Origin of the sequence: Microbispora sp. H10949, assembly GCF_014161435.1 — a bacterium.
GTDB classification, from domain to species: domain Bacteria; phylum Actinomycetota; class Actinomycetes; order Streptosporangiales; family Streptosporangiaceae; genus Microbispora; species Microbispora triticiradicis.
Genome location: NZ_JABBWZ010000004.1, coordinates 403,701 through 632,997, shown reverse-complemented (window position 1 = coordinate 632,997; position 229,297 = coordinate 403,701). Strand labels below are relative to the sequence as shown.

Sequence of the window (229,297 nt, the reverse complement as noted above, 5' to 3'; positions counted from 1 at the left end):
AGCAGGAGCGGCACGGCCCACAGCGGGCCGCCGTGCGGCGACCAGCCGAGGGCCAGGGCCACCACGGTGATCACCACGATCTGCAGCGCCTCCACCGCGACGACGGCGACGGTCTTGGCCAGCAGGAGCCCGGTCCGCGACAGCGGGGTGGCGCCCAGGCGCCGGAGCACGCCGTACCGCCGCTCGAAGCCGGTGGCGATGGCCTGGCCGGTGAACGCGGTCGACATGACCGCGAGCGCGAGGATGCCGGGGGCGACGAAGTCGACCCGCCGGCCGCCGCCCACGTCCACGAGCGGGGCCGCGGAGAAGCCCGCCAGCAGCAGGATCGGGATGATCAGGGTGAGCAGGAGCTGCTCGCCGTTGCGCAGCGTGGCCCGGATCTCCGCGCCCGCCTGCGCGAGCACCATCCGGTGCAGCGGCGCGGCTCCGGGCCGCGGGGTGAGGTCCAGCGTGGTGATCGCGCTCACCGTAGCTCCCTGCCGGTCAGTTCGAGGAAGACGTCCTCCAGCGTGCGCCGCTCGATGCGCAGGTCCTCGGTGGTCACGCCCTCGGTGGCGCACCACGCGGTGACGGTCGCCAGCAGCTGGGGGCCGACCTGTCCCTCGATGATGTAGTGCCCCGACGGCGACTCCTTGGCGGCGCTGCCCGGCGGCAGCGCCGCGAGCAGTTCCTCCACGTCGAGGCCGGGGCGGGCGCGGAACCTGAGCTGGCGCTCGGCGCCGGTCAGCTCCGACGGGGTGCCCTCGGCGACCACCCGTCCGTGGTCGATGACCACCACGTGGTCGGAGAGCCTCTCGGCCTCGTCCATCTGGTGGGTCGTCAGCACGACCGACACCCCGGCGTCGCGCAGCGCGGTGACCAGGTCCCAGCAGGCGTGCCTGGCCTGCGGGTCGAGCCCGGCCGTCGGCTCGTCCAGGAAGACCAGCTCGGGCCGCCCGACGACGGCCGCCGCGAGCGACAGGCGCTGCTGCTGACCGCCCGACAGCCGCCGGTACGGCGTGCGCGCGTGCGCGGTCAGGCCCAGCAGGGTGAGCAGGGCGTCCGGATCGAGGGGGTGGGCGTAGAACCGGGAGACCACGCGCAGCCATTCGCCCGCGCGGGCGGCCGGCGGCACCCCGCCCGCCTGCGGCATGATGCCCAGGCGCGGCTTCAGCGCGGGATCGGCCGGGTCGAGCCCGAGCACCCGCACGGTCCCGCCGTCCGGCCTGCGGAACCCCTCGCAGATCTCGATCGTGGAGGTCTTGCCCGCGCCGTTCGGGCCGAGGATGGCGGTGACCGCGCCCCGGGCGCAGGTGAAGGCCAGCCCGTCGACGGCCGTGGTGCGGCCGTACCGCTTGACCAGTCCGTCGATCTGCACCGCCGGCGCGCCGTCGCCCACCGCGCTGTCACCCACCACTGTCACCCACGCCGCCGGGCGTGCTGCCTACCCCGGTCACGCGACCGGCCTCCCCTCACAGACGCGACCGCGCGGCGGGACGGAATTCCGGGCCCCGCTCCACGCCGTCGACTGCATCGAGTTTAGGGAGCGGAGGGCGCGCTCTCGTCGGCGGACGCCGCTCGCGAACGTCCGCGGAGTAAAGAGCACGGAAAACCTTCGCGGCGCCGTCGTCGCAGGTTAGGTAAGCCTTGCCTGCGTGAGAAATTGCATGCCCGTCGACCCCGTCTTGGGTTTGTCGACCGGGAAGGAATTACGGCACACTGATGTTGTGAAAAACGTGCAGGGGCGACAGAGCGTGGAGAAGGCCGTGGCGACGCGGCCGTTCTCGGCGTCCGCGTCCCCCGCGCGTGAGGCCGCCGCCATCGGCGCCGGCAGGGGCGACATCAGCGCCGAGCGGGGCACCCGGGCCAGGGTGGCCCGGCTCATCCTGGAACACGGGCCGGTGACCGCCGCGGCGCTCGGCGAGCGGCTCGGGCTCACACCGGCCGCGGTGCGCCGTCACCTCGACGCGCTGCTGGCCGACGGCATGATCGAGCCGCGTACGGCCCGCCCCCGCGGTCAGCGGGGACGCGGCAGGCCGGCCAAGATGTTCGCGATCACCGACGCGGGCCGCAGCGCCTTCGTCCACGCCTACGACGACCTGGCCGGCAGCGCGCTGCGCTTCCTGGCCGAGCGCCTGGGCGGCGAGGCGGTGTCGGAGTTCGCGCGGGCGCAGGTGTCCGGGCTGGTCGGCAGGCTGGAGACGCTGATGCGCGAGGTCCCGGCCGAGCAGCGGGTCCGCGTGCTGGCGGAGGCGCTGTCGACGGAGGGATACGCGGCGTCCGCGACCGAGACCGGCAAGGGCGGCGAGCAGCTCTGCCAGCATCACTGCCCGGTGGCGCACGTCGCGGCGGCGTTCCCGCAGCTGTGCGAGGCGGAGACCGAGGCGTTCGCCCGGCTGCTCGGCACTCCGGTGCAGCGGCTGGCCACGATCGCCAACGGCGACGGTGTCTGCACCACCCACGTCAGTTCACCCGCGCTTGCCGCGCGGCACGGCCGTACCGATCCGCCGGTCGCACCCGCACCGGCCGCACACATATCGAGCACAACGACGAGCAAGGAGTCCGGCAGGTGACTGTCACCGACCGCCCGGAGCTGGAAGGCCTCGGGAATTACAAGTTCGGCTGGGCCGACGCGGACGTGGCGGGGGCCACGGCCCGGCGTGGGTTGTCCGAAGAGGTCGTCCGCAACATCTCCGCGCTCAAGAACGAGCCGGAGTGGATGCTCGACCTGCGCCTCAAGGGCCTCCGGCTGTTCCACAAGAAGCCGCTGCCGACCTGGGGCTCCGACCTCACGGGCATCGACTTCGACAACATCAAGTACTTCGTGCGCTCCACCGAGAAGCAGGCCGCCTCCTGGGACGAGCTGCCGCCCGACATCAAGAACACCTACGACAAGCTCGGCATCCCGGAGGCCGAGAAGCAGCGCCTCATCGCCGGCGTCGCCGCCCAGTACGAGTCCGAGGTCGTCTACCACAAGATCCGTGAGGACCTCGAGGAGAAGGGCGTCATCTTCGTCGACACCGACACCGGCCTGCGCGAGCACGAGGAGCTCTTCAAGGAGTACTTCGGCACGGTGATCCCGGTGGGCGACAACAAGTTCGCCGCGCTCAACACGTCCGTGTGGTCCGGTGGCTCGTTCATCTACGTGCCGCCGAACGTGAACGTCGAGATCCCGCTGCAGGCCTACTTCCGGATCAACACCGAGAACATGGGCCAGTTCGAGCGGACGCTGATCATCGTGGACGAGAACTCCTACGTCCACTACGTCGAGGGCTGCACCGCGCCGATCTACTCGTCCGACTCGCTGCACTCGGCGGTCGTCGAGATCGTCGTGAAGAAGGGCGCCCGCTGCCGCTACACGACGATCCAGAACTGGTCGAACAACGTCTACAACCTGGTCACCAAGCGCGCCGTGGCGTACGAGGGCGCGACCATGGAGTGGATCGACGGGAACATCGGCTCCAAGGTCACGATGAAGTACCCGGCCGTCTACCTCATGGGCGAGCACGCCAAGGGCGAGACGCTGTCGGTCGCCTTCGCCGGCGAGGGCCAGCACCAGGACGCGGGCGCCAAGATGGTGCACCTCGCGCCGAAGACCTCCTCGACGATCATCTCCAAGTCCGTCGCGCGCGGCGGCGGCCGCACGTCCTACCGCGGCCTGGTGCAGATCGACGAGGGCGCGGCAGGCTCGGCCTCGACCGTCAAGTGCGACGCGCTGCTGGTCGACCAGATCAGCCGGTCCGACACCTACCCGTACGTCGACGTCCGCGAGGACGACGTCTCGATGGGCCACGAGGCCACGGTCTCCAAGGTGTCGGAGGACCAGCTGTTCTACCTGATGAGCCGGGGCCTCGGCGAGGACGAGGCGATGGCCATGATCGTCCGTGGGTTCGTGGAGCCGATCGCCCGCGAGCTGCCCATGGAGTACGCCCTGGAGCTCAACCGCCTGATCGAGCTGCAGATGGAAGGAGCGGTCGGCTGATGGGCCTGGAGACCAAACCGCTGTCGACGCTGCACGAGAAGGCGTCGTACGACGTGGCGGACTTCCCGGTGCCGACGGGTCGCGAGGAGGAGTGGCGCTTCACGCCGCTCGCGCGGTTGAAGGGGCTGCACGACGGCACGGCCGCCGTCACCGGCGGCGTCGTGGTGGACGTCGAGGCCGCGCCCGAGGTGCGGGTCGAGACCGTCGCCCGCGACGACGCCCGGCTCGGCCGGGCCTACACCCCGGCCGACCGGGTCAGCGCGCAGGCGTACTCGTCGTTCGAGAAGGCCACCGTCGTCACGGTGCCGAGGATGACGGCCGCCTCCCGGCCCACCGTGATCACGCTGCGCGGGTCCGGGGCCGGCGCCGCCGCCTACGGGCACATCCTCGTGTCGGTGGAGCCGATGGCCGAGGCCGTGCTGGTCCTGGACCACCGCGGCAGCGCGGTCTACGCCGACAACGTCGAGTTCGACGTGGCCGAGGGCGCGACGCTGAAGGTCGTCAGCCTGCAGGACTGGGACGACGACGCCGTGCACGTCTCCCACCACCACGCGAGGCTCGGCAAGGACGCGACGTTCCGGTCGTTCGTGGTCACCCTCGGCGGCGACCTCGTACGGCTGTCGCCCTCGGTGTCGTACACCGCCCCGGGCGGCGACGCCGACCTCACCGGGCTCTACTTCGTGGACGCCGGGCAGCACCTGGAGCACCGCCTGCTGGTGGACCACAGCGTGCCGAACTGCCGCAGCAACGTGACCTACAAGGGCGCGCTGCAGGGCGACGCCGCCCACGCGGTCTGGATCGGCGACGTGATCATCCGGGCCGAGGCCGAGGGCACCGACACCTACGAGCTCAACCGCAACCTCATCCTCACCGACGGCGCCCGCGCCGACTCGGTGCCGAACCTGGAGATCCTCACCGGCGAGGTCGCGGGAGCGGGCCACGCGTCCGCCTCCGGCCGCCTCGACGACGAGCACATCTTCTACCTGCAGGCCCGCGGCATCCCGTTCGACGAGGCCCGCCGCCTGGTCATCCACGGGTTCTTCGCCCAGCTGCTGGAGAAGATCCAGCTTCCGGAGCTGCGCGAGCGCGTGCTGTCCGCGGTCGAGGCGGAGCTGGCCCGATGAGCGGCGAGCCCCGCTGGGAGAAGGTCTGCCAGGTCGCCGACATCCCCGACGGGGGCGTCGTCGGCGTGGAGGTCGAGGACACGCCGGTCGCGCTGGTGCGGACCGGCGGCGAGGTCTTCGCCCTGCGCGACGTGTGCTCGCACGCCGAGGTCCGCCTCAGCGAGGGCGAGGTCTACGACAACACGCTGGAGTGCTGGCTGCACGGCTCCTGCTTCGACCTGCGCAGCGGCAAGCCCACCGGGCCGCCCGCGACCAGGCCCGTCAACGTCTACCGAGTCAAGATCGAAGGCGACGACGTGTACGTCTCGCTCTCGAAGGAGTAAATACCAGTGTCCACCCTTGAGATCCGTGACCTGCACGTCGCCGTGGGCGACAAGGAGATCCTGCGCGGCGTCGACCTGACGGTCCGCAGCGGCGAGACGCACGCCATCATGGGCCCGAACGGCTCGGGCAAGTCCACGCTGGCGTACGCCGTCGCGGGGCACCCCAAGTACACCGTCACCTCCGGCACCGTCCTGCTCGACGGCGAGGACCTGCTGGACATGGCGGTGGACGAGCGCGCCCGCGCCGGCCTGTTCCTGGCCATGCAGTACCCGGTCGAGGTCCCCGGCGTCAGCGTGTCGAACTTCCTGCGCTCGGCGATCACCGCGGTCCGCGGCGAGGCGCCGAAGCTGCGCGAGTTCGCCAAGGAGCTGAAGTCGGGCATGGACGCGCTGTCCATCGACCCGGCGTTCGCCCAGCGCAACACCAACGAGGGCTTCTCCGGCGGTGAGAAGAAGCGGCACGAGATCCTCCAGCTGGAGCTGCTCAAGCCGAAGATCGCGGTGCTGGACGAGACCGACTCGGGCCTCGACGTCGACGCCCTGCGCGTGGTCTCCGAGGGCGTCAACCGGTTCCGCGCCTCCGGCGACACCGGCGTGCTGCTGATCACCCACTACACCCGCATCCTGCGCTACGTGAAGCCGGACTTCGTCCACGTCTTCGCCGGCGGGCGCGTGGTGGAGGAGGGCGGCCCCGAGCTGGCCGACAAGCTGGAGGCCGAGGGCTACGAGGCGTACACCACGAAGGCGGCGTCCGCCTGATGAGTGCCGTGTCCGGCTTCGACGTGGAGAGGATCAGGAAGGACTTCCCGGTCCTCACCCGCGAGCTTCCCGGAGGCAGGCCGCTGGTCTACCTCGACTCCGGCAACTCCTCCCAGAAGCCGGCCCAGGTGGTCGAGACCATGCGCGACCACCTGACCTGGCACTACGGCAACGTCGGCCGGGCCCTGCACGTGCTCGGCAGCGAGTCGACGGTCGCGTACGAAGAGGCCCGCGACAAGATCGCCGCGTTCGTCGGTGCGCCGTCGCGGGACGAGATCGTCTTCACCAAGAACGCCTCCGAGGCCCTCAACCTCGTGGCGTACGCCTTCGGCAACCCCGTCGGCGAGGACGAGCGGTTCCGGATGGGCCCCGGCGACGAGATCGTCATCTCGGAGATGGAGCACCACTCCAACATCGTGCCGTGGCAGCTGCTCGCGCAGCGCACCGGCGCGACGCTGCGCTGGTTCCCGGTGACCGACGAGGGCCGCCTCGACGTCGAGGGCCTGGAGGAGCTGGTCAACGAGCGGACGAAGATCGTCTCGATCACGCACCAGTCGAACGTGCTGGGCACGGTCAACTCGGTCTCGCCGATCCTGGCGCGGGCGCGCGAGGTCGGCGCGCTGATGATGCTCGACGCGTCGCAGTCCGTGCCGCACCAGGCCGTGGACGTGGCCGAGCTGGGCGTCGACTTCGTCGCGTTCACCGGTCACAAGATGGTGGGTCCCTCCGGCATCGGCGTGCTGTGGGGCCGGCGTGAGCTGCTCGAGGCGATGCCGCCGTTCCTCGGCGGCGGCGAGATGATCGAGGCGGTCTGGATGGACCACTCGACGTACGCGCCGGTGCCGCACAAGTTCGAGGCGGGGACGCCGCCCATCGTCGAGGCGATCGGGCTCGGCGCGGCGGTCGACTACCTGAACGCCGTCGGCATGGACCAGATCAAGGCGCACGAGAAGGAACTGGTGGCGTACGCGCTGGAGGCGCTGCCGGAGATCCCCGGCCTCAGGATCATCGGGCCCCGCACGCCCATCGCCCGCGGCGGCACGATCTCGTTCACGCTGGAGGGCATCCACCCCCACGACGTGGGGCAGATCCTCGACGACGTGTACGGGATCGCGGTCCGGGTAGGTCATCACTGCGCCCGGCCGCTGCATCTCAGGTTCGGCATCCCGGCCACCACACGGGCGTCTTTCTACCTGTACAACACGACGGCCGAGATCGACGCACTGGTCCGCGGCCTCCACCACGTGCAGAAGGTGTTCGGCTGAACATGATCGCTGAATCCATGTACCAGGAGCTGATCCTGGAGCACTACAAGCATCCCCAGGGGCGCGGCCTGCGTGAGCCCTTCGACGCCGAGGTCCACCACGTCAACCCCACCTGCGGCGACGAGCTGACGCTGCGGGTGAAGGTGGCCGACGGCGGCAAGGTGCTCGACGTGTCCTACGACGGCCAGGGCTGCTCGATCAGCCAGGCCGCCGCCTCGGTGCTGCACGAGCTCGCCACCGGCTCCACGGTGGACGAGTCGCTGTCGGTGGTGGAGGAGTTCACCCGGCTGATGCAGGGCAGGGGCCAGGTGGAGCCCGACGAGGACGTGCTGGGCGACGCCGTCGCGTTCGCCGGCGTGGCGAAGTTCCCGGCCAGGGTCAAGTGCGCGCTGCTGGCCTGGATGGCCTACAAGGACGCGCTGATGCGGAGCCAGGGATGACCGGACGCCCCACCGGTGTTGACACCCTGGCTGGGCGCACAGACCGGCCCGGGAGAAGAGCTGAGGAGACGACGTGAGCAAGCCCACCGAGACCCCGACGGGAACCGTGACCGAGGCCGCCGAGCCCGGCGCCTTCGACGGGTCTCCCAGTCTGGACGACCTGATGGAGGCGCTGAAGGACGTCGTCGACCCCGAGCTCGGGATCAACGTGGTCGACCTGGGCCTCGTCTACGGCGTCAACCTCGACCCGGCCGGCGAGGGCGAGCGGCCGATCGCGACGATCGACATGACGCTCACCAGCGCCGCCTGCCCCCTCACCGACGTCATCGAGGACCAGGCCAACTCGGCGCTCGCCGACCTGGTCTCCAACGTGGTCATCAACTGGGTCTGGCTGCCGCCGTGGGGTCCGGACAAGATCACTGACGAGGGCCGCGACCAGCTCAGGATGCTCGGCTTCAACGTCTGATCCGTCCCGCTGCCCGTCCATGGCGGCCTTCCGCCGGGAGGCCGCCTGCCGGTGCTCATCCCGCCGCGCGGTTCCGCGTCGCCCCGCGCAGCGCGGGAATGCCGTAGAGTGATTCTTTGCTCCATCTTGTGCGACGCGAGTCGAGTGTCCGCGGGAAGCCGCCGCCAGGCGGCTCACCGCACCGGACGCCGGCTTGTGGTTCTCTGGGTGCACGGTTTCAGGGCGCACGGTTCTCCGGGCCCAGGGCCGCCGGTCAGTCATCGGCGTGCCGCGCCCCGATCGGTACGGCTCGCCGTACGTCATGGGTCGTCCTTTCGCAGAAGTGACGCCCCGCGTGCTCCGGCACGTTCTCAACCCGCCCACGTGGCGGGATCTCCTACGAAAGGCACGATTACGTGACCATGCTTGACCTCGGTGACGGCGCGACCGCCGGTATCACCGAGAACCCCGTTGAGTTCGCGGATCTGGGACTGCCCAGGCCGCTCGTGACGGGGCTCGCCCGGCAGGGCATCACCGCGCCGTTCCCGATCCAGCGGGCGGCCATTCCCGACATCCTCGCCGGACTCGACGTCCTCGGGCGGGGCCGGACCGGTTCCGGCAAGACCCTCGCGTTCGGCCTGCCCACGCTGACCAGGATCGCGGGGGAGCGGGCCCGCCCCCGGCGGCCCCGCGCCCTCGTCCTCGTGCCCACCCGCGAGCTCGCGCTCCAGGTGGCGAACGCCATCGAGCCGCTCGGCCGGGGGCTGTCGCTGCGCACCAGGACCGTCGTCGGCGGCATGCCGATGGGCCGTCAGATCGAGGATCTGCGCCGCGGGGTCGACGTCGTCGTCGCCACGCCCGGCCGCCTCACCGACCTGATCGAGCAGGGCGAGTGCGACCTCGGCGAGGTCGAGATCACCGTCCTGGACGAGGCCGACCACATGTGCGACCTCGGGTTCCTCCCGGTGGTGACCGCGCTGCTGGCGCGTACGCCGGCGGACGGCCAGCGGCTGCTGTTCTCCGCGACGCTCGACGGCGACGTGGACAAGCTGGTCCAGCGGTTCCTGACGGACCCGGTCGTCCACTCGCTGGACCCGGCCACCTCCCCCGTCGACACGATGGAGCACCACCTGCTCCAGGTGCACCGGGAGGAGAAGACGGACGTCACGGCGGAGATCGCCAACCGCGACGGCCGGACCATCCTGTTCGTGCGGACCCAGCACGGCGTGGACCGGGTCGTCAAGCAGCTGGCCCGGGCGGGGGTCCGCGCCGGCGGCCTGCACGGCGGCAAGCGGCAGAACCAGCGCACCCGCATCCTCGACGGGTTCCGCCGGGGCGACATCGGCGTGCTCGTCTGCACGGACGTCGCGGCCCGCGGCATCCACGTGGACGACGTGAGTCTCGTGCTGCACGTGGACCCGCCGGCCGACCACAAGAGCTACCTGCACCGCGGCGGCCGCACGGCCCGCGCCGGAGAGCACGGAGTGGTGCTGACGCTGGTGCTGCCGAGCGAGCGCCGCGCCACCGAGTCGCTGACCCGCAAGGCGGGGGTCACCGCGTCCCGGCACCGGGTGGCTCCGGGCGACCCGATCCTGGCCGACATCGCCGGGGCCAGGCGGCCGAGCGGCGACACGGTGCCCGTGTGGGAACCGGAGGTGCGCACGCCGCTGCGGTCCCGGCCGGACGACCAGTCCCGGGCCGGCCGCCCCCGGCGCTTCGGCGACCGTTCCCGCGGCGGCGGTGGCGGCGGCGGTGGCACCGGGCGTGCCGGCGGCGAGCGTTCCTTCAACGGCGAGCGTTCCTACGGCGGCGACCGGCCGCACAGTTCTGACCGGCCCCACAGTGCTGACCGGCCGCACAGCGGTGACCGGCCGCACAGCGGTGACCGCTCCTACGGCGGCGGCGGACGTCCCCGCGGTGGCAGCGGCGGCGGCGGTGGCTACAGCGGTGGCGGGCGCGGCGGCGGCCGCCGGTACACCGGCCGCTGACGCGCCCTCTGACCCGGGTTCTCTGACCTGAGGCCTTTACCTGAGCCCTCCCGAGGGGAGGGATCGCGATCCGGATGCTGATCGCGATCCCTCCCCTCGGTGCTTTCCCGGTGCGTCCCCGGCGGCGTCGCTCAGCCCTTGAGGCCGCTCAGCACGATCCCCCGGGTGAAGTAGCGCTGGAAGACCAGGAAGAAGACGATCGACGGCAGAGAGGCGAGCAGGCCGCCCGCCATGATCGCTCCCTGGTTCTGCGCGCCGGTGAAGTACGAGTTGAGGCGCGCGAGCGCGACCGGGATGTTCGCCATCTCGTCGCTCTGCACGAGGATCAGCGGCCAGAGGAAGTTGTTCCACTCGGCGAGCACGATGAAGATCGACATCGCGGCGAGGGCGGGGCGCAGCAGCGGCAGCACGATCCGCCACCAGATGCGCCACTCCCCGGCCCCGTCGACCCGGGCCGCCTGGACGAGCTCGTCCGGGATCGAGTGGAGGAACTGGACCAGGAAGAACAGCACGAACGCCTTGGCCAGCGCCGGGACGACGTAGCCCTGGTAGGTGTCCAGCCAGCCCAGGTTCCGCATGATGACGTAGTTGGGCACCAGCGTGGTCTGCCAGGGCACCATCATCGAGGCGACGATCATCAGGAAGATCAGCCGTCTGCCCGGCACCCGGTGCTTCGTGATCACGTACGCCGCCAGCGAGGCGATCAGCAACGAGCCGGCCGTGATCGCGACCGTGATCACCAGGCTGTTGAACATGAACCGGCCGAAGCCGAAGTCGACCTGGAACCGCTGGAAGATGCCCTGGAGGTGGCCGGGGTTGACCTGGGTGGGGGAGTAGCCGGGGTCGTAGAAGTTGTCCAGGGTGGGGTGTTCGGGCACGAACGACGGCGGCTGCCTGTCGATCTCCGTCACCGGTTTGAACACCGTGATCACCATCCAGTAGAACGGCGCGATCATGGTGAGTGACAGCAGGTAGAACGGCAGGCGCAGCAGGGGAGCGGCGGTCATCAGAGCTCCTTCAGGGCGCGGCCGATGCGGAGGTTGACCATGCTGAGGGCGAAGATGATCACGAAGAGCACCCACGCGATCGCCGAGGCGTAGCCGAGCTTGAAGTGCGTGAAGCCCTGGTCGTAGAGGTAGGGCACGATCATCAGGCCCGAGTCGAGCACGCCGCCGATGTTGTTGGTGCCCCGGAACACGATGTAGACGGCTTCAAAGACCTGGAACGCCCCGATCAGACCGGTCACGACCACGTACGTGGTGACCGGGCGCAGCAGCGGCAGCGTCACCCGGCGGAACTGCTGCCAGGGCGTGGCGCCGTCGATGCGGGCGGCCTCGTAGTACTCCTGGGGGATGGTGTTGAGCCCGGCGACGTACAGGACCATGCCGTAGCCCATCCCGCCCCACACCGACATGAGCACGAGGATCGGGATCGTGAGCCCGGGTGTGGCCAGCCACTCGACGGCCCGGCCGCCGAACCATCCGGCGACGGTGTTGGCCAGGCCGAAGTCACCCGGATTGAAGATCCATTTCCAGAGCAGCATCAACGCGATGGACGAGGTCACCGAGGGCAGGAAGAAGACGGTCCGCATGACGCGGTGCGGCCAGCCCGACCCGCTGAAGGCCAGCGCGAGACCGAGCGACAGCAGCGTGCCGACGCCGACGGACGCCACCACGTAGAGGAACGTGTTGCCGAGGGCGTGCCGGAACCGGTCGTCGTCGAACAGCAGGCGCCGGAAGTTCTCCAGCCCGGTGAACTCGGGGGCGGTCACCCCGTCGAACCTCGTGAAGCTGAGATAGAGCGAGTTGGCCAGCGGCCAGACCAGGAAGCCGGCGAACAGGGCGAGGAACGGCAGCAGCATCAGATAGGACGTGCCGTGGCGGCGCCATCGGTGCCGGGAGACGGCGGCAGGGGTTGCCATCAGATTCTCCAGTCGGAAGGGGGCCGCCCCGCGGTCCGTACGGACGCGAGGCGGCCGGTGAGGGGTGCCGCGGCCGGTGAGAGGTCAGGTGTCACCGGCCGGTCCGCGGCCGTGGGCGGGCGGTCAGCCGGCGTTGCGCTCCATGACCTTGGCGGCCTCGCCCAGGGCCGTCTTCATGTCGGCCTTGCCGAGGATCGCCGACTGGAGGTGTTTGGCCACGTCGCCCGCGCTCTCGTCCCAGCCGGGGCATCCGGGGGCCGCGGCGCCGGTGCTGATGATCTTCGCGAACACCTCGGACTGCTGCGGCTGGAACGGCGAGTCGGCCACCTTGTCCGGACGCGGCGGGAGGTAGGAGACGTTGCGGGCCTTCGACTCGGCGTTCACCGCGTCGACCGCCTCGTCGGTGTAGAGGTACTTCACGAAGTCGGCCGCCTGCTGGATGTGCTTGCTGTAGGACGTCACCCCGACCGCCCGGCCGCCGATGAAGGTCGTCGGGCCCGCCGGGCCGGCCGGCAGCGGGGCCACCGCCCACCTGCCCTTCAGCTTGGGCTTGGAGGTGTCGATGACGAGGGCGTTCCAGTTGCCGCCGTAGACCATCGCGGTGCCCGCGTCCAGCGCGTCCGAGGTGGTGACCGTGTCGGTGGGCGCGCCGTACTTGTGGTGCAGGTCGATCCAGAACGACAGCGCCCGCTCGGCCTCGGGGGTGCCGAGCGAGGGTTTGCAGTCCGGCGTGTAGAAGCTGCCGCCGGCCTGGTAGAGGAAGTTGAAGTAGCCGATCCAGTCGAGGTTGCCCCAGTCGATGCCGAACGGCGTCCTGACCCCGGCGTCCTTGAGCTTCCGGATGTCGGCGGTCAGTTCGTCCCAGGTCGCGGGCGGCTTCTTGATCCCGGCCTTCTCGAACAGGTCGGTGCGGTAGTAGAGGGCCTCGGTGGACATGTCGAGCGGGATGCCGTAGACGGTGCCGTCGGGGGAGACGGCCGACTTCCACTGGGCGGGCTGCGCCTGCGCCTTGAGCTGCTCGACGCCGTACTTGCGCAGGTCGACCATCCCGCCGCGCAGGCCGAACTGGATGGTCCAGGTCATGCCGCCGGAGACGACGTCCGGCCCGCTGCGGCTGGTGGAGGCCGCGAGCAGCTTGGCGTACGCGTCGTCCCAGCTCAGCGTCTGCACCTTGATCGTCACATTGGGGTGCGACTTCGTGTACAGGTCGGCCGCCTTCTGGAAGGCCGCGCTCTCGTCGTCGCCTCCGGTGGACCACCACGTGAGCGCGGCGGGGGCATTCGCGTCGGCCTGCCGGGTCTCCGGGGTGCCGCTCGTCGCGCAGCCCGCGCCGAGGGTGATCAGGCCGGTGATGAGGGCGGCGCGGGCGGCCGCTGTCGTTCGTCGCATGGGGTCTCCGATCTCACGGACGGTGATCGATTGACATGTCGTGCCCCCGAGAGGCGGCCGCCGCGACACCGTGCCGTGCGGACGCACCTCACACGCGTGGAATTCGTGCAGAGTCCAGCACTAAACCGGATTAGTTGCAAGAGGGTCTTTCAGTCCGTCAATCCGGGCTTTACAGGTCATCAGGCGTGATTACGCAGGTGATCGCCGTATCCGATCAGGAGATTCGTTCCGGTTGGCGACCCTTAACCGGGTCAGAACCCTGAAACGAGGCACTTGTGTAGCCTTGACCGGCGTATGCCCCACCAGTCCACGGGAGCCCCCATGTTCGTTGACATGCCCCTCGACCACCTGCGTGCGTACCTGCCCGAGCGCCGGGAGCCGGCGGACTTCGACGACTTCTGGGACCGCACGCTCGCCGAGGCGCGCGAGCACGACCTGAACGCCGTCTTCGAGCCGTACGAGGCCGACCTCGCGCTGGTGGACGTGGCCGATGTGACGTTCGCCGGGTTCGGCGGGCATCCGATCAAGGGGTGGTTCATCGCGCCGGCGGGCGCGTCCGGCCCGCTGCCGTGTGTGATGGAGTTCATCGGGTACGGCGGCGGCCGCGGCCGGCCCCACGACTGGCTGCTGTGGCCCGCCGCCGGCTACGCGACCTTCGTGATGGACACCCGCGGGCAGGGCGGCACCTGGCGCTCGGGCGACACGCCCGACCCGGTCGGCGGCAACGGCGCGCAGATCCCCGGCAAGCTCACCCAGGGCGTGTTCGACCCGCACGACTACTACTACCGGCGGCTCTACACCGACGTCGTGCGGGCGGTGGAGGCGGCCAGGTCGCATCCCCTCGTGGACGCCGGGCGCGTCGTCGTGACCGGCGGCAGCCAGGGCGGCGGCATGGCGCTGGCCGCCGCGGCGCTCGTGCCGGACCTCGCGTACGCGTTCGTCAACGTGCCGTTCATGTGCGACATCCGGCACGCGGTGGAGATCACCGACGAGGACCCGTACGGCGAGCTGGGGCGGTTCTGCGGCATCCACCGCACCCGGGTCGAGGAGATCTTCGCCACGCTCGGCTACTTCGACGGGCTGCACTTCGCGGCGCGGGCCCGCACGCCCGCCCGGTTCTCCGTCGCCCTGCGCGACGGCGTCACCCCGCCCTCCACCGTGTTCGGGGCGTACAACCACTACGCCGGCCCCAAGGACATCACCGTGTGGCCGTTCAACGGCCACGAGGGCGGGGAGTCGCAGCAGGCCCTGGAGCAGCTCCGGCTGGCCCGCAAGATCCTCGGCTGAGTCCGGCCGGACGCGGGCGTGATCTCGGCCTGTGATCTCGCAGGGTGGACGCGGGGCGCGGACTCCCCGCGTCCGCAACTACCCTGGGGCCGATACCCTGAACGGGCAGGCCCACGATTCCGAGAGAGACCATGAAGACCTTCGAAGAGCTGTTCGCCGAGCTGACAGACAAGGCCCGGACCCGGCCCGCGGGGTCCGGCACCGTGGCCGCGCTGGACGCCGGCGTCCATGCCATCGGCAAGAAGGTCGTCGAGGAGGCCGCGGAGAGCTGGATGGCGGCCGAGCACGAGTCGGCGGAGCGGGCGGCGGAGGAGATCTCCCAGCTCCTCTACCACGTCCAGGTGCTCATGCTGGCCCGCGGGATCGGGCTGGACGAGGTCTACAAGCATCTGTAGCCGCCGCGGCGGCCCCGGATGTCCTGAATCTCATCGACCTCGTCCTGCCTGGAAGGATCTTTCACTCATGCTGCGCATCGCCGTACCGAACAAGGGCGCGCTCTCCGAGGGCGCCCAGACCATGCTGAAGGAGGCGGGCTACCGCCAGCGCAGGGACAGCAAGGAACTCGTGGTCGTCGACTCCGAGAACTCCTGCGAGCTGTTCTTCCTGCGCCCCCGCGACATCGCCGTCTACGTCGGCGAGGGCACCCTGGACGCCGGCATCACCGGGCGCGACATGCTCTTCGACTCCGGGGCGCCGGCCGAGGAGGTCATGCCGCTCGGGTTCGGGCGGTCCACGTTCCGCTTCGCCGCCCCGGCCGGCGCCCACTCCGGCGTGGCCGGCCTGTCCGGCCTGCGCATCGCCACCTCGTACGCCGGGCTGCTCGGCAAGTACCTGGCCGACCAGGGCGTGGACGCCCGGGTGATCAAGCTCGACGGCGCGGTCGAGACCGCGATAAGGCTCGGCGTCGCCGACGCGGTGGCCGACGTGGTGGAGACCGGCACGACGCTGCGCAACGTCGGGCTCGAGGTCTTCGGGGAGCCGATCGCGCACTCCGAGGCCATCCTGATCAAGCGGGCCGGGGCGCCGGAGGCCAACGGCTTCCAGCAGCTCATCCGCCGCCTGCAGGGCGTGCTGGTGGCCCGCGACTTCGTCATGATCGACTACGACATCCGGGCCGAGCGCATCGACGAGGCCATCTCGATCACCCCGGGCATGGAGGGACCGACCGTCTCCCCGCTGCACCGCGAGGGGTGGGTGGCGGTGCGGGCGATGGTCCCGCGCAAGGGCCACCAGCAGGTCATGGACCAGCTCTGGGAGATCGGCGCCAAGGCGATCCTCGTCACCGCCATCTTCGCCTGCCGCCTGTGACCCGCGGGGCCGGCCGCACGCGATGACATTTGTCATCGCGGAGGCCGGAGGCATCCCACTGCCGCGTTTCCCGGCCCGCTTCTAGTTTTGTCCGCATGAACGCCATCTCCTTCACGGACGTCACCAAGAGGTACGGCGACGTGCTCGCGGTCGACGGCCTCGACCTGGAGGTCCCGGCCGGCAGCACGGTCGCGCTCCTCGGGCCGAACGGGGCCGGGAAGTCCACCTCCATCAACATGCTGCTGGGCCTGCTTAGGCCCTCGGCGGGCGAGATCCGGGTCTTCGGCGAGCCGCCGGAGACCGCCGTCGCCCACGGCGAGATCGGCGCGATGCTCCAGGAGGGCGAGCTGATCCCCGAGCTGACCGTGGCCGAGACCGTGGACTTCGTCCGCCGGCTCTACCCGAACCCCCTGCCGCGCGAGGAGATCCTCCGGCTCGCCGACCTCACCGACCTGGCCGGGCGGCGGGCGAACCGGCTCTCCGGCGGGCAGACCCAGCGGGTCCGCTTCGCCCTGGCGGTCGCGGGCGGGCCGAGGCTGCTGCTGCTCGACGAGCCGACCGCGGCCATGGACGTCGAGTCCCGCCGTACGTTCTGGGAGAACATGCGCCGGTACGCGGCGCAGGGGCGCACGATCCTGTTCGCGACGCACTACCTGGAGGAGGCCGACGAGAACTCCGACCGGGTCGTCGTGATCGCGCGGGGGCGGGTCGTGGCCGACGGCACCGCCGTCGAGATCAAGGCCGGGGTGGCCGGGCAGACGGTGAGCTTCCGGCTGGGCGACCAGCCGGCCGCCGGGCTGGAGACCCTGCCGGGCACGACCGGCGTGGAACTCCAGGCGGGCCGCGTCACGCTGCGCACCACCGACCTCGACTCGACGGTCGAGGCGTTGTACCGGAAGACCACCCTCGACGTGCGCGATCTCCAGGTCCACGGGGCCGATCTGGAGGACGCCTTCCTCGCTCTCACCAAGGAGTCGTGACGATGCCGCACTACCTGAAGGTCGAAGTGCTGCGCATGCTGCGCAACAAGCGGTACGTCATCTTCGTCGTCGCGTTCCCGCTCGGCTTCTACCTGCTGTACTCGAACCTGTGGGGCGCGCAGACGGACGAGACCACCGGGATCAAGGGCAGCGTGCTGCTGATGGTCAACATGGCGGCGTACGGCGCGCTCGCCTCGTCGGTGATGTCCACGGCCGTGCCCTGGGCGCAGGAACGGCACAGCGGCTGGCTGCGGCAGCTCCAGATCACCCCGCTGCCCGCCTGGGCCATCCTCGCGACCAAGCTCGTCGCGTCCCTGCTGCTGGTGCTGCCCGCGCTGGTGCTGGTGGGGCTGGCCGCGGTGCTCACCCAGCACGTGTCGCTGCCGGCGGGGCAGTGGGCCGGGCTGCTCGCGTTCATGTGGATCGGGACCATCCCCTTCGTGGCGCTCGGCCTCGCCATCGGCTCGATGCTGCGGCCCGACACGGCCCAGCCCGTGGCCATGATCTCCATGTTCGGCCTGGCCCTGCTGGGCGGCCTGTGGTTCCCCACGTCGCTCATGCCGGAGGCCATGCGGAACGTCGCCAGGGTGCTGCCGTCGTACGACTACGCGGGCATCGGATGGCGCATCGTCGCCGGGCAGGCGCCGTACGGGCCCGACGTGGCGGGCATCGTCGCCTGGGCCGTCGCGCTGGGAGCCGTCGCGGTGTTCGTCTACCGACGCGCCGTGGTCCGCGCCTGATCCGGCGAAAAAGCGGAGAGGGGCGGCGCGATGAGCCGGCTGGCCAGGATCTTCAGCTTCGGCGGACCGGACGACGGTCCGTACCGCCTGCGGCGGCTGATCGGCATGTCGCTCGGCCTGATCTACCTGTTCTACCCGGTGGCCGAGGTGATCGACGGCAGGCTGGGGACGGCGCAGGCGGTCTGGCGGATGGTCGCGCTCGCGGCCTTCGTGGGCGTCTACCTGACGGTCGTGCTGGGCCCGCGGGGCCTCGGCCACCGTCCCCGGTGGATATTCCCCCTGCTCGGTCTCGCGACCCTGATGGGGGCCGCCTTCCCGCTGGTGTTCCACAGCGAGAGCTGGCTGACCCTGCCGGTCTACCTGGCCGTCGTCTACGCGATGGCCCTGCCGCCCCGGCGCGCCGTGCTCGGCATCGGCGCCATGGCGGCGCTCCTGATCGCCGACGGCCTGGTGATCGGCGCCGAGGACGGGCTGCTGTGGATGCTCGTGCTGCAGACCGCCACCCTCGGCGTGCTGTTCATGAGCGTCCGCAACACCCGCGTCCTCATCGGCAAGCTCAGGGAGGCCCAGAGCGAGGTGGCCAGGCTGGCCGCCGCGGAGGAGCGGCTGCGGATCGCCCGCGACCTGCACGACCTGCTGGGACACGGCCTCTCGCTGATCGTGCTGAAGAGCGAGCTCGCCCGTCGGCTGGCCGAGCAGGGGTCGCCGAAGGCGGCCGGGGAGGTGGCCGACATCGAGGCGGTGGCGAGGCAGGCGCTGCTCCAGGTGCGCGAGGCCGTCACCGGCTACCGCCGCAGCTCGCTGCCGGAGGAGATCGACGGCGCCCGCGCCGCGCTGGCCGCCGCCGGGATCGCCCTCACCGCCCGCACGTCCGGCGCCCCGCTGCCCGAGGACCTCGACGGCCTGTTCGGCTGGGCCGTGCGCGAGGCCACCACCAACGTCGTACGGCACGCCCGGGCCACTCGCTGCGAGATCACCGTGTCGTACGGCGAGCGGGGCGCCGTGCTGGAGGTCGCCGACAACGGCCGCGGCGGGCCGTACCGGCCGGGCAACGGCCTGACCGGGCTCGGCGAGCGGGCGCGCGCCGCGGGCGGCGACCTGGAGGTCGAGAGCGGCGGGCGGGGGTTCCGGGTGCGGATCAGGGTCGCGCCGCCCCCGGACCTCACCCGCACTCCCACTCCGGAGATCGCCGCGGATAGGTTGGCCGAGTGATCAGGGTCGTGCTGGCGGAGGACCAGAGCATGGTCAGGGGCGCGCTGGCCTCGCTGCTCGGTCTGGAGCCCGACATCGAGGTGGTCGGGGAGGCGGCGAACGGCGACGAGGCGGTCGAGGTCGCCGAGGCGACCCGGCCGGACATCGCGCTGCTGGACATCGAGATGCCCGGCAGGGACGGCATCGCCGCAGCCGAGGAGCTGCGCCGGCGGGTCCCCGGGTGCCGGGTGGTGATCCTCACGACCTTCGGCAGGCCCGGCTACCTGCGCCGGGCGATGGAGGCCGGGGCGGTGGCGTTCCTGGTCAAGGACAGCCCCGCGCGCGACCTGGCCGCCGCCATCCGGCGGGTGCTCCGGGGAGAGCGGGTGATCGACCCCGGGCTGGCCGCCGCGGCGCTCAGCGCCGGGCCGAACCCCCTGTCGCCGCGCGAGCGGGACGTGCTGTCGGCCGCCGCGGACGGCTCGACCATCAACGACATCGCGCTGCGGCTGCACCTGTCGGAGGGCACGGTGCGCAACTACCTGTCGGCGGCCATCCAGAAGACCGCGGCGCGCAACCGCATCGAGGCCGTCCAGAAGGCCCAGGCGCAGGGCTGGCTCTGACCCGGCCGGGTCAGCGGGCGGCCTGGATCTCGGCGACGTGGCGCAGCAGGTCGCTGACCCGGACCACGCCCATGCACCGGCCCACCTCGTCGACCACCACCAGGTCGTCGTACGCGCGGGTGTTGTCGCGCCCGGCCACCTGCATGGCCGCGATCGCCGGGGTGGTCTTCGCCACGATCTTCGGAGGGTCGGCCAGGCGGCTGGCCGGCTTCTTCGCGTGCAGCGCGTGGCCGTACGCCCCGGCCATGAACAGCAGGAACCGGCTGCGGTCGACGCTGCCCTGCGGGCGCTGGTACTCGTCCACCAGCACCACGCTGGTGATCGAGGGCTCCGCGCTGAGCACGCCCACGACCTCCTCGGCCGTCGAACCGGCCGGCAGCGTCACCGCCGGGAGCAGGAACTCCTGCACGCGTGGTCCCAATCCATAGCCGCCCGGCCCGGTGAGGCCCGGCGCGGCCGGGACGGCCTCGGCCTCCGGCACCGGCAGCGGCACGTGGACGCGGTTGTGGCCGTGGGAGGGCCGCCAGTCGAGCGGCGCGAGCAGGGGGCCCTGAGCGAGCCTGATGCCCCAGCCGCGCACCGCCGCGAGCTGCGTCTCCTCGCGTACGCCGGGGGCGAGCACGTGCGCCCCGGCGCCGCGGGCCAGGCGGACGAGCGACTCCACGAGCGCGCCGCGCCGGGGGTCGCGCGCTCCCCGCGCCACCAGATCGCTGGAGAGCGCGATCACGTACGGCGCGGCGTCGGCGAGCAGGTCGAGCGGCATCGGGGCCGTGCCGAGCTCACCGAAGGCGACGAGGTAACCCACCGCGCGCAGGCCGTCGATCCCGGACAGCAGGGCGGTCCGCCCCACGGCCGCGAGGTCGCCCTCGATCATCAGGATGACCTCGCGTGGACGGCGGTTGCACATCCGCAGCGCCTCGTGCAGCGGCGCCGTGCCGGCCGAACCGGCCGCGACGACGGTGGCGGAGATCGGCAGCACCAGCGGCAGCGCGGTCTCCTCGCGGGCCGCGGCCAGCACGCCGTTCACCGTGTCCGCCACACCCCCCACGCCCCCCACGCCGCCCGCGACGCCGCCGGGGTCCTCGGGAACCACCTGCACGGCGATCGCGCCACCGGTGTCGAGGTCGACCACCGGCAGGAACAGCGGGACGGCCGGGCGGAGCGGAGCGCCGTGGTGAGTTCCCTGGTGAGTTCCGTGGGGAGTCCCCGGGGCGAAGGGCGAGGGCAGGGGCCCGGTTGCGGAGGCGGCGGGGGTGTACCGCCGCACGAGGCCCGCCGGGTGGTGTCCCTGCGGGTCGTCCGGGTGGTACGCCGACGGGGCGCCCGGGACGGACGCGGCGACCGGCGACGCCGGGGAGGAGGGGAGCGTCACGGGGTGAATTGTGGGACGACTCCCGGGGGTCGTTGACGCTTACAGTGGGAAATTCACCTACATTTCCCCATCAGTTGGAGGGAATCCGGCAAACGACCACACCGGTAGTCTGATCAGCCATGACGGGACGGCCCGCCGCTGGAGGCGGCAGATGGGTCTCGGTGACCCCCGAGCGGCTCGCGGGCTGGATCGCGCGCTTCGCCGCACGGCACGGCCCGATCGAGGCGGTCACCCTGCCGGACGTCGTGCGTCTCGACGCGGCCGACGGCGCGGTCGCCGAGTGCCATGTGCCGTTCCCGCCGCTGCGCCCGCCGTCCGCCACGCTGTCCGCCCAATCGTCCGCCGCGCCGTCCGTCGCGCCGCCGGGCCTGGCGCCTCCCGGGCTCCCGGCCCCGGCGGCGGCGCTGGTGGCCCACGCCTGCCGCGAGCGGACCGTCGGCGTGCTGCTGGCCCGCCTGGGCGGGCACGCCGCCGGCGTCTTCACCGGCACCCGCCTGGTCGCGGCCAAGGCCGGGTCGCGTCAGGTCCACGGGCGCAGCGCGGCGGGGGGATGGTCCCAGCAGCGCTTCGCCCGGCGCAGGGACAAGCAGTCGGCCGAGGCGCTGCGGGCCGCCGCCGACGTGGCCTTCCGGCTGCTGACGCCGCGGCTGGCCGACCTGGAGGCGCTGGTGCTCGGCGGGGACCGGCGGGCGATCGACGAGATCCGGGAGGACCGGCGTCTCGCGCCGCTGTTCGCCCTGGAGGCCGGGCCGTTCCTCACCGTTCCCGATCCCCGGCCGGCGGTCCTGGAGGGCGCCCCGGACCTGTTCCGCGCCGTGCGGATCCGGCTGCTCGACCCCTGACCGGGCGCTCGCCGCAGCCGCCGGCGGCGACGGCGGCACTACACTTGAGCCCATGAGCGCTCCCGACTGATCGCTCCCGGCACCGGTCCTGTCCGCATCATCCACGGGAGTGTCCCCTCTATCATGATCATCGCCACCGACGTCGAACTTCGCGCGGGTTCCCGCCTGCTCATCGAGGGCGCCTCGTTCCGGGTGAACCCGGGCGACAAGATCGGGCTGGTCGGGCGCAACGGCGCCGGCAAGACCACCCTCACCAAGGTCCTCGCGGGCGAGGGCCTGCCAGCCACGGGCTCGGTCACGATCTCCGGCAGCGTCGGCTACCTGCCGCAGGACCCCCGTACGGGAGACCTGAGCGTGCTGGCGCGCGACCGGATCCTGTCGGCCCGCGGGCTCGACGAGGTGCTGCGCGAACTGCGCGAGGCCGAGGCCGGGATGGCCGCCGACGACCCGCGCGTGCGCGACCGGGCGGTGCGCGCGTACGGCCGGCTGGAGGACCGCCTGCACGTCCTCGGCGGTTACGCCGCGGAGTCGGAGGCCGCCTCGATCGCCTCCAGCCTCGGGCTGCCCGACCGGGTTCTCGGCCAGCCGCTGCAGACCCTCTCCGGAGGGCAGCGCAGGCGGGTCGAACTGGCTCGAATCCTGTTCAGCGGAGCGGAGACTCTCCTGCTCGACGAGCCCACAAACCACCTCGACGCGGACTCGATCGGCTGGCTTCGCGATTTTTTGCGTTCCCACCAGGGCGGCTTGGTGATCATCAGCCACGATGTCAACCTTCTTGAAGCGACGGTAAACCGGGTGCTCCACCTGGACGCGAACCGCTGCGTCATCGACACCTACAACGTCGGCTGGAAGGCCTACCTGACCCAGCGGGAGACCGACGAGAAGCGGCGCAAGCGGGAGCGCGCCAACGCCGAGCGGCAGGCGTCCGCCCTGCTGTCCCAGGCCGACCGGATGCGGGCGAAGGCCACCAAGGCCAAGGCGGCCCAGGACATGGAGCGCCGCGCCCGGCGGCTGCTCTCGGGCGTGGAGGGCGAGCGCCGGTCGGACCGCGTCGCCAAGCTGCGCTTCCCCCAGCCGGCGCCCTGCGGCAAGACGCCGCTGACGGCCCGCGGCCTGTCCAAGTCGTACGGCTCGCTGGAGGTGTTCACCGACGTCGACGCCGCCGTCGACCGGGGCTCCCGGATCGTCATCCTGGGCCTGAACGGCGCGGGCAAGACGACCCTGCTGCGCCTGCTCGGCGGCATCGAGAAGCCCGACACCGGCGAGGTCCTGCCCGGCCACGGGCTCAAGCTCGGCTACTACGCGCAGGAGCACGAGACCCTCGACGCCGGGCGCACGGTGCTGGAGAACATGCGCTCCGCGGGCCCCGACCTCGCCGACGTCGACCTGCGCAAGGTGCTCGGCTCGTTCCTGTTCACCGGAGACGACGTGGACAAGCCGGCGGGGGTCCTGTCCGGCGGTGAGAAGACCCGTCTGGCGCTCGCCACGCTGGTGCTGTCGAGCGCCAACGTGCTGCTGCTGGACGAGCCCACCAACAACCTCGATCCGGCCTCCCGCGATCAGGTGCTCACCGCCCTCGGCTCCTACACGGGCGCGATTGTGCTGGTCACCCATGACGAGGGCGCCGTGGAGGCGCTGAAGCCGGATAGGGTGATTCTGTTGCCAGACGGAGTAGAAGACGCATGGAGCGACGAATTTTCCGATCTTGTGGCGCTTGCCTGATCTTAATTTGAGCGGGTAGGGATCTTTTCCCGCGGAGTAGGTAGCCGATCCCGTCGAAATGACTGATCATGGGCTGAAGTAACGCTGCGGAAGTCTGGCACTACAGGAGGTACTCGTGGCCGAGACTCTGAAGAAGGGCACCCGGGTGACCGGGGCCGACCGGGAAAAGCTGGCCAGCGATCTCAAGAAGCGCTATTCCGCGGGTGAGAGCATCCGCGCTCTGGCCGCTTCCACTGGCCGGTCGTACGGGTTCATCCACCGCATCCTGAGCGAGTCCGGAGTGACTCTGCGCGGGCGCGGCGGCGCGACCCGGGGCAAGTCCAAGCGCTAGATCCACCTCAAGACGCGCGACCGCAGCCGCTCGTTCCTGTGAGAGTGAGTGGTCGGGTCCAGCTAACCAGAACGTCGTTCGGTAGGCTCGGGCACGACCGCGGGTCGAACAGGAGCGCGGACGCCCGGCACGGGCGGTGCGCCGCACCGGACCGGCCGTGCGAGGCGACGTGGCTCCTCACCGAAGGCAGGAGCAGGCATGGCGGAAGCGGCAGTGGGGGGGGATCCGGAGCACGCCCGCGAGACGGGCGGCGGCTCCGATGTGTCGACGGTCTCGGCGGCCGCGCCGGCCGAGATCGGACTGCGCTGCGAGGTGGACGGCGAGATCGCGACCGTCACCCTGGACCGGCCGGACAAGCGCAACGCACAGACGTTCGCGACCTGGTCGGCTCTGGCCCGGATTGGGGACACCCTTCCGGAGCGGGTGAGAGTGGTCGTGGTCAGAGGCGAGGGGCCGTCCTTCTCAGCCGGAATCGACCTGCGCATGTTCACGCCCGAGGGGGTACCCGGGCAGGAATCTTTCGCGAGCGTCGCGGCGCTCGGCGAAACCGAGCTGGAACGGCTGATCGCGGAGGCACAGAGGGGTTTCCTGTGGCTGCGCAGGCCGGAGATCGTGTCGATCGCGGCCGTGCAGGGTCACGCCATCGGGGCGGGTTTTCAGCTCGCGCTCGCGTGTGACCTGCGGGTCGTCGCGGACGACGTGAAGTTCTGCATGAAGGAACCCGCGCTGGGGCTGGTTCCCGACCTGACCGGGACCAAGCCCCTGGCCGACATCGTCGGGGTTCCCCGCGCCATCGAGATGTGCCTGACCGCCCGCGTCGTCGGGGCCGAGGAGGCCGTACGGCTCGGCCTGGCCGAGATCGCGGTGCCGGCGGGCGAGCTCGGCCAGACCACCCGTGACCTGGCCGCCGCGCTGCTGGCCACCGACCACGCCGCCGCGACCGCCACCAAGCGCCTGCTGAGGGCCGCGCCGGGGCGCACCCTGGAGGAGCAGGCCGCCGCCGAGCGGGCCGAACAGGTGGCGCGCATCCGCGCACTGTTCGCTTCGAACTGACGGACACTGTTCGCTTCGGACTGACGGGCAGTGTTCGCTTCGAACTGACAGGCGCTGTTCGCTTCGAGCTGACGGGGGAATCGGGGGGAGTCCTCCCATCGCTGCACGGCCTGGGAGGATGTACGGCATATGTCGATGATGAACGGGGGCTACGGCTTCCAGGTGATGCGGTCCCTGCGGCGTGACAGCTCCGTGACGAAGGAGCGCATCGCGCCGGGGACCGTCCGGCGCATCGCCGGGTACGCGCGGCCCTTCCGGGCGCAGATCGCCGGATTCCTCGCGCTGGTGGTGGTCGACGCGGTCATCGTGGTCGCCAACCCGCTCCTGATGAAGGCGATCATCGACGACGGCATCATCCCGAAGCGGGTCGAGGTGGTGCTTTGGCTCGCCGTCACGATCGCCGCGCTGGCCGTCGTGGACGCCGGGCTCGGCCTGGCGCAGCGCTGGTTCTCCGCGCGCATCGGCGAGGGCCTGATCTACAACCTGCGCACGGAGGTCTACGACCACGTCCAGCGCATGCCCGTGGCGTTCTTCATGCGGGCCCAGACCGGCGCGCTGGTCTCCCGGCTGAACACCGACGTCATCGGGGCGCAGCGGGCGCTGACCAGCACGTTGTCGTCGGTGGTCTCCAACGTGATCAGCCTGGTGCTGGTGCTCGGCACCATGATCGTGCTGTCGTGGCAGGTCACGCTGGTCGCGCTGGTCCTGTTACCGATCTTCATCTTCCCCGCCAAGTGGGTCGGCCGCCGGATGTCGGCGCTGACCCGCGAGCAGATGCAGCTCGACGCCGAGATGAGCTCGGTGATGACCGAGCGCTTCAACGTGGCCGGGGCGATGGTCGCCAAGCTGTACGGCAGGCCGGACGACGAGGCGGCGTACTTCGCCGAGCGGGCGGGCCGGGTCCGGGACGTCGGCGTGATCGTCGCGATGTACGGCGCGGTGTTCCGCATCGCGCTGGGGCTGGTCGCCGCGCTGGCCACCGCGCTCGTCTACGGCCTCGGCGGCAGCCTCGCGATCTCCGGGGCGTTCGCGCTCGGCACCCTGGTCGCCCAGTCGTCCCTGCTCATGCGCCTGTACGGCCCGCTGACCAGCCTGTCGAACGTGCACGTCGACGTGATGACCGCGCTGGTGAGCTTCGACCGGGTCTTCGAGGTCCTGGACCTCAAGCCGATGGTCGCCGAGAAGCCCGGCGCGCGGCCGATCCCCGGGGGACCGGTGACGATCGAGTTCGACGACGTGCGCTTCCGCTACCCGGCCGCCTCCGACGTCTCGCTGGCGTCGCTGGAGTCGGTGGCCCGCCCGGACACCGGTCCCTCCCAGGAGGTGCTGAAGGGCGTGTCGTTCACCGCCCGCGAGGGCGAGCTGGTGGCGCTCGTCGGCCACTCGGGCGCGGGCAAGACCACCATCACCTCGCTGGTCTCCCGGCTGTACGACGTGGACGAGGGGGCCGTGCGGATCAACGGGCTCGACGTCCGCGACGCCACCCTCGACGGCATCAGGGACACGGTCGGGGTGGTCATGCAGGACGCCCACCTGTTCCACGACACGATCGGCAGCAACCTCCGCTACGCCCGTCCCGACGCCACCGACGAGGAGGTCTGGGAGGCGCTGCGCGCGGCCCAGATCGCCGACCTGGTCAAGAACCTGCCCGAGGAGCTGGAGACGGTCGTCGGCGACCGCGGATACCGGCTGTCGGGCGGGGAGAAGCAGCGCATCGCCCTGGCCCGCCTGCTGCTCAAGGCGCCCCGGGTCGTCGTGCTCGACGAGGCCACCGCGCACCTCGACTCCGAGTCCGAGGCGGCGGTGCAGCAGGCGCTGAAGACGGCCCTGCGGGGACGGACCTCGCTGGTGATCGCCCACCGGCTGTCGACCATCCGCGAGGCCGACGCGATCCTGGTCATCGAGGACGGCCGGGTGGTGGAGCACGGCCGGCACGAGGAACTGCTGAAGCGGGGCGGCGCGTACGCCGAGCTGTACCGCACCCAGTTCACCGGCTCGGGGTCCAACGGCTCGGGGTTCAACGGCTCGGGGTCCTCAGGCGGCTCGGGACGCTAGCGGTATCCGAGACGGGCCAGTTCCTCCCTGGCCACCTTCTCCACCAGCTCGGCGTCCTCGCCGGACAGGCGGCTGCGCCAGCCGCCCGGCCGGGGGATCGTCGCGCCGTACAGCGCGATCATCGAGACCTTGGTCTCCAGGAAGGACGACACCGCGTCGATCGCCTCGCCGGGCGCGGCCACCAGGTCCTCGTACCTGAGCGTGAGCAGGTGCTCGGCGGGCAGTTCGCGGCGCAGGGCCGCGCTCAGCCGTACGGCGCCGCGCCAGCGCAGGGCGCACTTGCCCGCGGCCGGCATCTCGGCCCAGCGCTGCCGGTGCTCGGCCGAGCGCACGCCGAGGAACGGGTTGGGAAACTCGGCGTCCTCGCTCAGCATGTGCGGCTTGACCCAGGCCATGCAGGCGGGATCGGCCAGCATGTCGGCGACGACGTCGCGGCCGTCGCGGATGACCTGGATGAACCGGGCGTCCGGAAACGCCCGCAGCAGCACCGGCGTGCTGTAGATCAGGTCGGGACTGGCGTCGCCGAACCGCGACAGCGCGTCCGGCCCGACGCAGGGCCCGGCGCCGATGATTCCGCCGGCCTCCCGGCAGGCGGTCGTGCACTCCGCACAGGAGGCCGGGACGACCTGCCAGGCCTCAGCCAGCACGTCGCGCAGCACCCGGGGCGCCCCGCCGCTTCGGGCGATCGAGGGCCTCCGGGCGAAGGCGTAGACGACCCGGGTCACCGGGCCCCTGCCCATGGTCACGTGGAAGCCGGGGGAGCGCTTGAGCGCACGGCCCAGCAGGTCCGCGCCGGAGTGCGGGGCCGCGATCACGAACACCGGGCGACGGACCTTGACGCCGTTGACCACGAGGATGTGCGTCGGAGGTCGCATAGATACCGCTTAGTCTGACACCCTTTGAAGGGTGAGCGAGCGCATCCGCGGCGGGGCGGGGGGTGTCGCCTCGGTAACGGTACCGGAGGCGCCCCGGCGGCTGCGGCCGGGGGACACCGTCGCGCTGGTCGCGCCCGCCGGGCCGGTGGATCCCGTACGGCTGGAGCGCGGCGGGGCGGTCCTGGAGGAGCTCGGCCTGCGGGTCGTGCACGGAGCGTCGGTGCGGGCCCGGGAGGGCTACCTGGCGGGGCCCGACGCCGCGCGCGCGGCCGATCTCCAGGAGGCCTGGTGCGACCCCGGGGTGGCGGCCGTCATCTGCGCGCGGGGCGGCTACGGCACGACCCGGCTGCTCGGGCTGCTCGACTGGGACGCCATGGCGGCGGCCGGGCCGAAGATCCTGCTGGGGTCGAGCGACATCACCGCGCTGCACCGGGCCTTCGCCGACAGGCTCGGCCTGGCGACGCTCTTCGGGCCGATGCCGGCCTGCGCGACGATCAGCGACCCCGGGGGGCCCGAACCGGTCACGTTCGCCCACCTGCGGCAGGCACTGTTCGAGGGCGGCACGCCCGCCCCGATCACGGGCGACCGCGTCGTCGTGCCGGGACGGGCCGAGGGACGGCTCACCGGGGGCAACCTCGCCCTGCTCGCCGCCCTGTGCGGCACGCCGTACGCGATGCGGGGGGAGGGCCGGATCGTCCTGCTGGAGGACGTGACCGAGGAGCCGTACCGGATCGACCGGATGGTGACGCAGTTGCTCCAGGCGGGCTGCCTGGACGGCGCGGCGGGGATCGTGCTCGGATCATGGGTGGACTGCGGCGACCCGCTGCCGGTGCTGGCCGAACGCCTGGCGCCGCTGGGTGTGCCGGTCCTCGCCGGGCTGCCCGTCGGACACGGATCACCACAGCTGAGTATGTGGTTGGAGACGAATGTGGCTATTGTGACCGAATCGTGTTCCGTCGCGGGCGCAATCCGCGACTCCGACGCGGCAACCTGATACGCGCCCGGAGGCGCCCGGGCCGTGGTGAAGGGATGGTGCGTTGGGACTCTTGCGGCGACTGCTCAGCCGGACGCGACCGGACCATCCCGCCCCGAGAGCCGTCGAGGACGTCGATCTCGACTCGCTGCTGGGGCTGGTCGCCGAGACCATGGGCTACACCTGCGGGTTCGCCGCAGACGGCACGTCGCTGACGCTGTCCTCCCCCGAGCGTGAACGGGTGGTGAACCTCGTCGGCCTGCGCCGTGAGGCCGCCCGGCGCACCCGCGAGGACTGGCCCATGTTGGTCTCCGAGCACCTGGCCCACGCCGTGTCGGGGGAGCCCTTCGACGCGTGCAACCTCAAGCCGATCAAGCCGCTGCTGCGCACGCGGGTCCACGCCGCCGACGACCCGGCCTTCCCCGACCCCTCCCGGATCATCGGCCGCCACCTCAGCGCCGACCTGATCGAGGTGCTGACGATCGGCGCCCGCCCGGTCCGCCCGGAGGAGGCGTTCTGCTGGCCCATCCCCCCGGGTGAGGCGCTCGACGTCGCGGTGGGCAACGCACTGGCCGACGAGCGGCCCACGGTGTCCCGGCTGGACCTGGGCGGCACCGAGGTCACGTTGCTGACCGCGCCCAGCGCGGCCGCCCACCTGCGCCGCCTGCCCGCCCACACCCACGTGCCCGAGGACGGCATGCTCGCCGTGCTGCCGCACCGGGGGTTGATCGCCGTGCATCCGGTGGCCGGCATCGGCGTGGTGCGGGCGATCGAGCGGCTGCGCCTGTTCGCCCACCGGGAGCACGCCGGCCACGCCGACGGGCTCAGCCCGCACGTGTACTGGTGGCGCCGCGGCAAGCTGACCCGCATCCAGGCCGACCTGATCAGCCACGACGGGCAGACCCGGCTCGTCGTCGCGCCGCCGCCGGAGTTCGCCCGGCTCCTCGCCCGCATCGCCGGCCGGTCCTGAGCTCGGCTGAGAACGTTGGCGCCGGGAATGTCCCGCGGCCGGGCATGGTTCAACGCGTCAGAAGTTGAACTTTCAACCAGGAGAGGTGGCCATGCCCGCCGTCACCGCAGACACCCTGACCCTGCCCCGCGTCGCCGCGCCCGATCCGGCCGTCGCCGGACCCCGCCCCGTACGGTCCGTGACGACCGCGCCCAGCGGCTTCGAGGGGGAGGGCTTCCCCGTACGGCGCGCGTTCGCCGGGGTGCCGCAGTCGCTGCTGGACCCGTTCATCCACATGGACCAGATGGGCGAGGTCGAGTACGCCCCCGGTGAGCCGAAGGGCACGCCGTGGCACCCGCACCGCGGCTTCGAGACGGTCACCTACATCATCGACGGCGTCTTCGAGCACCAGGACTCCAACGGAGGCGGCGGCACCATCACCAACGGCGACACCCAGTGGATGACCGCCGGGTCCGGCCTGCTGCACATCGAGAAGCCCCCGGAGCACCTGGTGGTCTCGGGCGGGCTCTTCCACGGCATCCAGCTGTGGGTCAACCTCCCCCGCGCGCACAAGTTCCACCTGCCCCGCTACCAGGACATCCGGGGGCGGGAGGCGGCCCTGCTCGCCTCCGCCGACGGCGGCGCGCTGCTCCGGGTCATCGCCGGAGACCTGGACGGGCACGCCGGCCCCGGCGTCACGTTCACCCCGATCACGATGGTGCACGCGACCGTCAGCCCGGGCGCCCGGCTCGACCTGCCGTGGAACCCGGACTTCAACGCCCTCGCCTACGTGCTGGCCGGTCAGGGCTCCGTGGGCGCCGAGCGGCGGCCGGTCCGCAAGGGGCAGCTCGCCCTCTTCGGCCCGGGCGGGTCGCTGACCCTCGCCGCGGACACCGCCCAGCCGCAGGCCGAGCCCGCTCTGGAGGTGCTGCTCCTCGGCGGACGGCCGATCCGCGAGCCGGTCGCGCACTACGGCCCGTTCGTGATGAACACCCGCGCCGAGATCATCCAGGCGATGGAGGACTACCAGGCGGGACGACTGGGCGTCATCCCCGCCGAGCGGGTGCCGCACGCCGACGGTCCGCTGTCCGGGACACCCTGACGGCTAGCCCCGCAGAGCCAGCGCCGTACGGATCAGGTGGATGTGGCTGAAGGCTTGGGGGAAGTTGCCGAGTTGGCGGTGGGTGCGGGGGTCGTATTCCTCGGCGAGGAGGCCGACGTCGTTGGTGAGGTTGACGAGGTGCTGGAAGAGTTGGTCGGCCTCGTGGTGGCGGCCGGTGAGGGCGCGGGCTTCGGCGAGCCAGAAGCTGCAGGCGAGGAAGGCGCCTTCGCCGCCGGGGAGGCCGTCGACGGGGTTGTGTTCGGCGGTGGGATAGCGCAGGACGAAGCCGTCGGTCATGAGTTCGCGTTCGACGGCGTCGATGGTGCCGGTGACGCGGGGGTCGTCGGGGGGCAGGAAGCCGACGATGGGGATCTGCAGGAGGGCGGCGTCGAGTTCCTGTGAGCCGTAGGACTGGGTGAAGGTGTTGCGGACCGGGTCGTAACCCTTCTCACAGACCTCCATGTGGATGCGGTCACGCAGCGCCCGCCACCTCTCCACGTCGCCCTTCCGGCCCAGCTCCTCGATCACCCGGACCATGCGGTCGGCCGCGACCCAGGCCATGACCTTCGAGTGGACGAAGTGGCGGCGCGGCCCGCGCACCTCCCACAGCCCCTCGTCGGGCTGGTCCCAGTTGTGCTCGAAGAACCTCATCACCGCGGTGATCATCGCCCAGGCGTGGTCGTCGGGCGGCATGCCCTGCTTGCGCGCCTCGTACAGGGCGCTCACGACCTCCCCGTAGATGTCGAGCTGGAGTTGCGTGGCCGCGCCGTTGCCGATCCGCACCGGCCGGGACCCCTCGTACCCGGACAGCCAGTCGAGCGTCGTCTCCGGCAGCCGGCGCTCGCCTGCCACGCCGTACAGGACCTGGATGTCCTCCGGGCGGCCGGCGATGGCGCGCAGCAGCCAGGAGCGCCAGGCGTCGGCCTCCTCGACGTACCCCGATCCGGTCAGCGCGTCGAGCGTCATCGCCGCATCGCGCAGCCAGCAGTAGCGGTAGTCCCAGTTGCGCACCCCGCCGAGGTGCTCCGGCAGCGAGGTGGTCGGCGCGGCGACGATGCCGCCGGTCGGGCTGTACGTCAGGGCCTTGAGCGTGATCAGCGAGCGGACCACGGCGTCACGCCACGGGCCGCGATAGCCGCACCGGGACGACCAGGCCTCCCACATGGCCACGGTCTCGCCGAGCTGCTCCAGGGGATCGATCCGTTCGGGCTCCGGGTGGTGGGAGGGGTGCCAGGTGAACACGAACGGCACCCGCTCCCCCGCGGACACGCTGAAGGTCGCCTCGTGCCGGTAGTCACCGCCCTGGAGATGGACGGGAGAGTGGATCCAGACCGAGTCGGGGCCGCCGACGGCGTGCAGGTGGCCACCCGTACGGCGGACCCAGGGCACGATGCGGCCGTAGTCGAAGCGGATGCGGATCTCGGTGCTCATCTCGACCGTGCCCGACAGGCCCTCCACGATCCGTACGAGATCGGGGTTGGCCGAGCGGGGCGGCATGAAGTCGATCACCTTGACCGCGCCGGTGGACGTCTCCCAGACCGTCTCCAGGACGAGCGTGTCCCCGGCGTACGCCCGGCGGGTCGCCTCCTCGTGGCCCGTCGGGGCCAGGCGCCAGAAGCCGTTGGACTCGTCGCCGAGCAGCCGGGCGAAGCACGAGGGGGAGTCGAAACGCGGCAGGCACAGCCAGTCGACCGAGCCGTTCCGGCCGACGAGGGCGGCCGACTGCATGTCGCCCACGAGGGCGTAGTCCTCGATCCGCATGCCCGCCACGCTACCCGGGAGGCGGTACCTACGCCGCCGGAGCGAGGCTCGCGGCCTCCGGCCGGTCGACGAAGAGCGCGCCGGATCCGCCGAGCAGGGCCGATCCGGCGAAGTTGGCGTTGACCGCGCTGCGCTCCGCCGCGCTGGGGTTGGCGTTGGTGCAGCTCACCGGGGCGCTGGAACCGGACATCAGGTCGGAGCACAGGCCGGTGCGCCGGTCGGGCAGGCCGAGGATGTGGCCGATCTCATGGGTGGCGATGCGCAGCGGGTAGTAGCCCTCGCTCGTCGCCTCCCTGCCCATCCAGATCGTGCCCCGGCCGAGGCTGGTGCGGCTCGTGCGCGGCCAGCCGTTGTCGGCGAGCACGGTGAAGTCGGCCGGTGTGCCGGCCACGAGCCGGACGTTGGTGACGCTCGCGTTCCACACCTGGGCCGCCTGGTCGACCACTGTGCGGAACTCGGCGGCCCGGCTCGCGTCGTAGCGGAGCACGCGCACCGCGCTCACTGTGCTCAGCCCGCTCACCCCGCTCACCCCGCTCGCCCCGGCGTGGGCGGACGGCAGGGGCGACAGCAGGACGAGGCCCAGGACCAGGGCCGGGAGGGCGCGGAGGAACCGTGACAGGCGCATCGAGATCTCCTCGATCGGGGGTTGCCACCGCGAGGCACGCCTCGGGTGGGGCTGCCGTCAACGTACGCGCGGCGGAGCCCGGCGGGGACAGGCCACTTTCCCCCTATCACTCCGGTATAGGGCGAATTCGATATGATCTGTGCACCACTGAGAGCCTCCCGGCCGGACATTCCGGCGGGAGGCTCTCGGCGTTTCCGGCGCCTTTTCTGGCACCTGTTTCCCCTCCTATCGTGAAGGACCCGTCATGCCCGATCTGACCGTTCGTCTCGCCGATGCCGCCGACCATCCGGTGCTGGAGCGTCTGTGGCTGATGTTCCGGCACGACCTGTCGGAATTCGGCGGAGTGCTGCCCAAGCCCGATGGGACGTTCCGCGCGGAGCGACTCCAGGCGGCGTTCCATGACCCGGACTGGGCGGCGTACCTGCTGACAACCGGCGAACGCCCCGCCGGTCTCGCTCTCGTCCGCGGCCTCACCGCACGGACACGCGTCCTCAGCGCCTTCTTCGTCGTACGCGCGGCACGCAGGTCCGGGATCGGGCTTCACGCGGTGCGGCAGGTGACGGCCAGGCATCCCGGCTCCTGGGAGGTGGCCTTCCAGGACGCCAACACGGCCGCCGTGCGCTTCTGGCGCCGCGTCGCCGAGGAGATCGCGCCAGACGCGTGGACCGAGGAGCACAGACCTGTGCCCGGGCGGCCCGACCTGCCGCCGGACGCATGGATCTCGTTCTCCGCCTGAGAGTTCTCCGTACGGTCACGGGCGCGCGGCCGCGCCGCTCAGCGCCTGGGCGGTGTGGATCAGGTGGATGTGGCTGAAGGCTTGGGGGAAGTTGCCGAGTTGGCGGTGGGTGCGGGGGTCGTATTCCTCGGCGAGGAGGCCGACGTCGTTGGTGAGGTTGACGAGGTGCTGGAAGAGTTGGTCGGCCTCGTGGTGGCGGCCGGTGAGGGCGCGGGCTTCGGCGAGCCAGAAGCTGCAGGCGAGGAAGGCGCCTTCGCCGCCGGGGAGGCCGTCGACGGGGTTGTGTTCGGCTGGGTTGTGTTCGGCGGTGGGGTAGCGCAGGACGAGGCCGTCGGTCATGAGTTCGCGTTCGACGGCGTCGATGGTGCCGGTGACGCGGGGGTCGTCGGGGGGCAGGAAGCCGACGATGGGGATCTGCAGGAGGGCGGCGTCGAGTTCCTGTGAGCCGTAGGACTGGGTGAAGGTGTTGCGGACCGGGTCGTAACCCTTCTCACAGACCTCCGCGTGGATGCGGTCACGCAGGGCGCCCCACCGCTCGAACGGCCCCGTCCGCCCCAGTTCGGCCGCCCCTCGGGTCATGCGGCTCATGGCGAGCCAGGCCATGACCTTCGAGTGGACGAAGTGGCGGCGCGGCCCGCGCACCTCCCACAGCCCCTCGTCCGGCCGGTCCCAGTTGCCTTCGAGGAACTCGGCCCCCTTCACCAGCAGCGCCCAGGTGTAGTCGTCGGGCGCCATGCCCTGCTTGCGGGCCCGGTAGAGCGCGTTGACCACCTGGCCGTAGACGTCGAGCTGGAACTGGCCGGCGGCGCCGTTGCCGATGCGGACGGGCCGCGACCCCTCGTAGCCGGGCAGCCAGTCGAGCGTCGTCTCGGGCAGGCGGCGTTCACCGGCCACGCCGTACATGATCTGGTGGTCCTCGGGGCGGCCGGCGATGGCCCGCAGCAGCCACACCCGCCAGGCGTCGGCCTCCTCGACGTATCCGGCCCGCAGGAGCGCGTCGAGTGTCATGGCGGCGTCGCGCAGCCAGCAGTAGCGGTAGTCCCAGTTGCGTACCCCGCCGAGGTGCTCGGGCAGGGAGGTGGTCGGCGCGGCGACGATGCCGCCGGTCGGGCTGTAGGTGAGGGCCTTGAGCGTGATCAGCGAGCGGACCACGGCGTCACGCCACGGGCCGCGATAGCCGCAGCGCGCGGCCCAGTCCTGCCACAGCCGGATGGTCAGGCCGAGTTCGGCGAGAGGGTCGATGGCCTTCGGCCGCGGCTGGTGGGAGGGGTGCCAGGTGAACACGAAGGGCACCCGCTCCCCGGCGGAGACGGCGAAGGCGGCCTGGTGCCGGTAGTAGCCGCCCTGGAGGTGGACGGGGGAATGGATCCAGACCGAGTCGGGGCCGCCGACGGCGTGCAGGTGGCCGCCTGTACGGCGGACCCAGGGCACGATGCGGCCGTAGTCGAAGCGGATGCGGATCTCGGTCGTCATGTCGACCGTGCCCGACAGGCCCTCCACGATCCGTACCAGGTCCGGGTTGCCCGACCGGACCGGCATGAAGTCGAGGACCCTGGCCGTCCCGGTGGAGGTCTCCCAGTCGGTCGCGAGCACCAGGGAGTCCCCGACGTACGCGCGCCTGGCGGCCGTGTCCCGTCCCGCGGCGGCCAGGCGCCAGAAGCCGTTGGACTCGTCGCCGAGCAGGCGCGCGAAGCACGAGGGGGAGTCGAAACGCGGCAGGCACAGCCAGTCGACCGAGCCGTTCCGGCCGACGAGGGCGGCCGACTGGGTGTCCCCGACGAGGGCGTAGTCCTCGATCCGCATTCGCTCACCTCCCCGCCCGGCGCGTCATGACGGCTGCGTACCCGGTGACCGGGTGGTGACCCCGGCCGGGGCCCACAGCTTCATGAAGACCTGCGTCAGCGGGCCGATCGTCAGGGCGAACACGATGGTGCCGATCCCGGCGGTGCCGCCGAGCAGCCATCCGGCGGCGAGCACGGTGAGCTCGACGATCGTGCGGGCGAGCCGGATCGACAGGCCCATCCGGTGCAGGCCGGTCATCAGGCCGTCGCGCGGCCCCGGGCCGAAGCCCGCGTGGATGTAGAGCCCGGAGGCGGCGGCGATGGCCACGATCCCACTCAGCAGGAAGATCCACTGGACCGGCCACACGGCGGGCGTGGGCACCAGCCACATCACGGCGTCGGCGCTCGTGCCCACCACCAGGACGTTGCTGATCGTGCCGAGGCCGGGCCGCTGCCGCAGCGGGATCCACAGCAGCAGCACCAGCGCGCCCACCAGGTTGATGCACATGCCGATCGACCAGCCGGTACGCACCGAGAGGCCCTGGTGGAAGACCTCCCAGGGGTCGAGGCCCAGGCCGGACTCGACAAGCAGGGCGATCCCGCCGCCGTAGAGCGCCAGGCCGACGTAGAGACGGACGAGCCGGAACGGGAGCGAGCTGGGGCGCGAAAGGGAGAGTTCGGTCATAGTGGGCTCAATGGTGCAGGCCAGTGGCTTGTCATAAAAGGGCCAATCAGCGAAATTGGTCCGCATGGACCGGTATGTCAGCGCTCCCCAGCTCGCCCGGCTCGTCCGGGTCCCGCCGAGCTCCCGCCCGTACTACCGGGCGCTCGCGGACGCCGTACGCGGTCTGATCCTCGACGGGAGACTCGCCGTGGGGGTGCGCGTGCCGCCGGAACGGCACCTGGCCGAATCGCTCGGCGTCAGCCGCACCACCGTGACCACGGCGTACGACCGGCTGCGCGAGCAGGGCTACCTGGAGAGCAGGCAGGGGTCGGGGAGCCGCACCGCCCTGCCGGACCCCGGCGCACTGGGCGTGGACAACCCGTGGCTCGCCTCCGACGAGGACGGGCTGCTGCCGCTGCACGCCGCCGCCCCGCCCGCGATCTCCCTCCTCGGCGAGGCCGTGGAGGAGGCGGGCCGGGCCTACCACCGGTACGCGCTGGGCTCGGGCTACCACCCGCTCGGGCTCGCGCCGCTGCGGGAGGCGATCGCCCGCCGGTACGGCGAGCGGGGGCTGCCCACCCGGCCCGAGCAGATCCTCGTGACGGGCGGGGCGCAGCAGGCCGTCCATCTGATCATGTCCCTGCTCGCGGGGCCGGGGGACCCGGTGCTGGTCGAGTCGCCGACGTACCCGCACGCGATCGACGCGGCCCGGCTGCGGTCGGCCCGCCTGGTGCCGGTGGGCGTCCAGGAGGACGGCTGGCACCTCGACCTGGTGAGCGGCGCGATGCGCCAGTCGGCGGCCCGCCTCGCCTACGTCATCCCCGACTTCCAGAACCCCACGGGTCATCTCATGGACGACGCCGGCCGCGCCGCGCTGGTCGGGGCCGCACGGCGTCACGGCACGACGCTCATCGCCGACGAGGTCTGGGCCGAGATGGCCCTGGACGCCTCCGTACGCGCGACGCCGCTGGCCGCGTTCGACACCGACGGGCGGGTGATCAGCGTGGGATCGGCGTCGAAACTGTGGTGGGGCGGCCTGCGGGTCGGCTGGATTCGGACGACCGCGGCGATGGTGCGGCGCCTGGCCCTGCTGCGCGCCGCCGTGGACATCGCGAGCGCCGTCTTCGACCAGCTTGTCGTGGCTTGCCTGTTCGAGCGCATCGAGGAGGCGCGGGCCGAGCGCCGCCGCGCGCTCGGCGCCTCGCTCGCCGCGCTCACCGGGGTCCTGCGCGAGCGACTGCCGGGCTGGGCCTTCACCCCGCCGCCCGGCGGCGGGTCGCTGTGGGTGCGGCTCGACACGCCGTCGGCGAGCGCGGTCGCGGAGGCCGCCGCCGCACGGGGCGTACGGCTGTCCCCGGGGCCGTGGTTCGGCGTGGACGGCACGCTGGAGCGATACGTGCGGCTGACGTTCACCCAGCCCCCGGCCGTGCTTGAGGATGCGGTACGCCGCCTCGCCTCCTCATCGGTTACTTCCCCGGGCACCTCGCACGTCGTCTCCGGCATGGCCTTCCTCGGGGGCTCTCCGGCCGGCCGCCCATCCCGGGAGCCGCTCACGCCGACCCTGTGACCACCGTCTGGCTGGCTATTTCGCCGCCAATTGGAAAGAAGCCCGGCATGGGTCACATATTCGGCAATTGGGAATTGGCCTGTGGCTCCAGCAATTCCCGGTGCGGGGGTGTTCATGACTGGCTGATGTGGAAGAATTCATACAGGATTTCGAATCTGCGGGGAGGTGTGATGGATCTGTTCGACGCCGATCCTGAGCGCCTCTCTCGTTCGAACGATACGGGTTATGGCGACTGGTGGGAGCAGCTCACCGCCCGCTCGCCTCTGTGGTCCACCGAGGATTCACTCGCCCGCGAATATGTGCCGATTGTCGACCCTGCGGCGCGGAAGCATGCGAGCCGGTTCGACGACTCGGCGGAATCGCCCGGGCCCGCTCGTCCATTCACGACTCGTGGTGATACCGCGTCTGGTGCCGAATCCACCCACGATGAGAATGCGCGTGGTGTCTCCCCAGACGGTCCTTCTCCTGACGGCACCGGGTCTGCCGGCAGCGGTGATCCCGCTGGTGCGTCTGACTGTACCCCTGGCGCTGGCCAGGGTGATGCAGGTGCTGCTTCTGGTGGTGCTTGTGGTGTGGGGTCGTCGTCGTGGGTGGCGGTGGCGGCGGTTGGTGAGGCGGCCCGGGCGGTGGCGCTGGTGCCGGTGCCTGAATCGGCGGAGGTGTGCCTGGCCGAGGCTGAGGAGTTGCTGGCGGCCCGGGACCGGATCACTTCGGCGTTGGCCGCCCGGGTGGGCCGGGTGCATCGGTCCGGGGAGGCGAGGAACCATGGGCATGCCTCCACCAGGTTGTGGTTGCGCGGCGTCGGGGGGATGACGATTCCGGGTGCGGGTCGGTTGGTGACGATGGGCGTGGAGTTGGGTCGTCTGTCGCGGGTGCGTGAGCGGTTCGCCGAGGGCAGCCTGGCCGAAGGCATTGTGGAGGCGATCTGCACCGCCACCGCGGGGTTGACCGATGAGCAGGCGACCACCGCTGAGGGGATTTTGCTGGAGTTGGCGGGTTCGGCGGGTGCGGCGGAGGTGGCCAAGGCGGGGCGGTATCTGCGGGCGGTGCTGGACCCCGACGGCCACGAAAGCGATGAGCAGGCCGACTTCGACCGCCGGTTCTTCCGGGTCCGGCGGCGCAGGAACGGCGGACTGGAGGGAGAGTTCTACCTCCCGGTCGAGGCCGCCGGGCGGTTGCAGCACCTGCTGGATGTCTACGCAAAGCCGAAGGCCGAGGGCGATGACCGCACCCCGAGTGTGCGGAACGCGGATGCGGTCATCGCGTTCCTGGAGAACAAGATCGCGACCGAGCTTCTGGTGCTGGTCACCGCCGAATCCCTCCCCGACGACCCCCCAGCCGACAACCCCGGAGCCACCGAACCTTCACGCGAGCCCGCAGGCACCACCCCCTCAGCCGACCCCACGGCCGACCCCTCAGCCGACCCCACGGCCGACCCCTCAGACGACCCCTCTGCCAGCCACCCCACCAGCGACCCCTCAGACGCCGACCCGAGCGACGGCCCTGGTCCCGACTCCTCCGGCACCGGCCCAAGCCCTGATCCCGACCCTTCGGGCACCGACCCCGGCCCTGGTCCTGACCCTGATTCCGGCCCATCAGGCACGGACACGTCGGGTGCCCATCCCTCAGAGACCGGCCCCTCAGACGTCGGCTCCTTGAACACGGGCTTCTCGAACATGGGCTTCTTGGACACAGACCCGGGTGACGATCCTGGCCCTGACGTCTATGCCGCTGCGGACTGCGGCTCCGGGGCCTGTGCGACCCGCTCCAATGCGACATGCCCCGACGCGACCAGCGCCACCGGCGAGCCCACCATTCAGGCGCCCGCCGAGCCGGGCGCGGGAGCCGACGCTCCGCCGGAAGCGGGACCCGATGCCTGGCTGGGAGCAGAACACAGCACCCCGCCGCGTGGGGAGTGCGATGGGCCGCCGGAAGCGGAGCCTGCCGCTCCGCCGTGGACGGAGGGCAGCGCCTGGTTGGAAGGCAGCGCCCGGCGGGGAGGTGGTGCCTGGGCGGGGGTGGGAGGCAGTCCGCCGCCGGGGGTGTGGTTGCGGGGGTTGCCGGGGTTGATCCTGGCGACCGGGCATCTGCTGCCCGTCTCCAGCGTGCATCGGTTGGCCCGTACCAGCACTTTGGTGCGGATCGTGATGGACGCCGATGGGCAGGTGCTGGACATGGGCCGCAAGGTCCGCCTGGCCACCCCGGCCCAGCGGCGGGCGGTCTTCGCCCGGTATGCGACCTGCTGGGTGGACGGCTGCCCGCTGCCGGCCACGATGTGCCAGATCGACCACGCCGAGGACTGGTGCAACGGCGGACTGACCGACCTTAAATTGCTGGGACCGGCGTGCCAGTTCCACAACCGCGACCGCTACCGCCACCCCGCCCGCTACACCCGCCGCAAGATCGGAGACGACCGCTGGGCCTTCACCTACCGCAACCCCCGCACCACCCGACTGCGGGTGTAGGCGCGCGCTGGATCCAGGTGGCTCGCGCTCATCGTGATGTGAGGGGCCGGGGCGGCGGCGGTCAGGACGAGGCGGGCACGGGTGGCAGGTGGTGTTCGGCCATGAGGAGGCGGAGCCTGCGGACGAACAGCAGCATGAGGAGGCCCGCGGCGACCGCGGCGAGCGCGAGGACCAGGTAGTACACGGGCATGGGCACGACCGTGGTCAGCCGGTAGGTCTGGCCGCCGACGGAGTCGCCGAGCGCCATCGCCAGGTACCACACGCCCATGAGCTGGTTCTCGAAGGCCCGGGGGGCGAGCTTGTTGGTGGCCGACAGCCCGGCCGGGCTGAGGAACAGCTCGGCGATGGTCTGGATGAGGTAGACCGACAACAGCCACATGATCGAGACCTTCACCCCGTCCGAGGCGACGCCCGCCGCGACGGACATCACGACGAAGCTCAGCCCGACGATCACCAGGCCGATCGCGAACTTGAGCGGCGTGCTGATCCGGGTGCCGGCCTTGAGGAACATCTCGGCGAACAGCGGGGCGAGCACGATGATCGCGAGAGAGTTGATGTTCCCCACCCAGCCCGGAGGGATCGTGAAGCCGAACACGTCGAGGTTCGTGTCCTTCTTGGCGAACAGCAGCAGCGAGCTTCCGGCCTGGTCGTAGACGAGCCAGAAGATCGCGGCGGCGAGGAACAGCCATACGTAGGCGAACAGCCCCCTGCGTTCCTCCGCGGTGACCTCGTGGGACGAGAACAGGAAGGCGAAGTACGCGATCGGCACGGCGGCCGTCACGACCGTGAGCACGAGGGCGAAGCGGTCGACGGTGAGCGTCCCGCTGACCGCCCACAGGGCCAGCCCGCCCGCGGTGACGGCGAGGCAGAGCCCGGCGACGACCTTGAAGCGGTGTTCCTCGGCGGGCGTGAGCCGGTGGTCGGGCTCCTCGCCGGCGCCGCAGAGGGTCGCCCTGCCCCGCACGTACTGCACGAGGCCGAAGAGCATGCCGATCGCCGCCGCGCCGAAGGCGAGGTGCCAGCGGCCGCCGGTCTGCAGCCAGGGCACGATCATGATGCCGAGGAACGCGCCCAGGTTCACGCCCATGTAGAAGATCGTGTAGCCGGAGTCGCGCCGGGCGTCGTCCTCGTGCCGGTACAACTCACCCACCAGCGCCGCCATGTTCGGCTTGAGCAGGCCGCTGCCCAGCGCGATGAGCACGAGGCCGAGCCAGACGAATCCGCCACCCATGGGCATCGCCATGCTCAGGTGGCCACCCATGATCACCGACGCGCCGACCAGGACGGTCCTGCGCGCCCCGAGCAGCCGGTCGGCCAGCCAGCCGCCCACGACGGCCAGCAGGTACACCGAGGCGACGTACACGCCGTAGACGCCCACGGCGGTCGTCTCCGGCAGGCCCATGCCGCCGCGGGTGACGGGCGCCGTCAGGAACAGCACGAGCACGGCACGCATGCCGTAGTAGCTGAAGCGCTCCCACATCTCCGTGCCGAACAGCGTGGCCAGTCCCCGCGGGTGGCCGAAGAACGGTCGCTCCCCGGCAGGCGGCCCAGGTCGTCCGGATGCCATGCGTACCCCCCGATCACGCATCATCTCAGTACTTTATATGCACTTATGTCCTGTTTGTCCGTTTGAGATGACGCATTCTTGTGCTCCCCGCACACGGAGTCTTGTCCTCGGTGATCCCCTGTGGTGCGATGCAGGCCACGCGTGCGACATACCCGTTGGGAGGCACGATGGCCGGCGTTCTCGAGGAGCGGGCCGCGATCGAACACGAGATCGCGGGCAGGACCCTCTGCGAACAGTTCAGATGGGCCGCGGAGGAGAACCCGGACGCGCCCGCCTACTCCGATCCGGACGGCGCCGGAGGCTGGCGCACGCTGACGTACGCCGAGGCGCGGCGGCGCGTGCTGGAGATCGCCGCCGGTTACGCCGCGCTCGGCCTGCGGCCGGGGGAGGCGGTCGCGCTGATGCTGGTCAACCGCAGCGAGCACGTGCTGGCCGACCTCGGCGCCGTCCACGCGGGCACCGTCTCCTGCTCCATCTACGCGACCTTCGCCCCCGAGCAGGTCGCGTACGTCGCCCGTGACGTCGGGGCCCGGGTAGCGGTGCTCGGCGGCCCCGGCGACCTGGCCCGCTGGGAGCCCGTGCTCGGGGAGCTGCCCGAACTGACCAGGATCATCATGCTGGAGGGCGCCTCCGAGGGCGACGAGCGTTTCCTGAGCTGGGAGGACTTCCTGGTGCTCGGCGCGCGGGCGTACGCCGCCGACCCGGAGGCGGCCGAGCGGCGCTGGCGGGAGGTGACCCCGGACGACGTCCTCAGCGTGCTGTACACCTCAGGCACGACCGGCATGCCCAAGGGCGTTCCGCTCACGCACGCGAACGTGCTCTTCGAGATCGCGGCGACGCAGCGGATGATCGACCTGCCCGAGCGGGGGACGCAGATCTCCTACCTCACCTACGCCCACATCGCCGAGCGGGCGCTCAGCCTGTACCTGCCGCTGTTCAAGCTCAACCACGTGTACTTCTGCACGGACCTGGCCGCCCTCGCCCAGGCGCTGGGCCAGGTGCGCCCGGTGCTGTTCTTCGGCGTGCCCCGCGTCTGGGAGAAGATGGCCGCCCGGCTGCAGGCGCTCCTGGCCGCACAGCCCGCCGACCAGCAGGAGAACGTGCGCGCCGCGATGGCCGCCGGGCTCGCCTACATCGAGGGGCAGCAGTACGGCCACACGGTCTCGCCGGAGGTGCGGGAGGCGTACGAGCGGGCGGACGCCGCACTGTTGTCGGTGATCCGCGGCCTGATCGGGCTCGACCGGGCCCTCTGGTGCGCCACCGCCGCCGCGCCGATGCCGCCCGAGGTGCAGCGCTTCTTCGCCGGCCTGGGCCTGAAGGTCATCGACGTCTACGGCATGACCGAGACGACCGGCGCCTTCACGGTCAACAGCCCGGAGGTCTTCCGGCTCGGTACGGTCGGACGGGCCGAGCCCGGCGTCGAGGTGCGGGTGGCGGCGGACGGCGAGATCCTCACCCGCAGCCCGCTCAACACCCGGGGCTACCTGGGACTGCCCGAGGCGACCGCCGAACTGCTGGACGCCGACGGCTGGCTGCACACGGGCGACGTCGGGTCGATCGACGAGGACGGGTTCGTCCGCATCGTCGACCGCAAGAAGGAACTGTTCATCACCTCCGGAGGGGAGAACGTGTCCCCGGCCGTCATCGAGGGCCACCTGAAGGAGCACCCGCTCATCGGGCAGGCCCTCGCGTACGGCGACGGGCGGCCGTACCCCGTGGCGATCCTCACGCTCGACGCGGAGGTCGCGCCCGAGTGGGCGCGGGCCCGCGGCATCGCCTTCGAGTCGCTGGCCGCCCTGGCCGGGCATCCGGACCTGCTCAAGGAGATCGAGGCTGCGGTGGAGGCCGCCAACCGCAAGCTCGCCCGGGTGCAGCAGGTCAAGCGGTGGCGGCTGCTGCCGGTCGAGTGGACGGCCGAGACCGAGGAGCTCACCCCGAGCCTCAAGCTCAAGCGCCGCGTCGTGCACGCCAGGTACGCCGACGTGATCGAGGAACTGTACGCGGCCGGCTGAGCCTGGGGAAGTTTTACCGGCCCGGGAGAGTGTCGGGGGCGGGACGGGTGCCGGGCGTGCGTACGGTCTCGGGGCATGACGACGCCTCTTCTCGTGCCCGCACTCGTCGCGTCCTCCCTCGCCGCGTTCTCCCTCGCCGCGTCATCTCTCGTCGCGTCATCTCCGGCCACGGTGCCCGCTCCCGTGCCCGCCGCCGGTGGGACGGCGATCCGCTCGGTCGTGGTGCGGCCGTCCGACCCCGTCGTCGGGCCGGCCGGATCGGTGCGGCTGGTCGTCGACGTGGTGGCGCGCGGCGCGAACCGCGTCTCGGTCGTCCTCGAACCCGGCCGCGCCCCCTCCGCCGGTGGGGAGGAACCGGGCGGGGACGAACCAGGCGGGGAGGGGCCGGGTAAAGGGGAGCCCGATAAAGGAGAGCCCGGCGGGGAGGACGATCCGGGCGACGGCCCCCCGCCGCCGTTCGGGGACGCCGTGCCGATGCCGGGGCTGAGCGGCCTGGCCACCGCGGTGCCCGGCATCGTCGGCGCGGCCAGACACGGACGGCCCGCCGGGCCGGCCCCGGCCGGAGGAGACAGCGCAACCGGAGGAGACAGCACAGCCGGGGGAGACAGCGCAACCGGCGGATGGGAGACGTGGCGCTTCCTGCCCGACCGGCCCCTGTCGCGGTGGTATCCGAGCGGGCCCTGGACGGTCACCGCGACCGCCGTGGACGCCCGGGGCGGGACGGCCGTCGCGCGGACGGTGTTCCATCTGCGGCGCGCGACCGAGATCGAGGGGCTCAAGGTCGCCCGTGGCCGGGGCGGGGACGACACCCGGGTCACGGGGACGCTGCTGCGCGTCGACCCAGGCGGGCGGGTCGACTACCGGCCCTTCCCCGGGCAGCGGGTGAGGATCTCCTTCAGGCCCGCCGGGTCGTCGGAGTGGCGGCCCGCGGGCGAGGCGGTCACCCGGAGGGACGGCTGGTTCAGCGCCCGGACGCGGGAGGACGGCCAGGGCACCTGGCGCGCCGAGTACGCGGGCTCGCCCCGCTACGCCGCCGATGTCAGCTCCGAGCGCTAGGCACGAATCACCCTTTAATGCCATAGAAAGCACAGAAGTGGCATATAAGGGACAGTTACAGACTCGTTACAGTTTACTCTGAGAAACCTGGCAACTTTCCTTTTCCTTTTAGCGTCTATGACGTTGGCGCGCCCCAACCCGGGGGCGCGTTTGAACACGGGGAGAGGACACACCCTCATGGTGAAACGAGCTGCTACCGCCCTGGCAGTGATCGCCATGGGCGCCACGGCGCTCGCGACCGCGCCCGCTCACGCGGACCCGGTCACATCCACGCCGACGCCCACACCGTCGGCCACACCGACGCCGACCCCCACACCCACCCCGACCGCGGAGAGCCGGCGTCCGTACGTGCCCGAAGCGCGAATCCTGTGGTTCGGCGTCAACCCGGACGTGGTCGTCGTGGGCGGGCGTGGCTCCGCCACGGTCTCCGCCTCGGTCAGGACCAAGGACGTCAGGAAGGTCACCTTCACCCTGTCCGGGTCCCGCGGGCACGGCGGCGGCCACGGTGGCCACGACGGCCCGTGGTGGGGCAAGCGTAAGAGCGGCGGCCCGCACGACGGCCCGTCCTTCGACACCTTCTCCCAGTCGTGGAGCTTCGACAGGCACGACCGGGAGGGCGTCTACAGGGTGCGGATCGAGGCCGAGGGCCTCGACGGCCGGACGCTCACCGCGGAGCGCTCCTTCAGGGTCAAGCGCAAGGAGTGGCACGCGCCGCGTCCGTCGGGCCCCAAGGCGACCCGCATCGTCGGCTTCGACGCCACACCCGAGCCGGTCCGCAAGGGCCGTGCGCTGACCCTCAAGGGTGAGCTGCAGGTCGCGCAGTGCTACTCCGACTGGTACTTCGGCTGGAACGGCTACACCGGCCGTCGCGGCGGGCACGACGACTGCTACGACAGCCGTGACTACTGGCACGACTGGCACTGGCTGGGCTCCCAGGAGGTCGGCGTCTACTTCCTGCCCGCGGGTTCCCGCAAGTGGCGGTACGTGGACACCATCAGGACCGACGGCGACGGCGACTTCGCCACCCGGGTGCGGGCCTACCAGTCGGGCACCTGGGGCGTGCGCTTCGACGGCACCCGCCGTCTCAAGGGTTCCGAGGCCACCGACTACGTCAAGGTGATCCGGCACCACTAAGTAACACCCCAGAAAACGAACATATCAGCAGTTCACGGACGCCTGGCTCCCCTAGGAAGCCAGGCGTCCGGCTTTTTCCTGACTCATCCGCAGATTAAAGATGACAGTTCGGGTAGAGAGGTCCCTGTGCTCACGTTCGGCGGTCATAGTGGTGAGATCGCGGTCACACAGGGCGAGCACCCGCTCGCGTCGCGTGGTAGGGAGTCTGGGTTGATCCGACTGATGCTCGCCGAGGACATGCACCTCATCCGCAAGGCGCTGGTCGCACTGCTGTCGAGCGAGGACGACCTGGAGGTCGTGGCGGAGGCGGACAAGGGCGAGGACATCGTGCGGCTGGGCTGTCTGCGGCGCCCCGACGTCGCCGTGCTCGACATCGGCATGCCCGGCGTCGACGGCCTCACCGCGGCGGCCGAGCTGCACCGCCGATTACCCTCCTGCAAGACCGTCGTGCTCACCGGGCTCGGCACGCCCACGGCCCTGCGCAAGGCGCTCGACGCCAACGTGCGCGGCTACGTCGTGAAGGACGCCTCTCCGGCCCACCTCGTCGACTGCATCCGCCGGGTGGCCGCGGGCGAGCGGGTCATCGACCCCGAGCTGGCCGTCGCGGCGCTCGACGCCGACAGCAACCCGCTGACCGCCCGCGAGCTGGACGTCCTGGAGACCGCCGCCGCGGGGGCCACCGTCTGCGAGATCGCCGACCGCCTGTGCCTGTCACAGGGCACCGTGCGCAACTACCTGTCCCGCATCCTCGGCAAGGTGGGGGCCCGCTCACGCGTCGAGGCGATTCAGATCGCCTCCGAGTGCGGCTGGCTCTGGCCGTCTGCCGGACGCGACATCGGCATCCTCCGCTACCGCCCCCGCCGGTAGGCCGGTCCAGTGCCCCACGAGGTCGGCGTACAGCGGTGACGCGGCCACCATCTCCTCGTGGGAGCCGAGCCTGACCCGGGTGCCGTCCATGACGAGCACCCGCTTGGCGCGCAGGGCCGACGAGATGCGGTGGGCCACCACGACCAGCGTCCCGCCGCGCGCCGCGAACGCGGCCTCCGCCCGCGCCTCCGCCGCCGGGTCGAGGTGACAGGTCGACTCGTCGAGCACGACCAGCCGGGCGGGGGACAGATAAGTCCTGGCCAGCGCGATGAGCTGCCGTTCGCCCGCCGACAGCTCGGCCGGGTCGAGCGGGCCGCCTGCGCAGCGCTGCGCGAGGTCCGCGAGCCCGAACGCCGCGACGACCTCGTCCACCCGCTCCGGCGTCGCGCCGGGCGCGAGATAGGTCAGGTTCTCGGCCAGGGTGCCGGGGAAGACGTACGCCTCCTGGGGGATCAGCGCGCGGGCGGCCGGGAGCACCCGCGCGGCCGGGACGCCGCCGACGAGGACCTCGCCCTCGTCCGGCGTGAGCAGGCCGGCGACCAGCGCGGCCAGCGTGGACTTGCCGATCCCGCTCGGGCCGACGACGGCCAGGTGGTCGCCCTCCGGCACGTCGAGGTCCAAGCCGTCGATGACCGGCTCGGGGGCCTTCTGATCGGCGGTGCCGTACGCGAACCGGACGCCCCGGAGCACCAGGCGGGCACTGTCCGGCAGGGTGTCCGGCTCTGTGTCACCGTGCGCCACCGGCGGGCCGGGCACGTGCAGGATGCGCTCCAGCGTGACGGCGAGGCGTACGCCGCTGACGCCCAGGCCCTGCACCAGGCCGCCCAGTGCGGGGGCGAGCGACTGCATGACGTAGGTCAGCGTGCCGAGGATCACCCCGCCGGTGATCCCCTGGCGGACGAGCCAGGGCGCGCCCGCGAGCAGCAGCACGACCGGCAGCCACGCTCCCACGGCCAGTGACAGCGTCCGCGTCGCGGTCACCCGGGCGAGCGCCCGCGCGGACGCGGCCTGCCGGGTCACCGCCTGCCCGACCTCGGCCGCGACCCGCTCCTCCCCGCCGCAGGCGGTCACGTCCCGCAGTCCGCTCGCCATCGCGGCCACGGCGGCCGCCGTACGCTCGTCGGCGACGATGAACTCCCGCTGCCGCCGCGCGAGCGAGGGCAGGGAGACGAGGAACAGGCCCAGCCCGAGGGCCACCGGGGGCAGCACGAGCGGGACCACGGCGGGCGCCAGGGTCGACAGTCCCACCGCCACGCTGACCAGCGTGAACACGAACGACCTGACCACCGTGATGATGGCGCCGAAAGCGTCCCTGGCCAGCTCGACCTGATGGTTCATCCGGGCGACGGCCGCGCTGTCGCCGCCCCGCCCGGCCCGCAGCGCCCCGGTCACCACCCGCCTCAGCAGGTCGTCGCGGAACGGCTCGACGATCCCGGCGATCAGCAGCAGCACCTGCCGGGCGGACACCGCGGCCACCGCCCACGCGGCGGCCATGACCCCGAGCCAGGCGAACCCGACGCCGGGCCGGCCGGCCGCGAACCCGTCGTCCACCGCGCGCGCGACCGCGTATCCCCCGGTGAGCGAGGGCAGGGCCTCGGCCACCGACCAGCAGGCCAGCCACAGCAGCCGGGACGGCTCGCGCCACAGCGCGTCCAGGAGGACCCGCCGCCTCACGACGCCTCCTGCGCCTGGAAGACGGCCCGGTAGCCGGGATCGGCCCACAGCCGTTCGTGTGTGCCGATCGCGCGGACCCGCCCGTCCTCCAGCCACACGACCTGGTCGGCCTGCGCCGCCGTCGTCACCCGATGGGCCACCACCAGGCGGGTGCGGTCGGCCAGGCTGCCCGTGAGCGCGCGCCCGACCTGCCGCTCGGTGACCGTGTCGAGGCTCGACATGGCGTCGTCGAGGATCAGCACCCGCCCGGCCTGGGCGAACGCGCGGGCGAGGCCGATCCGCTGGATCTCGCCCCCGGACATCGGCGCCTCCTCGACCGGGGTGGCGTACCCGAGGGGCAGCCTGCGGACGAAGGGGTCGGCGCAGGCCGCGACGGCCGCGGCCCGCACCGTGTTCTCGTCATGAGCCGGGAGCCCGAAGCCGACGGCCTCGCCCAGGGTGCGGCCGAACAGGGCCGGGCGCTCGAACGCGTACCCGACCGCACGCCGCAGCGGCTCCCTGCCGATCTCCCGGAGCGGCACGCCGTCCAGCAGCACGACGCCCCGCTCGGGGTCGGCGAGCCGTCCGGCGACGGCGGCCAGCGACGACTTGCCCGAGCCGGAGCGGCCGACCACCGCCGTGCAGGTGCCTCCCGGCACCACGAAGCTGATCCCGCTCAGCAGCCGGACCCCGTCGGCCCGTACGGTCACGTCACGTAGTTCCAGGGTGCCCGGGCCCGGCGGCAGCGGGCGGGAGCCGTACGCCGGGGGCGGCACGGCGAAAAGCTGCTCCAGGCGCTGCGCGGCCGACCGGGCGCGGGCGATGCGCGCGGCGTAGCCCAGCGCCGATCCGAGGCCCGCGCCGAGCACGACGTAGCGCGCGGCGGCGAGCAGTTCGCCCACGGTGAGGCCGCCCGCCGACAGGCGGAGCCCGCCGACGGCGAGCACCGCGATCTCCAGGAGCGGGACGACGACGGCGGCCTGCACACCGGCCCGCGCCTGCAGTCGCCACAGCGCGAGGCCCTGGGCGCGTAGCCGGGGGAGCGGGGCCAGCACCCGTGCGGCCTCGCGGTCCTCGGTGCCGGCCGCGCTGATGGTGCGGGCACCGGCGAGCGCTCCGACGAGCATGCCCGCGATCTGGCCCTGCGCCTCCTGGTAGCCGCCGGAGGCCGCGGTGGTCTTCCGCATGAACGCGCGCAGCACGGCCACGATCAGCAGCAGGCCGGCGACCAGCGTGACCGCGAGCCACGGGTCGATCAGCACGAGGGCGACGACGCTGCCGGCCGACGGAATGACCAGGGTGGCGGCCGTCACGACGGCCTCCGGGGTCCGGCCCGCCTCCTCGACGTTCACGCCGGCGCGGGTGACGATCTCCCCGGGGGCGAGATGCCGGGTCATCCCGGTCCCGGCCGACAGGGTGTGGGTCACGACCCGGGTGCGCAGCCACTGGGCGGCCCGCGCGCCGCTCACCCCCGCGGCGAGGACGCCCAGCGCGTCGCACACGACGACGAGCCCGGCCAGCAGTGCGGCGACGGCGACCGTCTCCGGGAGGTCGGGGGAGGTCCGCACGACGGCGTCGAGCGCTCGGCCGAGCGCCGCCGGGACGAGCAGGTCGGCGGCGGCGCCCGTCAGCGCCGTCGCCGTCAGCACCGCGAGCCAGGGCCCGCCGCGCCGTACGGCCCGCGCGATCAGCAGGTCCGCCGAACGAGAACTCACCAGGGGTCCTCCAGTCCCGAAACGCGGAAGCCTGGGCGGCCGCGACGACCGCCCAGACCTTCGCTTCATGCGCCAGCAGCCGCGGCTATCAGCCGCAGATGATGCTCAGGCTGCTGTTCTCGTGCGGGGTGCAGCCCAGCAGGCTCAGGTTGCTGCCCTGGGTGCCACCGCCGCCGCCACCGGTGGGGGCCTCGAGGGTCTGCAGGTCGAGAAGCGCCATGTGGATCATCTCCCTTGTCTGGATGGTTCACCCGGCACGGTGCCGGAAGTGGGGTCGAGCGAGGAGCTGTCAGCCGCAGATGAGGCTGAGGCTGCTGTTCTCGTGCGGGGTGCAGGCGAGCAGGCTCAGGTTGCTGCCGCCGCCGCCACCGTGACCACCGGGGGTCTCGAGGGTCTGAAGGTCGAGGAGCGCCATTGCGATTCACCTCCTTCCGGTGCTGGTCGGGACATCCGACCCGGCGGCGGTGCGCAGGGGGGCCCGCGCCTGTGACCGTCCGGGGGGCTCGAGGAACGGGAGGCGGACCGGCTCGTCGTGCAGCGCGGTGCCGAGCGCGAACAGCACGCCGGCGCTCCCTGTGGCGAAGTCCATGGACAGGCGGAGCAACTGCGCGCCGGGGAAGGCCAGCCCGCCCTGGTACGGAAGCTCCTGCCAGGCCAGCCGGGCGATCTGCGCCTCGGCGGCCCCGGGGTCGGGGCGCGAGCCGGACGACAGGCAGGTGATCATGCCCGCCCGGCCGGCGAACAGCCCCGACTGGACGTAGTACGGAAGGGCCAGCACCGACCGGATGGCGGCCAGCGACCCGGCGAAGTCGTCGTCAGGGTGGGCGTCGCCGCGGTGCGTGAGGTAGCGGTCGAGCACCAGGCCGATGCCGGCCGACCCCTCGTCCAGGTAGGGGTTGGTCCGCCAGCCCTGCTGCACCTGGAGCTGCCCGTCCTCGCGGCCGACGCACCGGCGCAGGTCCTGGCGCAGTGCGGTGGCCGCGAGGTCGAGCAGACCGGGGTCGCCGGTGCGCTCGTACGCGTGCAGGAACATCAGGGCGGGCCCCGACGAGCCGTACATCAGCCCCGCGTGCGGATACCTGCCTCCGCTGATCTCGGGGACGTCGTCCGGGCCGCCGAGCCGGTCGGCCACCGCGGTGACGACGCGCGTGGCCCGCTCGCGGAACTCGGGCTCGCCGGTCGCGTCGTGCAGGTGCATCAGGGCGAGGGCGACGCCGGACAGGCCGCGGTAGAGGCTGAGGTCGAGCCCCTCCCAGGGCTCCCGCAGGCACCGCTCGGCCACGCCGAGCGCGTCCGCGCGCCGCCCGAGCTCCTCCAGCGCGTACGCCACGCCGTGCAGCCCGTTGTAGAAGCCGATTCCGATGCCCGGCTCCGCCGCCCGCCTGACCAGCCACTCCTCGTGCTCGGGGAAGCGCCCGGCCCCCGTCGCGGCCAGCGTGTAGAGCACGCCGGCCGCGCCGTTCGCGAGGCTCACGCCGCCGCCGGGCTCGAACTGGACGATGTCGCCGGGGAACAGCCGGTCGTCGCGCCCCGGTGTCGCCGAGGCGAGGATCGCCGTCGCCAGGGCGTCCCGGAGTGCGGGCCAGCCCTCGGAGAGCCGGCTCGGCTCCGGCTCGGCCGGTCGTACGCCGGTCTCGAGGCCGAGGAGCGTCGCCACCGCGCCGTCGATCAGCTCGGGCGGCACCGGGAACGTCTCCTTCACCAGCCTGCCGAGCTGGGCGGCCTTGGGCCGGTGGAGCTGCAGCAGCATGGTGGTCATCGGGGCGAATATCCCGAGGTGCAGGCAGGCCAGGGCGTACTCGTCGGCTTCGACGCCGGCCAGGCCGCTCGGCGGAACGAAGCCGGGGTTGGCCAGCGTGGGCCGCCTGCGCTCCTCGACCGGCGAGGAGACCTCGAAGTCGATCAGCACCACCCGGTCGTCCTCGACGAGGATGTTGAAGGGGTGCAGGTCGCCGAACACCACGCCGCGCTCGTGCAGGGCCGAGACCGCCGCGCGCACCTTGGCGAGCATCGTGACGGCCCACTCCGCGTAGTCCGTGTTCATCTCCGGCGTGCGGTCGGCCCGCGTGAGGGGGTGCTTCTGCGCGATGAGCTGGCTGAGCGAGGTGCCGTCGACGTACTCCTGCGCGAGGAAGTGGTGCTCGCCCACGGTGAAGTGGCTGTGCAGGCGGGGGACGCAGTCCAGCCCGGCGAGGCGCTCCATGATCTCGGCCTCGTGCCGCAGGCGGGTGACCGCGTCGCGTCCCTCCACGTCGAGCCCGGCGTGCGGACGCGCCTCCTTCAGCACCACCTTCTCGCCGGTGCGCGTGTCGTGCGCGAGGTAGACGCCGCCGCCGTTGGAGAAGTGCAGCACGCTGTCGACCTGGTACGGCACGCCTTCCATGGTCACGGCGTTGCGGGCGGCGAGGTGGGGTTCGAGGAACGCGGGCAGGGGCACCCAGGAGGGCAGGGAGAACCCCGGGACGCGCACGTCGGGGACGAGCTCGCCGTCGGCGTTCTCGATCGCGAGGACCTGCTCGCCGCTCTCGTCGAGGCAGTGACGCTCGGCGAACCCGCCGTACCGGACGTAGAGCGGTCCGTCGCCGTAGCGCAGGTCGCTGAGGATGTACGGGCCCTCGACGCCGTCGAGGACCTCGGCCAGCTCCTTGAGCGTCAGCTCGAGCTCGGCCTCGTCGACCGGGTAGATGGTGACCAGCTTGCCGCTCGACCCGCGGAAGGCGTACTTGGAGTTCTGCATGGTCATCACGCGCCGGCCGCGCAGGAACTTGAAGGCCAGCCCGCGGGGCACGCAGTAGTCCCACGCCGCCGCGATCACCCGCTCCGCCTCCCGTACGGAGGAGGAGATGTGGATCTTCCATCCCTGGGTGGGCAACGTGGCGCCGGCCGGCGCGTAGTGCAGCCACGTTCCGGTCGCGAGATGCGCCCATCCCTCGGGGGTGGGCCGCGCGGCCACGGAGAAATCCGGGTGCTCCGCGCGCTTGCTGTCGAGCGTGTCGTAGAACAAGGGATCTGCGAGGCAGTAAATCTCGTACTTACTAATCACCAGATGTCCCCTTAGGCCGGTCGCAAGTAAGAATTCCGGAATTGCGGGGATGGGCCAAGTTACGCCCGTCAACTGCGTCATGTGAAATCTGCACATAACAAACCATGACGCGGTCACGGGTCATGGGGTGACGCTCTTCACGGTCGCCCGGAGGCCTTGGTGAGGCCGGCGGTGAGGTTCTCCGTCAACCGGCAGGTCAAGTGCGCGGACATGATTTCGGACCCGCGTGGAGTCCTTTGGAGCGGTCCGTCCGGCCGGCGACCGGTCAGCGGCGGTCTTTGCCCCTGCTGGGGATCTCGGCGACCAGGCGGAACCAGCCGTCCGGGTCGAGGACCGTTCCCACGACGCCGTCGAGCGCGGCCGCGCGGGTGCGGAGGTTGTCCAGGCCGCTGCCGGTGCCGGACGGAGCGGAGGGATCGACGCCGTCGTTGGCCACGGTCAGCGTCACCGTGCCGGCGCGCAGGGCGATCTCGATGACGCACAGGGTCGCCCTGCTGTGCCGCACGACGTTGGTCACGGCCTCCCGCACCATGATGGCGAGGGTGGCGCTGATCTGGTCCGAGAGCTCCGCGTCGGTGGTCTCGATCTTGCAGTCGGTCCCGTACGCGCGGAGCACGGCACGCGCGTTGGCCAGCTCCGACGGCAGTGAGACGTCCTGGAACGAGCGGGTCACGTTGCGGATGTCCGCGGCGGCGTGGCGGATCGCCTGCACCACGTCGGCGAGGGCGGGGCGCAGCGGGTTGTCGTCCTCGGCGAGGCGGTAGGCGAGTTCGCTGCGCAGGGTGGCCAGCCACAGCCGGCTGCTCACGAGGTCGTGCACGTCCCGGCCGAACTGCTCCCGGGCCTCGGCCGCGGCCTGGCGGACGGCCTCGGCCTGCATGGTGCGCAGCCGGCGCAGCCGGAGGGCCAGGACCGCCAGCGCGGTGAGGGGGAGCGCGCCGAGCAGCGTGAGCAGGGCGAGTATCGCGAAGTCAGGCAAGTGACGACCCTCCAGTCATCCTCGCCGTAACATCGGCCTCGCCTTTCGGTACATGCGCTGTATCCTTGCATACCTGTCACAAAAGATGGCCACTTCGTTCATCTCGAAGTAAGTTCTAACGTCGGGGGATATAACGCTGTGCGGCGGCGCCTAAAAACGGGCGTTCGCGAACTGTGAATTCCGGTCATGGATAAATTAGACCATGTCCGGATTCAGCCCCTGGGCCGCTTTCACGGGCCGCTCAGGCGAGCGATCGGACCGCCGCGCGGAACAGCACGGGCAGCCGCCGGGCGGCCGGCACGATCATCCGCGCCGCCGGGGGGTGCCTCCGGGCCTCCAGCAGCGTGGCGGTGAGCAGCCGCGACCGCCGTGACAGGCGTCGCCAGGCGGCCTCGTACTCCTCGGGGCGGCCCGCGCGCAGGCAGCCGACCAGCGCGCGGGCCGACAGCAGCGCGAGCGAGAGGCCCTCGCCGGTGAGCGCGTCCACGTAGCCCGCCGCGTCGCCCACGAGCAGGACCCGCCCGGCCACGCGCCGGCGGACCCGCTGGCGCAGCGGCCCGGCTCCGCGCACCGGGGTGGCGGGCGGCCCGTCCAGCCGGGCGAGCAGGTCCGGGAACGCCGCCAGGTGCTCGTGGTATCCCCGCCGCTCGCCGCTCAGCACGGCCACGCCGACGAGGTCGTCGCCCACCGGCGTGACGTACGCCTCGCCGCCCGGCGCCCAGTGCACCTCCACGAAGTCGGTCCACGGCGCCACCCGGTAGTGGCGGCGCAGGCCGTATCGGCGGGGGCCGCCCGCGGGCAGGTCGAGCCCGAGGGACGCCCTGATCGGCGAGTGCAGGCCGTCCGCCGCGACCAGCCAGCGCGCCCGCAGACCGGGCCCGTCCGGGACGCCGCCGGAGGGCAGCACCCGCGCGTGCACGTCGGCGTCGCCGGCGCGCACGCCGGCGACCCGCCCGGAGACCGTCCGGACTCCGGCCTCCCGCGCGCGCCGGGCCAGGGCCGCGTGCAGCGCGGTGCGCCGCACGCCGAGCCCGGCGCCGTCCCGGAACTCCGCCTGCACCCGGTGCCGTCCGTCGACGTAGCGGATGCCCAGGAACGGCCTGCTCTCCGGCAGCGCGATCCCCAGGTCGATGCCCAGGCCGGCGAGGGCGGCGACGCCGGTGGGCATCAGGCCCTCCCCGCACGCCTTGTCGACCGGGACGGCCCTCGGCTCGACCACGACCGTCTCCAGGCCGGCCAGCGCCGCGTGGATGGCCGTGGCCAGCCCCGCGGGCCCGCCCCCGGCCACCAGCACGTCGATCACCGGGCGGGCCGCAGGGAACCGGGCGCGGCGGGGGCGGCGGTCGCGAGGGCGGCGTTCTCGCACCGCAGGCGGACGACCATGAGCGGCACGTTGAGCAGGGTGAAGGCCAGTGCGGTCAGCCACGCGGAGTGCACGAGCGGCAGGGCCGCGCCCTCCACCGCCACGGCGACGTAGTTGGGGTGACGCAGCCACCCGAACCGGTACGGCCCCCGCGTCACGAGGGGCAGGCCCGGCACGACGATGACCTGGGTGTTCCACTGGGGGCCGAGGCTCGTGACACACCACCAGCGCAGCGCCTGCGCGGCCACGACGAGCGCCAGCATCGGCCAGCCCAGGGCCGGGACGAACGGCCGGTCCGCCAGAGCCGCCTCCAGCAGGCACCCGGCGAGCAGGCCGGTGTGCAGGGCGACCATCCAGGGGTAGTGCCCGGCGCCGTACAGCACCCCGCCGCGGCCCATGCTCCAGCGGGCGTTGCGGCGCGCGACGAACAGCTCCGCGAGGCGTTCCACGCCGACGAGCGCGACGAGCACCGCGTACCAGGGCGACATCGGTCCCCTCCATCCCTCCCGGCCGGCTCCCGCCGGCTCCCCTTCACCAGCGCAGCAGGACGAGCTCGGAGCAGAATCCCGGGCCCATCGCGAGGAGCACCCCCGGGGTGCCCGGCGGCGGTGGCCGCAGGGCCAGGGTGTCCCGCAGCACGTGCAGCACGGACGCGGACGACAGGTTGCCGATGGCGGCCAGCGAGCGCCAGGTGAGGTCGAGCGCGCCCTCCGGCAGCGCGAGCGTCTCCGCGACCGCCTCCAGCACCTTCGGGCCGCCGGGATGACAGACCCACGCGGTGATGTCGCCGATGTCCAGGCCGTGGTCGCCGAGGAACCCGCCCACGTCCCCGGCGAGGTGGGTGCGCACCACGTCGGGCACCCCGGCGTCCAGGACGACCCGGAACCCGCTGTCGCGCACGTCCCACCCCATCACCCGTTCCGAGCCGGGGTAGAGGCGGCTGCGGGTCGCGACGACGGCCGGGCCCGGCCGCCCCCCGGGGATCTCACGGCCGGGGATCTCACGGTCGTCGCCGTACGCGACCACGGCGGCGGCGCCGTCCCCGAACAGCGCGCCCGCCACGAGGTTGGCCGTGGAGGAGTCGTCGCGCTGCAGGGTGAGGGAGCACAGCTCGACCGAGAGCAGCACCGCGACATGGCCCGGCCACCCGCGCAGGTAGTCGTGCAGCCGGGCGATGCCCGCCGCCCCTGCCACGCAGCCGAGTCCGAACACCGGCACCCGCTTCACGTCGGGACGCAGCCCGATCCGGTTGGCCAGCCGGGCGTCCAGGGACGGCGCGGCGACGCCGGTGACCGACGTACACATGATCATGTCCACGTCCGCCGGAGTGAGGCCGGCGGCGTCGAGCGCGCCGGTCACGGCCTCCGCGCCCAGGTCGAGGGCGGCCTCGATGAACAGGTCGTTGGCCATGCCGAAGCCGTCGAGCTTGCCGTACCGGTCGAGCGGCTGCACGAGGTTGCGGTGCTCCACCCGCGCGCTCGCGTGCAGCCTGTCGAGGAGCCGGCGGTCGGCGCCCGGGGGGAGGCAGACCCTCGCCAGCGTGTCCGTGATCTCCTTCTGCGAGTGGCGATGGGGAGGAAGGACACCATGGACGGCCGCGATCCGGGTCATCTCACATCCCACTGGCTGGCGGAGGAAGCTACCTGCACTCTTGCCCGTCCAGGCGGCTCACATACCTACCAACCCGGATCATCCGGTTACGCTCGTGACGATGACCTGCTCCAGAGCACTCCCCGGCGACATGCCGCGGCAGCTGGCCGGGCTGGCCCGCGCGTGCCATCCGGGCCCGGCCGTCGCGGTGACGGTCCTGGTCACGGCGCTCGTGGTGCTCGCCGGGCGCGGGCTCCCCGGGGCGGTGCCGGTGGCGCTCGCCGTGCTGACCGGCCAGCTCTCGGTGGGCTGGTGCAACGACGCCGTGGACGCCGCCAGGGACGCCGCGGCCGGGCGGATCGGCAAGCCCGTCGTCGCGGGCCTGGTGACCGCGGGCACGGTGCGCGCCGCGGCCTTCACGGCGCTGGCGGCGTGCGTGCCGCTCTCGCTGGCCTGCGGGCCGCTGCCGGCCGCGGCGCACCTGCTCGCCGTCGCCGCGGCCTGGGCCTACAACCTGTGGCTGAAGGGCACTGCCGCGTCGTGGGCGCCGTACGCGATCGGGTTCGGCGCCGTGCCGGTGTTCGTCGCGGCGGGCCTGCCGGCCCAGCATGAAGGCCCGCCGCTGCCCGCGTGGTGGGCCGTGGCGGCGGCGGCGCTGCTCGGCTGCGGCGCGCACCTCGGCAACGTGCTGCCCGACATCGAGACGGACCTGGCGACCGGCGTGCGGGGCTGGCCCCAGCGGCTCGGCGCCGCCCGGGTCAGGGCCCTGATGCCGGTGCCGCCGCTGGCGGCGTCCCTGCTGCTCGCCGTGGCGCCGCCGGGCCCGCCCGGCCCGGCGGAGTGGCTCGCCCTCGCGGGAGTGGCCTTGTGCGCGGTGGCCGGTCTGTCGCTCGGCCGCCGCCTGCCCAAGGCGCCCTTCGCCGCCGCGGTCGCCGCCGCCGGGATCGACATCCTGCTCCTCGCGGCCACGGGCGCCGGCGTCGTGGTGAGCACCACGTAGCCGGCCTGCTCGAACACCACGCGGTAGCCGTGCCCGCGCAGCCGCGCCACGCGTTCGACCTGCTGCCGGAGGCCGGCGAAGGGGAACGTCCGGACGCCCACGTCGGCGACGACCCACGGCGCCCATCGGGGCGTCCTGTCCCACAGCAGCGTGCGCGTACGCGGGGACAGCGCGGGGGCCAGGGAGTCGGCCGCCTCGACCAGCGCGCCGTCGGGGACGGCGGCGACGGCGCGCTGCGCCGCGCGGGTCCGCGCGGTCTCCGCGTAGAAGGCGGGCGTGAGCGACGCGCCGAACGAGAAGAAGGGCACGAGGGCGACCGCGGTCGCGAGCACCAGCACCGCCCATCCGCGGACGAGCCGTGCCGCCCGCCGGGGACAGGCCTTCCCGGTCATGAGGGCGGCGGCGCGCAGCGCGCCGTCGACCCCGGCGGCGAAGACCGGCGCGACGACGAATGCGGTGTAGTGGTACCTCGGCGTCCACCAGTTCGGGTAGGTGCTGGCGAGCAGGCGTTCCAGCAGCGGCGGGACCAGGGCGAGCGCCGCCGGGGAGAGCAGCGCGGTGAACAGCACGGGCGCCAGCGTCAGCGCCGCCGTACGCAGCTTCAGCGGCGGGTCGGCGAGCAGCGCGAGGACGTCGCCGGGCCGGGTGACGGCGTGGAGCGCGGCCCGCGGGAGGTCGGGGCCCAGCGTCCAGTAGGCCCAGTAGTAGCCGGTCCTGCCGCCGAAGCGGGGGACGAGGACCGACGTCGCCACCAGGGTCGCCGCGACGCCGCCGGCGACGAGCAGCGCGCCGGGCCACCGGTCACGCCGCCGGGTGAGCAGGAACAGCCCGAATCCGGCCAGCAGCAGGCCCATGTCCTCCTTGACCAGGAGCAGAGCGAGCGCGGTGAGGAGCGCGGCCCGGCCGCGCCCGGCCTGGTACCGCTCCAGCGCCACCGCCGTGAGCAGCGGCGCGAACGCCGCCTCGTGGAAGTCGAAGGCGACGGTCTCGGCGATCGGCCACGACAGCGCGTAGGCGGCCGCGACGGGATGGGCGACGCGGCCGCCTCCGGCCCCGGACCGGGAGGCGGCACGGAAGGCGTACGCCCACACGAACGGAATGGACAGGGCGAGCAGGACGGCCTGCGCGACGAGCAGCGTCGCGGGCCCGTCGTGGATCCAGTAGAGCGGCGCCAGCAGCGCCAGCGCCGGAGACCAGTGGTCGCCGAGCACGCAGAACCCCGGCCCGAACCCGTTGTGGACGCCCTTCACCATCGAGACGGGCGCCTCGAAGCGGGAGTACGCGCGGACCGCCTGGTCGAATATCACCAGGTCGTACGCGCCCGCCCGGAAACGCGTCAGCCGTACGCAGGAGTGGATCGCGTAGGCGACCGCCGCCGCGGCGGTGAGGGCCGCGACGGCGGCGAGGTCCCGGCGCCGCGCCGCGGGCGACGGCCATGCGCTCCCCGACATTCCTCCGGGAGGCTATCGAGGCGCGCCCCAGGGGCGGGCGGAGCCGGTCCGCGTTTCCCGCAACGCGTGGCCAAAGCTGTGGTCAACGCTGTGGCCAAAGCTGTGGTCAACGGTCCGGCCTGCCGCCGGACTCAGCCGAGGACGCCGAACCAGCGTCCCGCCTCGGTCCACACCTCCGCGCGGCGGAAGCCCGTACGCCGGGCGAGCGGGCCGATGCCGTCCGCCCCGACGCGGGCCCACGCGAACCAGCCGGTGACCGTGTCGTCCCGCCGCAGCCTGACCCGCTCCGACCGGGTGGCGGTGCCGGGAGGGCCGAGTTCGGCGACCACCTCGCCGCCGGGCCGCAGCAGTTCGCGGGCCCGCCGCAACAGGGCCTCGGGGTCCCCGCCGATGCCGATGTTGCCGTCGGCCAGCAGCACCGTCGCCCAGCGGCCGCCGCCCGGCACGTGGCCGAACACGTCCCGGCACAGGGCCCGGCCCCCGGCCAGGCGGGTGAGGCGGACGGCCCGCGGCGTGACGTCGATGCCGAGGGCCCGCACCCCGCGCCTGGTCAGCGCCACCGTGAGCCGCCCGGGTCCCGAGCCGACGTCGAGCGTGGGGTCGCCGCAGCGGGCCAGCATCGCCTCGTCCCCTTCGGCGCCGTCGAGCCAGCGCCACGACTCCAGCGGCCACGTCCTGCCGTCGGCCGCCTCGACGTCGACCCGCGCGCCGTCCAGCGACTCGGCGTAGAGGGGGCCGATCACGCCGGGACGTCCGCTCCGAGGGCCGCCAGCGCCGCCGCGAACCGCGAGGAGGGGGCCCGCGCGGCCACCGCGCGGGCGTCGGCGGCGGTGTCCACGTCGGTCAGTTCGGGCAGCAGAGCGGCCCGCAGGCCCGCCTCGCGGATCCGGCACAGCAGCAGCGCCCCGGTGTCGGAGCGCGACATCGGCACCCCGGCGAGCAGCCCGGAGAGCGGGGCGGGATCGGGCCCGCGGTGCCCGAGCAGCCAGAACCCGCCGTCGGCGGCCGGGCCGACCACGACGTCGTGCTCGCCCAGCAGCCGTCCCGCCTCGGCCAGCAGGCCCGGGGTGACCTGCGGCGTGTCCATGCCGATCAGCACCGCCGGCGCCGGGCAGGCCGCCAGGGCGTCGTCGAAGGCGTGTGCCAGCCGCTCCGCGAGGCCGTTCCCCCGCTGCGGGACCACGTCGTAACCGGCGGGCAGCCAGGGGCCGGGCTCGCCGAGCAGGGCCAGCACCCGGCGCGCGGCCGGGGCGGCGGCGACGGCCGCCAGCGTGTCGCGCAGCGCCGCCTCCGCGAGCGCGGCGGCCTGGCAGGGCGTGTACGGCGGGGTGAGCCGCGTCTTGACCCTCCCCGGCCTGGGCTCCTTGGCGATGACGATGAACTGCGGTGGGCTCTGCGGGAGGACGGGCGTCACGCCGCCGCCCGCCACATGTCGCGGACCGTCCGCACGGTGCCGAGAACGGTGCCGGTGACCTTGGACCGGCCCACGCGCGGCAGGTAGTCGACCTCGACCTCCCCGATGCGCCAGCCCGCCTCGCTCGCCCGGAGCACCATCTCCAGCGGGTAGCCGAACCGGCGGTCCCGCAGGCCCAGGCCGAGCAGCGCCGTACGGCGGGCCGCGCGCATCGGGCCGAGGTCGTGCAGCGCGGCGCCGGTGCGGTGGCGCAGCCGCCAGGCCAGCAGCCGGTTGCCCAGCCGGGCGTGCGCGGGCCAGGCCCCCCGGGCGGCGGGCCGGCGGCGGCCCAGCACCAGGTCGGCGGTGCCGTCCAGCACGCCCTCCGCGACGTGCGGCAACTGGCGCGGGTCGAGCGAGGCGTCCGCGTCCATGAAGCAGACGACGGGCGCGGTCGCGGCCGTGAGACCCGCGTGGCAGGCGGCGCCGAACCCCGGAACGGACTCGGTCACGACCAGCGCGCCGTGCCGGGCGGCGACCTCGGCCGACCCGTCGGTGGACCCGTTGTCGACCACGATGGCCCGGCAGCCGTCCGGCATCCGGCCGAGCACCCAGGGCAGGGCCTCCGCCTCGTCGAGGCAGGGAAGCACCACATCGATCTTCATGCCGCCGACGGTAGGGCCGCCCGGGCCGCTCAGTTCTTACGAAGTGACTACGTGACAAGGGCCGACGGCTCCGGTGTGCCTAGCCTGTGCGTCGTGATCACACGACGGGGCCTGCCGGCGGCGTGGGCCGGCCTGGTGGCGGGAGCGTTCGCGGTGGGCGGGGTGCTGCACGCGCGGGGGGCGCTGCCCATCGACCATCTGCCGCCGCTGCACGCGCTCGCCCGGCTGCCCACGGTGGCGGGCACGGCCGCGCTCGTGCCCGCGGCCGTGCTCGCCGCCGCCGCGGTGCCCGTGCTGCCCCGGCTGACCGCGAACCTGCCCCTGCGGGCGGCGCTCGCGGCGGCCTTCGGCGTGTCGCTCGCGTGGGCCGTCCTGCTGGCGGTGTCGGGGGAGGGGCTGGCGTGGCCGTTCACCCATCCCCAGGAGTACCTGGCCGTGCTGGGGGCGGTGGGCGACGACCCGCTCGGCTGGCTGGCCGGGTTCACCCGCGATCTGCCCGCCTACCCCACGCACGTGCGGGGACACCCGCCGCTGCCGGTGCTGGTGCTGTGGGCACTGGCCGCCGCCGGGCTGCCGGGACCGTTCTGGGCCGCCGTCCTCGCCGTCGTCGTCGGATGCTCGGCCACGGTCGCGATCGGACTGGCGGTGCGGCGCGTCTCGGGTGAGGAGGCGGCCCGGCGCGCGCTGCCGTACCTCGCCCTGTCGCCCGCGGCGGTGTGGATCGCGACGACGATGGAGGCGTTCTTCGCGGGAGTGGGGGCGTGGGGGACGGCCCTGCTGCTGCTCGCGCTGCCGGGCGGCGACGGACCCGGGGCACGCGGGCGGGCGGGCCGGGTCGCGGCCGGCCTGTGGCGCGGAGGTGCCGCGGGGGTGGCGCTGGGCGCGTTGCCGTACCTGAGCTACGGCCTGGTGCCGTACCTGCTCATCCCTCTCGTCGGTGCGGTCGTCGCGCTGCGGGACGCGGGGGCCGGTGCGGCGAGGGCGGCGAGGGCGGCCGTGCTCGCCTGCCTGGCCGGGATGGCGGCGGTGAGCGCGCTGTTCGCCGCCGGAGGCTTCTGGTGGCCCGACGGGGTCGCCGCCACGCACGCCGAGTGGGCGGCCGATCCCGGCGCGGCCCGGCCGTACCTGTACTTCCTGTTCGCCAACCTGGCCGTGCTCGCCCTGGTCACGGGACCCGCCGCCACCGCCGGGCTCGCCGCACCCCGGTTGCCGGCGGGACTGCCGGCGGGGCCGGCGGCGGGGCGGATCCTGCCCGTGGCCGCGCTCGTCGCGGTGCTGGCCCTCGACCTCAGCGGCGTCACCCGGGGCGAGGTGGAGCGCATCTGGCTGCCGTACGCCCTGTGGATCATCGCCGCGGCCGGGCGCGCGCCGGACCGCCGCCTGCTCGCCGCGCAGGCGCTGACGGGCCTGCTGCTGCAGGGGCTCGTCCGGTCGCCCTGGTGAGGTAAGACCCGTACCGGCGGCCACCGTCGCCGTGCCGGCGGGGAAGGCGGCTCCGCAGCAGGGCCGCCACCTGGTCGCAGTCGGGTAAGGACGTCACCGCCGTGAACCTGCCCTGGAACCGGAAGCAGACGGGGGCCAACCCCGATCCGGCCGCGTTCACGCTGAACAACGGCACCTGCGTGAAGAGCTGACCAACCACCTGCCCGCCGTACGGCCCCGCCGCAGGGTCGTACGGCGGGACCGTTTCTCCGGGACGGGTACGGGCAGTCAGGACATATGCCGCTGTTTGACACCACGCTTCTTCTGCTGCTAGAGGGCTACGCCTGGCTGCCGTCCCGATGGCGGGAGGCCCAGGGGGAGATGATCCGCACGCGGCTGCTCGGCCAGCGCGCGGTCGTGCTGCGCGGGCCCGACGCCGCCCGCTTCTTCTACGACGACAACAACGTCCAGCGCGCCCCAGCGCTGCCCGAGCCGATCAAGAGCACGCTGTTCGGCCATGGGGCCGTGCACGGTCTCGACCAGGGCGCGCACCGGGCGCGCAAGGCCATGTTCATGGGGCTCATGACCCCCGAGAGCGTCGCCTCCCTCGTACGGGAGACCACCGCGGCCTGGGACGAGACGGTGGCGACCTGGCCCGGCAGGGGAGAGGTCGTGCTCTTCGACGAGGCCGCCCGCGTCCTGACCACGGGGGTGTGCCGCTGGGCGGGCATCCCCCTCGACGAGGAGGAGGCCGGCCCGCTCGCCGCGGACCTGGTCGCGATGGTCGACGGCTTCGGCTCGCCCGGCGCCCGGCACTGGCGGGCCCGCGGCGCCCGGGTCCGGCGGGAGGCGTGGCTCGCGGAGATGGTCGAGGACGTGCGGCGCGGCGGTTCGCGGGTGCCGCCCACGTCGGCGCTGGGCGTGGTCGCCGCGCACCGGGAGCCCGACGGGCAGCCGCTCGCGGCCCGGCTCGCGGCGGTCGAACTGCTCAACCTGGTGCGTCCCACCGTCGCCGTGGCCTGGTTCCTCACGTTCGCCGCGCACGCCATGCACAACTGGCCGGTCACCCGGGTCCGCCTGAACGACGACGTGGACGGCGCCTACGCCGAGGCGTTCGCGCACGAGGTGCGGCGCTTCTATCCCTTCGCCCCGTTCGTCGCGGGCAAGGCGGCCAAGGACCTCACCTGGAAGGGCGAGCCGATCCTGGCCGACTGGCTCGTGCTGCTCGACGTCTGGGGGCAGAACCACGACCCCGCCCTCTGGCCGAACCCGTGCTCGTTCGACCCGCAGCGGTTCATCGGGCGGGAGATCGGGCCGTACGACCTGATCCCGCAGGGCGGGGGCGATCCGGCGACCGGGCACCGATGCCCGGGGGAGCCGGTCGCCGTGGGCCTGCTGGGGGCGCTCGCGCCCCGGCTGGCCCGGCTGGACTACACCCTGCCTCCGCAGGACCTCACCGTCTCGCCGTACCGGATCCCGGCCAGGGTGGCCGACGGCTTCGTGCTGCGGCTCGTGGGCGCGGCCGTCCACCACGAGCCGGTGGTGTCACGGCCACGTCCACAGGTTCACCCCTTGTAGTTGAACACCTGGCGCAGCGTGTGCCGGACCTCCACGAGGTCCTTCTGGTCCGCCATTACCTGGTCGATGGGCTTGTACGCCTCGGGGTGCTCGTCGACCAGGGCGGCGGCCCGGTCGGCGTTCCAGGTCCGGCCGCGCATCGCCTCCCGCAGCGACGCCGCCGACAGTTCGCGCTTGGCCCGGGACCGCGACATCCGGCGCCCCGCGCCGTGGGAGCAGGAGTTGTACGACAGCGGGTTGCCGCGCCCGCGGACGATGTACGAGCGGGTGCCCATCGAGCCCGGGATCACGCCCTCGTCCCCGGTGTCGGCCTTGATCGCCCCCTTGCGGGTGATCCACAGGTCCTTGCCGTCGTGGGTCTCCATCTGGGTGAAGTTGTGGTGGCAGTTGATGGTCCGGACCCGGGAGCCCGAGCCGACGACGCGGAACAGCGCCTCGCCCAGCACCCGGTCCATCCGCGCCCGCGACGCCATCGCGTACCGCTGCGCCCACAGCATGTCCTCGACGTACGCCGTGAACTCCGGGGTGCCCTGCGTGAAGTAGGCGAGGTCGGGGTCCTCCAGGCCGATCGCCATGCTCCGCATGAGCTGCTTCGCGCCCTTGATGTGCGCGGTCGCGAGCTGGTTCCCGATGCCGCGCGAGCCCGAGTGGAGCACCGTCCACACCCGGTCGCGCTCGTCGAGGCAGACCTCCACGAAGTGGTTGCCCGACCCGAGGGTCCCGAACTGGCAGGCCACGGTGGTCTCCTGCTTGGGCGTGAGACCGGTGTGCGGCCGGCCCAGCTCGCCGAGCGCGCGGTCCACCGCGCGGTCGGCGTGCCCCTTGCCCACTCCGGCCGGGATGCGCCGCTCCACCAGTCGCATCAGCGCGTCGAGCGAGTCGGGCAGGTCGGCGGCGGTCAGCGTGGTCTCGGTCGCGACCATGCCGCAGCCGATGTCCACCCCGACGGCGGAAGGGATGATCGCGCCCTCGGTGGGGATGACGGAGCCGACCGTCGCGCCGATGCCCACGTGCGCGTCCGGCATGAGCGCGACGTGCCCGGGCACGAACGGCAGGCGCGCCGCGCGGGCGGCCTGCACGGCCGTCCCGTCGTCGATCTCGCTCGCCCAGGACAGCACCTTGGGGGCGATGTGCTTCGGCATCGTGGTTCCCCTTCTTGATCGAGATCCCCTGTCGAGATCCCCGTCGAGATCAACTGTGCCGGGCGTCACGCGGGTATCCCAACCGATTTATCGGCGCCGAAAGTCGCTTGCCGCCCTACCCCTCCGGGCCGGATCATGCAGCGGGGGGACGACTTCCGGCCCCGCGGCCGGGCGAGGGGAAGGCGCACGATGAACCACACGTCGGCGGCCGTGGCGGCGGCCGCGGCCTTCGTCTGGCTGGGGATGGTGCTGGCGATCTCGTTCCTGGAGGCGCCGCTGAAGTTCCGCGCGCCGGGCGTGACGGTCCCGATCGGCCTCGGCATCGGCCGCCTCGTCTTCCGCGCGCTCAACGCCGCCGAGGCGGTGCTGGCGGTCGTCGTGATCGCGGCGGTCGCGACCGGATCACCCGCCGTCGCCGTGGTGGTGCTCACCGCCGTCGCGGCGGCCGTCCTGGTGGTGCAGCTCGTGCTCGTACGCCCCCCGTTGAACCGCAGGTCCGACCGGGTCCTCGCGGGCGAGGACCCCGCGCGGACGCGGTCGAGGGCCCACCTCTACTACGTGGCGCTGGAGGCCGTGAAGGTCCTGGCGCTGCTCGCCCTGGGCTGCGTCCTCCAGGCCGTTTGACGCCCGATCGCGTGGGGTGCGGTCAGGGGCGTCTGACGACGGTGAGGAGGACCGCGCTGTCCTCGACGGCGTCGAGCGCGTGCCGTGTGCCGGGGATGGCCAGCAGATCACCGGCCCGCCCTTCCCAGGAGGCGTCGCCGCTGCTCAGCCGTACATGACCGCGCAGCACCAGCAGGGTCGCCTCACCCGGGCTCTCGTGCTCGGCGAGGCCGGTCCCGGCGGTGAGGGCGAGCAGCGTCTGGCGCAGCGCCTGCTCGCGGCCGCCGTGTACGGTGTCGGCCGCGCGCCCGCTGGACGTGGCGGCGGCGCGGTCGAGCAGTTCCCCGGCCCGCACGTCGAGAGAGATCGGCTCCATGCCCGCCAGTCTGCCTCGTGCGGCGCCCCGGAAAGGTGATCGCCGCGAGGGGGGACGGCCGTTAAACTGGCCGCGCACACGAAAACGCGGTCCCGGTCGGTAGCCCGGGCACCCGTCGGCCCCAGTGTTGAACCAGTGTCGAACCGGTGTCGAACCGGTGCCGGCGGTCTCGTATCCGCCTCTCGTGTCCCCTCGGGGGAACCTCGGAGGATGTCCGGTGTGCCGGAAAGCGGCTTCGCCAAGCCGCCTGTCGGCATACCTGGAGGCATCGTGGTTTCCCTGTCCGTCTACTTCGAGAGCCCGTTCTGGGTGGGCGTCCTGGAGATCGTCGAGGACGGCGAGCTCCGCGCGACCCGGTTCGTCCTCGGCGCGGAGCCCACTGACCCCGAGTTGTACGAGTTCCTCATGCGGCACGGGGTCGCCCTGCTCGAACGCGCGGAGGCGGCCCCCTCCGTACCCGTGGAGGAGCGCGGGGAGCGCGGGGAGCGGCCGGTCAACCCCAAGCGCGCGGCCAAGCTGGCCGCCCGCGCGGCGGCCCGGGTCACGCGGCGCGGCACGGCCGCTCAGGAGGCGCTGCGGCTCGAACTGGAGAGCACCAAGAGCCAGGCGCGCGTGGACCGGCGCGAGCGCGAGCGCGCGCTGGCGGAGCGGCGCCGCGAGGTCGCCCACCGCAAGCGGATCGAGCGCCGCCGCGACCGGTGACCGCGCAGGCGGACGCGTCACCCACGCGGAGCGGCCGGCGGACGCGTACCTGCGGGAATCCCGGCGGCGGGACGGAGGTTGTGGTCGTCTTGACGGCAGGGCTTAGGCTGGTGGCTCTGATGATGGAGGTCCTTTGTGCTGGTTGACTCCTTCGGCCGGGTCGCGACCGACCTGCGCGTGTCGCTGACCGACCGGTGCAACCTGCGGTGCGCGTACTGCATGCCGCCCGAGGGCCTCGACTGGCTGCCCAAGCCCGATCTGCTCACCGGCGAGGAGGTCGTCCGCCTGGTGCGGATCGGGGTGGAGCGGCTGGGCATCCGGGAGGTCCGCTTCACCGGCGGCGAACCGCTGCTCAGACGCGAACTCGTGGAGATCGTCGCCGCCGCCGCCGCGCTGCGCCCGCGTCCGCAACTGTCGCTGACCTCGAACGGCATCGGCCTGGCCCGGCTCGCCGAGCCACTCGCGAAGGCGGGACTCGACCGCGTCAACATCTCCCTCGACACGCTCGACCGGGAGGTGTTCGTCCGGCTCGCCCACCGCGACCGTCTGCACGACGTGCTGGACGGTCTCGCGGCGGCGGCCGCCGCCGGGCTCACGCCGGTCAAGGTCAACGCGGTGCTGATGCGGGGGATCAACGAGCACGACGCCGTGCCGCTGCTGCGCCACTGCCTCGACCAGGGATACGAACTGCGCTTCATCGAGCAGATGCCGCTCGACGCCCAGCACGGCTGGCGCCGCGACGACATGGTGACGGCCGACGAGATCCTCGGGCTGCTCAAGGGCTCCTTCGACCTCACCGAGGACGACCCCCGCGAGCGCGGCAGCGCCCCCGCCGAGCTGTTCCTGGTGGACGGAGGGCCCGGGAGGGTCGGCGTGATCGGCTCGGTCACCCGCCCGTTCTGCGGCGCCTGCGACCGCGTGCGGATCACCGCGGACGGCCAGGTGCGCAACTGCCTGTTCGCCACCGAGGAGTCCGACCTGCGTACGGCACTGCGCTCGGGCGCCTCGGACGACGACCTGGCGGCGCGCTGGGTGGCGGCGGTGCGGGGCAAGAAGGCCGGGCACGGCATCGACGACTCCGCCTTCCTCCAGCCGGCCCGGCCGATGTCCGCCATCGGCGGCTGACCGGGGTTGACCGGGGCTTCCATGTGCGCTCTTCACGGCACCGGCGAGGCGGGCGGCGACCCGCCGTACGACGCGGTGATCCTGGCGGGCGGCCGGGCCGAGCGGCTCGGCGGCGCGGACAAACCGGGCGCGCTGGTCGGCGGGGTGCCGCTCGTCGAGCGGGTGGCGGCGGCGGTCCGCGCGGCCCGTGCCGTGATCGTGGTGGGCCCGCCCAGGGACCTGCCCGGGGTGGTCTTCACCAGGGAGGACCCGCCGGGCGGCGGCCCGGTCCCCGCGCTGCGGGCCGGGCTCGCCGAGGTGACGTCTCCGTCGGTCGTCCTGCTCGCCGCCGACCTGCCCTTCCTCCGGGCCGCCCACGTCGCCGCGCTGCTGGCCGCGCTGCCCGAGAACGACACTGAAGGCGACACGGCGGGCGGCACTGCGGGGGCGGTGCTCGTCGACGACACGGGCCGGGAGCAGTGGCTCGCCGGGGTGTGGCGCACGGCCGCGTTGCGGGCCGCGCTCGGCGCGTACGAGGGCCGGTCGCTGCGGGGACTGCTCGGCCCGCTCGCGCCGGTGCCGGTGCGCCTGGCGGCGGGGGCGACGCCGCCGTGGTTCGACTGCGACAGCATCGAGGATCTCCACGCGGCCCGCGCCCGGGCCGGTGAACGAAGGGAGCGCGCGTGAACGTGCTGGAGGAGTGGACGGCGCGGGTCTGCCGCGAACTCGGCATCGACCCCGCCCAGGTGGACCGGACCCTGGTGCTCGACCTGACCAGGGATGTCGCGCACGGAGTGGCGCGGCCGGCCGCGCCGCTGACCGCCTACCTGCTCGGGCTCGCGCAGGGAGCCGGCACCGCCGGGCCGGACGCCGCCGGTCGGCTCTCACGCATGGCGAAGGACTGGGCGGCGGAGACCGCCGAGACCGTGAGCACCGAGACCCCGAACACCGAGACCCCGGGCGACACCTGATCCCCCGGACCATCAGGAAACGGGCGTTTTCCGGCGAGCGGCGGAAATGATGCACATACCAAACGTTTGGCCGCGCAAGTTCGAAGGCGAAAGATCCCGTAAAAAGGGCGACGCCGGGTGGTTACGGGGGCAAACCACCCGGCGTCGCTTCATCGGCGTTCCGACGGGGGCCCGGAACGCCGGCACTAGCGCTCCGACGGGGGACCAGAGCGCTTGGCTAAACTGTACACCTCCAACCCATGGGTTGCGTCAAGACTTTGTCACGACCCGATCTCGCGTCGATGCCGTGGTATCTCGGTTTGGTTAGGCGAGGTCAAGTCCATGCGCGGAGGAGGCGTGTGACCTCTCTGATTGGCCCCGAGAACGGCAACGTACGGCAAAAGAACCGCCCCGGCGACGAAGAGGGCCTTGACAGGCCAGGGGGAGGGCACCGCGACGGCCAGGATGAGGCAGACGATCCGGATGCCCATCTTGATGAGATAACTGATCTCACGCTTGCGGATGTCGTTGGACAGGGACGGCTGGGCGTCTGTCACCTGGTGAACGACCGGGCGGTCTTTTCTGAACCTGCGCCATGGATTCACGTTTTCCACGGTAGACCCCGGAGGGAGCGGGGGGACGTCCGCGGGGGGGTTACGATCACGCGGACAGGCACAGGCAGGAGGACGTGATGTCGGATCGCACCTATCGGGTGACCGAGATAGTGGGCACCTCGGAGGAGAGCGTCGACCAGGCCATCCGCAACGGTGTCCGGCGGGCCGCCCGGACCCTGCGGCACCTGGACTGGTTCGAGGTGACCGAGGTGCGCGGCCACATCGTGGACGGCGAGGTGGCCCACTTCCAGGTCGGCATGAAAGTGGGCTTCCGCCTCGAGGACGCCGAATAGGACGGCCGGACAGGAGGGCCGGGCGGGCTCAGCTCGCCTGGCTGACCGTCGACATGTTGAAGTCGGGCACGCGGACCGGCGGCATGACGGCGCGGTTGAACCAGTCGCCCCACTCGCGGGGCAGGGTGGGCACGCTCGCGCCGACCTCGGTCAGGCGGCCCAGCAGGTCCACCGGCGACTCGTTGAACCGGAAGTTGTTGACCTCGCCGACGACCTCGCCGTTCTCGACCAGGTACACCCCGTCTCTGGTGAGCCCGGTCAGCAGCAGTGACTGCGGGTCGACCTCCCGGATGTACCACAGGCAGGTCAGCAGCAGTCCCCGCTCGGTCGAGGCGACCATCTCCTCCAGCGAGCGCCCGCCCGCCGGGCCCTCCATCACCAGGTTGTCGATCTGCGGGGTCGCGGCAAGGCCGGTCAGCTCCGCCGAGTGCCGGGTCTGCACCAGGTTGGCCAGAGTGCCGTCGCTGATCCACTCGGTGCGGCCGAGGGGCAGGCCGTTGTCGAAGACCGACTGCTCGCGGCCGGAGGCGTGCGCGACGACGAACGGCGCGCACGCGATCCCGGGGTGGGCGGGGTCGCTGTACAGCGAGATCGGATGCGGCGAGAGCCGCTCGCCGACCCGCGTGCCGCCGCCCGGCCGGGAGAATACCGTGCGCCCGTCGGCGGCGTCGCGCGCGCCGGACGACCAGTACAGGTAGATCATCAGGTCGGAGACCGCCGTCGGCGGAAGGATCGTCTCGTAACGACCCGGCTCCAGGTCGATCCGCCGCTTGGCCCAGTCGAGCCGCCGGCTGAGTGTGGCGTCGAGCGCGGCCACGTCCACGTCGGCGAAGTCGCGGGTGGCGACGCCCGTCCAGGCCGAACGCGACAGGTCGGCCGACTTGGCGTTCAGCTCCAGCCGGCCGGTCGGCTGGTCGTGGCGCAGCCGCAGGCCGGTGGACGAGCCGACGAAGGTGGAGGTCACGATGTGCTCGGCGAAGCCGTACAGCCTGCGTCCCGAGGCGTCGGCGGCGGCGAACGCCTCGCCGAGCGCGGGGGCGAACCCGCCGAAGACGTCGATGGACGTCGGCTCCACCGGCCGGTCCCAGCCCGCCGCCGCCGTGTTCGCCGCTGCCGTGTCCACCCCGTCCGTGCCCACCAGAGGCCGCGCGTCCTCCGACGGGCGGGCCTCGCGGGCGGCGCGGTCGGCCGCGGCCACCACGTCGGCGAGCTGCCCGTCCCGTACGGCGGAGCGCGACACGACCCCGACCCCCGCGCCCACCACGGAGATCACGGTGAGCCGCGAGGAGCGGGCGACGCCGTTGGTCGTCAGCGTGTTGCCGGCGAAGCGCAGGTTGGCGGTCGAGCCCTCGTCCACGATGACGACACAGCCGTCGGCCTCGCTCAGCGCGAGCGCCCGCTCCACCGTCTCCTGCGGTGCGACCAGCCCGCCGCTCACCCCACTGCTCACCCCGCCGCTCAAATGGTCGCTCACTTGCCACCCTCCTGGACGGTGTTGAGGATCCGTACGCCGCGGAACAGCGCCGCCGGGGCGCCGTGACTGACCGGCGCGACCTGGCCCGGCTGGCCCTTGCCGCAGTTGAACGCCCCGCCGAGCACGTACGTCCCGGGGCCGCCGACGGCCTCCATGGAACGCCAGAAGTCCGTGGTGGTCGCCTGGTAGGCCACGTCGCGGAGCTGCCCGGCAAGCCGGCCGTTCTCGATGCGGTAGAACCGCTGCCCGGTGAACTGGAAGTTGTATCTCTGCATGTCGATCGACCAGCTCTTGTCGCCCAGGATGTAGACGCCGCGCTCCACCCGGGAGATCAGCTCCTCGCTGGACGGGCCGTCCGGCGCCGGCTGGAGCGAGACGTTCGCCATCCGCTGGATCGGCACGTGCCCGGGGGAGTCGGCGAAGGCGCAGCCGTTCGACCTGCCGAGGCCCTTCAGCAGCGTCATCCGGCGGTCGAGCTGGTAGCCCACCAGCGTGCCCTCCCGGACGATGTCGAACGACTGGCCCGCGACGCCCTCGTCGTCCCAGCCGACGGTGGCGAGGCCGTGCTCGACCGTGCGGTCGCCCGTCACGTTCATCACGGGCGAGCCGTAGTGCAGGCTGCCGAGCTGGTCGAACGTGGCGAACGAGGTGCCGGCGTAGGCCGCCTCGTATCCGAGCGCCCGGTCGAGCTCGGTCGCGTGCCCGATCGACTCGTGGATGGTCAGCCACAGGTTGGAGGGGTCGACGACCAGGTCGTACCGCCCGGCCTCCACCGAGGGCGCCTTCAGCTTCTCGTCCAGCAGGTCGGGCAGCTCGGCCAGCTCGGCGGGGAAGTCCCAGCCGGCGCCGGTGAGGTACTCGTACCCCCGGCCGACCGGCGGCGCGAGCGTACGCATGTCGTCGAACCGGTCGCCGTCGGTCCTCATCGCCGTCAGCACGGGATGCAGCCGGACCCGCTGCTGGGTGGTCACCGTGCCCGCCGAGTCGGCGTAGAACTTCTGCTCCTTGACCTGCATGAGCGAGGCGGAGACGTGGTCGGTCCGGCCGAGCAGGCCGGACGACCACTCCGCAAGCAGTGCCGTCTTGTCCGCCAGCGGCACGTCGAACGGGTCGACGTCGTAGGCCGACACCCAGGTCACGTCGTCGTACACCGGCTCGGGGGCGAGCCCGACCGGCTCGCGGTTGATCGGCGCGCTGACGGCCGCCACCCGCACGGCCTCCTCGGCGGCGCGCGCCGCCGCCTCCGCGGTCAGCTCGATGCCGGACGCGAACCCCCACGTGCCGTCCTTGATCACCCGTACGGCGAACCCGAGGTCGTCGGCGTCGGATGACCCTTCCAGGCGGGCGTCGAACAGGCGCAGGGTCTCGGCGCGCACCCGCTCGAGGCGGAAGGAGGCGTGCTCGGCGCCCAGGTCACGGGCGCGCTGCAGGGCCGCGTCCGCCAGCCGCCGCAGTGGCAGGGCGAGGAAGTCCGGGTCGATCTGGCGCATGTCCACGATCCTAGCCCTGTGATCTTGTGTCCTGCGGACAAGCGGTTACCGTCGGGTAGCCGATACGGTCGGTTGCATGGTTCGCTCTGTTCTCGTCACCGGTGGAAACCGCGGTATCGGCCTCGCGATCGCCCGTGAGCTCGCCGCCGCGGGAGACGCCGTCGCCGTCACCTACCGTTCCGGAGAGCCCCCGGAGGGCCTGTTCGGGGTCCGCTGCGACGTGACGAGAGCCGCCGACGTCGACGCCGCCTTCGAGAAGGCCGAGGCCGAGCACGGCCCGGTCGAGGTGGTCGTCGCCAACGCCGGGATCACCAAGGACACCCTGCTGCCGATGATGAAGGAAGAGACCTTCACCGACGTCATCGACACGAACCTGACCGGCGCCTACCGCGTCGCCAAACGGGCCGTGCGGCCCATGCTGCGGATGCGGCGCGGGCGCGTCATCCTGATCTCCTCCGTCGTCGGCCTGTCCGGCTCGGCCGGCCAGACGAACTACGCCGCCTCCAAGGCCGGGCTGGTCGGCTTCGGCCGCTCGCTCGCCCGCGAGCTCGGCTCGCGCGGCATCACGGTCAACGTCGTCGCGCCCGGGTTCGTGGAGACCGACATGACCGCGGTGCTCGACGAGGCGACGCAGGAGCAGATCCGCAAGAGCATCCCGCTCGGACGGCAGGCGCACGCGGAGGAGATCGCGCGGGTCGTCAGGTTCCTGGCGAGCGACGACGCCTCCTACATCACCGGGGCGGTCATCCCCGTCGACGGCGGCCTCGGCATGGGCCACTGAGCCACTGAATCACCGGGCCACTGAGCACTGACTGAGCGGAGCTGGACATGGGTTTGCTGGACGGTAAGCGACTGCTGGTCACGGGAGTCCTCACCGACTCGTCGATCGCCTTCAACGTCGCCAAGCTGGCCCAGGAGGAGGGCGCGCGGGTCGTGCTGACCGGCTACGGCCGTCTCAGCCTGGTCGAGCGCATCGCCAAGCGGCTGCCCGAGCCGCCGCCGGTGATCGAACTGGACGTGCAGGACACCGACCACCTCGACACGCTCGCCGACCGCGTCGGCGAGCACCTCGACGGGCTGGACGGGGTCGTCCACTCCATCGGCTTCGCCCCGCAGTCCTGCCTGGGCGGCAACTTCCTCAACACCTCGTGGGAGGACGTCGCCACGGCGGTGCACGTCTCGACGTTCTCGTTCAAGTCGCTCGCCGTCGCCTGCCTGCCCCTGATGAAGGAGGGCGGCGCGGTCGTCGGCCTCGACTTCGACGCGACCAAGGCGTGGCCGGTCTACGACTGGATGGGCGTCGCCAAGGCCGGGCTGGAGTCGTGCTCCCGCTACCTGGCGCGCGACCTGGGCAGGCACGGCATCCGGGTCAACCTCGTCGCCGCCGGTCCGCTCCGCACGATGGCGGCCAAGAACATCCCCGGTTTCCAGGAGTTCGAGGACTCCTGGCCGGAGCGCGCGCCGCTCGGCTGGGACCTGACCGACACCGCCCCCGCCGCCCGGGCGTGCCTCGCGCTGCTGTCCGACTGGTTCCCCGCCACCACCGGCGAGATCGTCCACGTCGACGGCGGCGTGCACGCGATGGGCGCCTGACGACGGCGGTCCCGCCGCGGGCCCCCCGCGGCCCTGGCGATCTTGCCGCCTGCCGTCGCCGCGCCTACCATCGGGACGTGCGTGGGGTCCGCCCGCCCGAGCGGGCGTGACCCGGTGAGCCCGCGAGGTCCTGGCCGCCCGGTGGCCGTGGATGGGGACGATGGGACGACCAGAGCGCGACCTGAGCCCCGAGGAGGGTCCCGTCCAGGCGTTCGCCGTGGCGTTGCGGCGGCTGCGTGAGGAGGCCGGGACACCCACCTACCGTGCCCTCGCCGAGCGGGCCCACTACTCCGCCACGGTGCTGTCGCGGGCGGCGGGCGGGCGGGTCCTGCCCAGTCTGGAGGTCACCCTCGCCTTCGTCAGGGCCTGCGGCGGCGACGAGGACGAATGGACGCGGCGCTGGCACCGCGTCAGCGCGGAGATCGCCGATGCCCCAGAGACGTCCGGTGGGGAACCGCCGTCTCCGGCGCCGGACGCGGAAGAGGACGTCCCGTCCGCCGCGCGCGGCGGTGCGTCCGGCGGCCTCGCGGGCCGGGCACGCGAACGCGGGCGCCTGCTCGTGCCGCTGGCCGCACTCGTGACCGCCGGCGCGGTGGCGTTCGGCGCCGCCGGAAGCGGCCCGCTGCTCGCGCCCGGCTGGACGTCGCGCAACCAGCACCTCACCGACCGGACGACCGACGCGAGCCTGGCCGAGGACATGGACGGCGACGACCCCCGCGCCCGGGGATGCGGACCCGACCCGGACACGCTCGAAACGCTCGACGCCGTCCCGCTCCTCCTGCCGGGCGGCGCCCGCTTCGGGACGCTGCGGCTGCGGCGCAGCCCGGTCTGCGACACGGCATGGGCGTCCGCGCACTACGACAATCCCCGTCTGTACACGGTGTGGCTCGCCGCGCACCGCCCGGCGGACAACGCCCAGGTCCGCTCGCAGTGGTCCAACAACACGCCGCCGGGCAGCTACGGCGACATGCTCTCCCTGGCACGGGGGTGCGTGTGGGTGGAGGGCTGGGTGGTCACCGAGAGGGGGGAGGGCCCGCACGCCGCGACCCGCTGTGCCCGCTGACGCGCCCGCCCTCCACGTCGTCGCCGGGCGGGGCTCAGCCCCTCGCCCACGCGCCGGCCGAGCCGGGTCCGGCGCCGCAGCACCAGGCGTACGCCGTCGCGGGCACGTCCCTGGCGTAGAGCTGGTCGGAGTAGGCCGAGCCGCCGCGCGTGCGGTACGCCTCGGTGCAGTCGCCGTAGCCGTCGCCCCGGCAGACCATGACCGTCACCGGGCCCGTCCGGCCCCCGTCGAACGTGACCCTGGACCAGTTCGTCCCGCACCGGGGCGAGTACCGCAACTCGGCCGTCGCGCCCGCCGGCCCGCGGCCGTCGCGGTACCAGAGCCTGGAGCTGCGCACGGTGTACGAGCCGGACGCGCACGCCGAGTCCACCGGGTCGGTGCCGTCGCACAACCGGCGGCCCGGGCTCAGGGCGCAGAACGTCCCCGAGCGGTGCGGGGAGTGCGCCGCACCCGACGGCTCCGGCCCCACGGCCCGCCCCTGCCCCGGTCCCGGCCCCGATCCGCCTCCCGATCCGGCCGACGCCGCCGGGGCCGCCGCGAGCACGGCCGCGGCGACCGCCGGCACGGCGAGCGTCCTCAGGACGGTGCTCCATCTCGTCATGGGCTCCTCCTCTCCTGCCGGCACCCGGCCCTTCGCGGGTGCCACGACAGGCATCGAAGCCCACGTGGGGGACGGCGGCGACGGCCGCACGGGGAGTGGAGACAACGCGCATCAACCCGTCCGTCCGGCGGCGCCGCGCATCAATCCGTGACCTCGCACGACCTCACGGAAGACGGCGCGCTCAGGCGAGCCGGTGGCGGCCCGACCGGTCGGGCAGCCGCAGGCCGCCCTCGAACGGGATCGACTCCTGCGGTTCCTGCTGCCCGGCGCGGGCCCGCCGCGCCGAGACCACCCGGGTGGCGAGCACCGCCGACAGCAGCAGCGCCGCCGTGAGGGCCGTCCCCACGGCGTCGTACGGCCGCTGGTCCCGCAGGGGCACGCCGGTGACCCTGCCGCGCAGACCCGGAAACTCGGGCATCTTCTGACCCGGCCACAGGAGCGGGATCAGGCCGTCCGCGTCCGGGTCCACGACGGGGTGAGAGGGTGCGGCGGGTGCCCCGCCGCTCTGCGCGGCCGGCCCCGGCCGGTACGGCTCCACCGGGAGGGCGCCCTCGGGCGCGTGCGAGGGCTTCGGACGCGCCGGACGGCCGGCGGTCGCGGACGGGCGGTGCTTCCGGCCGCTCCCACCGGCGCCGGTGCCCGTCTCGTCGCCGGACGCGCAGCGCTCGCCGGCCACCAGGGGCAGGCAGGTGTCCTGGATCGTCCGGCTCAGCCCGTCGGTGAGATCCTGCACGGGAGTGGGAGCACTCCCGGCGGAGGAGCCTCCCGAGCCGCCTCCGGTGACGCCGCCGCCCGCCGAGCCCACCGCGTCCGACGCCGTCCCGGCCGCGCCGGTGGCCGTCTTCACGGTGTCGTCCACCGTCTTCCCAATGTCGTCGACAGCGGTGCCGGCGGTGCCGGTCACCGTCTGCACGGTGTCGTCCACGGCCTTGGTGACCGGCTCCGTCACCCCTCCGGTCGCCTTGTCCGCGACGTCGGTGACGCCGTCCGCCACGCGGCCCACGCCGTCCACCAGGTTGCAGACGCCACCGGTGATTCCCGAGACGAGCCCGCCGCCGGTGGTGCAGTCGGCCCATGCCGGGGACGCGGTGAGGGGGAGCCCACCGCCCAGGGCGATCGCGAGAGCCCCGGCGGAGATGGCGGAGGCCTTGCGTGCGGTGCCCATGTGTTCCCTTCCGCGGTCGTCTGGTCAATCCCCCGACATACCCGCCACTCTTCGCCAGAGCGCGGGGTTATGCAGTAGAAAGTTGCAATTCGGTATCGATGTGTGATACGTGAAGACGATTCTCGTTCGCCCCTCGGCGGGTCAGGGGTCGGAGACGTCCGACACGTCGTCCAGGGCCTCCCGGATCTCCCACGGCAGGGTCAGCTCCTCGGCCTGTAACACCCCGAGGAGCTGCGCGTGGGTGCGGGCGCCGACGATCGCCGACGACACGCCCGGGCGGTCGCGCACCCAGGCGAGCGCCACGGCGAGCGGCGACACGCCGAGCCCCTCGGCCGCCGTGGTCACCGACTCCACGATCCGGCGGCACCGCTCGTCCAGATAGGGCCGTACGAACTCGGCGAAGTGCGGGGTGGCGGCGCGCGAGTCGGCGGGGATCCCGGTGCGGTACTTCCCGGTCAGCACGCCGCGTCCCAGCGGCGACCAGGCGAGCAGCCCGGCGCCCACGTGCGCGGCGGCCGGGATCAGCTCCTCCTCCGGCTCCCTGGCCAGCAGGGAGTACTCCGCCTGCGCCGCGACGAGGGGGGCGCGCGCGTCGCCGCACCGCTGCCAGGTCGCGGCGGCGGCCAGCTGCCAGCCCGTGTAGTCGCACACCCCGGCGTAGGCCGTACGGCCGGTCGAGACGGCGAAGTCGACGGCCGCGAGCGTCTCGTCGAGCGGCACCCGGTCGTCGAACGCGTGGAGCTGCCAGAGGTCGACCTCCTCCAGCCCGAGACGGGCCAGGGACGCGTCGAGTGCGCGGATGAGATGACGGCGGGAGGCGTCCCGCTCGCCGCCGGGCATGAGGACCGCCTTGGTCGCGATCACCAGCTCCGAGCGCGGCACCACGTCGCGGATGAGCCGGCCGATCAGCCGCTCCGCGTCGCCCCCGCCGTACACGTCGGCCGTGTCGATCAGCGTGCCGCCGGCCTCGGCGAACGCGGTGAGCTGAGCGGTCGCCTCCTCGGCGGAGGTGTCGCGGGCCCAGGTCATCGTGCCGAGCCCGATCCGGGACACCGAGAGACCGCTGCGCCCGACAAGTCGCTGGTCCATTGTGCGGACAGACTAGCCGATAGGCTGTCCGCACCATGGACGTACTACAGGCCATCGTGCTGGGAGTCGTGCAGGGTCTCACCGAGTTCCTGCCCATCTCCAGCTCCGCCCACCTGCTGATCGTGCCCAAGCTGGCCGGCTGGGGCGACCCCGGCGCCGCCTTCACCGCGGTGATCCAGCTCGGCACCATGCTGGCCGTGCTGCTCTACTTCTGGCGCGACATCGTCCGGATCCTCTGGACCTGGCTGCGCAGCCTGTGGACGCCGGAGCTGCGGGGCGACCTCGACGCCCGCATGGGGTGGTACATCGGGCTCGGCACGATCCCGATCGGCGTGGCCGGCCTGCTGTTCAAGGACGCGATCGAGGGCCCGGCCCGCAATCTCTGGCTCAACGCCACCATGCTGATCGCGTTCGGCCTGCTGCTGCTCGCGGCCGAGCAGTTCGGCAGGAAGAAGAAGGAGGTCGCCGACCTCACCATGCGCGACGGCCTGATCGTGGGGCTGTGGCAGATGGCGCCGCTGATCCCCGGCGCGTCCCGCTCGGGCTCCACCATGACCGGCGCGATGTTCCTCGGCTACACGCGCGAGGCGGCGGCCCGCTACTCCTTCCTGCTGTCCATCCCGGCCGTGGTGCTGTCGGGCCTGTTCGAGCTGCGCGACGTCGGCGACGGCGGCGGCCCGCCGCTCGTGCCGACCCTGATCGCGACCGTCGTCTCGTTCGTGGTCGGGTACGCCTCGATCGCCTGGCTGCTGCGTTACGTGGCGCGGCACTCCACGATCGTCTTCGTCGTCTACCGCGTCTTCGCCGGAACGTTCCTCCTCACCCTCCTCTACCTGGGGGTGCTCGAGTCATGACGACCGTCCTTCTCGTACGGCACGGCCTGACCGATTTGACCGGCCCGGTGCTGGCGGGCTGGACGCCCGGCGTCCACCTGGACGAGCGCGGCCGGGAGCAGGCGCGCGCGGTGGCCGAGCGGCTCGCGCCGCTGGAGCTGGACGCGATCGTGTCGAGCCCGCTGGACCGGTGTCAGGAGACCGCTACCGCCATCGCCCAGGGCCGCCCGGTCACCGTGCAGACCGACGACAGGTTCGGCGAGTGCGGCTACGGCGACTGGACCGGCAGGCCGCTGAAGGAGCTCGCCGAGGAGCCGCTGTGGCGGGTCGTGCAGGCCCATCCCAGCGCGGCGGTCTTCCCCGGCGGCGAGGCCATGGCGGAGGTGCAGAGCCGGGCCGTGCGGGCCGTGCGGGACTGGAACGAGCGGCTCGGCGAGAAGGCCACCTATCTCGTCTGCAGTCACGGGGACGTCATCAAGGCGATCGTGGCCGACGCGCTGGGGCTGCACCTGGACCAGTTCCAGCGCATCACGGCCGACCCCGCCTCCGTCACCGTGATCCGTTACACACCGCTGCGCCCCTTCCTGCTGAGGGCCAACGACGTGGGCGGGGGAGTGGCCAACCTGGTGCCCCCGCCCGAGGTTCCGTCGCGGGAAGACGGGGGAGAAACCACCACCGGAAGCGACGCCGCCGTCGGCGGCGGAGCAGGGACCACATAAGGTCGGGCTATGCCGGTCTTCGATTACGATCCGCCTGACAGGTTCGTGGCCGGTGCCGTTGGGCAACCGGGCGCACGAGCCTTCTTCCTGCAGGCGCGCGGCCACGGCAGGATCACCACCGTGGCGCTCGAGAAGTTCCAGGTCGCCGTGCTGGCCGACCGCCTCGACGAGCTGCTCGACGAGGTGCTGCGGCGCAGCGGCGGACGCGCGCCGGTCCCGGCCGTCGCCCCGGCCGAGCTGACCGACGAGGGGCCGCTGGAGCTGCCGCTCGACGAGGACTTCCGGGTGGGGACGATGGCGCTCGCCTGGGACCCGGAGACCTCCCAGGTGGTCATCGAGGCGCAGGAGGCGGGCGAGGGCGACGAGGAGGACGAGCCGCCGGCCGACGACCGGCCCGAGCCCGCCGTTCTCAGGGTGCGGATCAGCGCCGCCGCCGCCCGCGCGTTCAGCCGCAGGGCCCTGGAGGTGGTGGCCGCGGGCCGGCCTCCGTGCCCGCTGTGCGGGCGGCCCCTCGACCCGGAGGGCCACATCTGCGTGCGGCTCAACGGCCACCATCCCGGAGGGCTGTCCGCGTGAGGGGCAGGGCGGTACGCGCGGCGTGGCGAGGATCCGGATGACGGCTGAGGACGAGGCGAGCATCGGCGGCGTGGACAGAGCGGGACCCGACGGGGCGGGACTGGACGACGCGGCGGCGATGCGCCTGCTGCGGGAGGGCACCTTAGAAGTGGCCGGGCGACTCGTCGAGGCCACGAACATGACGCTCTACTGCTCCGTCGCCACCGGCGAGCACGCGGCGGCGTGCGTGTACAAGCCGGTGCGGGGTGAGCGGCCTCTGTGGGACTTCCCCGACGGCACGCTCGCGGCCCGGGAGGTGGCCGCCTACGAGGTGGCGGCGGTCACCGGCTGGCGCATCGTGCCGCCGACGGTCCTCCGGGACGGCCCCTTCGGCCCCGGCATGGTGCAGCTGTGGATCGACGCCGATCCCGACGCCGACCTGATGACCGTGATGCGCAGCCGCAACCCCGCCCTGCGCCGCATGGCCGTCTTCGACGCGGTGGTGAACAACGCCGACCGCAAGGGCGGCCACCTGCTCCCGCTGCCGGACGGCCATGTGTACGGCGTCGACCACGGAGTGTGCTTCTCCGTGGACGACAAGCTGCGTACGGTGCTGTGGCAGTGGCGCGGCAGGACGCTGCCGCGCGAGGCGGTCAACGTGCTGGAGCGGCTGGAACGCGAGATCGAGCGGGGCCGTCTCGGGCGGCGGCTGCGCGAGCTGCTCACCCAGGCCGAGGTGGAGGCGACCTGGGAGCGGGTCAAGAGGCTGCTGGCCACCGGCGTCCACCCGCATCCCTCCGACGACTGGCCCGCCATCCCATGGCCGCCGATCTGATGGTCCGCCCGAAGCTTGCGCAGAACGTACGTATTGTGCACTCTGCAGGGGTCTCTACCGTTTCTGGAGGGAACACGCAGTGTGTACGGTCATCGTGAGTGTCGACCCGGAGGCCGGCACACCGGTGCTCCTGGTGGGCGTGCGTGACGAGTTCGTCACGCGGCCGTGGATGTCACCCGACCGTCACTGGCCCGACCACCCCGGACTGATCGGGGGCCGCGACCTGGAGGCGGGCGGCACCTGGCTGGCCGCCGACCCGGCGGAGCGGCGCGTGGCCGCGCTGCTCAACGGCGAGGGCACCGCGGCTCCGGCGGCCGGGCGGCGGTCCCGCGGCGAGCTGCCGCTGCTGGCCGCCGAGGCGGGGGAGCTGCCGCCGGTCGACCTGTTCCGCTACGACCCCTTCCATCTCGTCCTCGGCGGTCTCGACGGCGTACGGCTGTGGAGCTGGGACGGCGGGCGGCTCGCCGAGGAGAAGCTGCCCGGGGGCGTCCACATGATCGTCAACACGGGCTGGGACCGGTCCGGCCGAGACCCGCGGACGGCCTGGTTCCGGCCCCGGTTCACCCGCGCCGCCCGGCCGGAGTGGACCGACGGCGGCTCCACGGAGCGTTTCTGGGGCGAGTGGCTGGACCCGGCCTCCGGCGCCGGGATGGGCGGCACGGCGGAGGGCACGGCGGAGGGCACGGTGGGGGGCGCGGTGGCCTGGGACGACCCCCGGGCACTGATCGTGCGGCGGCGTCTCCCGGACGGGCGGATCTTCGCGAGCCTGTCGGTGACGCTGGTCGCCCTGGCCCCGGAGGGGCTGCGCTACGACTTCTGTCCCCAGCCGGACGACCCCTCCACCTGGCACGAGATCGACACGTCCCGGGGCGGACCGCCCGGCCGGAGCCGTCGGGCGCGCGGATAGGCTGCACACCATGCGATCGTGGTCTGCTCCGAATGTCCCCAGGCTGCCTGGTCCGGGCCTTCCGCTCCGTTTGTACGACACCGCCGCCCGAGAGGTGCGGGAGACGGCCCCCACGGGAGAGGCCCGGATGTACGTCTGCGGCATCACGCCGTACGACGCCACGCATCTCGGGCACGCCAACACCTACCTCGCCTTCGACCTCGTGAACCGGGCCTGGCGGGACGCGGGCCACGACGTGCACTACACGCAGAACGCCACCGACGTGGACGACCCGCTGCTGGAGCGGGCGGCGGCGACCGGCACCGACTGGCGGTCCCTCGGCGAGCGGGAGATCGAGCTGTTCCGCTCCGACATGGAGGCGCTGCGGATCCTGCCGCCCCGCGAGTACGTGGGGGTCACCGAGACGATCGAGGAGATCACCGGGGTGATCGGCCGGCTGTCGGAGCGCGGCGCGGCCTACGACGTCGACGGCGACGTCTACTTCTCCGTCACCGCGGCGCCGAAGTTCGGCGCGGTCTCGGGCTACTCCGAGGAGACGATGCTGGCGCTGTTCGCCGAGCGCGGCGGCGACCCCGGCAGGTCGGGCAAGCGTCACCCGCTCGACTGGCTGCTGTGGCGGGCCGAGCGGCCGGGCGAGCCCTCCTGGGACTCGCCGTTCGGCCGGGGCCGGCCGGGATGGCACGTCGAGTGCACGGCCATCGCCCTGCGCAACCTCGGCACCGGGTTCGACGTCGCCGGCGGCGGCTCCGACCTGATCTTCCCCCACCACGAGATGGGTGCCTGCGAGGGCCACGTCGCCACCGGCGAGTGGCCGTTCGCCCGTGCGTACGTGCACGCCGGCATGGTCGGCCTGGACGGCGAGAAGATGTCGAAGTCCAAGGGCAACCTCGTGTTCGTCTCCCGGCTGCGGCGCACGACCGACCCCATGGCCGTACGGCTCGCCCTGCTGGCGCACCACTACCGCACGGACTGGGAGTGGACGGGGGACCAGCTCGCGGAGGCCGAGGCCCGGCTGGCGCGGTGGCGGGCGGCGGTGGCGCGTCCGGCGGGGCCCGCGGGCGAGCCCGTGCTCGCCGCGGTCCGCGAGCGGGTCGCCGACGACCTCGACGCGCCCGGCGCGCTCGCCGCGATCGACGCCTGGGCGGCCGGGGCGGGCGACGACACGTCCTCGCCCGCGCTGGTCCGCGACGTCGCCGACGCGCTGCTCGGCGTCGCCCTCTGACCGGGCGCGGCCGCCGGGCGGTGCCGTGAGCCCGGCGGCCGGCTCAACCGATCGGCAGGCGCGGCGCCAGCCAGGGGAACACGACGTACCACAGCGCGGCCACCGCGCCTCCGGTCAGCAGCACGGCGATCGTCAGCCGGAGCGCGGCGCCGCCGGGCAGCAGCCGCCAGAGGAACCTGTACACGCCGGATCTCCCTCGGTCAGTCCCGGCGTTCCTCACGGCGGACGAGCACGCTCTGGACGACCAGGCGCTGCGCCGCGGAGAACTTGGGGTGGCAGGTGGTCATGGTCATGAACGCGGTGGTGGGCCGCTGCCCCGGGTGGCCGGGGACGGGATCGACGACGTCGACCTCGCCGGGATCCACGACCTCCTTGCGCGTCACCTGGTAGGTGTAGCGGGCGTCCCACGCGTCCACCATGATGTCGTCGCCGCGCTGTAGCCGGTCGATCCGGTTGAACGGCGCCGCGTAGGTGGTGCGGTGTCCCGAGAGCACGAAATTGCCGACCTGACCGGGCAGGGCGGTGCCGGGGTAGTGACCGGGGCCTCTGCGCAGTTCGTCCGGGCCCACGCCCTCGACGACGGCGAACCGGTACCCGGCTCCCAGGCGCGGGATGCGCAGCAGCGCCAGGGCGTCGCCGGGCCGCACCGCGGCCGGGCCCGCGCGCCCCTCATGCCGCAGGAAGACCTCTCCCAGCCGCCGCTGCAGGACGCGCTGCTCCCGTTCGGTCTCCGCGCCGGTGCCCCAGAGCAGGTACGCGTAGAACAGCAGCAGGACCAGACCGGCGGGCAGGCACAGCTCGCCGATCACCCGTACGGTCGCCGTCACGGCTCCGCCGTCGTCTCCGCGCACGGACCGAGTATCGCCTTCCGGTGACGATCCGCGGCCGTCGCGCGAGGGCGTTGGTGAATTCTTTGGCACCCGGGTCGCGGCCGCGCGCGAAGCGGCGAGCGGGTCGCGGTCAACGGACCGAGAACCCTGGCCGATCGTTCGGTAAGCGCCGTGCGCCGTATTCGAGCCGATCTTCACCGGCCGCTTACAACGGTCGCAGATGCTCGTTTACGTGAATGCCGTTATCGGGAGTCCAAAGTGGCGCGAAAAAACACCCTACCCATTCTTCTGGCGGTGACGGTCGCGGGCGGCCTGACGCTCGGGATCCCCGTGGCCGCGGCCGCGGGGACCGTCATGTCACCGGTCGCCCCGGCGGGGGACGGTACGGCCCTCTCGCCGGAGCCCGTCACGGCGGAGAACGCCGAGGAGCCGGGCGAGAACGTGGACGCGAGCCCGGTCGTGCAGGAGAGCGGGCCGGGGACGGCCGCGCAGCAGCCCGTCTGCACGGGCAACGCGTGCAACAACAACGGCGGGGTCTGGAACCGGAACGCCGGCGGCTGGAGCTATCCGCTGGCCTACACCTACAGCGACACCAAGACGATCAACGCGCAGCCCATCGCCGCGCCCGCGGGCGCGGGCACCGGTCGCGGCGCCGGCCCGAGCGTCACCGGCGTCGGTCCGGCCATCGGCCCGGGCACCGGTGCGGGTGCGGGCGGCGCTGACATGGCACCGCTGCAGAACGCGACGCAGAGCGCGGAGCAGTGGCCGGCGGAGGGGCCGGCGGAGGCGCCGGTGGGAGCCGGCAAGGCCTCGGCCGTCGAGGGGGAGCCGGAGGAGCTGCCCGGGGAGACCACCGATGAGGAGGGACTCCCCGGGGAGGAGACGGACGAGGAGTCCCCCGAGAAGGACACCACCGACGAGGCCGACGAAGACGAGGCGGACGAGGCGGACGAGGCGCCGGCCGGCGTGGCCCCCGAGGAGATGGCCGGCCCCGCGCCGGTCGCCGCGGTCGGCCCGGCGGCGGGCCCGGCGGGCGGCGCTCGGCTCCCGTTCACCGGCGCGCCGGTGAGCGTGGCCGCCGCCGGCGCGGGCCTGCTGGCCGTCGCGCTCGGCTGCACCCTCGCCACCGCCCGGCGGCGGCGCTCCACCGGCGCCGGGTAGCAGACGCCGGGTAGCACCGGTGCCCGCGGGGCCGTGGCAGGGGGCGCGGCGGCGGGGGACGCGCGGCAGGTGTGGCGGGGAGGCCGGTCAACGAAGCGAGAACCCTGCGCGATCGTTCGGTAAGCGCCGTGCGCCGGGGCGGAGCGGCCGTTAACCGGACGCATATAACAGTCGAGCAGCGACATGTCGCTGGCAATCCGGGCAAATGCTCAATCGGCATAATGGCCGTTATCGGGAGTCCAAGTGGCGCGTAAAACTAAAAGACCAATTTTTCTGGCGACAATGGTCGCCGGCGGCCTGACCCTCGGGATCCCCGGGGTCGCGGCCGCGGAGTCCGTCGGGTTCACGGTGCTGCCGTCGGGCGACGGCGTCTACCCGCCCAGGCCCATCAGCGTGGAGACCGTGGTGGACCCGCGGGTCGTGACGCCGGCCGTGCAGGAGAACGAGCCGGCCGCGGTGCAGCCCGTCCACACCACCAACAACAACAACGGTTTCTGGTGGCCCAACAACAACTGGCAGGGCTGGAGCTGGCCGCAGGTCTCCACGACCAACGACACCAACAACGGGAACGCGCAGCCCATCGTCGCGCCCGCCGGCGCGGGCGGGATCGCACCGGTGCAGAACGCCGGGCAGCAGGCGCAGGGGGGGCCCGCGCAGGCCGTCGCGCCTGAGGAGACGGAGGCCGAGGACGAGTCCGAGGAGGTGCCGGGGGAGGAGGCCGAGGAGGAGCGCGCCGACGAGAACGAGGACATGCCCGGCGAGGAGGAGTCCGAGGGCTCCTTCGAGAGCGGGCCGGCCGCCGGAGAGGCGCCGACCGGCGGTGTTCCCGCGCAGGCCTCGGGAGGCGGCCGCCTGCCGTTCACGGGCGCGCCCGCGGGCGTGGCCGTCGCGGGGGCGGGCCTGCTGGCCGTCGCACTCGGCTGCACCCTGTTGTCCGCGCGGCGTCGGCGGTCCGGCGATGCCGAATAGAAGCAGGTGGTCTGCGGTCCGGGGCGCAGCGGCCCGGTGACACCTGGAAGAACTCGCAGGCTGGTCGTCGCCGGCCTGCCGTCGCTGGCCCTCGGCCTCGTGCTGGCCGGGGGCTGGGCGGCCCACCTCGGGCTGAGCGTGCGTGACCATCTGGAGGCGACGCGGGCCGCCCTGCTCCGGCTGCGGCCGGGCGCCGTGGGGCCGGCCCGCTCCGTCGCCGTGACGCTCGCCGAGGCCCGCGGTCACGCGGCGGAGGCGCGGCGGCTGACCGGCGGCCCCGACTGGGCGCTGCTCACCCACCTTCCGGTGGTGGGCGACGGCGCGGCCACGACCCGGGGACTGGCCGCGTCCGTCGCGGACATCACCGACGTACTGACCCGCGTGGAGCGCGCGGCCGCGCCGTTGCTGTCCGCGGGCGCGCGGGCGCCGGGGGACCTGCGGCGCGCACTGGCCGCCCTCGACGCGATGGCGCCGGTGCTGCGCGACGGCGCCGCCCGCGTGGCCGCGGCGAGATCGCGGGTGGCGGGCACCCCGGCGTCGACGGGCCTGGCCGCCCTGGACGGGGCGCGCGACACGGCGCTCCGCGAGGCGGGCCGGCTGCACGGCATGCTGAGCCAGGGGGCGGAGGCCGCCGCCCTCCTGCCGCCCATCCTGGGCCGCGACGGTCCCCGCCGCTACTTCCTGGCGTTCGAGACGAACGCCGAGGCCCGCGGGACCGGCGGCCTCGTCGGCGCCTTCGGCGTGCTGAAGGCCGACGGCGGCAGGGTGTCCGTCACCCGGCTGTCCGCCAACACCGGCATGGCGGCCAGCGCCGAGCCCGTCGCCGACCTCGGCTCCGCCTTCGCCTCCCGCTACGGGCGGGGCGCGACCACGACGCTGTCGGTGTCGAACCTGTCCCCGCACTTCCCCTACGCCGCGGCCACCTGGACCGGACTCTGGCGCCGCCAGACCGGCCAGGAGCTGGACGGGGCCATCGCGACCGACCCCGTCGGCCTCTCCTACATCCTGGGCGCCATCGGGCCGGTGAGGCTTCCCGGCGGCGGTGGGACGGTGACGGCGGGCAACGTCGTCGACCTGACGGAGCGGGAGGCCTACGCCCGCTATCCGGACCCCGCCGAGCGCAAGAAGTACCTGGTCAGGATCGCCGGAGCGGTCAGCGAGGCGCTGACCGGCCGGCTGGGGGAGCCCACGCGGCTGCTGCCCGCCTTCGCGCGCATGGTGGGCGAGAGCCGGCTCACGGTCTGGAGCCGGGCCGGGGACGAGCAGCGCCGTCTCGCGTCGACTCCGGTCGGCGGGGTGCTGCCCGAGCGGCGCGAGCCGTACGCCGGGCTCGTCGTGAACAACTCGGCCGGCACCAAGCTCGACTACTACCTGGACCGCTCGCTCACCTACGAGCTCGGCCCGTGCCGTCCGGACGGGCTGCGCACCTCGCGGGTGCGGGTCCGGCTCACCAACGACGTGCCGCGCGGGCCGCTGCCCGCCTACGTCACCGGCCGGCTCGACGACCCGCGGCGTCCTCACGCCGCCGGCTCCAACGTGCTGTGGGTGTCGCTGTACGCGGGAATCGGGGCGAGGGCGACGGGGGTCCGGCTCGACGGCCGGCCGATCTCGTTCTACTCCGAGACCGAGCGGTCCCATCCCGTCTACTCCAAGGTGCTGGAGTTCGCGCCCGGCCAGTCGAGGACGCTGGAGTTCGACCTGCTCGAACCGTACTCGGCGGCGGCCCCCGTGGTCCCGGTGCAGCCGCTCGTCCGCCCGCAGCACACACTGGTGACGGCCGACGTCAGGGGCTGCGGCCCCTCCTGAGGTGACCGGCAGGAACCGTTAAAGCCCGGCGCGCCGCGAGGGGCGGCGCGCCGGGCCCGGCCTAGCGTCCCGCCCATGGAGCGTACGCATCCGCCGGAGGGCGCGGAGACCTTCCGCATCCTGTTCGTGTGCACGGGCAACATCTGCCGCTCGGCCATGGCCGAGCGGCTCACCCTGGCCGCGCTCGGGCCGGGCTCGCCGATCCTCGTGGGCAGCGCGGGCACCCACGCCAGGCCGGGACTTCCGATGGCCGAGCGGGCGTGCGGGGCGCTGCTGCGGCTCGGCGGCGATCCCGGAGGGTTCGCCTCACGCCCGCTCACCGCCGCGGCGGTGGCCGGCGCCGATCTCGTGCTGGCGGCCTCGTCCGAGCATCGCGCCGCGGCGGTGGCCCTGCATCCCGTCGCGGCCGCGCGCGCGTTCACCATCGTCGAGTTCGGCGTGCTGGCCCGCGCGGTCCCCGCCGGGCGGGTGCCGGGCCACGAGGGTCCCGTACGCCGGGCGCGGGCCCTGCTGGAGGAGACCGGGGCACTGCGCGGGCTGGTGCGGGTGGAGCGGCCCGACATCGCCGACCCCTACGGAGGCCCCCGCAGGGCCTACCGGGACGCGGCCCGCCGCATCGCGGACGCGCTCGCCGCCCCGATCCGCCTGCTGACGCACGCGACTGCCTGACCCGGCGGTCCTCCGCTCGCCGCAAGCGAACGCGTGGGGCCGCGTCACCCGACGCGGCCCCACGCAGCTGCTCTCGCCGTACCGCTACACCGGTATGGGCGCCTGCGGCTGCGGCGCCTCCGGCGGGGCCTCCTGGACGGCCGCGTCGTACCCGTATCCGTACCCGTAGCCGTAGTAGGAGCCGTGCTTGGCCGGCACGAAGTTCAGCACGGTGCCGACGAGGCGGGCGTTGATCGACGACAGCAGCTCACCGGCCCGGAGCACCTGCTCGCGCCGGGTCTTGCCGTGCCGCACGACGAGCAGCGCGCCGTCGCAGATCGCGCCGAGGGCGGCGGCGTCGGTGACGGGCAGCAGCGGCGGCGCGTCGATGATCACCATGTCGTACTCCTCGGTGAGCTGGGCCAGCACCGAGCGCATGCCCCGCGACCCGAGCAGCTCGCTGGGGTTCGGCGGGATCCGGCCGCTGGGCAGCACGGAGAGGCCCTGCTGCCCCCACGTCTGGATGACGTCGTGCAGCCGCGCCCGCTCGATGAGCACGTCGGTGAGCCCGGTTCCGCCCTCGATGCCGAGGTAGCGGGGGACGCTGGGGCGCCGCAGGTCGGCGTCGACCAGGACCACCCGCCAGCCCGCCTGGGCCATGGTGATCGCGAGGTTGGCCGACGTGGACGACTTGCCCTCGCCCGGCAGGCAACTGGTCACGACGAGCGACTTGGGCTGCCTGTCCACCCCGATGAACTGGAGGTTCGTCCGCAGCGACCGGAACGCCTCCGAGCGCGACGACCGGCCCTGGTCGCGCAGGATCAGCGGATGCCGCTTGGCGTCCCGTTCGTAGCCGATGACTCCGAGGATCGAACTCCCGGCGACCTTCTGCAGCGTCTCGGCGGTCTTGACGGTGGTGTCGAGGCGGTCGCGCAGGACGAGGCCCGTGACGGCCGCGAGCAGCGCGATCAGCGCGCCGAGCGCGATGTCGACCGGAGGCCGGGGGGACTCCGGCGTCTGCGGGACCTCCGCCGGGTCGACCACGGTGACGCGGACCGTGGGCGGGCTCTTCGGTGTGGGCCGCTCGATCTCGTCGATCAGACGGGTGAACGCCGCGCCCAGGGCGTCCGCCCGGTGGGCGGCGCGCACGGGGTCGCTGTCGGCGACGGTGACCCGGAGCAGGGTGGTGTTGGGAATCGCGCCGGCGGTGATGGCGTCCTGCAGGTCGCGGACGTCCTCGGTGCCGGCGACCCGGCCGACCACCCGGCGGCTGGTCAGCAGGGCGGCGTACGACTGCACCCGCTGCTGGGACAGCGCGCCCGCCTGGAGAGCGGTCGAGAGGCTGCCCTCCCGGTCGTCCGCCGAGACCAGCATGGTGATCCCGGCGACGTACCGTGGCGTGGCGTGGGTGGTCACGGCGAAGGCCACTCCCGCTCCCGCCAGCAGCGAGAGCAGCAGGAGCGGCCAGTGTCTGCGCATCAGCCGCGCGTAATAGAGCAGTTCCATGGTTGTCAGCCCCTTACACGGATAGAGGTCCGGGGACGGGTCGGCGCATAGGGCGCATAGACCGGAACGCGCTGCGGCAGCACGACGGCGACGCACGCGGCGGCGACGCCGCCGATCGCCGCGGCGGCCGGCGCGATCCAGCCCAGCGTCATCGCCAGGTCGGCCAGGCCGGCGGCGGCCGCGAGTGCGGCGAGCGCGAGGGCCGTGAGCCGCTTGCCGAGACCGAGCCGGTGCAGCCGGTGTGAGAGGTGGTCGGAGCCGCCCTGCAGCAGCGGCCGGCCCGCCCTGCGCCTCGACAGCAGCACGATCCCGGTGTCGACGGTCGCGACGAAGGTCGGCAGGAGCAGGCCCGCGACCGCCGTGCCGGTCCCGGTGCCGGTGATCACCAGTGCCGCCGAGGACGCCAGCACGAATCCGATGAACAGCGAACCGGCGTCCCCCATGAAGATGCGCGCCGGCGCCCAGTTGTGCAGCAGGAACCCCAGGGCGGCGGGGGACAGGGCGGCCAGGAGCAGGCCGATCTCCGGACGCCCGGACACGAAGGCGGCGGCGGCGAGGAGCGCGGTGCTGACCACGGTGACGGCGCCCAGCGCGCCGTCCATGTTGTCGAGCAGGTTGTAGGAGTTGGTCACCACGACGATCCACAACAGGGTGATCGGCGCGTCCGGCCAGGCCCCGGTCACCGGCGCCACGACCCCGCTCGTCACGGCCACCCCGGCCGCCAGCGCCTGTACGGCCAGCCGGGTCGGCGGAGGGAGCGGCGCGATGTCGTCGATCAGCCCGAGCAGGGCCATGGCCACGGCGCCGACGAGGATGCCGGCGATCCGCTGGCCGGCCGCGCCGGCCAGCGCCACCGGGGGGACGACGGTGCACAGCATGATGGCGATCCCGCCCAGATAGGGTGTCGGCCGCCGGTGCGACTTGTGCCCGCCGGGCCTGTCGGTGAGTCCCCAGCGCAGCGCCAGGCGCCGCATCACGGGGGTCGCCGCCGCGCAGCCGGCGAAGGCGCTGATCGCGATGACCAGGGCGGTGGCGCCGTTCACCGGCCCGTGGCCGCGAGCTCGGCGCGGGCGTCGGAGATGGTCTCCAGCAGGATGTCGTCCAGCGTCAGGGCCGGCGTCCACCCGGTCAGCGCGCGCAGCCTGCCGGTGTCGGGAACCCGGCGTGTCATGTCCTCGAAGCCCTTGCCGTACGCCTCGGCGTACGGGACGAGATCGACGCCGGACGTGCTCCCGGCGAGCTCGACGATCAGCTTGGCCAGCTCCAGGATGCTCACCTCGTCGCTGGAGCCGACGTTGAACGTCCCGCCGACCGCGCGGTCGTCGTCCAGCAGCAGGAGAAGTGCCCGAACGACGTCGCGTACGTGCGCGAAGCAGCGGGTCTGCGTGCCGTCGCCGTGCACGGTGAGTGGCACGCCGGCCAGCGCCTGCCGGACGAGCCGGGGGATGACCATGCCGTACGCGGGGCTCTGCCGCGGCCCCACCGTGTTGAACAGCCGGACGACGACCGTCGGCAGGCCGCGTTCGCTGTGGTAGGCGTTGGCCAGGATCTCCTCCACCGCCTTGGCCGTGCTGTAGGCCCAGCGGACGACGTCCGGACTGCCGAGGATCCGGTCGGACCACTCGGGGAGCGGACCGGCCGAGTTCTTCCCGTAGATCTCGCTCGTGCTGGTCACCAGGATCTTCCGCCGGTAGCGGTGCGCCGCCTCCACGACGATCTCCGAGCCGCGGATGTTGGTGGTGAGCGAGCGCAGCGGTTGCTCGACGATCAGCTTCACCCCCACGGCGGCGGCAAGGTGGACCACCACGTCGCACTCGTGCACGAGCTGGTCCACGGCGAGCTCGTCCAGGACCGAGCCCCGGACCACGCGCAGCCGTGGATCACCCGCGTGGTGCGCGAGGTTGGCCGGGCGGCCGGTCGACATGTCGTCCAGGACGACGACGGAGTCGCCGCGAGCGAGCAGGGCGTCGGTCAGGTGGGATCCGACGAAGCCGCTCCCGCCGGTGATCAGATAGGTGTTCCCGCTTGACGTGGTCAAGGCCTTCTCCCAGCAAGTGGAGGTTGACAGGATCGCAATAGGACTTCGTGCGCGAAGGTGGTGTGTCAGGCGCTCCCGGCGCCGGACGTCTTCTCGAACCAGGTCACGGTGAGGTGCAGCCCCTCCTCCAGTGGCACCGGCCGGACGCCGGGGAACCGGTCGAGCAGCAGGCGGGCCGACGCCTGCGACTCGCGGATGTCGCCCGCGCGGGGCGGCAGGAACTCCGCCTCGACCGGCCGGCCGAGGACGGCGGCCAGGGCGTCCTTGAGCTGGAGCAGGGACACGCGGGTGCCGAAGGCCAGGTTGACCGGCGTGCCGCCGGTGACCCGGCGGACCGCGGCGTCGGTGAGGACGTCCACCACCGAGCCCACGTAGGTGAAGTCACGCGCCTGGCGCCCGTCGCCGTGGATCGGGACCGGCAGTCCCGCCAGCGCGGCGCCGACGAACGCCGGGATCACCGCGGCGTACGCGTGCCCGGCCGGCTGGAGCGGGCCGTACACGTTGAAGAAGCGGAACGGCAGCACGGGGAGGCCGTAGCTGGCGGCGTACGCCAGCGCGTACGCCTCGGTGGCGAGCTTGCTCGCGCCGTACGGGCTCAGCGGCCGGGCCGGCAGGTCCTCGTGCTTGCACGTCTCGGCGTGGTCGCCGTACACCGAGGAGGACGACGCCAGGATCACGTGCGGCCGGGTGGCCCGGCACGCCTCCAGGACGTGCAGCGTCCCCGTCGCGTTGACGGCGTGCGAGGCGAGCGGGTCCTTCACCGATCGGGGCACCGAGGGCCGCGCGGCCAGGTGGATCACGTGCGTCGCGCCGGGCACGAGGTCGGCCAGCAGGTCCCGGTCGAGGATGCTGCCGGTCACGAGGACGGCCCCGACGTCGGCGAGGTTGGCCGGGTCCCCGCTGCTCAGGTCGTCCAGCACGGTGACGCTCTCGACCTCGGGCCGGGTGGTCAGCGCCCGGCAGAGGTTGGCGCCGATGAAGCCGGCGCCTCCGGTGACCAGGACTCTCATGCGATTCTCCTTGGGAACGACGGGCTGGACGCGGCGTACAGCGAGCGGTAGAGCGCCTCGGTGTCGGCCACCAGGCGCTCCACCGCGAAGGACTCCGTCGTCCAGCGGCGGGCGGCCTCGCCCATGCGGCGGGCGAGCACCGGGTCGGTCAGCAGCCGGAAGGCGTGCTCGGCCAGTTCGCCCGCGTCCGGGGCGGCCAGCAGGCCGGTGACCCCGTGCCTGACGACCTCCTCGACGCTGCCCACGCGGGTGGCGACGACGGGAGTGCCCGCCATGCCGGCCTCGATCAACGTCAGCGGCGTGCCCTCGTTGTCGGAGGTGAGCAGGACGACGTCGGCCGCCGCGTAGACGGTCTCGACGTCCGCTCGCCACCCGAGCAGGTGGAAGGTGCCCGGTGCGGCGCCGGCGGCCCGCTCCACCTCGCCCGTGAGCTCGCCGCCGCCGCAGACGACGAACCGGCAGGCGGGCAGGCGGGCGAGCACGGCCCGCGCGGCCGCGAGGAACCGGTCGGGCCGCTTCACCCCGGTGAGCCTGCCGACGAAGGCGACGACCGGCGCGTCCGGAGGAAGCCCCAGCTCCGCGCGGGCGGCCTCGCGGCCGGGCACCCCGCCCAGCCGCACGCCCGGCGGAATCACGACGTACTGCCCGGGATGGCCGATCCCGGCCGCGAGCAGGTCGTCGCGCACGTTGGCGCCCACCGTCACCAGCCGGTCGGTCATGGCGGCCAGCCGCCGCTCCGCCCCCACGTAGAGGCGGCGTTTCGCGGGCGAGAAGTAGCCGTGCAGCAGGTGGCCGTGGAAGACGTGCACGGTCCGCCCGCCGCCCCACGCCGGACCGACCCGGGCGAGGCGGGCGGCCACCCGGCCGAGCGCGCCCGCCTTGGCCGTACGGGTGTGCACGATGTGCGGCCGGAAGGCCCGCATCTCGGCGGCCAGCCGCAGCAGCGCGCGGCAGTCGTCGCCGGGCCGGACCGAGCGGCCCAGGCCGGGGACGCGGTGCAACCGTGCCACCGTGTCCCCGAGCCGGTCGCCCTCGGTCTCCTCCACCTGCCCGGTGTAGAGGCGGTGGTCGAACTCCTCGGTGTTCAGCCGTTCGCACAGCCCCAGGATCTGGGTGGCCGGGCCGCCGATGTTCATGCGCGCGATGATTTCCATGACCCGAATTCGGCCGTCCGGTCTCACCACGGGCTCTTCGGTGATGAGCCTGTTCACGTCGGAGAAGCTAACCCGCGATTTGAGCTTTTCGCCGACACCGTGACGGCGGCGGCGAAGCCTTTCCGCATTCCCTACCGAGGCATGATTCAGGCCGATCGGGCGGGCCGGACGGAAAGGTAAAGCATTGGCGGGAAGCGGAATGCCGCCGATCGCGCGGTCTCCACGGCCTTTTCCGCGTGGCCGGGGCGTGCCCCGCGGACAAAGGAGTGGCAAGGACTCCGCCCGGGGCAGGCGTCGCGTCCCGGGCGGACCGGCGGCGGTCGCGAGGCTTGCCGCATGGCCGAGACAGCTCTCACCACACCGCGACCGGTCGAGGGGCGCGGGCCCCGCCGCCTGGCCGGCCGACCGGCCCCGGCCCTTCTCCCGAGATGGCTGCCGGCGTTGTCGGTCGCCGCGTTCACCGTGGGCGTGACGCTGTTCTACGGCGTCTCCGTCAGGGACCTCACCCTGTTCGCGGTGTACCTCGCCGTCTGCGTGGCGCTGCCGGGGACGCTTCTGGTGCGGGCCCTCTACCGGGGCCGCCGCACGCCGGCCGAGGAGATCGCGCTGGGCGTGGCGCTCGGCTACGCCGTGGAGGTCGTCGTCTACGTCGCCGCCCGGGCCGCCGGGGCGCCGCTGCTCGTCCTGGCGTGGCCGGCCGCCACGTTCGCGGCCGTCGCCGTGGTCCCCCGGCTGCGCGGACGCGAATCGAGGGCGCTCCGCACGCCGGCGCCGATGTGGTGGTCGTGGGCGCTGGCGCTGACCGTCGCGAGCCTGGTCGCCTGGAGCGCCGTGACCTTCTTCCGGCACACGGCGCTGACCTGGCCGGGGATGGCGTCGGTCAACGTCGACCTGCCGTACCACCTGGCGCTCGTCGGGGAGCTGAGGCACCACGTGCCGCCCGCGACCCCGATGGTCGCGGGCGAGCCGCTGCTCTACCACTGGTTCGTGTACGCCCACCTCGCGGCGGCGAGCTGGATCACCGGCGTCGAGCCGCTGGTGCTGCTCTTCCGGCTCGGCATGCTGCCCGTGCTGGCCGCGCTCGTCGTCCTGCTGGGGATGGTCGCCAGGCGCGGGGCGGGCTCCCGGGCCGGCGCGCTGGCGGCCGTCGCGGGCACGTTCTTCGTCGTGGCGCCGAGCCTTTACCTCGGGCCGGGCACGGGCGTGTTCACCTGGAGGGCCGAGTCGTGGACGAGCCCGTCCCAGACGTTCGGGGCGCTGCTGTTCGCGCCCGTCGTCCTGCTCGTGGCCGACCTCCTGGAAGGGCGCGGCGGCGCGGGCCGGTGGATCATGCTCGGTGTCCTCCTCGTCGGGGTGATGGGCGCCAAGGCCACCCAGTTGCCGCTGCTCGCCGCCGGGCTGGCGACGGTCGGTGCGGCCGGGGCGGTCAGGCGCCGCCGGGTCTCCCCGGCGCTGCTCGCCGTGGCGGCGATGACCGGGGCGTGCCTGCTCTACGCGCAGTTCGTGCTGTTCGGCGGCGCGCGCAACGGCGTCGTCGTGGATCCTCTCTCGCTGGTACGCGTCACCTGGGGCCAGCTGACCGGCCGGAGCGGCGCGCGTCCGGGGACCGCCTCGCTGCTCGGGGTCGCCGCCCTGTACGCGGTGTGCTGGGCGCTGATCTGGTTCGGCGTCCTCGGGCTGCTCGCGGGCCGGCCGGGCACGCGGACGCCGCCGGGCACGCTCCTCATGCTCGGCATGGGCGGGTCCGGCCTCGGCGCGGTGCTCCTGCTCGGGCACTGCCAGATGAGCCAGATCTACTTCCTGGCCGGGTCCTATCCCTACCTGATGGTCGTCGCGGCGCGCGGGCTGTCCGCGGCCCGGGCCCGGGCGGGGCTGCCGTACCGCACCGCGGGTGTCGCGGTCGCGGCCGGGGTGCTGATCGAGGTCCTGGTGCGGTGGCTGTGCGGCGTCCGGGTTCCCCTGGAGCCCGGGCGGCCGGAGGCGCTGCTCTACCTGCCGTACGGCGTGCTGGCCCTGGCCGTGGCCCTGGTCGTCGGCGTCCTGACGCTCAGGGGATGGCGCGGCGCGCGCCTGTGGGCCTGCACGGTGTTCCTGGTCGGCGCCCTCGGCCTGCCCGCCGCGTGGGTCACCAGGGCGCTCCCGAGCGGCGGCGCCCTCCCGGGCGGCGCGGGGGAGGCCGCCGCCGAGGCCGGGGAGTCCGGGGAGCCCGCGGGGAGGGTCCCGGAGGGGACGGTGGAGGCGGCCAGATGGCTGCGGGCCCATTCGAGCCCCGGCGACCTGGTCGCGACCGACGCCCACTGCCGATGGGGCCACGAGAGCCCGTGCGACAGCCGGCATTTCTGGCTGGCGGCGCTGGCCGAACGGCGGGTGCTGGTCGAGGGCTGGACGTACACCTCGGCGAACATGGCGCGCTGGCGCCCCGGCGTGCGGGTGCAGGACATCCCGTTCCGGGACCGGCGGCTGCTGCGGGACAACGACGCCGCGGTCCGCGATCCCGCCTCTCCGGAGGCCCGGCTGCTGCGGGACGGATACGGCGTGCGGTGGCTGGTGTCCGAGCGGCGGCCGGGAGACCCGGGCGCGCCGGCCGGTGCGGCGCCGGTGTACCGCTCCGGCGACTACGCGGTCTACCGGCTTCGGTGAATTTTTCCTCCGCTCCGTTTCCCGAGATATTCCGGTGGCGCTCCCGAGGTGAAATGAACGGCGCTCGTAGCATTCGATTATGAATATTCGCGTCGTCGCCAGGAATGCCGCCCGTCCCGCTTATCTCCCCGTGATGACGCGGAAAATATGGTCGCGGCTGAGCCACGGGCACGACCGGGAGCGGGCCGCCGCCCGCGCCTGGGCGGCCGAACACGCGGAGGACATGAACGCGTGGGGGAACGCCGTCGACCCGGTCCTGTGGCGGGAGGGCAGGGAGTTCGCCGAGTCCCTCGCGGACCGCGTCCGGCCGCGCATGGAGGCGCTCGCCGCCGCGGGGGTGGACCTCGGCGGGGCCGGTGGCATGGAACTGCTCTACCTGCTGACCAGGGTCGTCCGGCCCGCGCTCGCCCTGGAGACGGGAGTGGCGGCCGGCTGGTCCACCGCGGCGATTCTCGCCGCGATGCGGGCCAACGGGACCGGACGATTGATGTCCAGCGATTTCCCGTTCTTCCGGCTGGCCGACCCGGAGCGTTATATCGGATATGTCGTTCCTAACGACCTGAAAAGCCGGTGGTCCCTGCGGATCAAGGGAGACCGCCGCAATCTCGAGGAGTTCCTGTCTCCGGACACGATGGTCGATCTCGTCCACTACGACTCGGACAAGACCAGGGCCGGGCGGGAGTTCTTCCTCCGGCGGATACGGCCCCATCTGACCGGCAGGCAGGTCATGGTCATGGACGACATCCAGGACGACCTGGTCTTCCGGGAGTACGCGGAGCGGCAGCCGCTCTTCCGCGTCTTCGCCTACGAGGGCAAGTACATCGGCGTCACGGGCTCCGGGCTGCGGGCCGTCGAGCGCCGCTAGCACTCCCGTGGAACGCCTTTCGAGGGGATCGAGCGCGATGCGCGGTGTCCATGTCTGTGAAGTGATCAAGACGCTCGACGTCGGCGGGGCCGAGGTGCTCCTCGTCGAACGCCTGCTGGCCACGCCGCGCCCGGCGAACCGCTACACGGTGGTGTGCCTGAGCGCGTCCACCGGCGAGCTGACCGGGCGGCTCCGGTCGGCGGGGATCGAGGTCGTGGACCTCACCGCCTGCCCGCGGCCGCTGCGGCTCGCCCGCCTGCTCCGCGAGGTCAGGCGGCTGCGGCCGGACGTCGTCAACCTGCACTCGCCGCTGCCCGGGGCGCTGCTGCGGCCGGTGTCCCGGCTCTGGGCACCCCGGCCGGCCCTGGTCTCGACGGTGCACAACGTGCGCTACCGCCCGCTCACCATGCTGCTGGACCGGCTCACCGGATGGCTGGACAGCCGCACCGTGGCGGTCTCGCCCCAGGTCGCCCGGGCGCGCACCGGCAGGCGCGGGCGCGCCCCGGACACCTGCGTCCACGGGGTGCGCGTGGCCGAGCAGCGGCACCGGGTCACGCTGGCCGCCGAGACCCGTCGGGAGTGGGGCGTCCCCGGCGACGCCTTCCTCATCGTGAACGTCGCGAACTTCCGGCCGCAGAAGAACCACGGCCTGCTGGTGGACGCCGCCGCCAGGGTCGTGGCGGCCGATCCGCGCGCCGTGTTCCTGCTCGCCGGTTCCGGCCCGGAACTGGAGCCGACGAGCCGCCGCGTCGCCGCGCTCGGGCTCGGCGCCGCCGTCCGGATCGCCGGCCACGTGCCCGACGCGGGACGGCTGATCGCCGCCGCCGACCTGCTCGTCCTCAGCTCCTCGTACGAGGGGCTGCCGGTCGTCGTCATGGAGGCGCTCGCGGCCGGGGTGCCCGTGGTGTCCACCGCCGTCGGAGGCGTGCCCGACCTCGTCGAGAACGGGCGTAACGGCATCCTCACCCCGCCCGGCAGCGCCGAGGCGCTCGCCGAGGGCATCCTGCGGGCGATGCGGCCCGGCACGCTGGCCCGGCTCAGGGCGGGAGCGAGGGAGAGCGCCGGCCTGGTGGACATCGGGCGGGCCGCGGAGTGGTTCGAGGCGCTGTACGCCGAGGCGTGCGCCGGAAACCCCGGGTGATCCCGGGTGGAGTACATCGTCGTCATCACCGTCGCGGTGCTGCTGGTCGTGATGACGCACACGACTCTGGCCCCGCCGGTGGCGCGGCGCGCGCTGCCCGTGTTGCTCGCCGCCTTCGCGCTACGGCTGGCCGTCCACGTCCTCGTCCTGCGTTCGGGCGGCTTCGGGTACGGCGGTGACAACCTCTCCTACGAGGCCAGGGCGCTCGGCATCGTCGAACTGTGGCGGCACAGCGGGATCCACTACGTCACCTCAGAGGAGCTGGGCTCCGTCTACGGGGTGGCGGTGCCGTGTCACGTCTTCGCGCTCGTCATGTACCTGTGCGGGGGACCGGCCCCGCTCGCCTGCACCGCCGTGGTGGCGCTGGTCGCCTGCGCCGCGTGCGTGGTCCTCTACCGGTTCGCCCGGGTCGTCGGCGCCGACGACCGGGCGGCGTTCCGGCTGCTGGTCATCACGGCGTTCCTGCCCGGCTTCCTGCTGCACACCTCCGACACCTTCAAGGACGGCTTCAACGCGTTCCTCGTGGTGGCCTGCCTGGGTCTCGGCGCGTCGAACATGCAACGCTTCGACCCGCGCAAGGTGATCGCCCTGGCTCCGCTGCTGTGGGCGCTGTGGAACGTGCGGCCGTACATGGTGTTCATGTGCGCCCTGCCGCTGCTGGTCGGCGTCGCCCGGATCAGGCGCGCGCTGTCCGGCCGCGGCCTGGTCGCCTTCGCCGCGCTGCTGATCCCGGTCCTCCTGCTCCTGCAGGGCGTCGACCAGGGCGCAGACGGGGGCGCCGACCAGAGCGGGCCGTTCGGCGCGGTGCAGGAACAGCTCGACCGCGGGCAGTCGGAGCACACCCGGCTCGCGAACGCGGAGGGCGGCTCGGGCGTCGTCTTCGACGACGAGGGCAGCGCCTGGAACGCCCTCGGACCGAAACTCGTCTACACGCTGCTGTCCCCCTTCCCGTGGATGAGCGGGAGTCTGGCGCTCCAGCTCGGGAAGATAGACACGCTCCTGTGGTACTGGCTGCTGGGCTGCGCCGTGCTCGGGGCGCGCCGGCTCTGGCGGCACGACCGGCGGATGCTCCTGATCATCCTGCTGTTCGTCGTCCCCGGCTCCCTCGCGTACGCCACGACCATGTCGAACATCGGTCTCATCTTCCGGCAGCGCATGCCGATCGTGATGATCGCGAGCCTGCCGGCCGCGGTCGCGTGGACCAGGACGCCGCGGGGCGGCGGGTCCGCCGGCCTCCGGCCCTCCGACTCACTCGTACACAGAACCTGAGGTCCCTCGTATGGCAATCGCGGACGACGGCACGGACGACGGCACGGACGCGTGCAAGGTGCGGCGGGTCGTGCTCCTCATCGGGCATCTGGGACTCGGGGGCGCGCAGCGGCAACTGTGCCTGCTCGCCGAACGGCTCCGCGACCGCGGCGTCGAGGTCCACGTGTTCGTCCTGTCCAGAGGCGGCCCGCACGAGGACGACCTGCGCGCGGCCGGGATCCCGGTGCGCCGGCTCGGCTTCTCCCGGGGCGCCGGGTCGCCGGCGGGCAACCTCCTGGCGTTCGCCCGCCTGGTGCGGACGCTGCGCCGGCTGCGGCCGGAGATCGTGCACGGCTTCCTCTACGAGAGCTACCTGCTGGGCACGCCCGCCGCGCGGCTGGCCCGGGTCCCGGTGGTCGTCACCGCCCGGCGCACGCAGGGGTACCTGAGGCCGAAGGCGCCCTGGACGGCCGCGTTCGAGCACCTGGTGAACCTGATGACCGACCACGTCGTGGCCAACTCCACGGCCATCGCGCAGGGCACGCGCGAGGTCGAGGGCGTGCCCGCCGGCAAGGTGAGCGTGATCTACAACGGGCTCGCGCCGTCGGCCTTCGACCGGGCCGGGCCCGAGCCGGTCGGCGGCGCGCTGCCGGTGGTCGCGTGCGTGGCCCGGCTGAGCGGGAACAAGGGGCAGCGGTTCCTCGTCGAGGCGGCGGCGCTGCTCGCCCGGCGGGGCCGGCCCTGCACGTTCGTGCTCGTCGGGGACGGCCCCGAGCGTGGCGGGCTGGAGCGGCAGGCCGAGGAGGCCGGGGTCGACGTGCGGTTCCTCGGCTTCCGTCAGGACAACGCGGGACTGCTGGCCCGCGCTGACGTGGTGGCACTCCCGTCGACGGAGGAGGGCCTGAGCAACGCGGTCATGGAGGCGATGGCGGCGGGCCGCCCGGTCGTCGCCACGGCCGTGGGCGGCACCCCGGAGCTGCTTGAGGACCGCGGCGTCCTGGTGCCGCCCGCGGCTCCGGAGGCGCTGGCCGACGGCATCGCCCGGCTGCTCGACGACCCCGCGCTCGCCGCGTCGCTGGGCGCGGCCGCGCGGGCGTGGGCGTGGAAGAACCTCGACATGGAGGCCGTCACCGAGGAGCACCTCGGCCTGTACCGGCGGCTGCTCGCGGCTCGCCGGGGGAGGTAGGCCCGATGAGGACGGGCGTCAGGACCCTCCTGCAGACCATGGCCAGCCAGGCGGTTCCGCTGGTCCTGGCCGCTGTGGCGGGCGTGTTCCTCGCCCGCTGCCTGCAGCCGGAGGGGCGCGGGGTCTACGCGACGATCACCACCACGGCCGGGATCGCGACCGTGGCGGGCCACCTGTCGGTCGGGAGGTCGCAGATCGCGCTGTGGCCGGTCCTGGAGCGTCACCGGTCCCTGGCCGGCAACGCCGCCGTTCTCGGGCTGGTCCTCGGCGCCGCGTCCGCCCTGCTGACGCTGGGTGCGGTGCACGCCCTGGCCCTGACCGCCGCCACCCACCTGGTGGTCGTGGCGCTGCTCGCCGTTCCGTTCGGCGTCGCGGCGGTCAACCTCAGGGGGATCGCGCTGCTGGAATCGCGGGTCGGGCTGGCCAACCGGGCGGTCGTGCTGTCCGCCGTGGCGCTGTACGTCCCGATCCTGCTGCTCGCGGTGGCCGGCCGGCTCACGCTCACCTCGGTGGTCGCCTGCTGGGCCGTCTCCACGATCCTGCCGTTCGTGGTGTTCGCCCGCCCGCTCGGGCTGCCGGTACGCGGGGAGGCGGCCCTCGCCCGCAGGCAACTGGCGCTGTCGGGCCGGTATCACCTGGGGACGGTGGCGTTCCATCTGCTGCTGACCGTGGACGTCCTGCTGCTGAGCGCGTGGGCGGCGCCGGCCGAGGCGGGCCTCTACACGGTGGCGACGTCGTTCCTGTCGCTGTCCAGGGTGCCCACCGACGCGCTGGCGCAGATCGTGCTGTCCCGCCAGGCGGTGCGGGACGAGTCCGAGGCCCGGGCGGTCACGGCGCGCGCCGTCCGGCTCAACCTGATGCTCTCGTCGGCCGCCGTCGGCGTGCTCGCGTGCGCCGCTCCGCTGCTGATCCCGGGACTGTACGGCGCGGCTTTCACGGGCAGCGTGCTCCCGCTGCTCGCGCTCGCGCCGGGGACCGTCGCGTGGTCCCTGCTGCGGCCGGTCGAGCAGTACCTGGTGCGGCTGGGCCGCCCGATGGCGATGACCGCCGTCGCCGCCGGAGCCCTCGCCTCGAACGTCGCGCTGAACGCCGTGACCATCCCGTTGTGGGGACCGGCCGGGGCGGCGCTGGCCTCCACCGTGAGCTACGGCGCCATGGCCGTGGTGGAACTCGGATGGTTCGCCCGGGTGGCCGGGCTGGGCGCCCGTGATCTGCTGCCCGGCGCCCGCGACGTCCGATGGGCGGCCGCCGCCGCGCTGCGGCGGCGGCGCGGCGCTCCGCACTCCTCGCGCGGGGCGGAGAGATCGATCTCGGGGAGGATGACGTGAGAATTCTGCACATCGGATACCGGCTGCCCCCGGACCCCGGAGGCAAGGAGCGCTACATCGCGCGTCTCGCGCGCGAGCAGGTGCTGCGCGGGCACGAGGTGCTGGTCGCGCGGCGGCGCGGCGACGTCCCGCCGGGGGTGGAGGCCGTGACGCTCACGCCGACCCGCCTCGGCCGCCTCGCCGCCCGCAGGTCCGGCACGGTCGCCTTCGCCCTGGAGTGCGCGGCGGCGCTCCCCGGCCTGGGGCCGGTGGACGTCGTCAACCTGCACGGCGACCACCGCGAGGCGCTCTTCCTCGGCCCCGCCGCCCGGCGGCTGCGGGTCCCGCTGCTGATCACCGTCCACGGCGCGCTCGCGATGGGGCAGCGCCCGGTGATGCCGTGGGCCTTCCGCCACGCCGCCGGGTTCGTCGCCATCGGCGCCCGGCCGGCGGCCGACCTGCGCGCGGCCGGTGTCCCGGCCGAGGCGATCCGCACGATGTCGAGCGGTCTGGACCTGCCCCGCCTGGACGCGATCAGGGCGCGGGCGGTCGTGGAACCCGGCCTGATCGTCAGCGTGGGCAGCCTCGTGCCGGTGAAGAACCACGCCCTGACGATCGAGGCCTTCCACCGGCTGCGGGCCGTACGCCCGGGGGTGCGCCTCGTCATCGCGGGGGAGGGGCCCGAGCGCGCCCGGCTCGGCCGGCTCGCCGGGGCGGGCGTGGAGTTCGCCGGGCAGCTGTCCGGAGACGACGTCCACGCGCTGGTGAGCCGGGCGGAGGTCTTCGTGCTCGCCTCCCGCAGGCTCGCGTCCATCGGTGAGGGGATCCCGACGGCCGCCCTGGAGGCTCTCGCCCTGGGCACGGCGGTCGTCGTGTCCTCCGACGCCACCCTCGGACCGGTGATAGCGGACCGGGACGCCTACCGGGTGTTCCGCAGCGGGTCGGCCGAGGACCTGGTGGCGCACCTGCGGTGGGCGCTCGGCGCCGGCGCCGCCCGCGCCCGGATGGCGGAGCGCGGGCGGCGGGCGGTCTCGGGTCTCGACTGGCCGCGCACGGCCGCCGTCATCGAGGACTGGTACGAGGCGGCCCGCGCCGGTGAACCGGCGCGCGGCTCCCGGTCCAGCCCCGCGACCGCGCGCGGCTGACCGCTCACGGCCGGGAGCCCGGCCGACCGCCGCCCGGATGCCGCGCGTGCCCGCCGCCCGGGCGGAACCCCGCGGACCGCGGGGGCCGGGCCAGGTAGGGGAACCTCTCCAGCATCGGCGCCCGCGCGGCGGCGCGCTGCGCCCGGCCGGTCCCGCGCACGAGCGGGGCCGGCGCGTACGGCGCCGCGGGCCGCCGCCCCGGAAGCGAGCGCGGCACCGGGTTCCCGTACGCCCGGTCGGCCCCGAAGCGCAGGGCCCGGCGCGCGGCGGCCTGCGTCTGGACCGGGTCGAACAGTACGTCCACCCAGTAGTTGGAGGCGCGGTAGGTGGCGGTCGGGAACGTGTTCGTCCCGGCGTAGGTGTAGACGCCGTTGCCCCCGGACGCGGCGTCGGCCAGAGCGGTGAGCGGGCCCCGGCTGTACTGCGTGGTGAAGTAGAACCGGTCCAGCGCGTAGAACCCGGTCGGCGTGAAGTACGACGCGATGTACGTGGTGCCCGGGGTGATGTTCACGGGTGTGGAGAAGAGCGCCTGCTGCCAGCCGGACGGCGTCTCGTTGGTGAACGTCACGTTCGCCAGCAACTGCCCGTCGACGGTCCACAGGCTGCCGACGTGGACACCCGTGTTCTGCGTGCTCTTGTAGAACCGGATCCCCCGGATGGCCCCTGAGACGGAGGACTGGAACTTGACGCCGAGCGTGACCGCCTTGGTGTCGGGCTGGGCGACGACGTCCGGCGTCGCCGACTCGTCCCACAGCGTGGTCGCCTGCGAGTAGACCACGTCGACCCAGGCGTTGCTGGCCCGGTAGGTGCTGGTCGGGAACGTGCTCGTCTTGCTGTAGGTGTAGAGCCCGTTGCCGCCGTCCACGCCGTCCGCCAGCCCGGTGATGAGGCCGTTGGAGTACTGCGTGACGAAGTAGTCCCGGTTGACCGAGTAGAACCCGGTGTTGGTGTGGTAGGAGGCGACGTAGCTGACGCCGTTGTTCACCGGCACGGGCGTCGAGAAGTTCACCTGCTGCCAGCCCGTCGACGTCTCGCTGGTGAAGGTCGCCTGCGCCAGCAGCTGGCCGGTGTTGGTCCACAGGCTGCCGACGTGCGTGCCGGTGTTCAGCGGGCCCTTGTAGAACCTGATCCCGGAGATGTAGCCGGGGCTCCGCACCCGGAACCGGACGCCGACCTCGACGGCCTTGTTGTCGTCCTTGGTGACGTTGGCGGGCACGGTGTCGGGAGACCAGATGGAGCAGGGGCAGCCCGCGTTGACGGTCACCGATCTGCCGGCCGGGGTCCGCTGGACGTTGCCGATGTCGTCGACGGCCCGGGACATGATCGTGACTGGCCCCTGGCCGCTCGTCGTCCAGGCGAACTGCCAGGCGGTCCGGCCGGTTGCCCGGTGCCACGTGGTGCCGCCGTCGACCGACACCTCGACCCCCGCCACGACGCCGCCCCCGGTGTCGGCGGCGGTTCCGGCGACCGTCACGGTGGTGCCGCCGGGCACCGAGGCGCCGCTCGACGGGGTGGTGATCGTCGAGGTCGGGGGAGCGGTGTCGGTCGACGGCGTGGCCGGGACCAGGCCCGCCTGCAGGGTGGCCGGCTGCGTCCGCATGTCGGCGAGCAGGTTGACCGTCGCCTGCTGCATCCGGATGTCGGTCGGCGTGCCCGGCCGGTCGTGGACCGCGTCCAGGCCCCACGACCACTGGATGGTCCCCGCGCCGAAGACGTACGCGCCGCTCGGGTCGCGGTAGAGGACGAGGCTGTGCGTGCCGATCCCGGCGCCGTACGTCGCGCCGAAGTCCAGCAGGAACTTGGTGGTGGTGGCCACGGTGGTCTTGGAGAACAGGACCAGCCCCGCCGGAGCGAAAGGGTTGTCCGGCGCCTCGTCCCACTCGTAGCCGAGCGTCCCGTTGGGGAAGGTGGCGACCTGCCCGGGCTGCAGGTTCGCGACCGAGGTGTTGCGCCACAGGCGCATCGGGGCGTACTCCGCCGGAACGGTGATCGCGTTGCTGACATTGCCGTTGATCATGAAGAGCGTCCCGGTCATGGCGTTCTCCGGATACCCGCCGTTGGGCGGCTGGGCGAAACGCGGGTCGCGCCAGGTCCCGGTCCAGGTGGGACTCGGGTCGATCTTCATGTTGGCGACGGTCTCCTTGTAGCAGACCATCGTCCGGTTCGGGGTCGCCGAGGGGTCGATGCTGCTCTCCCACCTCGTCTTCCAGAACATCTCGTTGCCGGTGAAGAAGGCGATGTTGACGCCCTTGTTCTTGGCGTTGACGACGTTGTCGCGCGACTCCTGCGACCAGTACTCGTCGTGGCCGGAGGAGAAGAACACCTTGTGGTTGAGAAGTTGCGCGCCGCTGGTCACCGTGTCGACGCTGCTGCTGTAGCTCACGTCGTAGCTGTTGGACTCCAGCCACCTGATCATCGGGTATTCGGCGTTGAAGAAATAGGTCTCCGGCCATCCGGCGCGGGTGATGACCGGGCGGTTGTAGCTGACCTTGAAGGCGCGGCCCACGGGAAGGCCCTTGTACAGGCTGTTGCCTCCGTACGTGTTGTACGCCTGCCAGGTCGCGTCGGAGGTCTGCACGAGGATGTCGGAGTTACGCGCGTCGTTCCTGACGACGAAGATGTTCTGGCTGACGCCGCTGGTGCCGTCCGTACGGACGAAGTTCGCGAGGTAGACGCCGGAGACGACGTCGGCCGGCACCGCCCAGGAGGCCGAGAGGCTCCAGTTGCCGCAGTCGACCAGTCCCGTCGTCGTGTTGTTGAGGCAGGCCGGCTGCGACTGCGGCAGCGGCACCGAGGGATTGACGGTCGCGATCTTCCGCGCGCCCAGGCCGCTGTAGTAGCCGACCCGGTAGATGTCGATCCGGTAGGAGGTGACCGAGGGGGCGTTCACCTTGAACTGCTGGGTCTGCCCCGCGTTGACGCTCATCTGGGTGGCGTAACCGGTGATCGTCGGGCTGCCCGCACCGGGCACGTCCCACTCGGAGGGCGGACTGCCCGGCAGGCTGTTCTCGATGCAGATGATCGACGTCGGCGGGCAGGTCTGACGGGACGCCCGGCGGTGGCCGAGCCGCAGGTGCCGCCAGCCGCCGAGGCGGGCGGCCCGCGCGTCCGCCGTGGGAATCGCCTCGGCCGCGTCGGCGGACTGCACGGTCCCGGGCGGCTCGGGCGCCACGGGTCCGGCGGGACTGCCGGGCGTGCCGGGCGGGGTGGGGGTCGCCGGGGCGTGACCGTCCCCGGCGGCACCTGTGGAAACGCCTGTGGGACCACCGGGGGAAACCTTGGCGTCGGGGGTGGGCGTGCCCTGCGGCGAGCCGGAGGGGCTCGTGCTTACGATCCTCACGTCACCTTGGTCCAGGTCTTCGGCGGGCACCGGAGCCCAGGCGGTGGCGAGCAGAACGGCCGCGGCCGTCAGCATGGTGCCGAAGATACGCGCGGTGCGGGCAAATCCTGTTTTCCGGGCAGCGCCGATTGTTTTCCATTCGCCTGGCATGTACAACCTCTGGTTCGCGCGGCGGAACGCCTTAAGGTGAGGACGGCTAGCGAAGGCTAGCGGGGACCGAATATCGCCCGGCGGCATGCGCGGAAGCGGCGAGTTCCCGGCAGGGCGGACACCGTTTCGCATTTCGCGCGCCCGGTGGGCGCCGTCGGAGAGGGCCCGGGTAAAGCGCCGTCGAAGAGCGGGACAGGGAACGGGTGTGAAACCGGCACGCATCCCGCCGCGCGGCCGCCGGAACACCCGTGCTGCGGTTTACCCGGGAAAAGATTTGGCCGGGATTTCGCGGCGGCCCGGGATCGGGCGTCAGAAGCTGGATTTCTCGCGGGAAGGACGGGTTCGCGTGAATCGGGAAAGTGGAGCGGCGTCGCGGTCGCCCATGGGGGCGGGCGCACTGCGGCGTGCCGTCGCCAGTGTGGGAGTCGCTGTCGGAGCCACCGTGAAAGGCACCGTGGTCGCCACGGTGGTCTCCGGCGTGGTCGCCGGCGGAGGTGTGGCGCCGGTCGCCCCGGCCGCTCTGGCCGCCCCGGCCGCTCTGGCCGCCCCGGCCGGCGCGGGGGTCGCGCGCTTCGCGGCGGGCGGGACCGCGTCCGCGAGCCACGGCCCGCGAGGGCCGAAGACGGACACGGAATGCGCCCCCGGGCGTCCGCACGGTCCGGCGGATCGCGGGGTGAAGAAGGCGAGGAAGCGGCCGTGCACGCCGCGCGGCGCACGCGCGACGAACGGTGCAGGCGCGCGGGGAGGGGCCGGCGCCGGGACCGCCGCGCCGCCCTGGTCCTGGGACGACGCGGCCGGAGGAGACGGCCCCGCGGCCGCTTCGCGGCCCGCGGCTTCGGGTGGGACGGGGGCCGTTTTGGGTGGGACGGGGGCCGCCACGCCGGTCCGGCCGGCCGGACCCGCGGGAGTCGTGCCCCTGTGGGACGACGACGGCGGCGGGTCCCGCGACTCGGGCCGCGCCATCTGGCCGTTGCTGTCCGCGCCGCCCGGGCTGTCCGGTCCGTTTGTCCCGTTCGCCCCGTCCGGCTCGTCCGGGGAGCGAGGCGTGGCCGCACCCGCGGGGGAGACCGGCGAGCGAGGGCCGCAGGGGCCACCCGGACCCGAAGGCCCCCGGGGCCCCGAAGGACCAGAAGGTCCCGAAGGACCGGAAGGAACCGCAGGGCCCGCGGGACCAGAGGGACCGGAGGGGAAGGCCGGCCCCGAGGGACCGCCCGGGCCCGCCGGAGCGCGGGGACCGGCCGGACCGGAGGGGGAGGCGGGTCCGCAGGGGCCGCCCGGGCCCGCCGGCCCCACGACGAGCGTGGACTCGAGCTCGTTCGTCGGCAATCCCGGATCGCTCCTTACGTTCCTCGGCCGGGTGCCCGGTGACGGCCGGACGCTGGTCCGGGATCCCCGCACGAACACCTGGTACGACCTGTCCCACGTCGCGGGCTACCCCGCCGGCGTGCTGGCCGCCTCGGTCGACGCCGAACTCGCGGGCACGGGCAACGACCTGTACGTGACCGTGGCCACCGCCGATCAGGTGGCGCAGACCCGGTGCACGGTCTTCCCGGCCCCGGGCACCGGCGGCGTCCCCGCCTGGCCGGGCAACTGCCGTCCGTTCACCGTCCTGTCCTGACCGTCCGGGGCCGGGCGGCGTTCCCGCCCGGCCCACCGCCCGGCTCTACCGCACAGCCGGCAGCAGGGTGGCCGGAAACATCCGGCGCAAAAGAGCCCGATCGCGTATCGGGAAATGCGATGAAAGCGGAGCCGGGCGTAGCAAAAGGAGTGGACCGTATGGAAACTCCGAAGGCCCGGGAGTACCATCCAACCCGAGCGGGAATTTCGTAGATCTTTTTCATCCGCATATAGATCCTGTTTATCGGCGCGGCAATCATCCATTCCGTGGCGACCTTCCTCGCGTCATCGTTTGCGCGTCGCATCTCTCGGCTCCGTGAGCCGGTTCGTATAGAAAGTCCCACTGCGACGCGCAGGGTCATGTGGCATTCGCCCGATTATGCGAGAAAGGTCAGGAAATGAATGCAAACGCGATGAAACGCGGGCGGGAGCCCGCCGTACGGAAGACGGGTCGCGGACGCCGTCCCGGCGCGGGCGGAACCGTACGGCGCCGCCTCTCGGCCGTCCTCACGGCTCTGTTCGCCATGCTCGCACCGGGGGTCGCGATCCCCGGCGGTGCGAGCGCCGACCCGTCCCTGACGCTCGGCGACGCGGACACGTACGCGGTGCTGGCGGGGACGTCGGTGACGAACACCAACCTCACCTCGATCACCGGGGATCTCGGGGTGAGCCCGGGGACCACGGTGACCGGCTTCCCGCCGGGCACCGTGAGCGGCTCCATCCGGACCGGCGCCGCCGCCGCCGGCGCGAAGGCCGACGTGACCGGCGCGTACAACGCCATCACGGGCATGTCCTCGAACGCCACGATCCCACCCGCCCTCGGCGGAACGACCCGGACCCCGGGTGTCTACGACTCCAACAGCGGCCCCTTCACCATCAACGGCACGCTCACGCTCGACGCGCAGGCCGACCCCGACGCCGTCTTCGTCTTCCGGGGCACCACCCTCACCGCCGGCGGCGTGAGCAACGTCGCCCTGGTGAACGGCGCCCAGGAGGACAACGTGTACTGGCAGCTCACGGGCACCGCGTCGCTGGGCACGTTCTGCACCTTCCGCGGGAACGTGCTCGCCTCCGGCGCGGTGTCGGTGAGCTCGGGCGCCGCGGTGTACGGACGGCTCTTCTCGCTGAACAACACGATCGGCCTGCAGGGCACCACGAGCCCTCCGGCCACCCGCGTGACGGTGCCGAACAACCCGCCCACGACCACGAGCCTGACCTCCTCGCTCAACCCGTCGAACACCGGGAACGCGGTGACCTTCACGGCCAACGTCCAGGCGCAGTCGGGGTCGATCGTCCCCGCGGGCTACGTGGCGTTCAAGGACGGGACGACGGTCATCGGCACGGACTACCACGACGACGGGCATCCCGCCAGGCTCACCACGTCGAGCCTCGCCGCCGGGCAGCACCGCATCACGGCCGTCTACCTCGGCGGCGACACCTTCGACGGCGAGCAGGTCATCCACTTCGCCCCGAGCACCTCGCCCGAACTGGTGCAGAGCGTGTCGAGCGTCAGCCTGTGGAGCGACAGCACGACTCCCGACCAGGCGTCACGGAACGACCCGCAGGCCGTGGTGGTCGGCGTGAAGTTCCAGTCGGCGGTGGACGGCGTTGTCACCGGCATCCGGTTCTACAAGGGCCCGCAGAACACCGGCACCCACACCGGCAGCTTATGGACGGCCGACGGCCAGAAGCTCGCCACCGTCACCTTCACGAACGAGACCGCGACCGGATGGCAGCGGATGGACTTCGCCAGCCCCGTCGCGATCGACTCCGGCACCACGTACATCGCCTCGTACCACACCACGTCCGGTTTCTACGCGCTGGACCGGCCCTACTTCGCCTCGGCGTACACCAACGGCCCGCTCACCGCGCCCTCCGACAGCGCGTCGGGCGGTAACGGGGTCTACACCTACAGCGCCACCGACACCTTCCCGACCAGCAGCTACCGGGCGTCGAACTACTGGGTCGACGTCATGTTCACCCCCTCGCAGACGCTCTGGGACAACACCGCGACCCCCGCGGTCGCCAACCAGCCCGACGACCAGGACGCGGTGCTCGGCGTGAAGTTCACCTCCGCGACCGGCGGCCTGGTCACCGGCGTCCGCTTCTACAAGGGCCCGCAGAACACCGGGACCCACATCGGCAGCCTGTGGACGTCCGGCGGCACACAGCTGGCGACCGCGACCTTCACGAACGAGACCGCCTCCGGATGGCAGCAGGTCGACTTCCCCGACCCCGTTCCCATCACCGCGGGCACCACCTATGTCGCCTCGTACCACACCTCGCGGCGCTACTCGGTGACCAGGCCGTACTTCACCTCGCCGCGCGTCAACGGGCCGCTGACCGCGCCCGCCGACGGCGCGTCGGGCGGCAACGGGGTGTACGCCTACAGTCCGACCGACACCTTCCCGTCCAGCACCTTCCGCGCGTCGAACTACTGGGTCGACGTCGTGTTCCAGCAGAGCTGAACGAACGGCCGGCACCGGGCAAAGAACGGGCAACGAAACGCCCCGGCCCGGTGTCCGGCCGTGTCCCTGCCGGTCCCTTACCCAATGCTTACGCGCGGGCAGGCCACCGCGCCGATCGTCCCGTCCGGGACGGCCACGCGGCAGGGCCGGATCCCCGAGAGAAGGAGGAGTCCTCTCATGGCGGCAGTCGCCGGTCACCGCCGGTTTCTCCCACGCGGCGCCACCGCGGTGTGGTTGTACGCGGCCCTTGCCGGGGCCCTTGTCGCGGCCCTGATAGCGGGCGTCCTCGTCGTGACGGACGGCCGCGCGAGCGCGGACCAGCCCCCGGTGGACCTCGGCGCCGCCGAGCACACCGCGGTGCTCGCGGCGGGCACGGTCATCAGCGCGAACGCGACCCTGATAACCGGGGACGTCGACGTCAGCCCTGGCACCGCCGTCACCGGTTTCCCGCCGGGCGTGATCGAGGGGGACGTCCACGCCGGTGACGCCGAGGCGGCGCAGGTGATGGCCGACGCGACCGCCGCGTACGACGACATCTCGGCTCGGGGCCCCGCCGTCACCGTGCCCGCCGAGCTCGGCGGCACCCGCAGGACCCCCGGCGTCTACGACTCGGCGGACGGGACGTTCCGCATCGACGGCACGCTCGTCATGGACGCCGGAGGAAACCCGGACGCGGTCTTCGTCTTCCGCGCGGCCACGCTGACCACGGCCAGGGTCAGCAACATCGTGCTGACGGGCGGAGCGCAGGCGGACAACGTCTTCTGGCAGGCCGCCGAGGGCGCCGTCCTCGGGACGTACTCCACCTTCCGCGGCACCGTCCTGGCCCGCGGCTCGATCAAGGTCACGGAGGGCGCCGTGATCGACGGCCGGACCCTCCTCCTCGACAACACGGTCACGATCGAGGGCACCACCGAGGCGGACAACGGGGTCGACCGCGCGAACGAGCTCGACGCGATCGTCCCGCCGCCGACCCGCGTCACGCTGCCGTTCGACCCCGCCACCACGACCCAGCTGACCTCCTCGCCCAACCCCTCCCAGGCGAAGTTCCCGGTCACGTTCACCGCGCGGGTCCGCCCCCGCAGCGGCACGCTGGCGCCCGCCGGGAGGGTGCTCTTCAAGGACGACGGCGTCGTCATCGGCTCGGGCATGCAGACCGGCGCCGACACGCCCGCCACGTTCACCACCTCGGCGCTGTCGGTGGGGGAGCACCACATCACCGCCGTCTACCTCGGCGGCCTCACGGCGCAGGCCGAGGCGTGGGTGCGCTTCGCGCCCAGCACCTCCAACGAGGTGGTGCAGGTCGTCAACGCGCGGTAGAACGGCCGACCCCCGGCCAGGCCCCGCCCCGCCGCCGTAAGGGTTGCGCCATCATTCGCCAACCACGCGCGGCGGCGGCGGTGGGGGGACGCGGGGCCGTTGTTCACTACGGCGGTGAGCACAACCAGCCCGAAGGCCGTCCCCTTCAACCGGACCCACGTGGCGGACAACGAGCTCGCCTACCTCTCGGAGGCGGTGCGCCAGGGGTTCACCTGCGGGGACGGGCCGTTCACCGAGCGGGCCGGCCGGCTTCTGTGCGAACTGACCGGCGCCGGCCGCGCCCTGCTGACGACCTCGTGCACACACGCCCTGGAGATGTCGGCGATGCTGCTGGACCTGCGGCCCGGCGACGAGGTCATCATGCCGTCCTTCACGTTCGTGTCGACCGCCAACGCCTACGCCCTGCGCGGGGCGGTGCCGGTGTTCGTGGACTGCAGGCCGGACACCCTGAACATCGACGAACGCCTGATCGAGGCCGCGATCACCGAGCGGACCAGGGCCGTGGTGGTCGTCCACTACGCCGGGGTGGGCTGCGAGATGGACGCGATCGGCGCGGTGACGCGACGCCACGGCCTGGCCCTGATCGAGGACAACGCGCACGGGCTGGGCGGACTCTACCGGGGCCGGCCCCTCGGGTCGTTCGGGCTCATGGCGACGCAGAGCTTCCACGCGACGAAGAACGTGCAGTGCGGGGAGGGAGGCGCCCTGCTCGTCAACGACGCCGCCCTCGCCGCGCGCGCCGAGATCATCCGCGAGAAGGGCACCGACCGCAGCCGGTTCTTCCGGGGACAGGTCGACAAGTACCAGTGGGTCGACATCGGGTCGAGCTATCTGCCCTCGGACGTCCTCGCCGCCATGCTGACCGCCCAGCTGGAGTCGTTCGACGCGATCCAGCGACTGCGCCAGGCGGTGTGGCACCACTATCACGAGGGACTGGCGGAGTGGGCGGCCGAGAACGGGGTGGCGCAGCCGGCGGTCCCCGGCGACCGCGCGCATCCGGCGCACCTCTACCACCTGCTCCTGCCCGACCTGCGCAACCGGCAGGCGTTCATCGCCCACCTCGCGGCGCACGGCGTGCAGGCGGCGTTCCACTACCAGCCGCTGCACAGCTCCCCGGCCGGTCCGCGGCACGGCAGGGCGGCCCCCGGCGGCTGCCCGGTCACCGAGAACGTCGCGGACCGGCTCGTACGGCTGCCGCTGTTCGCGGGTCTCGGCGAGGCCGGCGCGGCTCGTGTCGTCGACGCGGTGCGCCGCTACGAGGCGTGCTGACGGTGCGCCGGAACACGGCCGGGTTCGCGCCGGGACCCGCCCGCAGCCCGGGTCCGGGTCATGATCTCCGGCCGGTCGCGCCCTCCAGTGGCGGGCCCGCGAGGCTCCGTCACCTCGCGCGGCGGGTCCTGTCCGCGGCGCTCGACCGGCGGCGCCTGCTCTACCTGGGCAGCGGCGCGCTGTCGGCCGTGGTGTACTACGCGATCCTCGGCGCTCAACTGGCCGCGCTCGGGCACCGGGTCCCGTACCTCCTCCTGCTCGTGACCAGTCAGTTCGTCGCCTCGGTCGTCGTCTATCCGTGGTATCGGCTGATGGTCTTCCGCGTGTCCGGATCGTCCTGGGTGCTGGGCCACCTGCGGTTCTACGCCGTCGGGCTGGGCTTCCTGGCGGCGTCGGTCACCGGCGTTCCACTCCTGGTGGAGCTCGCCGGGATCCCGATCATGGTGGCGCAGGCGCTGGTCATCGTCGTGAACGTGCCGCTGGGCTATCTGGCGCACAGACTCTGGACGTTTCGTCCCGGCGTAAGAACCGATCACTAGAAAGGCTGCTCATGGAGGCCACTGACATCCGCCGTACGGTCGAGCTGGAGGACCGGCACTGGTGGTATCGGGAGCGGCGCGCCATGCTCGCCCGGGAGCTGCGGCGGCTCGGGCCGCCCGGCAGGGCGCTCGACATCGGCGCCGCGGGCGGCGGCAACACCCGCGTGCTGGTCGAGCACGGGTGGGACGCGCTGGCGGCCGACTACTCCGAGACCGCGGTCGAGCTGGCCGTACGGCGGGGCCTGCGGGCGATCCACGCCGACGCGTGCGACCTGCCGCTGCCTGACGAGTCCTTCGGCCTCGTGCTCGCGTTCGACGTGCTGGAACACATCGAGGACGACCACACGGCCGCCCGCGAGCTGGTGCGGGTGCTGCGGCCGGGCGGCCGGGCGCTGATCACGGTCCCGTGCGACATGGCCCTGTGGTCGGCGCACGACGTGGCGTCCTTCCACTTCCGCCGGTACGCCCGGGAGGAGCTGGCCGCGCTGCTGCGCGGGGCAGGGCTGGTCGTCGACCGCATGTGGAGCTGGAACGTGCTGATGCGGCCGATCGTGGCCTGGCGCAGGAAGCGCATCGGCGGCTCCGACGTCACGGAGGTGCCGCGCCTGGTCAACCTGGGGCTGGGCGCCGTGGTCGCGGCGGAGAGATATCTGCCCGTCAAATCGCTTCCGGGGGTCACCCTGGTCGTGCGGGCGCACCGTCCCGCGTCTTTCTAAGACGACGACTCATTTGGTGAGTCGGCGGTAGCAAATGAGGGCTGCGACGATGGCGACGAAGGACGCGAAGTGGTCGGCCCGGCGTTCGTAGCGGCGGTGTAATCGTCGGCAGCTGACAGCCAGGAGACGGTCCTTTCCACGACTCGACGGTGCCGTCCACGCCTGTGGCTGGATTCGATCCCCTGGCGGGCGATGCGCGGGACGATGCCACGGCCGCGCAGGAAGGCGCGTCTACAAGCCTGCCTCCCAGAAGCACGCCAACCGCTCCCACGCCAAGCTCCGCGGCCCTGACGAACGCGCAAACTCCCATCTCAAAAGCTGGCGCATCCTGCGCAAGCTCCGCTGCTGTCCGAACAAGGCCGGCCGCCTGGTCAAGGCCATCGCCGTCCTACAGAACCACCGCGTAGCTCAGGCCGCGCGAGGATGAAATGAGTTCCTTGATGGGCAAGCGAGTCACGGTCTTAGGCATGTCCGGATGCGGACATTATCCGGTAAGCGTCCTTTTCGCGAGGTTCCGGATGCCGTGAATTCGTGTGCCCAGGTGGTGGGCCAGAGCACCTGCCCCTACCCCTGATAATCGGATGGTCGGATCCGGGCATTCGGGCGGTGAACAATAAGCATTTACCATCGCCGACCGTAAGGGTCAAGCTATTGATCGGTCTTTATTAGCATGAAATACCGGGGTTTGTCACCGTAATTCGCCCAAGGAGGATCAACCCGGTGAGTAAACCCCCCAGCACCTTGAAACTCTCACGATTCCGCCACCTCGCCGTGGCGACGGGAATCGTGCTCGCCGCCGCCGGCATGGGCACCGCCCAGGCCGCCAGCGCGCCCGATCCGATCAAGCCCCGGACCACCGGGGCCGTCGAGCACACCGGAGCGGTCCCCGGCGGCTACGCCTCCTGGAAGGATCTGCTGCTCGACCAGCAGAAGATGATCACGGCCGCCGACCGCATCACCGCCCTGGGCGGCAGCGGCTACGCCGGCGTCATCGCCGCGCCGGAGAACCGTGAACTGCGCGTGTACTGGAAGGGCAAGCCCCCCAGGCAGGTCAACGAACTGGTGGGCCAGTTGCGGCGCGACGTGGGAATCAACGTCCTACCGGCGAAGTACTCGGCGCGTGAGCTGCAGCGGGAGGCGGACCGCCTCATCCGCGCCAACAGCAGCACACTCACCTCCATCACGGCACTGCAGGACGGCTCGGGCCTGGCGGCCTCCAGCGCCGTCATCGACGCGGCCCGCACCGCGATCGCCGACGCGGCGGTGCCGGTCAGCATCGAGCACGGCGTCAAGCCCGAACTGGCCACCCGCTGGAACGACAGCCCGCCGTGGTATGGCGGCGGCGCTTGGCGCAACGCCAGCACCGGTGGCGCCTGCTCGACCGGCTTCGCCGTGACTTACCAGGGCCTTCTCGAACCCGGCCCCGAGAAGAAGATACTGTCCGCCGGCCACTGCGCGGTGAACGGCCAGACCGCGACCGACCCGACCAATCAGGTCATCGGCAACGTCACGCACGACGACAACAGCCGCGACGTGCTGCTCATCGGCACCAGCGCCGGCGGCCGGGTCTTCAACAACCCGATCGACTCGCAAGGGCTCGCGATCGTGACCACCGAGTTCAGCAACCCCGTGATCGGCACCGCCACCTCGGTCGTCGGCACCTACCTCTGCGCCTCCGGCGCCTACTCCGGCACCAACTGCAACATCCGGACCACGCAGGTCAACGTCACCATCAGCGTTGGCTACATCATCACCGGCCTCGTCCGCGCCGAGCAGCAGAACATGGTCAACGCGGTGGGGCAGGGCGACAGCGGCGGCCCCGTTGAATACGTGAACCCGAGCAACACCACCCAGGTGTACGCGGCCGGTGTGGTCACGGCCATCGACACCAGCGCCTCGGTGACGTGCACCGGTTACGTGACCACCGGCCGTATCTGCTCCTGGCGCATGTACTACAGCCCGTGGAGCAACGCGACCGCGGCGTTCCCCGGCATCGCCATCATCCCCGGATGATCGACGAAATCTCGAATGATCTGATTTGAGTGATCAGGGGCCGGCGCTCTGGATGCCGACCCCTTTTCGTCGCCCGCCGCGTAAGAGGTGACTCATTTGGCCAGGCGGCGGTAGCAAATGAGGGCGGCGGCGATGGCGACGAAGGAAGCGAAGTGGTCGGCCCGGCGCTCGTAACGGCGGTGGAGCCCTTGTCTCCGTGCAGCTTCCCGGGCCGGCGGCGACGTGGCCCGCGGCGGGAGCGGATCGGCGGGATGCCGCGCACCAGCGGCTCAAACCCCTGACTGTCATGGGTCGGTGAAGCGGCGGTGCACGGTCTGCCACGAGGCACCGAAGACCGGTGGGAGCTGACGCCACGCGCAGCCGGTGGTGGCCACGTACACGATCGCCGCGAGAATCAGACGATCGTCGACCCGCCGCCGTCCCCCGCCCTGCGGCCGAGTCGGAGGGGGCGGCACCACCCGCTGGAATAGCTCCCACAGCTTGTCGGGGACCAACCGCTGCATGAAAGCATCCACGACCCATCCAACGATCAACCGCCGAACGAGTCGCGGTCTAAGTGAGTGTTTGAGAAGATCAATTTGATGGGTTGAGTAACCAGCGCGCCTTCGCCGACCCGCCAACAGACCGCGCGACTTGCGGTGTGGTCCGGGCATCGTAGTCGCCCTGAGAGCGGCCGAGCCCTAGCCTCCACTCGGTCGTGGGTCGAGCGCCTTCGCGAGAGCGCTGGCGAAGACAGGAATTGGGATCTGGCTGCCGCCGTCGTGCGGTGCGGCCTCGAACTCTTCCCCCAGGCCCTGCAGCAGGGTCAACGGTGTTAATGCAGCCCAGGCCTCGGGTTCGTCGTAGGCCGAATCACGCAAGTCCCACAGAGCGTCGACGAGTTGCGGCATCGTCTCCGCCGCAGCAAGCTGTTGGAGTCCGTACGCCAGAGAGTCCACGGGGTCGATCTTAGTGAGTGTTTAGAAGATCAAATTAATGGCCGAGAGTCAGCTTCTGCTGTCGTGTGGCGGGCTGTCCGCGGGTCAGCCGGCGGGCCATGCCGGAGATGGCGGCCCAGCGGATCATGGCCTCCGACGTGGCGGGGTGGCGTTCGTAGTCGCGGGCCAGACGGCGGTGGCTGGTCAGCCAGGCCAGCGACCTCTCCACCACCCAGCGGCGGGCGATCACTGCGAAACCGACCTGGCCGGGAGCCTTGCGGACGATGTGCAGCATGGTCCGCAAGATCCGCTGCGTCCATTCGACCAGGGCGCCGGCGAACCCAGCGTCGGCGTACACGAACCGGACCGGCGTGACCAGGTACATGCTGAGCAGTGTGGTCTTGGCGCCGTCGCGGTCTTGCACCGAGGCGGCCATCACACACACGACCAGCAGCAGGCCCAGGGTGTCGGTGACGATGAACCGCTTGCGCCCGTTGATCTTCTTGTTCGCGTCGTACCCGCGACTGTCGCGACCGACGGTGTCGGCGCCCTTGACGGACTGGGAGTCGATGATCCCGGCCGAGGGTTCCTCGGCGCGGCCCTGCTGAGCTCGTACCCGCCGGCGCAGGGCGGCGAGGATCTGGTCGGTGACCTTGGCTTGTTCCCATCGGACGAAGTAGCCAGTAAACGGTCTGCCAGGGCGGGAAGTCGAACGGCAGTTGCCGCCAGGCGCAGCCTGTGCGCACCACGTACACGATGGCGTCGACGATGTCGCGGCGCGGATGCTTCTCGGGCCGGCCGCCCGGGTTGGGCGAGGGTAACAGCGGCTCGATCAGCGCCCATTGGGCGTCGGTCAGATCGGAGGGGTAGCGGCGATCACGCGACACCCGTCCACTATCGCGACCCGCTCGTACGGCGCAGCGACGGCACGCCGACCGTGATCAACCCTTCTCAAACACTCACTAAGGCGATTCTCCATTCCCGCGTTCTCCGGCCGTAGCGCGGGACGCCGCAAAAGAATGTCAAGGACTCGGCCCGGAGCGAGGTCGCGGGCGAATTCGCGATGCCGCCGCCGCGAGAATCGCACGCATGGCTGACACCTCGCCTCGGGAAATCCCCGCGAAAGGCCCGTCCCTTTCGGATGAGAGAACGCTGGTCCATTCGGCTGCGGGAGGCGCGGCCGGGGGAGGCCCGCGGACCCGGAGCCCCCTGAAATCGCCGCAGGAATTCATGGCCGACACGCCGCCTGACGACGCGCCGGCGAACGGCGCAGCGGCGCGGCGGACGCTGGTGAGATGGGCGCCGGCCCTCGTGGTGCTCGCGCTGACGGCGGCCGCGCTGAGCCGCTACGGCGTCCGCGTCTCCGACACGGCCCGTTTCTGCGGCTACGTCGTCGTCTGTCTCGCGATCCCGGGAACGCTGCTGGTCCGGGCCCTCTACCGGGGTGACCGCTCCCGGGGCGAGGAGGTCGCGCTCGGGCTGGCGCTCGGATACGCGCTGGAGGTGTTCGCCTACGTCGCGGCCAGGGCCGTGGGGGCGCCGCTGCTCGTCCTCGCCTGGCCGGTCGCGACGTACGCGGCCTTCCTCCTCGTGCCCCGCCTGCGGCGGTACTGGAGAAGCGACCCCGCCACGGCCCGGTCGCCGATCTGGTGGTCCTGGTCGCTGGCCCTCGTCGTCGCCTACCTGGTGGTCTGGAGCGCGGTCAACTTCTTCCGCACGCAGGCCCTCGCCTGGCCGGCGCTCGGGGCGTCGTACCCCGACATGCCCCTCCACCTGGCGTTCATCGGCGAGCTGCGGCACCACGTGCCCCCGACGATGCCGATCGTCGCCGGGGAGCCCCTGCCGTACCACTGGTTCGTCTACGCCCACTACGCGGCGGCGAGCTGGGTGACCGGCGTGGAGCCGCTGGTCCTGCTGTTCCGCCTCGGCATGCTGCCGATGATCGCCGCGCTCGTGGTCCTGCTGGGCCTGGCTGCCCGGCGCGTGATCGGGTCGCGGGCCGGAGCCCTGGCCGCCCTGGCCGCCGTCTTTCTCGTCGCGGCGCCGAACCTCTACATCGGCCCGGTCGGCGGGGCGCTGGTCTGGAAACCGGTCCAGTCCTGGTCGAGCCCCACGCAGACCTTCGGCGCGCTGCTGTTCGTCCCGGTCTTCCTCCTGCTGAGCGATCTGCTGGAGAACCGGCGGCCGCTGGAGAACGGGCGGCGGAGCCCGCGCGAGTGGCTCCTGCTCGGGATCTTCCTGGCCGCCGTCATGGGGGCCAAGGCGACGTACCTGCCCCTGCTCACGGCGGGCCTGGCGGCGGTGGCCGTCGCCGGGACGGTGCGACGCCGCCGCCCGGACGGCCCGGCCCTGGTCGCGCTGGGCATGAGCGCGGCCTGCCTGCTCTTCGCCCAGTTCGTCCTGTACGGCGGGGTGCGCGGGGGAACGACGGCCGCCCCGCTGTCCCTGATGCGCGTGACGTGGGGCGGCGTGACCGGCGAGGGGAAGCCGCTCGCGGGGCCGGTGGCCACGGTCCTCGGGCTCACCCTCCTGTGCGTCCTGTCCGGAGCCGTCGCCTGGTGCGGGACGCTCGGCCTGCTCACCCGGCCCCGGGCGCTCGCCCGGCCCGCCGTCGTGCTGACCCTCGGCATGAGCCTGGCCGGGCTGGGCGTGGCGCTCTGGTTCGGGCATCCCGGCCTGTCGGAGATCTACTTCCTCCAGGCGCCCTATCCCTATCTGGCGATCGTCTCGGTCTACGGCCTCGTCACCGTCCTGCGCGGGTCGGGGACGTCGCCGCTGTCCGTCGTGTGCGCCGCCGGTGCCGGAGCCGTCGCCGCCTACTGCATCCGGATCCTGTGCGACGTGCGGGTCCCGCTGCCCGACGGAGAGCCGCTCGGCGTGCTCGCCCTGCCGTACGCCGCCCTGCTGGTCTTCGTGGCGCTGACGGCGGTCGCGCTGGCCGCCGCGCGGCGCGGCGCGCTGCCCCCGTTGGCTCTCACGCTCGTGGTGACCTCGGCGTTCGCCGCGCCGGCCGCCTGGTTCACCCGGGTCCTTCCGGTGACGTACAAGGCCCCGGTGGTCGCGGCGGAGGACGCCGACCGCGCGGTGCGGGCCCAGGCGATGCCGCGGGGCATCGTCACCGCCGCGCGGTGGCTGCGCGACCATTCCCGCCCCGGCGACCTCGTCGCGACGAACCTGCACTGCCGTCTCGGCGTCGACGGCCCCTGCGACAGCCGCGCGGCCTGGGTGTCGGCGCTGACCGAGCGGCGGGTGCTCGTCGAGGGATGGGCGTACGCGACGGCGAACCTGGACCGGTGGAGTCCGGGTCGGGTGCTCTGGTACCAGCCGTTCTGGGACCGCGAGCGGCTCCGGGCGAACGAGGCGCTGTTCGCCGCGCCCTCGGCGCGGGCGGCCCGATCGCTGCGGGAACGACACGGGGTGCGCTGGCTGTTCGTGGACGAGCGGCTGACGGTCCCCGGCGCGAGGCTCGGAGACGTCGCCGCCGCGCGGTTCCGCTCCGGGGACTTCGCCGTCTACGAGATCGCCGGCCCGGCCGCGGGGCGCTGAGCATCATTGAGATGCCGGGCGCTCTTGAGATACCGGGCGGCGGCGGGCCCGGTGTTGAAGATCAGGTCGAGCACGCTGACGTGGTGGTCGAACGGCGGGTGCGCCTGCGGATACTCCGGATAGCCGGAGTAGTCGAACCACCGGACCCCGATCCCGGCCCGGTCGAAGAGGCCCTCGTCCAGGTAGGCGCGGGCGGCCGGGCCGGTGAGGTACTCGTCGGCGCCCGCCTTGCGGCACAGGTCCACGAGCCGCTCGGTCCTGGCGCCCGACGCGGCGTAGTCCTCGGCGCGGGTCAGGTGCGCCGGGATGCCGAGCACGCCCAGCAGCCCTTCGAGGAAGTGCCGGTTGATGTCCGACAGCCGGTCGTGGCGGCAGCCGAGGTAGAGCCGTTCGATCGCCGGCGCGACCGCCTCGAAGCAGGGGGCCTTGCGGTAGGTCTGCGCGAGCAGGAGCCAGTGCGCGCGGGGCCAGTCCGGGTCGCTCGCGACCACCTCGTTGATCAGGCGGCCGCGCGGGCCCCGCCGTACCGGGACGGACAGCCACTTCGGACCGGCGGCAGTCTTGACCAGGTTGCGGTTGCGCCAGTCCCTGTCGGTGTACTGCACGTCGTCGAACAGGATGAACTCGTCGACGTGGGCGATCAGGTCGAAGTACCCCTTCCAGGGGATGTAGTTCGACTGCACGACGGCGACCCGCTTCACGCGCTCCACCCCTCCGGGCCGCCCGTCACCGTCATCGGCTGCGCCGCGCCGCTCTCGGCCCGGCTGCGGACGATGTAGGTGGGGCGTCCCATCCTCTCGACGTGGATCCTGCCGAGATACTCCCCGATGATGCCGAGCGCGATCATCTGGGCGGACGCGAACAACGCGATCATCGACGCGGTCGAGGTGAAGCCCTTGACGGTGCTGTCGCCCGACCAGTACGTCCAGAGGAAGACCGTCAGCAGGACGATGCCGAACGCTCCGGTCAGCAGGCCGAAATAGGTCACCAGGCGCAGCGGGAGCGTGCTGTAGCCGACGAACACGCCGATCGCGTGGCGCACGAGCATCGCGGGCGTGTAGTTGGAGCGGCCGGCGTGCCGGCTGTCCATCCGCACCGGTACGGTGCCGACCCGGGTGGTCGCCCACGAGAAGGCGATGTCGATCTGCGTGTGCGGACCCCCGACGCCGTCAAGCGACTCCCGCAGAAAACTCCGGAAGGCGCGGAACGCGGAGATGTCCGCGCCGTTTTCCGCGCCGAACCGCCCGGAAAGACTACATTTCAGGGATTTGGAGGCGAAATCGCGAATTCGTCCGTGCGTCCCGCCGGTCGGCACGCCGTACACGATGTCGAGGCCGGGCTCCAGGCCCGCCAGGAGCCGGGGGATCTCCTCCGGCGGATGCTGCAGGTCGTCGTCCATCGTCACCATGACCTCGTAGCGCGCGCAGCGGATGCCCGCGACCAGGGCGTTGTGCTGCCCGTAGTTGCGGGCCAGCAGCACGGCGCGGACGCTGCCGTGCCGCTCGGCGAGGCCCTGGGCCACCTCCCACGTGTCGTCGGGCGAGCCGTCCACGACGAGCACGACCTCGAAGAGGTCCGCGGCGGCGGGCAGAACGGCGAGAAGGCGTTCCACCAGGGGCGGCAGCGTCCGGGCGGATCGGTAGCAGGGGATCACAACGGATACGTTGGTCATGGCGTCATTGTGATGAGCGGCTACCGGCCTCCTCGTGCCGCACATCCGAATTTGCGGGATATTGAGAAATCCGATCCGCACCTTTCACGCTCGTTCGCAATGTGGTCCGCCGGCTTCGCGCGGGTCCGCGCATAGCATTGGCGACTGGCGGGCGGCCGGATGCGATTCCCGCGGCCCCGCCCGGGAGAAAAGGCGCCGGACATTCCGTTCCTTCCGCGCGGCTCCCGTATGTGAGGGGAGATCATGGACGTCACATTGAGGCCGGTCCGCGAGGCGGACCTCGACGTTTTCGAAGCGGAACGGGCGACGCCCGAGGCGCGGGGCGAGTTCCAGTGGTACGGATACCGCCACTCCGGCGCGCTGCGCCGGCGGTTCGCGGACGACGGCCTGCTCGGCGACGACTACGGGCGGCTCGCCGTCGACTCCGGCGGGGACACCGCCGGGTGGGTCGCCTGGTGGAAGACGGCCTGGGGACCCGAGACCACGTGCTGGTGCTGGACGATCGGGATCTGCGTCTTCACCGGCTACCGCAACCGCGGCATCGGCACCGAGGCGCAGCGCCTGCTGGCGGACTACCTGTTCGCGCACACCCGGGCCGAGCGCCTCCAGTGCTTCGCCGACGTGGCCAACATCGGCGAGCAGCGCGCGGTGGAGAAGATCGGGTTCACCCGTGAGGGCGTCCTGCGGCGGGCCCAGTGGCGCGACGGCGGCTGGCACGACCAGGTCCTCTACTCGCTGCTCCGCGGTGAGCCGCGATGAGCCGCCCACGGGGTGTCGCGGAAGGACGCGGACAGCGGTGAAGGCACTCGTCCTGGCGGGCGGCAAGGGCACGAGGCTGCGCCCGCTGACCCACACCTCCGCCAAGCAGCTCGTCCCCGTCGCCAACAAGCCCGTGCTCTTCTACGGGCTGGAGGCGATCAGGGACGCCGGCATCACCGACGTGGGGATCATCGTCGGCGACACGGGCCGGGAGGTCCGCGCGGCCGTCGGCGACGGCTCCGCGTTCGGGCTCGACGTCACCTACATCCCCCAGGAGGCGCCGCTCGGGCTGGCGCACTGCGTCCTCGTCGCGCGCGAGTTTCTGGCCGGCGAGCCGTTCGTCATGTACCTGGGCGACAACTTCCTGGTCGGCGGCATCCGCGGCCTGGTCGACGCCTTCCGCGCCGAGGAGTGCGACGCCCGCATCCTGCTCACCCGGGTGGCCGAGCCGCAGTTCTACGGAGTGGCCGAACTCGGCCCGGACGGGGAGATCGTCGCGCTGGAGGAGAAGCCCGAGCACCCGCGCAGCGACCTCGCGATCGTCGGGGTCTACACGTTCTCGCCCGCGATCCACGAGGCCGTCCGCGCGATCGGGCCGTCCGCGCGAGGCGAGCTGGAGATCACCGACGCGATCAAGTGGCTCATCGACGGCGGGCACCGCGTGCGGTCCCACTTCGTCACCGGCTACTGGCGCGACACCGGCCGCCTGCAGGACATGCTGGAGTGCAACCGCATCGTGCTGGAGGCGGTCGAGCCCGGCGTCGCGGGGACCGTGGACGGGCTGTCGGAGGTGACCGGGCGGGTGGTGATCGCCCCCGGCGCCGTGGTGGAGGGCTCGGTCATCCGCGGCCCGGTGGTGATCGGCGCCGACTCCAAGATCATCGGTTCGTACGTCGGGCCGTACACCTCGATCGGCGAGGGCTGCGTGATCGAGGACGCCGAGGTGGACTACAGCATCGTGCTGGCCGACTCGGCCATCCGGGGCGTCCGGGGCATGACCCACTCGCTGATCGGCCGCAACGCGGAGGTCACGAAGGCGACCGGGGTGCCCAACGCCTACCAGCTCATGATCGGAGACCACAGCAAGGTGCAGGTGCGCGCGTGAAGATCCTCGTCGCCGGCGCGGCCGGTTTCATCGGCTCCCACTACGTCCGCTCGCTGCAGTCGGGCGCCTACCCCGGGTACGAGGACGCCCGGGTCACGGTGCTGGACAAGCTCACCTACGCCGGCAACCCGGCCAACCTCGCCCCGGTGGAGACCCGCCCCGCCTACACGTTCGCGCGCGGCGACGTCTGCGACGCGGCGCTGCTGCGCGAGCTGGTCCCCGGGCACGACGTGGTCGTGAACTTCGCCGCCGAGACCCACGTCGACCGGTCGATCAGCGGCGCGGGCGACTTCGTGACGACCAACGTGCTGGGCACGCAGCGGCTGCTGCAGGCCGCCCTGGAGGCGGGCGTGCGCACGTTCGTCCAGGTGTCCACCGACGAGGTGTACGGCTCGGTCGACGAGGGGACGTGGACGGAGGCGGAGCCGCTGCTGCCGAACTCGCCCTACTCGGCCGCCAAGGCCGGGGCCGACCTGCTCTGCCGCGCCTACCACCGCACGTACGGGATGGACGTCCGGGTGACCAGGTGCTCCAACAACTACGGGCCGTACCAGTATCCGGAGAAGGTCGTCCCGCTGTTCGTCACCAACCTGATCGACGGGCGTCCCGTGCCGTTGTACGGCGACGGCGGCAACGTGCGGGAGTGGCTGCACGTGGACGACCACTGCCGGGGCGTCCAGCTCGTGCTGGACAAGGGGGAGCCCGGCGAGGTCTACAACATCGGCGGCGGCGTCGAGCTGAGCAACCTCGATCTCACCCGCCGGATCCTCGACGCCTTCGGCGCCGGATGGGAGATGGTCGAGCACGTACCCGACCGGCCGGGGCACGACCGGCGGTACGCGCTCGACAGCGGAAAGATCCGGGCCATCGGCTACGAGCCCCTGACGGGGTTCGACGAAGGGCTCGCGGACGTCGTGCGCTGGTATCGGGACCACCAGGACTGGTGGCGCCCGCTCGTGAACCGCCGCGGCTGAGACATCGTAACTGCCAGGGGACGGGGGTCCTTGATGGAGAAACTGGTCGTGGTGGGGCAGGGGTACGTCGGCCTGCCGCTTGCGGTCCGCGCGGTGCGGGCCGGGTTCGACGTGGTGGGCGTCGAGGTTGACGAGCTGCGGGTCAAGCGGCTCAACGCCGGTCAGTCGTACGTCGAGGACGTCGGCGACGACGCGCTCGCCGCCGCCCACGGGACGGGCCGCTACCGGGCCAGCGCGGACTACGCCGACGCCGACGGCTTCGACGTCTGTGTGATCACCGTGCCGACGCCGCTGACCGACGGCGTGCCCGATCTCAGCCACATCGCGTCGGCCGGCCGGTCGCTCGCCCCATATCTGCGGCCGGGCGCGACCGTGGTGCTGGAGTCGACCACCTATCCGGGGACGACGGAGGAGTACCTGCGCCCGATCCTGGAGGAGGGGTCGGGGCTGCGCGCTCCCGGCGACTTCCACCTCGGCTACAGCCCGGAGCGGATCGACCCCGGCAACGCGCGGTGGCGCCTGGAGAACACGCCGAAGGTCGTCTCCGGCCTCGACGACGCCGCCCTCGCGCGGGTCCGCGCCTTCTACGAGACCGTCGTCGAGCGCGTCGTCCCCGTGTCCTCGCCGCAGGTGGCCGAGTTGTGCAAGCTCCTGGAGAACACCTTCAGGCACGTGAACATCGCCCTGGTCAACGAGCTGTCGGTCTTCGCCAGGCAGCTCGGCATCGACGTGTGGGAGGCCATCGACGCCGCCTCGTCCAAGCCGTTCGGCTACATGCGCTTCACCCCGGGGCCGGGGGTCGGCGGCCACTGCCTGCCGATCGACCCGTCGTACCTGTCCTGGAAGGTCAAGCGCAGTCTGGGGCACAACTTCCGGTTCGTGGAGCTGGCCAACGACGTCAACGACCACATGCCCGCGCACGTCGTCGACCGGCTGGTGCTGGCGCTGAACGACCGGCGCAAGGCCGTGAACGGCAGCCGCGTCCTCCTGCTCGGCCTGTCGTACAAGAAGAACACCGGCGACTGCCGCGAGTCTCCCGCGCTGGAGGTGGCGAGGCTCCTGCGCAGGCTGGGCGCGCGGGTGTACGCGGCGGATCCGCACGTCGACCTCGCGTTCGTGGCCGAGGGGGTGGCGATCGCCGAGCCGTCGGCGCGGGAGGCGGCCGCGGCCGACGCCGTCGTGATCCTCACCGACCACGACTGCTTCGACTACGAGATGATCCGGCGCGAGAGCGCCTTCGTCCTCGACACCCGCAACCGCTGCCGGGGACCCAACGTCGAGCGGCTCTGACGCGGCGCCTCCGCTCCCGGCCCGCCGCCACGAGAGCGGGCCGGGAGGCCGGGGCGGCGGCGCCGGTCAGAGGACGCGGGGGTGCCGGGTCAGGTCGTGCGGGCCGACCGCCGGGCCGTGCTCGAACGGCAGGTCGCCGACGAGCGCCACACCCTCGCCGTGGGCGTCGGGGGAGCCGTCCGGCAGCGTCGGCCACGGCGGCGCGGCAGCGAGGCGGCGGGGCGCCCGGCCGCCCAGACGGCGCGCCACGTCGGCCCGCAGCTGCGGCAGGTACGCGTAGAGGCGGTCGCCCGGGCAGGCGGTCCGGTTGAGATCGCGGTGGCCGACGATCGCCACGCGCGGGTCGAGCTCGTACGCGTCGCACAGCCAGGCCAGCAGCGAGGTCAGCGCGGCCAGCTGCCGGGCGGGCGGCAGGCAGGAGGTGTAGGTTCCCTCCGTCTCGACGCCCAGCGTGTGGTCGTTGTGGTCGGCCGCCTGCGCCCCCAGCACGTGCCTGCCCGCCTCGACGGCCGGCAGCGAGCGGTTGCGGCCCTCCATGACGTAGCCGCCCCGGCTGACCGTGAACTGCTCGCCGATGTCCTCCCAGCCGTTGCGCCGCATGTGGTAGCGCTGGATCGCCCGGGACAGCCGGAAGGCCGCCTCCAGGTCTGTCGCGCCGGTGTTCGCCGTCGCCGTGTGGTGGACGACGAGCCGGTCGGGGACCCGGTCGAGCACCTCGGCCTTGCTCGCGGGCGGGTCGGCCCGCCACTCCGAGCGGGTGTACACGCGCGGGCGCCGGGGGCCGCGGGCCGCCAGGGCGGGCCCGGCCAGTGAGGTGATCCCGCCCTGGGCGGACAGCAGCGCCACGGACAGGTACGCCGACGACAGGAACGCGCGACGCGAGATCGCTGGCAAACGTCCTCCCGGGTGGGCGCGGGCCCACGCGGGCCCGCATCAGGCGGGAGGCGGCTTCGGTATCCCCGTCCGCCACCGCGGATATTCCTGCCGCCGGGAAACCGGTCACATGTCAACCGAAATGTCTGTGCCATCCCGGTGGCGGAAACGGCGCACCCCGGTCACGAAACGGCAGTCCCGTGATCACGGGAATGTCGTGAAATGACCACACGAGGTGCGCGGTCGCGGGAGCGCTGACCTTCGTGACGGCGTGCGACCGGCCCGCGCGCGGAGCCGGGCGGCACGGGTGCGGGCGGCGACACGCGGCCTTAACGCGGACTCCCGCGCGGGCGACCGGTCGTTAACGCGGTGTTGCGTCCGTTATGCCTGTGGATTGCATGTTTCCGGGGTGCGGCACATGTAACGACCGCACGATCACACATCGTCAAGGTGCGTAACGACCCCTTCCTAGCGTCGGTACCGGTTCCCAGCTGAGAAAGACGCCCCCAGCTGACACGAGACGCAGGAGGAACGATGACCGTGACGCAGGCGGCGAACACGGCTACCGGCGAACCCGGGAAGGGCCGGTGGATCGGTGACTGGCGACCGGACGATCCCGCGTTCTGGGAGGGCACCGGGAAGAAGACGGCCCGGCGCAATCTGGTGTTCTCGATCCTGGCCGAGCACCTGGGCTTCACGCTGTGGACCGTCTGGAGCATCGTCGCCGTCAAGCTCGGCGCCTACAAGTTCTCCACCGACCAGCTGTTCTGGATCGTCTCCCTGCCCAACCTCATCGGCTCCGCGCTGCGCATCCCGTACACCTTCGCCCCCGCGCGGTTCGGCGGGCGCAACTGGACGGTGGTCAGCGCGCTGCTGCTGCTGGTGCCGGCGGTGCTGCTGGCGGTCGCGGTGAACGACCCGGGCACGCCCTACTGGGCGTTCCTCGCCATCGCGGCGACGGCCGGGCTCGGCGGTGGCAACTTCGCCTCCAGCATGGCCAACATCACCTACTTCTACCCGCAGAGCAGGCAGGGCGCGGCCCTCGGCCTGAACGCCGCGGGCGGCAACATCGGCGTCAGCTCGGTGCAGCTGCTGATGCCGCTGGTCATCGGGGGCTTCGGGCTCGCCGCGGCCGGACTGTTCTGGGTGCCGTTCATCCTGCTCGCCGCCGCCGGCGCGTACTTCTTCATGAACAACCTCACCTCCGCCAAGGCCGAGCCGAGGGAGATGGCCAAGGCGGCCGGCCGGGCCCAGACGTGGATCATGTCGCTCCTCTACATCGGCACGTTCGGCTCGTTCATCGGCTACTCGACGGCCTTCCCGCTGCTGATCAAGTCGCAGTTCGCCGACCACGCCTCGATGGTCTCGCTGGCGTTCCTCGGCCCGCTGGTCGGCTCGGTCATCCGGCCCGTCGGCGGATGGCTGTCGGACCGCCTCGGCGGGGCCGCCGTCACGTTCTGGAACTTCGCCGCGATGACCGGCGCGGTGCTCCTCGTGTGGCAGGCCATGTCCGCCCACAACTTCGCGCTGTTCTTCGTGGCCTTCATGCTGCTGATCGGCACCGCCGGCGTCGGCAACGGCTCCACGTACCGGATGATCCCGGCCATCTTCCGCGCCAAGGCCGTCGCGGGCGTCGAGCCCGGCACGCCGGAGTTCGAGGAGGCGCTGCGCACCGGCAAGCGCGACGCGTCGGCGGCCATCGGCTTCATCTCCGCGATCGGCGCGTTCGGCGGCTTCTTCATCAACCGCGGGTTCGGCAGCTCCATCGCCGCCACCGGCGGTGCGGGAGCGGCGCTGGCGGCCTTCGCCGCCTTCTACGCCCTGTGCTTCGCCGTCACCTGGTTCTGCTACATGCGGACCCTCGGCGCGAAGGCGGCCCCCAGTCTGGCGGCGGCCCGCGTCTGAGCCGGCCGGTCCGAGCCGGCCGGTCCGAGCGGGCCCGTCTGAGCAGGGTCCGGACCCCACCCCCCCGCGGGCGCCCGTGCGGCGCCCGCTCTTTTCCGCCGTACGTCTCACCGGCGGCGAAAGCACAAGTGAGCTCCGGAGACGACGAGGTCTCTCACCACGCCGCGATCGCCGAAGTTAGCGCGGTTGGCGCCTTGTAGCACAGCGGTAACAGAAGGGACCCAGCGGTGAAACCGCCTGTACCCACCATCGGATCCATGCCGATCTCACTGCACGCTCCAGGTCCTGTGATGTCACAGGTCCACGGGGACACCACAGTGGGCTCGGCCACGCACTGCCCCTACTGCGCCCTGCAGTGCGGCATGTACGTCGCCAACGGCGAGATCACCCCAAGAGAGGACATCCCGGCCAACTCCGGCGGCCTGTGCCAGAAGGGCTGGACGGCGGCCGAACTGCTGACCTCACCCGAACGGATCACCACCCCGCTGCTCCACGGGAAGCCGGTGACCTGGGAGGAGGCGCTCGACTACACCGCCGGCCGCCTCCGGGCCATCCGGGCCGAGCACGGGCCGGACGCCGTGGCGGTCTTCGGCGGCGGCGGGCTGACCAACGAGAAGGCCTACCAGCTCGGCAAGTTCGCCCGGGTGGCGCTGCGAACCAGCCAGATCGACTACAACGGCAGGTTCTGCATGTCGTCGGCGGCGGCCGCCGTCAACCGCGCCTTCGGGATGGACCGCGGCCTGCCGTTCCCCATCACCGACATCGGCCGGGCGGACGCGGTGCTGCTCGCCGGGGGGAACGTCGCCGAGACCATGCCCCCCTTCGTGCGGCACCTGACCGCGATGCGGTCGAGGGGCGGCCGGCTCGTCGTGATCGACCCCCGCCTCACGCAGACCGCCCGGCTGGCCGACCTGCACCTGCAGGCCACCCCCGGCACTGACCTCGCGCTGGCGCTGGGCCTGCTGCACATCGCGGTCGCCGAGGGCCACGCCGACCTCGGCTACCTCGCCGCGCGCACCACCGGCTTCGAGGCCGTGCGCGCCTCCGTGTCGGCCTGGTGGCCCGAGCGGGTGGAGCGCGTCACCGGCGTCCCCGTCGCCCAGATGCGCGAGGCCGTACGCATCCTCGGCGAGGCCGGGCGCGCGATGATCCTGACCGGCCGGGGCGCGGAACAGCACGCCAAGGGCACCGACACCGTCACCGCCTTCGTCAACCTGGCGCTCACCCTCGGCCTGCCGGGCCGGGAGGGCTCCGGGTACGGCTGCGTGACCGGTCAGGGCAACGGCCAGGGCGGCCGGGAGCACGGCCAGAAGGCCGACCAGCTCCCCGGCTACCGGAAGATCGACGACCCGGCGGCGCGGGCGCACGTCGCGGCCGTCTGGGGGGTCGACCCCGCCGACCTGCCCGGACCCGGCAGGTCGGCGTACGAACTGCTCGACGCGCTCGGCACTCCGGAGGGGCCGAGGGCGCTGCTGCTGTTCGGTTCCAACCCCGTCGTCTCCGCGCCGCGCGCCGGGCACGTGACGGAGCGGCTGGCCGCGCTGGACCTGCTCGTCGTCGCCGACTTCGTGCTGTCGGAGACCGCGGCGATGGCCGACGTCGTGCTCCCCACGACCCAGTGGGCCGAGGAGTCGGGCACGATGACCAACCTGGAGGGCCGGGTGCTGTTGCGCCGCCAGGCCGCGGCGCCGCCGCCGGGCGCGCGCAGCGACCTGCGGATCCTCGGCGGGCTCGCCGAGCGGCTCGGCTGCGGCGAGAAGTTCCCCGCCGACCCGCGCACGGTCTTCGACGAGCTGCGCCGGGCCTCCGCCGGAGGTATCGCCGACTACTCCGGCATCACCTACGAGCGGATCGCGGCCGAGACCGGCGTGTTCTGGCCCTGCCCCGCCACCGAGACCGCGCCCGAGACCGCGCCCGAGACAGGGGCCGAGACAGGGGCCGAGACAGGGACAGGGACCGAGGCCGGGCCCCACCCGGGGACGCCGCGGCCCTTCCTGGACCGCTTCGCCACCCCGGACGGACGGGCCCGCATGGTGCCGGTGGACCACCGCCCGCCCGCCGAGGACGTGGACGAGGAGTTCCCCCTCTACCTGACCTCCGGGCGGGTGCTGGCCCACTACCAGTCGGGGGCGCAGACGCGCCGCATCCGGTCGCTCAACCAGGTCGCGCCGGAGGTCTTCGTGGAGGTGCACCCCGACCTCGCCGAACGGCTGAACGTCGCGCCCGGCGACCGCGTGCGGGTGCGCAGCCGCCGGGGCGCCGCCGAGGCGGTGGCCCGCGTCAACGCCTCGATCCGGCCCGACACGGTGTTCATGCCGTTCCACTGGGAGGGCGTCAACCTGCTCACCAACCCGGCGCTCGACCCGATGTCGCGGATGCCGGAGTTCAAGGTCTGCGCCGCGACTCTCGAACGGTGCACCGGCGAGGACATGGAGTGTGACGCGTGAGGCTCGTCGTGGTGGGGAACGGCATGGCCGGCGCGCGTCTCGTGAGCGAGGTGCGCGCCCGGGACCGGCACGTCAAGATCACCGTGTTCGGCGCCGAGGCCTGGCAGCCGTACAACCGGGTGCTGCTGTCGAACGTGGTGGCGGGCACGTCGCGGCCGGACCAGGTCCGGCTGCTCGGCCCCCGCTGGCACGCCGAGCACAACGTCACCGCGCACCTCGGCGTCGAGGTCACCGCGATCGACCGGGACGCCCGGACCGTCGTCGCGGCCGACGGGACGCGCGAGCCGTACGACGTGCTCGTGCTGGCCACGGGCAGCGAGCCGGTGATCCCGGCGATCCCCGGCGTGGAGCGGGCGACCGCGTTCCGCACGCTGGACGACTGCGACCGCATCAGGGAGGCCGCCGCGAGCGCGCGCAGCGCGGTCGTGATCGGCGGCGGGCTGCTCGGCATCGAGGCCGCGCGCGGGCTGGCCGGCCGGGGTGTCCCGGTGACGCTGCTGCACGTGCGCGACCACCTGATGGAGCGCCAGCTCGACGCGGAGGCCGGGCTCATCCTCCGCGAGACGCTCGGCTCGCTCGGCGTCGCCATCCGCACCGGCGTCACCGTGACCGCTGTGCGGGAGCGGCACGTGGAGCTGGCGGGAGAGGAACTGGTCGACGCCGACCTGGTGGTGGTCGCCTGCGGCGTGCGCCCGGTCGTCGGCCTCGCCCGCGACGCGGGGCTGGAGGTCGAGCGCGGCGTCGTCGTCGACGACGAGCTGCGCACGGACGACCCGTCGATCTTCGCGATCGGCGAGTGCGCGCAGCACGCGGGCCGGGTCTACGGCCTGGTGGCGCCGGCCTGGGAGCAGGCGTCGGTGCTCGCCGACCTGCTGACCGGGGCCGACAAGGGCGCCCGCTACCGGGGCTCGCGGCTGGTCACCCGCCTGAAGGCCAAGAGCGTCGAGCTCGCGGCGATGGGGGAGACCCACCTGACCGACGAGGAGGCGGAGATCGTCCGCTTCTCCCACCGGCACAAGGGCACCTACCGCAAGCTTGTCATCCGCGACGGCCGGCTGGTCGGCGCGATCCTGCTGGGCGAGACCTCCGCCGTGGGCACGCTCACCCAGCTGTTCGACCGAGGCGGGCCGCTCCCGGGCGACCGGACCGGCCTGCTGTTCCCCGGCGTGGGCGCCGCGGCGACGGCCGACAACCCGACCCGGATGCCGGACTCGGCCCGGGTCTGCCAGTGCAACAACGTGACGAAGGGCCAGATCAGGGCGTGCTGGGAGTCCGGCGCGCGTGACGTGGAGGCCGTAGCCGCCGCCACGAGGGCCACCACCGGGTGCGGCGGCTGCCGCGACGCGGTCGAGGGCATCGTCGGCTGGTTGTGTGAGCAGGAAGGCGTGAGCGCATGAAGGTACGTCAGCGCATGAGACTCGTCGTGGCGGGACACGGACCGACCGCGCACCGTCTGATCGAGACGCTCGTGGAGCGGGGCTTCGACGGGACGATCACGGTATTCGGGGAGGAGCCCCGCCCGGCCTACGACCGGGTCGCGCTCACCTCCTATCTCAGCGGCAAGAGCGTGGACGACCTCACCTACCGGGTGCCGGACGGCGTGAGCCTGCGGACCGGCGTGAAGGTCGTCGGCGTCGACCGCGCCGCCCGCACCGTCGCCACCGACGCCGGCTACTCCGAGCCGTACGACGTGCTGGTGCTGGCCACCGGGTCGGCGCCGTTCGTGCCGCCGGTGCCGGGCAGGGACCTGCCGGGCTGCTTCGTCTACCGCACGATCGACGACCTGGACGCCATCAGGGAGGCGTCGCAGGACGCCCGCGCCGGCGTGGTCATCGGCGGCGGCCTGCTCGGCCTGGAGGCGGCCGACGCCCTGCGCGGGCTCGGGCTGGAGACGCACGTCGTCGAGATGAGCGGCTGGCTGATGCCCCGCCAGGTGGACGAGGGCGGCGGCTCGGTGCTGCGTAACCACATCGAGGCGCTCGGGCTCACCGTCCACACCGGCGCCGGGGTCCGGTCGATCGAGGCCGGGCCGGACGGCCGGGTGGCCGCGCTGGTCAGGCCGGACGGCGAGGCCGTCGACGCCCAGGTCGTCGTCTTCTCCGCCGGGGTGCGGCCGCGCGACGAGCTCGCGCGGGACTGCGGCCTGGAGGTCGGCGAGCGCGGCGGCATCGTGGTGGACGAGGGCATGCGCACCTCCGACGAGCACATCTACGCGATCGGCGAGTGCGCGCTGGCCGCCGGGATGGTCTACGGCCTGGTCGCGCCGTGCTTCGCCCAGGCCGAGGTGGCCGCCGACCGGATCCTGCTCGGCTCGGCCGCCTTCACCGGCGCCGACATGTCCACCAAGCTCAAGCTGCTCGGCGTCGAGGTGGCGCAGTTCGGGGCCATGTCGGGCGCGCTCGACGTCACCTACATGGACCCGGTCGCCGGCGTCTACAAGCGCCTGTTCGTCAGCGACGACGCCACGACCCTGCTCGGCGGCATCTGCGTCGGCGACGCCGGGCCGTACAACGCGCTGCGGCCCTTCGTCGGCAGGCCGCTGCCCGGCGCGCCGAGCGACCTGCTGTTCGCGGGCGCGGGCACCACGTCGACGGACCTGCCGGACGACGCCCAGGTCTGCTCCTGCAACAACGTCACCAAGGGGAAGATCTGCGCGGCCATCGCCGACAAGGGCCTGACCGACGTGCAGGGCATCAAGGACTGCACCCGGGCCGGCACCACCTGCGGCAGCTGCGTGCCGATGCTCAAGCAGATCCTGGTGAAGTCGGGCGTCGACGTCGGCAAGGCGCTGTGCGAGCACTTCGCCCACAGCCGGGCCGAGCTGTTCGACATCGTGAGCGTGCGGGGGATCACCACGTTCTCCCAGCTCATCGCCGAACACGGGACGGGCCGCGGCTGCGACATCTGCAAGCCGGTGGTCGCCTCGATCCTCGCGTCCCTCGGCCGCGGCCACATCCTCGACGGCGAGCAGGCCACGCTGCAGGACACCAACGACCACTTCCTCGCCAACATCCAGAAGAACGGGACCTACTCGGTGGTCCCGCGCATCCCGGGCGGCGAGATCACTCCGGACAAGCTCATCGTGATCGGCGAGGTGGCCCGCGACTTCGGGCTCTACACGAAGATCACCGGCGGGCAGCGCATCGACCTGCTCGGGGCCCGGGTCGAGCAGCTGCCCGCCATCTGGCGCCGTCTCGTGGAAGCCGGCTTCGAGTCCGGGCACGCGTACGGCAAGGCCCTGCGCACGGTGAAGTCGTGCGTCGGGTCCACCTGGTGCCGGTACGGCGTGCAGGACTCGGTCGGCCTGGCCATCGCGCTGGAGCTGCGCTACCGCGGGCTGCGCTCGCCGCACAAGCTCAAGTCGGCCGTCTCCGGATGCGCCCGCGAGTGCGCCGAGGCCAGGTCGAAGGACTTCGGCATCATCGCCACCGAGCAGGGCTGGAACCTGTACGTCGGCGGCAACGGCGGCTTCAAGCCCCGCCACGCCGACCTGCTGGCCGCCGACCTGTCGACCGACGACCTGGTCAGGACCATCGACCGGTTCCTGATGTTCTACATCCGCACCGCCGACCGGCTGCAGCGCACCGCCGCGTGGCTGGAGGGCCTGGACGGCGGTCTCGGCTACCTCCGTGAGGTGATCATGGAGGACTCGCTCGGCATCTGCGCCGACCTCGACGCGCAGATGGAGCGGCACGTGGCCACGTACGTCGACGAGTGGCGCGCCGCCATCGAGGACCCCGACAAGCTGCGGCGCTTCGTCAGCTTCGTGAACGCCCCGGGCATCCCCGACCCCTCGATCTCCTTCGAGACCGAACGCGACCAGATCAAGCCGGTGCTGATTCCTCTGGAGGCAGTGCGCTCATGACCATCCTCAACGAAACGGCGACCCGTACCGACCGCTGGACCCCGGTCTGCTCCTACACCGACCTGCTCCCCGAACGCGGCGCGGCCGTGCTGGTCGGCACCCGGCAGGTCGCGGTGTTCCGCACGTTCGACGGAGCCCTGTACGCCCTGGGCAACTTCGACCCCTTCAGCGGGGCCTACGTGCTGAGCCGGGGCATCGTCGGCACCAGGGGCGGTGAGCCGACCGTGGCCTCGCCCATGCACAAGCAGGTGTTCTCACTGGTCACCGGCGTGTGCGTGGACGACCCGGGCGTCGCCGTGCCGACCTATCCCATTCGTGTGACGGACGGAACCGTGGAGGTGAGCGTGGTATGACCACGCTGCTTGAGGAGGCCCCGATGACCCTGGAGACGGCGCCGGACGCGCTGGCCGGGTTCACGATCGGGGTGACGGCGACCCGCCGCAGCGAGGAGCTCTCGGCGCTCCTGGAACGGCGGGGCGCCCGGGTGGTGCGGGCGCCCGCGATCCGCATCGTGCCGCTGGCGGAGGACACCGGGCTGCTCGCCGCGACCAGGGCCTGCCTGGAGGCGCCGGTCGACGACGTGGTCGTCACCACGGGTGTGGGGTTCCGCGGCTGGATGGCGGCGGCGGAGGGCTGGGGCCTGTCCACCGACCTCAACGCCCACCTGGCCGGCGCCCGGCTGCTGGCCCGCGGCCCCAAGGCGAGGGGAGCGGTGCGGGCGGCCGGGCTGGCGGACTACTGGACGCCGGGCACCGAGTCGTGCGAGGAGGTCAAGGAGTACCTGCTCGCGCAGGACCTGCAGGGCCGCCGCATCGCCGTGCAGTTGCACGGCGAGCCGCTGGACGGCTTCGTCGCCGCGCTGCGCGAGGCGGGGGCGGATGTCATCGAGGTGCCTGTCTATCGCTGGCTGCCCTACCGTGACACCTCGCCGCTGCGCCGCCTGATCAGCCAGGCCATCACCGGCTCGGTGGACGCGGTCGCCTTCACCAGCGCGCCCGCCGTGCTGGCCATGCTGGGCGCCGCCCGCGCCGACGGGCTGGAGGACGCCCTGCTCGCCGCGTTCGACACCCGGGTGGTGGCGGCCTGCGTCGGCCCGGTCACTGCCGGGCCGCTGACCCAGCGGGGCGTACGGGTCGTCCAGCCCGATCGGGCCCGCCTGGGCGCGCTCGCCCGGACCCTCGCCCGGCACCTGCCGGAGAGCGGGGTCACCCGGCTCGTCGCGGGCGGCCACGAGCTGGAGATCCGCGGCCACGCCGTGGTGGTCGACGGCACCCTCAAGCCGCTGCCGCCCGCCCCGATGGCCGTGCTCAAGCGGCTCGCCGAGCGCCCCGGGCACGTGGTGGGCCGTGCCGACCTGCGGGTGGTGCTGCCCGGCGGGCCCTCCCGCGACTCGGCCGAGCACGCAGTCGAGATGGCGATCACCCGGCTGCGCCGGGCGCTCGGCCCTTCCGGCATCGTCGAGACCGTCGTCAAGCGCGGCTACCGCCTCGCCTGCGGCCGCGACGACCGGTGACGCCGCCGATGCGGTGAGACGGCCCGTGTGAGGCGGCTCGCGAGATGAGGCGGCTCGGTGGCGGGAACGACGACGGAGGCTCTCGAAGCCTCGGGGCGGAGGAGAGCGAGATGGAGACCCCAACCCTGGTGATGGCGGCGCACGGGGCGCGCAGCGGGCACTGGGAGTCGGTGATGGAGTCGCTCGCTGCGCGGGTGCGCCGGGCCCGGCCCGGCGCGGGGGTGGAGCTGGCGTTCCTGGAGATCAGCTCGCCGCTGCTCGCCGACGTGCTGGCGGGGACGCCGGGACCGGTCGTCGTGGTCCCGATGCTCCTCGCCGGGGGATACCACGCCCACATCGATCTGCCGGCCGTCGTCGCCCGCACCCGGCCCGACGCGGTCGTCGCCGGGCAGCTCGGCCCGCACCCGCTGCTGACCTCGGTGCTGGCGCGGCGTCTGGCCGCCGCCGGCCTGCGGCCCTGCGACGCCGTCATCCTGGGCGCGGCCGGGTCGTCCGACCCCGCCGCCCTGGACGACGTCCGCGCCGCCGCGCGCCTGCTGTCCGTACGGCTGTCGCGTCCCGTCACCGCCGCCTTCGCCTCGTCCGGCACCCCCACGGTCGCAGAGGCGATGGAACGGGCCAGGTCGGGCCTCGCGCCCCGGGTCGCCGTCGCGTCCTACCTGCTCGCGCCCGGCTTCTTCCACGACCGCCTGACCGGTGCCGGGGCCGACCTCGTCAGCGCGCCCCTCGGCGTGGACGACGACCTCGCCGCCCTGGTCTGGACCCGCTTCGACGAGGCCCTCGCCCGCCGCCACCCCACCGGCCTGCCCGCCCTCGCGGGCTAGGGTCCGGGCGTACGTCAGGCGGCGTGGTCACGGAGGTAGCGGGCGAAGGCCTCCCGGGCCAGTTGTGACACGGTCTTTCCCTCCCGTTCTGCCAGCTCTTTGGCGGCGGCCTTCTCCTCGGGACTGAGACGGAACGTCACCTGCGGCGAGCGCGTTCCAGGGGCCGTGAGAGAGGGGCGGCCCACCGCGCGCCGCACATGCTCCACCGCGGCGTCCACGTACGCCTGGTCGATCCGGTTGCCTCGCCGGTCGTAGACCTCCTCGGCCTGGAGGTCGACGTCCGACTCGTCGTCCAGACCGAGCTCGATGTCGTCCGGGGGCCAGGGGCCGTTGTACTCGGTCACGGCTTTCTCCTCAGTGCGGCCGGCATCGCATGGATGACCAGCAGGTACTTCTCGGTCAGCACGGCGATCACCTCCAGTTCCGGTCCGCGGTCGTCCAGCCCGACCCAGTGCCACTGCTCGTCCAGGCCGACACGGGGCGGCGGCACCACCAAGGGCGGTCCGCCTCGGATGACGGCCAGCACCCGAGCAGTGCCGACGCGATGCTTCCGCGCTGACTGCGTCCACCTGATTCTACGCGCATCGCCGGATTATGCCATGCACAATTCGATCCGCGGTCGGAGTGGCCGTGGGATCAGGAGTACTTCCCGATCGCGGACGGCTCGGCGTGCGGTATGAGCTGGTCTTTCAACCGTGTGGTTGACGGACGCCTCCTGCGCGGCCTAGGGTTCTTTCAACCAGCGGGTTGAAAGAGGGTGATGGCTACGGACGCGCTGTCCCGGGTCTTCGCGGCCCTCGCGGATCCGACCCGGCGCGACATGGTCGCCCGGCTCTCGGAGGGCGACGCGACCGTGAGCCGCCTGGCCGAGCCGTACGGGATGACGCTGCAGGCCGTCTACAAGCACCTGCGGGTGCTGGAGGACGCCGGGCTCGTCAGCCGTCCGCGCGGGCCGCAACCCCGGCCGGTACGCCTGGAGGCCCACGCCTTCGAACTCATGGGCACCTGGATCGAGCGCCACCGGGAGCGCGTCGAGCGGCGCTACCGCCGCCTCGACGCGGTTCTGGCGGAGATGGACGGAGACGAGAATGGACAGGATCACGGAGACGATCATCGAGGCCGACGCGAGCGTGCCGGTGATCCGGATGGCTCGTGACTTCGCGGCGACGCCCGAGCGGCTGTTCCGCGCGCACACCGATCCCGTGTTGTTCGCCTGGTGGGTGGGTCCCGACACCACCGTCACCCGGATCGAGCACTGGGACGCGCGTACCGGCGGGAGCTGGCGGTACGTCTCGGCGCACGACGGCACGGAGTACGCCTTCCGCGGCTGCTTCCACGAGGTACGGCCGGACCGTATCGTGCAGACCTTCACGTTCGAGGGCGATCCCGACGGGGTCGCGCTGGAGACGCTGTGGTTCGAGGACCTGGGCGACGGCCGCACGCGGCTGCGGACGCAGTCGCTGACCGACAGCTTCGAGAGCCGCGACGCGTGGCTGCGCAGCGGCATGGAGGTCGGTGTCGACGACGGGTACGCGAAGCTCGACAGGATGCTCGCCGATGACGCTGTCTGACCGCCCCGCCGAGCGGCACCGCCAGATCGCCGGGCTGTTCACCGACCGGGTCCGCGGCGCCCGGTCCTGGGACGCGCCGTCCCCGGTCGCCGGCTGGGCCGCCCGCGACGTCGTGCGGCACCTGACCGGATGGCTTCCCGGGTTCCTCGCCTCGGGCGCCGGTGTCGAACTGCCCCACGGGCCGTCCGTGGACGAGGACCCGGTCGCCGCGTGGCAGGTGCACTGCGACGGCGTGCAGGCCGTGCTGGACGATCCGGAGACGGCGCACCGGGAACTCGCCAACCCCCACGTCGGCAGCCTGCCTCTCGGCGCCGCGATCGACCGGTTCTACACCGCTGACGTGTTCATGCACACCTGGGACCTCTCCAGGGCCACGGGCCAGGACGACCGGCTGGACCCCGGCTTCTGCGCCCTGCTCCTCGCCGGGATGGAGGGGATGGAGGGGATGGAGGAGGTCATGCGCTCCTCCGGCCAGTTCGGCGCGCGGGTCGAGGTGCCCGGCGATGCGGACGCCCAGACCAGGCTGCTGGGTTTCATCGGCCGGGACCCGTTCTGGCGGGGCGCCGGCCCGGACGTCCCCTGACGGCGGAGAACGGCCCCGGCCGCTCTCGACGCGGGCGCCTGACGCCGCCGGATCAGCGGTCGGTGCCGCGGTCGCGGCGGCGCAGGTAGCGCTCGAACTCGGCGGCGATCGCGTCGCCACTGGCCTCGGGGAGCTCGGCGGCGTCCTTGCGCTCCTCCAGCTCCTTGACGTACTCGGCGACCTCGGTGTCCTGCGCGGCGAGCTCGTCCACGCCGTGCTCCCAGGCCCGCGCCTCCTCGGCCAGGTCGCCGTACGGCATGGGGATGTCGAGCATGTCTTCAATGCGGCGCAGCAGCGCCAGCGTCGCCTTGGGGTTGGGCGGCTGGGCGACGTAGTGGGGGACCGACGCCCACAGGGACACGGTCTCCAGCCCGGCCGTGCCCAGGGTGTGCTGGAGCACGCCGACGATGCCGGTCGGGCCCTCGTACTTGTTCAGCTCCAGGTTGAGCGCGCGGGCCAGGCCGAGGTCGCTCACGGAGCCGGTGATCGGCACCGGGCGGGTGTGCGGCGAGTCGTTGAGCAGCGCGCCGAGCAGGATCGCCAGCTCGACCCCGAGGTCGTGGCAGAGCCCCACGAGCTCCGCGCAGAACGAGCGCCACCGCATGTTGGGCTCGATGCCGCGCAGCAGCACCACGTCGCGCTTGGCGCCCGGCGGGCGGGCCAGCAGCAGCCGGGTGGTCGGCCAGACGACGGAGCGGGTGAGGCCGTCGCCGAGCTCGATCACCGGCCGCGTCACCTGGAAGTCGTAGTAGTCCTCGGGGTCCAGCTCCACGAGTGGCGTGGCCTTCCACTCGGCCTCGAGGTGCGCGAGCACGCCGCTGGAGGCCTCGCCGGCGTCGTTCCACCCCTCGAACGCGGCGATCAGCACCGGGTCGACGAGCTCGGGGAGCCCTTCGAACTCGATCACGCGCCGCCTCCCTCACTGGCCCTATGCAGTATGGCTCACTCCAAGACTATTCGGTGAGGGGCCCCGCCCGTCACCTTCGCCGGGCGCACCCGCCCGTGGCGCGGCCCCGACCTGCGGCGATGTCAGAGGGTGCGGAAAGGCCCGCCCCTTCTCCACCGGTCCTCTCCTTTCGGTGCGCGGAATCGGTGATCCGCCCGGCGGGCCGATAGTCTTTCTCCATGACCAGCAGACCGTCCTTCCGTACCGTGCTGTCCGAGCGAGTTCTGATCGCCGACGGGGCCATGGGGACGATGCTGCAGTCCTACGACCCCACCCTTGACGACTTCCAGGGCCACGAGGGCTGCAACGACGTGCTCAACGTGAGCCGTCCCGACATCGTGCGGGCCGTCCACGACGCCTACCTGGAGGTGGGGGTCGACTGCGTCGAGACCAACACCTTCAACGCCAACCGTGCGGCCCTTGGCGAGTACGGCATCGAAGACCGCATCTTCGAACTGTCCGAGGCCGGCGCGCGCCTCGCCAGGGAGCGGGCCGACCACTGGTCGACGCCGGACCGGCCCCGGTTCGTCCTCGGCTCGATGGGTCCCGGCACGAAGCTCCCCACGCTCGGCCACCTGCCGTACGAGACGCTGCGCGACGCCTACCGGGACAACGCCGCCGGCCTGATCGCCGGCGGGGCCGACGCCCTGATCATCGAGACCTGCCAGGACCTGCTCCAGGTCCGGGCGGCCGTCGTCGGCGCGAAGCGGGCCGTCGAGGCCGCCGGGCGGGACGTTCCGATCATCACCCAGGTCACCATCGAGACCAACGGCGCGATGCTGCTCGGCTCCGAGATCGGCGCCGCGCTGACCGCGATCGAGCCGCTCGGCGTCGACCTGATCGGGCTCAACTGCGCCACCGGCCCCGCCGAGATGAGCGAGCACCTGCGCTACCTGGCCAGGCACGCCCGCGTGCCGCTCTCGTGCATGCCCAACGCCGGGCTGCCGCAGCTCACGTCCGACGGCGCCTACTACCCGCTGAGCCCGGGCGAGCTGGCGGACGCGCACGAGAACTTCACCCGCGACTACGGGCTCGCCCTCGTGGGCGGTTGCTGCGGCACGACCCCCGAGCACCTGCGCCAGGTGGTCGAGCGGGTCGGCGGGCGCGCCCGCGGCGAGCGGCGCCCCCGTCCCGAGGCCGGCGCGGCCTCGCTGTACCAGCACGTGCCGTTCCGGCAGGACACGTCGTATCTGGCCATCGGCGAGCGGACCAACGCCAACGGCTCCAAGGCGTTCCGCGAGGCGATGCTGGCGGGCAACTACGAGGAGTGCGTCGAGATCGCCCGGGCGCAGGCCCGCGACGGCGCGCACCTGCTGGACCTGTGCGTCGACTACGTCGGCCGCGACGGCGTCGCCGACATGAAGGAACTGGCGTTCCGCTTCGCCACCGCCTCGACGCTGCCGATCGTGCTCGACTCGACCGAGCCGGCCGTGCTGGAGGCGGGCCTGGAGATGCTCGGCGGCCGGGCCGTGATCAACTCGGTGAACTACGAGGACGGCGACGGCCCCGACTCGCGGTTCCAGAAGGTCATGCGCCTGGTGCGGGAGCACGGCGCGGCCGTGGTCGCGCTGACCATCGACGAGGAGGGTCAGGCCCGCACCGCCGAGTGGAAGGTGCGGATCGCCGCCCGCCTCATCGAGGACCTGGTGCACAACTGGGGCATGCGGGTCGAGGACATCATCGTCGACTGCCTGACGTTCCCGATCGCCACCGGCCAGGAGGAGACCCGGCGCGACGGCATCGAGACGATCGAGGCGATCCGCGAGCTCAAGCGCCGTTATCCGACCGTGCAGACCACGCTCGGCGTCTCCAACGTGTCGTTCGGTCTCAACCCGGCCGCGCGCATCGTGCTGAACTCGGTGTTCCTGAACGAGTGCGTCAACGCGGGGCTGGACTCCGCGATCGTGCACGCCTCCAAGATCCTGCCCATGAACCGGATCCCGGACGAGCAGCGCCAGGTCGCGCTCGACCTGGTGTACGACCGCAGGCGCGAGGGCTACGACCCGCTGCAGCGGTTCATGGAGCTGTACGAGGGCGTGGACGCGGCGTCGATGAAGGCCGGGAAGGCGGCCGAGCTGGCCGGGCTGCCGCTCTGGGAGCGGCTCAAGCGGCGCATCATCGACGGCGAGCGCAAGGGCCTGGAGGCCGACCTCGACGAGGCCCTCGCCCAGCGGCCCGCGCTGGAGATCATCAACGACGTGCTGCTCGACGGCATGAAGGTCGTCGGCGAGCTGTTCGGCTCCGGCGAGATGCAGCTGCCGTTCGTGCTCCAGTCGGCCGAGGTGATGAAGACGGCCGTGGCCTACCTCGAACCGCACATGGAGAAGGTCGAGGGCAGCACCAAGGGCCGCATCGTGCTCGCCACGGTGAAGGGCGACGTGCACGACATCGGCAAGAACCTCGTCGACATCATCCTGTCCAACAACGGCTACGACGTGGTGAACCTCGGCATCAAGCAGCCGGTGTCGGCGATCCTGGAGGCCGCCGAGGAGCACCGGGCCGACGTGATCGGCATGTCCGGGCTGCTGGTGAAGTCCACCGTCGTGATGAAGGAGAACCTCGAGGAGCTGAACTCCCGGGGTCTTGCCGGAAAGTTCCCGGTTCTCCTCGGCGGCGCCGCGCTGACCAGGGCGTACGTCGAGCAGGACCTGGCCGACGTGTACCGGGGCGAGGTCCGCTACGCCCGCGACGCGTTCGAGGGCCTGCGCCTGATGGACGCCTTCATGGCGGTCAAGCGCGGGGAGGACGGCGCGTCGCTGCCGCCGCTGCGCGCGCGCCGGGTGAAGACCGGGGCGGTGCTGACGCGGACCGCGGAGGAGGACGTCCCGGCCCGCTCCGACGTCGCGGCGGACGTTCCCGTGCCTGTCCCGCCGTTCCTCGGCGACCGGGTGGTGAAGGGCATCCCGCTGGCCGACTACGCCGCGTTCCTCGACGAGCGGGCGACGTTCATGGGCCAGTGGGGCCTGAAGGCCGCCAGGGGCGGCGACGGCCCGTCGTACGAGGAACTGGTCGAGACGGAGGGCCGGCCCCGGCTGCGGATGTGGCTGGAGCGCCTGCAGACGGAGAACCTGCTGGAGGCGGCGGTCGCCTACGGCTACTTCCCCTGCGTGAGCGAGGGCGACAACCTGATCATCCTCGACGAGGACGGCAAGGAGCGCACCCGCTTCACCTTCCCGCGTCAGCGCCGCGACCGCCACCTGTGCCTGGCCGACTTCTTCCGCTCCCGCGAGTCGGGGGAGGTGGACGTCGTCGGCCTCCAGGTCGTCACGATGGGCAACCGCGTCAGCGCGGCCGCGGCCGAGCTGTTCGCGAAGGACGCCTACCGCGAATACCTGGAGCTCCACGGCCTGTCGGTGCAGCTCACCGAGGCGCTGGCCGAATACTGGCACGCGCGGGTGCGGTCGGAGCTGGGCATCGGCGGCGACGAGTCGCTGGCCGACATGCTCAAGGTGAACATCACCGGCTGCCGCTACTCCTTCGGCTACCCGGCCTGCCCCAACCTGGAGGACCAGGTGCAGGTCATGGAGCTGCTCGACCCCGCGCGTATCGGCGTGACGCTGTCGGAGGAGTTCCAGCTCCACCCGGAGCAGGCCACCTCCGCCCTGGTCGTCCACCATCCCGAAGCGAAGTACTTCAACGTCTGACCGGGCACCCGGACGGGCGCCGCAACGTCCGACCGGCCGTCGTCGCGCCCACGCGGCCCCCGTACCATGTCAGTCCCCCCTCATCGGGGGTGACCCGGGGGAAAGGGGCCACGTGGACGCCGTGCTGTTCGACATGGACGGGCTGCTCGTCGACACCGAAGGGGTGTGGTTCGAGGTCGAGACCGAGGTGGTCACCCGCCTCGGCGGCACCTGGGGCCCGGAGCACCAGGAGCAGCTCGTGGGCGGCTCCTGGGACCGCACCGTCAGATACATGCTGGAGCTGACGCGGGCGGACGTCGATCCCATGCTGGTGGGGCAATGGCTGATCGACGGTATGGAGAGCAGGCTGTCGGCCGACGTGACGCCGATGCCGGGCGCCCTCGACCTGCTGCGCGGGCTCGCCGACCACGGGGTGCGCACCGCGCTCGTCACGTCGTCGCTGCGGATCATCGCCGACGCCGTGCTGAAGGCCGTGGGCCGGGAGCACTTCGAAGTGATCGTGACGGCCGACGACGTCACCTGCACCAAGCCCCACCCGGAGCCGTACCTCACGGCGGCGGGCCTGCTGTCGGTCGACCCGGGGCGGTGCGTCGCGCTGGAGGACTCGCCGAACGGCGTGGCGTCGGCGACGGCGGCGGGCTGCCGGGTCGTCGCCGTGCCGGGCGTGCTGCCGATCGCGCAGGCGCCCGGGCGGGTCGTCATGCCGTCGCTGCTCGACGTGGACGTGGATTTTCTCCGGGCACTCGTCCGCTGAATCGGGGTGGCGCGGGCCCCACATGATCGCGTCGCGGATGCCAGGATGGAGGTACGTGACGAAGGGGCCCCGCCATGACTTACAACGACATCGCCTGGCTGCCGGTGTGCGGCGGCCTGACCGCGGTGGGCCTCGTGCTCACCTATCTGGCCTTCCGCCGCAGGGGAGCGGCCGCGGGTCTGCGGGCCGCCGCGTGGTCCCTGCTGCCGCTGGCCGCCTATCTCACCGGCGCGCAGGCCACGCTGTGGAACATCGGCACGGCCGCCGTGAGCTTCGTGACCGGCCTGGTGCTGTCGCCGCTCGCGTGGGCCGGTGTGGCCGTGGCGGGCCTGTCGGCGGTGCTGTTCGTCGTGTCCGGCGCGATGCGCGGCCGCTCGCTCTCCCGGGCCCGTACGGCCCGCCCCGGCCCCGCCGAGACGACACCGGCCGCACCGAAGGCTGAAACGCCCAAGAAGGCGCAAACCACGAAGGCGGCACCACGTCAGGTCGAACAGCCCGCGGCGGACGATTTCTCCGACATCGAGGACATCCTGAAGCGGCGCGGGATCGGCTGAACATCCCACATCGTGGGACCAAGTTACCCGTGGGTGCAATGTTACAGTTCCACGACACAATCGAAACGGGACTCCGACAATCCTTTCAAGATCAACACGAATAAGTTTCTGGTAAATCACAGTTGGGCCACAGGCCTGCTCTGGGGACTGGTCATCCCAGCTCAACGCATACATTGTCCGTTTGCGGGGCGCCGTCGACAGCGGGCCCCGCTGGACAATGTCGTCTGGGACCCAGGGGGCCGTACACCAAATGGCCGCGCGAAGCAAGGTCATGAGCGAACTTCGCTCCTCCGCCTCAGTGCCGCACTCCGGCTCTTCTGAGTGCGCCGCCCGCAGTACAGCGGCCACCGGAGGGGCCCGGTGAGCGCCCCTCTCGACGTCTCCGGTGAGGAGATGCGCGCGGAGCCGGAGGCCGTCGCCAAGGCCGGCGGCGCCCCCATCCAGGGCCGCTCGCTCGGCCAGATCGCCTGGATGCGGCTCAAGCGCGACAAGGTGGCCATCTCCGGCGGCCTCGTCGTGGTCCTCCTGATCCTGGTCGCGATCTTCGCGCCGCTGCTCGTGGGCTGGTTCGGCCATCCGCCGAACGAGTTCCACCAGGAGATGATCGACACCCTGACCATGCAGCCCAAGGGCGGCAGTGGCATCGGCAAGGACTTCCTGTTCGGCGTCGAGCCGGTCAACGGGCGCGACCTGTTCAGCCGGGTCGTCTACGGCGCCCGGATCTCGCTGCTCGTGGCCTTCTTCGCCACGCTCCTGTCGGTCGTGATCGGGACGGTCATGGGGATCGTGGCCGGCTACTTCGGCGGCTGGGTGGACACCCTGATCAGCCGGGCGATGGACATCTTCCTCGCCTTCCCCCTGCTGGTCTTCGCGCTCTCGCTGGTCGGCGTGCTCGGCCAGTTCGAGACCCAGCTCGCGGTGAAGGGCGACACGCTCCGCGTCCTGCTGCTGATCTTCGTCATCGGCTTCTTCAACTGGCCGTACATCGGGCGGATCATCCGAGGCCAGACGCTGTCGCTGCGCGAGCGCGAGTTCGTGGACGCCGCGCGAAGCCTGGGGGCACGTGGGCCCTATATCCTCTTCCGCGAGGTTCTTCCGAATCTGATCGCGCCGATCCTCATCTACGCGACGCTGCTGATCCCGACGAACGTGCTGTTCGAGGCGGCGCTGTCGTTCCTCGGCGTGGGCATCCAGCCGCCCACCGCGACCTGGGGCGGCATGCTGTCGGCGGCCGTGAAGTACTACACGGTCCCGCACTTCATGTTCTTCCCCGGCATGGCGATCTTCATCACGGTGCTCGCCTTCAACCTCTTCGGCGACGGTCTCCGCGACGCGCTCGATCCCAAGTCGTCCCGCTGATCCCTCCGGTTCCCCGGCTCCTACCTACAAGGGGTGCAATACACATGAAGAAGAGATACGCCACACCGGCCTTCCTGGCCGCGGGTGTCGCTCTCTCCCTGGGCCTTTCCGCGTGCGGCGGTGGCGGCGGCGGAGAGACCAAGAACGACTCCGGTTCGGCGGCGGGCAGCCAGGAGGCGCAGGCCAACGCCGGTCTGGAAAGCGTGGTGAACCCCTCCGACAAGAAGGGGGGGACGCTCAAGATGGCCATCACCGAGGCGTGGGACTCCATCGACCCCGGTGACACCTACTACGGTCTGTCGTGGAACTTCTCGCGCATCTACGGCCGCCCGCTGGTGACGTACAAGCCGGCCCCCGGGCAGGGCGGCCGCGAGCTGGTCCCCGACCTGGCGGAGAGCCTCGGCAAGTCGTCCGACGACGGCAAGACCTGGACCTACAAGCTCCGGCAGGGCGTCAAGTTCGAGGACGGCACCCCCATCACGTCCAAGGACGTGAAGTACGCCGTGCTGCGCCAGCTCGACAAGGACACCTTCGTCAACGGCCCGACGTACTTCAACGACTGGCTGGACCTGCCGAAGGACTTCAAGAGCGTCTACAAGACGCCGGACGTCAACACCGACTCCGCCATCGAGACGCCGGACGACCAGACGATCGTCTTCCACCTCAAGAAGGCCTTCTCCGGCTTCGACAACTTCGCCGCGCTGCCCGCCACCGTGCCTGTGCCCAAGGACAAGGACACCGGCATCAAGTACCGCCAGCACCCGGTCGCGTCGGGTCCGTACATGTTCGAGAAGGTCGAGGAGGGCAAGCAGTACACCCTCGTCCGCAACCCGAACTGGGACCAGGCCACCGACCCGATCCGCAAGGCGCTGCCGGATCGCTACGAGGTCTCGCTCGGTGTCGAGGCGAACGACCTTGACAACCGGATCGTCGCCGGCGACCTGCACGTCGACCTGGCCGGCACCGGCGTCCAGGCCGCGGCGGTCGGCACGATCCAGGCCGACCCGCAGCTCAAGAACCGGACCGACAACCCGACCGGCTCCCGGACCTGGTACATCTCGATCCTCGGCGACAACCCGCCGCTGGACAACGTCGACTGCCGCAAGGCGATCATCTACGGCGCCGACCGGGTCGGCCTGCAGAACGCCTACGGCGGCCAGCTCGCCGGCGAGATCGCGACCGGCCTGATGCCGCCGTCGATCGGCGGCTGGAAGAAGCTCGACCTGTACCCGACCGCCACGGGCGACGTCGAGAAGGCCAAGGCGGCGCTGCAGGCCTGCGGCAAGCCCGACGGCTTCGAGACCGTGATGACGTTCCGCTCGGACCGTCCGAAGGAGCAGGCGGCGGCCGAGTCGCTGCAGCAGGCGCTCGCCAAGGTCGGCATCAAGCTGACCCTGAAGGGCTTCCCCACCAGCGAGTACTTCTCCAGCTACGCCGGCAAGCCGGCCTACACCAAGGCCAACAACATCGGCCTCGCCACCAACGGCTGGTCGGCCGACTGGAACACGGGCTTCGGCTTCATGTCGCAGATCGTCGACAGCCGGGTCGTCCGCGCGGCGGGCAACTACAACCTGAGCGTGCGCAGCGACGAGATCGACGGCCTCATCGACCAGGCCAACAGCGAGCAGGACAAGACTAAGAGCGACGCGATCTGGGGCCAGATCGACCAGAAGGTCATGGAGGGCGCCTACGTCCTGCCGGAGGTGTGGTCGAAGGGCCTGCTTCTGCGGGGCAAGGGCCTGACGAACGTGTTCGTCTCGGGCGCCTGGGACATGTACGACTACCTGAACATGGGTGTCGAGTAACCGTTAGGCGACGAGGCAAGGCGCAAGGGGGTCCGGCCGGGCGACCGGCCGGCCTCCCGGAGCCGGGGGAACAGTGGTCTCATATATCATCCGGCGGCTCATCGCCGCGGTGCTGATGCTCGTCGTGGTGAGCATCGTCACCTTCTCCATCTTCTTCGTGATCCCGCGTCTGGCGGGCGTCACGACGATCGACTTCGCGAGCCGCTACGTCGGCAGCAAGGGCGCCTCGGCGGAGACGGTGGCGGCCATCGCGGACAAGCTCGGTTTCAACGATCCGCTGGTGGTGCAGTACGGCAGATGGGTCAAGGGAATCGTCCTGGGCGCCGAATACGACACCGGGGCGAGCGTCGAGCACTGCCCGGCTCCCTGCCTCGGCTACTCGTTCATCACCAAGACGCCCGTGTGGCCCGAACTGCTGGACCGGCTGCCCGTCACCGTGTCGCTCGCCATCGGAGCGTCGATCATCTGGCTGATCGCGGGCGTCGCCACGGGCGTGGTGTCCGCGCTGCGCAGGGGCAGCTTCTTCGACCGGGCCGCGATGGGCGTGGCCCTGGCCGGGGTCTCCCTGCCGATCTTCTTCACCGGCATCATCTGCCTGGTGTTCTTCAGCTACCGGTTCGGCATCACGGCGCCGGGCGGCAGCTACACGGCCATCACCGAGAACCCCGGTGAGTGGGCGTACGACCTCATCCTGCCGTGGATCACGCTGGCCTTCCTCTACGCGGCGAGCTACGCCCGGCTGACCCGGGCGGGCATGCTGGAGACGATGGGGGAGGACTACATCCGCACGGCCCGCGCGAAGGGCCTGCCGGAGTCGAAGGTCATCGTGAAGCACGGCCTGCGCGGCGCGCTCACCCCCATCCTGACGATCTTCGGCCTGGACCTCGGGCTGCTGCTCGGCGGCGCGGTGCTGACCGAGAGCACGTTCTCCCTCCCCGGGCTCGGCAAGTACGCCGTCCAGGCGATCCAGTCCAACGACCTGCCCAAGATCATGGGCGTCGTGCTGCTGGTCACCCTGTTCGTGGTGCTCGCCAACCTGATCGTCGACCTCCTGTACGCCGTCGTGGACCCGAGGGTGAGGCTGGGATGAGCTTCCTGGAACTGAAGGACCTGCGGATCCACTTCCCGACCGACGACGGCCTGGTCAAGTCGGTCGACGGGCTGTCGTTCTCGCTGGAGCGGGGCAGGACCCTCGGCATCGTCGGAGAGTCCGGGTCGGGCAAGAGCGTCACCAGCCTCGGCATCCTCGGCCTGCACAAGGGCGGCCGGGCCCGCATCTCGGGCGAGATCTGGCTGGACGGCGAGGAGCTCGTCGGCGCGAGCCAGGAGCACGTGCGGAGGCTCCGCGGCAAGAAGATGGCGATGATCTTCCAGGACCCGCTGTCGGCGATGCACCCGTTCTACACGGTCGGTAGCCAGATCATCGAGGCCTACCGCATCCACAACGACGTCAGCAAGAAGGTCGCGCGCAAGCACGCGGTCGACATGCTGGGCCGGGTCGGCATCCCGCAGCCGGACCGGCGGGTGGACAGCTACCCCCACGAGTTCTCCGGCGGGATGCGGCAGCGCGCGATGATCGCGATGGCGCTCAGCTGCGACCCCGAGCTGCTGATCGCCGACGAGCCGACGACCGCGCTCGACGTGACCGTGCAGGCGCAGATCCTCGACCTCATGCGCGACCTGCAGCGCGACTTCGACGCCGCGCTGATCATCATCACCCACGACCTCGGCGTGGTCGCCGAGCTGTCCGACGACATCCTCGTGATGTACGGCGGCAAGTGCGTGGAGTACGGCACCTCCGAGGACATCTTCGAGCGGCCCGAGCACCCCTACACGTGGGGCCTGCTCGGCTCGATGCCGCGGCTGGACCGCGAGCCGACCGAGCGGCTGCTGCCGATCAAGGGCTCGCCGCCGTCGCTGATCAACGTGCCGTCCGGTTGCGCGTTCCACCCGCGCTGCGTGTTCGAGGAGCGTACGGGCGGCCTGGCCAAGGTGGAGGTCCCCGAACTGCTGGAGAGCGAGGGCGGCCACCTGGTGCGCTGCCACCTGCCGGCCGATCGCAGGCGCGCCATCTGGCAGAAAGAAGTCAAGCCCAACCTGGAGGCTTCGTGAACGAGGAGCCCTTGCTGTCCGTACAGGGGCTGGAGAAGCACTTCCCGGTCACCAAGGGCCTGCTCCAGCGGCAGGTCGGCGCGGTCAGGGCCGTCGACGGCATCAGCTTCGACGTCAGGAAGGGGGAGACCCTCGGCCTGGTCGGCGAGTCGGGATGCGGCAAGACCACCACCGGACGCCTCATCACGAGGCTGATCGAGCCCACCGGCGGGAAGATCGTCTTCGAGGGGCACGACGTCACGCACATGTCCCAGGGGCGGCTGCGTCCGCTCCGCCGGGACGTGCAGATGATCTTCCAGGACCCCTACAGCTCGCTCAACCCCCGCCACACGGTCGGCGCCATCGTCGGCGCGCCGTTCCGGATCCAGGGGATCAAGACCGAGCAGGGCACGAAGAAGGCGGTCCAGGAGATCCTGGAGCTCGTCGGCCTGAACCCCGAGCACTACAACCGCTATCCGCACGAGTTCTCCGGCGGTCAGCGGCAGCGCATCGGGATCGCCAGGACGCTCGCGCTGAAGCCCAAGCTGATCATCGCGGACGAGCCGGTCTCCGCGCTCGACGTGTCGATCCAGGCCCAGGTCGTCAACCTGCTGGAAGACCTGCAGGGGGAGCTCGACCTGACCTACGTCGTGATCGCGCACGACCTGTCGGTGGTGCGGCACATCAGCGACCGCGTCGCGGTGATGTACCTCGGCAAGATCGTCGAGATCGCCGACCGCAAGGGCCTGTACGAATCGCCCATGCATCCGTACACCAACGCGCTGCTGTCGGCGGTCCCGATCCCGGACCCGAAGCGGCGCGCGGGCCGGGAGCGGATCCGGCTGCAGGGCGACGTGCCCTCGCCGCTGAACCCGCCGCCCGCCTGCCGGTTCCACACCCGCTGCTGGAAGGCGCAGGAGGTCTGCCGGACGGTCGAGCCGCCGCTGGAGACGCTCGCCCCCGGCCACCAGGTGGCCTGCCACTTCCCCGAGAACGTCGCCGGCTCCCCGGGAGGCGTCTCGGAGGGCGTCCTTGGAGGCACGGTCTCCACGGGCGCGGTCCCGGCCGAGGCCGCCCCCGCCCCCGAGGGCGGCGCCCTCGCCTGAGTGACCGGCGCGCGGCGTCCTCCGCCGGTACGGCTCCCTCCGTCCTTCCCCCCAGACGGTCCCCGGGAGCCGTACCGGCGGGGCGTGTTCCGCGCCCCCACGGCCACGCCCTGTCTCCGACGGTACCCGGGGCGGGCCCGGCCGGGCATCGGCCGCGCGTACGGCCCGCGCCTGCGCCCACAGGAGGATCCGGCGGGCTTCGCTACTCCCCGAGGAGGAGAGTGCGCCCGCCCGCGGTGAGGCTCAGGAGAAGGCGCCGGGGATGATCAGCCCGGTCTCGTAGGCGAGCACGACCGCCTGCACCCGGTCACGCAGGCCGAGCTTGGTCAGCACGTTCCCCACGTGGGTCTTGACGGTCGTCTCGCTGACCACCAGCGTGGCGGCGATCTCCGCGTTCGACATGCCCTTGGCGATGAGGCGCAGGACCTCCAGCTCGCGTTCGGTGAGCCGGTCGAGCCGCGCGGGGGTGGCCTGCTGGTGCGCGGAGGGCAGCCGGGCGGCGAACCGGTCCAGCAGCCGCCGGGTGACGCTCGGCGCCACGATGGCGTCGCCGGCCGCCACCACCCGGATCGCCTGCACCAGGTCGTCCGGGGGCACGTCCTTGAGCAGGAACCCGCTCGCGCCCGCGCGCAGCGCCTCGACGATGTACTCGTCCAGGTCGAACGTGGTCAGCACGAGCACCTTCGGCACGTGGGCGGTGGGCGCGGCCTCGCGCACGATGCGGCGGGTGGCCTCGATGCCGTCGGTGCCGGGCATGCGGACGTCCATGAGCACCACGTCGGGCAGCAGGGCGCGGGACTGCTCCATCGCCGTCGCGCCGTCGCCGGCCTCGCCCACGACGGTGACGTCGGCCTCCGCTTCGAGGATGAACCGGAATCCGGTGCGCAGCAGCGGCTGGTCGTCGACCAGCAACACCCGGATCGTCATGATCCGTCCGTCCTGGGCGTCGCGGCGACCCGCCGCCGCGCGGGGGAGAACACCCTGATCGTCATGTCGTGTCCTTGAGGGGGCCGTGCTTGAGGGGATGGTTCGTGGCGCGCTCGTGCCCGGTCGTGCCGTGTTCGTGGGCGTCGTGCCCGGTCGTGCCGTGTTCGTGGGCGTGCTCGGTCGTGTCGTCGCCGGGGGCGACGTGCCTGAGGGGAAGCTCCCTGCCCGGACCGCCCTTGCCGGAGCCGTCCCTGCCGGAGCCGACCCTGACGGGCCTGTCCTTCAGGGGGCTGTCCTTCAACGGGAAGCGGGCGCGGACCTCGAACCCGCCCCCGACGCGGGGTCCGATCCGCAGGACTCCACCATAGAGGGCCACACGCTCGCGGATGCCGACGAGCCCGTGACCTTTGCCACCGATACGCACCGATTCCTCGGCCGCGCCCCGCCCGTCGTCCTCGACCTGGAGGGTCAGCTCGTTCCCCTCGTGCCGTACGGTGACCCACGCGCGGGCCGCGGGCCCGGCGTGCCGCAGGCTGTTGGTGAGCGCCTCCTGCACGAGGCGGTAGGCCGCGAGGTCGACCCCGGGCGGCAGGCCGGGCCGGTCGCCCTCGATGCGCAACTGCGTGCGCAGGCCCGCCTCGCGCATCTGCTCGACCAGCGCCGGCAGGTCCTGCATGCCCGGCTGCGGCCCGCGCTCGGCCGGGCCGTCGGTGCGCAGCACGCCGACGATGTTGCGCATCTCCGCCATCGCCGTACGGCCCATCTCCTCGATGGCGGTGAGGGCGTCGCGGGCGACGTCCGGCTTGGTGTCGAGCATCCGGCGCGCCGCGGCGGCCTGCACGGTCATCACGCTCACGTGGTGGGCCACCACGTCGTGCAGCTCGCGGGCGATCCGGGAGCGTTCCTCGGCCCGGGCGGCCCGCGTGTCGGCGTCCCGCGCCCGCTCCAGCCGGTGCGCCCGCTGGACCAGTTCGTCGAGGTAGGCGCGGCGCAACCGCAACGCCCGGCCGCACACCCAGCACAGCAGCAGGACGGCGGTCACGACGACGTGGTCGGTCCAGGACGGGGTGATGACCCCGCTGACGGCGCTGGCGACGTAGGAGGAGAAGGAGACGACGAGGGCGGCCAGGCTCAGCGCCAGTCCCCGGTAGGCGGCCACGGAGTAGAGCAGCACGAGCCCGCCGAACTCGCTGAGACCGGGGTCGTAGTGGAGTGTGTCGAGCGCCGCCTGCGGGACGCAGGTGGCCACGAGCAGGACGAGGGGCCGGCTACGCCGCAGCGCCACGGGCAGCGTGCAGGCCGCCGCCAGGACCAGGTTCAACGCGTCCGCCGGACGGGGCGTCGCGGACCGCAGCCAGCCGGCCCCCTCCTCGGGGCCGGCCGAGGCGATCCACCACAGGGACGCGGTCGTCAGCACCACCGCGAGGATCGCGTCGAAGACCAGGGGATGAGCCCGAAGCCAGGATCGCGTACTGCCGGGGGTGGTGCGCACGTACCAAACTTAGGCCGTCCCCGCGCGTGTCCACCCTGCCCGGGAGGGAAATCCCGCATCCTCCGTACGGAGGATGCGCGCACTGGCCCGCCGAGCGTGGGACACGGCCCGGCACACCGGCCCCGGCGATGTGCCGGGCGGAGCGGTGCCGAGACGGCGCCGGGGGGCGGGGCCGCTAGATCTCGTCGGCGGCGGACCGCCTGTTCACGCGGGCCGACAGGCCGGGCTCGCGGTCCGGCACGGGCGGCGGCGTGCCGCCGAACTCCGGGCACAGGGCCTGGTGGTCGCACCAGTCGCACAGCCGCGAGCGGCGGGCCCGCCACTCCCGGGTGCGCACCGCGCGCTCGATCGCCGCCCACAGCGCCTCGACCTTGCGCTCGGTGGCCCGCAGGTCCGCCTCGTCGGGGACGTAGCGGAGGATCTCGCCGTTGCCGAGGTACATGAGCTGGAGCATCCGGGGGACCTGCCCCTTCAGCCGCCACAGCGCCAGCGCGTAGAACTTCATCTGGAACAGCGCCTTGGCCTCCCACTCGCGCCCCGGCGCCGTGCCCGTCTTGTAGTCCACGATCCGCGTCTCGCCGGTCGGGGCCACGTCGAGCCGGTCGATGTAGCCGCGCAGCAGCAGGCCGCTGTCGAGCACGGCCTCGACGTACATCTCGCGCTCGGCGGGCTCCAGCCGCTGCGGGTCCTCCAGCGTGAAGTAACGCTCGACCATGCCGCGGGCCTGGGTCAGCCAGGCGTCGCGCTCCTCGTCGGTCTCGAACAGCCCCGCGTAGTCGGGCTCCTCGGTCAGCAGCCGCCGCCACTGCGGCTCCAGCAGCTCCTGCGCCGCGGCGACCGTCCGCGCCTCGGCCGGCAGGTCGTACAGCCGCTCCAGCACGGCGTGGACGAGGGTGCCGCGGACCGCGGCCGCCGAGGGACGCTCGGGCAGCTGGTCGATCACCCTGAACCGGTAGAGCAGGGGGCAGGTCATGAAGTCACCGGCCCGGGAGGGGGACAGCGCCCCGATAACGGCGCGCTCTTCGGCGAGGGTCATGCCGGAACTGTAGGACATCGAGCCGACAGAACGCGTCCGCGCCGGCGGTCCCCTCGCCGCCGTCTCCCCGCCGCCGTCTCCCGTACCGCCGCGACGATCGCGTGCTCCGCGGCGGGCGAGCAGCTCTTAGGCTGATCTCACGTCGCGCCGCGTAGCATCGAGGGGCGCGGGAGGGAAGGCGGCCAAATGAGCACACCTGCCAAGGAGTCCACCGGACTGCGGATGGGGCGGCCGTTCGGCATTCCCGTCTACGTCTCGCCGACGTGGCTCATCGTGGCGGCGTTCATCACGGTCAGCTTCCAGCCGCGGTTCGCCGACATGCTGCCCGGCTACGGCGAGTCCGCCACCTACCTGGTCGCGCTGGCCTTCGCCGTGCTGCTGTATGTCTCCGTCCTGCTGCACGAGCTGGCGCACTGCGTGGTGGCCAAGCACTACGGCCTGCCGGTGCGCCGGATCACCCTCTACATGCTGGGCGGCGTCTCGGAGATCGAGCGCGAGCCCGAGACGGCGGGCCGGGAGTTCAACGTGGCCTTCGCCGGGCCGCTGCTGTCGCTGGGGCTGGCCGGGATCGGGGCCCTCGTGGAGGCGTTCGTGGTGCCGCCGGGCGGCCTGGCCCAGGTGCTGATGTGGCAGCTCTGGCTGTCCAACCTGATCGTCGGCGTGTTCAACCTGCTGCCCGGCCTGCCGCTCGACGGCGGGCGGATGCTGCGGGCGGCCGTGTGGAAGGTCAAGCGCGACTCGGGCACGGGCACGATGGCCGCCGCGTGGGTCGGGCGCGGCGTGGCGGTCGCGGTGGTCGTGGTGCCGCTCCTGATGAACCTGATGGCCGGGCAGGAGCCGGCCATCGGCAGCATGCTCTGGACGGTGGTGCTGGCGTCGTTCATCTGGCTCGGGGCCTCCCAGTCGCTGCGGGTCGCCCGCGTACGGGCCCGGCTGCCGCAGTTGCGGGCCCGGGTGCTGGCGCGCAGGGCGATCCCGGTCACCGCCGAGGTGCCGCTCTCCGAGGGCCTGCGCCGGGCGCGCGAGTCCGGAGCCGGGGCGATGGTGGTGGTGGACCACGACGGGCACCCGGTGGGCATCGTGAACGAGGCGGCGGTCAACGCCACTCCCGAGCAGCGCAGGCCGTGGGTGAACGTCGGGGCCCTGTCGCGCACCCTGGAGCCCGCGCTGGTGCTCGGCGCCGACCTGGAGGGGGAGTCGCTGCTCGACGCCATGCGGGGCTCTCCGGCGCCCGAATACCTGCTCGTCGAGCGCGGCGGAGAGATCTACGGCGTGCTCGCCACCGCCGACGTCAACCGCATGTTCAGCGGGGTGTGAGCGTCGCCCGGGCCTTCCGGGCCGGGCGGTCCGGAGCGCCCGGGCGGGGCCCGCGCACTCGTCATCGGGACGGCCGGGGACTAGGGTGCTGAGCGAGACCGGGGCCCGAGCACGCTCGGTCGCCCGTACGCGCGCTCCGGCAGGCCGGTTCACCATACTTTTTGCTACTTTCTGGGGTGATCGATCCGGCACACGGCGTGCCGGCGATGATGCCGGACATCCGGTGGCGTTTCCGGAGGGAGAACTTCTGTGACGGAACAGGGCGTGGGGGTGGTCCGCCCGCTGCCGGGAGAGGGCGTGGTCGCCCATCTGAACGGCTTGCTGCTCGTGTGCGCCACCGGCGGCGACCAGCCGGTCGAGGATCTGCTGAGCGCGTTGCACGAGACCGCCACGACGGGCGGGGACGGCCGGGCGCTGGCCCGGCGCGTGGCCCAGGTGCTCGCGCGCGCCATGGACCGCTCGATCGGGGAGCCGGTGGCCTGCGCGGTCGCCGGTCCCGCCGGGGGAGGCGTGGCCGTGCTGGTCAGCGGGGCCGCGTACGCGAGCGTGTCCGGCCCGGAGGGCGAGGTGCGCCTCGCCGGGCACGACGCGCTGACCTGGACCGACCGCCTCGTCAACGGCCCGGTGTCCACGGTGCTGCTGCGCCTGCCGGGAGCCGGCCCGTCGAGCCCGTACGCCCGGCTGGACGGCGGCGTCGTCACGGGAGCCGGGCTGGAGTGCGACCTCACCCGGCACGGCGACCTCGCCTTCCCGCCGCTGCCCCCGCGCCCGCCGCAGCACCAGCCGCAGCATCAGGGGCAGCACACGGGCGCGCAGCCCCCGCCGGTGGGGGTGCCGGAGCCGATCGGCCCGCGGGGGCCCGTGGTGCCGCCCCCGCCCGTCTCCCCGCCCGCCCAGCCGCCCCTCTCGCCGCCCGTCTCGCCGTTCGGCGGCGGGCCGTTGTCCGGCCCCGGGCCGTCGGCCGAGCACGCGGCGCCCCAGTCGTCCGGTCCGTCGTCCCAGCCGGTCCCCCCGCCCGCCCAGCCGCCGCACGTCTCCCAGCCGCTGCCGCCGTTGCCGTCCGGACTGTCGGACCCGGCGCCCGCGCAGCACTCCGGCCCCCAGCCCGCCCCGCCCTACACCCCGTCCCATTCCGGGCCGCAGCAGTCCCCGGGGCTGCCCGAGCCGTCCGACGACCGCGGCGGGCCCCAGGACGCCCAGGACGGGCCCGCCCAGGACCGGGGAGCACAGGACCGGGGCGGCTCCCCGGACGGGCCGGGAAGCGGACCGCTGGGCGGCCCGTTCGACGGACCCTTCGACGGGCCCTTCGAGGGGGCGTCGCATGCCTCCGACGACGAGCCGGGGGAGGCGACCCAGCTCGACGTGGCGCCCGACCCGGAGCCGCGGCCCATGGTGTACGGCGTCGACTGCAAGAACGACCACTTCAACGACCCACGTGCGCCGTACTGCGCGGTCTGCGGCGTCCCCATCGACCAGCGGGCGGTGGTGCCGTACAAGGGCCCGCGCCCGCCGCTCGGCGCGCTGCTGCTCGACGACGGCATGGCGCTGCCGCTGGAGGCCGACTACCTGCTGGGCCGCGACCCGGAGCGGGCCCCCGAGGTGCAGTCGGGCGAGGCCAGGCCGGCCAGGGTCACCAGCCCGGACGGCTCGGTGTCCCGCCGGCACCTGCGGGTGTTCCTGGAGAACTGGGACGTCAACCTGCTCGACCTGGGGTCGGTGAACGGCACACAGATTCAGCCGCCGGGCGACCCCAACTTCTACGACATCCCGCCGAACGAGCCGGTGCCGATCCTGCCCGGCACGACCGTGCGCATCGGGGTCTCCCGCACCATGCGCTACGAGGCGCACCGCCCCGCCTGACGCCCGCCTGAGACGGCGGCCGGACCGCCGGGGACCCGGATACGGGCTCCCGGCGGCCGGTCAGCCGCCGCGCAGTCGGTCGATCTCGCGCAGCAGGAGCCGCTCCAGCCGCTCGGCGGTGACGTTCGCGGGATACAGCAGCCGGTGCACGCTGAGGCCGTCCACCAGCGCGAGCAGCCGTTCGGCCACGTCCTCCGGGTCCTCGTCCGTACGGATCTCACCGGCCTCGGCGGCGGACCTCAGCAGGCTGGTCACCACGTAGCGAAGCTCGGCGGCCTCCCGCCGCTGCACCTCCAGCAGCGCGGGACTGGTCAGGCAGCGCCCCCAGAAGCCGACCTCGAGCCCGGTCTCCCCGGCGCGCTCGCCGTCGAGGGGGACGTTGTCGAGCAGCAGCTCCCGCAGCGCCGCCAGCCCGGTGCGGCCGGACAGCTTCTCCCGCAGCCGGTCGGCGATGCGCCGGTGCGAGGCCTCCAGCGCCGACAGCAGGATCTCGTCCTTGTCCGCGAAGTAGTGCGTGAGCACGCCGTTGGAGTAGCCGGCCTCCTTCGCGATGGCCCGGGTCGTCGCCGCCTCGATGCCGTCGCGCAGGATGATCCGGCGGGCCGCCGCGACGACCTCCCCCCGGCGTTCCTCATGGTTGACGATCTTCGGCACGCTCCATCACCTCGGTTGACATCGTAGTCGGGCGCCCGTCTATTATCCGCACATGACGGTTGTGACAGTCGGCGTACATATCGTCGACGTCCTGGCCCGCCCGGTCGAGTCCATCCCGTCCGGCCAGGACACCCACCTGCTGGAGCAGATCCGCGTCACCGCCGCGGGGGCGGCCGCCGGCACGGCCGTGGCCCTCGCGAAGATCGGTGTGCCGGTGGCCACCATGGGCGCCGTCGGCGGCGACGAGCTGGGCGACTTCCTCCTGATGATCATGGCGCGGCACGGCGTCGACGTGAGCGGCGTCGTGCGCCGGCCGGGGGAGCAGACCGCCGCCTCCATCCTGCCGATCCGGCCGGACGGGGGACGGCCCTCGTTCCACGTGCCCGGGGCCAACCTGGGCCTGGCGACCGCCGACCTCGACGCCGGCCGCCTGACCGCCGCGAAGGTGGTGCACCTCGGCGGCATGGACGTCACCTGGGGCCTGCACGACCCCGAGTTCTACGCGCTGCTCGGCAAGGCCCGCGAGGGTGGCACGATCGTCACGCTGGACCTGCTGTCCAACCTGCCGGACCTGATGCCCGCCGTACGGGCGTTCCTGCCGCACGTCGACTACCTGCTGCCCAACGAGGAGCAGGCCCTCATGCTCACCGGCGCCGCGACCCCGGAGGAGGCCGCCGCCGCGCTGCTCGGCGAGGGCCCGAAGGGCGTGATCGTCACCCTCGGGGCCGCCGGCAGCCTCGTGGCCACCGCCGGGGGGTTCACCCGTGTGCCCGCCCTGGACGTGCCGGTGGTCGACACCACGGGCTGCGGCGACGCGTACTGCGCCGGGTTCGCCACCGGCCTGCTGCGCGGCCGGGACGTGCTCGGCGCCGCCCGCCTCGGCACGGCCGTCGCCGCGCGGGTCGCGGGCGGGCTCGGCTCCGACGCCGGCCTGGACGGCCCCGTCGACGACTGATCTCCCTCCGGTCCCGGTCCCCGCCGCTCCGGTTCCCCCTCCTCCGAAACCCCGGGAGTCCGCCCATGTCCGTCGACGCGTCCCTGCGGGCCCGTGCCGCGAAGGTCATCCCCGGTGGCATGTACGGCCACCTCAACGCGGTCCTGCACGGCGACCGCTATCCCCAGTTCTTCGTCCGGGCCGAGGGCGCCCGTCAGTGGGACGCCGACGGCCGCGAGTACGTCGACCTGATGTGCAGCTGGGGACCGATGATCGTCGGCCACCGCGAGCCCCGGGTCGAGGCCGCCGCCGCGGCGCAGCAGGCGTCCGGCGACTGTCTCAACGGCCCGGGGCCGGTCATGGTCGAGCTCGCCGAGCTGCTGGTCGACCTGATCCCGTCGGCGGACTGGGCCATGTTCTCCAAGAACGGCACCGACGCCACCACGCAGGCCCTGATGGTGGCGAGGGCGGCCACGGGCCGGACCAAGGTCCTCGTCGCCCACGGCGCCTACCACGGCGCCGACCCCTGGTGCACGCCCGGCCTCTCGGGGGTCACCCCCAACCAGCGGGCGGACACGATCGAGTTCACCTACAACGACCTCGCGAGTGCCGAGGCGGCGGCGGCCGAGGCGGACGGCGACGTCGCCGCGATCCTCGTCACCCCCTTCAAGCACGACTCGTTCGAGGACCAGGAGCCCGCGGACGCCGGGTTCGCCCGGGGGGTGCGGGCGCTGGCCGACCGCCTCGGCGCGGCACTGGTGATCGACGACGTGCGGGCCGGGTGGCGGCTGGACCTGCGCGGCTCGTGGGAGCCGCTCGGCGTGCGCCCCGACCTCACGGCCTGGAGCAAGGCGATGGCCAACGGATTCCCCATCGCCGCGCTCACCGGCGCCGACGCGCTCCGGGGGGCGGCCCAGTCGCTGTACTCGACCGGCTCGTTCTGGTTCTCCGCGACCGCGATGGCCGCCGCCAAGGCGACGATCGAGATCCTGCGGGAGAGCGACGGGCCCGCGCTCATGCACCGGGCGGGGACCCGGCTGCGCGAGGGGCTCGCCGCCCAGGCCGCCGCCCACGGCTTCGTGGTGCGGCAGACCGGCCCGGTGCAGGTGCCGTGGCTGTCCTTCGAGGGCGACGACACGCTGGAGAAGGGCATCCACTGGGCCGGGGCCTGCCTTGAGGAGGGCGTCTACCTGCACCCCTGGCACAACTGGTTCCTGTCGGCCGCCCACACCGACGAGGAGATCGACCGGGCGCTCCAGGGGACGGATGCCGCCTTCGCCAAGCTGCGGGCCGCGTACGGCGCCGACTGAGGGGCCGGCCGGCATCGGTGTGGCCGGGACGCCCCAGCGGGCGTGGCGGGCCGCGGACGGCCCGCGCTCGGGTGCCGGGTTCCGGGCGGCGCCCGAGCGCGGGCGGGTTGTCCGTTCCGCGATCCTCCACGAGGTCCGGGGAAGGGCTCAGTCGCGCGTACGGGCCCATTGGAGGTCGTCGACGCGGGTGCCGCCGGGGCCCGGCAGCAGTCCCCGTACGAGATGCTCACGGGTGAAACCGGCGCGCTCCAGCACCCGGTGCGACGCCGTGTTGCCGGTCGTGGTGCCGGCCACGATCCTGCGCAGCGGCGTCTGCCCGAACGCCCAGTCGACCAGGAGCGTCACGGCCCGGGTCACCAGGCCGCGCCCGCGGAAGGCGGGGAGCAGGCTGTAGCCGAGCATGGCCTGGCCGAGGTCCGGGACGACGCCGGTGAGCTGGATGTCCCCGGCGAACTCCCCGGTGCGCTCGTCCCTGATCGCGGCGTCTATCCGCTGCCCGGTCAGCCATCGATGGCGCGCGTACCGGCAGACGAGCTCGTTGGCGGCGTACACCGGTGGCCTGGGCGGCACGTGCGACTCCGTCACGTCGGGCACGGACGCCAGGGCGAAGTGATCGCCGGCGTCGGCGGCGGTCAGCGGCGTGAGCCGCACCACGCCGTCGGTGAGCGAGCCGCCGGGGAAGAACGGCAGGAAGGGCGTGATCGGGTCGCCGGGGTCGGTGCTCAGCCGCCCGAACACGGCGACGTCGGAGGAGGTGTCGCCCCGGGGGACGCCCGCCCCGCGCAGCACGCCTTCGTGGGCGAACCCGGACCGGAAGGCGACCCGCTGGCTCGGGATGTTGTCCACGTCGGCCAGCAGTGAGATCCGGGTGACGCCCAGGGCGAAGGCCCGCTCCGCGAGCACCCGCACGGCCGCGGTGGCGACGCCGCGCCCCCGCGCCCACGGCGCGAGCCAGTAGCCCACGTCGGACGCGCCGAAGCGGTCGCGCGGTTGCAGCCCCGCGGCGCCGAGGACCTCGTCCGTCGCGGGATCGGCGACGACGAAGTACGCGCCGCCGTCCCCCCACTTCTCGGGCACGGTCTTGGTGATCCACGTCAGCGCGTCGTCCCGCGTGTACGGCGAGGGCATGAACGGGACGTACCGCGAGATGCCGGGGTCGGAGCAGGCGCGGGCGATCTGGTCGGCGTCCCCCTCGACCGGCAGGCGCAGAACGGCCGGACCGGCGGGGATGGCCTCTTGGGGCAACATGTCCCATTGTTACCAGCGGTCTCCCCGCCACGGCCAGGCGTTTTCCGGCGGCCGGGGACACTCGCGGCCACGGCTTGGGACGGGCAAACCTCGGCGGTCGCGGCACCTTGTGCCCCTCCCGCCGATTTTTGCCCCGTCGCGTCGCCCAGAGCGGCACCTCGCCGCGTTGTCGCCCCACCCACGAAAACTCCTCGCAAGCTCGGACTTTCCGCGGGGCCCGAGGATGTCGCCCATAGCTCCGCTATGGCCTCCTCCTCCGCCTTGCGATGCACCACTCTGGACACCGCTCCTGACGGGCAAACCTCGGCGGTCGCGGCACTAGCCTTTTCCGCATGGGTTTTCGCAGGCACGGTCCGTTCCGGGCTGGAGATCAGGTCCAGCTCACCGACCCCAAGAACAAGCGGCACACGGTGACGCTGAAAGAGGGCGGCGTCTTCCACACGCACAAGGGGTCGATCCCGCACGACGACCTGATCGGGCAGCCCGAGGGGTCCGTGGTGCGGTCCTCCGGCGGCACGTCCTACCTGGCGTTCCGGCACCTGCTGGCCGACTACGCGGTCTCGATGCCGCGCGGCGCGGCGGTGGTCTATCCGAAGGACGCGGCGCAGATCGTCGCCATGGCCGACATCTTCCCCGGCGCGCGGGTCGTCGAGGCCGGTGTGGGGTCGGGCGCGCTCACCTGCTTCCTGCTGCGGGCGGCCGGGCCGGAGGGGAAGGTCACCTCCTACGAGCGGCGCGCGGACTTCGCCGAGGTGGCCACCAAGAACGTGGAGAAGTTCTTCGGGGGCCCGCAGGGGCAGTGGCGCCTGGTGGTCGGCGACTTCGTCGACGCGCTCGACGAGGCCGACGTGGACCGCGTCGTCCTCGACATGCTGGCTCCCTGGGAGTGCGTGGACGCGGCGGCGAAATCCCTCACCCCAGGAGGAGTTATCTGCTGCTATGTTGCGACAACGACCCAGTTGTCCAGAACGGTGGAGGCTCTGCGTGAGCACGGGAGTTTCACCGAGCCCCACGCGTGGGAGACCCTGGTTCGCGACTGGCATGTCGAGGGTCTCGCGGTCCGGCCGGACCATCGGATGGTCGGCCACACGGGTTTCCTCGTCACGGCCCGTCGCATGGCGGACGGCGTCACGCCCCCGCCGCGGCGCAGGCGCCCCGCCAAGGGGGCGTACGGAGAGGGGACCGAACAAGTGTGACGATTCGGCCACATCCCGGCAAAGCCCCGTGACACGGGAGCATTCGGGTGCGTTGCTAATGCTGATCCGAATATTCCACCCATAAGGCATCAAACGCCGAACACCCAACGTAACTACACGAACACTGCCCGGCCAGGTTACGTACAGCGCCAAGATAGGTAGGGTCTTGAGTAGTCGTTCTCGACGGGGAAGGAGGTGACGGGGCGTGGCAGCTCGCGACGACGCTGAGGCTCGAGCCGCGCAGCGCGAACGGGAGGTCGCCGATCTCACAACACAGGTCTCCTTCCTGCAGGAGGAGATCACCGCGTTGCGCCGGAAGCTGGCCGAGTCTCCCCGGCAGGCCAGGGTCATCGAGGAGCGCCTCCATGAGGCGCAGGCACAGGTGGCCGCTCTGACGAGCCAGAACGAGCGTCTGGTCGCCACCCTCAAGGAGGCCAGGGACCAGATCGTCGCCCTGAAGGAGGAGGTCGACCGGCTGGCGCAGCCGCCGTCCGGTTTCGGCGTGTTCCTGGAGGCCAGGGACGACGGCACGATCGAGGTGTTCACCGGCGGGCGCAAGCTCCGGGTGAACGTCAGCCCGGCCGTCGACGCCGACTCGCTCAAGCGTGGCCAGGAGGTCATGCTGAACGAGGCGCTCAACGTCGTCGAGGCCCTCGGCTACGAGGACGTCGGCGAGATCGTCATGCTCAAGGAGTTGCTGGAGAGCGGCGACCGTGCGCTGGTCATCTCCCACGCGGACGAGGAGCGGGTCGTCAAGCTCGCCCACTCGCTGCTGGACCAGCCGCTGCGCGCCGGCGACTCCCTGCTTCTCGAACCCCGATCCAACTACGTTTACGAGCGCATCCCCAAGTCGGAGGTGGAGGAGCTCGTCCTGGAGGAGGTCCCCGACATCTCCTACGAGGAGATCGGCGGCCTCAGCCGGCAGATCGAGCAGATCAGGGACGCCATCGAGCTGCCCTACCTGCACGCCGACCTGTTCCGCGAGCACCAGCTGCGCCCGCCGAAGGGCGTGCTCCTGTACGGCCCGCCCGGCTGCGGCAAGACGCTGATCGCCAAGGCCGTGGCCAACTCCCTGGCCAAGCAGGTCGCGGAGAAGACCGGACAGTCCGGCAAGAGCTTCTTCCTCAACATCAAGGGCCCCGAGCTCCTCAACAAGTACGTCGGCGAGACCGAGCGGCACATCCGCCTGGTGTTCCAGCGGGCCAGGGAGAAGGCCTCCGAGGGCACCCCGGTGATCGTGTTCTTCGACGAGATGGACTCGATCTTCCGGACCCGCGGCTCCGGCGTCTCCTCCGACGTCGAGAACACCATCGTCCCCCAGCTCCTGTCGGAGATCGACGGTGTCGAGGGCCTGGAGAACGTCATCGTCATCGGCGCCTCCAACCGCGAGGACATGATCGACCCGGCGATCCTGCGGCCCGGCCGCCTGGACGTCAAGATCAAGATCGAGCGGCCGGACGCCGAGGCGGCCAAGGACATCTTCTCGAAGTACCTGGTCAGCGAGCTGCCGCTGCACCCGGAGGATCTGAGCGAGCACGGCGACAGCCGTGAGGGCACGATCGCCGGGATGATCCAGCGGACCGTCGAGCGGATGTACGCCGAGAGCGAGGAGAACCGCTTCCTCGAGGTGACCTACGCCAACGGCGACAAGGAAGTCCTCTACTTCAAGGACTTCAACTCCGGCGCGATGATCCAGAACATCGTCGACCGGGGCAAGAAGATGGCCATCAAGGAGTTCCTCGACACCGGGCAGAAGGGCCTGCGGATCTCCCACTTGCTGGCCGCCTGCGTGGACGAGTTCTCCGAGAACGAGGACCTGCCCAACACCACCAACCCCGACGACTGGGCCCGCATCTCCGGCAAGAAGGGCGAGCGGATCGTCTACATCCGCACGCTCGTGCAGGGCAAGCAGGGCACCGAGGCCGGCCGTTCGATCGACACGGTCGCCAACACCGGTCAGTACCTGTAGGCATCCGTAGTCGGCATCGTCCGGCGCCGGCCTGTCCGGCGCCGATGCCGAGAAGGACACGGAGGAGGAGCGGCGCGATCCCGGATCGCGCCGCTCCTCCCCTTTTTCGGGGGTCGTCCGGAGATCGTGGATCTCGGAGGGAACCGGAAGGGCATGTGATCACGTCAAAGATGGCGTGATCTTTCTTGGCGCGCGCGGGTGAGTCCTGTGAGTCCTGTGCGACATTCCGTTCCTCCCGCGGGCGCGCCGGACGCGCCCGGCGACGGCCGGGCCGCGAAGGGCCGCCGCCTCGTCGAACTCGACGTCCTGCGCTTCGTCGCCGCGTTCGCGGTCATGTCCTTCCACTACATGGCGGCCAGCAAGTCCCTGTGGGACGAGTTCCCCACGAAGCTGTTCGCGCCGGTCGCCCGCCTCACCACGCTGGGCATCCTCGGCGTCGAGTTGTTCTTCCTCATCAGCGGATTCGTCATCCTGATGAGCGTGTGGGGCCACACGGTCGGCGAGTTCGCCGTGTCCCGGGTCTCCCGGCTGTACCCGGCGTACTGGTTCGCCGTGATCGTGATCTTCATCCTGTACCGGTTCAGCGGGGTCTCCGGGTTCGACCCCAAGCTCAGCACCGGGGAGTATCTGCTCAACCTGACCATGCTGCAGGGGGCGTTCGACGTCGGGCACGCCGGCGGCGTCTTCTGGTCGCTCTGGGTGGAACTGCGGTTCTACGTCCTCCTGGCACTGTTCTCCCTCGTGGGGATCACGCTGCGGCGCTGCCTGGTGTTCCTGGCGGCCTGGGCCGGTCTGGCCCTGCTCGCCGAATTCACCCAGAACGACGTGCTGGTCTTCGTCTTCATGCCGAGGCAGGCGCCGTACTTCATCGCGGGCATGGCCTTCTTCCTGATCCACCGCTTCGGGGCGCGGGCGGCGGCCTTCGTGCCGTGGCTGCTCGTGGCGGCCGGCTACGGGATGTCCCTGCACGCCGCCCTGGAGCGCGTGGGGGAGCGGGTGCGCCTGATCGGGATCGCCCGCTACCCGGCGCCGCCGGAGGCCGTCATCGTCGCGATCACGCTCATCTACCTCCTGATGGCCGCGGTCGCCCTCGGCTGGCTGCGGTGGGTGCGCTGGCGTCCCCTCGTCACCGTCGGCGCCCTCACGTACCCGCTCTATCTGCTGCACCAGACGATCTCCGCCGTCCTGATCCCGGCGTACCGGGACGTGCTGGACCCCTGGCTGCTGACCGGGATCACGATGACGGTCTCGATCGCGCTCGCGTACGCGGTCTACCGGCTGGTCGACAGGCCCGGCCAGCGGTGGCTCCGGTCCAGGCTGGGGGCCCTGCTCGACCGCTCGCGCGGGTCCCGCCGGCGCGGCCGGGGCACCCCTTCCCGGACGGTGCCGCCGATTCCGGCGCAAAGTCCCGAGGCATCTGTGCCGTAACTGTTCGGTAGCAGGGCATAGAGAAAGGGCTAGGCTCGGATATGACGACGACGGCCTGACACGGGCGGGGTGGGAATGACGGTTCGGCGGGTGATGGGCATCGAGACCGAGTACGGCATCGCCGTGCCCGGTCAACCGGGGGCGAACGCGATGGTGACCTCTTCACAGGTCGTCAACGCGTATCTGGCGGCGTCGGCCGCCCGCGCCCGCCGGGCCCGATGGGACTTCGAGGAGGAGAACCCGCTCCGCGACGCCCGGGGATTCGATCTCGCCCGTGAGGTGGCCGACCAGAGCCAGCTCACCGACGAGGACCTCGGGCTCGCCAACGTGATTCTCACCAACGGCGCGCGTCTGTACGTCGACCACGCCCATCCGGAGTATTCGACGCCCGAGTGCACCAACCCCAGGGCGGCGGTCATCTGGGACAAGGCGGGCGAGCGGGTGATGTACGACGCGGCGGTCCGGGCGTCCGCCGTTCCCGGCAACGCGCCCATCCAGCTCTACAAGAACAACACCGACGCCAAGGGCGCCTCGTACGGGTGCCACGAGAACTACCTCATGCGCCGGGCCACGCCGTTCGCGGACATCGTCCGGCACCTGACCCCGTTCTTCGTGTCGCGGCAGGTCATGTGTGGCGCGGGGAAGGTCGGCATCGGCCAGGACTCGCGCGGCGAGGGCTTCCAGATCAGCCAGCGCGCCGACTTCTTCGAGGTCGAGGTCGGGCTGGAGACCACGCTGAAGCGGCCGATCATCAACACCCGGGACGAGCCGCACGCCGACCCGGAGAAGTACCGCCGCCTGCACGTGATCATCGGCGACGCCAATATGTCGGAAATTTCGACATATTTGAAGCTTGGTACGACGGCCCTGGTCCTGGCGATGATCGAGGAGGGATTCCTCACCATCGACCTGGCGCCGGAGTCGCCGGTCGCGGCGCTGCGCGCGGTGTCCCACGACCCGACCTGCAAGTACGAGATCGCGCTGCGCAACGGGCGGAAGATGACCGCCGTGCAGCTGCAGATGGAGTACCTGGAGCAGGCCCGCAAGTACGTCGAGGACCGCTTCGGCTCCGGCGTGGACGACCTGACCAAGGACGTGCTCAACCGCTGGGAGTCGGTGCTCACCCGGCTGGCCGAGGACCCGATGCAGCTCTCGCGGGAGCTCGACTGGGTCGCCAAGCTGGAGATCCTGGAGGGTTACCGCACCCGCGACAACCTGCCGTGGTCGCATCCCCGTCTGCAACTGGTCGACCTGCAGTACTCCGACATCCGGCCCGACCGCGGACTGTACAACCGCCTGGTCGCCCGGGGCCGGATGCAGCGCCTGGTGACCGACGAGGACGTCGACCGCGCGGTCGAGACGCCGCCCACCGACACCCGGGCCTACTTCCGCGGCCGGTGCCTGCGTCAGTACAGCGAGTCGGTCGCCGCGGCCTCCTGGGACTCGGTGATATTCGACATCCCCGGCCGAGAGTCGCTCCAGCGCGTGCCGACCCTGGAGCCGCTGCGCGGCACCAAGGCGCACGTGGGCGACCTGCTCGACCGGTGCCGCACCGCTGCCGACCTCGTCGCGGCCCTCACCGGCGAGGCCTGACCCGCCACCGGCCACGAGAGGACGCCGGCGGGGTCAGCCGTGCCGGGAGATCCGAGGGGTCGGCACGCCGCCGGGGTAGCGCACCTCGATCTCCAGCCTGCCCTCGTCCGACTGGGACCTCACGCGGGCGCGGTGGTCCGGGCCCGGGTCGACGTCGTCGACCCGGAAGCCCTGGGCAGGGGTGGGCAGCACCAGCGCGGGCACCGTGACCCGGCCTACCGCGACGGCACCCGGTTCTCGTGCGTCAACCCCGGGTGCGGGTGGGCCGGGCATGCCGACACCAACGCCGCGATCAACATTCGCAACGCCGCAGGAACTGTGGTGTCAGGACGTGGAGACCTCGGGACTGCCCGGTCTGCGAAGCGTCAACCCCCGCACGCCGCCTGACCGCGACACGACGGGAGAACCTCCGGCCTTCAGGCTGGAGAGGAGTTCAAGTCTCGATCACCACCGGACGGACGGATCGTCAAGTTCCGCACCCATCACAGCTGACCGAGGAGCACGATCCGGCCGTCCTTCGCGCGGGGCCCGGCCGGTGGCCCAGGCGTCACAGGGGGGCGGCCGGCGGGCGTGGGCCGTCCGGGTGACCTCCACCGAGGTTCCGGGGAAAGCCCGGACCGGAGGGGCTGGTCAGGCCGCCGGCACCGCCGGGACGGCGCGGACGGCCGGGCGGCGCGGGCCAGCGCGGGACGCCCCCACGCTGGCGGTTCTCCCCGTGCGGAAACCCGGCGGTCAGCTCGCCCTGCCGAGGGGGCGCGCCGAGGGCGGGGGAGTGCCCGTACGGGTTGGTCCTGGCGCGGCTGGGCAGCTCGCCGGAGGTCCGGCCCGGCGCGGCTGCGGGGATGCCCTGCCGCCGCAGCACCTCCACCAGCATCTGCATGGCCTGCTCGATCGTGAGGCGGTCCAGCGGATCACGTCGCAGCAGGCCCTCGATCAGGGGCCGCAGCGGGCCCGCCCGGCGCGGCGGGTCCGGCTCGCGGCCGAGCATCATCCCGGCCGACAGCGGGCCCATGCTCGGGTACGGCGGCCTGCCCTCCACACCGCAGTACAGCGTGGCGCCGAACGACCACAGGTCGGCGGTGGGGGTGAGGGCCTCGCCACGAAGGCGCTCGGGCGCGAGATAGGCCCCCGACCGCGTCACGGGCACCGTCGCCGGTCCCGTCACGTCCCGGTCGAAGGCGGCGATGCCGAAGTCGGTCAGCACCACCCGGTCCTCGGTCAGCGTCACGTTGCCCGGCCGGATGTCCCCGTGGACCACGCCCATCGCGTGCGCGTGCCGTACGCCCGAGAGGAGCTGGAAACCTACCCAGGCGGCCCAGTGGACCGGCAGCCGCCCGAGATGACGCACGGTGTCCCCGAGCGTGAGCCCCTGGAGCAGTTCGGTGACGATCCAGAGGCGGCCCTTGTCCTCCAGGAGGTCGTGCACGGTGATCACGGCCGGATGGCTCAGCCGGGCCGCCGAACGGGCCTCCCGCAGCGCCTGCCTGCGGGCGGCCGGCAGGTCCGCCACGTCCACACGGTACGGCGGCTGCACTTCCTTGATCGCGACGTCGCGTTTGAGGCGAAGGTCATGGGCCTGCCACATGATCCCTCCGCCGTCCCGCCGGAAGGGCGTCAGCAGCTTGTACCGATCCGCCAGCAGTTGCCGTGCGTGCGATGCCATCGACCACCCGTGCGCTAGAGCCAGCCCAGATCCGTGATCCCCCATTGTCGTCCCGTAGGTGGGGGCACGACGACGAAAGACGGCCACGAAGAGTGTGACGTCGATAACGATCCGATGTAGAGAAGGCCCACGCCGAGGGCCGATGTGCCCGCCGCGGGCACCGTTCCAAAGATCGCGTGCCCCGGGGCGCGCATTGTCGGTCGGTTCGGGGAAGATATGGGGAGAGGCGTCCCCCCGAGCAGCGGAGGTGTCAGGGATGGCGACCAAGGAAACCGGTGGCGGCCAGAAGCAGACTGGCCGCCAGGAGAACGAGGTCGAGGAGGTCGAGGCGCAGGCGTCTTCGGACGTGCAGGAGCGCCACGAGAAGCTCACTGACGATGTCGACGCGATCCTGGACGAGATCGACGAGGTCCTGGAGGAGAACGCGGAGGAGTTCGTCCGCTCCTACGTGCAGAAGGGCGGACAGTAACCCAGGGGGGAGACGTCTGGGCCGGTGGCGGCGCCCGGGACCACCCGGTGCGCCGGCCGCCGCGCCCCCGTTGCCGGCCGGGCGAGCGCCCGGCCGGTCACCGGCTTGGGCGACCGGGCGGACGGCGTGGGCTAAGTGGCTGGTGGCCGATGTGTTCGGTGCGGCCGGTCGCGGAGCAGCACCCACCACGCCACGGCGACCCACGGAAGCGCCAGCAGCGCGCTCGCGAGCACGCCTATGGGGTGCTGCGTTCCACGGTAGATCTGCGACAGGGCGCACAGCAGCGGGACGAGCACGGCCGCCGCGCCCGCGGCCAGTAGCCAGGGGCGGCGTGCCGCACTGTGCCGGACCAGCACCACGATCGCCGCGAAGAGGGCCACCACGCCGGCGACCTGGCCGGAGGGGAAGCCGGACGTCAGCGGCCAGGACTCGTGCACGGCGACCGCCAGACCGGCCGCCGGATCGCCGGGCGGGGCGACCGGCGGGGCGGTGGGCCGGACGATGGTCAGGTCGCCGGGCAGACGGACGGGCTCGGCGGGCTGGGAGCGGCCGACGGCCGCCGCGGCGGTGAGGACCAGGGCCAGTTGCCCGGCCGTCGCCACGAGCAGGAACAGCGCCGGCCGTGCGCGCCGCAGCACGGCCAGGGCGAGAGCGCAGGCCGCGAGGGCGCCGGTGAGGATCCACGGAGTGCCTCCGATCCGGCTGCCGAACGCGGCCACCCCGTCCAGCACCGGACCACGCAGACCGGCGACCCACCGGACGACCACGTGATCGGCGACCGCCAGAGCCGTGCTCCCGGACGCCCGGGTGAGCAGCAGCCCGGTCCCGAACAGCGCCCCGAGGACGAGCACCCAGGCCGTGAGCGCCTCCGCCGCGGCGCGCCAGGGATGCGCCAGCGGCTCCCGGCCCCCAGGCTCCCGGCCCCCGTCCGGCCCGGGCCGCGGGGCCGCGGCGCCCTCCAGGACCGGTCCCTCATCCGGTGACGTGCCGGGCACGGCCTCCGGACGCCAGGGCCGGAAGGCCGCGGCGGTGACCCACAGCCAGACCAGCCCGAGGAGCCAGCCGCCGATCACGTCGCTCAGGTGGTGCACGCCGAGCGCGACGCGGGTGAAGCCGACGAGCACGACGAGGCAGGCGACCGCGGCGACGGCGAGGGCACGCGCCCGGCGAGGCGCGAGCGGCGCGAAGACCAGCAGCAGCACGCCGTAGGAGACCAGGGAGCTCATGGAGTGCCCGCTGGGGAAGCTCAACCCGGTCGCCGTGGCCACGGGCTCGGCCACGACGGGACGCAGCCTGCCGATCAGCAGCTTCAGCACGGGGTAGAGGATCAGCGAGCCGAGCGACGTGGCCACGACGTAGGCGGCCTGCCGTACCTCGCGCCGGACGAGCAGGAGAACGGTGGCGAGGACCAGCACACAGGTGAGGACGGTGCCGCCGCCGAAGTCGGTCAGCGTGCTGAGGATCTCCAGGGTGAGCGCGTCGCCGGCCACCAGCCGGTTGAGATCGTCGGTCACGGCCCGGTCGGCGGCGTACAGCGGCTCCCACCGGCCGGCCACCAGACCGGTCAGGAGTGCGAAACCGGTGCCCGCCAGGCTCACCGCGGCCAGTCCCGGCGCGCCGCGGAGAGCGAAGCGTTCCAGGCGGCCCGGCTCCAGGCGGTGCGACCGGTCCAGCATGCCCTCCTCCTGCCCCACTGGTGCTCGCCCGGTGCCGGAGGCGAGTGGATATTTCCCCTACCCCGGCCGGGCCGTCGGAAAAGCACTGACCGGGAGGGCGCGCCCGGTCAATCCTCCGACAGGTGGATCGTGGCGATCTCGAAGGGCCGCAGGCGGAGCCGTACGCATCCGTCCCGCACCGGCAGCGGACGCACCGGAAAGCCGAGCGTGTCGGCCGTCCAGGCCGCGGTGAAACCGCCCCGCACGACCGCCTCGGTGGCCGTGGGGTGCTCGGCCACCAGGCGGACCTCCAGCCGTCCGTCCCGCTCGCGCAGCGCCGCCATCACCACGCCCTCTCCCGACACCGACAGCCCGCCGCCCGGTCCGGCGTCCGGCCCGCGACCGGGCTGAGCCGTCCGGCCGGCGCCGGCGCCCGGTACGGCGAGCAGATCATGGCGGAACTCCTCCGCGAGTCTCGGCAGCCCCGCCTCGTGCCACTCGCCCGCGTACGGCAGGACGGCGAGGCGCACCGACAGCGGCCCCTGGCACTGGGCGGCCGGAGCCGGGATCTCGGGGCCCGCCGGCTCGTCCCGGTAGGGGTTGCGGTTCCTGGACAGATGGCCGACGGACCGGACCAGCGTCACCGCCAGCTCCGTCCCGCCCTCGATGATCTCGTATTCGCTGACATGGTCGAGCAGCACGGCCAGGCCGCCCGCGGCGGCGAACGACTCCGCGGGGAAGGTCGGGATCGGCCGCTCGCCGCCCCCGCCCTCGGCCGTCAGGCCCCGCCGCACCACCGCGAACTGTCCCTCCGCGTGCGACTCCGCCGCCGGTCGGGGCAGCGGCGTGTGCCAGCGGACGCGGTGGTCGCAGCAGCGCACGTCCATGGTGATCTCGCACCGCGCGTACGGCTCGCCCGCCCGCAGCTCCACCCGCGTGGTCACGGCCGTCCGGACGTCCGCACCGCCGGACAGCGCTGTGTTGCCGGACCGCTCTGTGCCGCCGGACAGCGCTGTGCCGTCGCCGATCGCGGCGGGCCAGTCGTACTCCCGGACGATCTCGTACACACCGGTGAGCGGGCCCGAGCAGATCTCCTCGACGGAGACGCCCACGGGCCGGTCGAGGAGCCGGTCGATCGGCGGCGGGGCGTGGTTGTAGGTGTCGCCGACGTCCCCGCCGTGGACGACGCGCCCGACCCCGTGGACCTCGGTGCCGTCGGCGGCGAGCAGCGAGAGCGTCCCGTCCGCGGCCACGGACACCCGCAGCAGCCCGTTGTCGAGCACCGGGTCGAAGCCGTACGGATCGACCCGCAGGGGGTGCGCCACCGCGGCCGGCTCCACGGGCCCGGCGGTTCCCTCCGGGGCGGCCCCTTCCGGGACGGCGGCACCGGCAGGCTGCGAGGCTTCGGCGCGGGCGGCGTCGTCCCGGTCGCCGGCGGGTGCGGGGGACCGGGCGGTGAGGACGGCGCGGCCGAGCGGCGGCACGGTGACGAGCGCCGCGACGGTGACCACGGGCTCGGCCACCGTGCGGACGACCCAGAACCCCGGGCCCGCCTCCAGGATCGCCCGCCGCAGGTCCTCGTAGGCGTAGCGGCCGGAGGCGTGACGGCTCACGGTCACGGTGAAGACTCCGTCCGCCGCGTCCCAGGAGACGATCTCGTGGCCGTAGAGCTCACGCTCGTGGACGCGGCCGAGGAGCAACCGCAGGTCGTCCATGACGGTCTCGTCGAGCAGCGTGGGCGCGTGCCCGAGCCGCTGGAGCGGGACCGCGCGTCCCGCCGCGTCCACCAGCCGGGCGCGGCCTTCCGGCAGGTCGGCGAGCACCAGGCCGGTCCGTTCGAACGGCGAGGGGTTGACGACCACGAGGGAGCCCTTCGGCGCCGCCTCGGCGAGCGCGGCCGCGACGAGGTCCACGACCGCCTGGGCCGTCTGCCCGGCCTCCGCGATCCGCGCGGCCACCTGGAGAGCGGTCTCGTCGGAGCCGCACCCGGTGACGGAGTCGTGCCCGCCGGCGGCGATCACCGCCCGCCACGCCATGTCGAGCAGCCGCCCGGCCGGAGCCTCGCCGAAAGGTTCGCGGCCGGGACCGAGGGGATTCGCGCGGGCGGCGGACCCGGGCGGCCGTTCCTCCTGGGCATGGCCGGCGGCGTGCCGCCGGGACGGCCGGTCCGCGAGCCACAGTGCGGACAGCGGCTCGGCGTAGCGGATGAGAGTCCGTTCGGCCCGCGCCATGGCCTGTTTGAGCGGGACACGCGCCGAGACGACGCCGGGCAGGATGTTCGCCCGTGCGTGCGAGCGCAGTTCACCCCGGACTCGCGGCACCGCCGGGCCGGTTCCGCCGCCGGACCCGCCGTCCCCCGCGTCCGGGCCCCGGTTCACCCACCCCGGCCCGTGCTCGGGCTCGTCGGCGGGCTCCGGCGCGACGCCGTCGTCGGCGAGGGCCTCGGCGAGGGTGGCGACGCGCAGTCCGGAAGCGGTGATCTCCCTGACGGGGGCCGAGTGGTCGCCGCCGCACATCGCCAGCAGGGTCCCTCCCGCCGCCCAGCCCTCCATCGCGGAGGCGAAGGCGGCGACCCGGTCGGGCAGGCCCTCCGGCGGGCCGGTGAACAGGCCCGACGCGTTGCCGTACCCGCCGGGCAGGTATCTCGTCCTGATCGTCGTGCCGTCGGCCCCGGTCCAGTCGAAGACGTCGCGGTCCACGCGGGCCGGCACGCCGCGCCACACGCAGGCCCGGCGCAGCCCGGCCAGCGCGAGCATCTGCGGCATCTGCGCGCAGTGGCCGAACTGGTCGGGCAGGTAGCCGACCGGCATCGCCCCGCCGAGCGCGGCGGCGCCGCGCATGCCGTACTCCAGGTTGCGCAGCAGGGTCTCGCCCGAGCACAGGAACTCGTCGGCGAGGATCAGCCAGGGCCCGGCGGCCAGCCGCCCCTCGGCGACGAGACGCGCGACGTCGCCGCGCCGCGACGGCCGGAGCTCCAGATAGTCCTCGATCGCCGCGAGCTGGCCGTCCATGGTGAACCGGTAGGCGGGATCGGCCGTCATGGCGTCCAGGACCTCGTCGAGCACGCGCACCAGCCCGGCCCGGAACCGCTGGAAGGGGAGATACCACTCGCGGTCCCAGTGCGTGTGCGGAACCACCACGATCTCCCGGCCGGTGCCCGGCACGTCCCGCGCGGGCGCGGACTCCGCCGCGCCGGCCGTGGCGGAGCCGGCAGGGGGTCGCAGCCGGCCCGCGTTCGCGGCCCGGAGCCCGGCATCGGCGATGGCAGGCGTGGTGGCGGGGGCGGGTGCGCATTCGTCCGCGTTCGCGGGCCGGGGCTCCGCCGCATCGGCGCAAGCGGGAGCGGGGTCCGCCGGGCCGGCGGGGGGCTCACGGTCGGCTGACGCGCTCCTCGGCGTGACCGGCTCCACTCGCGCCCTCCTCGGCGTCGCTGCTGTCGGCCCCCCCGGCGGTCGCCTGCGGCGGGGCGCCGGTGGGCTCGCCCGCGCACTCCCCGGCGATCGGGATGCCCGCCCACCGGGCGTACCGGTGGACGATCCGCTGCGCCGTGACGATATCTTCCAGAGCCCCGTCCAGTCCGGTGAGTGGACGTTCGTCCTGCGTGACGAACCGGTGGAAGGCGAGAAGCTGTCGCTCGAACGACTCGGCGACGTCCTCGTGGACGATCGTCCGCTCGGTGGTCCCGACCCGGCATGCGACCGTCAGCCGGGCGGGCGCGTTCAGCAGGTAGGGCGAGGGGAAGCGCAGCTCCATCGAGCCGTGCTCGTGGTGCAACGTCACGATCTCGTGGTAGGCCGGGTAGCTCGGCAGGTGGTGCCAGCGCACGCCGTACCTGCCGGAGCCCTCGGCGGGCAGGGTCCCGCTCAGCTCGACCGACGGCGGGAAGGCGTCGGCGGGCCACACGGCGACGTGGTCCACGGTGTCGGGCGACCCGGTGAACAGCCGCATGAGCGACAGCTCGTGGCAGAGGCTGCCCAGCACGACCTCCGCGTACAACCGCCGCAGCCGCTCCGAGGACGTGCCGAGCGCGGCGGTGAGCGCCTCCTCGTCGGCCTCGGCGTAGGGGGCGACGCGCTCGGGCGCGGGACGTCCGCGGCGCACGCGGGCGAACAGCAGCTGGGAGTCCTCCGACGGGTGCAGCACGGTGGCGTCCAGGTGGCGGACGACGCCCGGCCCGCCCGCCTCGTGCAGCGCCTCCAGCAGCCGCTGGGAGGCGGGGTCGTACTGCTTCATGTAGCCGACCATCAGCCGGTCGCCGGGCAGGCCGTCCAGTTCGGCGCGGCTGTAGGCGAGCGGCTTCTCGGCCAGCACCCACAGGCCGCGTTCGAGCGCGGCCCGCACCAGCGGGCCGTGGGATCCCGGCGTCAGCACGAGGACCGCGTCGAGCCCGCTCCCGCCGGGTCCGCCCCCGTTGAGCCCACCGCCGCCGATTCCACCGGCTCCGTCGAGCATCGCCAGCGGGTCGTCGTACGCTGTTGCGCCGGCCTCCCGGCCGACCGCCTCCGCGTGGTCGCGGTCGAGGTCGCACACGGCGGCGATCCGGAACAGGTCGCGCCGCCGCGCCAGCAGGGGCAGGTAGACGGCCTGCGCGATCACGCCCAGCCCGGCGATGCCCACGTTCACCGTCTTCACGTCCTCACCCTCCCCGGCTCGGCGTCCGGTGTCCCGTGCCCCTGCACCTTCCCCACCGGCGGCGGCGCACAACCACGCCCGGCCCCGCCCTTCCCGTACGCCCTGACGTGCGGACACGCCGGCCGGGGCGGACGATCGCCGCCGCGTAAAGAGAAGGTCCGGCGAGCGAGCCGGGGTCGTGGACCGGCGCGCCGGGTGATCTCGGTTCGCGCTGAGCTGATCGGGAAGAGTGCAACCAGTGCGCCGACCTGAGTAGGGTCGGGCGTAACAACGCATGCTTGGAGGGAGTCGCGTGGCATCTCAGCCGGCCTGGATGAACAGCCTCTTCATAGATACGGGGTCGTCGTCGTTCACCGAGTTCCTCGGCGCGCACGCGCCGAACCTGCTGCCGACCCGCGCGCAGACGCTGGCGGCCCCGGTGGGCGAGCAGATCCCGCACGCGACCACCATCGTCGCGGCGACCTGCGAGGGCGGCGTGGTGATGGCGGGCGACAGGCGGGCGACCTCCGGGAACATCATCTCGCAGCGGGACATCGAGAAGGTGTTCCGCACCGACGACTACTCCTGCATCGGCATCGCGGGCACGGCGAGCCTCGGCATCGAGGTGGCCCGCCTGTACCGGGTCGAGCTTGAGCACTACGAGAAGCGGGAAGGCCGCTCGCTGTCCACGGAGGGCAAGGCGCACCGCCTCGCCACCATGATCCGCGAGAACCTGGCCATGGCGATGCAGGGCCTGGCGGTCGTGCCGCTGTTCGCGGCCTACGACCCGGCCCGCGACGGTGGCCGGATCTTCAGCTACGACGTGGGCGGCGGGCCGTACGAGCAGTTCGGCTACCACTCGATCGGCTCGGGCTCGATCTTCGCGCGGGGCTCGCTGAAGAAGCTGTACCGGGAGAACAGCAGCCCGCAGGACGCCGTCCTGGCCTGCCTGCACGCGCTGTACGACGCGGCCGACGACGACTCGGCGACCGGCGGTCCCGACGTCACGCGGCGGATCTGGCCCGTGGTGTCGGTCATCAACGCGGACGGCTTCCGCCGCCTGCCGGACGACGAGGTCGCCGAGTTCGTCGAGTCGATGCTGGAGACGCGGATGACCGCTCCAGAAGGCCCGACCGCCCCGCTGCGCTAACCCAAGAGAGGATCACCCCCGGTGTCCATCCCCTTCGGAGGATATGCCTCACCCGAGCAGATCATGCGGGACAGGGCGGAGTACGCCCGAAAGGGCATCGCCCGAGGTCGCAGCGTGGTCGTCATGCAGTACGCCGACGGCATCCTGTTCGTGGCGCCCAACCCGTCCAGGGCGCTGCACAAGATCAGCGAGATCTACGACCGCATCGGCTTCGCCGCGGTCGGGCGGTACAACGAGTTCGAGTCGCTGCGGCTCGCCGGCATCCGCTACGCCGACATCAACGGCTACACCTTCAACCGCAGCGACGTCACCGGGCGCGGCCTGGCCAACCTGTACGCCCAGCACCTCGGCATGATCTTCACCGAGTCGATCAAGTCGCTCGAGGTCGAGATCGTCGTGGCCGAGGTGGGCGACGGGCCCGAGGACGACCAGATCTACCGGCTCACCTTCGACGGATCGGTCTTCGACGAGCAGGGCATGGCCGTGATCGGCGGCCAGGCCGAAGCCGTGGCGGGCCGGCTCAAGGAGCGTTACCAGGAGGGGCTGCCGCTGCCGCGGGCGCTCGACGCCGCACTGGCCGCCCTCACCGAGCCGGGCGGCGAGCGCCCGCCCGCAACGCAGCTTGAGGTCGCCGTGCTCGACCGGGCCCGGGAGCACCGCAAGTTCCTGCGCCTGACCCCTCCGCGGCTGGAGCGGATCCTGCAGGAGGGCCGGGAGAGCGGCGGAGGCGCCACGGGCGGGGAGCCCGCGGGCGACGCCACCGCCGAGCGCGCCCCCGACACCACTCCCGCGGTGCCGCCGCCCACCGCCCCGCCGATTGCGCCCGAGGGCGACATCGACACGGGCTCCGGCGAGTAGGGCACTCCTCGCCGTACGCGCGCCACGGCGCCGCGTCCCTCTCCGGGGGCGCGGCGCCGCCGCCGTGTCCGCGGGCTCGTACGCGGGCCGCGTCAAGGATTGGGCCGCATTGGGGATTCCGGCTCAACCAAAGCCCTGTTTCGCTAGTCTCATCCGGTTGTGACGACATTTGATCTTTTCCGGCGTGCGGGCGTCCCGGCCGCCGCCGTCGCCCTCCTGTCGCTGACCGCCTGCTCCGGCTCCTCCGGCGCCACGGCCACGGCCACCGCCACGGTGACCGTGACGGCGCCGGCCTCCCCGGCGGAGCCGTCCGGCAACAGCCCGGAGGCCTCGCAGGCCCCCAGCACGTCGGACGCCCCCGTACCCGCCGCCACGACCCCCGCTCCCCGGAAGACGGAGAAGGCCGGTCCGCCGATCACCGCCGCGACGCCCGACGTCTTCGGCGAGACCTTCCAGTCGGACCCCGGGCACGACTTCACCAAGGGCCTCAGCCCGAGCAGGGACGGCGTGCTGCGTGCGCAGCTGGTCACCATGCAGGACGAGAACGTCGCGGAGTACCGGCCGATCAGGTTCGTGCCGGAGGTCGGCGGAAGCACGAACGGCCACTTCGAGGGGCCGCCCGAGGGCGACGTGATGGCCTTCGCCGCGCCCCTCGCGAAGGGCGTCGTGTTCCTCAGCGCCGTCGGATGCAAGGGCGACGACCAGACCATCAACAGCCGTTATGTGGGCACCCAGCGCTGCCCCCGCGACAAGCTGATCCTGCGGGCCGACGCCGGTGACCTGCGGGCACTCATCACGGTGCAGAGGGGGCAGATCGTCAAGGTGGTGGAGATTTACGCCCCCTGAGAGCGCCTCCGTCGCATTCCCCCGCCTGATCACTGTTCGGCCGCCGGTTCCGGGGAATAGGGTGAGGTGATGGATCGACGCATATTCGGGCTGGAGAACGAGTACGGCGTCACCTGTACGTTCCGCGGGCAGCGGAGGCTGTCGCCGGACGAGGTGGCGCGGTACCTGTTCCGGCGAGTGGTGTCCTGGGGCCGATCGAGCAACGTCTTCCTGCGCAACGGTGCGCGCCTGTACCTGGATGTGGGCAGCCATCCCGAGTACGCAACCCCTGAGTGTGACAACGTCGTGGAGCTGGTGACCCACGACAAGGCGGGGGAGCGGATCCTGGAGGGTCTCCTCGTGGACGCCGAGAAGCGGCTCCGCGAGGAGGGCATCGCGGGAGACATCTACCTGTTCAAGAACAACACCGATTCGGCCGGCAACTCCTACGGCTGCCACGAGAACTACCTCGTGGGCCGGCACGGGGAGTTCGGGCGGCTGGCCGACGTCCTGATCCCCTACCTGGTGACGCGGCAGATCATCTGCGGCGCGGGCAAGGTGCTGCAGACCCCGCGCGGAGCCGTCTACTGCGTCTCCCAGCGGGCCGAGCACATCTGGGAGGGCGTCTCCTCGGCGACCACCCGGTCCCGGCCGATCATCAACACCCGCGACGAGCCGCACGCGGACGCCGAGCGGTTCCGCCGGCTGCACGTCATCGTGGGCGACTCGAACATGAGCGAGACCACGATGCTGCTCAAGGTCGGCGCCACCGACCTGGTGCTGCGCATGATCGAGGCCGGGATCGTGATGCGGGACCTGTCCCTGGAGAACCCGATCAGGGCCATCCGGGAGGTGTCCCACGACATGACCGGGCGCCGCCGGGTGCGCCTGGCCAACGGCAGAGAGGCGTCGTCCCTGGAGATCCAGCAGGAGTACCTCACCAAGGCGCGCGACTTCGTCGACCGCCGCGGCGGGGACGAGACCGCCAAGCGGGTGCTGGAGCTGTGGGAACGCACGCTGCGCGCGGTCGAGACCGGCGACCTCGACCTCGTCTCGCGGGAGATCGACTGGGTCACCAAGTACCAGATGATTGAACGTTACAGACAGAAGTACGACCTGCCGCTGTCCTCGCCCCGGGTGGCGCAGCTCGATCTCGCCTACCACGACGTCCACCGCAAGCGCGGCCTGTTCTACCTCCTGCAGAAGAGGGGAGCGGTCGAGCGGGTGGCCGACGACGTCCGGATCTTCGAGGCGAAGTCGGTTCCGCCGCAGACCACGCGGGCCAAGCTGCGCGGAGAGTTCATCCGCAAGGCGCAGGAGAAGCGGCGTGACTTCACCGTTGACTGGGTCCACCTGAAGCTCAACGACCAGGCCCAGCGGACGGTGCTGTGCAAGGATCCGTTCCGCAGCGTGGACGAGAGGGTCGACAAGCTCATCGCGGGTATGTGATCTCTTACACCGCTCTGACGGCGGGTTCGGGTAGCCTGGCCCGGACCCGCTGTCTGTTTGAGGATTCCCATATGCGCCGTCGTACGGCACTCGTCGCCGCCCTACCTCTCCTGCTCGCCGCCGCCTGCGGAACCGCGCAGAAGAGCACGTCCACCGCGAGCCCCGGGAGCGCCGCCTCCAGCGGCCAGGCCGCCGCCTCGGCCATCAAGGTGACCGGTGCGGCCGGCCAGAAGCCGACCCTGACCTTCCCCTCGGGCAAGCCCTCCCTCACCTCCGCCTCTCTCAAGGTGCTCGACGGCCAGGGGACGCCCGCCAAGGACGGTGACGTCCTCACCGCGAAGGTCACGGTCTACAACTGGGACGGCAAGGAGAACAAGGCGGCCGGTTCCGACTACGACCAGAACAAGTCGGAGTTCGTGACGGTCAGCCCGCAGCTGCCCAAGGCGCTGCACGAGGCGCTGGTCGGCGCCAAGCCCGGCGGCCGGGTGATGGCCGTGGTCGCCAAGGACAACCTCTCCGCCGAGCAGCTCACCCAGGCCAAGCAGCAGGGCCAGGACTTCGACAGCACGTCGCAGGTGCTGGTCATCGACGTCGTCTCCGCCACGCTGAAGTCGGTCCAGGGCACCGCGGTCGACCCGGGCGTCACCGGCGTCAAGCTGGACGGCTCCGCCGGCGACAAGGCCCCCGGGCTCACCACCAAGACCAGCGAGAAGGCCCCGAAGAAACTCACGGTCAAGACCGTGATCAAGGGCGGCGGCCCGGAGGTGAAGGCCGACCAGACGGTCCTCGCCCACTACGTCGGCAAGATCTGGGGCACCGACAAGAAGTTCGACTCCAGCTGGGACCGCGGCCAGCCCGCGACGTTCGCCCTCAACCAGGTCGTCAAGGGCTGGGCGCAGGGCCTGACCGGCGTCCCGGTCGGCAGCCGCGTGCTCCTGACGATCCCGCCGGAGCTCGGCTACGGCAAGAAGGGCAACGAGCAGGGCGGCATCAAGGGCACCGACACCCTCGTCTTCGTCGTCGACGTCCTCGGCGCCGCCTGACCGCGCCGCACCACCGGCGCCCCGATCCCCGGCCCCGCCCGCTCGCCGGACGGGCGCCGGGCGGGCGCCGAGCGGATCGGGGGCGGCGAATCGGGGGCGACGGGTCAGCCGGGGATCTCGTAGGCGTCGCCGTACACCTTCCAGCGCAGCGGAGGGTCGAGGTCGAGGTTGCCGCTCCTGAGGAACACCCGCTGGGCCGTGTCGACCCGGCTGGTGTCGGCGTGCGCCTCCTCGGTCCTCATCACCGCCTTCCGGGCGTCGAGGAACGCGTTGAGATAGGCGACCTCGTCACCGCCCTGCGCCGGGGTCCTCGCCTTTTTCATGGCCGTCCTGCGGATGCCGCCGAAGCTGACCGGGTCGGCGCCGGGACCGTGCATGACGATCGCGTCGTAGTAGACGAACTGGCCGAGGGCGCGCAGACCGTCGGCCTCGGCCCGCGCGACGGCCGGATCGAAGTAGACCCGGTCGCGTTCGGCGTCCTGCGCCCGCCGGAAGACCGGGTCGGTCGCGGCGGCACGCCAGGCCTTCACGAAGCCGGGGCCGAGTCCCCGGTGCGAGGCGGTGCCGTTCACCTTCCGCAGCGCCGGGAGATATCCGGCGAGCGCGCTCCCGGGCCTGCGCCTGGCGTAGACCTCCACCAGGTCGAGCATGTCGCCGGTGCCGGAGCAGAACCCGATGACGCCCGCCGTGTAGCCGCGCCCGTCGTCGATGTCCTCGATGTACGCGTACTGGGCCTTCCAGTCGAGCGAGGAGTTCTCCGCGCTGGAGACGATCTCCATCGCGATCTCCTTCTTCCTCGCGTCCGTGAGGCCGGTCGGCGCGGGCCGTACGGTGATCGACAGGGCTGGGCCGGGGGAGACGCCGGGGGCGGGGGCCGCGTGCGCGCCCGGCGCAGTCGCCGCGGGGACGACGGCCGCGAGGGCCAGCAGCAGGGCCGCGCGCCGGGGGACATGCCTGATCAGGGGGGTCTGCACGTGCGTCGCTCCGTTCTGCGCCCGCGCCGGGCCGCCCGCCCGGAACCCGCGGAGGAGAGGCGGGGAGGCGGAGCGGGGTGCGCCTGCGGGGGACCGGCCAGGAAGGTTTCCTAACAAATCAGCGCCGCCACGGCGGTGTCAACGCCGGGCGCGCCCGCGTCCGCCACCCGGGCCCGCGGCCCGCGCGAGGCTCGCACGCGACCGGCGCGGAAAAGGCCGGAGGGAGGGGCACCTAGACTCCCGCTGTGGTGAGCGACGACCTGGAGTCGATGAGCGCGCTGGGCGATCCGGTGCGGCGGGCGCTGTACCGGTTCGTGAGCGAACGGGGGCGGGACGTGGGCCGCAACGAGGCGGCCGAGGCCGTCGGGGTCCAGCGGACGCTGGCGGCCTTCCACCTCGACAAGCTGGTGGATGCGGGCCTGCTGGAGGCGGGCTTCCGGCGGCTCACCGGCAGGACGGGTCCGGGCAGCGGGCGTCCCGCCAAGGTCTACCGACGGGCCCGCGAGGAGCGGTCCGTGAGCCTGCCGCCCCGCGACTACCGCACGCTCGCGCTCGTGCTGGCCGAGACCGTCGACCTGCTGGGCGGCGAGGAGAAGGCGGAGGAGGCCGCCCGTCGCACCGGCGAGCGCCTCGGGGCCGCCCAGGCGGGCGGCGGCCTGGTGGGCGGACTGATGGAGGCGCTGCGCGAGCGGGGCTACGAACCCTACGAGGAGGAGGGGCGGATCCGGCTGCGCAACTGCCCCTTCCACGTGCTGGCCGAGAGTCATCCCCTGCTGGTGTGCTCGATGAACGCCGCGCTGTGCGAAGGGCTGCTGGCCGGGCTGGGGGAGACGGGGATGACCGCCATGCTCGACCCGCGCCCGGAGGAGTGCTGCGTCGCCTTCGGGCCTGACGCCCCCTCCCGGAACGCCGTCGCTCCCGAAAGTACCGCCCCCTCCCGGAAAGCCGCCGCTTCCCAAGACGCCGGCTCTTCTAAAAACAACGAAGATTGACTTAGAATCGGGGCATGCATCTCGCCCAGCTCAACGTCGCCCATCTCAGGGAACCCCTCGACTCCCTCACACTGGCGGACTTCGTCGCCGCCCTGGAACCGATCAACGCGTTGTCGGACGCCGCCCCCGGATTCGTCTGGCGCATGAAGGGGGGCGAGGATCCCACCGACACGATCAGGCACGACTACGGGGACGACCTGCTCGTGAACTTCTCGATCTGGGAGTCGCGCGAGACACTGTGGAACTTCGTCTACCGCAGTGCGCACCTGCCCGTGATGCGGCGCCGCCTGGAGTGGTTCCACCGGGCGGCCGAGCCCTACACCGTGATGTGGTGGGTGCCCGAGGGCTATCGGCCGTCGCTCGCCGAGGCCATGGCGCGCCTGAGCATCCTCCGGGCCGAAGGGGCGGGCCCGGAGGCGTTCACGTTCCGTGAGTTCTACGACAGCAGCGAGGCGGCGTCCCGCCCGGCGGCGGCCGAGGTGAGGAAGTAGGCGAGATCCTCCTCCAGGCCGCGGCCCATCGTCGACAGCCGCACGGGTGACGCCTTCAGCGCCTCGTGCAGGCCGTCCACCGGCACCGTGACGATCTCGTGCCGGCCGGCGAGGGCCGCGGCCTGCTCGCTCACGGTGGCCCCGAACGGGCCGGGCAGGACGGGCACGGCGACCCGGGCCGGGGCCAGCGCCACCCGGCCGTACGCGGTGAGCGAGTGGTGCGACACCCCGACGTGCCGCTCGCGCAGGTCGCCCTCGCTCACCCTGAGCGCGGCCACGGGCCGGCCGGACAGCACGGCCGCGGCGTTCACCGCCTCGCCCGCGGCGACGCCGGAGAACCCCCAGCGGGTGCCGGTGCCGAGGTTGCCCGGGCCCTGCGCGACGACCGCGACGTCCGCGCCGAGCACGTGGCGGGCCGCGAGGAGACCGGTGTGCAGCGTGACCGCCTCGACGTCACCGCCGAACGACTGGCCGGTCGTCACGACCCCGCACAGCCATTCGACCTCCCGCAGCTTCGCGCACGACATGGAGAACCAGGCCGGCAGCGCCCCGCCGTCCTGCATCACGTACGCCACCCTGATCCCCGGGGAGTCCGCGTACAGGCCGCACAGGATCGCGGGCAGCGCGGAGTGCAGGTCGGCGACCACGACCGGCATGCCGTCGAGGGAGTCGGCCTCGCGCAGCGCCTCGTGGTGGGGGGAGCCCTGCTCGTCCGCGCCGAGCACGGTGGCCTGCAAGGGGGTGTAGCGTGCCTTCACGAGGTGGCCGGGGCCGGAAGGATCTTGCGGCAAACGGTCGGGGACGGCCACCACCATGGCGTACCCTCCCGTACCGAGGCCCATGGCGAGGGCGGTCGTGTTGAGCAGGACGGTGTCGCCCACCTCAGGGCGTCCGACGAGCGGGGGATAGGCGAGTGCCCGGCACTCGCCTTCGGCGACGGCGACGTCGAGTTCCACCGCCCCCGGCCACTCGCGCCGAACCCGCACCACCTCGCCCTTGCGCCATCTGATCACGCCGGAAAGGGTAGCGTTTCCGGCGGAAGGGAGGCCCCATGTCGCGGCGGAAGACCGAGCGGCTGCTCAACCTGGTGATATGCCTGCTCGCGACGCGGCGGCCGCTGAGCGCGGAGCAGATCCGGCAGGCCGTGCCCGGGTACGACCCGGACAACGACGAGGCCTTCCAGCGCATGTTCGAGCGCGACAAGAACGAACTGCGCGAGATCGGCATCCCGATCGAGGTCCACAAGGACCCCTGGGAGGACGATCCCGGCTACCGGATCAGCCGCGAGTCCTACGAGCTGCCCGAGATCACGCTGGAGCCGGACGAGGCCGCCGTCATCGGCCTGGCCGCCCAGGTGTGGCAGCGGGCCAGCCTGGCGGAGGCCGCCAGCGGGGCCCTGCTGAAGCTCACGGCCGGTGGCGTGCACGCCGACCTCCCGGAGAGCCCCCTGGAGCTGCGGGTGGACACCCGCGATCCGGCGTTCCCCGCCCTGTGGGAGGCCGTGCGGGACCGGCGGGCCGTGACGTTCGACTACCGCTCGGCCGGCAGCGAGTCGGTGCTGCGGCGGACGGTCGAGCCGTGGGGCGTCGTCAGCCGGCGCGGCAGGTGGTATCTCGTCGGCCACGACCGCGACCGCGGCGCGGCCCGGGTCTTCCGGCTCAGCCGGATCACCGGGGCCGTCTCCACTCTCGGGCGTCCGGGCGCCTTCACCGTCCCCGAGGGGCTCGACCTGCGGTCGATGGTGGGCTACCAGGACCTGCCCAGGGAGCGGGTCGCGCTGGTGCGCGTGCGCAAGGGGACCTGCCTCGGGCTGCGCCACGCCGCCCAGGCCGTACGCACCGGGCCGGAGGAGTGGGACGAGGCCGAGGTGACCTTCGCCGACCCCGAGCGCCTGGCGGGCTGGCTGGCCAGTCTCGGCCGCAACGCCGTGGTGGTCGAGCCGCCGGACGCCCGCGAGGCCGTGATCCGCCGTCTGAAGGGAGCCCTGCAGTGAGCTCGGACCGGCTGCCGCGGCTGCTCGCGCTCGTGCCGTACCTCATGTCGCACCCGGGCGCGCAGGTGCCCGAGGTGGCGCGGCTGTTCGGCCTGTCGGAGAAGCAGCTCGTCGACGACCTCCAGCTCGTCTGGATGTGCGGGCTGCCCGGCCACACCCCCGGCGACCTGATCGACGTCTCGTGGGACGGCGGCGAGATCCTCATCGACAACGCCGACGCGATCGCCCGCCCGCTGAAGCTCGGCGTCGACGAGGCGAGCGCCCTGCTCGTCGCGCTGCGCATGCTCGACGAGCTGCCCGAGTTCCAGGACCGCGACGTGCTCGGACGGGTCATCGCGAAGCTGGAGCAGGCGGCCGGCGACGGCGCCGCCACGGTGAGCAGTCAGGTCCAGGTGGAGATCGGCGCGGCCCCGGACGCCCACGCCGTCATCACCGACGCCGCCCGGCGGGGCCGCAGGCTCTCGCTGCGCTACTACGTGCCGGGCCGGGACGAGATCACCCCCAGGGAGGTCGACCCGCTGCGGGTGGTGCTCGTGGACGGGCAGCACTACCTGGAGGGCTGGTGCTACCGGGCGGAGGCGATGCGGATGTTCCGCGTCGACCGGATCAAGGACGTCGAGGTGCTCGACGTGGCCGCCGACCCGCCGGCCGAGGCGGAGCCGATGGACGTCACCCGCGGGGTGTTCCGGCCGTCGGACGGCGACGAGGTGGTGGAGCTGGAGCTCACCCCCGCCGGGCGCTGGGTGGCCGAGTACTACCCGTGCGAGGAGGTCGCCGAGCTGGGGGAGGGCCGGCTCCGCGTATCGTTGCGGGCTCGTGACCAGTCCTGGCTCGTACGGCTCGCGCTCCGGCTGGGCGACAGCGGCCGGGTGGTGTCCCCGGCGTCCCTGGCCGAGCGGGTGTCGGCCGCCGCCACCGAGGCGCTGGCCGCCTACGAGACCGCCGTCTGACTCCCGGCACCCCGTCTGACCTGCGAGAGGACCGGAATGACCTGGATCTTCGCCCTCACCGGGGCGGCCGTGGCCGGGCTCGCCGTCCTCGCCTGGCCGGCCGCCCGGGTGTTCGCCGCCGCGCGGGCGCTGCGGGCCGAGGTCGACCGGGCGAGGAGCCGCGTGCGGGCCCGGGAGGAGCTGTTTCGCAAGATCAGCCCAACAGCGGATTCGGACAGCAGGTGAACTTCAGGCCGTTCTGCGCGTACGATCGGTGGAGTAGGTACGGCCCTCGCGGTAAGGACACGACATGCCCAACCTCGGACCCATGGAATGGATCCTGATCCTCCTGGTTCTGATCCTTCTTTTCGGCGCCAAGAAGCTCCCCGACACCGCGAAGGCTCTGGGGCAGTCGCTGCGCCTGTTCAAGAAGGAAACCAGCAAGTTGAGCGACGAGGACGAGGCGAAGGCCACGGCGCGGGCCGAGGCCCAGACCGTCGCCCCGCCGCCGGCGCAGATCCCGCCGGCCACCCCGTCGGTCGACGAGCGGCTGCGCGCGCTGGAGGAGGAGAACCGGAGGCTGCGTGAGACGCAGCAGCCGGTGAGCTCGCAGAACGAGCCGCGCTCCAACTAGCCACCGCCGCACACCCCCATCGATCCCAGGACGAGCTAGATGGCGCTGCTGAAACGGTCGACCCCCGTCACGTCGGAGGACGGGCGGATGACGCTCATGGAGCATCTCCGCGAGCTGCGCAACCGGCTGGTCAAGGCCATCCTGGCGGTGGTCGTCGGGACCGCCGTCGGGTTCATCTACTTCGACCCGATCTGGAACTTCCTCAAGCAGCCGTACTGCCGCCTGCCGCAGGCCCACCAGTTCAACAAGGACCAGTGCATCCTGGTGGTGAACGGAGTCTTCGACTCGTTCTTCGTGAACCTCAAGGTCGCGGTCATGTTCGGCCTGGTGGTGTCGGCGGTGTTCTGGATCTACCAGCTCTGGGCCTTCGTGACCCCGGGCCTGTACCAGAACGAGCGCCGGTACACGGTGGCGTTCCTCGGCCTCTCCGTGCCGCTGTTCACGGCCGGAGCGGCCCTGGCCTACATCACCATGGACAAGGGCCTGGCGCTGCTGCTCGGCTTCGCCCCCGACGGCACGCTGACGCTGGTGAGCATCAACGAGTACCTCAGCTTCGCGCTGGCGATGCTCATCATCTTCGGCATCTCCTTCCTGATGCCGCTGCTGCTGGTGTTCCTCAACGTCATCGGCGTGGTGCGCTACCGGATGGTGTCCAAGCACACCCGCATGGTCGTGTTCCTGATGTTCGTCTTCGCCGCCGTCGCGACGCCGAGCCAGGACCCCATCACCATGCTGGCCCTGGCGCTTCCGATGGTCGCGTTGTTCTTCGTCGCGATGGCCTTCATGTACTTCCACGACAAGAAGCGCGACGCCGCCGACGCGGCCCACGCACGTGCCATCGAGGAGGAGCTCGACGGGCCGTCCGCCGCGGCGGACTCGGCCTCGGTCGACGCCCGGGACTGACCACCAGCAGGCCCGTTTCATACGTCCGGGTGGAACCTACGTCCATCGCTGCCGCCCTGCGCGGCGTGGTGGCGGCCGGCGAGTCGTCGTAGCGGGGGGCCGTTCATCGCGAGGTGTGACCCGGCCGGCGCCGGTACACGGCGGTGCTGAGGTATTTCAACCCTGAGTCCACGAGCAGCGTGACGATCCTGGCGCGTGGCCCAAGGCGTTGTCCGACCTGGATCGTGGCGAGGACGTTCGCGCCGGACGAGGTCCCGGTGAACAACCCCTCCTCCCGGGCCAGGCGCCCGGCCATCTCCTCGGCGTCGTCGGTGGAGATCGGCACGACCTCGTCGACCAGGGCGGGATCCCACATGGGTGGCGGGTAGCCGATGCCGATGCCTTCGATGCGGTGGGCACCGGGCCGGCATCCCGACAGCACGGCGGACTCGGCCGGCTCGACCGCGACGACCCGGAGCCTCGGATCGCGGCGTTTGAGCGGGGCACTCGCCCCCCGCAGCGAGGCCGTCGTACCGACGGACTGGATGAACACGTCGATGCGCCCGCCCGACTGCTCCCAGATCTCCTCACCCATCGGGTGGTAGCCGGCGATACTGTCGGTGTTGTTGAGTTGATCGGTCCAGTAGGTGCCCGGTCGGCGGCTGAACTCCCTGGCGGTCTCGATCATGCTGAGGATCAACGCCTTCGTGATCAGTCCTCCCTCACTGGGGATGAGGGTGAGCTCCGCCCCGAACGCCGCCATCTGGATGAGCTTGTCCTCGCTGAAGGCATCCGAACTGACGATCCGCAGGCGATACCCCTTCGCCGCGCAGACCAGCGCGAGGGAAGCACCCGTGCTGCCGCCTGTGTACTCGACAACGGTGTCCCCGGCTCTCAGCCGCCCATCACTCTCGGCCCTGGCGATCATCGCCTGCGCCATGCGGTCCTTCATGCTGCCTGTCGGGTTCCGGCCTTCGACCTTGACGAAGATCTCCGCGCACCCCGGCGGCACGACGCTGCACAGCCTCACAAGCGGTGTGTTTCCGATCGTTTCCAGTACGTCGCCGCTGATGCCCATGATGCCGCTGGTCCTCTCGATGCCCGCACTCACGACTTCGATCGTCGAGCCGGTCGTGCCGACGCCACCAGTTCAACTTCTGAACCCCAAGTCCCGCTCTCCGCGCCTACCATGCAGCAGTGAACGGATACGGTCAGTTCTGCGCGGTCGCGCGCGCTCTGGAGCTTCTGGGCGAGCGGTGGACACTGCTGATCGTGCGGGAGTTGCTGCTCGGCGCGTCGACCTTCACCGACATCCGCCGGGGCCTGCCTCGCATCCCCCGAGCGACCCTGTCCGCACGGCTGCGCGCACTGCGCGCCGCAGGCATCGTCGTCGACGACGATTACCGGCTCACGGAGGCGGGCTCCGCCCTGGCTCCGGTGGTGCGGGAACTGGCACGATGGGCGGTCGTCACCGGCAGTGCCGCCCTCACCGAGGACGATCTCGACACCGCCGCGCTGACCTGGGACATGCAACGCCGTGTGGACTCCACCACGTTGCCGGAGCGCACCGTCGTGCTCGCGATCGAGTTCACCGACCGTCCACCGGCCGATCGCAGATATTGGCTGCACCTTTCCCGGACGAGCGTCAACCTGTGCCGGCAGGACACCGGGGCGCCCGTCGACGTGTGGCTCGCCGCGCCGACCGCGGCGGCGACCAGGTGGTGGCTCGGTGATCTCTCCTGGGCGCGACTACTGCGGCAGCCGGGAGTGCGCGTGAACGGCGACCGAGCCCTGCAGCGCCAGATGCACCGCTGGTTCAAACGCTACGTGTTCACTCAGGAGGCACTCGGCCTGGGTCCCGGGTCACCTTCCAGTTGATCTTCGTCTGGTCCGATCTCGCGGTCATTCGCCAGAGGAACGGGCCGTCGTCGGCGAACAGCTGTCGCCGTGGCCGACGCGACCGCCCAAACGGTCACCCACCCGGATCCGGGCTCGTGGCAGGCGGTGTTCGCCGGGCACTCTCGAACATCCCTCTGGTGTCGCCGGATCGGCGGCGGTAGGTTCCGCCTGTGCGCGATGACCTCGTCGTCCTGGTGAACCCCGCCGCTCGCGGCGGCCGTACGCTGCGCCTGCTCGCCCCGGTGCTGCGCCGGCTGCGCGCGGGCGGCCGCCCGGTCTCGGTGGTCGTCGGCACCTCGGCGGCGGACGCGCTCGACCGGGCCCGTGCGGCCGTCGCCGCCGGTCCCGCCGCACTCGTCGCGTTCGGCGGCGACGGCCTGGTCCACCTCGCCGTACAGGCCGTGGCCGGCACGTCCGTGCCGCTCGGCATCCTGCCCGCGGGCACCGGCAACGACATCGCCGCCGCCCTCGGCGTTCCCCGCCGGGACCTGCTCGCCGCGGCGGACGTCGTGGCCCGCGGCGCGTCCAGGGCCGTGGACGCGGGCAGGACCGGTACGGGGGAGTGGTTCGCCGGGGTCCTCGCCTGCGGGTTCGACTCCCGCGTCAACGAACGGGCCAACGTCATGACGTGGCCGCCCGGCATGGCCAGGTATCTCGTCGCGCTCGCGCGGGAACTGCGCTCGTTCACGCCGATCCCGTTCCGCATCACCCTCGACGGCGAGGCCGTCGAGCGCGAGGCGATGCTCGTGGCGGTGGCCAACACCCGCTCGTACGGCGCCGGGATGCGGGTGTGCCCCGACGCGCGGCCCGACGACGGCCTGCTCGACGTCCTCGTGCTCGGAGCGATCCCGAAGGTGGAGTTCCTCCGCACGTTCCCCCGGGTCTACCGGGGCAGTCACGTCGGACACCCCGCGGTGACCCTGCGGCGGGCCCGGCGGGTGGAGATCGAGGCTCCGGACACCGTCGCCTACGCCGACGGCGAGCGGATCGGCACTGCCCCCCTCACCTGCGTGGTCCAGCCGGCCGCCCTCCACGTCCTGGTCCCCGAATCTACAACGTAAAGGAATATGCCGTAGGCTAAGAAGAGAGGTCCGAGCGAGCCGGAGGGGCGCGCCGCCGATCTGGACTGAGGAGCGAGGGACGAGCGACGAGGGAAGACGGCGGGTGTGAGCGCCCCGACGGTGAAGCGGGAAGGGCTGCCCGGAATCCCGTTATCGGTAGGGTTGACGTATGAGTACGCCAGCGGAACGCTACGCCGCTTTCCGTGAGGGGCAGTCCGGTGCCGGGCCGGCTCTCGCCTCGTTCCGCGAACTTTACGACTTCGAGCTCGACGAGTTCCAGATCGACGCCTGCCAGGCGCTGGAGGCGGGGGACGGCGTGCTGGTGGCCGCGCCCACCGGGTCGGGCAAGACGGTGGTGGGGGAGTTCGCCGTCCATCTGGCCCTGGAGCAGGGCCGCAAGTGCTTCTACACCACGCCCATCAAGGCGTTGTCCAACCAGAAGTACAACGACCTGGTCCGGCGGTACGGCGCGCGCAAGGTCGGTCTCCTCACCGGTGACAACAGCGTCAACGGCGAGGCCCCGATCGTCGTGATGACCACCGAGGTCCTGCGCAACATGCTGTACGCGGGGTCGAACACGCTGACCGGCCTCGCGTACGTCGTGATGGACGAGGTCCACTACCTCGCCGACCGGTTCCGCGGCGCGGTCTGGGAGGAGGTCATCATCCACCTGCCGGAGTCGGTGCGGGTGGTGGCCCTGTCGGCCACGGTCAGCAACGCCGAGGAGTTCGGCGAGTGGCTGGGCGAGGTGCGCGGCGACACCACGGTCATCGTCGACGAGCACCGGCCGGTACCGCTGTGGCAGCACATGCTGGTCGGCAACCGGATGTACGACCTGTTCGTCAACGAGGGCGACGGCGTCCTGCGGGTGAACCCGTCCCTGATGCGGATCTCCCGCGACGAGATGCGGCTGGCGCAGGCCCGGGGCAGGCGGGGCTACTCGCGGCCCGGCCGGGGCACGACCCCGAGCCGCTCCGACGTCATCGAGAAGCTCGACGCCGAGGGCCTGCTTCCGGCGATCACCTTCATCTTCTCCCGCAACGGCTGCGACGCCGCGGTCATGCAGTGTCTCTACTCCGGGCTGCGCCTCACCACCCAGACCGAGAGCCACGAGATCCGCCAGATCGTGGACGAGCGCACGGCCCACCTGCCCGACGAGGACCTCGCGGTGCTCGGCTACCTCGAATGGCGCGACTGCCTGGAGCGCGGCCTCGCGGCCCACCACGCCGGCATGCTCCCCGCGTTCAAGGAGGTCGTCGAGGAGCTGTTCACCAAGGGCCTGGTGAAGGCGGTCTTCGCGACCGAGACGCTGGCGCTCGGCATCAACATGCCGGCCAGGTCGGTGGTCATCGAGAAGCTGGACAAGTGGAATGGCGAGACCCACGCCGACCTCACCCCGGGGGAGTACACCCAGCTCACCGGACGGGCCGGGCGGCGCGGCATCGACATCGAGGGCCACGCGGTGGTGGTCTGGCAGCCGGGGATGGACCCCCTCGCGGTCGCCGGCCTCGCGGGCACCCGCACCTATCCGCTGCGCTCCAGCTTCAAGCCGTCGTACAACATGGCGGTCAACCTCGTCGGGCAGGTCGGCCGGGAGCGGGCGCGCACGCTGCTGGAGGACTCCTTCGCCCAGTTCCAGGCCGACCGGGCGGTGGTCGGGCTGGCCCGCCAGCTCCGCAAGGCGGAGCACGCCCTGGAGGGCTACTCCGAGGCGATGACCTGCCACCTCGGGGACTTCCAGGAGTACGCGGCGATGCGCAGGAAACTGTCGGACCGCGAGGCGGAGCTGTCGCGCCAGCGGGGCGCGGCCCGGCGGGCCCAGGCCGTGCAGTCGCTTGAGGAGCTCAAGCCGGGGGACGTCATCCGGGTGCCGGGCGGGCGGCGCGCGGGCATCGCGGTCGTGCTCGACCCGGGCACCAACGCCCGGGGTCACGAAGGGCCGGCGCCGCTCGTGCTGACGATCGGCAAGCAGGTGAAGCGGCTGTCGGCGGCCGACTTCCCGGTGCCGGTGGAGCCGGTCGACAAGATCAGGATTCCCAAGGGCTTCAACCCCCGCTCGCCCAAGGAACGGGCGAACCTCGTCTCGACCGTGCACGCGAAGCTGGGCGACCGCGACCTCGGCAAGCCGCCCCGGGCGCGCGACCACGCCGCGGAGGACGAGGAGATCCTCCGGCTCCGCCGCGAGCTGCGGCAGCACCCCTGTCACGGCTGTGACCAGCGCGAGGACCATGCCCGGTGGGCCGAGCGCTACTACAAGCTGCTCCGGGAGACCGAGGGCCTGCGCCGCCGGGTCGAGGGGCGCTCCCACGTCATCGCGCGGACCTTCGACCGGGTCTGCGGGGTGCTCGACCAGCTCGGCTACCTGGAGGGCGAGACCGTCACCCAGGAGGGCCGCAGGCTCGCCTCGCTCTACACCGAGCTCGACCTGCTCACCTCCGAGTGCCTGCGGGCGGGCGTGTGGGACCGGCTCGACCCCGCCGAGCTCGCCGCCTGCGTGTCGGCGCTGGTCTACGAGTCGCGGCAGTCCGACGACATGCGCAGCCCCAAGATCCCTGCAGGCGCCGCCCGGGACGCGCTCGCGGAGATGGTGCGCCTGTTCGGCGAGCTGGAGGGCATCGAACAGGACCACGGCCTGTCGTTCGTCCGCGAGCCCGACGTCGGCTTCGCCTGGGCGGCCTTCCGGTGGGCCAAGGGCCACAGCCTCGACGCCGTGCTGACCGACTGCGACCTCGCGGCGGGCGACTTCGTCCGCTGGATCAAGCAGCTGCTCGACCTGCTCGGGCAGATCAGGGAGGCCGCGCCCAGGGGCGGCAAGGTCGCGGAGAACGCCGGCAAGGCCGTCGACGCCATGCGCCGCGGAGTCGTCGCGTACTCCTCGGTGAGCTGACCCGCGTTCCGCTGAGGGAAGGGGACCCTCAGCGGCCCGCCTTCCGGTCCGCGTACCACGCGAACCCCACGTGGACGAGCCCCGCGGCGCCGGTCAGTCCGGTGCCGAGCAGCAGGCCCATGAAGAGGTAGTAGGAGGTGGAGGTCGGCCGGACCAGCACGCCGCACACCACGGTGAGCAGTGCCAGGCCGAGCAGCGTGAGGGACAGCGCGAGGTACTGCCGCAGCGGCCGGGTGGCCCGCAGGTCCTGGCACACGAACAGCAGGGCGGGCGCGGCGGTCATCCGGAGGCCCTCGGCCGCGTACCCGAGAGCCCGCAGGGGATCGGCGGCGAAGAACCGCGCGGTGGCGACGATCCCGGACGCCCACACGGTGTCCGGCGGCTCGCAGTTCTCCTTCAGCCACTGGGTGACGCCCCACAGGGCCGCGAGACCGGCGACCATGAGCGCGTATTCGCCCCAGGGGCGGGGGCCGCGGCCCGCTTCGGGCGCGGAGCCGTCCGTCGTCATGTGCCCTCCGCCGGTGGCCTGCGTCGGCAGGATGTCGGCAGGATAACGACGGCCGCCCCTCGCAGGCGGCGAATCGCCGGATTACGCTCGCCTCCGGTCAGGCGGCGGTGAAGCGGACCTCTCGGGTGGCGGGGTCGGCGCGGGTGAGCCGTACGGGGATGCGCTCGCCGAGCGGAAGCCGGTCGCCGTCGCAGCGAGCGATGACGGCCGGGTCGGCCACCTGCACCTGCCCGCCCGGTTTGCCGTCGGCGACGTCGATGACGACCGCCTCGAAGACCTGGCCGATCCGGGGCCGCAGCACGGCCGCCTCGACGAGGTCGACGCAGGCCCGCTCGACCGCCGCGGCCCGTCTGCCGCCCTCGGCCATCCGCCCGGGCAGGTCGGGCAGCGCCCGCGCGACGTCTTCGGGGACCGGCCGGCCCGCCGTCGCCGCCAGGCAGACCTCCGTGCCGTACCGGTCGACGAGCCGCCGCAGCGGCGCGGTCACGTGCGCGTACGGCGCGCCGACGGCGGCGTGGAGCGACTGCTCGGGCGGGCTGCCGTCGAAGGCGGTGTAGGCCGCGCCGCGCAGCAGCACGGTCGACTCGTGCAGGAACGCGGCGTGGCCGGGGAGCGCGGGATCGAGGCCGTGCACGACGTCGGCGTACGTCGCGCCGTCCGGCCAGGGCACCCCGAGCGCGGCGGCCACCCGGCGGACCTTGGCGACGTCCTCGGGGCCGGCCTGGGGGAGCACCCGCAGCACGCCGACGCCCGCCTCCAGCATGATCCGGGCGGCGGCGATCCCGGTGAGCAGGGAGATCTGCGCGTTCCACGCCTCGCAGGGCTGGTTGCCGCGGAACTCCAGCCGGTAGCCGCCGGCGCCGTCGGCCACCACCTCCTGGTCGGGCGTCGGCAGCGACAGCCCGCCCCTGGCCCGCTCCCGTTCCAGCCGCAGCGGCCCCACCTCGGCGAGCAGGGCGAGCGTGCCCTCCGCCCGCCCGGCGTCCACGGCGGCCTGGACCGTCTCGTAGTCGAGCCGATCGCGGCTGCGGACCAGCGCCCTGCGCAGGTCGACGGCCTCGATCTCGCCGGCCGCGTCGAGGTCGAGCCGCCACAGCACGGCGGGACGGGTCTGCCCGGGGAGCAGGCTGGCCGCGCCCTCCGACAGGACCGGAGGATGCAGCGGCACCCGGCCGTCGGCCATGTAGACGGTCTCGCCGCGGCTCCGCGCCTCGCCGTCGATCGCCCCCTCCGGCCGGACGAACGCCCCGACGTCGGCGATCGCGTACCAGACGCGGTAGCCCGGTCCGCGCCGCTCGATGCACAGCGCCTGGTCGAGGTCCATCGAGCCGGGCGGGTCGATCGTCACCAGCGGCAGGCCGGTGTGGTCCTCGGCGGGTACGGCCGGAGCCTTCGCGACCTGTTCGGCCTCCTCCTGCACGGGCTCGGGAAAGCCGTCCGGGAGATGGAAGTCACCGCGGATGCGGGCGAACCCGTCCCGGAGGCCGTTCGCGGTGTCCCGAAGGCGGATCGTCGTGTACGGCACGCGATCAACCTACCCGAGCCCGGACATATCAGGCCGTAAACGACCTGCGAAGATCACCCCACGGATGCATGCCGAGTCGATGCCGAACCTGGGCGAGAAGGTCAACCGCAAGCGCGTCGAACGGCTGATGCGGGTGGACCAGTCGATCGCGGACCCCGACTTGGGGACGCGTGAGATTTTTTGGGATTCAATACCAGAGGCGCGCTCACTGATCACAGAGTTGGAAGATAACGAGGCCGAAGAGGCCGCAGAGGTAGGCCGAGAGCCATTCGTCACCATATCTACCTATGTGATCAACCTACTAGTTATCTTCGAGGAGGCCGCAGAAAAAGGGCAGCTTGAGACTGTTGATCACTTCCTTGATGCTTACGAGAAGATTCTCGAGATAAATGACGAATGCACGAACTCGGTGATCGACGACTGGGTGATCAAACGAGTCCGTCGTCTGGGCGAGAAGGTGAAGTCGCGCTGTGGCCCTCTTCTGGGGGTGCGGGCCTTTCCCGAGGAACAGCAGGAGTGAACGGCCTGCGGCCGGCCCGCCGTACGGGCGCGCTGTCGTCACCGATCGCGCCCGCGATGCGGCCGCTCTTGTCGATCACGAAACACCGGCTCGCTGCTGATGCCGTGCTCGGCGAGGGTCTCCAGCCAAGCTGAACCAACCCCCACCGGGCAGGTATCAGGATGGGAGCCGTACGGCAGCGGCACGCTGACGCCGCGGGCGTCGTGGGCGGGGACGGCGACGGAACGCTTCCCGGTGACCAGCGCTGGTGTGTCGTGGGCGGGCCGGTCATGGGATCACGACGAGGCGCCTGCCTTTGAGGTCGGTTCGCTGCCAGGCGGTCTCGATGTCGCTCAGCGGGACCTTCTCCACGTCGAAGGTGAGCTCGCCGGCCCGCGTCCACGTCACGATCTGCTGGTACGCCTCGTCCATGGTCTGCGGGTCGAGCCCCTTGGCCGCGCCGTAGATCTCCACGCCGGAGGTGCGCAGGCTCGACCCGGCGAGGGCGAGCTCAGCTCCGGCCGACTCCCCGATCTGGACCACCCGGGTCGGTTTGGCGAAGGCGAACGACCGCGGCACCAGTGCGCGCAACAGGATCTCGCTGGGCCTGCCCCACAGGTAGTCCACGACGACGTCGTAGCCGTCCCCCCTGGCGTCGAGGTACGCCTGCGCCAGAGCCTCGTCGGAGACCGCCGTGTTGATCACCGCGTCGGCTCCGATGGCCTGCACCTCGCGCAACTGGTCGTCGTCCCGGCCGGTGGCGACGATCCGGCCGGCGCCCAGCAGCCGGGCCACCTTGACCGCGAGCCGCCCGGCCACCCCGGTGGCGCCCTGCACCAGCACCGTCTCCCCGGGTACGAACCCGGCGGCCGTTCTCATCGACATCGCCGTGACGGCCGAGGCCATCACGGCCACCACGGCCGGGTCGATGCCGTCGGGGATCCGCACGTAGGAGCCCTGGGACACCACGGCCTTCTGGGCGAGCGCGCCGTAGGGCGGGCGGATGCCGCCGAACCCGACGAGCGTGCCGTCCGGGAGGGCGCCGATGCCGTCGAAGCCGGGGATCGCCGGAAACCGGCCGATGTACTTCTCGCTGGCGTAGTGCGTCCCGGCCGCGATCGCCTTGTCGACGTTCTCCACGGCGACCGCCTTGACATCGATGATCACTTCGCCGTCGCCGGCCACCGGATCGGGGAAGTCCTCGTGGCGCGGGATGCCGCCGGCCTCGTGGAGCACCGCTGCCTTCATGCCGGCTCCTGGCCTAAAAAGCGGGCGATCCGCGTCTGCCACGCCGCCAGGACGCGAGGCGGACGGGCCGGAGAGTGGTTGAACCCTTGGCGGTGTGAACGGTGGTGCGAACGGTGGTGCGTGGGCGAGTGCCGCCACCCATGGCCGTGGCGGGCCTGGCCCTGGTGCCCGGTGGGCTGCTCGGTGTGCGCGGGGATCCCCGGAATGCGATGGGTCGCCCAGTGCAGCAGGTCGCGGAGCGAGTGCCGGTGTCTCATCGTCGCCTCCTCTGGCGCCGCAATCTCTATCACTGATAGGGAACTCTACCACTGATAGGGTGCGGAAGGGAGGTGCCGGGATTGGCTCTGGACAAGCAGCGGATCGTCACCGAGGCCGTCGCGCTACTGGACGCCGAGGGTCTGGACGGCGTGACCACGCGCAAACTGGCCGCCCGGCTCGGCGTACAGTCGCCGACCCTTTACTGGCACTTCTCGAACAAGGCGGCGCTGGTCACCGCGATCGCCGAGGCGATTCTCGAGCAGCAGTTCCCCGAGCCGGCGCCGCCGGCGCCGGACGAGTGCTGGCAGGACTGGCTGATCGGCCTGGCCGGACGGCTGCGGCGCGCGTTGCTGGCCCACCCGGACGGAGCCCGGATCATCGCGGCCTCCCAACTGTCCCTCAAGATGGCCGACATCTCCGAGCTGGCGATGAGCACGCTGGTCGGGCGGGGCATTCCCCTGCGGCAGGCGCGCCTGATCGTGTTGACGGTGTTGCGCTTCACCGTCGGCTACGTCCTGGAGGAACAGGCCGGGCGCCCCGACGCGGACGCCCTGGACGGCTTCGACATGGCCGCGTACGCCGCGGCGTACCCCACCGTGATGGCCGGTGTGGCCGAGTACTTCCAACCCGGCCGCACCGTCGACGATCTGTTCCGCGACTGCCTGGAACAGATCATCCATGGTCCTGCCGCGCGGTCCGGTCCCACGTCCTGACCGTCGGCCGCGCCGCAGGCGGGTGAGCTTCTCCGGCGTCTGCTGCCACGGCTCGCACGGCATGGTCATCGGTGGGCGCCGCCGTGGCGGAGTCCGTTCATGAGGAGGGCGAACAGGCGGTCGGCCTGAGCTGAGCTGTCGGGGGTGTCCTGGGCGGCCCAGGCGATAGCGCCGATCATCTTCATCACGTCCGCGTCGTTCGCGTCGGAGACGATCACGCCCGTCTGCCGCGCCCTCGCGAGCAACGCCGCTCCCGCCTCGAACAGCTGCGCGTGCCAGGTCGATACCGGGCCATCCTCGTGATTGAGGGCCGAGTCCATCACGGCGGCCGACAGGCCCCGATAGGTCAGGCCATGCCTGAGCACGGCACGCATCCAGGTGGACAGCGCGTCGAATGCGTCCTCGGCCGTCAGCAGCCGGTGGCCAAGGTCGACCAACTGGGCTATCTGCTCGGAGAGCACCGCCTCGATGAGATCCAGCCGCTTGGGGAAATGCCGGTACAGCGTCCCGCTGGCCACCCCTGCCCGCCGAGCGATCTCGTCGAGTGAGGCGTCCACGCCGAACTCGGCGAACGCGATTTTCGCCTGCTCGATCAGCTGCTCGTAGTTCCGCCGGGCGTCCGCACGTCTCGGACGCCCGGCGGCCGGCCGTGGATCGTGGCCTGCCGACACCATGCGCGCACCTCTCCTTGCTAACCGGGGACATGGTCCGTTACCGTGATCACATCGAACCGGACCATGCCTCACTTTACTGGTACGGATCAGCCAGAGCATGGAGGGCCACCCCGATGACGCTGACGGAGCAGGACCGCATCGACATCACCGACCTGATCAATCTCCATGGCCACCTCACGGACGCCGGCAGGCTGGACCAGGCGAGCGAGCTGTTGACCCCGGATGTCACCTATGACCTGGACGACTTCGGCCTCGGCTCGTTGCACGGGACCGCGGCCATCCGTGAGGCCGCGCTCGCGCTGGGCAACGCCAACCCGGTCGGCCATCACGTCACCAACATCGTGATCACTCAGATCGACGACCGCTCGGCGCGGGTCCAGTCCAAAGGAATCGGCATCAAGGCCGACGGAACGGCCGGCAGCGTCGTCTACGACGACATCGTCGAGCGCCGGCCCGACGGCTGGAAGATCGGCTACCGCAGGGTGACCGCCAGGCGAGCGGCGCTCGGTGGGCGACAGGCCGGTCCGCGTGAGGTTCTGGAGCGTTACCGCCAGGCCGCCATCAGCCAGTCCGCCGATGAACTGAGGCGCGTCTACGCCCTCGACGCGTCCCACGAGTTCCCGTTCACACTTCCCGGCCTGCCGTCCCGGCTCGCGGGCAGGGACGAGATCGTGAACTGGATAACCGCCGGGTGGAAGGATCACCGGCTGAAGTACGAGGGTTACCGCACCCTTGCCATCCACGACACCGGTGACCCAGAGACGATCATCGTTGAGCAGGAGGCCCTCGGGACCAGCGTGACCACCGGCGACTTCGCGCTTCCCAACCTCGTTGTGCTCACCGTGCGCGACGGGCAGATCACCCGCCTGCGCGACTACGTCAACATCCCGGCAGCCACGGCCGCCATGGGACGGGATGTGTGAACGCGCCATCGATGACGCCTCCGCGGCCCTGCGAGCACCGTGCGCGCTTACGCCGCTGCCGCGAACCGGCGAGGCCGCGTCGCTGTAAGCCGCGTGCAAGGATCACGCAAGAAAGTCGCATCCCCATCGCCTTACGTTCTGCTCATGAGAAAGACGACCCGCGCCTCCGCCCTGGTTTTCGTCGCGGCGGTTGCGGCACTCCTGACGTCGGCCGCTCCGGCCAACGCCCTCGTCGACGGGTACACGAACAACACGTCGCCGGATGCACCCGTATGCACTAGCGGCAAAATCGGGAGCGACAGATACTACGCGCATTGCAGTTATACGCACTACATCTCCGTGTTCCGGTCGGGAACGAGTTACTACGAGGCCGTACAGAAAATCAATCCGGAGATGTCCAGCGCCATCACAGCCCTGGACGACGCGGACGGCTGCGGCGCGGTACTGCTCACCAGCAGCAACAAATATCTGCATTTCCCGACGAACGCTGCGGCATCTGACCAGTACCAGTGGTTCCAGGGCGATCCAGAATATGGAGTCGAGACGACGGCCAAAGTGTCGCAGACCTGCATGTGGATCTTCGGGGGTGGCTGACCACACTCCGACCGTGCTCGCACAGCGACGGGTACCGGCGATCGGCCTGCCGGGCGTCGTCGGAATTGGTCCTTCGTACGCCTGCGAAATCGGACCTTATCGAGGGTACCGATTCCTGTCAGCCTGAGTGGCATGAGAACGACAGCGACCCGCTTCGACGGCCGGCTCCTCACGCCTGGCGACGCCGGCTACGACACCGCCCGCACCGTGTGGAACGCCATGGTCGACCGGCGTCCACGCATGATCGTCCGCGCGGCGGGCGTCTCCGACGTGGTCGCCGCCGTGCGCCTGGCCCGGGAACTGGACCTGGAGATCGGCGTGCGCTGCGGCGGCCACAACGTCGCCGGTTTCGCCGTGCCCGACGGTGGTCTCATGATCGACCTGACGCTCATGGGGGGCGTGCGGATCGACCCGGTCCGTCGCCGGGCCCGGGTGCAGGGCGGCGCGTTGCTCGGCGCGCTCGACCGGGCGTCCCAGGCGTACGGCCTGGCGACCACCGCGGGCAACGTCTCGCACACCGGCGTCGGCGGCCTCACGCTCGGCGGCGGCATGGGCTGGCTGGCCCGCCAGTACGGCCTGGCCTGCGACAACGTCGTCTCCTACACGATGGTCACCGCCGAGGGGGACGTGGTGACGGCGAGCCGCAGCGAGAACCCCGACCTGTTCTGGGGCCTGCGCGGCGGTGGCGGCAACTTCGGCGTCGTCACCGAGTTCGAGTTCCAGTTGCATCGCGTCGGCACGCGGACGCTGGTCGCCGAGCTCGACTTCCGCGCCGAGGACGCCGTCCCGGTCATCGAGGGCTGGCGCGACCTGAACGCCGTCGCGCCCCGGCAGGCGACGTTCACCGCCGATGTCGGCAGCGGTCCCGCCGGCCCGATCGCCACGCTGGGGTTCGTGTGGGTCGGCGACCCGGCCGAGGGCCGCCGGCTGCTCCCCGCGATGCGGGCGCTCGGACGTCCCGTCGCCACTCGGGTCACCACACCGTCGTACCTCGAACTTCAGCGGCGTGACGACTCCACCGGCGGTCACGCCTACCGCCGCTATTCCAAGGCGCACTACCTGCGGAGCTTTCCCACCGCGGCGATCGAGGCGTTCCTGCTGCGCGGCGCCGCCGACCTGAGCGCGAGCCCGGACCTGCCGGGCGTCGGCCTGCAGGCGCACGGCGGCGCGATCGCCGACGTTCCGGAAGCGGACGCGGCGTTCGGTCACCGCGGCACGATGTTCGAGTTCGGGGCCGGCTGCCGCTGGAGCGACCCGGCCGAGGACGACGCCAGGATGGGTGCCGCCCGCGCCGCCGGCGCGTCGCTCGAGCCGTACGCGAGCGGGGTGTACGTCAACTCGTTGACGGCCGACGAACTGGCCGATGGGCAGCACGGCGTGCGGCGGGCGTATCCGGCCGCGAAGCTGGCCCGGCTGACCGCGGTGAAGACCGCGTACGACCCGGCCAACGTGTTCCATCTGAACCAGAACATCCGCCCGGCATCCTGACGCGCAGCGCTTACGCGGGATCAGGGTGCCCGTACGTCTCTGATGGCCGTCGCCAGCAGCGCGACCCCCTCGGCGATGGCGGCCTCTCCGAGGGTGGCGTAGCCGAAGATGAGGCCACCCGGTCCGGTGCCGGCGATCCGGTAGGGGCCGACGCCGTGGATGGCGAGCCCGTGCCGGGCGGCGGCCGTCACCACCGCCGCCTCGTCGAGGCCGGGCGGGAGCCAGGCGACCACGTGCTGCCCGGCGGCGATTCCGGCCGGTTCCAGATCGGGCAGGTGGGTGCGCAGGGCGCCCAGCAGCGCGTCGCGGCGGCGGCGGTACACCGGACGCATCCGGCGCAGGTGGCGGTCGAACTCGCCGCGGGCCAGGAAGTCGGCGAACGTCAACTGGTCGATGACCGGCGATCCGCGGTCGGCGAGCACCTTCGCCGCGGCGACGTCGGCGACCAGATGGGGAGGCACCACCAGCCAGCCGAGCCGCAACCCCGGAGCGAGCGTCTTGCTGGCCGTACCGCAGTAGACGACGTGATCGGGCGCCAGGCCCTGCATGGCGCCCACCGGCGACCGGTCGTAGCGGTACTCCGCGTCGTAGTCGTCCTCGACCACGATCGCGCCGCGGCGTTCCGCCCAGCGGATCACCTCGGCCCGCGCCGCGGCCGACAGCACTCCTCCGGTGGGCCACTGGTGCGACGGCGTGAGCACGACCGCATCGGCGTCGGCCCGATGGAGGGCGTCGACCTGAACGCCGTCCGGCCCCACCGGGATGCCGACCACGTCCAGACCGGCGGCGCCGGCCAGCACCCGGGCGTCGTCGTTGGACGACGGGTCTTCCAGGGCGATCCGCCTGGCGCCGTGCCGGACGAGCACCTGGATCAGCAGCGAGATGCCCTGCCCGTAGCCGCTGCAGATCACCATGTTGCCGGGGACGGCCGCGGTGCCGCGCACCCGGTTGAGGTAGTCGCACAGGGTCTCGTGCAGTTCCGGCACGCCACGCCCGTCGAGGTAGGCGAACCGGTCGTTGGGCGTGTTGGTGAGCACGGTCCGGACCGAGCGCAGCCATGCGGCCCGCGGGAACTGTGAGACGTCGGTGCGCCCGTACCCGAAGTCGACCCTGCAGCCGGCACCGAGGCCGGCACTACGCGCGGCCGGCCGCGCCGTCGAAGCCGCGGAAGCCGTGGGGGCCGCGCCGGCCGGCGGCATCGACGCGGCGACCTGGGTGTAACCGCCCGACCGGCTGACGAGGTAACCCTCGGCGACGAGCTGCTGATAGGCCTCCACCACGACCCCGCGGGACACCCCGAGACCTGTCGCGAGGGTGCGGGTGGGCGGCAGCGACGCGCCCGCTCGCATCAGGCCGGCCCGGATGCGGGCGCGGATGGACGTCTCGATCTGCCGGTGCAGGGGCACCCCGGCGTCGCGGTCCAGCTTGATGAGCAGCTCGTCGGCCGGCCCGGAATTGGTCCTCACGCGCCCCACGGGATCGGACCCTACCGGCGTGTACCGATTCCTGCCAGGCCGAGTGACCTGCCGGCGCTGCGCCTACCCCAGGGTGGCGAGCAGGCGGTTGAGCGGGCTGTCCAGGCCGTACTTCTGCGCCAGCGCGACCAGCCTCTCGGGGTCGCGGGGCGCGGCGGGAAGGCTGACGTCGACGTCCGGCAGCGGCACGTCGTGGGCCACCCTGACCACGGCGGGGGCGACCTCCAGGTAGTCGCGGGCGGCGGCGAGCCTGGCCCGCGCGCCCGCCGGGAAGCCGTCGGCGCCGCCCTCGTCCAGCGCGGCGAGCAGGGCGGGGAGGGAGCCGAAGCGGGTGATGAGCGCGGCGGCCGTCTTCTCGCCGACGCCGGGGACGCCGGGCAGGCCGTCGCTCGGGTCGCCGCGCAGCGTCGCGAAGTCGGCGTACGCCCGGCCGGGGATGCCGTACTTCTCCCGGACGAAGGCCTCGTCGACGACCTGCAGGTTCCGAATTCCCCTTACTGTGTAAAGGGCCCGGCACGGCTTGTCGTCGTCCACGAGCTGGAACAGGTCCCGGTCGCCGGTGACGATGTCCACGGCCGTGCCGGCGGCGGTCGCGTACGTGCCGATGACGTCGTCGGCCTCGTAGCCGTCGACCCCGACGCGGGCGATCCCGAGCGCGTCCAGGACCTCCTCGATGACCGGCACCTGCGGGGCCAGCGTGTCCGGCACCTCCTCCTGGTCGCCACTCGCCACCCGGTGGGCCTTGTACGACGGGATCGCCGCCACCCGGAACGCGGGACGCCAGTCGGCGTCCATGCACGCGACGATCTCCCGGGGCGAGTGCTGCCGGACCAGGGTGGCGATCATGTCGAGGAGCCCGCGCACCGCGTTCACCGGCATGCCGTCCGGCGAGGTCACCGAGTCCGGAACCCCGTAGAAGGCACGGAAGTACAGCGACGGGGTGTCGAGAAGCATCAGCACCCGACCATTCTCACGCCTGTCAGGCCGTGCGCGGGCCGTCTCCGGTCACCGCCACCGCCAGCAGGCAGGTGTCGTCCTCGGGGTTGGGGCCGCCGATCGCCTCCAGCAGGCGGTCGAGGCTCGCGTCGAGGTCGGCCCCGGTCGCGCCGGTCGAGGCGGCCGCCCGCATGACGAGCGACACCCCGGCCCCGATGTCACGTGAGCGTCGCTCCACGAGGCCGTCGGTGAACATCAGCAGCAGGTCGCCGGGCTCGAGGCGGACGTCGGCCACCCCGTACGGCAGGCTCGACGTCGCCCCGAGCACGACTCCCCTGGGCGCCCCGAGCTGGCGCACGCCCCCCCGGCGCACCAGGATCGGGGCGGGATGCCCCGCCTGTGCCCACGTGAAAAGGCGGGACGCCGGGTCGAAGTGGCCGCACACCGCGGTCGCGGTCGTGTCGTCCAGGCGCGTGAGCACCAGGGCGTTCAGCCACGACAGCAGCATGCCGGGGGAGGCCCCGGTCATGCTCAGGCCGAGCAGGGCGTGCCGCAGCTGCGCCATCTCCGCGATCGCGGGCAGGCCGTGCCCCGACACGTCGCCGACGGCGAGGAACATGCGGCCGTCCGGGAGCGGGGCCGCGTCGTACCAGTCGCCCCCGAGGCTCGACTCCCGGCCGGCCGGGACGTACCGGACCGCGATCCGGGCGTACGGCAGCTCGATCGAGGCGCCGGGCTCGGGCAGGATCGCCTCCCGCAGCGCCAGCGTGACGCGCCGTTCCTCGGCGGCGCGCTCCCGCGCCTCCTGTGTCTGCCGCCAGGAATCGGTCACCACCAGCTCCGCCCACCGCCGTCCGCCGGCGTCCGCGACCGTCTCCGGCACCCGCTCGGGGACGGGCTCCAGCAGCGCCGGAGGGGGCCCGTACTCGGCGGGTCCCGGCTCGGGCACGGCGACGCCCGAGGGCGCTCCGGCGGGAAGGGTGCCGACGGAGGCGGCGGCGGGAGTCACGTCCGGGCTGTCCGCGGGGGGAAGGGCGGGCTTCGCGCCGCCCACTACGCCGACCATCTGTCTCGCTCTCGATGCCGCTCTTGCACTGTCGTGCGGACGATTCGTGATCGTCCTGACGCGGAGCGTAGCAGTAGTGCTTACCCCGAGGATTGGAATTCTTCTACGGCGTGGAATAAGCCGCTGCCTCTCGCGGCCCGCCCGCGTGCGTCTGTGCTAAGGGTCCCCGTGTACGCCATCGGGGTCCGGATCTCGTTAGATTGGGCATCGTGACAACGACGTCTCCGGATGCCTCCGCCCTGTATCCCACGACCCGCCCGGCCGCCGTGCGCGAGGCCGCCGGCCGCGCCGGTCTCGACGCGCTGCTGCTGACGCCCGGCCCGGACCTCCGCTACGTCACCGGGTACGACGCCATGCCGCTCGAACGCCTGACCTGTCTCGTCGTGCCGGCGTCCGGCGAGCCGTTCCTGATGGTGCCGCGTCTCGAACTGCCCGCCGCGGAGCACTCGCCCGCCTCCCGGCTCGGTGTCGAGTTCGTCGCCTGGGACGAGACCGACGACCCGTTCGCCGAGGTGGCCCGCCGCCTGGGCCCGGTCGCCCGGGTCGGGCTCGCCGACCGCATGTGGGCGCTGCAGTCGCTGCGGTTCCGTGCGGCGATGCCCGGCGCGGAGCAGACGCTGGCCGGCGACGTGCTGCGTGAGTTGCGGATGCGTAAGTCGCCCGCCGAGAAGGCGGCGCTGGCGGAGGCCGGGGCGGCCATCGACGCCGTGCACGCCCTCGTCCCCGGGCTGCTCAAGGCGGGCCGCACCGAGCGCGAGGTCGGCAGGGACATCGCCGAGGCGATCGTCGAGGCGGGGCACGCCCGGGTCGACTTCGTGATCGTGGGCTCCGGCCCGAACGGCGCGAGCCCGCACGCGGAGCTGACCGACCGGGTGATCCGGCCCGGGGAGCCCGTCGTCGTGGACATCGGCGGCACGATGCCGAGCGGCTACTGCTCCGACTCCACCCGGGTGTACTGCGTCGGTGAGCCGCCGGCCGACTTCGCGGCGTACTACGAGGTGCTCAGGGCCGCCCAGGAGGCCGCCTGCGCCCACGTGCGGCCCGGGGTGACCTGCGAGTCCGTGGACGCCGCCGCCCGCGAGGTGATCGCCGAGGCGGGGTACGGAGAGTACTTCGTCCACCGCACCGGGCACGGCATCGGCCTGGAGACCCACGAGGAGCCGTACATCGTCGCGGGCAACACCGAGGAGATGCGGCCGGGGTTCGCGTTCTCCGTCGAGCCCGGAATCTACCTGCCGGGACGTCACGGCGCCCGGATCGAGGACATCGTCGTCTGCGGCGAGACGGCGGGCGAGCGGCTGAACGGCACCACCAGGGAGCTCGTCGTCGTGTGATCGCCGAGATCGTCCCGCTGGAGCGCGTCGTCCGCGAGACCCCGACGGTCAGGACCGGCCCGGGCGGCGCGGGCGGGGCACATCCGGGAGCGAGATCGTTCCATCGCGGAAGGGGTCCGGCGGCGATTCCCCGGCCGGGTCCCGCCGCCGCTACCGTTGCTGGGGTGGAGGAGATAGATCGCCGCATCGTCACGCTGCTGGCGGCGGACGGCCGGATGAGCTTCACCGATCTGGCCAAGGAGACCGGGCTCTCGGTCTCCGCCGTGCACCAGCGCGTACGCAGGCTCGAAAAGCGCGGAGTGATCCGTGGATACGCCGCGCTCGTCGACTACGACGAGATCGGGCTTCCCCTCACGGCGTTCGTCTCGATCAAGCCGAACGACCCCTCCGCGCCGGACGACGCCCCGGTGCGGCTCAGCCATCTGACCGCGATCGAGGCCTGCCACAGCGTCGCGGGGGATGAAAGTTACATCCTCAAGGTGCGTGTCGCCTCTCCGCTCGGCCTGGAGGAACTGCTCCAGCAGATCCGCGCCTCCGCGAACGTCAGCACCCGCACGACGGTCGTCCTCAGTACGCCGTACGACTACCGCTCCCCGGTGCTCGGAAGAGAACCGGAGGCAGGAGCCGCCGAGGGGTGACCGACCAAACCGGTCAAACGGCCCGCCAGGGTGCACAGTGGGACGACGTCGCGCCCGATGCTGGAAAAGGGCGGGACGGCACGTAGAATCTGGCGGCCTATGCCACCATCTTCGACGGGCGAGCTGGCCCGGGAGCAGAAGTACGTCGCGACGCTGTACGAGCGCCTCGACGTGCTGCGGGAACGCACGCGCGGGCAGCTCGACGCCGTGCTGGCCCAGGGGGCCTCCGGCACCCACCAGAACCGTTCGGAGCGCGACTCGTTCGCCGGCATGTACGCCCAGCGCCTCGCCCGTCTGTGGGCCGTGGAGCACGGCCTGTGCTTCGGCCGCCTCGACCTCGCCGAAGAGAACGAGAACGAGGCGGAAGAGAGCCACGCGGCAGAAGATCGGGCCGATGAGGGCCGGGCCGACGAGAGGCGGCTCTACATCGGCCGCATCGGCCTGTCGGACGACGACCAGCACCGGCTGCTCATCGACTGGCGGGCCCCGGTGGCGCAGCCGTTCTACCGGGCCACCCCGGCCGCCCCGATGGGCGTCACCCGGCGGCGCCACCTGCACAGCCGGGGCCGCACGGTCACCTCGATCGACGACGACCTGCTCGACCTCGACCGCATCAGCGACGCCGACCGGGCCACGCTGAACGGCGAGGCGGCCCTGCTGGCCGCGCTCGGCGAGAAGCGCACCGGCCGGATGCGCGACATCGTCGCGACGATCCAGGCCGAACAGGACAAGATCATCCGCAGTGACCTGAACGGCGTGCTCGTCGTCCAGGGCGGGCCGGGCACCGGCAAGACCGTGGTGGCCCTGCACCGCGCGGCCTACCTCCTCTACACCTACCGGGAGCGCCTGGAACGCCGCGGCGTGCTGATCCTCGGGCCCAACCTCACGTTCCTGCGCTACATCGAGCAGGTGCTGCCGTCCCTCGGCGAGACCGACGTGCTGCTGTCCACGGTCGGCGAGCTGTACCCGGGTGTCACCCCGGGCAGGCGGGAGCCCGCCGAGGCCGCCGCGGTCAAGGGCCGGGGCGCGATGGCCCGCGTGATCGAGCGGGCCGTGCGGGAGCGCCAGCGGATGCCGCGCACGCCCGTGGAGATCAGGCTCGACAAGTTCACCCTCTCCCTCGACCGGCAGACGCTGGAGGCGGCCCGCTCGAAGGCCGGCCGCTCGCGCCGCCCGCACAACCAGGCGAGGGCCGTGTTCGTCCGGCACCTGCTGACCGCGCTCACCCGGCAGGCGGCCCGGCATCTCGGGCGGGGCTCGCTCGACGAGGCCGACTTCGCCGACCTGCGCGAGGAGCTGCGCACCGAGGAACCGGTGCGGGTGGCGCTCAACCGGCTGTGGCCGTACCTCACGCCCCAGCAGCTGCTGATCGGCCTGTTCACCGACCGCGGCCGGATGGCCGCGGCGGGGCTGGACGCCCGGGAGTGCGACCTGCTGCTGCGCGAGCCGCCCAGGACGGGCGAGAGGCCCGGGGACGGGCCCGGCGAGAAGGCCGGAGACAAGCAGGGCGAGAACTGGTGGAGCGAGGCCGACGTGCCGCTGCTCGACGAGGCCGCCGAGCTGCTCGGCGACATCGACGAGGGCGTGCTGCGCGCGGCGCGCAGGGCCGAGCAGGAGCGCGAGGAGCGCATCGCCTACGCCCGCGAGGTGCTGGAGCTGACCGGCCTCGCCGACGTGATGGACGCCGAGCGCTTCGCCGAGCGGCACCAGGCCGACGACCCCTACCTCACCACCGCCGAGCGGGCCGCCCGGGACCGTACGTGGGCCTTCGGCCACGTGATCGTGGACGAGGCGCAGGAGCTGTCGGAGATGGCCTGGCGGATGGTGATGCGCCGCTGCCCGAGCCGGTCGATGACGATCGTCGGGGACATCGCGCAGACCGGGTCGGCCGCGGGCGCGGCGAGCTGGGGCCGGGTCCTCGACCCGTACGTCGCGGGCCGCTGGCGCGAGGAGCGCCTCACCGTCAACTACCGCACCCCGGCCGAGCTGATGGAGGTCGCCGCCCGCGTGCTCCAGCTCGTCGGCCCCGACCTCAAGGCGCCGGAGTCGGTGCGGGAGACCGGGGAGCGGCCGTGGGCCCTGCCGGTCGCCTCCCTGGCCGAGACGGGCCCGCTGGCCGCGGCCGAGGTGGTCGAGGAGGGCCGCGTCGTGGTGATCGTCCCGGCGGGCATGGCGGCGGAGATCGGGGAGATCGTCCGCTCGGCGGTGCCGGGCGCCGCCGTCGGCACGGGCCCTGCCGCGCTGGACGCGCCGGTCGCGGTGCTGCCGGTCGCCGAGGCCAAGGGGCTGGAGTTCGACGCGGTGATCGTGGTCGAGCCGGGGCTGATCCTGCGTGAGTCGTCCCGCGGGCCGAGCGACCTCTACGTGGCCCTCACCCGTGCCACGAGCCGTCTCGGCGTCGTCCACAGGGGTGAGCTGCCGCAGGTTCTGGAGGGACTGGGACGGCGCTGATCCAGGCCCCCTTCCCACCTGCGGAAACGTGATGTCTGCGCTGGTCAGGGAGTGGTTGACAACTGCGCTGAGGTCGGTAGTTTGCTGCGCAGTCCAGCACGGGACTGACCGGTTGGCCGTACTGTGGCGCCGTCGGCTCCTGCGTCGATGACGGAGCGTGGCTCCCGGGCCTGACCTGGGGATACCTCCGTCAGCACACCAGGCGTAGAGCCGCGTCCCGCCTAGGCGGGGCACCCCAGCCGGCCGGGGGGTTGGACCCAGGAGGGGCCCGGGCGCCCAGTAGACAACGGAGCTCCGCGCCCGCCGCCGACGGGACGGAACCGGTCCGAAGGGCGCCCGGGACCCCTTACCCCTCTCCTCTTCGCGAAGATCACCACTGTGGCGGCCGTAGAGTGGCCGGGGCTCGGTTTGGCGGGCTCCGGAGTCGTCTGCGACGCTGGACCTCGGTGAGTACGGGCAGGCGTGGCACCGGCTCGCGGCAGGTCATCGGGCTCACGACAGATGCCCCGGTGCTGGGAAGAGGCGAGGAGAGACCGCTCCGTGGCATTGAAGACGGCGCAGGAGCCGGCGGCGGCCGCCTCCCGCGCGGGCTCGTGGCGGGTGCCGGAGGCACCGGCCCGCCTCGCCGCATCCGTCGCGGGCGGCGTACTGCTCTACCTCGCCTTCCCGCCGCTCGGCTGGTGGTTCTGCGCCCCGCTGGGCGTGGCGCTGCTCGCCGTCGCGCTGCGCGGCGCCCGACCGCGCCGGGCCGCCTGGATCGGGTACGCGGGCGGGCTCGCGTTCCTGCTGCCCGCGCTGGCCTGGGTCCGTCCCATCGGGGACGACGCCTGGCTGGCCCTGGTGGGCGTCGAGAGCCTGTTCTGGGCGGCGCTGGCCGTCGCGGCCGCGCTCGTGATGCGGCTGCGCCTGTGGCCGCTGTGGGTCGCCTGCCTGTGGGTGGTGCAGGAATGGGCCCGGGGACTGTTCCCTGTCGGCGGCTTCCCGTGGGCGCGGCTGGCCTTCAGCCAGGGCGAGTCGCCGTACACGGGCTTCGCCGCCCTGGGCGGCGCGCCGCTTGTAACTTTCACCGTGGCCTTCACGGGCGCGCTGCTCGCCGCGCTGGTCAGAGGGCGTCCGCCGAGATGGCGCGCGGACCGGGTGGTTGCCGGAACGTTCCTCGCCGCGATAGCCGTACCAGTGCTGGGGCTGATCGTGCCCCGGCCCGGCGACGAGGGCAGGACTGTGCGGATCGGGGTCATCCAGGGCAACGTCCCTGGGCGGGGGATGAACTTCCTCGGCGACGAACCCGCCGTCGTGCTGCGCAACCACGCCGACGAGACGCACCGCATGGCGCAGGCCGTACGCGCCGGGACGCTTCCGCGCCCCGACATCGTGGTCTGGCCGGAGAACTCCACCGACATCGACCCCTACGACAGCGCGTACGCCCGGGAGGTCATCGACTCGGCGGTCAAGGACGTCGGCGTGCCGGTCCTGGTCGGCGCGGTCGTCAAGATCGGGGCCGAGAACCGGGCCACCCGTGGCGTGGTCTGGGACCCGGTCACCGGCCCCGGCGCGTACTACGACAAGCGGCGGCTGGTGCCGTTCGGGGAGTACACCCCGTTCAAGGACCTGTTCCTGGCCCTGTCGTCGCGGGCCAACCTGGTCGGCCGGCAGTCCGTCGCGGGCGACCGGCCGGGCGCGCTGCGGATGGGGCCGGTCACGATCGGCGCGGTGGAGTGCTACGAGGTCGCGTTCGACGGCACGGTGCGTGACGCGGTGCTGGCCGGCGGCACGCCCCTGGTGGTGCAGACCAACAACGCCAGTTACGCGCTCACCAACCTGCCCCCGCAGCAGCTCGCGATGTCGCAGCTGCGCGCGGTGGAGTTCAACCGCGCGGTGGTCACCGCGGCGACGACGGGGATCTCCGCGTACGTCGGCCCGGACGGCCGGGTCGGCTGGCGGACCGGTGAGCTCGTGGCGGGCATGAACGTGCTGGACGTGCCGGTCAGGACGCAGAAGACGGTGGCGGCAAGGGTAGGTGCGCTACCGGAGTGGGTTTTGGTACTCATGGGAGCCGGAGCGACGGTGGCGGCCGTCTCTGGGGCCATCTCTGGGCGGAGGAGAAGCTGATGGAGCGGACCCCAGGGCGGGTGCTCGTTATCGTCCCCACCTACAACGAGCGGGAGAACCTCCCGTTGATCACGCGGCGGCTGCGAGAGGCGCTGCCCGACGTCCACCTCCTCGTCGCCGACGACAACAGCCCGGACGGCACCGGCCGGATCGCCGACGAGCTGGCGGAGCGGGACGACCACGTCCACGTCCTGCACCGGACGAGCAAGCAGGGGCTGGGCGCGGCCTACATCGCCGGGTTCCGGTGGGGCCTCGCCGAGGGCTACGACGTGCTGGTCGAGATGGACGCCGACGGCTCCCACCAGCCCGAGGAGCTGCACAAGCTGCTCGACGCGGTGGCCGACGGCGCCGACCTGGCCATCGGCTCGCGCTGGGTGCCCGGCGGCAAGACCGTCAACTGGCCGGCCTCGCGCGAGTTCCTGTCCCGGGGCGCGAACACCTACGTCAGGCTGGTCCTCGGCATCCCGGTCCGCGACGCCACGGCGGGCTTCCGCGCCTACCGCGCGGCCACCCTGGAGAAGATCGAGCTGGACGGCGTCGAGTCGCAGGGCTACTGCTTCCAGGTGGACCTCACGCTCCGGACCGTGCGGCAGGGCCTGCGGGTGACCGAGGCGCCGATCACGTTCGTCGAGCGCACCGTGGGCAGCAGCAAGATGAGCCGTAAGATCATCCTTGAGGCGTTCTGGCGCGTCGCCCTCTGGGGTATCGCCGGCCTGGGGGAGCGGTTTCGCCCACGGCGATAGGCGCGGGGGAGATCCCCAGGAACCCCGGCGGGCGCGGGGACGTTGACCGCAACGTACGGGTGCCGGGGTGAGTGGGGCGAGAAATGGTGCGGATCGGGCTGTTCCTGGGGTTCCTCGTGGTGCCCGTCCTGGAGATCTGGTTTCTGATCCGGGTGGGCAGCGTGATCGGCGGGTGGCAGACGGTCGCCCTGCTCATCGCCGACAGCCTCGTCGGGGCCTGGCTGGTGCGCCGGGAGGGACGGCGGGCGTGGGCCGCGTTGCGCAGCGCCGTCGAGTCGGGGCGGATGCCCGACCGTGAGCTCGCCGACGGCGCGATGATCGTGGCCGGCGGCACCCTGCTGCTGACCCCCGGCTTCCTCAGCGACGTGTTCGGGTTCTTCCTGATCCTGCCGTTCACGCGGCCGATCGCCCGCCGGTGGCTGTCGTGGTTCCTCGGCCGCCGGGTGCGGTCGCTCGCCGCCCGCTCGCCGTACGCGCCGCTGTTCGGCCAGGTGGAGTCCGACCCGGCGGGATTCGGCCCCGCGGGGTCCGACCGGGCACGGTCCGGTCAGGCACAGTCCGGTCAGGCAGGGTTCGGTCAGGCGCGGTCCGGTCGCGCGGAAGGCTCCCGCAACAGGGTGGTGCGCGGCGAGGTGATCGAGGAGGACCCCTTCCCGGCCCCCGGCGACGGCCGCTCGCACTGACCCGAGCCCCGGCCCAAGACGCCTCGCCACCGCGTTCCGGCCCCGGCCTTGGTCGACGCAGTGGGCCGACGCGGCGGGGGAGCCCTGCGAGTGCCCGGCGACGGCCGGTCGCACTGCCCTGGCCCGCTTCGCCGGGGCCGTCCCAGCCCCGGCACGAATCGACGCGATGGGTCCGATGCGGTGGGTCAGACGCGGTGGGGGTCCGGGCACGCCGCTGCCCCGGCGGCGGAGGCACACCGGGGCAACGGGGCTGGTGACGGGCGGATGCCCGTTCAAGGAGCCGGGATCGGCGGCCGGATCAGAGGCCGGGGCCCCGATGATCGCGGTCCCGCTCGGCGTCCGGATCCTCGTAGCGGTCGCGGGTCTTCGCGTCGGTGCCGAAACGCTGCCCGGCGCGGATGTCCGGATCGGCGTCGAAGCGCTTCTCGGCGCGGGTCTCGGCGTCGCCGACGAACCGTTCCCCGGAGCCGCTCACGGGGTCGCCGCCCTCGAACCGCTCCTTCGACCTGGTCGCCGGGTCGTCCATGTCGTACGGCTCGCTGGAGGAGACGCCGGTGTCGCCGCCGCCGAAGAGCTCGCCGGAGCGGGTCGCCGGGTCCCGCGGCGCGAGCGGCTCACCGGGCCGGGTGCCGGGGATCTCGGCGTCCAGCCGGTCCATGGAGCCGAGCGACGGGTCGTCGGTGCCGTACCGCTCCCCGCGACGGGTCACCGCGTAGTCCGTCCCCGTACCGGCGTAGTCCGTGCCGTCGCCGGCGCGGTCCGCGGTCTCGCCGGGGTGGCCCAGGCGCTCACGCTCGCGGCGCCCGCCGCTGTCGGCCCAGCCGGTCAGGCTGCCCGGCTCGTTGGCGCGTTCCCAGGCCTCGTCCCAGCCCATGTCGTAGTGGCGGTAGAGCAGGCGCTCCTGCTCGGCGGACAGGTGCCCGCCCTCGTCCAGGTCGACGTCGGGGGCGTTCTTGACGTGCTCCTTGTCGTACGGAACCTCGATCCCGCCGGCCGTCACGTTCGCCTCGTGGAGGGGAACGAAGGCCTCCTTGGTGTGCAGCAGGCCGGTCTTCACGCAGAGCCACTTCGGCAGGCCGGTCGCGTCGTCCAGGAAGACGTGCGCGACGTCGCCGATCTTGTCGCCGTTCGAGTCGTGGACCGGGTGGTCGAGCACCATGGGGATCTGCTCGTGGGTGATCACGTGCTTCTCCTTGTCTCTCGCTTGATCGGTCTCTTTTCTCGCTACCGCCGATCGGCCCGCGAAAACCACTCCCGCGGAAAAACACGGGCGGCCGCGTCTCCGCCGTACCCGTTCTCCGTCCGCGTCTGCCCAGGTCAACGCTGACCGCCGCGGCACGGGATCCGGCGGAAAATTCGTCGTCCCCCGTCCCGGGCGGCGGCCGCCTCCGTCAGTGCCCTTCCCAGGGGCCGAGGTCGTCCTCTTTCCATTCGAGGCGATCGGCCACGCCGAGCACGCCGTTGGTCCGCTCGACCATCCGGGTGAGGACGCGTGCGTGCGAGCGGCGTCCGACGGCGCCGGTGAGGGTCACGACCCCGTTCTCGACCGACACCTCGACGCCCGACAGGTCGGCCCACAGGCAGGTGCCGACGATGTCCTCGCGTACCTCGCGGGCGATGTCGGCGTCGCCGCGGGCGAGGACCTTGAGCAGGTCGTGGCGGCTGATGATGCCGACGAGCACGTCCTCGTCGTCCACGACCGGCAGGCGCTTCACACCGTGCTCGCTCATCAAGCGGGCCGCGCTGACCACGCTGGTGTACGGCCGGGTGGTGACCGCGGGCGCCGACATGAGTTCGGCCGCGGTCACGCCACGGGCCCGCTCCTGGGTCCGTACGGTCCCGTGGCCCACGGCCTCGCGGAGACGGGCGCGCAGGGGCGGCCGGTAGCCTTCGCGGTAGAACTGCTCGCGGAACTCCTCCTTGCGCAGCAGGTCGGCCTCGGAGACCAGGCCGATGACGTGCCCCTCGCCGTCCACGACGGGCACCGCGCTGACTCCATGGGCGATCATGATCTCGGCCACGTCGCGGAACGGCGTGCTGCCGTTGACGGAGGCGACCTCACTCGTCATGACGTCCCGCACCTTCATGTGCATGACCGGCTCCTTCCGGACGGGTCCCTTCATCTCCCATCGCATCGCGCCGCGGACCGGGCGCGAAGGGACCGACGACCCTCCCGGCCGGGCCCTTCGCCACCACCCCGCCACCCGTCCGGCCGCCCGTCCAGCCGCCCGTCCGGCCATCCGTCCAGCCGCCGACGCGCCCGCCCCGGAGCCGCGGATCGGTGGCCGAAAGTCCCGTCCACTCGGGACCTTCACCGCTCACCCGCGGGAACGCGGGCGGGGCACGCTGGCATGGAGAGACGGGAGGCGTCGTCATGACGGCGAAGGTGAAGGATGTCATGGGCAGGGTGGCCATCGCGGTGCGGATGGACGCGTCGTTCGCGGACCTCGTCGCCACCATGCGGCGGTTCGGAGTGGGCGCGGTCACCGTCATCGACGCCGACCGGCGCCCGGTCGGGGTGGTCTCCGAGGACGACATGCTGCTGAAGGAGATCGACCTGGGCGAGCGCGTCTTCAGCGGTCCGCGCCGGCGCGTGGAGCAGCGCAAGGCGGCGGGTGCGAACGCCGGGCAGATCATGACGCGGCCGGCGATCACGGTGACGGGCGGCACCCCCGTGCGCGACGCGGCCCGGCTGATGCACCGCAACCGCGTGAAGCAACTCCCGGTGATCGACGCGGTGAGCGGCCGCATCGTGGGCACCGTGCACCAGGGCGACCTGCTGCGCGTCTTCGCGCGGCCGGCGGCGGAGATCCGGGCCGAGATCGAGCGGGTCGTCGACCGGATGGATCTCGACTTCGGCGACCTCGACGTCAACGTCTCCGGCGGAGTGGTGACGATCAAGGGGCAGGTGCCCCGCAGGTCGGCCGTCAAGCCGCTGCTGCACGCCGTCCGCCGGGTCGAGGGCGTCGTCGAGGTCGACGCCGACGACCTCGCCTTCCTCGTCGACGACCTGCTCATCGCGCCGCCGCTGCTGTAGCGCGGCGCGCGGCGGCACGCCGCGGCGCTTCGAGGCCGGGCGGTACGCGCCCCGTGAGAGGGAAAGATCGTGAACACTCGGACATCTGAGGGGATCGCGCAGGCGGCGCGGGAGGCCGTGGAGGCCGCTCTGTGGGCGCCCTCGATCCACAACACCCAGCCCTGGACGTTCGCCGTCTCCGGCGACGAGATCAGCCTGCGCGCCGACCCGGACCGGAGGCTGCGCGTCTCCGATCCCACCGGCCGGCAGATGACCATCAGCTGCGGCGCCGCGCTGTTCAACGTGCGGATCACGCTGATGGCGCTCGGGTACGAGCCCGAGGTGCGCCGGCTGCCCAATCCGGAGGGTCCGATGCTGCTGGCCACGGTGCGGGTGCGGCCGGGTCGCGAGCCGGGCGAGCACACCCGCCTGCTGTACGGGGAGGTCCAGCGCCGCCGCACCCATCGGGCCGGGTTCACCGCGCTGCCCATGCCCGACCCCCTGACCGACGCGCTCGTACGGGAGGCCGCGGCCGAGGGAGCGCACCTCGCGCCCGTCAGGTCGGACGCTCCGGCACGGGTGCTCGCCGCGCTCACCGGGGCCGCCCAGGACGTGCAGGCGCAGGACCGGCAGTTCGTGCTCGAACTCATGCGCTGGGCCCGGCCTCCGGGCAGCGCGCGGCGCGACGGCGTGCCGGTGGCGGGCTACCCGACCGATCCCCGGCGGACCTACCCGCAGCACTTCGCGTCCCGCGACTACAGCAGGGGACACGAGTGGGGGGCGGCCCCCGAGGAGCGGGTCTCCACCTCGACCGGCCTCGTGGCGCTGCTCTGCACGCCGGGCGACGCCCGGGAGGACTGGCTGATCGCGGGGGAGGGGTTGCAGCGGATGCTGCTGCACGCCTCCGCGTACGGGGTGAGCGCCGCCTTCCACACCCAGGCGCTGGAGATGTGCGAGCTGCGCGAGTTCATCCGCAGGCACCTGTGCTCGGGCGAGGCGCCCCAGATGATCATGAGGATGGGGTTCGTCCTCGACGAGAGCGAAAGCGTCCGGCGCACCCCTTCCGACGTCCTGGAGTAAGCTCCGCCGAGCGCCGAGCGCCGAGCGCCGAGCGCCGAGCGCCGAGCGCCGAGCGCCGAGCGCCGAGCGCCGAGCGCCGAGCGCCGAGCGCCGAGCGCCGAGCGCCGAGCGCCGGGGCTCGCCGGCAGGCCGCACAGGCCGCTCGACCGTCCGGCACGCCGGCGAGCTGACGCCCTGCTGAGACCTGGTGCACCGATCCGGCTCACCCGGGTGCGCCCCGCGACGCGAGTCGCTTCCTTCTCCCTCCGGTCCGCGTCAGCGGCACTCCTGGTTCGCGGGCCGGGATCTCCTCGCTTCCGGGTGGCTCGCGCGTGCGTGGAAGGCGGAGCCGTGGGCAGTGGACACGGACCGCCGGCCCGCCCGAGATCCCGCCCACGCCGTCTGGTTTCGCCGGACTCCCGGCAGCGGCCCTCAGGCTCACTCTGGGGGACGCTCGGGGGGCACTCTCCTGGGAGCCGACGGTGGCGCGAGAACCATGCCTGGGAGGTGTGCCATGAGATCGATCGCCGTCTGGGTCGTTGCGGGGCTGCGTCGTTACCGGCCCGACCGCAACCCGTTGCGCCGCCGGTCGGACCGGCTCGAGGCGGGGTTCGTGGCGGCCGCGCTGGTCGCCGTCCTCCTGGCGGTGTGGCCGGCCGCGCTGGCCGCCCGCGCGGCGTACGGCGGCGGGCCCGCGGCGGGGCAGGGGGCGCGGCACCTGGTCGAGGCGACGCTGACGGGCGAGGCCACCGCGAGCGCGGCCGACGCGCACGTCCTGCTGGGGGCGACCGCGGCGCGCTGGACGCTGCCGGACGGCGGGGTCCGCGAAGGCATGGTGCCGGCGGCCCTCCTGCTGCGGGACGGGCCCCGCGCCCGGCTGTGGATCGACGGTCAGGGCAGGCCGGTCACGCCGCCGCCGCATCGGGCCGAGATGACCGCCAGGGCGGGGCTCGCCGCCTCCGGCGTCATGGCGGCCGCGGTCGCTCTCGCCGCCGCCTGTCTCGTCCTGACGCGGCGGCGGCTGGACCGCGCCCGTTACCGGGAGTGGGACGCGGCCTGGGCGGACGCCGACCAGCGGTGGCGCAGGCACCGGATCTGACCGGCGGAGCCGGTGGGGCGACCACCGGCCGCCGTCGTGGTCACCGCATGAACTGGCAGACGTCGCCGCCGCCGTAGGCGTTCTGCACGTTGTTCTGCCCGGCGTTGGTGACGGTGCTCTGCTGCGGGCCGCCCAGGAAGGACGGCGTGTAGACGCCGAGGAGGTTCTGGTTGTACCGGCCGTTGCCGGACCGGTAGGCCCTCACGTGGGTCCGGGAGCCCCGGGCCACCTGCCGTACGCTGTGGCCGTGTTTGGCCGCGGCCGCGCGCGGCCGGTGGCGGTGCGCCGTGGCGGCGTCCGCCGGTGGCGGCACCGCGAGGGTGACCGCGGCCGCCGCGGCGGCCAGCAGCGCGGCCAGGACGAGGCGCAGGACCGGCGGGACCGGTTCGGATCGGAGAGCTTCCGTGCGGAGAGGAGCCACCGGAGAACCCCCCTATCAAATCCGGTGCTAAGCGAACAGATGTGGCATAAGTTCCGTACCCGCACTATTGGGGCCCGACATGCGTCTTGGGGAAGCTGAGAACGCGAAATTACCCGCGTGACGGCGATTCGCCGCGTCAGCCGGGGCGCTCCTGCCCCTTGCCCGACGCCGCTGCTTCACGCCGCTGCCCGGGCCCGCTGCCCGAGCCCGCCGCCCGGCCCCGGCGGCCCGTACGGCGGGCAGGCCCGCGCGGAGCCGCCAGGACCAGGTGACCGGTTCACTTCGACTCGACCGTGCCCAGCGGATCGGGCATGCCGTTCAGCGCGGCGATCGCGTCGCTCCAGGCGGAGTCGCCGGGATAGAGCGTGGTGCGGAGATAGGCCCAGACGAGCGCCCGCAGCGCGGCGACGCGCTCAGGGTTCTCGTCGGTCGTCTCCGCCGCGTCGTACATGCCGACGCCGCCGAGGCCGTGCTCTGCCCCGAACAGCGTCAGCAGGCTCTTGGGGCCGGGGCTCAGGTGGTACGCGTCGGCGCGCCAGTCCTCGCGATCGGAGAACGCCGGGTTCCGGTCGTTCTCGCCGACGACGACGAGGGCGGGCGTGGTCATCGCGGTGAAGCCGGTGGTCCGCAGAACCGGATAGTGCTCGGCCGCGAACGCGGCGAGGCCCTCGCCTCCGCCAGGAGGGGCCATGAGCACCCCCGCCTTGACGCGGGGGTCGGAGAGGTCCACCGGCGTCCCGCCGGACGGATCGGCGACCCCCTGGCCACACAGCAGGCCTACCGTGTGCCCGCCCATCGAGTGCCCGGCCGCGGCGATCCGGCTGTGGTCTAGGCGTCCCCCGAGTCCCGGTACGGCGGCCTCGATCTGATCGAGGTGATCCAGGATGTGGCGCATGTCCTCGGCCCGGGACCGCCAGTACGACGGCGCCTCCGGGTCGTCCGATTCACGCAGACCCAGCGTCATCGAGTCCAGGTGGGTGGGCTGGATCACGACGAAACCGTGAGCGGCCCAGAAGTCCGCGAGGGGCCCGTAGCCGTGCAGGGAGGACACGAAGTTCGACGGCCCGTGGCCGTGCGACAGGAGGATCACGGGCAGGTCGCTCCCACTGGCGGGTGCGGAGACCTTGATCCGCAGATCGACGGTCCGGCCCGGGACCGGCAGCACGACAGGGCTGAAGGTCATGACAGGAGTGGGATCGCCGACGGGAATACCGGCGGCTTCGGTGAACGGCGCGCTCACAGGTCCTTCTTCCAAGAGGTTCGTCGCGGTTTTCCGGCCGGTGCGGAGTGGGACCGGCCGCGAGGGTCGTTGGTCAGGCGGCGGCGCGTTTGGTGACCGGCCGGCGCCGGAGCTCCGGGCGCAGGAGAGCCGGGGGAAGGTAGGCCTGGTCGAGCGTGCCGACGTCGGTGCCGGGCGGGACGATCTCGTCGATCTGGTCGAGGATCTCGTCGGTGAGCGTGACGTCGACGCCCGCGAGCAGGTCGTCGAAGTGCTCCATCGTGCGCGGCCCGATGATCGCGCTGGTCACGCCGGGATGGGCGATCGCGAACGCCATCGCGAGGTGGGTCATCGGCAGGCCCGCCTTCTCGGCGATCGGGACGAGCCGTTCGACGGCGTCGAGCCGGCGCTCGTCGTTGAGGTGCCGGAAGAGGCTCGCGCGGCGCAGGTCGTTGTGCTGCCCCCTGCGGACGCGGCCGGTGAGCAGTCCCTGCGCGAGCGGGCTCCACACCAGCGTGCCCATCCCGTGGCGTTGCGCGACCGGCAGCACCTCGGTCTCGATGGCGCGGTTGAGGATCGAGTAGGGCGGCTGCTCGGTGTGGAACCGTTCGAGGCCGCGCCGCTCGGCGACCCACTGCGCTTCGACGATGTCGGAGGCGGGCATCGTGGACGATCCGATCGCACGGACCTTCCCGCTGCGGATCAGGTCGGTGAGCGCGGAGAGGGTTTCCTCGATGTCGGTGTCGGGGTCCGGCCGGTGGATCTGGAAGAGATCGATGTGGTCGGTCCGCAGCCGGCGCAGCGAGTTCTCGACCGCGATCATGATCCAGCGCCGCGAGGCGCCCTGCTGGTTGGGATCGTCGCCCATCGGGCGGCTCATCTTGGTCGCCAGGACGACGTGGTCGCGACGTCCCTGGAGCGCTCTGCCCACGACCTCTTCGGAGTCGCCGTAGACGTCGGCGGTGTCGATGAAGTTGATCCCCGCGTCCAGCGCCTTGTGGATGATGCGGATCGAGTCGTCGGGGTCGGGATTGCCGAAGGACGTGGCGAACATCATCGCCCCGAGGGCGAAGGGGCTGACCTTGATGCCGGTGCGGCCCAGGGGTCGGTAACGCATGCGATCTCCCGTGATGACGAGTGGGTGGCGGAGGCCGGGCGGCGGCCGCCGGTTGTGCGGGCCGGGGCTGCAGGCCGGGGATGTGAAGCCCGAGGCGGAGGACGCCAGGGCGTGCCGTATCCTGAATCGAAGCGGAACGGCTTTCCGGAAACGACTATACGGAATGGCTTTCCGGTTATGCAAGCGGAGGAGGGGCGTGGCGGAGAACACGGCGCCGGCCGGACCCGGCAGCACACACGGCATCACGGACGGCACCGCAGGCGGTTCCACGGGCGGTTCCGCGGGCACCGGCGCGCCCGGGCGCGCGCCGCGCCGGCTGCGGGCCGACGCGCAACGCAACATCGACTCCCTGCTCACGGCGGCGAAAGCCGTCTTCGCCACCTCGGGCGTGGACGCGCCCGCGAAGGAGATCGCCGATCTGGCCGGCGTCGGAGTCGGCACGCTGTACCGGCACTTCCCGCAGCGCTCCGACCTGGTCAAGGCCGTGTTCCAGCGAGAGGTGGACGCCTGTGCCGAGGCGGCCCCGGTGTTGATGGAGGAGCACGACCCGGGAGAGGCGCTCGCCCGCTGGCTCCATCGGTACACCGAGTTCGTCGCGACCAAGCGAGGACTCGCCGCCGCCCTCCACTCGGGCGATCCGGCGTTCGACGCCCTGCCCGGCTACTTCCAGGGACGTCTTGGACCCGCACTCGGATCTCTGCTCGACGCCGCGGCGGCGAGTGGCGAAATCCGCGCCGACGTAAGCCCGGAGGAGCTTCTCTACGCCGTCGCCAACCTGTGCCTGCCTGTGGCGGGCGAGGGGGCGGCCTTCAGCCGGCGCATGGTCGGGCTGCTCGTTGACGGGCTACGGTATGGCGCCAATGCGAGCCGGGCTCACTCTTGAGCGCATGAATCGGACCTTCTCCTTCCCATATGTCGGATATTAGGTAAAAACTGCATCCCTGCAACCCCATAACCCTTCTTGTCGTATATGTCTGAAGAAGAGATAGGGGTACGGGGCGTTCTGATGCGGACTAAGCGAATCTCGGTATACGCGGTGGCGAGCGTGCTGGTGTATGCGGCCGCCGCCACGATGATGGAACGACGCGCGCGGAAGGCCCTCGCCGCGGAGTGCGATCGGCTGCGCTGGTTCGCCGCCGACCTGTCGCACGAGCTACGCACCCCGCTCACGGCCGTACGGCTGGAGCTGGAGGACGCCGCCCAGGACGCCGAGGCCGACGTCGCGTCGCTGACCGGGCGTCTGCTGCCCAGCCTCGACCGGGCGGAGGCGGTGGTGACGAGCATGCTGCTGCTCACCGGGCGGCAGGCCGGTGAGCAGGGGCGCGAGCTGGTCGACCTGAGCGACCTCGTCGGCCGGGAGGTCGCCTCGCGCCGCGACCCTCACCCGGTCACGGTCCGCCTGTCCGGGCAGGTCAACGTCAGCGCCGTACGCGAGCAGATGCGTCAGGTGCTCACCAACCTGCTGGACAACGCCCAGCGGTACGCCCGCCGCGGTGTGGTGGTGGAGGTGTCCCGGCATGACGGGGTCGCGCGGATGCTGGTGGACGACGACGGGGACGGCGTCCCCGAGGCCGACCGGAGGCGGGTCTTCCAGCGGTTCACCCGGGCCGGCGGCCACCGCGGCCACGACGGCGGCGGGCTCGGGCTCATGATCACCCGGGTCATCGCCGAGGCCCACCGCGGCAGCGTCGAGGTCGAGGAGGCGCCGTCGGGCGGCGCCCGGTTCGTGCTCCGCCTGCCCGCCGCCTGACAGGCGCTTCCGGCCGTCTGACAGGGCCCCTGACGGCGCATCTGACCCGCCGCCTGACGGGTCCTTGACCGAGGAGGGCCGCCGCGCCGATAGCATTCGATCACTTGACCGGCCCGACTCATCCCCCTGGAGTGACGATGCCCCGACCCGGCGACCTGGTGATCGGCGGATACACGCCCGACACGGAGGGATCGGGCCCCGGTCTGACGGTGGCCCGGCCGGACGCGGAGGGGCGGCTGGAGACGGTGGCCGAGACGGCCGTCTCCGGGCCGTCCTTCGTCGCCGGGCACCCCCGGCTGCCGCTGCTCTACGCCGTGCTCGAGCGTGAAGGGGAGGGCGGCCTCGCGGTCCTCGCCGCCGGTGAGGACCGGGCCGCCCCGCGCCTGCTGGCCGAGTATCCGAGCGGCGGGTCGCTGCCCTGCCATCTCGCGATCGACGACCGGGGCGAGTGGCTGGCGATCGCCAACTACGGCGACGGGACCGTCACGGCGTACCGGCTGGGGGAGGACGGCATGCCGGAGCCCGGCCCGCTGACGTTCCCGCACGAGGGCCGGGGCCCCCACCCCGAACGGCAGGAGGGCCCGCACGCCCACATGGCCGTCTTCGGCCCCGACGGCGTCCTGCACGTGACCGACCTCGGCACCGACGAGGTCCGCCGCTTCCTGCCCGGCATGCGCCCGCACCCGGAGGGTTCCGTACGGCTGGCTCCCGGCAGCGGACCCCGGCACTTCCTGCACCACGAGGGCCACTGGTACGTCACCGGCGAGCTCGACGGCACCGTACGCGTCTACGACGCCTCCTGGCGGGAGGCGGGGATGGTCCGGGCGAGCGGCGCCGAGGGGGAGAACCTGCCGTCCCACATCGCCCTGTCCGCCGACGGCCGGCACCTGTACGTCGCCAACCGGGGGCCGGACACCGTCGCCGTCTTCGCCGTCGGCGGGCCCGGGCTCAGGATGGTGGCCGAGGCGCCCGCGGGGGGCCGGTGGCCCCGGCACTTCGCGATCGACGGCGACCGTCTCTACGTGGCCTGCCAGCGGTCGGACGCGGTCGTCGCGCTGGGGCTGAAGGAGGGGCTGCCGGAGCACGGCGGCCAGGTGCTGGCCGTGGGCACCCCCTCGTGCGTGCTCGTCCGCTGACCGGCCCGCGGGTGCGGCGCGACGATCAGGGGACGCGGCCGACGCCGCCGACGATCCACACCCGCTGGGCCCGCGTGACGCTCTCCCGCGCCTCCGGCCGCCACTGCCGGATGTAGACGAGGCCGGGCTCGACGAGCTCGGTCCCGTCGAAGAAGCGCAGCACCTTCTCCCTGGTCCGAGGCACCTCGTCGGCCCGGGCCACGATCTGGCGGAACAGCTCGACGAGCGGTGCGGCCAGCTCGGGCCGGGTGTCGAAGACGGCGTGGCCGAGGGCCAGGTAGCTGCCGGAGGGGAGGTGGTCGCGCATGTGGGCCACGCACTTGTACGGCTCGTCGGAGTCGGGGAGATACTGCAGCCGGGCCGGGATCAGCAGCCCGACCGGCTCCCGGAAGTCGACGAGCCTCAGCATCTCGGGATCGGCCAGCATCTCCGCCGGGCGCAGGAGCGAGCCCTTGACCACCCCGGTGCCGGGGGTGCGCGCGAGCAGGGCCCGGGCGTGGCTGAGCACCACCGGGTCGTCGTCCACGTAGACCACCCGCGCCTCCGGCGCGAGCTCCTGGGCGAC

General features: G+C 72.4%; 205 protein-coding genes and 4 pseudogenes (2 of these 209 only partly in view). 132 read left to right on the top strand and 77 right to left on the bottom strand.

Annotated elements, in window-relative coordinates; translation table 11 throughout:
• Positions 1-407: the 5' portion of an ABC transporter permease gene (locus HHX40_RS13190; protein ID WP_182880857.1), read on the bottom strand. Its footprint begins 310 nt before the window's first position; the window shows 407 of its 717 coding nt (coding positions 1-407); the start codon lies at positions 405-407; its stop codon lies off the left edge, out of view.
• A 56-nt stretch (positions 408-463) separates the two neighbouring features.
• Entirely contained in the window at positions 464-1,393 is a 930-nt protein-coding gene (locus HHX40_RS13185; protein WP_310738075.1) for an ABC transporter ATP-binding protein, read from the bottom strand.
• Between the two features lie 313 nt (positions 1,394-1,706).
• Between HHX40_RS13185 and HHX40_RS13180 the strand changes: the two genes are divergently transcribed.
• The 9 genes from HHX40_RS13180 (at position 1,707) to HHX40_RS13140 (ending at position 10,305) form a co-directional block, all read left to right on the top strand.
• On the top strand, positions 1,707-2,552 hold the full coding sequence (locus tag HHX40_RS13180; RefSeq protein ID WP_310738074.1) for a metalloregulator ArsR/SmtB family transcription factor: 846 nt from the start codon (positions 1,707-1,709) through the stop codon (positions 2,550-2,552).
• Positions 2,549-3,961 carry a Fe-S cluster assembly protein SufB gene (sufB, locus tag HHX40_RS13175; RefSeq protein WP_182874490.1) on the top strand — a complete coding sequence of 471 codons (1,413 nt, stop codon included), beginning with the start codon at positions 2,549-2,551 and terminating at the stop codon, positions 3,959-3,961. Before HHX40_RS13180 ends, sufB begins: the two co-directional genes overlap by 4 nt.
• Complete coding sequence (gene sufD, locus HHX40_RS13170; RefSeq protein WP_182880779.1) at positions 3,961-5,085, top strand: Fe-S cluster assembly protein SufD; 1,125 nt, start codon at positions 3,961-3,963, stop codon at positions 5,083-5,085. The genes sufB and sufD overlap by 1 nt, the downstream gene beginning before the upstream one ends.
• The gene (locus tag HHX40_RS13165; RefSeq protein WP_182880778.1) at positions 5,082-5,408 is read left to right on the top strand and encodes a non-heme iron oxygenase ferredoxin subunit; all 327 of its coding nucleotides are present in this window, start codon (positions 5,082-5,084) and stop codon (positions 5,406-5,408) included. The genes sufD and HHX40_RS13165 overlap by 4 nt, the downstream gene beginning before the upstream one ends.
• A gap of 6 nt (positions 5,409-5,414) precedes the next feature.
• Positions 5,415-6,167, top strand: coding sequence for a Fe-S cluster assembly ATPase SufC (gene sufC / locus HHX40_RS13160; protein ID WP_182874493.1), 753 nt, complete (start codon positions 5,415-5,417; stop codon positions 6,165-6,167).
• Positions 6,167-7,432 carry a cysteine desulfurase gene (locus HHX40_RS13155; protein WP_182874494.1) on the top strand — a complete coding sequence of 422 codons (1,266 nt, stop codon included), beginning with the start codon at positions 6,167-6,169 and terminating at the stop codon, positions 7,430-7,432. Before sufC ends, HHX40_RS13155 begins: the two co-directional genes overlap by 1 nt.
• Before the next feature lie 2 nt (positions 7,433-7,434).
• Positions 7,435-7,872: a Fe-S cluster assembly sulfur transfer protein SufU gene (gene sufU, locus HHX40_RS13150; RefSeq protein WP_117410045.1), complete on the top strand. Its 438-nt coding sequence runs from the start codon at positions 7,435-7,437 to the stop codon at positions 7,870-7,872.
• A gap of 73 nt (positions 7,873-7,945) precedes the next feature.
• On the top strand, positions 7,946-8,338 hold the full coding sequence (locus HHX40_RS13145; RefSeq protein WP_373868694.1) for a metal-sulfur cluster assembly factor: 393 nt from the start codon (positions 7,946-7,948) through the stop codon (positions 8,336-8,338).
• 401 nt (positions 8,339-8,739) lie between these two features.
• Positions 8,740-10,305, top strand: a complete 1,566-nt coding sequence (locus HHX40_RS13140) for a DEAD/DEAH box helicase (protein WP_182880855.1) — start codon at positions 8,740-8,742, stop codon at positions 10,303-10,305.
• Positions 10,306-10,436: 131 nt separating this feature from the next.
• Here the strand turns inward: HHX40_RS13140 and HHX40_RS13135 are convergent, their stop codons facing one another.
• The 3 genes from HHX40_RS13135 to HHX40_RS13125 all read right to left on the bottom strand — a co-directional run bounded on the left by HHX40_RS13135 (position 10,437) and on the right by HHX40_RS13125 (position 13,615).
• Positions 10,437-11,312: a carbohydrate ABC transporter permease gene (locus HHX40_RS13135; RefSeq protein ID WP_182880777.1), complete on the bottom strand. Its 876-nt coding sequence runs from the start codon at positions 11,310-11,312 to the stop codon at positions 10,437-10,439.
• Positions 11,312-12,226 (bottom strand): carbohydrate ABC transporter permease, encoded by a 915-nt coding sequence (locus tag HHX40_RS13130; protein ID WP_182880776.1) that lies wholly within the window; start codon positions 12,224-12,226, stop codon positions 11,312-11,314. The genes HHX40_RS13135 and HHX40_RS13130 overlap by 1 nt, the downstream gene beginning before the upstream one ends.
• Positions 12,227-12,349: 123 nt before the next feature.
• Positions 12,350-13,615: an extracellular solute-binding protein gene (locus tag HHX40_RS13125; protein WP_182880775.1), complete on the bottom strand. Its 1,266-nt coding sequence runs from the start codon at positions 13,613-13,615 to the stop codon at positions 12,350-12,352.
• Between the two features lie 321 nt (positions 13,616-13,936).
• On the opposite strand from HHX40_RS13125, the gene HHX40_RS13120 reads away from it, so the two are divergent.
• The 7 genes from HHX40_RS13120 to HHX40_RS13090 all read left to right on the top strand — a co-directional run bounded on the left by HHX40_RS13120 (position 13,937) and on the right by HHX40_RS13090 (position 19,744).
• The gene (locus tag HHX40_RS13120; protein WP_182880774.1) at positions 13,937-14,902 is read left to right on the top strand and encodes an acetylxylan esterase; all 966 of its coding nucleotides are present in this window, start codon (positions 13,937-13,939) and stop codon (positions 14,900-14,902) included.
• 131 nt (positions 14,903-15,033) lie between these two features.
• On the top strand, positions 15,034-15,297 hold the full coding sequence (locus tag HHX40_RS13115; RefSeq protein ID WP_117410040.1) for a phosphoribosyl-ATP diphosphatase: 264 nt from the start codon (positions 15,034-15,036) through the stop codon (positions 15,295-15,297).
• Between the two features lie 67 nt (positions 15,298-15,364).
• Complete coding sequence (hisG, locus tag HHX40_RS13110; RefSeq protein ID WP_138461186.1) at positions 15,365-16,210, top strand: ATP phosphoribosyltransferase; 846 nt, start codon at positions 15,365-15,367, stop codon at positions 16,208-16,210.
• Between the two features lie 95 nt (positions 16,211-16,305).
• Positions 16,306-17,190 carry an ABC transporter ATP-binding protein gene (locus HHX40_RS13105; protein WP_182880773.1) on the top strand — a complete coding sequence of 295 codons (885 nt, stop codon included), beginning with the start codon at positions 16,306-16,308 and terminating at the stop codon, positions 17,188-17,190.
• Positions 17,191-17,192: 2 nt separating this feature from the next.
• Positions 17,193-17,930, top strand: coding sequence for an ABC transporter permease (locus tag HHX40_RS13100; protein ID WP_182874498.1), 738 nt, complete (start codon positions 17,193-17,195; stop codon positions 17,928-17,930).
• 30 nt (positions 17,931-17,960) lie between these two features.
• Positions 17,961-19,142 (top strand): sensor histidine kinase, encoded by a 1,182-nt coding sequence (locus tag HHX40_RS13095; protein WP_182880772.1) that lies wholly within the window; start codon positions 17,961-17,963, stop codon positions 19,140-19,142.
• On the top strand, positions 19,139-19,744 hold the full coding sequence (locus HHX40_RS13090) for a response regulator transcription factor (RefSeq protein WP_117410035.1): 606 nt from the start codon (positions 19,139-19,141) through the stop codon (positions 19,742-19,744). The genes HHX40_RS13095 and HHX40_RS13090 overlap by 4 nt, the downstream gene beginning before the upstream one ends.
• 10 nt (positions 19,745-19,754) lie before the next feature.
• Here the strand turns inward: HHX40_RS13090 and HHX40_RS13085 are convergent, their stop codons facing one another.
• Entirely contained in the window at positions 19,755-21,116 is a 1,362-nt protein-coding gene (locus tag HHX40_RS13085) for an EAL domain-containing protein (RefSeq protein ID WP_310738073.1), read from the bottom strand.
• Positions 21,117-21,235: 119 nt separating this feature from the next.
• Between HHX40_RS13085 and HHX40_RS13080 the strand changes: the two genes are divergently transcribed.
• From HHX40_RS13080 to HHX40_RS13060, 5 genes are all read left to right on the top strand, one after another.
• Complete coding sequence (locus HHX40_RS13080) at positions 21,236-21,958, top strand: acVLRF1 family peptidyl-tRNA hydrolase (protein WP_182880771.1); 723 nt, start codon at positions 21,236-21,238, stop codon at positions 21,956-21,958.
• 123 nt (positions 21,959-22,081) lie between these two features.
• The gene (locus tag HHX40_RS13075) at positions 22,082-23,680 is read left to right on the top strand and encodes an ABC-F family ATP-binding cassette domain-containing protein (RefSeq protein WP_117410033.1); all 1,599 of its coding nucleotides are present in this window, start codon (positions 22,082-22,084) and stop codon (positions 23,678-23,680) included.
• Positions 23,681-23,795: 115 nt separating this feature from the next.
• Entirely contained in the window at positions 23,796-24,011 is a 216-nt protein-coding gene (locus HHX40_RS13070; RefSeq protein ID WP_030904785.1) for a helix-turn-helix domain-containing protein, read from the top strand.
• 198 nt (positions 24,012-24,209) lie between these two features.
• Positions 24,210-25,064 carry an enoyl-CoA hydratase/isomerase family protein gene (locus tag HHX40_RS13065; protein WP_182880770.1) on the top strand — a complete coding sequence of 285 codons (855 nt, stop codon included), beginning with the start codon at positions 24,210-24,212 and terminating at the stop codon, positions 25,062-25,064.
• Positions 25,065-25,193: 129 nt separating this feature from the next.
• Positions 25,194-27,119 carry an ABC transporter ATP-binding protein gene (locus HHX40_RS13060; protein ID WP_182880769.1) on the top strand — a complete coding sequence of 642 codons (1,926 nt, stop codon included), beginning with the start codon at positions 25,194-25,196 and terminating at the stop codon, positions 27,117-27,119.
• Here HHX40_RS13060 and HHX40_RS13055 read toward each other — a convergent pair.
• Positions 27,116-27,994: a sulfotransferase family protein gene (locus HHX40_RS13055; RefSeq protein ID WP_117410030.1), complete on the bottom strand. Its 879-nt coding sequence runs from the start codon at positions 27,992-27,994 to the stop codon at positions 27,116-27,118. The two genes, HHX40_RS13060 and HHX40_RS13055, sit on opposite strands and share 4 nt — an antisense overlap.
• A 31-nt stretch (positions 27,995-28,025) precedes the next feature.
• Here HHX40_RS13055 and HHX40_RS13050 point away from each other — a divergent pair, with 31 nt between their 5' ends.
• From HHX40_RS13050 to HHX40_RS13040, 3 genes are all read left to right on the top strand, one after another.
• Positions 28,026-28,988: an LD-carboxypeptidase gene (locus tag HHX40_RS13050; protein ID WP_310738072.1), complete on the top strand. Its 963-nt coding sequence runs from the start codon at positions 28,026-28,028 to the stop codon at positions 28,986-28,988.
• Positions 28,989-29,031: 43 nt separating this feature from the next.
• On the top strand, positions 29,032-29,937 hold the full coding sequence (locus HHX40_RS13045) for a hypothetical protein (protein ID WP_244301984.1): 906 nt from the start codon (positions 29,032-29,034) through the stop codon (positions 29,935-29,937).
• 91 nt (positions 29,938-30,028) lie between these two features.
• Entirely contained in the window at positions 30,029-31,018 is a 990-nt protein-coding gene (locus tag HHX40_RS13040; protein WP_182874504.1) for a pirin family protein, read from the top strand.
• Between the two features lie 3 nt (positions 31,019-31,021).
• Here the strand turns inward: HHX40_RS13040 and HHX40_RS13035 are convergent, their stop codons facing one another.
• Together HHX40_RS13035 and HHX40_RS13030 are read right to left on the bottom strand one after the other, a co-directional pair.
• Positions 31,022-32,779, bottom strand: a complete 1,758-nt coding sequence (locus HHX40_RS13035; protein ID WP_182880768.1) for a glycoside hydrolase family 15 protein — start codon at positions 32,777-32,779, stop codon at positions 31,022-31,024.
• 28 nt (positions 32,780-32,807) lie between these two features.
• The gene (locus tag HHX40_RS13030; protein WP_182880767.1) at positions 32,808-33,404 is read right to left on the bottom strand and encodes a snapalysin family zinc-dependent metalloprotease; all 597 of its coding nucleotides are present in this window, start codon (positions 33,402-33,404) and stop codon (positions 32,808-32,810) included.
• Positions 33,405-33,648: 244 nt separating this feature from the next.
• Between HHX40_RS13030 and HHX40_RS13025 the strand changes: the two genes are divergently transcribed.
• Positions 33,649-34,140 (top strand): GNAT family N-acetyltransferase, encoded by a 492-nt coding sequence (locus HHX40_RS13025; RefSeq protein ID WP_182880766.1) that lies wholly within the window; start codon positions 33,649-33,651, stop codon positions 34,138-34,140.
• Positions 34,141-34,155: 15 nt separating this feature from the next.
• Here HHX40_RS13025 and HHX40_RS13020 read toward each other — a convergent pair whose 3' ends face one another.
• Complete coding sequence (locus HHX40_RS13020) at positions 34,156-35,943, bottom strand: glycoside hydrolase family 15 protein (RefSeq protein WP_182880765.1); 1,788 nt, start codon at positions 35,941-35,943, stop codon at positions 34,156-34,158.
• Between the two features lie 24 nt (positions 35,944-35,967).
• Positions 35,968-36,606, bottom strand: coding sequence for a YczE/YyaS/YitT family protein (locus HHX40_RS13015; RefSeq protein WP_111698739.1), 639 nt, complete (start codon positions 36,604-36,606; stop codon positions 35,968-35,970).
• Between the two features lie 64 nt (positions 36,607-36,670).
• Between HHX40_RS13015 and HHX40_RS13010 the strand changes: the two genes are divergently transcribed.
• Positions 36,671-38,152, top strand: a complete 1,482-nt coding sequence (locus HHX40_RS13010) for a PLP-dependent aminotransferase family protein (RefSeq protein WP_182880764.1) — start codon at positions 36,671-36,673, stop codon at positions 38,150-38,152.
• A 596-nt stretch (positions 38,153-38,748) separates the two neighbouring features.
• Positions 38,749-40,617 carry an HNH endonuclease signature motif containing protein gene (locus HHX40_RS13005; RefSeq protein ID WP_220499025.1) on the top strand — a complete coding sequence of 623 codons (1,869 nt, stop codon included), beginning with the start codon at positions 38,749-38,751 and terminating at the stop codon, positions 40,615-40,617.
• Positions 40,618-40,678: 61 nt separating this feature from the next.
• On the opposite strand, the gene HHX40_RS13000 is transcribed toward HHX40_RS13005, so the two are convergent.
• A complete protein-coding gene (locus tag HHX40_RS13000) occupies positions 40,679-42,184 on the bottom strand; it encodes a peptide MFS transporter (protein WP_182880762.1) in 1,506 nt (501 codons plus the stop codon).
• 167 nt (positions 42,185-42,351) lie between these two features.
• Between HHX40_RS13000 and HHX40_RS12995 the strand changes: the two genes are divergently transcribed.
• From HHX40_RS12995 to HHX40_RS12980, 4 genes are all read left to right on the top strand, one after another.
• A complete protein-coding gene (locus HHX40_RS12995) occupies positions 42,352-44,196 on the top strand; it encodes an AMP-dependent synthetase/ligase (RefSeq protein WP_182880761.1) in 1,845 nt (614 codons plus the stop codon).
• A 75-nt stretch (positions 44,197-44,271) separates the two neighbouring features.
• Complete coding sequence (locus HHX40_RS12990) at positions 44,272-45,252, top strand: hypothetical protein (RefSeq protein WP_182880760.1); 981 nt, start codon at positions 44,272-44,274, stop codon at positions 45,250-45,252.
• Positions 45,253-45,429: 177 nt separating this feature from the next.
• Entirely contained in the window at positions 45,430-46,386 is a 957-nt protein-coding gene (locus HHX40_RS12985; RefSeq protein ID WP_182880759.1) for a hypothetical protein, read from the top strand.
• A 210-nt stretch (positions 46,387-46,596) separates the two neighbouring features.
• Positions 46,597-47,253 carry a response regulator transcription factor gene (locus HHX40_RS12980; protein WP_182874514.1) on the top strand — a complete coding sequence of 219 codons (657 nt, stop codon included), beginning with the start codon at positions 46,597-46,599 and terminating at the stop codon, positions 47,251-47,253.
• On the opposite strand, the gene HHX40_RS12975 is transcribed toward HHX40_RS12980, so the two are convergent.
• The 9 genes from HHX40_RS12975 to HHX40_RS12935 form a co-directional block, all read right to left on the bottom strand.
• Positions 47,155-48,927: an ATP-binding cassette domain-containing protein gene (locus HHX40_RS12975; protein WP_182880758.1), complete on the bottom strand. Its 1,773-nt coding sequence runs from the start codon at positions 48,925-48,927 to the stop codon at positions 47,155-47,157. The genes HHX40_RS12980 and HHX40_RS12975 overlap by 99 nt on opposite strands.
• Positions 48,924-50,621 carry an ABC transporter ATP-binding protein gene (locus tag HHX40_RS12970; RefSeq protein ID WP_310738071.1) on the bottom strand — a complete coding sequence of 566 codons (1,698 nt, stop codon included), beginning with the start codon at positions 50,619-50,621 and terminating at the stop codon, positions 48,924-48,926. The genes HHX40_RS12975 and HHX40_RS12970 overlap by 4 nt, the downstream gene beginning before the upstream one ends.
• An 88-nt stretch (positions 50,622-50,709) precedes the next feature.
• Complete coding sequence (locus tag HHX40_RS12965) at positions 50,710-50,841, bottom strand: SapB/AmfS family lanthipeptide (RefSeq protein WP_111698776.1); 132 nt, start codon at positions 50,839-50,841, stop codon at positions 50,710-50,712.
• A 69-nt stretch (positions 50,842-50,910) separates the two neighbouring features.
• Complete coding sequence (locus tag HHX40_RS12960) at positions 50,911-51,036, bottom strand: SapB/AmfS family lanthipeptide (RefSeq protein ID WP_111698761.1); 126 nt, start codon at positions 51,034-51,036, stop codon at positions 50,911-50,913.
• Between the two features lie 6 nt (positions 51,037-51,042).
• The gene (gene lanKC / locus HHX40_RS12955; RefSeq protein ID WP_310738070.1) at positions 51,043-53,664 is read right to left on the bottom strand and encodes a class III lanthionine synthetase LanKC; all 2,622 of its coding nucleotides are present in this window, start codon (positions 53,662-53,664) and stop codon (positions 51,043-51,045) included.
• Between the two features lie 265 nt (positions 53,665-53,929).
• Entirely contained in the window at positions 53,930-54,643 is a 714-nt protein-coding gene (locus HHX40_RS12950) for a sensor histidine kinase (RefSeq protein WP_182880755.1), read from the bottom strand.
• A gap of 241 nt (positions 54,644-54,884) precedes the next feature.
• Positions 54,885-55,946, bottom strand: coding sequence for an NAD(P)/FAD-dependent oxidoreductase (locus HHX40_RS12945; protein ID WP_182880754.1), 1,062 nt, complete (start codon positions 55,944-55,946; stop codon positions 54,885-54,887).
• Positions 55,943-56,494: an isoprenylcysteine carboxyl methyltransferase family protein gene (locus HHX40_RS12940; protein WP_138461170.1), complete on the bottom strand. Its 552-nt coding sequence runs from the start codon at positions 56,492-56,494 to the stop codon at positions 55,943-55,945. Before HHX40_RS12940 ends, HHX40_RS12945 begins: the two co-directional genes overlap by 4 nt.
• Positions 56,495-56,537: 43 nt before the next feature.
• Positions 56,538-57,617, bottom strand: coding sequence for a type III polyketide synthase (locus HHX40_RS12935; RefSeq protein WP_182880753.1), 1,080 nt, complete (start codon positions 57,615-57,617; stop codon positions 56,538-56,540).
• A 100-nt stretch (positions 57,618-57,717) separates the two neighbouring features.
• Here HHX40_RS12935 and HHX40_RS12930 point away from each other — a divergent pair, with 100 nt between their 5' ends.
• A complete protein-coding gene (locus HHX40_RS12930) occupies positions 57,718-58,596 on the top strand; it encodes a UbiA family prenyltransferase (RefSeq protein ID WP_182880752.1) in 879 nt (292 codons plus the stop codon).
• A gap of 113 nt (positions 58,597-58,709) precedes the next feature.
• Here HHX40_RS12930 and HHX40_RS36595 read toward each other — a convergent pair.
• The 4 genes and pseudogenes from HHX40_RS36595 to HHX40_RS12915 form a co-directional block, all read right to left on the bottom strand.
• Positions 58,710-60,047: pseudogene (locus HHX40_RS36595) on the bottom strand (DUF2079 domain-containing protein); the annotation flags it as partial.
• A gap of 131 nt (positions 60,048-60,178) precedes the next feature.
• Positions 60,179-60,790 (bottom strand): methyltransferase domain-containing protein, encoded by a 612-nt coding sequence (locus tag HHX40_RS12925; RefSeq protein ID WP_208759012.1) that lies wholly within the window; start codon positions 60,788-60,790, stop codon positions 60,179-60,181.
• A complete protein-coding gene (locus HHX40_RS12920; protein ID WP_182880751.1) occupies positions 60,787-61,461 on the bottom strand; it encodes a TIGR04282 family arsenosugar biosynthesis glycosyltransferase in 675 nt (224 codons plus the stop codon). The genes HHX40_RS12925 and HHX40_RS12920 overlap by 4 nt, the downstream gene beginning before the upstream one ends.
• Positions 61,458-62,105 (bottom strand): glycosyltransferase family 2 protein, encoded by a 648-nt coding sequence (locus tag HHX40_RS12915; protein ID WP_182874523.1) that lies wholly within the window; start codon positions 62,103-62,105, stop codon positions 61,458-61,460. Before HHX40_RS12915 ends, HHX40_RS12920 begins: the two co-directional genes overlap by 4 nt.
• A gap of 93 nt (positions 62,106-62,198) precedes the next feature.
• Here HHX40_RS12915 and HHX40_RS12910 point away from each other — a divergent pair, with 93 nt between their 5' ends.
• Both HHX40_RS12910 and HHX40_RS12905 read left to right on the top strand, forming a co-directional pair.
• Positions 62,199-63,548, top strand: coding sequence for a hypothetical protein (locus HHX40_RS12910; protein ID WP_182880750.1), 1,350 nt, complete (start codon positions 62,199-62,201; stop codon positions 63,546-63,548).
• A 276-nt stretch (positions 63,549-63,824) separates the two neighbouring features.
• Complete coding sequence (locus HHX40_RS12905) at positions 63,825-65,105, top strand: cytochrome P450 (RefSeq protein WP_182880749.1); 1,281 nt, start codon at positions 63,825-63,827, stop codon at positions 65,103-65,105.
• On the opposite strand, the gene HHX40_RS12900 is transcribed toward HHX40_RS12905, so the two are convergent.
• Complete coding sequence (locus tag HHX40_RS12900; protein ID WP_117409417.1) at positions 65,093-66,247, bottom strand: RtcB family protein; 1,155 nt, start codon at positions 66,245-66,247, stop codon at positions 65,093-65,095. The two genes, HHX40_RS12905 and HHX40_RS12900, sit on opposite strands and share 13 nt — an antisense overlap.
• A 189-nt stretch (positions 66,248-66,436) precedes the next feature.
• On the opposite strand from HHX40_RS12900, the gene HHX40_RS12895 reads away from it, so the two are divergent.
• Positions 66,437-66,871: a hypothetical protein gene (locus tag HHX40_RS12895; RefSeq protein ID WP_182880748.1), complete on the top strand. Its 435-nt coding sequence runs from the start codon at positions 66,437-66,439 to the stop codon at positions 66,869-66,871.
• 22 nt (positions 66,872-66,893) lie between these two features.
• Here HHX40_RS12895 and HHX40_RS12890 read toward each other — a convergent pair whose 3' ends face one another.
• The gene (locus HHX40_RS12890; protein WP_182880747.1) at positions 66,894-67,226 is read right to left on the bottom strand and encodes a cupin domain-containing protein; all 333 of its coding nucleotides are present in this window, start codon (positions 67,224-67,226) and stop codon (positions 66,894-66,896) included.
• 270 nt (positions 67,227-67,496) lie between these two features.
• On the opposite strand from HHX40_RS12890, the gene HHX40_RS12885 reads away from it, so the two are divergent.
• The 4 genes from HHX40_RS12885 (at position 67,497) to HHX40_RS12870 (ending at position 70,003) form a co-directional block, all read left to right on the top strand.
• Entirely contained in the window at positions 67,497-67,928 is a 432-nt protein-coding gene (locus tag HHX40_RS12885; RefSeq protein WP_182880746.1) for a YjdF family protein, read from the top strand.
• Positions 67,929-68,063: 135 nt separating this feature from the next.
• Positions 68,064-69,053 (top strand): GTP 3',8-cyclase MoaA, encoded by a 990-nt coding sequence (gene moaA, locus HHX40_RS12880; protein ID WP_182880745.1) that lies wholly within the window; start codon positions 68,064-68,066, stop codon positions 69,051-69,053.
• A 21-nt stretch (positions 69,054-69,074) separates the two neighbouring features.
• Positions 69,075-69,719: a molybdenum cofactor guanylyltransferase gene (locus tag HHX40_RS12875; protein WP_182880744.1), complete on the top strand. Its 645-nt coding sequence runs from the start codon at positions 69,075-69,077 to the stop codon at positions 69,717-69,719.
• Complete coding sequence (locus HHX40_RS12870; protein ID WP_182880743.1) at positions 69,716-70,003, top strand: DUF6457 domain-containing protein; 288 nt, start codon at positions 69,716-69,718, stop codon at positions 70,001-70,003. Before HHX40_RS12875 ends, HHX40_RS12870 begins: the two co-directional genes overlap by 4 nt.
• A 260-nt stretch (positions 70,004-70,263) precedes the next feature.
• Here the strand turns inward: HHX40_RS12870 and HHX40_RS12865 are convergent, their stop codons facing one another.
• The gene (locus HHX40_RS12865; protein ID WP_310738085.1) at positions 70,264-70,539 is read right to left on the bottom strand and encodes a DUF3099 domain-containing protein; all 276 of its coding nucleotides are present in this window, start codon (positions 70,537-70,539) and stop codon (positions 70,264-70,266) included.
• Between the two features lie 134 nt (positions 70,540-70,673).
• On the opposite strand from HHX40_RS12865, the gene HHX40_RS12860 reads away from it, so the two are divergent.
• Entirely contained in the window at positions 70,674-70,889 is a 216-nt protein-coding gene (locus tag HHX40_RS12860; protein WP_117409424.1) for a dodecin, read from the top strand.
• A 28-nt stretch (positions 70,890-70,917) separates the two neighbouring features.
• Here HHX40_RS12860 and HHX40_RS12855 read toward each other — a convergent pair whose 3' ends face one another.
• Both HHX40_RS12855 and HHX40_RS12850 read right to left on the bottom strand, forming a co-directional pair.
• A complete protein-coding gene (locus HHX40_RS12855; protein ID WP_310738069.1) occupies positions 70,918-72,363 on the bottom strand; it encodes a metallopeptidase TldD-related protein in 1,446 nt (481 codons plus the stop codon).
• On the bottom strand, positions 72,360-73,853 hold the full coding sequence (locus HHX40_RS12850; RefSeq protein WP_117409437.1) for a TldD/PmbA family protein: 1,494 nt from the start codon (positions 73,851-73,853) through the stop codon (positions 72,360-72,362). Before HHX40_RS12850 ends, HHX40_RS12855 begins: the two co-directional genes overlap by 4 nt.
• 76 nt (positions 73,854-73,929) lie before the next feature.
• On the opposite strand from HHX40_RS12850, the gene HHX40_RS12845 reads away from it, so the two are divergent.
• From HHX40_RS12845 to HHX40_RS12835, 3 genes are all read left to right on the top strand, one after another.
• Positions 73,930-74,634 carry a beta-ketoacyl-ACP reductase gene (locus HHX40_RS12845; protein WP_117409425.1) on the top strand — a complete coding sequence of 235 codons (705 nt, stop codon included), beginning with the start codon at positions 73,930-73,932 and terminating at the stop codon, positions 74,632-74,634.
• A 47-nt stretch (positions 74,635-74,681) separates the two neighbouring features.
• The gene (gene fabI / locus HHX40_RS12840) at positions 74,682-75,446 is read left to right on the top strand and encodes an enoyl-ACP reductase FabI (protein WP_117409426.1); all 765 of its coding nucleotides are present in this window, start codon (positions 74,682-74,684) and stop codon (positions 75,444-75,446) included.
• A 160-nt stretch (positions 75,447-75,606) separates the two neighbouring features.
• Positions 75,607-76,509 carry a helix-turn-helix domain-containing protein gene (locus HHX40_RS12835; RefSeq protein WP_182880742.1) on the top strand — a complete coding sequence of 301 codons (903 nt, stop codon included), beginning with the start codon at positions 75,607-75,609 and terminating at the stop codon, positions 76,507-76,509.
• A gap of 34 nt (positions 76,510-76,543) precedes the next feature.
• Here the strand turns inward: HHX40_RS12835 and HHX40_RS12830 are convergent, their stop codons facing one another.
• The 3 genes from HHX40_RS12830 to HHX40_RS12820 form a co-directional block, all read right to left on the bottom strand.
• Complete coding sequence (locus HHX40_RS12830) at positions 76,544-77,110, bottom strand: DUF2690 domain-containing protein (protein ID WP_182880741.1); 567 nt, start codon at positions 77,108-77,110, stop codon at positions 76,544-76,546.
• Between the two features lie 181 nt (positions 77,111-77,291).
• Entirely contained in the window at positions 77,292-78,275 is a 984-nt protein-coding gene (locus HHX40_RS12825; protein ID WP_182880740.1) for a hypothetical protein, read from the bottom strand.
• Between the two features lie 141 nt (positions 78,276-78,416).
• A complete protein-coding gene (locus HHX40_RS12820; RefSeq protein WP_150934697.1) occupies positions 78,417-79,364 on the bottom strand; it encodes an aldo/keto reductase in 948 nt (315 codons plus the stop codon).
• Between the two features lie 35 nt (positions 79,365-79,399).
• On the opposite strand from HHX40_RS12820, the gene HHX40_RS12815 reads away from it, so the two are divergent.
• The 6 genes from HHX40_RS12815 (at position 79,400) to mshC (ending at position 84,435) form a co-directional block, all read left to right on the top strand.
• The gene (locus HHX40_RS12815) at positions 79,400-80,218 is read left to right on the top strand and encodes an undecaprenyl-diphosphate phosphatase (RefSeq protein ID WP_182880739.1); all 819 of its coding nucleotides are present in this window, start codon (positions 79,400-79,402) and stop codon (positions 80,216-80,218) included.
• A complete protein-coding gene (locus HHX40_RS12810) occupies positions 80,215-80,916 on the top strand; it encodes a histidine phosphatase family protein (protein ID WP_182880738.1) in 702 nt (233 codons plus the stop codon). Before HHX40_RS12815 ends, HHX40_RS12810 begins: the two co-directional genes overlap by 4 nt.
• Positions 80,917-80,925: 9 nt before the next feature.
• Complete coding sequence (locus HHX40_RS12805) at positions 80,926-81,492, top strand: DUF3090 domain-containing protein (protein WP_182880737.1); 567 nt, start codon at positions 80,926-80,928, stop codon at positions 81,490-81,492.
• Between the two features lie 37 nt (positions 81,493-81,529).
• Positions 81,530-82,306, top strand: coding sequence for an SCO1664 family protein (locus tag HHX40_RS12800; protein WP_117409433.1), 777 nt, complete (start codon positions 81,530-81,532; stop codon positions 82,304-82,306).
• 94 nt (positions 82,307-82,400) lie between these two features.
• The gene (locus HHX40_RS12795) at positions 82,401-83,213 is read left to right on the top strand and encodes an NRDE family protein (protein WP_310738068.1); all 813 of its coding nucleotides are present in this window, start codon (positions 82,401-82,403) and stop codon (positions 83,211-83,213) included.
• Between the two features lie 10 nt (positions 83,214-83,223).
• Positions 83,224-84,435, top strand: coding sequence for a cysteine--1-D-myo-inosityl 2-amino-2-deoxy-alpha-D-glucopyranoside ligase (gene mshC, locus HHX40_RS12790; RefSeq protein WP_182880735.1), 1,212 nt, complete (start codon positions 83,224-83,226; stop codon positions 84,433-84,435).
• Positions 84,436-84,478: 43 nt separating this feature from the next.
• Here mshC and HHX40_RS12785 read toward each other — a convergent pair whose 3' ends face one another.
• Both HHX40_RS12785 and HHX40_RS12780 read right to left on the bottom strand, forming a co-directional pair.
• Positions 84,479-84,619, bottom strand: coding sequence for a hypothetical protein (locus HHX40_RS12785; RefSeq protein ID WP_165900863.1), 141 nt, complete (start codon positions 84,617-84,619; stop codon positions 84,479-84,481).
• 16 nt (positions 84,620-84,635) lie between these two features.
• Positions 84,636-85,286, bottom strand: coding sequence for a class E sortase (locus tag HHX40_RS12780; RefSeq protein WP_310738067.1), 651 nt, complete (start codon positions 85,284-85,286; stop codon positions 84,636-84,638).
• A gap of 273 nt (positions 85,287-85,559) precedes the next feature.
• On the opposite strand from HHX40_RS12780, the gene HHX40_RS12775 reads away from it, so the two are divergent.
• The 4 genes from HHX40_RS12775 to HHX40_RS12760 all read left to right on the top strand — a co-directional run bounded on the left by HHX40_RS12775 (position 85,560) and on the right by HHX40_RS12760 (position 89,870).
• Entirely contained in the window at positions 85,560-86,426 is an 867-nt protein-coding gene (locus tag HHX40_RS12775) for a hypothetical protein (protein WP_182880734.1), read from the top strand.
• A gap of 282 nt (positions 86,427-86,708) precedes the next feature.
• Positions 86,709-87,395, top strand: coding sequence for a hypothetical protein (locus HHX40_RS12770; RefSeq protein WP_182880733.1), 687 nt, complete (start codon positions 86,709-86,711; stop codon positions 87,393-87,395).
• Between the two features lie 36 nt (positions 87,396-87,431).
• A complete protein-coding gene (locus tag HHX40_RS12765) occupies positions 87,432-89,201 on the top strand; it encodes a DUF4012 domain-containing protein (RefSeq protein WP_182880732.1) in 1,770 nt (589 codons plus the stop codon).
• Between the two features lie 75 nt (positions 89,202-89,276).
• The gene (locus HHX40_RS12760; protein WP_182880731.1) at positions 89,277-89,870 is read left to right on the top strand and encodes a low molecular weight phosphatase family protein; all 594 of its coding nucleotides are present in this window, start codon (positions 89,277-89,279) and stop codon (positions 89,868-89,870) included.
• Between the two features lie 84 nt (positions 89,871-89,954).
• On the opposite strand, the gene HHX40_RS12755 is transcribed toward HHX40_RS12760, so the two are convergent.
• The 5 genes from HHX40_RS12755 to HHX40_RS12735 all read right to left on the bottom strand — a co-directional run bounded on the left by HHX40_RS12755 (position 89,955) and on the right by HHX40_RS12735 (position 95,557).
• Complete coding sequence (locus HHX40_RS12755; RefSeq protein WP_182880730.1) at positions 89,955-91,355, bottom strand: polysaccharide biosynthesis tyrosine autokinase; 1,401 nt, start codon at positions 91,353-91,355, stop codon at positions 89,955-89,957.
• Positions 91,356-91,360: 5 nt separating this feature from the next.
• The gene (locus tag HHX40_RS12750; RefSeq protein WP_182880729.1) at positions 91,361-92,398 is read right to left on the bottom strand and encodes a glycosyltransferase family 4 protein; all 1,038 of its coding nucleotides are present in this window, start codon (positions 92,396-92,398) and stop codon (positions 91,361-91,363) included.
• A complete protein-coding gene (locus HHX40_RS12745) occupies positions 92,395-93,393 on the bottom strand; it encodes an NAD-dependent epimerase/dehydratase family protein (protein ID WP_182880728.1) in 999 nt (332 codons plus the stop codon). Before HHX40_RS12745 ends, HHX40_RS12750 begins: the two co-directional genes overlap by 4 nt.
• Before the next feature lie 65 nt (positions 93,394-93,458).
• Positions 93,459-94,403 (bottom strand): NAD-dependent epimerase/dehydratase family protein, encoded by a 945-nt coding sequence (locus HHX40_RS12740; protein WP_182880727.1) that lies wholly within the window; start codon positions 94,401-94,403, stop codon positions 93,459-93,461.
• Complete coding sequence (locus HHX40_RS12735; protein WP_220499024.1) at positions 94,400-95,557, bottom strand: glycosyltransferase; 1,158 nt, start codon at positions 95,555-95,557, stop codon at positions 94,400-94,402. Before HHX40_RS12735 ends, HHX40_RS12740 begins: the two co-directional genes overlap by 4 nt.
• 336 nt (positions 95,558-95,893) lie before the next feature.
• On the opposite strand from HHX40_RS12735, the gene HHX40_RS12730 reads away from it, so the two are divergent.
• From HHX40_RS12730 to HHX40_RS12700, 7 genes are all read left to right on the top strand, one after another.
• Positions 95,894-98,197 carry a hypothetical protein gene (locus HHX40_RS12730; RefSeq protein ID WP_182880726.1) on the top strand — a complete coding sequence of 768 codons (2,304 nt, stop codon included), beginning with the start codon at positions 95,894-95,896 and terminating at the stop codon, positions 98,195-98,197.
• A gap of 133 nt (positions 98,198-98,330) precedes the next feature.
• Positions 98,331-99,062, top strand: coding sequence for a class I SAM-dependent methyltransferase (locus HHX40_RS12725; RefSeq protein ID WP_182880725.1), 732 nt, complete (start codon positions 98,331-98,333; stop codon positions 99,060-99,062).
• Between the two features lie 37 nt (positions 99,063-99,099).
• Positions 99,100-100,203, top strand: coding sequence for a glycosyltransferase (locus HHX40_RS12720; RefSeq protein WP_182880724.1), 1,104 nt, complete (start codon positions 99,100-99,102; stop codon positions 100,201-100,203).
• A 6-nt stretch (positions 100,204-100,209) separates the two neighbouring features.
• Positions 100,210-101,472, top strand: coding sequence for a hypothetical protein (locus tag HHX40_RS12715; RefSeq protein WP_182880723.1), 1,263 nt, complete (start codon positions 100,210-100,212; stop codon positions 101,470-101,472).
• Positions 101,473-101,482: 10 nt separating this feature from the next.
• The gene (locus HHX40_RS12710) at positions 101,483-102,637 is read left to right on the top strand and encodes a glycosyltransferase (protein WP_182880722.1); all 1,155 of its coding nucleotides are present in this window, start codon (positions 101,483-101,485) and stop codon (positions 102,635-102,637) included.
• Positions 102,638-102,642: 5 nt separating this feature from the next.
• Entirely contained in the window at positions 102,643-103,965 is a 1,323-nt protein-coding gene (locus HHX40_RS12705) for a lipopolysaccharide biosynthesis protein (RefSeq protein ID WP_182880721.1), read from the top strand.
• Complete coding sequence (locus HHX40_RS12700) at positions 103,962-105,089, top strand: glycosyltransferase family 4 protein (protein WP_182880720.1); 1,128 nt, start codon at positions 103,962-103,964, stop codon at positions 105,087-105,089. Before HHX40_RS12705 ends, HHX40_RS12700 begins: the two co-directional genes overlap by 4 nt.
• 4 nt (positions 105,090-105,093) lie before the next feature.
• Here the strand turns inward: HHX40_RS12700 and HHX40_RS12695 are convergent, their stop codons facing one another.
• On the bottom strand, positions 105,094-108,504 hold the full coding sequence (locus HHX40_RS12695; RefSeq protein ID WP_259403493.1) for a DUF4082 domain-containing protein: 3,411 nt from the start codon (positions 108,502-108,504) through the stop codon (positions 105,094-105,096).
• A 1,375-nt stretch (positions 108,505-109,879) separates the two neighbouring features.
• On the opposite strand from HHX40_RS12695, the gene HHX40_RS35670 reads away from it, so the two are divergent.
• The 6 genes from HHX40_RS35670 to HHX40_RS12665 all read left to right on the top strand — a co-directional run bounded on the left by HHX40_RS35670 (position 109,880) and on the right by HHX40_RS12665 (position 116,505).
• A complete protein-coding gene (locus tag HHX40_RS35670) occupies positions 109,880-110,197 on the top strand; it encodes a hypothetical protein (RefSeq protein WP_167769269.1) in 318 nt (105 codons plus the stop codon).
• 397 nt (positions 110,198-110,594) lie between these two features.
• Positions 110,595-112,664 (top strand): DUF4082 domain-containing protein, encoded by a 2,070-nt coding sequence (locus HHX40_RS12685; RefSeq protein WP_182880718.1) that lies wholly within the window; start codon positions 110,595-110,597, stop codon positions 112,662-112,664.
• 177 nt (positions 112,665-112,841) lie between these two features.
• A complete protein-coding gene (locus HHX40_RS12680; protein ID WP_182880717.1) occupies positions 112,842-113,981 on the top strand; it encodes an ice-binding family protein in 1,140 nt (379 codons plus the stop codon).
• A gap of 114 nt (positions 113,982-114,095) precedes the next feature.
• Complete coding sequence (rffA, locus tag HHX40_RS12675) at positions 114,096-115,250, top strand: dTDP-4-amino-4,6-dideoxygalactose transaminase (protein WP_182880716.1); 1,155 nt, start codon at positions 114,096-114,098, stop codon at positions 115,248-115,250.
• A complete protein-coding gene (locus HHX40_RS12670; protein WP_182880715.1) occupies positions 115,244-115,789 on the top strand; it encodes a GtrA family protein in 546 nt (181 codons plus the stop codon). The genes rffA and HHX40_RS12670 overlap by 7 nt, the downstream gene beginning before the upstream one ends.
• 11 nt (positions 115,790-115,800) lie before the next feature.
• Positions 115,801-116,505, top strand: coding sequence for a class I SAM-dependent methyltransferase (locus HHX40_RS12665; protein ID WP_182880714.1), 705 nt, complete (start codon positions 115,801-115,803; stop codon positions 116,503-116,505).
• Between the two features lie 9 nt (positions 116,506-116,514).
• Here HHX40_RS12665 and HHX40_RS36590 read toward each other — a convergent pair.
• Positions 116,515-116,741 (bottom strand): annotated as a pseudogene (locus HHX40_RS36590) (IS5/IS1182 family transposase); the annotation flags it as partial.
• Between HHX40_RS36590 and HHX40_RS12660 the strand changes: the two are divergent.
• Positions 116,741-116,932, top strand: a pseudogene (locus tag HHX40_RS12660) (transposase family protein); the annotation flags it as partial. The pseudogenes HHX40_RS36590 and HHX40_RS12660 overlap by 1 nt on opposite strands.
• Before the next feature lie 293 nt (positions 116,933-117,225).
• Positions 117,226-118,518: a hypothetical protein gene (locus tag HHX40_RS12655; RefSeq protein ID WP_182880713.1), complete on the top strand. Its 1,293-nt coding sequence runs from the start codon at positions 117,226-117,228 to the stop codon at positions 118,516-118,518.
• Between the two features lie 92 nt (positions 118,519-118,610).
• Here HHX40_RS12655 and HHX40_RS12650 read toward each other — a convergent pair.
• The 3 genes and pseudogenes from HHX40_RS12650 to HHX40_RS12640 all read right to left on the bottom strand — a co-directional run bounded on the left by HHX40_RS12650 (position 118,611) and on the right by HHX40_RS12640 (position 120,322).
• Positions 118,611-119,021: pseudogene (locus HHX40_RS12650) on the bottom strand (transposase).
• Positions 119,022-119,198: 177 nt separating this feature from the next.
• Positions 119,199-119,456 carry a hypothetical protein gene (locus tag HHX40_RS12645; RefSeq protein WP_182880712.1) on the bottom strand — a complete coding sequence of 86 codons (258 nt, stop codon included), beginning with the start codon at positions 119,454-119,456 and terminating at the stop codon, positions 119,199-119,201.
• A gap of 34 nt (positions 119,457-119,490) precedes the next feature.
• Positions 119,491-120,322 (bottom strand): IS5 family transposase gene (locus HHX40_RS12640; RefSeq protein ID WP_310738066.1). Its coding sequence is split into 2 segments (ribosomal slippage): positions 119,491-120,120 and positions 120,122-120,322, totalling 831 coding nucleotides; the frame shifts between segments, so codons are not numbered across the junction.
• Positions 120,323-120,665: 343 nt separating this feature from the next.
• Here HHX40_RS12640 and HHX40_RS12635 point away from each other — a divergent pair.
• Positions 120,666-122,981, top strand: a complete 2,316-nt coding sequence (locus HHX40_RS12635) for a hypothetical protein (protein WP_182880711.1) — start codon at positions 120,666-120,668, stop codon at positions 122,979-122,981.
• Here the strand turns inward: HHX40_RS12635 and HHX40_RS12630 are convergent.
• On the bottom strand, positions 122,948-123,682 hold the full coding sequence (locus HHX40_RS12630) for a WbqC family protein (protein ID WP_182880710.1): 735 nt from the start codon (positions 123,680-123,682) through the stop codon (positions 122,948-122,950). The two genes, HHX40_RS12635 and HHX40_RS12630, sit on opposite strands and share 34 nt — an antisense overlap.
• Positions 123,679-124,653: a glycosyltransferase family 2 protein gene (locus tag HHX40_RS12625; protein WP_182880709.1), complete on the bottom strand. Its 975-nt coding sequence runs from the start codon at positions 124,651-124,653 to the stop codon at positions 123,679-123,681. Before HHX40_RS12625 ends, HHX40_RS12630 begins: the two co-directional genes overlap by 4 nt.
• A gap of 243 nt (positions 124,654-124,896) precedes the next feature.
• On the opposite strand from HHX40_RS12625, the gene HHX40_RS12620 reads away from it, so the two are divergent.
• The 4 genes from HHX40_RS12620 to HHX40_RS12605 are packed head-to-tail and all read left to right on the top strand — an operon-like array spanning position 124,897 to position 128,781.
• Positions 124,897-125,412 (top strand): GNAT family N-acetyltransferase, encoded by a 516-nt coding sequence (locus HHX40_RS12620; protein WP_182880708.1) that lies wholly within the window; start codon positions 124,897-124,899, stop codon positions 125,410-125,412.
• 37 nt (positions 125,413-125,449) lie between these two features.
• The gene (locus HHX40_RS12615; protein ID WP_182880707.1) at positions 125,450-126,517 is read left to right on the top strand and encodes a glucose-1-phosphate thymidylyltransferase; all 1,068 of its coding nucleotides are present in this window, start codon (positions 125,450-125,452) and stop codon (positions 126,515-126,517) included.
• Positions 126,514-127,491, top strand: coding sequence for a dTDP-glucose 4,6-dehydratase (gene rfbB / locus HHX40_RS12610; RefSeq protein ID WP_182880706.1), 978 nt, complete (start codon positions 126,514-126,516; stop codon positions 127,489-127,491). Before HHX40_RS12615 ends, rfbB begins: the two co-directional genes overlap by 4 nt.
• A gap of 33 nt (positions 127,492-127,524) precedes the next feature.
• Complete coding sequence (locus HHX40_RS12605) at positions 127,525-128,781, top strand: nucleotide sugar dehydrogenase (RefSeq protein WP_182880705.1); 1,257 nt, start codon at positions 127,525-127,527, stop codon at positions 128,779-128,781.
• A gap of 66 nt (positions 128,782-128,847) precedes the next feature.
• On the opposite strand, the gene HHX40_RS12600 is transcribed toward HHX40_RS12605, so the two are convergent.
• Positions 128,848-129,675, bottom strand: coding sequence for a peptidoglycan recognition family protein (locus HHX40_RS12600; protein WP_259403492.1), 828 nt, complete (start codon positions 129,673-129,675; stop codon positions 128,848-128,850).
• Between the two features lie 513 nt (positions 129,676-130,188).
• Here HHX40_RS12600 and HHX40_RS12595 point away from each other — a divergent pair.
• From HHX40_RS12595 to HHX40_RS12565, 7 genes are all read left to right on the top strand, one after another.
• Positions 130,189-131,559, top strand: a complete 1,371-nt coding sequence (locus tag HHX40_RS12595) for an MFS transporter (RefSeq protein WP_182880704.1) — start codon at positions 130,189-130,191, stop codon at positions 131,557-131,559.
• 290 nt (positions 131,560-131,849) lie between these two features.
• A complete protein-coding gene (locus HHX40_RS12590; protein ID WP_259403491.1) occupies positions 131,850-134,006 on the top strand; it encodes a molybdopterin oxidoreductase family protein in 2,157 nt (718 codons plus the stop codon).
• Positions 134,003-135,403, top strand: a complete 1,401-nt coding sequence (locus HHX40_RS12585) for an FAD-dependent oxidoreductase (protein ID WP_182880702.1) — start codon at positions 134,003-134,005, stop codon at positions 135,401-135,403. Before HHX40_RS12590 ends, HHX40_RS12585 begins: the two co-directional genes overlap by 4 nt.
• Before the next feature lie 14 nt (positions 135,404-135,417).
• Positions 135,418-137,871: a nitrite reductase large subunit NirB gene (nirB, locus tag HHX40_RS12580; protein WP_182880701.1), complete on the top strand. Its 2,454-nt coding sequence runs from the start codon at positions 135,418-135,420 to the stop codon at positions 137,869-137,871.
• A complete protein-coding gene (gene nirD / locus HHX40_RS12575; protein WP_117410607.1) occupies positions 137,868-138,224 on the top strand; it encodes a nitrite reductase small subunit NirD in 357 nt (118 codons plus the stop codon). Before nirB ends, nirD begins: the two co-directional genes overlap by 4 nt.
• On the top strand, positions 138,221-139,384 hold the full coding sequence (locus tag HHX40_RS12570) for a uroporphyrinogen-III synthase (protein ID WP_182880700.1): 1,164 nt from the start codon (positions 138,221-138,223) through the stop codon (positions 139,382-139,384). Before nirD ends, HHX40_RS12570 begins: the two co-directional genes overlap by 4 nt.
• A gap of 110 nt (positions 139,385-139,494) precedes the next feature.
• The gene (locus tag HHX40_RS12565) at positions 139,495-140,208 is read left to right on the top strand and encodes a sirohydrochlorin chelatase (protein WP_117410605.1); all 714 of its coding nucleotides are present in this window, start codon (positions 139,495-139,497) and stop codon (positions 140,206-140,208) included.
• A 14-nt stretch (positions 140,209-140,222) separates the two neighbouring features.
• Here the strand turns inward: HHX40_RS12565 and HHX40_RS12560 are convergent, their stop codons facing one another.
• Together HHX40_RS12560 and HHX40_RS12555 are read right to left on the bottom strand one after the other, a co-directional pair.
• On the bottom strand, positions 140,223-140,552 hold the full coding sequence (locus HHX40_RS12560; RefSeq protein WP_182880699.1) for a plasmid mobilization protein: 330 nt from the start codon (positions 140,550-140,552) through the stop codon (positions 140,223-140,225).
• Entirely contained in the window at positions 140,549-140,704 is a 156-nt protein-coding gene (locus tag HHX40_RS12555; RefSeq protein WP_182880698.1) for a hypothetical protein, read from the bottom strand. The genes HHX40_RS12560 and HHX40_RS12555 overlap by 4 nt, the downstream gene beginning before the upstream one ends.
• Before the next feature lie 264 nt (positions 140,705-140,968).
• Between HHX40_RS12555 and HHX40_RS12550 the strand changes: the two genes are divergently transcribed.
• The 3 genes from HHX40_RS12550 to HHX40_RS12540 are packed head-to-tail and all read left to right on the top strand — an operon-like array spanning position 140,969 to position 142,362.
• Positions 140,969-141,364, top strand: coding sequence for an ArsR/SmtB family transcription factor (locus HHX40_RS12550; RefSeq protein ID WP_182880697.1), 396 nt, complete (start codon positions 140,969-140,971; stop codon positions 141,362-141,364).
• Positions 141,297-141,779: an SRPBCC family protein gene (locus HHX40_RS12545; RefSeq protein ID WP_182880696.1), complete on the top strand. Its 483-nt coding sequence runs from the start codon at positions 141,297-141,299 to the stop codon at positions 141,777-141,779. The genes HHX40_RS12550 and HHX40_RS12545 overlap by 68 nt, the downstream gene beginning before the upstream one ends.
• Complete coding sequence (locus HHX40_RS12540; protein WP_182880695.1) at positions 141,766-142,362, top strand: TIGR03086 family metal-binding protein; 597 nt, start codon at positions 141,766-141,768, stop codon at positions 142,360-142,362. The genes HHX40_RS12545 and HHX40_RS12540 overlap by 14 nt, the downstream gene beginning before the upstream one ends.
• Before the next feature lie 52 nt (positions 142,363-142,414).
• On the opposite strand, the gene HHX40_RS12535 is transcribed toward HHX40_RS12540, so the two are convergent.
• Positions 142,415-143,269 carry a PAC2 family protein gene (locus tag HHX40_RS12535; RefSeq protein ID WP_117410600.1) on the bottom strand — a complete coding sequence of 285 codons (855 nt, stop codon included), beginning with the start codon at positions 143,267-143,269 and terminating at the stop codon, positions 142,415-142,417.
• A 218-nt stretch (positions 143,270-143,487) separates the two neighbouring features.
• On the opposite strand from HHX40_RS12535, the gene metH reads away from it, so the two are divergent.
• From metH to HHX40_RS12495, 8 genes are all read left to right on the top strand, one after another.
• Complete coding sequence (gene metH / locus HHX40_RS12530; RefSeq protein WP_182880694.1) at positions 143,488-146,952, top strand: methionine synthase; 3,465 nt, start codon at positions 143,488-143,490, stop codon at positions 146,950-146,952.
• A 112-nt stretch (positions 146,953-147,064) separates the two neighbouring features.
• Complete coding sequence (locus HHX40_RS12525) at positions 147,065-147,706, top strand: HAD family hydrolase (protein WP_117410598.1); 642 nt, start codon at positions 147,065-147,067, stop codon at positions 147,704-147,706.
• Positions 147,707-147,780: 74 nt separating this feature from the next.
• Positions 147,781-148,260, top strand: a complete 480-nt coding sequence (locus tag HHX40_RS12520; RefSeq protein WP_182880693.1) for a cellulose synthase — start codon at positions 147,781-147,783, stop codon at positions 148,258-148,260.
• 393 nt (positions 148,261-148,653) lie between these two features.
• Entirely contained in the window at positions 148,654-149,619 is a 966-nt protein-coding gene (locus HHX40_RS12515; protein WP_182880848.1) for an ABC transporter permease, read from the top strand.
• A gap of 44 nt (positions 149,620-149,663) precedes the next feature.
• Positions 149,664-151,424, top strand: a complete 1,761-nt coding sequence (locus HHX40_RS12510) for an ABC transporter substrate-binding protein (protein WP_182880692.1) — start codon at positions 149,664-149,666, stop codon at positions 151,422-151,424.
• A gap of 73 nt (positions 151,425-151,497) precedes the next feature.
• The gene (locus tag HHX40_RS12505; protein ID WP_182874582.1) at positions 151,498-152,514 is read left to right on the top strand and encodes an ABC transporter permease; all 1,017 of its coding nucleotides are present in this window, start codon (positions 151,498-151,500) and stop codon (positions 152,512-152,514) included.
• Entirely contained in the window at positions 152,511-153,536 is a 1,026-nt protein-coding gene (locus HHX40_RS12500; RefSeq protein ID WP_182880691.1) for an ABC transporter ATP-binding protein, read from the top strand. Before HHX40_RS12505 ends, HHX40_RS12500 begins: the two co-directional genes overlap by 4 nt.
• Positions 153,533-154,621 carry an ABC transporter ATP-binding protein gene (locus tag HHX40_RS12495; protein ID WP_182880690.1) on the top strand — a complete coding sequence of 363 codons (1,089 nt, stop codon included), beginning with the start codon at positions 153,533-153,535 and terminating at the stop codon, positions 154,619-154,621. The genes HHX40_RS12500 and HHX40_RS12495 overlap by 4 nt, the downstream gene beginning before the upstream one ends.
• A 243-nt stretch (positions 154,622-154,864) precedes the next feature.
• On the opposite strand, the gene HHX40_RS12490 is transcribed toward HHX40_RS12495, so the two are convergent.
• The 3 genes from HHX40_RS12490 to HHX40_RS12480 all read right to left on the bottom strand — a co-directional run bounded on the left by HHX40_RS12490 (position 154,865) and on the right by HHX40_RS12480 (position 158,076).
• Positions 154,865-155,548, bottom strand: a complete 684-nt coding sequence (locus HHX40_RS12490; protein ID WP_117410593.1) for a response regulator — start codon at positions 155,546-155,548, stop codon at positions 154,865-154,867.
• A 61-nt stretch (positions 155,549-155,609) separates the two neighbouring features.
• Positions 155,610-157,040 (bottom strand): sensor histidine kinase, encoded by a 1,431-nt coding sequence (locus HHX40_RS12485; protein ID WP_182880689.1) that lies wholly within the window; start codon positions 157,038-157,040, stop codon positions 155,610-155,612.
• A gap of 175 nt (positions 157,041-157,215) precedes the next feature.
• The gene (locus HHX40_RS12480; protein ID WP_117410591.1) at positions 157,216-158,076 is read right to left on the bottom strand and encodes a PD-(D/E)XK nuclease family protein; all 861 of its coding nucleotides are present in this window, start codon (positions 158,074-158,076) and stop codon (positions 157,216-157,218) included.
• A 186-nt stretch (positions 158,077-158,262) separates the two neighbouring features.
• Between HHX40_RS12480 and HHX40_RS12475 the strand changes: the two genes are divergently transcribed.
• Together HHX40_RS12475 and HHX40_RS37655 are read left to right on the top strand one after the other, a co-directional pair.
• Positions 158,263-159,393, top strand: coding sequence for a site-2 protease family protein (locus HHX40_RS12475; RefSeq protein WP_117410590.1), 1,131 nt, complete (start codon positions 158,263-158,265; stop codon positions 159,391-159,393).
• A 249-nt stretch (positions 159,394-159,642) separates the two neighbouring features.
• Positions 159,643-161,253 carry an FHA domain-containing protein gene (locus HHX40_RS37655; protein ID WP_182880688.1) on the top strand — a complete coding sequence of 537 codons (1,611 nt, stop codon included), beginning with the start codon at positions 159,643-159,645 and terminating at the stop codon, positions 161,251-161,253.
• 60 nt (positions 161,254-161,313) lie between these two features.
• On the opposite strand, the gene HHX40_RS37650 is transcribed toward HHX40_RS37655, so the two are convergent.
• Positions 161,314-161,907 (bottom strand): TetR/AcrR family transcriptional regulator, encoded by a 594-nt coding sequence (locus tag HHX40_RS37650; protein ID WP_138461130.1) that lies wholly within the window; start codon positions 161,905-161,907, stop codon positions 161,314-161,316.
• A gap of 52 nt (positions 161,908-161,959) precedes the next feature.
• On the opposite strand from HHX40_RS37650, the gene HHX40_RS12460 reads away from it, so the two are divergent.
• Both HHX40_RS12460 and HHX40_RS12455 read left to right on the top strand, forming a co-directional pair.
• The gene (locus HHX40_RS12460) at positions 161,960-162,862 is read left to right on the top strand and encodes a carbohydrate kinase family protein (RefSeq protein WP_182880687.1); all 903 of its coding nucleotides are present in this window, start codon (positions 161,960-161,962) and stop codon (positions 162,860-162,862) included.
• A 65-nt stretch (positions 162,863-162,927) separates the two neighbouring features.
• Entirely contained in the window at positions 162,928-164,151 is a 1,224-nt protein-coding gene (locus HHX40_RS12455; protein ID WP_182880686.1) for an aminotransferase class III-fold pyridoxal phosphate-dependent enzyme, read from the top strand.
• A gap of 147 nt (positions 164,152-164,298) precedes the next feature.
• Here HHX40_RS12455 and HHX40_RS12450 read toward each other — a convergent pair whose 3' ends face one another.
• Positions 164,299-165,399 (bottom strand): GNAT family N-acetyltransferase, encoded by a 1,101-nt coding sequence (locus HHX40_RS12450; RefSeq protein WP_182880685.1) that lies wholly within the window; start codon positions 165,397-165,399, stop codon positions 164,299-164,301.
• Positions 165,400-165,731: 332 nt separating this feature from the next.
• Here HHX40_RS12450 and HHX40_RS12445 point away from each other — a divergent pair, with 332 nt between their 5' ends.
• The 4 genes from HHX40_RS12445 (at position 165,732) to dop (ending at position 171,585) form a co-directional block, all read left to right on the top strand.
• Entirely contained in the window at positions 165,732-166,595 is an 864-nt protein-coding gene (locus tag HHX40_RS12445) for a tRNA (adenine-N1)-methyltransferase (protein WP_117408707.1), read from the top strand.
• A 205-nt stretch (positions 166,596-166,800) separates the two neighbouring features.
• Positions 166,801-168,564 (top strand): proteasome ATPase, encoded by a 1,764-nt coding sequence (gene arc / locus HHX40_RS12440; protein WP_117408706.1) that lies wholly within the window; start codon positions 166,801-166,803, stop codon positions 168,562-168,564.
• A gap of 216 nt (positions 168,565-168,780) precedes the next feature.
• On the top strand, positions 168,781-169,992 hold the full coding sequence (locus HHX40_RS12435) for an acyltransferase (protein ID WP_310738065.1): 1,212 nt from the start codon (positions 168,781-168,783) through the stop codon (positions 169,990-169,992).
• Between the two features lie 75 nt (positions 169,993-170,067).
• Positions 170,068-171,585 (top strand): depupylase/deamidase Dop, encoded by a 1,518-nt coding sequence (gene dop, locus HHX40_RS12430; RefSeq protein ID WP_117408704.1) that lies wholly within the window; start codon positions 170,068-170,070, stop codon positions 171,583-171,585.
• Between the two features lie 33 nt (positions 171,586-171,618).
• Here the strand turns inward: dop and HHX40_RS12425 are convergent, their stop codons facing one another.
• Both HHX40_RS12425 and HHX40_RS12420 read right to left on the bottom strand, forming a co-directional pair.
• Entirely contained in the window at positions 171,619-171,789 is a 171-nt protein-coding gene (locus HHX40_RS12425) for a hypothetical protein (protein ID WP_182880684.1), read from the bottom strand.
• Positions 171,790-172,132: 343 nt separating this feature from the next.
• Positions 172,133-173,248, bottom strand: coding sequence for a serine/threonine-protein kinase (locus HHX40_RS12420; protein ID WP_182880683.1), 1,116 nt, complete (start codon positions 173,246-173,248; stop codon positions 172,133-172,135).
• A 256-nt stretch (positions 173,249-173,504) separates the two neighbouring features.
• Between HHX40_RS12420 and HHX40_RS12415 the strand changes: the two genes are divergently transcribed.
• Positions 173,505-173,717: a ubiquitin-like protein Pup gene (locus tag HHX40_RS12415; RefSeq protein ID WP_117408698.1), complete on the top strand. Its 213-nt coding sequence runs from the start codon at positions 173,505-173,507 to the stop codon at positions 173,715-173,717.
• Between the two features lie 131 nt (positions 173,718-173,848).
• Here the strand turns inward: HHX40_RS12415 and HHX40_RS12410 are convergent, their stop codons facing one another.
• From HHX40_RS12410 to HHX40_RS12400, 3 genes are all read right to left on the bottom strand, one after another.
• A complete protein-coding gene (locus HHX40_RS12410; protein ID WP_182880682.1) occupies positions 173,849-175,393 on the bottom strand; it encodes a phosphatase PAP2 family protein in 1,545 nt (514 codons plus the stop codon).
• Between the two features lie 107 nt (positions 175,394-175,500).
• Positions 175,501-178,782 carry a glycoside hydrolase family 38 C-terminal domain-containing protein gene (locus tag HHX40_RS12405; RefSeq protein ID WP_310738064.1) on the bottom strand — a complete coding sequence of 1,094 codons (3,282 nt, stop codon included), beginning with the start codon at positions 178,780-178,782 and terminating at the stop codon, positions 175,501-175,503.
• Positions 178,742-180,004 carry a Gfo/Idh/MocA family oxidoreductase gene (locus HHX40_RS12400; RefSeq protein ID WP_310738063.1) on the bottom strand — a complete coding sequence of 421 codons (1,263 nt, stop codon included), beginning with the start codon at positions 180,002-180,004 and terminating at the stop codon, positions 178,742-178,744. The genes HHX40_RS12405 and HHX40_RS12400 overlap by 41 nt, the downstream gene beginning before the upstream one ends.
• 313 nt (positions 180,005-180,317) lie before the next feature.
• Here HHX40_RS12400 and prcB point away from each other — a divergent pair, with 313 nt between their 5' ends.
• The 5 genes from prcB to HHX40_RS12375 all read left to right on the top strand — a co-directional run bounded on the left by prcB (position 180,318) and on the right by HHX40_RS12375 (position 185,308).
• Positions 180,318-181,133: a proteasome subunit beta gene (gene prcB, locus HHX40_RS12395; protein ID WP_208803592.1), complete on the top strand. Its 816-nt coding sequence runs from the start codon at positions 180,318-180,320 to the stop codon at positions 181,131-181,133.
• Positions 181,134-181,154: 21 nt separating this feature from the next.
• Positions 181,155-181,991, top strand: coding sequence for a proteasome subunit alpha (gene prcA, locus HHX40_RS12390; RefSeq protein WP_182880679.1), 837 nt, complete (start codon positions 181,155-181,157; stop codon positions 181,989-181,991).
• A 159-nt stretch (positions 181,992-182,150) separates the two neighbouring features.
• Positions 182,151-182,837, top strand: coding sequence for a hypothetical protein (locus HHX40_RS12385; RefSeq protein WP_182880678.1), 687 nt, complete (start codon positions 182,151-182,153; stop codon positions 182,835-182,837).
• 69 nt (positions 182,838-182,906) lie between these two features.
• Positions 182,907-184,265, top strand: coding sequence for a Pup--protein ligase (pafA, locus tag HHX40_RS12380; protein WP_150934758.1), 1,359 nt, complete (start codon positions 182,907-182,909; stop codon positions 184,263-184,265).
• A 71-nt stretch (positions 184,266-184,336) separates the two neighbouring features.
• Positions 184,337-185,308, top strand: coding sequence for an FKBP-type peptidyl-prolyl cis-trans isomerase (locus HHX40_RS12375; RefSeq protein ID WP_182880677.1), 972 nt, complete (start codon positions 184,337-184,339; stop codon positions 185,306-185,308).
• 104 nt (positions 185,309-185,412) lie between these two features.
• Here the strand turns inward: HHX40_RS12375 and HHX40_RS12370 are convergent, their stop codons facing one another.
• A complete protein-coding gene (locus HHX40_RS12370; RefSeq protein ID WP_310738062.1) occupies positions 185,413-186,282 on the bottom strand; it encodes a chitosanase in 870 nt (289 codons plus the stop codon).
• A gap of 245 nt (positions 186,283-186,527) precedes the next feature.
• Between HHX40_RS12370 and HHX40_RS12365 the strand changes: the two genes are divergently transcribed.
• Together HHX40_RS12365 and HHX40_RS12360 are read left to right on the top strand one after the other, a co-directional pair.
• Positions 186,528-187,274 carry a transcriptional regulator gene (locus HHX40_RS12365; protein WP_310738061.1) on the top strand — a complete coding sequence of 249 codons (747 nt, stop codon included), beginning with the start codon at positions 186,528-186,530 and terminating at the stop codon, positions 187,272-187,274.
• A 14-nt stretch (positions 187,275-187,288) separates the two neighbouring features.
• A complete protein-coding gene (locus HHX40_RS12360) occupies positions 187,289-187,765 on the top strand; it encodes a DUF3291 domain-containing protein (protein WP_182880676.1) in 477 nt (158 codons plus the stop codon).
• Here the strand turns inward: HHX40_RS12360 and HHX40_RS12355 are convergent.
• The gene (locus HHX40_RS12355; protein ID WP_182880675.1) at positions 187,711-188,778 is read right to left on the bottom strand and encodes a DUF3866 family protein; all 1,068 of its coding nucleotides are present in this window, start codon (positions 188,776-188,778) and stop codon (positions 187,711-187,713) included. The two genes, HHX40_RS12360 and HHX40_RS12355, sit on opposite strands and share 55 nt — an antisense overlap.
• Before the next feature lie 38 nt (positions 188,779-188,816).
• Between HHX40_RS12355 and HHX40_RS12350 the strand changes: the two genes are divergently transcribed.
• The 5 genes from HHX40_RS12350 (at position 188,817) to tatC (ending at position 192,224) form a co-directional block, all read left to right on the top strand.
• Positions 188,817-189,758 carry a helix-turn-helix transcriptional regulator gene (locus HHX40_RS12350; protein ID WP_182880674.1) on the top strand — a complete coding sequence of 314 codons (942 nt, stop codon included), beginning with the start codon at positions 188,817-188,819 and terminating at the stop codon, positions 189,756-189,758.
• Entirely contained in the window at positions 189,755-190,708 is a 954-nt protein-coding gene (locus HHX40_RS12345) for a helix-turn-helix transcriptional regulator (RefSeq protein ID WP_244301966.1), read from the top strand. Before HHX40_RS12350 ends, HHX40_RS12345 begins: the two co-directional genes overlap by 4 nt.
• 36 nt (positions 190,709-190,744) lie before the next feature.
• Positions 190,745-190,933, top strand: a complete 189-nt coding sequence (locus HHX40_RS12340; protein ID WP_117408324.1) for a hypothetical protein — start codon at positions 190,745-190,747, stop codon at positions 190,931-190,933.
• Positions 190,934-190,997: 64 nt separating this feature from the next.
• Entirely contained in the window at positions 190,998-191,321 is a 324-nt protein-coding gene (gene tatA, locus HHX40_RS12335) for a Sec-independent protein translocase subunit TatA (RefSeq protein ID WP_182880673.1), read from the top strand.
• A gap of 39 nt (positions 191,322-191,360) precedes the next feature.
• Positions 191,361-192,224 (top strand): twin-arginine translocase subunit TatC, encoded by an 864-nt coding sequence (tatC, locus tag HHX40_RS12330; RefSeq protein ID WP_182874599.1) that lies wholly within the window; start codon positions 191,361-191,363, stop codon positions 192,222-192,224.
• A gap of 103 nt (positions 192,225-192,327) precedes the next feature.
• Here the strand turns inward: tatC and HHX40_RS12325 are convergent, their stop codons facing one another.
• On the bottom strand, positions 192,328-193,314 hold the full coding sequence (locus HHX40_RS12325; protein WP_220499021.1) for a PLP-dependent cysteine synthase family protein: 987 nt from the start codon (positions 193,312-193,314) through the stop codon (positions 192,328-192,330).
• An 86-nt stretch (positions 193,315-193,400) separates the two neighbouring features.
• On the opposite strand from HHX40_RS12325, the gene HHX40_RS12320 reads away from it, so the two are divergent.
• The 3 genes from HHX40_RS12320 to HHX40_RS12310 all read left to right on the top strand — a co-directional run bounded on the left by HHX40_RS12320 (position 193,401) and on the right by HHX40_RS12310 (position 198,050).
• Complete coding sequence (locus tag HHX40_RS12320) at positions 193,401-194,081, top strand: winged helix-turn-helix transcriptional regulator (RefSeq protein WP_182880672.1); 681 nt, start codon at positions 193,401-193,403, stop codon at positions 194,079-194,081.
• 191 nt (positions 194,082-194,272) lie between these two features.
• Positions 194,273-195,163, top strand: coding sequence for a diacylglycerol/lipid kinase family protein (locus tag HHX40_RS12315; RefSeq protein ID WP_182880671.1), 891 nt, complete (start codon positions 194,273-194,275; stop codon positions 195,161-195,163).
• A gap of 169 nt (positions 195,164-195,332) precedes the next feature.
• A complete protein-coding gene (locus HHX40_RS12310; protein ID WP_117408320.1) occupies positions 195,333-198,050 on the top strand; it encodes a DEAD/DEAH box helicase in 2,718 nt (905 codons plus the stop codon).
• A gap of 28 nt (positions 198,051-198,078) precedes the next feature.
• On the opposite strand, the gene HHX40_RS12305 is transcribed toward HHX40_RS12310, so the two are convergent.
• On the bottom strand, positions 198,079-198,558 hold the full coding sequence (locus tag HHX40_RS12305; protein ID WP_182880670.1) for a hypothetical protein: 480 nt from the start codon (positions 198,556-198,558) through the stop codon (positions 198,079-198,081).
• A 97-nt stretch (positions 198,559-198,655) separates the two neighbouring features.
• A complete protein-coding gene (locus HHX40_RS12300) occupies positions 198,656-200,083 on the bottom strand; it encodes an RNB domain-containing ribonuclease (RefSeq protein WP_310738060.1) in 1,428 nt (475 codons plus the stop codon).
• On the opposite strand from HHX40_RS12300, the gene HHX40_RS12295 reads away from it, so the two are divergent.
• Positions 200,073-200,603, top strand: a complete 531-nt coding sequence (locus HHX40_RS12295) for a transposase (protein WP_182880669.1) — start codon at positions 200,073-200,075, stop codon at positions 200,601-200,603. The genes HHX40_RS12300 and HHX40_RS12295 overlap by 11 nt on opposite strands.
• Positions 200,604-200,870: 267 nt before the next feature.
• On the opposite strand, the gene HHX40_RS12290 is transcribed toward HHX40_RS12295, so the two are convergent.
• On the bottom strand, positions 200,871-201,830 hold the full coding sequence (locus HHX40_RS12290; RefSeq protein WP_182880668.1) for a quinone oxidoreductase family protein: 960 nt from the start codon (positions 201,828-201,830) through the stop codon (positions 200,871-200,873).
• Between the two features lie 338 nt (positions 201,831-202,168).
• On the opposite strand from HHX40_RS12290, the gene HHX40_RS12285 reads away from it, so the two are divergent.
• A complete protein-coding gene (locus HHX40_RS12285; RefSeq protein WP_182880667.1) occupies positions 202,169-202,801 on the top strand; it encodes a TetR/AcrR family transcriptional regulator C-terminal domain-containing protein in 633 nt (210 codons plus the stop codon).
• A 65-nt stretch (positions 202,802-202,866) separates the two neighbouring features.
• On the opposite strand, the gene HHX40_RS12280 is transcribed toward HHX40_RS12285, so the two are convergent.
• Positions 202,867-203,475: a TetR/AcrR family transcriptional regulator gene (locus tag HHX40_RS12280; protein WP_182880666.1), complete on the bottom strand. Its 609-nt coding sequence runs from the start codon at positions 203,473-203,475 to the stop codon at positions 202,867-202,869.
• 113 nt (positions 203,476-203,588) lie between these two features.
• Between HHX40_RS12280 and HHX40_RS12275 the strand changes: the two genes are divergently transcribed.
• The 3 genes from HHX40_RS12275 (at position 203,589) to HHX40_RS12265 (ending at position 206,480) form a co-directional block, all read left to right on the top strand.
• A complete protein-coding gene (locus HHX40_RS12275) occupies positions 203,589-204,398 on the top strand; it encodes a nuclear transport factor 2 family protein (RefSeq protein ID WP_182880665.1) in 810 nt (269 codons plus the stop codon).
• Between the two features lie 144 nt (positions 204,399-204,542).
• Complete coding sequence (locus tag HHX40_RS12270) at positions 204,543-204,992, top strand: hypothetical protein (RefSeq protein WP_182880664.1); 450 nt, start codon at positions 204,543-204,545, stop codon at positions 204,990-204,992.
• A gap of 132 nt (positions 204,993-205,124) precedes the next feature.
• Positions 205,125-206,480 (top strand): FAD-binding oxidoreductase, encoded by a 1,356-nt coding sequence (locus HHX40_RS12265; RefSeq protein ID WP_182880663.1) that lies wholly within the window; start codon positions 205,125-205,127, stop codon positions 206,478-206,480.
• A gap of 20 nt (positions 206,481-206,500) precedes the next feature.
• On the opposite strand, the gene HHX40_RS12260 is transcribed toward HHX40_RS12265, so the two are convergent.
• The 3 genes from HHX40_RS12260 to HHX40_RS12250 form a co-directional block, all read right to left on the bottom strand.
• Positions 206,501-207,946 (bottom strand): PLP-dependent aminotransferase family protein, encoded by a 1,446-nt coding sequence (locus HHX40_RS12260; RefSeq protein ID WP_220499020.1) that lies wholly within the window; start codon positions 207,944-207,946, stop codon positions 206,501-206,503.
• A 72-nt stretch (positions 207,947-208,018) separates the two neighbouring features.
• Positions 208,019-208,909, bottom strand: coding sequence for a 5'-3' exonuclease (locus tag HHX40_RS12255; protein ID WP_182874674.1), 891 nt, complete (start codon positions 208,907-208,909; stop codon positions 208,019-208,021).
• 25 nt (positions 208,910-208,934) lie between these two features.
• Complete coding sequence (locus HHX40_RS12250; RefSeq protein ID WP_182880661.1) at positions 208,935-209,957, bottom strand: PP2C family protein-serine/threonine phosphatase; 1,023 nt, start codon at positions 209,955-209,957, stop codon at positions 208,935-208,937.
• A 209-nt stretch (positions 209,958-210,166) separates the two neighbouring features.
• Between HHX40_RS12250 and HHX40_RS12245 the strand changes: the two genes are divergently transcribed.
• From HHX40_RS12245 to HHX40_RS12220, 6 genes are all read left to right on the top strand, one after another.
• Positions 210,167-211,291 carry a M24 family metallopeptidase gene (locus tag HHX40_RS12245; protein WP_310741320.1) on the top strand — a complete coding sequence of 375 codons (1,125 nt, stop codon included), beginning with the start codon at positions 210,167-210,169 and terminating at the stop codon, positions 211,289-211,291.
• Between the two features lie 164 nt (positions 211,292-211,455).
• On the top strand, positions 211,456-211,929 hold the full coding sequence (locus HHX40_RS12240; protein ID WP_117408305.1) for an Lrp/AsnC family transcriptional regulator: 474 nt from the start codon (positions 211,456-211,458) through the stop codon (positions 211,927-211,929).
• A gap of 99 nt (positions 211,930-212,028) precedes the next feature.
• Positions 212,029-214,380, top strand: coding sequence for a HelD family protein (locus HHX40_RS12235; RefSeq protein WP_182880660.1), 2,352 nt, complete (start codon positions 212,029-212,031; stop codon positions 214,378-214,380).
• A gap of 540 nt (positions 214,381-214,920) precedes the next feature.
• Positions 214,921-216,489 (top strand): apolipoprotein N-acyltransferase, encoded by a 1,569-nt coding sequence (lnt, locus tag HHX40_RS12230; protein WP_310738059.1) that lies wholly within the window; start codon positions 214,921-214,923, stop codon positions 216,487-216,489.
• Positions 216,489-217,232, top strand: a complete 744-nt coding sequence (locus tag HHX40_RS12225; protein ID WP_138461107.1) for a polyprenol monophosphomannose synthase — start codon at positions 216,489-216,491, stop codon at positions 217,230-217,232. Before lnt ends, HHX40_RS12225 begins: the two co-directional genes overlap by 1 nt.
• A gap of 83 nt (positions 217,233-217,315) precedes the next feature.
• Positions 217,316-217,915, top strand: coding sequence for an FxsA family protein (locus HHX40_RS12220; protein WP_182880658.1), 600 nt, complete (start codon positions 217,316-217,318; stop codon positions 217,913-217,915).
• A 298-nt stretch (positions 217,916-218,213) separates the two neighbouring features.
• Here HHX40_RS12220 and HHX40_RS12215 read toward each other — a convergent pair whose 3' ends face one another.
• Positions 218,214-219,098, bottom strand: coding sequence for a PRC-barrel domain-containing protein (locus tag HHX40_RS12215; RefSeq protein WP_182874614.1), 885 nt, complete (start codon positions 219,096-219,098; stop codon positions 218,214-218,216).
• Positions 219,099-219,306: 208 nt separating this feature from the next.
• Positions 219,307-220,008, bottom strand: coding sequence for a CBS domain-containing protein (locus HHX40_RS12210; RefSeq protein WP_182880657.1), 702 nt, complete (start codon positions 220,006-220,008; stop codon positions 219,307-219,309).
• 281 nt (positions 220,009-220,289) lie between these two features.
• On the opposite strand from HHX40_RS12210, the gene HHX40_RS12205 reads away from it, so the two are divergent.
• The 3 genes from HHX40_RS12205 (at position 220,290) to HHX40_RS12195 (ending at position 223,089) form a co-directional block, all read left to right on the top strand.
• Complete coding sequence (locus tag HHX40_RS12205; protein WP_182880656.1) at positions 220,290-220,952, top strand: CBS domain-containing protein; 663 nt, start codon at positions 220,290-220,292, stop codon at positions 220,950-220,952.
• A 69-nt stretch (positions 220,953-221,021) separates the two neighbouring features.
• Complete coding sequence (locus HHX40_RS12200) at positions 221,022-222,011, top strand: Acg family FMN-binding oxidoreductase (RefSeq protein WP_182880655.1); 990 nt, start codon at positions 221,022-221,024, stop codon at positions 222,009-222,011.
• A 493-nt stretch (positions 222,012-222,504) separates the two neighbouring features.
• A complete protein-coding gene (locus tag HHX40_RS12195; protein WP_182880654.1) occupies positions 222,505-223,089 on the top strand; it encodes a hypothetical protein in 585 nt (194 codons plus the stop codon).
• Positions 223,090-223,129: 40 nt separating this feature from the next.
• Here HHX40_RS12195 and HHX40_RS12190 read toward each other — a convergent pair whose 3' ends face one another.
• The 3 genes from HHX40_RS12190 to HHX40_RS12180 all read right to left on the bottom strand — a co-directional run bounded on the left by HHX40_RS12190 (position 223,130) and on the right by HHX40_RS12180 (position 225,846).
• Positions 223,130-223,510: a hypothetical protein gene (locus HHX40_RS12190; RefSeq protein WP_182880653.1), complete on the bottom strand. Its 381-nt coding sequence runs from the start codon at positions 223,508-223,510 to the stop codon at positions 223,130-223,132.
• A gap of 277 nt (positions 223,511-223,787) precedes the next feature.
• Complete coding sequence (locus HHX40_RS12185; RefSeq protein ID WP_182880652.1) at positions 223,788-224,693, bottom strand: alpha/beta hydrolase family protein; 906 nt, start codon at positions 224,691-224,693, stop codon at positions 223,788-223,790.
• Positions 224,694-224,823: 130 nt separating this feature from the next.
• On the bottom strand, positions 224,824-225,846 hold the full coding sequence (locus HHX40_RS12180; RefSeq protein WP_182880651.1) for an aldo/keto reductase: 1,023 nt from the start codon (positions 225,844-225,846) through the stop codon (positions 224,824-224,826).
• A 196-nt stretch (positions 225,847-226,042) separates the two neighbouring features.
• Between HHX40_RS12180 and HHX40_RS12175 the strand changes: the two genes are divergently transcribed.
• The 3 genes from HHX40_RS12175 (at position 226,043) to HHX40_RS12165 (ending at position 228,732) form a co-directional block, all read left to right on the top strand.
• The gene (locus HHX40_RS12175; protein WP_220499019.1) at positions 226,043-226,729 is read left to right on the top strand and encodes a TetR/AcrR family transcriptional regulator; all 687 of its coding nucleotides are present in this window, start codon (positions 226,043-226,045) and stop codon (positions 226,727-226,729) included.
• Positions 226,730-226,852: 123 nt separating this feature from the next.
• Entirely contained in the window at positions 226,853-227,596 is a 744-nt protein-coding gene (locus HHX40_RS12170) for a sensor histidine kinase (RefSeq protein WP_182880649.1), read from the top strand.
• A gap of 137 nt (positions 227,597-227,733) precedes the next feature.
• Positions 227,734-228,732 carry a lactonase family protein gene (locus HHX40_RS12165; RefSeq protein WP_182880648.1) on the top strand — a complete coding sequence of 333 codons (999 nt, stop codon included), beginning with the start codon at positions 227,734-227,736 and terminating at the stop codon, positions 228,730-228,732.
• Positions 228,733-228,757: 25 nt separating this feature from the next.
• Here HHX40_RS12165 and HHX40_RS12160 read toward each other — a convergent pair whose 3' ends face one another.
• Positions 228,758-229,297 carry the 3' portion of an SAM-dependent methyltransferase gene (locus HHX40_RS12160; protein WP_310738058.1) on the bottom strand. It continues 333 nt past the right edge of the window, so only the last 540 of its 873 coding nucleotides appear in the window; its start codon lies beyond the right edge, outside the window — the gene reads right to left on this strand; it ends in the stop codon at positions 228,758-228,760.

Coding starts and splice junctions, on each gene's coding strand:
- HHX40_RS13055 (WP_117410030.1), bottom strand. CDS start 27,994: ATGCGACCTCCGACGCACATCCTCGTGGTCAACGGCGTCAAGGTCCGT.
- HHX40_RS12965 (WP_111698776.1), bottom strand. CDS start 50,841: ATGGCGCTTCTCGACCTGCAGACCCTCGAGGCCCCCACCGGTGGCGGC.
- HHX40_RS13125 (WP_182880775.1), bottom strand. CDS start 13,615: ATGCGACGAACGACAGCGGCCGCCCGCGCCGCCCTCATCACCGGCCTG.
- HHX40_RS12170 (WP_182880649.1), top strand. CDS start 226,853: ATGCGGACTAAGCGAATCTCGGTATACGCGGTGGCGAGCGTGCTGGTG.
- nirB (WP_182880701.1), top strand. CDS start 135,418: ATGAGACTCGTCGTGGCGGGACACGGACCGACCGCGCACCGTCTGATC.
- HHX40_RS12710 (WP_182880722.1), top strand. CDS start 101,483: ATGGCAATCGCGGACGACGGCACGGACGACGGCACGGACGCGTGCAAG.
- HHX40_RS12510 (WP_182880692.1), top strand. CDS start 149,664: ATGAAGAAGAGATACGCCACACCGGCCTTCCTGGCCGCGGGTGTCGCT.
- HHX40_RS12930 (WP_182880752.1), top strand. CDS start 57,718: ATGACCTGCTCCAGAGCACTCCCCGGCGACATGCCGCGGCAGCTGGCC.
- hisG (WP_138461186.1), top strand. CDS start 15,365: ATGCTGCGCATCGCCGTACCGAACAAGGGCGCGCTCTCCGAGGGCGCC.
- HHX40_RS12890 (WP_182880747.1), bottom strand. CDS start 67,226: ATGGAGCCGATCTCTCTCGACGTGCGGGCCGGGGAACTGCTCGACCGC.
- metH (WP_182880694.1), top strand. CDS start 143,488: ATGACCAGCAGACCGTCCTTCCGTACCGTGCTGTCCGAGCGAGTTCTG.
- HHX40_RS12275 (WP_182880665.1), top strand. CDS start 203,589: ATGACGCTGACGGAGCAGGACCGCATCGACATCACCGACCTGATCAAT.
- HHX40_RS12185 (WP_182880652.1), bottom strand. CDS start 224,693: ATGACCTTCAGCCCTGTCGTGCTGCCGGTCCCGGGCCGGACCGTCGAT.
- HHX40_RS12635 (WP_182880711.1), top strand. CDS start 120,666: ATGGCCGACACGCCGCCTGACGACGCGCCGGCGAACGGCGCAGCGGCG.
- HHX40_RS12940 (WP_138461170.1), bottom strand. CDS start 56,494: ATGTCGCCCTGGTACGCGGTGCTCGTCGCGCTCGTCGGCGTGGAACGC.
- HHX40_RS12990 (WP_182880760.1), top strand. CDS start 44,272: ATGACGACGCCTCTTCTCGTGCCCGCACTCGTCGCGTCCTCCCTCGCC.
- HHX40_RS12210 (WP_182880657.1), bottom strand. CDS start 220,008: ATGCACATGAAGGTGCGGGACGTCATGACGAGTGAGGTCGCCTCCGTC.
- HHX40_RS12195 (WP_182880654.1), top strand. CDS start 222,505: ATGAGATCGATCGCCGTCTGGGTCGTTGCGGGGCTGCGTCGTTACCGG.
- HHX40_RS12445 (WP_117408707.1), top strand. CDS start 165,732: ATGGGTTTTCGCAGGCACGGTCCGTTCCGGGCTGGAGATCAGGTCCAG.
- HHX40_RS12250 (WP_182880661.1), bottom strand. CDS start 209,957: ATGGTCGGCGTAGTGGGCGGCGCGAAGCCCGCCCTTCCCCCCGCGGAC.
- HHX40_RS12570 (WP_182880700.1), top strand. CDS start 138,221: ATGACCACGCTGCTTGAGGAGGCCCCGATGACCCTGGAGACGGCGCCG.
- HHX40_RS12895 (WP_182880748.1), top strand. CDS start 66,437: ATGAACCACACGTCGGCGGCCGTGGCGGCGGCCGCGGCCTTCGTCTGG.
- HHX40_RS12850 (WP_117409437.1), bottom strand. CDS start 73,853: ATGCGCCAGATCGACCCGGACTTCCTCGCCCTGCCACTGCGGCGGCTG.
- HHX40_RS12550 (WP_182880697.1), top strand. CDS start 140,969: ATGGCTACGGACGCGCTGTCCCGGGTCTTCGCGGCCCTCGCGGATCCG.
- HHX40_RS12705 (WP_182880721.1), top strand. CDS start 102,643: ATGAGGACGGGCGTCAGGACCCTCCTGCAGACCATGGCCAGCCAGGCG.
- HHX40_RS13015 (WP_111698739.1), bottom strand. CDS start 36,606: ATGACCGAACTCTCCCTTTCGCGCCCCAGCTCGCTCCCGTTCCGGCTC.
- HHX40_RS12755 (WP_182880730.1), bottom strand. CDS start 91,355: ATGGAACTGCTCTATTACGCGCGGCTGATGCGCAGACACTGGCCGCTC.
- HHX40_RS13135 (WP_182880777.1), bottom strand. CDS start 11,312: ATGACCGCCGCTCCCCTGCTGCGCCTGCCGTTCTACCTGCTGTCACTC.
- HHX40_RS13165 (WP_182880778.1), top strand. CDS start 5,082: ATGAGCGGCGAGCCCCGCTGGGAGAAGGTCTGCCAGGTCGCCGACATC.
- HHX40_RS12805 (WP_182880737.1), top strand. CDS start 80,926: ATGCCGGTCTTCGATTACGATCCGCCTGACAGGTTCGTGGCCGGTGCC.
- HHX40_RS12255 (WP_182874674.1), bottom strand. CDS start 208,909: ATGCTTCTCGACACCCCGTCGCTGTACTTCCGTGCCTTCTACGGGGTT.
- HHX40_RS12875 (WP_182880744.1), top strand. CDS start 69,075: ATGTGCGCTCTTCACGGCACCGGCGAGGCGGGCGGCGACCCGCCGTAC.
- HHX40_RS12900 (WP_117409417.1), bottom strand. CDS start 66,247: ATGCCGAAGCACATCGCCCCCAAGGTGCTGTCCTGGGCGAGCGAGATC.
- HHX40_RS12665 (WP_182880714.1), top strand. CDS start 115,801: ATGGAGGCCACTGACATCCGCCGTACGGTCGAGCTGGAGGACCGGCAC.
- HHX40_RS12165 (WP_182880648.1), top strand. CDS start 227,734: ATGCCCCGACCCGGCGACCTGGTGATCGGCGGATACACGCCCGACACG.
- HHX40_RS13075 (WP_117410033.1), top strand. CDS start 22,082: ATGATCATCGCCACCGACGTCGAACTTCGCGCGGGTTCCCGCCTGCTC.
- HHX40_RS12455 (WP_182880686.1), top strand. CDS start 162,928: ATGTCCGTCGACGCGTCCCTGCGGGCCCGTGCCGCGAAGGTCATCCCC.
- HHX40_RS12835 (WP_182880742.1), top strand. CDS start 75,607: ATGGGACGACCAGAGCGCGACCTGAGCCCCGAGGAGGGTCCCGTCCAG.
- HHX40_RS13155 (WP_182874494.1), top strand. CDS start 6,167: ATGAGTGCCGTGTCCGGCTTCGACGTGGAGAGGATCAGGAAGGACTTC.
- HHX40_RS12290 (WP_182880668.1), bottom strand. CDS start 201,830: ATGAAGGCAGCGGTGCTCCACGAGGCCGGCGGCATCCCGCGCCACGAG.
- HHX40_RS12590 (WP_259403491.1), top strand. CDS start 131,850: ATGTCACAGGTCCACGGGGACACCACAGTGGGCTCGGCCACGCACTGC.
- HHX40_RS12740 (WP_182880727.1), bottom strand. CDS start 94,403: ATGAGAGTCCTGGTCACCGGAGGCGCCGGCTTCATCGGCGCCAACCTC.
- HHX40_RS13130 (WP_182880776.1), bottom strand. CDS start 12,226: ATGGCAACCCCTGCCGCCGTCTCCCGGCACCGATGGCGCCGCCACGGC.
- HHX40_RS12915 (WP_182874523.1), bottom strand. CDS start 62,105: ATGAAGATCGATGTGGTGCTTCCCTGCCTCGACGAGGCGGAGGCCCTG.
- HHX40_RS13065 (WP_182880770.1), top strand. CDS start 24,210: ATGGCGGAAGCGGCAGTGGGGGGGGATCCGGAGCACGCCCGCGAGACG.
- HHX40_RS12565 (WP_117410605.1), top strand. CDS start 139,495: ATGGAGACCCCAACCCTGGTGATGGCGGCGCACGGGGCGCGCAGCGGG.
- HHX40_RS12270 (WP_182880664.1), top strand. CDS start 204,543: ATGAGAAAGACGACCCGCGCCTCCGCCCTGGTTTTCGTCGCGGCGGTT.
- HHX40_RS12845 (WP_117409425.1), top strand. CDS start 73,930: ATGGTTCGCTCTGTTCTCGTCACCGGTGGAAACCGCGGTATCGGCCTC.
- HHX40_RS12825 (WP_182880740.1), bottom strand. CDS start 78,275: ATGGGCACCGCACGCAAGGCCTCCGCCATCTCCGCCGGGGCTCTCGCG.
- HHX40_RS12815 (WP_182880739.1), top strand. CDS start 79,400: ATGGACGTACTACAGGCCATCGTGCTGGGAGTCGTGCAGGGTCTCACC.
- HHX40_RS12450 (WP_182880685.1), bottom strand. CDS start 165,399: ATGTTGCCCCAAGAGGCCATCCCCGCCGGTCCGGCCGTTCTGCGCCTG.
- HHX40_RS12735 (WP_220499024.1), bottom strand. CDS start 95,557: ATGGAAATCATCGCGCGCATGAACATCGGCGGCCCGGCCACCCAGATC.
- HHX40_RS12480 (WP_117410591.1), bottom strand. CDS start 158,076: ATGACCCTCGCCGAAGAGCGCGCCGTTATCGGGGCGCTGTCCCCCTCC.
- HHX40_RS12500 (WP_182880691.1), top strand. CDS start 152,511: ATGAGCTTCCTGGAACTGAAGGACCTGCGGATCCACTTCCCGACCGAC.
- HHX40_RS12490 (WP_117410593.1), bottom strand. CDS start 155,548: ATGACGATCCGGGTGTTGCTGGTCGACGACCAGCCGCTGCTGCGCACC.
- HHX40_RS12340 (WP_117408324.1), top strand. CDS start 190,745: ATGACCTGGATCTTCGCCCTCACCGGGGCGGCCGTGGCCGGGCTCGCC.
- HHX40_RS12810 (WP_182880738.1), top strand. CDS start 80,215: ATGACGACCGTCCTTCTCGTACGGCACGGCCTGACCGATTTGACCGGC.
- HHX40_RS12720 (WP_182880724.1), top strand. CDS start 99,100: ATGCGCGGTGTCCATGTCTGTGAAGTGATCAAGACGCTCGACGTCGGC.
- HHX40_RS12730 (WP_182880726.1), top strand. CDS start 95,894: ATGGCCGAGACAGCTCTCACCACACCGCGACCGGTCGAGGGGCGCGGG.
- HHX40_RS12225 (WP_138461107.1), top strand. CDS start 216,489: ATGGAGCGGACCCCAGGGCGGGTGCTCGTTATCGTCCCCACCTACAAC.
- HHX40_RS13035 (WP_182880768.1), bottom strand. CDS start 32,779: ATGCGGATCGAGGACTACGCCCTCGTGGGCGACATGCAGTCGGCCGCC.
- HHX40_RS12905 (WP_182880749.1), top strand. CDS start 63,825: ATGCCGCTGTTTGACACCACGCTTCTTCTGCTGCTAGAGGGCTACGCC.
- HHX40_RS12620 (WP_182880708.1), top strand. CDS start 124,897: ATGGACGTCACATTGAGGCCGGTCCGCGAGGCGGACCTCGACGTTTTC.
- HHX40_RS12595 (WP_182880704.1), top strand. CDS start 130,189: ATGACCGTGACGCAGGCGGCGAACACGGCTACCGGCGAACCCGGGAAG.
- HHX40_RS12415 (WP_117408698.1), top strand. CDS start 173,505: ATGGCGACCAAGGAAACCGGTGGCGGCCAGAAGCAGACTGGCCGCCAG.
- sufU (WP_117410045.1), top strand. CDS start 7,435: ATGATCGCTGAATCCATGTACCAGGAGCTGATCCTGGAGCACTACAAG.
- HHX40_RS12360 (WP_182880676.1), top strand. CDS start 187,289: ATGCATCTCGCCCAGCTCAACGTCGCCCATCTCAGGGAACCCCTCGAC.
- HHX40_RS12410 (WP_182880682.1), bottom strand. CDS start 175,393: ATGCTGGACCGGTCGCACCGCCTGGAGCCGGGCCGCCTGGAACGCTTC.
- HHX40_RS12800 (WP_117409433.1), top strand. CDS start 81,530: ATGACGGCTGAGGACGAGGCGAGCATCGGCGGCGTGGACAGAGCGGGA.
- HHX40_RS13000 (WP_182880762.1), bottom strand. CDS start 42,184: ATGGCATCCGGACGACCTGGGCCGCCTGCCGGGGAGCGACCGTTCTTC.
- HHX40_RS12310 (WP_117408320.1), top strand. CDS start 195,333: ATGAGTACGCCAGCGGAACGCTACGCCGCTTTCCGTGAGGGGCAGTCC.
- HHX40_RS12545 (WP_182880696.1), top strand. CDS start 141,297: ATGGACAGGATCACGGAGACGATCATCGAGGCCGACGCGAGCGTGCCG.
- HHX40_RS12180 (WP_182880651.1), bottom strand. CDS start 225,846: ATGCGTTACCGACCCCTGGGCCGCACCGGCATCAAGGTCAGCCCCTTC.
- HHX40_RS13140 (WP_182880855.1), top strand. CDS start 8,740: ATGCTTGACCTCGGTGACGGCGCGACCGCCGGTATCACCGAGAACCCC.
- HHX40_RS12995 (WP_182880761.1), top strand. CDS start 42,352: ATGGCCGGCGTTCTCGAGGAGCGGGCCGCGATCGAACACGAGATCGCG.
- mshC (WP_182880735.1), top strand. CDS start 83,224: ATGCGATCGTGGTCTGCTCCGAATGTCCCCAGGCTGCCTGGTCCGGGC.
- HHX40_RS13030 (WP_182880767.1), bottom strand. CDS start 33,404: ATGCGCCTGTCACGGTTCCTCCGCGCCCTCCCGGCCCTGGTCCTGGGC.
- HHX40_RS12305 (WP_182880670.1), bottom strand. CDS start 198,558: ATGACGACGGACGGCTCCGCGCCCGAAGCGGGCCGCGGCCCCCGCCCC.
- HHX40_RS12860 (WP_117409424.1), top strand. CDS start 70,674: ATGTCGGATCGCACCTATCGGGTGACCGAGATAGTGGGCACCTCGGAG.
- HHX40_RS12680 (WP_182880717.1), top strand. CDS start 112,842: ATGGCGGCAGTCGCCGGTCACCGCCGGTTTCTCCCACGCGGCGCCACC.
- HHX40_RS12475 (WP_117410590.1), top strand. CDS start 158,263: ATGAGCACACCTGCCAAGGAGTCCACCGGACTGCGGATGGGGCGGCCG.
- HHX40_RS12520 (WP_182880693.1), top strand. CDS start 147,781: ATGACTTACAACGACATCGCCTGGCTGCCGGTGTGCGGCGGCCTGACC.
- HHX40_RS12830 (WP_182880741.1), bottom strand. CDS start 77,110: ATGACGAGATGGAGCACCGTCCTGAGGACGCTCGCCGTGCCGGCGGTC.
- HHX40_RS12280 (WP_182880666.1), bottom strand. CDS start 203,475: ATGGTGTCGGCAGGCCACGATCCACGGCCGGCCGCCGGGCGTCCGAGA.
- HHX40_RS12935 (WP_182880753.1), bottom strand. CDS start 57,617: ATGACCCGGATCGCGGCCGTCCATGGTGTCCTTCCTCCCCATCGCCAC.
- HHX40_RS12760 (WP_182880731.1), top strand. CDS start 89,277: ATGGAGCGTACGCATCCGCCGGAGGGCGCGGAGACCTTCCGCATCCTG.
- HHX40_RS13105 (WP_182880773.1), top strand. CDS start 16,306: ATGAACGCCATCTCCTTCACGGACGTCACCAAGAGGTACGGCGACGTG.
- HHX40_RS12960 (WP_111698761.1), bottom strand. CDS start 51,036: ATGGCGCTCCTCGACCTTCAGACCCTCGAGACCCCCGGTGGTCACGGT.
- HHX40_RS12625 (WP_182880709.1), bottom strand. CDS start 124,653: ATGACCAACGTATCCGTTGTGATCCCCTGCTACCGATCCGCCCGGACG.
- HHX40_RS13080 (WP_182880771.1), top strand. CDS start 21,236: ATGACGGGACGGCCCGCCGCTGGAGGCGGCAGATGGGTCTCGGTGACC.
- HHX40_RS13115 (WP_117410040.1), top strand. CDS start 15,034: ATGAAGACCTTCGAAGAGCTGTTCGCCGAGCTGACAGACAAGGCCCGG.
- HHX40_RS12695 (WP_259403493.1), bottom strand. CDS start 108,504: ATGCTGACGGCCGCGGCCGTTCTGCTCGCCACCGCCTGGGCTCCGGTG.
- HHX40_RS13120 (WP_182880774.1), top strand. CDS start 13,937: ATGTTCGTTGACATGCCCCTCGACCACCTGCGTGCGTACCTGCCCGAG.
- HHX40_RS12725 (WP_182880725.1), top strand. CDS start 98,331: ATGACGCGGAAAATATGGTCGCGGCTGAGCCACGGGCACGACCGGGAG.
- HHX40_RS12770 (WP_182880733.1), top strand. CDS start 86,709: ATGGTCGCCGGCGGCCTGACCCTCGGGATCCCCGGGGTCGCGGCCGCG.
- prcB (WP_208803592.1), top strand. CDS start 180,318: ATGAACAGCCTCTTCATAGATACGGGGTCGTCGTCGTTCACCGAGTTC.
- tatA (WP_182880673.1), top strand. CDS start 190,998: ATGCCCAACCTCGGACCCATGGAATGGATCCTGATCCTCCTGGTTCTG.
- HHX40_RS13040 (WP_182874504.1), top strand. CDS start 30,029: ATGCCCGCCGTCACCGCAGACACCCTGACCCTGCCCCGCGTCGCCGCG.
- HHX40_RS12515 (WP_182880848.1), top strand. CDS start 148,654: ATGCGCGCGGAGCCGGAGGCCGTCGCCAAGGCCGGCGGCGCCCCCATC.
- HHX40_RS12540 (WP_182880695.1), top strand. CDS start 141,766: ATGACGCTGTCTGACCGCCCCGCCGAGCGGCACCGCCAGATCGCCGGG.
- tatC (WP_182874599.1), top strand. CDS start 191,361: ATGGCGCTGCTGAAACGGTCGACCCCCGTCACGTCGGAGGACGGGCGG.
- HHX40_RS12820 (WP_150934697.1), bottom strand. CDS start 79,364: ATGGACCAGCGACTTGTCGGGCGCAGCGGTCTCTCGGTGTCCCGGATC.
- HHX40_RS12205 (WP_182880656.1), top strand. CDS start 220,290: ATGACGGCGAAGGTGAAGGATGTCATGGGCAGGGTGGCCATCGCGGTG.
- HHX40_RS12420 (WP_182880683.1), bottom strand. CDS start 173,248: ATGGCATCGCACGCACGGCAACTGCTGGCGGATCGGTACAAGCTGCTG.
- HHX40_RS12265 (WP_182880663.1), top strand. CDS start 205,125: ATGAGAACGACAGCGACCCGCTTCGACGGCCGGCTCCTCACGCCTGGC.
- HHX40_RS12375 (WP_182880677.1), top strand. CDS start 184,337: ATGCGCCGTCGTACGGCACTCGTCGCCGCCCTACCTCTCCTGCTCGCC.
- HHX40_RS12985 (WP_182880759.1), top strand. CDS start 45,430: ATGGTGAAACGAGCTGCTACCGCCCTGGCAGTGATCGCCATGGGCGCC.
- sufD (WP_182880779.1), top strand. CDS start 3,961: ATGGGCCTGGAGACCAAACCGCTGTCGACGCTGCACGAGAAGGCGTCG.
- HHX40_RS13010 (WP_182880764.1), top strand. CDS start 36,671: ATGGACCGGTATGTCAGCGCTCCCCAGCTCGCCCGGCTCGTCCGGGTC.
- HHX40_RS13095 (WP_182880772.1), top strand. CDS start 17,961: ATGAGCCGGCTGGCCAGGATCTTCAGCTTCGGCGGACCGGACGACGGT.
- fabI (WP_117409426.1), top strand. CDS start 74,682: ATGGGTTTGCTGGACGGTAAGCGACTGCTGGTCACGGGAGTCCTCACC.
- pafA (WP_150934758.1), top strand. CDS start 182,907: ATGGATCGACGCATATTCGGGCTGGAGAACGAGTACGGCGTCACCTGT.
- HHX40_RS12605 (WP_182880705.1), top strand. CDS start 127,525: ATGGAGAAACTGGTCGTGGTGGGGCAGGGGTACGTCGGCCTGCCGCTT.
- dop (WP_117408704.1), top strand. CDS start 170,068: ATGACGGTTCGGCGGGTGATGGGCATCGAGACCGAGTACGGCATCGCC.
- nirD (WP_117410607.1), top strand. CDS start 137,868: ATGACCATCCTCAACGAAACGGCGACCCGTACCGACCGCTGGACCCCG.
- HHX40_RS13100 (WP_182874498.1), top strand. CDS start 17,193: ATGCCGCACTACCTGAAGGTCGAAGTGCTGCGCATGCTGCGCAACAAG.
- HHX40_RS12350 (WP_182880674.1), top strand. CDS start 188,817: ATGTCGCGGCGGAAGACCGAGCGGCTGCTCAACCTGGTGATATGCCTG.
- HHX40_RS12460 (WP_182880687.1), top strand. CDS start 161,960: ATGACGGTTGTGACAGTCGGCGTACATATCGTCGACGTCCTGGCCCGC.
- HHX40_RS12235 (WP_182880660.1), top strand. CDS start 212,029: ATGCCACCATCTTCGACGGGCGAGCTGGCCCGGGAGCAGAAGTACGTC.
- HHX40_RS13060 (WP_182880769.1), top strand. CDS start 25,194: ATGTCGATGATGAACGGGGGCTACGGCTTCCAGGTGATGCGGTCCCTG.
- HHX40_RS13020 (WP_182880765.1), bottom strand. CDS start 35,943: ATGCGGATCGAGGACTACGCCCTCGTCGGGGACACCCAGTCGGCCGCC.
- HHX40_RS13025 (WP_182880766.1), top strand. CDS start 33,649: ATGCCCGATCTGACCGTTCGTCTCGCCGATGCCGCCGACCATCCGGTG.
- HHX40_RS12220 (WP_182880658.1), top strand. CDS start 217,316: ATGGTGCGGATCGGGCTGTTCCTGGGGTTCCTCGTGGTGCCCGTCCTG.
- HHX40_RS12685 (WP_182880718.1), top strand. CDS start 110,595: ATGAATGCAAACGCGATGAAACGCGGGCGGGAGCCCGCCGTACGGAAG.